This window comes from Enterococcus dispar ATCC 51266 (assembly GCF_000406945.1).
GTDB lineage: Bacteria > Bacillota > Bacilli > Lactobacillales > Enterococcaceae > Enterococcus_C > Enterococcus_C dispar.
Window position 1 is genome coordinate 365707 of sequence record NZ_KE136354.1, and the last position, 230686, is coordinate 596392.

General features: G+C 37.1%; 197 protein-coding genes, 16 tRNA genes, 3 rRNA genes, 1 other RNA gene and 2 riboswitches (1 of these 219 cut by a window edge). Of the genes, 175 read left to right on the forward strand and 42 right to left on the reverse strand.

Annotation, left to right across the window (positions count from 1 at the left end; genetic code table 11):
* The first annotated feature begins 174 nt into the window (after nt 1-174).
* The 9 genes from RK01_RS13395 to RK01_RS01875 all read left to right on the forward strand — a co-directional run bounded on the left by RK01_RS13395 (nt 175) and on the right by RK01_RS01875 (nt 6729).
* Complete coding sequence (locus tag RK01_RS13395; protein WP_477181427.1) at nt 175-3306, forward strand: autotransporter outer membrane beta-barrel domain-containing protein; 3132 nt, start codon at nt 175-177, stop codon at nt 3304-3306.
* Between the two features lie 9 nt (nt 3307-3315).
* Entirely contained in the window at nt 3316-3612 is a 297-nt protein-coding gene (locus RK01_RS01845) for a hypothetical protein (RefSeq protein ID WP_016171603.1), read from the forward strand.
* Nucleotides 3613-3627: 15 nt separating this feature from the next.
* Nucleotides 3628-3768, forward strand: coding sequence for a CD1375 family protein (locus tag RK01_RS13670; RefSeq protein ID WP_016171604.1), 141 nt, complete (start codon nt 3628-3630; stop codon nt 3766-3768).
* 71 nt (nt 3769-3839) lie between these two features.
* Complete coding sequence (locus tag RK01_RS01850) at nt 3840-4247, forward strand: hypothetical protein (RefSeq protein WP_016171605.1); 408 nt, start codon at nt 3840-3842, stop codon at nt 4245-4247.
* A 3-nt stretch (nt 4248-4250) separates the two neighbouring features.
* On the forward strand, nt 4251-4466 hold the full coding sequence (locus RK01_RS01855) for a phage holin (protein ID WP_016171606.1): 216 nt from the start codon (nt 4251-4253) through the stop codon (nt 4464-4466).
* Between the two features lies 1 nt (nt 4467).
* Nucleotides 4468-5235 (forward strand): peptidoglycan recognition protein family protein, encoded by a 768-nt coding sequence (locus RK01_RS01860; RefSeq protein ID WP_016171607.1) that lies wholly within the window; start codon nt 4468-4470, stop codon nt 5233-5235.
* 147 nt (nt 5236-5382) lie between these two features.
* Complete coding sequence (locus RK01_RS01865; RefSeq protein WP_016171608.1) at nt 5383-5763, forward strand: hypothetical protein; 381 nt, start codon at nt 5383-5385, stop codon at nt 5761-5763.
* 16 nt (nt 5764-5779) lie between these two features.
* Nucleotides 5780-6265, forward strand: a complete 486-nt coding sequence (locus RK01_RS01870; protein WP_016171609.1) for a hypothetical protein — start codon at nt 5780-5782, stop codon at nt 6263-6265.
* 8 nt (nt 6266-6273) lie between these two features.
* Nucleotides 6274-6729 (forward strand): hypothetical protein, encoded by a 456-nt coding sequence (locus RK01_RS01875; protein ID WP_244874947.1) that lies wholly within the window; start codon nt 6274-6276, stop codon nt 6727-6729.
* Between the two features lie 18 nt (nt 6730-6747).
* Here the strand turns inward: RK01_RS01875 and RK01_RS01880 are convergent, their stop codons facing one another.
* Together RK01_RS01880 and RK01_RS01885 are read right to left on the reverse strand one after the other, a co-directional pair.
* Nucleotides 6748-6942 (reverse strand): hypothetical protein, encoded by a 195-nt coding sequence (locus RK01_RS01880; RefSeq protein ID WP_016171611.1) that lies wholly within the window; start codon nt 6940-6942, stop codon nt 6748-6750.
* Between the two features lie 82 nt (nt 6943-7024).
* Nucleotides 7025-8482, reverse strand: a complete 1458-nt coding sequence (locus tag RK01_RS01885; protein WP_016171612.1) for a Y-family DNA polymerase — start codon at nt 8480-8482, stop codon at nt 7025-7027.
* Between the two features lie 662 nt (nt 8483-9144).
* On the opposite strand from RK01_RS01885, the gene RK01_RS01890 reads away from it, so the two are divergent.
* The 7 genes from RK01_RS01890 (at nt 9145) to RK01_RS01925 (ending at nt 14406) form a co-directional block, all read left to right on the forward strand.
* Entirely contained in the window at nt 9145-10602 is a 1458-nt protein-coding gene (locus RK01_RS01890) for a peptide MFS transporter (RefSeq protein WP_016171613.1), read from the forward strand.
* 535 nt (nt 10603-11137) lie between these two features.
* On the forward strand, nt 11138-11386 hold the full coding sequence (locus RK01_RS01900) for a GlsB/YeaQ/YmgE family stress response membrane protein (RefSeq protein ID WP_016171614.1): 249 nt from the start codon (nt 11138-11140) through the stop codon (nt 11384-11386).
* Between the two features lie 15 nt (nt 11387-11401).
* Complete coding sequence (gene amaP, locus RK01_RS01905) at nt 11402-11965, forward strand: alkaline shock response membrane anchor protein AmaP (RefSeq protein WP_016171615.1); 564 nt, start codon at nt 11402-11404, stop codon at nt 11963-11965.
* 11 nt (nt 11966-11976) lie between these two features.
* Entirely contained in the window at nt 11977-12177 is a 201-nt protein-coding gene (locus RK01_RS01910; protein ID WP_016171616.1) for a DUF2273 domain-containing protein, read from the forward strand.
* 47 nt (nt 12178-12224) lie between these two features.
* On the forward strand, nt 12225-12824 hold the full coding sequence (locus tag RK01_RS01915; protein WP_016171617.1) for an Asp23/Gls24 family envelope stress response protein: 600 nt from the start codon (nt 12225-12227) through the stop codon (nt 12822-12824).
* A 315-nt stretch (nt 12825-13139) separates the two neighbouring features.
* On the forward strand, nt 13140-14069 hold the full coding sequence (locus RK01_RS01920) for a mechanosensitive ion channel family protein (protein ID WP_016171618.1): 930 nt from the start codon (nt 13140-13142) through the stop codon (nt 14067-14069).
* A complete protein-coding gene (locus RK01_RS01925) occupies nt 14062-14406 on the forward strand; it encodes a methionine--tRNA ligase subunit beta (protein ID WP_016171619.1) in 345 nt (114 codons plus the stop codon). The genes RK01_RS01920 and RK01_RS01925 overlap by 8 nt, the downstream gene beginning before the upstream one ends.
* A gap of 111 nt (nt 14407-14517) precedes the next feature.
* Here the strand turns inward: RK01_RS01925 and RK01_RS01930 are convergent, their stop codons facing one another.
* Nucleotides 14518-15342: a pyruvate, water dikinase regulatory protein gene (locus tag RK01_RS01930; RefSeq protein ID WP_016171620.1), complete on the reverse strand. Its 825-nt coding sequence runs from the start codon at nt 15340-15342 to the stop codon at nt 14518-14520.
* Nucleotides 15343-15346: 4 nt separating this feature from the next.
* Entirely contained in the window at nt 15347-15961 is a 615-nt protein-coding gene (locus tag RK01_RS01935; protein WP_016171621.1) for a helix-turn-helix transcriptional regulator, read from the reverse strand.
* Between the two features lie 200 nt (nt 15962-16161).
* Between RK01_RS01935 and ppdK the strand changes: the two genes are divergently transcribed.
* The 5 genes from ppdK to RK01_RS01960 all read left to right on the forward strand — a co-directional run bounded on the left by ppdK (nt 16162) and on the right by RK01_RS01960 (nt 25084).
* Nucleotides 16162-18765, forward strand: coding sequence for a pyruvate, phosphate dikinase (gene ppdK / locus RK01_RS01940; protein WP_195516274.1), 2604 nt, complete (start codon nt 16162-16164; stop codon nt 18763-18765).
* 479 nt (nt 18766-19244) lie between these two features.
* Nucleotides 19245-20636 (forward strand): L-cystine transporter, encoded by a 1392-nt coding sequence (locus RK01_RS01945; protein ID WP_016171623.1) that lies wholly within the window; start codon nt 19245-19247, stop codon nt 20634-20636.
* Nucleotides 20637-21138: 502 nt separating this feature from the next.
* Nucleotides 21139-22638, forward strand: coding sequence for a helix-turn-helix domain-containing protein (locus tag RK01_RS01950; RefSeq protein ID WP_016171624.1), 1500 nt, complete (start codon nt 21139-21141; stop codon nt 22636-22638).
* A gap of 159 nt (nt 22639-22797) precedes the next feature.
* On the forward strand, nt 22798-23358 hold the full coding sequence (locus RK01_RS01955) for a TetR/AcrR family transcriptional regulator (RefSeq protein WP_016171625.1): 561 nt from the start codon (nt 22798-22800) through the stop codon (nt 23356-23358).
* A gap of 214 nt (nt 23359-23572) precedes the next feature.
* A complete protein-coding gene (locus RK01_RS01960) occupies nt 23573-25084 on the forward strand; it encodes an AcpB/EbpR/MafR family transcriptional regulator (protein WP_016171626.1) in 1512 nt (503 codons plus the stop codon).
* Between the two features lie 49 nt (nt 25085-25133).
* Here RK01_RS01960 and RK01_RS01965 read toward each other — a convergent pair whose 3' ends face one another.
* A complete protein-coding gene (locus RK01_RS01965) occupies nt 25134-26201 on the reverse strand; it encodes an endonuclease/exonuclease/phosphatase family protein (RefSeq protein ID WP_016171627.1) in 1068 nt (355 codons plus the stop codon).
* A 134-nt stretch (nt 26202-26335) separates the two neighbouring features.
* On the opposite strand from RK01_RS01965, the gene RK01_RS01970 reads away from it, so the two are divergent.
* Nucleotides 26336-26806, forward strand: coding sequence for a GAF domain-containing protein (locus RK01_RS01970; protein WP_034864595.1), 471 nt, complete (start codon nt 26336-26338; stop codon nt 26804-26806).
* Nucleotides 26807-27109: 303 nt separating this feature from the next.
* Nucleotides 27110-27337, forward strand: a complete 228-nt coding sequence (locus RK01_RS01975; RefSeq protein WP_016171629.1) for a hypothetical protein — start codon at nt 27110-27112, stop codon at nt 27335-27337.
* A 377-nt stretch (nt 27338-27714) separates the two neighbouring features.
* On the opposite strand, the gene RK01_RS01980 is transcribed toward RK01_RS01975, so the two are convergent.
* On the reverse strand, nt 27715-28083 hold the full coding sequence (locus RK01_RS01980; RefSeq protein WP_016171630.1) for a winged helix-turn-helix transcriptional regulator: 369 nt from the start codon (nt 28081-28083) through the stop codon (nt 27715-27717).
* Between the two features lie 258 nt (nt 28084-28341).
* Between RK01_RS01980 and RK01_RS01985 the strand changes: the two genes are divergently transcribed.
* Genes RK01_RS01985 through RK01_RS01995 form a run of 3 tightly spaced genes read left to right on the forward strand, consistent with a single transcriptional unit; the run spans nt 28342 to nt 31153 of the window.
* Nucleotides 28342-29430 carry an L-dopachrome tautomerase-related protein gene (locus RK01_RS01985; RefSeq protein WP_016171631.1) on the forward strand — a complete coding sequence of 363 codons (1089 nt, stop codon included), beginning with the start codon at nt 28342-28344 and terminating at the stop codon, nt 29428-29430.
* Between the two features lie 12 nt (nt 29431-29442).
* Nucleotides 29443-30099 (forward strand): NAD(P)H-dependent oxidoreductase, encoded by a 657-nt coding sequence (locus tag RK01_RS01990; RefSeq protein ID WP_016171632.1) that lies wholly within the window; start codon nt 29443-29445, stop codon nt 30097-30099.
* Nucleotides 30100-30121: 22 nt separating this feature from the next.
* Nucleotides 30122-31153: a zinc-binding alcohol dehydrogenase family protein gene (locus RK01_RS01995; protein WP_016171633.1), complete on the forward strand. Its 1032-nt coding sequence runs from the start codon at nt 30122-30124 to the stop codon at nt 31151-31153.
* Between the two features lie 218 nt (nt 31154-31371).
* On the opposite strand, the gene ssrA is transcribed toward RK01_RS01995, so the two are convergent.
* Both ssrA and RK01_RS02000 read right to left on the reverse strand, forming a co-directional pair.
* Nucleotides 31372-31735: a transfer-messenger RNA gene (ssrA, locus tag RK01_RS13435) on the reverse strand.
* 80 nt (nt 31736-31815) lie between these two features.
* A complete protein-coding gene (locus tag RK01_RS02000; protein WP_016171634.1) occupies nt 31816-32586 on the reverse strand; it encodes a Cof-type HAD-IIB family hydrolase in 771 nt (256 codons plus the stop codon).
* 289 nt (nt 32587-32875) lie between these two features.
* Here RK01_RS02000 and RK01_RS02005 point away from each other — a divergent pair, with 289 nt between their 5' ends.
* Genes RK01_RS02005 through RK01_RS02015 form a run of 3 tightly spaced genes read left to right on the forward strand, consistent with a single transcriptional unit; the run spans nt 32876 to nt 35403 of the window.
* Nucleotides 32876-33217, forward strand: coding sequence for an SdpI family protein (locus RK01_RS02005; RefSeq protein ID WP_016171635.1), 342 nt, complete (start codon nt 32876-32878; stop codon nt 33215-33217).
* A 9-nt stretch (nt 33218-33226) separates the two neighbouring features.
* On the forward strand, nt 33227-33943 hold the full coding sequence (locus RK01_RS02010) for a response regulator transcription factor (protein WP_016171636.1): 717 nt from the start codon (nt 33227-33229) through the stop codon (nt 33941-33943).
* A complete protein-coding gene (locus RK01_RS02015) occupies nt 33943-35403 on the forward strand; it encodes a sensor histidine kinase (RefSeq protein WP_016171637.1) in 1461 nt (486 codons plus the stop codon). The genes RK01_RS02010 and RK01_RS02015 overlap by 1 nt, the downstream gene beginning before the upstream one ends.
* A 73-nt stretch (nt 35404-35476) precedes the next feature.
* On the opposite strand, the gene RK01_RS02020 is transcribed toward RK01_RS02015, so the two are convergent.
* The 3 genes from RK01_RS02020 to RK01_RS02030 form a co-directional block, all read right to left on the reverse strand.
* The gene (locus tag RK01_RS02020; RefSeq protein ID WP_016171638.1) at nt 35477-35965 is read right to left on the reverse strand and encodes a hypothetical protein; all 489 of its coding nucleotides are present in this window, start codon (nt 35963-35965) and stop codon (nt 35477-35479) included.
* Between the two features lie 81 nt (nt 35966-36046).
* Nucleotides 36047-36772, reverse strand: a complete 726-nt coding sequence (locus tag RK01_RS02025) for an FtsX-like permease family protein (protein WP_016171639.1) — start codon at nt 36770-36772, stop codon at nt 36047-36049.
* Nucleotides 36773-36878: 106 nt separating this feature from the next.
* Nucleotides 36879-38990 carry an LTA synthase family protein gene (locus tag RK01_RS02030; RefSeq protein ID WP_016171640.1) on the reverse strand — a complete coding sequence of 704 codons (2112 nt, stop codon included), beginning with the start codon at nt 38988-38990 and terminating at the stop codon, nt 36879-36881.
* A 209-nt stretch (nt 38991-39199) separates the two neighbouring features.
* Here RK01_RS02030 and RK01_RS02035 point away from each other — a divergent pair, with 209 nt between their 5' ends.
* Genes RK01_RS02035 through ybaK form a run of 3 tightly spaced genes read left to right on the forward strand, consistent with a single transcriptional unit; the run spans nt 39200 to nt 41672 of the window.
* A complete protein-coding gene (locus RK01_RS02035; RefSeq protein WP_016171641.1) occupies nt 39200-40369 on the forward strand; it encodes a class I SAM-dependent rRNA methyltransferase in 1170 nt (389 codons plus the stop codon).
* Between the two features lie 55 nt (nt 40370-40424).
* Nucleotides 40425-41180 carry a type I 3-dehydroquinate dehydratase gene (gene aroD, locus RK01_RS02040; RefSeq protein WP_016171642.1) on the forward strand — a complete coding sequence of 252 codons (756 nt, stop codon included), beginning with the start codon at nt 40425-40427 and terminating at the stop codon, nt 41178-41180.
* Nucleotides 41181-41186: 6 nt separating this feature from the next.
* On the forward strand, nt 41187-41672 hold the full coding sequence (gene ybaK / locus RK01_RS02045; protein ID WP_016171643.1) for a Cys-tRNA(Pro) deacylase: 486 nt from the start codon (nt 41187-41189) through the stop codon (nt 41670-41672).
* 146 nt (nt 41673-41818) lie between these two features.
* Here ybaK and RK01_RS02050 read toward each other — a convergent pair whose 3' ends face one another.
* A complete protein-coding gene (locus RK01_RS02050) occupies nt 41819-43078 on the reverse strand; it encodes a BaiN/RdsA family NAD(P)/FAD-dependent oxidoreductase (protein ID WP_016171644.1) in 1260 nt (419 codons plus the stop codon).
* Nucleotides 43079-43202: 124 nt separating this feature from the next.
* On the opposite strand from RK01_RS02050, the gene gdhA reads away from it, so the two are divergent.
* From gdhA to RK01_RS02065, 3 genes are all read left to right on the forward strand, one after another.
* Complete coding sequence (gene gdhA / locus RK01_RS02055) at nt 43203-44552, forward strand: NADP-specific glutamate dehydrogenase (RefSeq protein ID WP_016171645.1); 1350 nt, start codon at nt 43203-43205, stop codon at nt 44550-44552.
* A gap of 117 nt (nt 44553-44669) precedes the next feature.
* Nucleotides 44670-46016, forward strand: a complete 1347-nt coding sequence (locus tag RK01_RS02060; RefSeq protein WP_016171646.1) for a glucose-6-phosphate isomerase — start codon at nt 44670-44672, stop codon at nt 46014-46016.
* 401 nt (nt 46017-46417) lie between these two features.
* On the forward strand, nt 46418-46795 hold the full coding sequence (locus tag RK01_RS02065) for a YxeA family protein (RefSeq protein WP_016171647.1): 378 nt from the start codon (nt 46418-46420) through the stop codon (nt 46793-46795).
* Between the two features lie 71 nt (nt 46796-46866).
* Here the strand turns inward: RK01_RS02065 and RK01_RS02070 are convergent, their stop codons facing one another.
* Nucleotides 46867-47136 (reverse strand): hypothetical protein, encoded by a 270-nt coding sequence (locus RK01_RS02070; RefSeq protein ID WP_016171648.1) that lies wholly within the window; start codon nt 47134-47136, stop codon nt 46867-46869.
* 174 nt (nt 47137-47310) lie between these two features.
* The gene (locus RK01_RS02075; RefSeq protein WP_016171649.1) at nt 47311-47979 is read right to left on the reverse strand and encodes an MIP/aquaporin family protein; all 669 of its coding nucleotides are present in this window, start codon (nt 47977-47979) and stop codon (nt 47311-47313) included.
* Between the two features lie 476 nt (nt 47980-48455).
* On the opposite strand from RK01_RS02075, the gene RK01_RS02080 reads away from it, so the two are divergent.
* Complete coding sequence (locus RK01_RS02080; protein WP_016171650.1) at nt 48456-48662, forward strand: hypothetical protein; 207 nt, start codon at nt 48456-48458, stop codon at nt 48660-48662.
* Between the two features lie 135 nt (nt 48663-48797).
* Here RK01_RS02080 and RK01_RS02085 read toward each other — a convergent pair whose 3' ends face one another.
* Together RK01_RS02085 and RK01_RS02090 are read right to left on the reverse strand one after the other, a co-directional pair.
* A complete protein-coding gene (locus RK01_RS02085) occupies nt 48798-50600 on the reverse strand; it encodes a glycerophosphoryl diester phosphodiesterase membrane domain-containing protein (protein WP_016171651.1) in 1803 nt (600 codons plus the stop codon).
* A 172-nt stretch (nt 50601-50772) separates the two neighbouring features.
* A complete protein-coding gene (locus RK01_RS02090) occupies nt 50773-51369 on the reverse strand; it encodes a TVP38/TMEM64 family protein (RefSeq protein WP_016171652.1) in 597 nt (198 codons plus the stop codon).
* A gap of 297 nt (nt 51370-51666) precedes the next feature.
* Between RK01_RS02090 and RK01_RS02095 the strand changes: the two genes are divergently transcribed.
* Both RK01_RS02095 and RK01_RS02100 read left to right on the forward strand, forming a co-directional pair.
* Nucleotides 51667-53025 carry an Nramp family divalent metal transporter gene (locus RK01_RS02095; RefSeq protein ID WP_016171653.1) on the forward strand — a complete coding sequence of 453 codons (1359 nt, stop codon included), beginning with the start codon at nt 51667-51669 and terminating at the stop codon, nt 53023-53025.
* A 13-nt stretch (nt 53026-53038) separates the two neighbouring features.
* Nucleotides 53039-53470, forward strand: coding sequence for a universal stress protein (locus RK01_RS02100; RefSeq protein WP_016171654.1), 432 nt, complete (start codon nt 53039-53041; stop codon nt 53468-53470).
* A 15-nt stretch (nt 53471-53485) separates the two neighbouring features.
* Here the strand turns inward: RK01_RS02100 and RK01_RS02105 are convergent, their stop codons facing one another.
* Both RK01_RS02105 and RK01_RS02110 read right to left on the reverse strand, forming a co-directional pair.
* Nucleotides 53486-53944, reverse strand: coding sequence for a threonine/serine exporter family protein (locus tag RK01_RS02105; RefSeq protein WP_195516276.1), 459 nt, complete (start codon nt 53942-53944; stop codon nt 53486-53488).
* Entirely contained in the window at nt 53944-54699 is a 756-nt protein-coding gene (locus tag RK01_RS02110) for a threonine/serine exporter family protein (protein ID WP_016171656.1), read from the reverse strand. Before RK01_RS02110 ends, RK01_RS02105 begins: the two co-directional genes overlap by 1 nt.
* Nucleotides 54700-55104: 405 nt before the next feature.
* Between RK01_RS02110 and RK01_RS02115 the strand changes: the two genes are divergently transcribed.
* From RK01_RS02115 to asnB, 4 genes are all read left to right on the forward strand, one after another.
* On the forward strand, nt 55105-55683 hold the full coding sequence (locus tag RK01_RS02115) for a TetR/AcrR family transcriptional regulator (protein WP_016171657.1): 579 nt from the start codon (nt 55105-55107) through the stop codon (nt 55681-55683).
* Between the two features lie 194 nt (nt 55684-55877).
* Nucleotides 55878-55965: transfer RNA gene (locus RK01_RS02120), tRNA-Ser, on the forward strand.
* A gap of 413 nt (nt 55966-56378) precedes the next feature.
* Nucleotides 56379-56867 carry a hypothetical protein gene (locus RK01_RS02125; RefSeq protein ID WP_016171658.1) on the forward strand — a complete coding sequence of 163 codons (489 nt, stop codon included), beginning with the start codon at nt 56379-56381 and terminating at the stop codon, nt 56865-56867.
* 281 nt (nt 56868-57148) lie between these two features.
* Nucleotides 57149-59044 carry an asparagine synthase (glutamine-hydrolyzing) gene (gene asnB, locus RK01_RS02130; protein ID WP_016171659.1) on the forward strand — a complete coding sequence of 632 codons (1896 nt, stop codon included), beginning with the start codon at nt 57149-57151 and terminating at the stop codon, nt 59042-59044.
* Between the two features lie 51 nt (nt 59045-59095).
* Here the strand turns inward: asnB and RK01_RS02135 are convergent, their stop codons facing one another.
* The 5 genes from RK01_RS02135 to RK01_RS02155 form a co-directional block, all read right to left on the reverse strand.
* Complete coding sequence (locus RK01_RS02135) at nt 59096-59737, reverse strand: NAD(P)H-hydrate epimerase (RefSeq protein ID WP_016171660.1); 642 nt, start codon at nt 59735-59737, stop codon at nt 59096-59098.
* A 116-nt stretch (nt 59738-59853) separates the two neighbouring features.
* Nucleotides 59854-60618, reverse strand: a complete 765-nt coding sequence (locus RK01_RS02140) for an ABC transporter permease (RefSeq protein ID WP_016171661.1) — start codon at nt 60616-60618, stop codon at nt 59854-59856.
* On the reverse strand, nt 60615-61523 hold the full coding sequence (locus RK01_RS02145) for an ABC transporter ATP-binding protein (RefSeq protein ID WP_016171662.1): 909 nt from the start codon (nt 61521-61523) through the stop codon (nt 60615-60617). The genes RK01_RS02140 and RK01_RS02145 overlap by 4 nt, the downstream gene beginning before the upstream one ends.
* Entirely contained in the window at nt 61524-61727 is a 204-nt protein-coding gene (locus tag RK01_RS02150; protein WP_016171663.1) for a PLD nuclease N-terminal domain-containing protein, read from the reverse strand.
* Nucleotides 61728-61860: 133 nt separating this feature from the next.
* A complete protein-coding gene (locus RK01_RS02155) occupies nt 61861-62664 on the reverse strand; it encodes a Cof-type HAD-IIB family hydrolase (protein WP_034864589.1) in 804 nt (267 codons plus the stop codon).
* 272 nt (nt 62665-62936) lie between these two features.
* Here RK01_RS02155 and RK01_RS02160 point away from each other — a divergent pair, with 272 nt between their 5' ends.
* Nucleotides 62937-64376: an NCS2 family permease gene (locus RK01_RS02160; RefSeq protein WP_016171665.1), complete on the forward strand. Its 1440-nt coding sequence runs from the start codon at nt 62937-62939 to the stop codon at nt 64374-64376.
* Nucleotides 64377-64770: 394 nt separating this feature from the next.
* A complete protein-coding gene (locus tag RK01_RS02165) occupies nt 64771-65967 on the forward strand; it encodes a multidrug efflux MFS transporter (protein ID WP_016171666.1) in 1197 nt (398 codons plus the stop codon).
* A 312-nt stretch (nt 65968-66279) separates the two neighbouring features.
* Here RK01_RS02165 and RK01_RS02170 read toward each other — a convergent pair whose 3' ends face one another.
* Complete coding sequence (locus RK01_RS02170) at nt 66280-66459, reverse strand: YjzD family protein (RefSeq protein WP_016171667.1); 180 nt, start codon at nt 66457-66459, stop codon at nt 66280-66282.
* Nucleotides 66460-66556: 97 nt separating this feature from the next.
* Between RK01_RS02170 and dnaE the strand changes: the two genes are divergently transcribed.
* The 27 genes from dnaE to hisS all read left to right on the forward strand — a co-directional run bounded on the left by dnaE (nt 66557) and on the right by hisS (nt 86988).
* Nucleotides 66557-69865, forward strand: coding sequence for a DNA polymerase III subunit alpha (dnaE, locus tag RK01_RS02175; protein WP_016171668.1), 3309 nt, complete (start codon nt 66557-66559; stop codon nt 69863-69865).
* A 158-nt stretch (nt 69866-70023) separates the two neighbouring features.
* A complete protein-coding gene (gene pfkA, locus RK01_RS02180) occupies nt 70024-70986 on the forward strand; it encodes a 6-phosphofructokinase (RefSeq protein WP_016171669.1) in 963 nt (320 codons plus the stop codon).
* 69 nt (nt 70987-71055) lie between these two features.
* A complete protein-coding gene (pyk, locus tag RK01_RS02185; RefSeq protein WP_016171670.1) occupies nt 71056-72840 on the forward strand; it encodes a pyruvate kinase in 1785 nt (594 codons plus the stop codon).
* Between the two features lie 141 nt (nt 72841-72981).
* Nucleotides 72982-73536, forward strand: a complete 555-nt coding sequence (locus RK01_RS02190) for a YceD family protein (protein ID WP_016171671.1) — start codon at nt 72982-72984, stop codon at nt 73534-73536.
* Between the two features lie 67 nt (nt 73537-73603).
* Nucleotides 73604-73783: a 50S ribosomal protein L32 gene (gene rpmF / locus RK01_RS02195; RefSeq protein ID WP_016171672.1), complete on the forward strand. Its 180-nt coding sequence runs from the start codon at nt 73604-73606 to the stop codon at nt 73781-73783.
* A gap of 302 nt (nt 73784-74085) precedes the next feature.
* A complete protein-coding gene (gndA, locus tag RK01_RS02200; protein WP_016171673.1) occupies nt 74086-75507 on the forward strand; it encodes an NADP-dependent phosphogluconate dehydrogenase in 1422 nt (473 codons plus the stop codon).
* 268 nt (nt 75508-75775) lie between these two features.
* The gene (locus RK01_RS02205; RefSeq protein WP_016171674.1) at nt 75776-76462 is read left to right on the forward strand and encodes a response regulator transcription factor; all 687 of its coding nucleotides are present in this window, start codon (nt 75776-75778) and stop codon (nt 76460-76462) included.
* Between the two features lie 5 nt (nt 76463-76467).
* Nucleotides 76468-77946 (forward strand): HAMP domain-containing sensor histidine kinase, encoded by a 1479-nt coding sequence (locus RK01_RS02210; protein ID WP_195516277.1) that lies wholly within the window; start codon nt 76468-76470, stop codon nt 77944-77946.
* A 911-nt stretch (nt 77947-78857) separates the two neighbouring features.
* Nucleotides 78858-80417: ribosomal RNA gene (locus RK01_RS02215) — 16S ribosomal RNA — on the forward strand.
* Nucleotides 80418-80502: 85 nt separating this feature from the next.
* Nucleotides 80503-80575 (forward strand) — tRNA-Ala (locus tag RK01_RS02220).
* A gap of 178 nt (nt 80576-80753) precedes the next feature.
* Nucleotides 80754-83668 (forward strand): 23S ribosomal RNA (locus tag RK01_RS02225).
* 80 nt (nt 83669-83748) lie between these two features.
* A 5S ribosomal RNA gene (rrf, locus tag RK01_RS02230) occupies nt 83749-83864 on the forward strand.
* Together the 16S, 23S and 5S rRNA genes with 14 tRNA genes alongside form the textbook arrangement of a ribosomal RNA operon.
* Nucleotides 83865-83870: 6 nt before the next feature.
* A tRNA-Asn gene (locus RK01_RS02235) sits at nt 83871-83944 on the forward strand.
* 43 nt (nt 83945-83987) lie between these two features.
* Nucleotides 83988-84076: transfer RNA gene (locus RK01_RS02240), tRNA-Ser, on the forward strand.
* A 10-nt stretch (nt 84077-84086) separates the two neighbouring features.
* Nucleotides 84087-84158: transfer RNA gene (locus RK01_RS02245), tRNA-Glu, on the forward strand.
* A 13-nt stretch (nt 84159-84171) separates the two neighbouring features.
* Nucleotides 84172-84244: transfer RNA gene (locus RK01_RS02250), tRNA-Val, on the forward strand.
* Between the two features lie 8 nt (nt 84245-84252).
* Nucleotides 84253-84328: transfer RNA gene (locus tag RK01_RS02255), tRNA-Asp, on the forward strand.
* 16 nt (nt 84329-84344) lie between these two features.
* A tRNA-Phe gene (locus tag RK01_RS02260) sits at nt 84345-84420 on the forward strand.
* Nucleotide 84421: 1 nt separating this feature from the next.
* A tRNA-Tyr gene (locus RK01_RS02265) sits at nt 84422-84502 on the forward strand.
* An 11-nt stretch (nt 84503-84513) separates the two neighbouring features.
* Nucleotides 84514-84587: transfer RNA gene (locus tag RK01_RS02270), tRNA-Trp, on the forward strand.
* A 13-nt stretch (nt 84588-84600) separates the two neighbouring features.
* Nucleotides 84601-84673: transfer RNA gene (locus tag RK01_RS02275), tRNA-His, on the forward strand.
* An 8-nt stretch (nt 84674-84681) separates the two neighbouring features.
* A tRNA-Gln gene (locus tag RK01_RS02280) sits at nt 84682-84753 on the forward strand.
* A gap of 40 nt (nt 84754-84793) precedes the next feature.
* Nucleotides 84794-84864: transfer RNA gene (locus tag RK01_RS02285), tRNA-Cys, on the forward strand.
* 24 nt (nt 84865-84888) lie between these two features.
* Nucleotides 84889-84972: transfer RNA gene (locus RK01_RS02290), tRNA-Leu, on the forward strand.
* Nucleotides 84973-85030: 58 nt separating this feature from the next.
* Nucleotides 85031-85103 (forward strand) — tRNA-His (locus RK01_RS02295).
* A 202-nt stretch (nt 85104-85305) separates the two neighbouring features.
* On the forward strand, nt 85306-85611 hold the full coding sequence (locus tag RK01_RS02300) for a nucleotide pyrophosphohydrolase (RefSeq protein ID WP_016171676.1): 306 nt from the start codon (nt 85306-85308) through the stop codon (nt 85609-85611).
* A gap of 93 nt (nt 85612-85704) precedes the next feature.
* On the forward strand, nt 85705-86988 hold the full coding sequence (gene hisS / locus RK01_RS02305; protein ID WP_016171677.1) for a histidine--tRNA ligase: 1284 nt from the start codon (nt 85705-85707) through the stop codon (nt 86986-86988).
* Nucleotides 86989-87041: 53 nt separating this feature from the next.
* Here hisS and RK01_RS02310 read toward each other — a convergent pair whose 3' ends face one another.
* A complete protein-coding gene (locus tag RK01_RS02310) occupies nt 87042-88193 on the reverse strand; it encodes a hydroxymethylglutaryl-CoA synthase (RefSeq protein WP_016171678.1) in 1152 nt (383 codons plus the stop codon).
* Nucleotides 88194-88406: 213 nt separating this feature from the next.
* Between RK01_RS02310 and RK01_RS13440 the strand changes: the two genes are divergently transcribed.
* Complete coding sequence (locus RK01_RS13440; RefSeq protein ID WP_016171679.1) at nt 88407-90818, forward strand: hydroxymethylglutaryl-CoA reductase, degradative; 2412 nt, start codon at nt 88407-88409, stop codon at nt 90816-90818.
* A gap of 195 nt (nt 90819-91013) precedes the next feature.
* Here RK01_RS13440 and RK01_RS02325 read toward each other — a convergent pair whose 3' ends face one another.
* The 3 genes from RK01_RS02325 to RK01_RS02335 all read right to left on the reverse strand — a co-directional run bounded on the left by RK01_RS02325 (nt 91014) and on the right by RK01_RS02335 (nt 92967).
* Nucleotides 91014-91718 carry a hypothetical protein gene (locus RK01_RS02325; protein WP_016171680.1) on the reverse strand — a complete coding sequence of 235 codons (705 nt, stop codon included), beginning with the start codon at nt 91716-91718 and terminating at the stop codon, nt 91014-91016.
* 141 nt (nt 91719-91859) lie between these two features.
* Nucleotides 91860-92114: a hypothetical protein gene (locus tag RK01_RS02330; protein ID WP_244874948.1), complete on the reverse strand. Its 255-nt coding sequence runs from the start codon at nt 92112-92114 to the stop codon at nt 91860-91862.
* 1 nt (nt 92115) lies between these two features.
* Complete coding sequence (locus tag RK01_RS02335) at nt 92116-92967, reverse strand: aldo/keto reductase (RefSeq protein WP_016171682.1); 852 nt, start codon at nt 92965-92967, stop codon at nt 92116-92118.
* A 130-nt stretch (nt 92968-93097) separates the two neighbouring features.
* On the opposite strand from RK01_RS02335, the gene RK01_RS02340 reads away from it, so the two are divergent.
* The 16 genes from RK01_RS02340 (at nt 93098) to RK01_RS02415 (ending at nt 113091) form a co-directional block, all read left to right on the forward strand.
* A complete protein-coding gene (locus RK01_RS02340) occupies nt 93098-94204 on the forward strand; it encodes a serine hydrolase domain-containing protein (protein WP_016171683.1) in 1107 nt (368 codons plus the stop codon).
* Nucleotides 94205-94286: 82 nt separating this feature from the next.
* Nucleotides 94287-95291 (forward strand): nucleoid-associated protein, encoded by a 1005-nt coding sequence (locus RK01_RS02345; protein ID WP_016171684.1) that lies wholly within the window; start codon nt 94287-94289, stop codon nt 95289-95291.
* A 408-nt stretch (nt 95292-95699) separates the two neighbouring features.
* The gene (gene tuf, locus RK01_RS02350; RefSeq protein WP_016171685.1) at nt 95700-96887 is read left to right on the forward strand and encodes an elongation factor Tu; all 1188 of its coding nucleotides are present in this window, start codon (nt 95700-95702) and stop codon (nt 96885-96887) included.
* A gap of 508 nt (nt 96888-97395) precedes the next feature.
* Entirely contained in the window at nt 97396-99228 is a 1833-nt protein-coding gene (locus tag RK01_RS02355) for a beta-glucoside-specific PTS transporter subunit IIABC (RefSeq protein WP_016171686.1), read from the forward strand.
* Between the two features lie 15 nt (nt 99229-99243).
* Nucleotides 99244-100707 carry a glycoside hydrolase family 1 protein gene (locus RK01_RS02360; RefSeq protein WP_016171687.1) on the forward strand — a complete coding sequence of 488 codons (1464 nt, stop codon included), beginning with the start codon at nt 99244-99246 and terminating at the stop codon, nt 100705-100707.
* Between the two features lie 19 nt (nt 100708-100726).
* Nucleotides 100727-101566 carry a PRD domain-containing protein gene (locus RK01_RS02365; RefSeq protein ID WP_016171688.1) on the forward strand — a complete coding sequence of 280 codons (840 nt, stop codon included), beginning with the start codon at nt 100727-100729 and terminating at the stop codon, nt 101564-101566.
* Between the two features lie 402 nt (nt 101567-101968).
* The gene (ylqF, locus tag RK01_RS02370) at nt 101969-102838 is read left to right on the forward strand and encodes a ribosome biogenesis GTPase YlqF (protein ID WP_016171689.1); all 870 of its coding nucleotides are present in this window, start codon (nt 101969-101971) and stop codon (nt 102836-102838) included.
* On the forward strand, nt 102819-103586 hold the full coding sequence (locus tag RK01_RS02375; protein WP_016171690.1) for a ribonuclease HII: 768 nt from the start codon (nt 102819-102821) through the stop codon (nt 103584-103586). The genes ylqF and RK01_RS02375 overlap by 20 nt, the downstream gene beginning before the upstream one ends.
* Nucleotides 103587-103643: 57 nt before the next feature.
* Nucleotides 103644-104510, forward strand: a complete 867-nt coding sequence (dprA, locus tag RK01_RS02380; protein WP_016171691.1) for a DNA-processing protein DprA — start codon at nt 103644-103646, stop codon at nt 104508-104510.
* A 117-nt stretch (nt 104511-104627) separates the two neighbouring features.
* Complete coding sequence (topA, locus tag RK01_RS02385) at nt 104628-106706, forward strand: type I DNA topoisomerase (protein WP_016171692.1); 2079 nt, start codon at nt 104628-104630, stop codon at nt 106704-106706.
* A gap of 108 nt (nt 106707-106814) precedes the next feature.
* The gene (trmFO, locus tag RK01_RS02390) at nt 106815-108113 is read left to right on the forward strand and encodes a methylenetetrahydrofolate--tRNA-(uracil(54)-C(5))-methyltransferase (FADH(2)-oxidizing) TrmFO (protein ID WP_016171693.1); all 1299 of its coding nucleotides are present in this window, start codon (nt 106815-106817) and stop codon (nt 108111-108113) included.
* Between the two features lie 361 nt (nt 108114-108474).
* Nucleotides 108475-109380 carry a tyrosine recombinase XerC gene (gene xerC, locus RK01_RS02395; protein ID WP_016171694.1) on the forward strand — a complete coding sequence of 302 codons (906 nt, stop codon included), beginning with the start codon at nt 108475-108477 and terminating at the stop codon, nt 109378-109380.
* 22 nt (nt 109381-109402) lie between these two features.
* Nucleotides 109403-109951: an ATP-dependent protease subunit HslV gene (hslV, locus tag RK01_RS02400; protein ID WP_143139812.1), complete on the forward strand. Its 549-nt coding sequence runs from the start codon at nt 109403-109405 to the stop codon at nt 109949-109951.
* 12 nt (nt 109952-109963) lie between these two features.
* Nucleotides 109964-111355 (forward strand): ATP-dependent protease ATPase subunit HslU, encoded by a 1392-nt coding sequence (gene hslU, locus RK01_RS02405; RefSeq protein ID WP_016171696.1) that lies wholly within the window; start codon nt 109964-109966, stop codon nt 111353-111355.
* A 23-nt stretch (nt 111356-111378) separates the two neighbouring features.
* Nucleotides 111379-112170 (forward strand): GTP-sensing pleiotropic transcriptional regulator CodY, encoded by a 792-nt coding sequence (gene codY, locus RK01_RS02410; RefSeq protein WP_034864835.1) that lies wholly within the window; start codon nt 111379-111381, stop codon nt 112168-112170.
* 45 nt (nt 112171-112215) lie between these two features.
* A complete protein-coding gene (locus RK01_RS02415; protein ID WP_016171698.1) occupies nt 112216-113091 on the forward strand; it encodes an aldose 1-epimerase family protein in 876 nt (291 codons plus the stop codon).
* 186 nt (nt 113092-113277) lie between these two features.
* On the opposite strand, the gene plsY is transcribed toward RK01_RS02415, so the two are convergent.
* Complete coding sequence (gene plsY, locus RK01_RS02420; RefSeq protein WP_016171699.1) at nt 113278-113925, reverse strand: glycerol-3-phosphate 1-O-acyltransferase PlsY; 648 nt, start codon at nt 113923-113925, stop codon at nt 113278-113280.
* Nucleotides 113926-114054: 129 nt separating this feature from the next.
* Here plsY and RK01_RS02425 point away from each other — a divergent pair, with 129 nt between their 5' ends.
* From RK01_RS02425 to RK01_RS02460, 8 genes are all read left to right on the forward strand, one after another.
* Nucleotides 114055-114474: a CoA-binding protein gene (locus RK01_RS02425; protein WP_016171700.1), complete on the forward strand. Its 420-nt coding sequence runs from the start codon at nt 114055-114057 to the stop codon at nt 114472-114474.
* Nucleotides 114475-114769: 295 nt separating this feature from the next.
* Nucleotides 114770-116827: a DNA topoisomerase IV subunit B gene (gene parE, locus RK01_RS02430; RefSeq protein WP_016171701.1), complete on the forward strand. Its 2058-nt coding sequence runs from the start codon at nt 114770-114772 to the stop codon at nt 116825-116827.
* 11 nt (nt 116828-116838) lie between these two features.
* Nucleotides 116839-119292, forward strand: a complete 2454-nt coding sequence (gene parC, locus RK01_RS02435) for a DNA topoisomerase IV subunit A (protein ID WP_016171702.1) — start codon at nt 116839-116841, stop codon at nt 119290-119292.
* A gap of 280 nt (nt 119293-119572) precedes the next feature.
* Nucleotides 119573-121801 carry a formate C-acetyltransferase gene (gene pflB / locus RK01_RS02440; protein WP_016171703.1) on the forward strand — a complete coding sequence of 743 codons (2229 nt, stop codon included), beginning with the start codon at nt 119573-119575 and terminating at the stop codon, nt 121799-121801.
* Between the two features lie 145 nt (nt 121802-121946).
* Nucleotides 121947-122702, forward strand: a complete 756-nt coding sequence (pflA, locus tag RK01_RS02445; RefSeq protein ID WP_016171704.1) for a pyruvate formate-lyase-activating protein — start codon at nt 121947-121949, stop codon at nt 122700-122702.
* Between the two features lie 97 nt (nt 122703-122799).
* Nucleotides 122800-123729 (forward strand): manganese-dependent inorganic pyrophosphatase, encoded by a 930-nt coding sequence (locus tag RK01_RS02450; RefSeq protein WP_016171705.1) that lies wholly within the window; start codon nt 122800-122802, stop codon nt 123727-123729.
* A gap of 144 nt (nt 123730-123873) precedes the next feature.
* Nucleotides 123874-124695 (forward strand): DUF1803 domain-containing protein, encoded by an 822-nt coding sequence (locus RK01_RS02455; RefSeq protein WP_016171706.1) that lies wholly within the window; start codon nt 123874-123876, stop codon nt 124693-124695.
* Between the two features lie 170 nt (nt 124696-124865).
* Nucleotides 124866-125309: a hypothetical protein gene (locus RK01_RS02460; protein ID WP_016171707.1), complete on the forward strand. Its 444-nt coding sequence runs from the start codon at nt 124866-124868 to the stop codon at nt 125307-125309.
* A 217-nt stretch (nt 125310-125526) separates the two neighbouring features.
* Here RK01_RS02460 and RK01_RS02465 read toward each other — a convergent pair whose 3' ends face one another.
* Both RK01_RS02465 and RK01_RS02470 read right to left on the reverse strand, forming a co-directional pair.
* Nucleotides 125527-126120: a hypothetical protein gene (locus RK01_RS02465; protein WP_016171708.1), complete on the reverse strand. Its 594-nt coding sequence runs from the start codon at nt 126118-126120 to the stop codon at nt 125527-125529.
* A 153-nt stretch (nt 126121-126273) separates the two neighbouring features.
* A complete protein-coding gene (locus RK01_RS02470) occupies nt 126274-126816 on the reverse strand; it encodes a DUF2179 domain-containing protein (protein ID WP_016171709.1) in 543 nt (180 codons plus the stop codon).
* A 149-nt stretch (nt 126817-126965) separates the two neighbouring features.
* Between RK01_RS02470 and RK01_RS02475 the strand changes: the two genes are divergently transcribed.
* The 9 genes from RK01_RS02475 to RK01_RS02515 all read left to right on the forward strand — a co-directional run bounded on the left by RK01_RS02475 (nt 126966) and on the right by RK01_RS02515 (nt 139074).
* Nucleotides 126966-127340 carry a hypothetical protein gene (locus RK01_RS02475; RefSeq protein WP_016171710.1) on the forward strand — a complete coding sequence of 125 codons (375 nt, stop codon included), beginning with the start codon at nt 126966-126968 and terminating at the stop codon, nt 127338-127340.
* A 469-nt stretch (nt 127341-127809) separates the two neighbouring features.
* Nucleotides 127810-129750 (forward strand): 1,4-alpha-glucan branching protein GlgB, encoded by a 1941-nt coding sequence (gene glgB / locus RK01_RS02480; RefSeq protein WP_016171711.1) that lies wholly within the window; start codon nt 127810-127812, stop codon nt 129748-129750.
* 31 nt (nt 129751-129781) lie between these two features.
* On the forward strand, nt 129782-130924 hold the full coding sequence (locus RK01_RS02485) for a glucose-1-phosphate adenylyltransferase (RefSeq protein ID WP_016171712.1): 1143 nt from the start codon (nt 129782-129784) through the stop codon (nt 130922-130924).
* A complete protein-coding gene (gene glgD / locus RK01_RS02490) occupies nt 130914-132059 on the forward strand; it encodes a glucose-1-phosphate adenylyltransferase subunit GlgD (RefSeq protein ID WP_016171713.1) in 1146 nt (381 codons plus the stop codon). The genes RK01_RS02485 and glgD overlap by 11 nt, the downstream gene beginning before the upstream one ends.
* 1 nt (nt 132060) lies before the next feature.
* Nucleotides 132061-133497, forward strand: a complete 1437-nt coding sequence (gene glgA / locus RK01_RS02495; RefSeq protein ID WP_016171714.1) for a glycogen synthase GlgA — start codon at nt 132061-132063, stop codon at nt 133495-133497.
* Between the two features lie 147 nt (nt 133498-133644).
* A complete protein-coding gene (locus RK01_RS02500; protein WP_016171715.1) occupies nt 133645-136062 on the forward strand; it encodes a glycogen/starch/alpha-glucan phosphorylase in 2418 nt (805 codons plus the stop codon).
* Nucleotides 136063-136067: 5 nt separating this feature from the next.
* A complete protein-coding gene (locus tag RK01_RS02505) occupies nt 136068-137897 on the forward strand; it encodes a glycoside hydrolase family 13 protein (protein ID WP_016171716.1) in 1830 nt (609 codons plus the stop codon).
* A gap of 189 nt (nt 137898-138086) precedes the next feature.
* Entirely contained in the window at nt 138087-138872 is a 786-nt protein-coding gene (locus RK01_RS02510; protein ID WP_016171717.1) for a hypothetical protein, read from the forward strand.
* Between the two features lie 16 nt (nt 138873-138888).
* Nucleotides 138889-139074: a hypothetical protein gene (locus RK01_RS02515; RefSeq protein WP_016171718.1), complete on the forward strand. Its 186-nt coding sequence runs from the start codon at nt 138889-138891 to the stop codon at nt 139072-139074.
* 111 nt (nt 139075-139185) lie between these two features.
* Here the strand turns inward: RK01_RS02515 and RK01_RS02520 are convergent.
* Nucleotides 139186-139269 (reverse strand) — tRNA-Leu (locus RK01_RS02520).
* Nucleotides 139270-139339: 70 nt separating this feature from the next.
* Here RK01_RS02520 and RK01_RS13675 point away from each other — a divergent pair.
* Both RK01_RS13675 and RK01_RS02525 read left to right on the forward strand, forming a co-directional pair.
* Complete coding sequence (locus tag RK01_RS13675) at nt 139340-139495, forward strand: hypothetical protein (protein ID WP_016171719.1); 156 nt, start codon at nt 139340-139342, stop codon at nt 139493-139495.
* Between the two features lie 90 nt (nt 139496-139585).
* The gene (locus tag RK01_RS02525) at nt 139586-140803 is read left to right on the forward strand and encodes a pyridoxal phosphate-dependent aminotransferase (RefSeq protein WP_016171720.1); all 1218 of its coding nucleotides are present in this window, start codon (nt 139586-139588) and stop codon (nt 140801-140803) included.
* Between the two features lie 253 nt (nt 140804-141056).
* Here the strand turns inward: RK01_RS02525 and RK01_RS13445 are convergent, their stop codons facing one another.
* Nucleotides 141057-141230, reverse strand: coding sequence for a hypothetical protein (locus tag RK01_RS13445; RefSeq protein WP_016171721.1), 174 nt, complete (start codon nt 141228-141230; stop codon nt 141057-141059).
* Between the two features lie 129 nt (nt 141231-141359).
* Between RK01_RS13445 and RK01_RS02530 the strand changes: the two genes are divergently transcribed.
* The 6 genes from RK01_RS02530 to RK01_RS02555 all read left to right on the forward strand — a co-directional run bounded on the left by RK01_RS02530 (nt 141360) and on the right by RK01_RS02555 (nt 149097).
* Entirely contained in the window at nt 141360-142193 is an 834-nt protein-coding gene (locus tag RK01_RS02530) for a helix-turn-helix domain-containing protein (protein WP_016171722.1), read from the forward strand.
* A 75-nt stretch (nt 142194-142268) separates the two neighbouring features.
* Complete coding sequence (gene nagA, locus RK01_RS02535; protein WP_016171723.1) at nt 142269-143417, forward strand: N-acetylglucosamine-6-phosphate deacetylase; 1149 nt, start codon at nt 142269-142271, stop codon at nt 143415-143417.
* A gap of 213 nt (nt 143418-143630) precedes the next feature.
* A complete protein-coding gene (locus RK01_RS02540; RefSeq protein ID WP_016171724.1) occupies nt 143631-144332 on the forward strand; it encodes an ABC transporter ATP-binding protein in 702 nt (233 codons plus the stop codon).
* Nucleotides 144295-147702, forward strand: coding sequence for an FtsX-like permease family protein (locus RK01_RS02545; RefSeq protein WP_016171725.1), 3408 nt, complete (start codon nt 144295-144297; stop codon nt 147700-147702). Before RK01_RS02540 ends, RK01_RS02545 begins: the two co-directional genes overlap by 38 nt.
* A gap of 146 nt (nt 147703-147848) precedes the next feature.
* Nucleotides 147849-147974: an OadG family transporter subunit gene (locus RK01_RS02550; RefSeq protein WP_016171726.1), complete on the forward strand. Its 126-nt coding sequence runs from the start codon at nt 147849-147851 to the stop codon at nt 147972-147974.
* Nucleotides 147967-149097, forward strand: coding sequence for a sodium ion-translocating decarboxylase subunit beta (locus RK01_RS02555; RefSeq protein WP_016171727.1), 1131 nt, complete (start codon nt 147967-147969; stop codon nt 149095-149097). The genes RK01_RS02550 and RK01_RS02555 overlap by 8 nt, the downstream gene beginning before the upstream one ends.
* A 23-nt stretch (nt 149098-149120) precedes the next feature.
* Here the strand turns inward: RK01_RS02555 and RK01_RS02560 are convergent, their stop codons facing one another.
* Entirely contained in the window at nt 149121-149726 is a 606-nt protein-coding gene (locus RK01_RS02560; RefSeq protein WP_016171728.1) for an FUSC family protein, read from the reverse strand.
* A 144-nt stretch (nt 149727-149870) separates the two neighbouring features.
* Here RK01_RS02560 and RK01_RS02565 point away from each other — a divergent pair, with 144 nt between their 5' ends.
* Nucleotides 149871-150827, forward strand: coding sequence for an aromatic acid exporter family protein (locus RK01_RS02565; protein WP_016171729.1), 957 nt, complete (start codon nt 149871-149873; stop codon nt 150825-150827).
* Between the two features lie 83 nt (nt 150828-150910).
* Here the strand turns inward: RK01_RS02565 and RK01_RS02570 are convergent, their stop codons facing one another.
* On the reverse strand, nt 150911-151855 hold the full coding sequence (locus RK01_RS02570) for a Gfo/Idh/MocA family protein (protein ID WP_016171730.1): 945 nt from the start codon (nt 151853-151855) through the stop codon (nt 150911-150913).
* A 114-nt stretch (nt 151856-151969) separates the two neighbouring features.
* Here RK01_RS02570 and RK01_RS02575 point away from each other — a divergent pair, with 114 nt between their 5' ends.
* Genes RK01_RS02575 through RK01_RS02590 form a run of 4 tightly spaced genes read left to right on the forward strand, consistent with a single transcriptional unit; the run spans nt 151970 to nt 154611 of the window.
* Nucleotides 151970-152482, forward strand: a complete 513-nt coding sequence (locus tag RK01_RS02575; RefSeq protein WP_016171731.1) for a hypothetical protein — start codon at nt 151970-151972, stop codon at nt 152480-152482.
* Nucleotides 152483-152506: 24 nt separating this feature from the next.
* Nucleotides 152507-153298: a M15 family metallopeptidase gene (locus RK01_RS02580; RefSeq protein ID WP_016171732.1), complete on the forward strand. Its 792-nt coding sequence runs from the start codon at nt 152507-152509 to the stop codon at nt 153296-153298.
* Entirely contained in the window at nt 153294-153905 is a 612-nt protein-coding gene (locus RK01_RS02585) for a glycoside hydrolase family 73 protein (protein WP_034864579.1), read from the forward strand. Before RK01_RS02580 ends, RK01_RS02585 begins: the two co-directional genes overlap by 5 nt.
* 28 nt (nt 153906-153933) lie before the next feature.
* Nucleotides 153934-154611, forward strand: coding sequence for a beta/alpha barrel domain-containing protein (locus RK01_RS02590; protein ID WP_016171734.1), 678 nt, complete (start codon nt 153934-153936; stop codon nt 154609-154611).
* A 316-nt stretch (nt 154612-154927) separates the two neighbouring features.
* Here RK01_RS02590 and RK01_RS02595 read toward each other — a convergent pair whose 3' ends face one another.
* On the reverse strand, nt 154928-155203 hold the full coding sequence (locus RK01_RS02595) for a hypothetical protein (protein ID WP_016171735.1): 276 nt from the start codon (nt 155201-155203) through the stop codon (nt 154928-154930).
* Between the two features lie 222 nt (nt 155204-155425).
* Nucleotides 155426-155523, forward strand: a riboswitch (purine riboswitch).
* 89 nt (nt 155524-155612) lie between these two features.
* Here RK01_RS02595 and RK01_RS02600 point away from each other — a divergent pair.
* The 5 genes from RK01_RS02600 (at nt 155613) to purB (ending at nt 160771) form a co-directional block, all read left to right on the forward strand.
* Nucleotides 155613-156194, forward strand: a complete 582-nt coding sequence (locus tag RK01_RS02600) for a xanthine phosphoribosyltransferase (protein ID WP_016171736.1) — start codon at nt 155613-155615, stop codon at nt 156192-156194.
* The gene (locus RK01_RS02605) at nt 156195-157511 is read left to right on the forward strand and encodes a nucleobase:cation symporter-2 family protein (protein ID WP_016171737.1); all 1317 of its coding nucleotides are present in this window, start codon (nt 156195-156197) and stop codon (nt 157509-157511) included.
* Nucleotides 157512-157802: 291 nt separating this feature from the next.
* Nucleotides 157803-158291 carry a 5-(carboxyamino)imidazole ribonucleotide mutase gene (gene purE / locus RK01_RS02610; RefSeq protein WP_016171738.1) on the forward strand — a complete coding sequence of 163 codons (489 nt, stop codon included), beginning with the start codon at nt 157803-157805 and terminating at the stop codon, nt 158289-158291.
* Nucleotides 158284-159405, forward strand: coding sequence for a 5-(carboxyamino)imidazole ribonucleotide synthase (purK, locus tag RK01_RS02615; RefSeq protein WP_211212124.1), 1122 nt, complete (start codon nt 158284-158286; stop codon nt 159403-159405). The genes purE and purK overlap by 8 nt, the downstream gene beginning before the upstream one ends.
* Before the next feature lie 70 nt (nt 159406-159475).
* On the forward strand, nt 159476-160771 hold the full coding sequence (gene purB / locus RK01_RS02620) for an adenylosuccinate lyase (RefSeq protein WP_016171740.1): 1296 nt from the start codon (nt 159476-159478) through the stop codon (nt 160769-160771).
* 281 nt (nt 160772-161052) lie between these two features.
* On the opposite strand, the gene RK01_RS02625 is transcribed toward purB, so the two are convergent.
* Nucleotides 161053-161436: a hypothetical protein gene (locus RK01_RS02625; protein ID WP_016171741.1), complete on the reverse strand. Its 384-nt coding sequence runs from the start codon at nt 161434-161436 to the stop codon at nt 161053-161055.
* A 314-nt stretch (nt 161437-161750) separates the two neighbouring features.
* Here RK01_RS02625 and purC point away from each other — a divergent pair, with 314 nt between their 5' ends.
* The 12 genes from purC to wecB all read left to right on the forward strand — a co-directional run bounded on the left by purC (nt 161751) and on the right by wecB (nt 175043).
* A complete protein-coding gene (purC, locus tag RK01_RS02630) occupies nt 161751-162479 on the forward strand; it encodes a phosphoribosylaminoimidazolesuccinocarboxamide synthase (protein ID WP_016171742.1) in 729 nt (242 codons plus the stop codon).
* Between the two features lies 1 nt (nt 162480).
* Complete coding sequence (gene purS, locus RK01_RS02635) at nt 162481-162735, forward strand: phosphoribosylformylglycinamidine synthase subunit PurS (protein ID WP_016171743.1); 255 nt, start codon at nt 162481-162483, stop codon at nt 162733-162735.
* A gap of 1 nt (nt 162736) precedes the next feature.
* On the forward strand, nt 162737-163411 hold the full coding sequence (purQ, locus tag RK01_RS02640; RefSeq protein ID WP_016171744.1) for a phosphoribosylformylglycinamidine synthase subunit PurQ: 675 nt from the start codon (nt 162737-162739) through the stop codon (nt 163409-163411).
* Nucleotides 163411-165633, forward strand: a complete 2223-nt coding sequence (gene purL / locus RK01_RS02645; RefSeq protein ID WP_016171745.1) for a phosphoribosylformylglycinamidine synthase subunit PurL — start codon at nt 163411-163413, stop codon at nt 165631-165633. The genes purQ and purL overlap by 1 nt, the downstream gene beginning before the upstream one ends.
* Nucleotides 165618-167057 carry an amidophosphoribosyltransferase gene (purF, locus tag RK01_RS02650; protein WP_016171746.1) on the forward strand — a complete coding sequence of 480 codons (1440 nt, stop codon included), beginning with the start codon at nt 165618-165620 and terminating at the stop codon, nt 167055-167057. The genes purL and purF overlap by 16 nt, the downstream gene beginning before the upstream one ends.
* 18 nt (nt 167058-167075) lie before the next feature.
* Nucleotides 167076-168128, forward strand: coding sequence for a phosphoribosylformylglycinamidine cyclo-ligase (gene purM, locus RK01_RS02655; RefSeq protein ID WP_016171747.1), 1053 nt, complete (start codon nt 167076-167078; stop codon nt 168126-168128).
* A complete protein-coding gene (gene purN, locus RK01_RS02660) occupies nt 168125-168718 on the forward strand; it encodes a phosphoribosylglycinamide formyltransferase (protein WP_016171748.1) in 594 nt (197 codons plus the stop codon). Before purM ends, purN begins: the two co-directional genes overlap by 4 nt.
* A gap of 45 nt (nt 168719-168763) precedes the next feature.
* Nucleotides 168764-170305, forward strand: a complete 1542-nt coding sequence (gene purH, locus RK01_RS02665; protein ID WP_016171749.1) for a bifunctional phosphoribosylaminoimidazolecarboxamide formyltransferase/IMP cyclohydrolase — start codon at nt 168764-168766, stop codon at nt 170303-170305.
* Nucleotides 170306-170319: 14 nt separating this feature from the next.
* A complete protein-coding gene (purD, locus tag RK01_RS02670; RefSeq protein WP_016171750.1) occupies nt 170320-171573 on the forward strand; it encodes a phosphoribosylamine--glycine ligase in 1254 nt (417 codons plus the stop codon).
* A 161-nt stretch (nt 171574-171734) separates the two neighbouring features.
* On the forward strand, nt 171735-172649 hold the full coding sequence (locus RK01_RS02675) for an aldo/keto reductase (RefSeq protein WP_016171751.1): 915 nt from the start codon (nt 171735-171737) through the stop codon (nt 172647-172649).
* A 181-nt stretch (nt 172650-172830) separates the two neighbouring features.
* On the forward strand, nt 172831-173808 hold the full coding sequence (gene guaC / locus RK01_RS02680; protein ID WP_143139798.1) for a GMP reductase: 978 nt from the start codon (nt 172831-172833) through the stop codon (nt 173806-173808).
* Between the two features lie 131 nt (nt 173809-173939).
* Complete coding sequence (gene wecB / locus RK01_RS02685) at nt 173940-175043, forward strand: non-hydrolyzing UDP-N-acetylglucosamine 2-epimerase (RefSeq protein WP_016171753.1); 1104 nt, start codon at nt 173940-173942, stop codon at nt 175041-175043.
* A 37-nt stretch (nt 175044-175080) separates the two neighbouring features.
* Here wecB and RK01_RS02690 read toward each other — a convergent pair whose 3' ends face one another.
* On the reverse strand, nt 175081-176586 hold the full coding sequence (locus tag RK01_RS02690) for an AcpB/EbpR/MafR family transcriptional regulator (protein ID WP_016171754.1): 1506 nt from the start codon (nt 176584-176586) through the stop codon (nt 175081-175083).
* A gap of 230 nt (nt 176587-176816) precedes the next feature.
* Nucleotides 176817-176987: riboswitch (M-box (ykoK) riboswitch) on the forward strand.
* A 244-nt stretch (nt 176988-177231) separates the two neighbouring features.
* Between RK01_RS02690 and mgtA the strand changes: the two genes are divergently transcribed.
* From mgtA to RK01_RS02785, 19 genes are all read left to right on the forward strand, one after another.
* A complete protein-coding gene (gene mgtA, locus RK01_RS02695) occupies nt 177232-179823 on the forward strand; it encodes a magnesium-translocating P-type ATPase (RefSeq protein WP_016171755.1) in 2592 nt (863 codons plus the stop codon).
* 295 nt (nt 179824-180118) lie between these two features.
* Nucleotides 180119-181234, forward strand: coding sequence for a pyruvate dehydrogenase (acetyl-transferring) E1 component subunit alpha (pdhA, locus tag RK01_RS02700; RefSeq protein ID WP_195516292.1), 1116 nt, complete (start codon nt 180119-180121; stop codon nt 181232-181234).
* A gap of 2 nt (nt 181235-181236) precedes the next feature.
* Nucleotides 181237-182214, forward strand: a complete 978-nt coding sequence (locus RK01_RS02705; RefSeq protein WP_016171757.1) for an alpha-ketoacid dehydrogenase subunit beta — start codon at nt 181237-181239, stop codon at nt 182212-182214.
* A 47-nt stretch (nt 182215-182261) separates the two neighbouring features.
* A complete protein-coding gene (locus tag RK01_RS02710; protein WP_016171758.1) occupies nt 182262-183887 on the forward strand; it encodes a dihydrolipoyllysine-residue acetyltransferase in 1626 nt (541 codons plus the stop codon).
* A gap of 7 nt (nt 183888-183894) precedes the next feature.
* Nucleotides 183895-185301: a dihydrolipoyl dehydrogenase gene (lpdA, locus tag RK01_RS02715; protein WP_016171759.1), complete on the forward strand. Its 1407-nt coding sequence runs from the start codon at nt 183895-183897 to the stop codon at nt 185299-185301.
* Nucleotides 185302-185397: 96 nt separating this feature from the next.
* Complete coding sequence (locus RK01_RS02720) at nt 185398-185673, forward strand: UPF0223 family protein (protein ID WP_016171760.1); 276 nt, start codon at nt 185398-185400, stop codon at nt 185671-185673.
* 1 nt (nt 185674) lies between these two features.
* Nucleotides 185675-186439 carry an inositol monophosphatase family protein gene (locus tag RK01_RS02725; protein ID WP_016171761.1) on the forward strand — a complete coding sequence of 255 codons (765 nt, stop codon included), beginning with the start codon at nt 185675-185677 and terminating at the stop codon, nt 186437-186439.
* A gap of 146 nt (nt 186440-186585) precedes the next feature.
* Nucleotides 186586-188412, forward strand: coding sequence for a translational GTPase TypA (typA, locus tag RK01_RS02730; protein ID WP_016171762.1), 1827 nt, complete (start codon nt 186586-186588; stop codon nt 188410-188412).
* 309 nt (nt 188413-188721) lie between these two features.
* Nucleotides 188722-189012: an Fpa/YlaN family protein gene (locus tag RK01_RS02735; RefSeq protein ID WP_016171763.1), complete on the forward strand. Its 291-nt coding sequence runs from the start codon at nt 188722-188724 to the stop codon at nt 189010-189012.
* A gap of 3 nt (nt 189013-189015) precedes the next feature.
* Nucleotides 189016-190236: an FtsW/RodA/SpoVE family cell cycle protein gene (locus RK01_RS02740; protein WP_016171764.1), complete on the forward strand. Its 1221-nt coding sequence runs from the start codon at nt 189016-189018 to the stop codon at nt 190234-190236.
* 49 nt (nt 190237-190285) lie between these two features.
* Nucleotides 190286-193717, forward strand: coding sequence for a pyruvate carboxylase (locus RK01_RS02745; protein ID WP_016171765.1), 3432 nt, complete (start codon nt 190286-190288; stop codon nt 193715-193717).
* A gap of 15 nt (nt 193718-193732) precedes the next feature.
* Nucleotides 193733-194842, forward strand: a complete 1110-nt coding sequence (locus RK01_RS02750; RefSeq protein ID WP_016171766.1) for a CAP-associated domain-containing protein — start codon at nt 193733-193735, stop codon at nt 194840-194842.
* A gap of 1 nt (nt 194843) precedes the next feature.
* Nucleotides 194844-195272 carry a YlbF/YmcA family competence regulator gene (locus RK01_RS02755; RefSeq protein ID WP_016171767.1) on the forward strand — a complete coding sequence of 143 codons (429 nt, stop codon included), beginning with the start codon at nt 194844-194846 and terminating at the stop codon, nt 195270-195272.
* A complete protein-coding gene (locus tag RK01_RS02760) occupies nt 195262-195612 on the forward strand; it encodes a YlbG family protein (protein WP_016171768.1) in 351 nt (116 codons plus the stop codon). Before RK01_RS02755 ends, RK01_RS02760 begins: the two co-directional genes overlap by 11 nt.
* A gap of 247 nt (nt 195613-195859) precedes the next feature.
* Entirely contained in the window at nt 195860-196423 is a 564-nt protein-coding gene (gene rsmD / locus RK01_RS02765) for a 16S rRNA (guanine(966)-N(2))-methyltransferase RsmD (protein ID WP_016171769.1), read from the forward strand.
* Nucleotides 196416-196910, forward strand: a complete 495-nt coding sequence (gene coaD, locus RK01_RS02770; RefSeq protein WP_016171770.1) for a pantetheine-phosphate adenylyltransferase — start codon at nt 196416-196418, stop codon at nt 196908-196910. Before rsmD ends, coaD begins: the two co-directional genes overlap by 8 nt.
* Complete coding sequence (locus tag RK01_RS02775) at nt 196900-197922, forward strand: SepM family pheromone-processing serine protease (RefSeq protein ID WP_016171771.1); 1023 nt, start codon at nt 196900-196902, stop codon at nt 197920-197922. Before coaD ends, RK01_RS02775 begins: the two co-directional genes overlap by 11 nt.
* Before the next feature lie 95 nt (nt 197923-198017).
* Nucleotides 198018-198398 carry a DUF1149 family protein gene (locus RK01_RS02780; RefSeq protein ID WP_016171772.1) on the forward strand — a complete coding sequence of 127 codons (381 nt, stop codon included), beginning with the start codon at nt 198018-198020 and terminating at the stop codon, nt 198396-198398.
* A 9-nt stretch (nt 198399-198407) separates the two neighbouring features.
* Nucleotides 198408-198782, forward strand: coding sequence for a VOC family protein (locus tag RK01_RS02785; RefSeq protein WP_016171773.1), 375 nt, complete (start codon nt 198408-198410; stop codon nt 198780-198782).
* A 169-nt stretch (nt 198783-198951) separates the two neighbouring features.
* On the opposite strand, the gene RK01_RS02790 is transcribed toward RK01_RS02785, so the two are convergent.
* From RK01_RS02790 to RK01_RS02800, 3 genes are read right to left on the reverse strand one after another with little or no spacing between them, the layout of a single operon-like run.
* On the reverse strand, nt 198952-200175 hold the full coding sequence (locus tag RK01_RS02790; protein ID WP_016171774.1) for an ABC transporter permease: 1224 nt from the start codon (nt 200173-200175) through the stop codon (nt 198952-198954).
* A 12-nt stretch (nt 200176-200187) separates the two neighbouring features.
* The gene (locus tag RK01_RS02795) at nt 200188-200880 is read right to left on the reverse strand and encodes an ABC transporter ATP-binding protein (RefSeq protein ID WP_016171775.1); all 693 of its coding nucleotides are present in this window, start codon (nt 200878-200880) and stop codon (nt 200188-200190) included.
* 8 nt (nt 200881-200888) lie between these two features.
* Nucleotides 200889-201749 (reverse strand): efflux RND transporter periplasmic adaptor subunit, encoded by an 861-nt coding sequence (locus RK01_RS02800; protein WP_016171776.1) that lies wholly within the window; start codon nt 201747-201749, stop codon nt 200889-200891.
* A gap of 133 nt (nt 201750-201882) precedes the next feature.
* On the opposite strand from RK01_RS02800, the gene RK01_RS02805 reads away from it, so the two are divergent.
* From RK01_RS02805 to RK01_RS02910, 21 genes are all read left to right on the forward strand, one after another.
* Nucleotides 201883-202617, forward strand: coding sequence for a metallophosphoesterase (locus RK01_RS02805; RefSeq protein ID WP_016171777.1), 735 nt, complete (start codon nt 201883-201885; stop codon nt 202615-202617).
* A gap of 116 nt (nt 202618-202733) precedes the next feature.
* Entirely contained in the window at nt 202734-204902 is a 2169-nt protein-coding gene (locus RK01_RS02810; protein WP_016171778.1) for a Tex family protein, read from the forward strand.
* Nucleotide 204903: 1 nt separating this feature from the next.
* On the forward strand, nt 204904-205368 hold the full coding sequence (locus RK01_RS02815; protein ID WP_016171779.1) for a SprT family protein: 465 nt from the start codon (nt 204904-204906) through the stop codon (nt 205366-205368).
* 232 nt (nt 205369-205600) lie between these two features.
* Nucleotides 205601-206935: a UDP-N-acetylmuramate--L-alanine ligase gene (gene murC / locus RK01_RS02820; RefSeq protein ID WP_016171780.1), complete on the forward strand. Its 1335-nt coding sequence runs from the start codon at nt 205601-205603 to the stop codon at nt 206933-206935.
* Between the two features lie 143 nt (nt 206936-207078).
* Nucleotides 207079-207564, forward strand: a complete 486-nt coding sequence (locus tag RK01_RS02825; protein ID WP_420864508.1) for a MaoC family dehydratase — start codon at nt 207079-207081, stop codon at nt 207562-207564.
* Complete coding sequence (locus tag RK01_RS02830) at nt 207557-208246, forward strand: Bax inhibitor-1/YccA family protein (RefSeq protein WP_016171782.1); 690 nt, start codon at nt 207557-207559, stop codon at nt 208244-208246. The genes RK01_RS02825 and RK01_RS02830 overlap by 8 nt, the downstream gene beginning before the upstream one ends.
* Nucleotides 208247-208477: 231 nt before the next feature.
* Complete coding sequence (gene polA / locus RK01_RS02835; protein WP_016171783.1) at nt 208478-211120, forward strand: DNA polymerase I; 2643 nt, start codon at nt 208478-208480, stop codon at nt 211118-211120.
* Nucleotides 211121-211132: 12 nt separating this feature from the next.
* The gene (gene mutM, locus RK01_RS02840; protein WP_016171784.1) at nt 211133-211972 is read left to right on the forward strand and encodes a DNA-formamidopyrimidine glycosylase; all 840 of its coding nucleotides are present in this window, start codon (nt 211133-211135) and stop codon (nt 211970-211972) included.
* Nucleotides 211939-212580 carry a dephospho-CoA kinase gene (coaE, locus tag RK01_RS02845; protein WP_374047508.1) on the forward strand — a complete coding sequence of 214 codons (642 nt, stop codon included), beginning with the start codon at nt 211939-211941 and terminating at the stop codon, nt 212578-212580. The genes mutM and coaE overlap by 34 nt, the downstream gene beginning before the upstream one ends.
* Before the next feature lie 311 nt (nt 212581-212891).
* Nucleotides 212892-213368, forward strand: coding sequence for a transcriptional regulator NrdR (nrdR, locus tag RK01_RS02850; RefSeq protein ID WP_016171786.1), 477 nt, complete (start codon nt 212892-212894; stop codon nt 213366-213368).
* A gap of 18 nt (nt 213369-213386) precedes the next feature.
* Nucleotides 213387-214757: a replication initiation and membrane attachment family protein gene (locus RK01_RS02855; RefSeq protein ID WP_016171787.1), complete on the forward strand. Its 1371-nt coding sequence runs from the start codon at nt 213387-213389 to the stop codon at nt 214755-214757.
* Nucleotides 214757-215680 carry a primosomal protein DnaI gene (dnaI, locus tag RK01_RS02860; protein WP_016171788.1) on the forward strand — a complete coding sequence of 308 codons (924 nt, stop codon included), beginning with the start codon at nt 214757-214759 and terminating at the stop codon, nt 215678-215680. Before RK01_RS02855 ends, dnaI begins: the two co-directional genes overlap by 1 nt.
* Nucleotides 215681-215781: 101 nt before the next feature.
* Nucleotides 215782-216486 (forward strand): tRNA (adenine(22)-N(1))-methyltransferase, encoded by a 705-nt coding sequence (locus RK01_RS02865; RefSeq protein WP_016171789.1) that lies wholly within the window; start codon nt 215782-215784, stop codon nt 216484-216486.
* Nucleotides 216477-217598 (forward strand): Nif3-like dinuclear metal center hexameric protein, encoded by a 1122-nt coding sequence (locus tag RK01_RS02870; protein ID WP_195516451.1) that lies wholly within the window; start codon nt 216477-216479, stop codon nt 217596-217598. The genes RK01_RS02865 and RK01_RS02870 overlap by 10 nt, the downstream gene beginning before the upstream one ends.
* Before the next feature lie 38 nt (nt 217599-217636).
* Nucleotides 217637-218872, forward strand: coding sequence for a peptidase T (gene pepT / locus RK01_RS02875; RefSeq protein WP_016171791.1), 1236 nt, complete (start codon nt 217637-217639; stop codon nt 218870-218872).
* A 120-nt stretch (nt 218873-218992) separates the two neighbouring features.
* Nucleotides 218993-219259 (forward strand): DUF1294 domain-containing protein, encoded by a 267-nt coding sequence (locus tag RK01_RS02880; protein WP_016171792.1) that lies wholly within the window; start codon nt 218993-218995, stop codon nt 219257-219259.
* A gap of 18 nt (nt 219260-219277) precedes the next feature.
* Entirely contained in the window at nt 219278-220300 is a 1023-nt protein-coding gene (locus tag RK01_RS02885) for a lysylphosphatidylglycerol synthase transmembrane domain-containing protein (protein ID WP_016171793.1), read from the forward strand.
* A gap of 619 nt (nt 220301-220919) precedes the next feature.
* Nucleotides 220920-224006 carry an MSCRAMM family protein gene (locus RK01_RS02890; protein ID WP_016171794.1) on the forward strand — a complete coding sequence of 1029 codons (3087 nt, stop codon included), beginning with the start codon at nt 220920-220922 and terminating at the stop codon, nt 224004-224006.
* A gap of 1 nt (nt 224007) precedes the next feature.
* Entirely contained in the window at nt 224008-225429 is a 1422-nt protein-coding gene (locus RK01_RS02895) for a pilin N-terminal domain-containing protein (RefSeq protein ID WP_016171795.1), read from the forward strand.
* A gap of 888 nt (nt 225430-226317) precedes the next feature.
* Nucleotides 226318-228924 (forward strand): ATP-dependent chaperone ClpB, encoded by a 2607-nt coding sequence (gene clpB, locus RK01_RS02905; protein WP_016171797.1) that lies wholly within the window; start codon nt 226318-226320, stop codon nt 228922-228924.
* 333 nt (nt 228925-229257) lie between these two features.
* Entirely contained in the window at nt 229258-229713 is a 456-nt protein-coding gene (locus RK01_RS02910; protein ID WP_016171798.1) for a GyrI-like domain-containing protein, read from the forward strand.
* 101 nt (nt 229714-229814) lie between these two features.
* Here RK01_RS02910 and RK01_RS02915 read toward each other — a convergent pair whose 3' ends face one another.
* Nucleotides 229815-230686 carry the 3' portion of a GNAT family N-acetyltransferase gene (locus RK01_RS02915; RefSeq protein WP_016171799.1) on the reverse strand. 349 nt of this gene lie beyond the right edge of the window, so 872 of the gene's 1221 nt are visible here — the last part of the coding sequence; the start codon falls outside the window, past its right edge — the gene reads right to left on this strand; it ends in the stop codon at nt 229815-229817.

Consider the following 230686-nt stretch of genomic DNA (forward strand, 5'->3'; position numbering starts at 1 on the left):
GTTGTGACTAAAGTTTATGACGGTGAAAACGGTAAAACTCCAGTTAAGGGTATAGATTACTTTGATGGAGAACCAGGTACTAATGGTCTTTCTGCCTATCTGCATATACGGTATTCTCAAAACTCAAACGGGAATCCCATGACAGATGACCCTACTGGTGCTAAATATGTTGGTATGCAGGTATCACAGAACCCAAACCCTTCAACGGTACCAGCAGATTATGACTGGACTTTGGTTAAGGGTGCAGATGGTATTCCTGGCGAGACTGGAGCAGATGGACAAACTAGCTATCTGCATATCAAATACTCCAATGATGGCGGTCAAACATTCACTGGCAATGGCGGGGAAGATGTAGGAACTTGGATGGGTCAGTATGTTGACTTCACGCAGGCTGATAGCACGGATGTTAAAAAGTATGCATGGTCAAAAATCAAAGGCGAGGATGGACAAGATGGAGTAGCCGGTAAGGATGGTGTAGGACTAAAATCTACTGCTATCACATACGCACAGAGCGCTTCTGGTACTGTCGCTCCTTCAAGTGGATGGACAGTGCAAGTCCCCACGTTGGTTAAAGGTCAGTATCTCTGGACTAAGACAGTCTGGACATACACTGACAATACCAATGAGACTGGCTATACCGTTAGCTATAACGCCAAAGATGGAAACAATGGACAGGACGGTATTGCCGGTAAGGATGGCGTGGGTATTAAATCAACCAAAATTGAGTATGCTTCAAGTACATCAGGTACAACTAAACCTGGCGTGGGGTGGTCATTGACAATTCCAACAGTTCCTAATGGTCAATTCCTGTGGACACGTACTACTTGGACTTATGATGACAATACAACCGAACAAGGTTTCAGCGTTGCTAAAATGGGCGACAAAGGGGATAAAGGTGACAAAGGCGACCCTGGTAATCAGGGTATTCCTGGCACTCCTGGTGAAAACGGTAAAACGCCATACACACACTACGCCTACGCTTGGTCAGCAGATGGTACAGATAGATTTACGGATACGTATCCTAATGAAAATTTGTTAAGTACAGGCATTGTTACAGAAAAATCGTGGATAAATACGGATGGAAGCATTCAAGAGCTTGCAAATGGCTTTATTACTAATTTCATACCAGTATCATATGGAGATATTTTTACACTTACTCAAGTTGATACACAAGCTACAGTTGGTGCTGTTGCCCTATATGACACAGATAAACAATTTCTGTCTCGTGCATTTTCAAGCAACGCGAGCATTTTTAACTTTAAAATAAATAATGCAAGTGCTGCGTATATGCGCATCACTGAAAAATCTTCTACAGGAACCTTAAAAAAAGGTATTAAACTTGAAGTAGGAGATAAACAAACAATCTACACTCCCTCACCATCAGACGATTTTGAAAACGCCTATCCAACGTACAGCGGAACCTACACAGACTACACTGCACAAGACAGCCAAAACCCTGATGATTACACGTGGACACGTATCTTAGGTGAAAGTGGACAGGATGGTAAAGATGGCGTTGCGGGTAAAGACGGTGTAGGGATTAAAACTACGACAGTAACTTACGCTCTGTCTGACAGCGGCACTACAGCTCCAACGTCTGGCTGGACGGCTACTGTACCAACGCTCATTAAAGGTAAGTACCTGTGGACTAAATCAGTCTGGACGTATACAGACAATAGCACAGAAACTGGGTATTCTGTCACTTATGTAGCTAAAGACGGCAATGACGGCCAAGATGGTATTGCTGGTAAAGATGGCGTGGGTATCAAGTCTACTGCAATCACTTATGCTGTGTCATCAAGTGGGACTACAGCACCATCAAGTGGATGGGTTGCTTCTCCACCAACGGCTGCAGCTGGTCAATACCTCTGGACTAAAACTGTGTGGACGTATACAGATAATAGCACAGAGACTGGCTACTCCGTAGGTAAAATGGGGACTAATGGTTCTCAAGGACCAGCTGGTAACGGCATTGCTTCCACGGCAATTACTTACCAAGCTTCCACATCAGGTACCACTGCTCCAACCGGTACCTGGTCAACTACTATTCCAAATGTAGCTGCCAATCAGTATCTCTGGACACGGACGGTAATTTCTTACACCAACAGCACCAGTTCCACTGCATATTCTGTAGGGAAAATGGGTGCCAATGGCGCAAATGGTTCTGACGGTAAGGATGGCGAGGATGGAAGTAATGGCATTAGCGTATCCTCAGTGGTGGAAGAATATTACGTTTCCACTTCACCAACTAGTCAAGCAGGTGGCAGCTGGTCTACCACTGTGCCAAATAACGCAGACCCAAATAAATATATCTGGCGCAGGCTAAAGACAACTATGTCAGACAGTACAGTAACGTATACTAATCCTGCATTGATCCAAGGCATGACAGGTATCTATCCGTACATTGGGCCAACTCAGCCTGCTAACCCCAAAGAAAATCAACAGTGGTGGAAGTCTGATAGTAGCGGTAATGTCACTAATTTTTACGTTTACAAGTCTGGCTCATGGCAGGGTCAAACAATTCAGCAGTCAGTATTGAATATTATTGAGTTAAATGCTGTAAGAATACTTGGGTCAACTATCACAGGGACAACAATAAATACCTCTATTCTAAATAATTCAGGTACCTACCAAGACAGTGGCGCAACAATTATATATAACAGCACCTATAATGGGAATATAACCGCAGATTGGGCTGTTGAGAATAGCACTCAGAATGGAACATTTATCTTATCTCCAAGAAATTTGGCGGCTATCTCTTACACTGATGCAGCACGTAAAAATCCGGGCTGGCATTGGGTTATTGACAATAATGGTATTGATGTTGGCAATCCATCCTATTCTGCAATTTATGGCGGCGAAGGCATTACTATTTATAATGCGCAGTTATCTCCCGCATATGGCAGAGTGAAGCTTGAATTTCAAGATTTAATGTCATTGCCAGAGCGTGAAGTACAAAGTTATGCTTCGGGTTGGGGGGCATACTCAGATACCAACAAGCCACGGGCGAGCAGACAAGGAAGACAGGTTCAATTATTTGGAGCGTTTAAAAATACAAGCAATTTAACAGGAGGCACAAGTGCTCGAACTATGGGGACACTACCAGTAGGTTTCAGGCCTAAAGCGGACTATAATACTATGGCAAAAGGCAGCGCTGCTTTAATATTCATGTTGATAATTAGAGCTAACGGGAATATTGATTGTGCGTACATTATGGGGCCTAGCGGGACTTCCTATGGCTTTCCGGAAGTAGCGGCAGGATCAATTTTTAACATCTCGTGTTCCTTTGTCGCAGCAGATATTTAGGAGGGAGCTATGACAGATATGACAGATAACCAAGAGAGATTTAAAGAGCAATATATAGCTGATATTTTTGAGGGTACTGGTGAAATGGATGAGGAGTTGCTAAAACTCTTTGACGTTGTTTTAGCGGAGTTTAATGATAATTCTGATGATATGTCAGCGTTCATACAGGCGATTATTGATGAATACACACCACCGGAACCTAATGAATTAGAACAATTAAAACAGGAAAATGCAGAGCTTCGTCAGCGTCAAGAGATGTCTGAAGAGGCTCTTTTACAATTGTCAGACATGATTTTGTCAAAATAGAAAGGAGATTTTATTATGTATTCAGCTTTAGAAATGCTATACGCCACACATGTGATTGAGGGCAAGCGAACGATTGAAAGTGTTCCCGCTTTGATCCGTGAAAATGTTGCTTTAATTGTCAACGATGCAAAAAAGCAAGAAGAAACAGAGCGATAAAATATTTGGTAATTGGGACAATCGGTTTTATCGCCGGTTGTCTTTTATTTTGAAGCAAAGAGGGAATGTAGATGGTAGTGTTGGATCAGATTAACGAATTTTTCAGGCAGTATTTTGGCGTTGGCTTGATTGGAGGAATTCTCTTTGCAGGACGGCAGTTTTGGAAACTCTACAAGGAGATTAAAAAGCGTAACGATCAGCTAGACGAATTGCTAAAAGGCCAAACAGAATTAGACACTCGACTGGACACTTTGGAGGTACAAGGCAATCTCCGCCAAGAAGCAAGCCTAGCCAGTCTCCACGACCGAATTTATGCATCATACGAAGTCATATTAAAACGTGGAGCGGTAACGATGAAAGAACTAAACAACATGAGCCATCTGTGGAAAGCCTACAGTGGGCTCGGAGGAAACGGTACAGGACATGCGATGTATGAACGCATCTGTGCCATGCCTGTAATCGAGAAGGAGGAAGAATAACAAATGCCAAAATTTAAATTAACAGATGAACAGTATGCAATTTTGAAATGGGCGGTATCTATTGTGATGCCTGCTTTGGGTGTATTTGTTGGTGTGGTGGGTAAAACAATCGGTTGGGAGTTAACAGATTCAGTGTTGACAATCTGGACAGCATTTACCGCTCTTCTTGGTACTTGCATGGGAGTTTCAAGTTATCACTACAACAAGGAGGATAAATAATATGTCATATACATTCAATCGTGAATTTGCTTTAGCGGCTAATGAGGGTTCTAGTCAAAAAGCTCAAAATCTATATGTGATTGTTCATGAAACTGCTAATCCAACCGCTACTGGACGCAACGAAGCAACTTATATGAAACGAAATTGGAGAAACGCGTACACACAATTTATCATTGGCGATGGTGGTATTATCTATTTAATTGGGGAACCCGGCTATGTTGCTTATGGCGCGTTGTCAGCTAATCCATATTCACCAGTACAAATTGAATTACAACATACGAAAGATAAAACGATGTTTCAAAAAAATTATGCAGCTTATATCTGGTTAATACGCTGGGCTTGTGATAAGTATAATATTCCTAAAACGTTAGATGCTGGAAAAGCAGGTACAAAAGGAGTTAAATCTCATAAGTGGGTCTCAGATAATATTGAAGGTGACCACCAAGACCCATATAGCTATCTAGCTAGTATGGGAATCAGCAAATCGCAATTTGCAAAAGATATAGCGAACGGAGTGAACCAATCGGCGAACACGACTAATAATACACGTAAAAGACAGACAGTTAACGTTTACTGGTTCACTTATGGGTCATCTGGTCATAAAGCAGTAATCGACTATTGTAAAAAATACGGTTGGAGCTACAAAGAAGAGCGTAACAAGAATAGCGTCAAAATTAAAATTGGGACGTTCAACCAAAACTCTGATAATAAATTTGCTTTAGAAAAATGGTTGGCAAATAAAAATTATAATTATGATGTAACCATTTAAAATTAAAAGCCCTGGTCTCTTAGTTGAGGTCAGGGCTATTTTTTTGCAATTTTTTTACATTCATAGTATATTTCGCTTTACTATAATAGTAAACCGTGCTATACTATATATGTAGATGAGGGAAGCACAAAGAAAGGATTGAGTGAAATGACTAAATCAGAAATTTTTAAATTAGCACACACTTGGACGAAGAAAGCTTTTGAAGACAATCGAGCAGAAGGTTCTTATTTAGCTCATTTTTCTAAATTCTTAAAACGTGCTTACCAAGTTGCAAAACAAGCTGTCCCTGAAGATGCAGTTGCATTTGGATCCAGCAGCACAAAATTTAAAGGCGTTAAAATTTGGTTTGCTGCAAAAGAATACGGGGTTGGACGCAAAGCTCAACGAGAAGCACAAGGCAAGTTAGCAGTTAAAATGATGAATGACGTTCAGGTGCAAAAGGAAACTGAAAAAGCTGTTTTATTAACGTTTAACACAGCGTATGGCGAAAGCAAAAAATGGTTCCCTAAAAGTGTATTAGTAGCGTGAAAAAGGAGGAAAAATCATGATTTTGAATAAAGAATATGACTATTTAACAGCGTCAGGTAAGCATGAATCAATTAGCGGTAAAGTTAGCCCATCTAATCTGAAGCGAGCAAACGTCTCAAATGAATTAATAAAAAAATACACTTTAGCTCACGACAGGGTTCAGACAATATCAGGACTAAAAAATTCACCAGGCTATGCTACTGAAAACGGAAAGCTTAAATTCGAATCTGATACCGTAGAAGCAAAGAAAGAATTGAAAGCTGCACATAAATCCATTGAAGATTTTTTAGAGAAACAGCAGATGTTAAATTTTGGCATTATTGACTTGCAAAAGGTTTTAAAACTACTAAACTCTGACATTTCGGCATATCAAATTGAAAAAAATACTGGTATAAGCCGTATGGCGATTGGGAATTTAAAAAACGGAACGTCAGATGTCTCAAAGATGATTGTTAAGAATGCTTATACACTCAGTGAATATGCTAAATCGCTTGGAATGTAGTTGAGCCTATGCCGAAAAAATATGATTTAATTGATAAACGATTTGGAAAGTTAGTGGTTAAGAAGAAAGGTAATGCCACGAAGCAGGGGCATATGTGGGAATGTGTCTGTGATTGTGGCAATGTAGCTATCTACAGGACATCAATGCTAATTTCTGGAGATGCAGTTAGTTGTGGATGCCTACGTCACGATCCCAGCATGAAGCGTAACGAAGCAAGAAAAGCTCAAAAGGTAAACGGAGTGGAGTTATTCCGCTTTGAAAACGATAAAGCTATGCCGTTCAACTCAACTGGCGTTAGAGGTGTATCTAAATATCAGTTGAAGAATGGAACAGCTAAATATGAAGCTAAGATAGTCATTAATGGTACTACATATCGTAAAAAAGGATTTGATACTATTGAAGATGCTAAAAATTATCGCAAACAGCTAGAAGAATTATACTTACCAAAAAAGAGCCAAAAATAAGGCTCTTTTTTTATGCAACTAACTTTTAGCAATAGTTTCCAAAAACTTCAACTTGTTGACGAAATAGAGATAGTAATTATTTGCAAAATTTCGAACGATTTCTGGCGGGTTGTCATGATTAATTTTTACAATCTGTTCGCAAGTGTCATATACTACTGAGCGTACATAGTGACCTTCTAATTTCACATAGCCAAATTCATTTTCAAAATACATAAAAATTCCCCCTTCACATTGAGATACGTAAAAGGGGAGGGTAATTATTTTCTACTATTATATTTATCGTTTATAGGATAGTTTAATTGAATTCCTCCAATTCTAGCCAACTATTTTGGTTGTCACGCAATTCCCAACGCGCTTTCTTCGATAGTTCGTCATTTTGTAGCAGCGTGATTTTGTTCTCAGACGGTTTTGCATCTAGCCCGTCTAAGCCGCCAGCACTTCCGCCTCCATCATGGCCGCCAACTAATCCTGCACGAGCTACACTTCTGGCACCGTCTAATTTGCTTGTTGCATGAATAATTGCCGTAAAGCCATACTTTGCTCGAATCTTGTCAATAACTAAATCTAATCGTTCGTCTGCTATCTGCTGTTCAGGTTCTTCAAAAAGATTTAACTGCCGCTCTCTTGTGTAGATTAATTTAGAGTAGGTGACACCTATATGGCGAATTACCTGTCCTTTGTAGTATTTGCGGAAAATTGAAAGACAATACTGCACTAATTCCTTTGTGCTATCAGTAGCCGGAACTTTCATTTGATGCGAAAATCCTTTGCTAGATTCTGACATGGACGTTCCAACATATAAGTGCACACATTGTGCTAAACAGCCGTGCCTTCTAATGCGAGCAGCAACCTGTTCTGCCATTTCTTTTACCACAATTTCAATTTCATTTTGACGGATATAATCTTTTGGTAACACTTGACTGTTGCCATACGATTTTTCTTTTGGCTCTGGGGCGGGTTCCGATAGAATGGTGCGATCAATCCCATTCGCATGATAGTACAGTTGCGTCCCCATTACACCAAACCTTTTCTTTAGCTTGTAAACATCAGAGTGAGCGAGCTGGTAAATAGAATCAATTCCCATGTTATAAAGATTCCGCTTCATTCGGCTGCCTATTCCCCAAAAGTCAGTGATATCCTCAATAGTCCACACTTTAGAGGGAACATCTTGATAACGAATTTCCGCTACGAAATTATCATCGTGTTTTGAATAATTGTCGAGAGCCAGTTTAGCAAGAAGAGGATTGTCACCAATTCCGACTGATACGATTAATCCTAGTTTTTCTTTTACTTCTTTTTGAATGTGTCCTGCTAACCGTCTGCGTTTAATATATCGTGATTCCGATTTATCGGGATAAAACAAATTCAAAGAATGGGTAACATCTAAAATGGATTCATCGATCGAGTAAACAAGTAAATCTTCGTCTGCGACATACTCTCTAAAGATATCGTTTAATTTCATGTTCTCTTTAACATACAAATTCATACGCGGCGGAACTTTAATAAGGTCGGGGTGGTCAGGTAGATTATCTGCTCTTGTGACGTTCGATATACCAAGTTCTTTTTTAGCGATAGGAGACGAGGCTAGAATGAGGCCGTTCCCGGTATTATCCGCTAGGCTCATGACTACTAACATCGTAGACAGCGGATCTAATCCTCTTTGGCTGCATTCAACGGTGGCGTAAAATGATTTAACATCGATGAATAAGATATCCCTAGTTGGTTCTAACCGATAATCAAAATTCAATTCCATTTTCACCACACTCCTTCGCTTTAATTATACGAACGTATGTTTGTTTTTGTAAAGCGAACAGATTGTTAAGAATGAATTTTCAAGGGGCAGAAAAGGGGCAATAAGTGATGTATGGCTGACATATCTTTGATATTAAAGGAATAAGCAGAAGTGCGATAAACGCAGTGGTGACAAGGGGTTGAGTTATGAAAGATAAGAATTGAAATATGTGAAATTGAGTACGCGCTTTACACGGCAAAGCTGCTCGTATCAAAGAAATCCGTCGTTAATCTATTCGACAAAACAAAAGCCCTTGGAATTCCAAGGGCTTTTTTTGTTGTAGGTACTTGTTCTTTAATATTTTACTCTCCTTTGCACGGAAAATGGCTGTAGCATGCATATTTTTATCAAACACAAAAATTTTTTGAAAAAAGAGATACACCAGACTTAATGTGAAAAAAATAACTATCGTCTCATCAAAAAAAGAGTAAAATCTTGATTTAGAAATAACCAGGATTATATAAAAGTTTAATTTCTCATGGACATTAAAAAAGACAGTTGTTTAAACAATTTTCTCTCAGTTAATTATTCTTGAAATTTCTAAATGAAAAGAATAAACTAGTCCCTGTGAATTTTCAGAAAAATTTCTTTATTTGAAATACTGAAGCAAAAGGAGCTTTTATATGGAAGAAAAAACTTTTATGGGGCAACCGCGGGGTTTAGCGACACTTTTTTTCACTGAAATGTGGGAACGATTTAGCTATTATGGGATGCGTGCAATTTTACTTTATTATATGTACGATGCGGTAACAAGTGGAGGATTAGGATTACCCAAAGCGACAGCTGTGGCAATTATGTCCATTTACGGTTCAATGGTTTACATGTCGAGTATTGTCGGTGGCTGGATTTCTGATCGCCTCTTAGGATCGCATAAGACGGTTTTTTATGGCGGCGTTTTTATTATGTTTGGTCATATTGTCTTGGCAACGCCATTTGGCTTATCAGCACTATTTATTTCCATGATTTTAATTGTAATTGGAACGGGCATGTTAAAATCAAATGTTTCGGGTATGGTGGGACATTTATATTCAAAAGAAGATTTAAGACGCGATACCGCTTTTTCAATCTTTTATATGGGAATAAATATTGGGAGCTTAATTGCACCAATTGTAGTGGGGACATTAGGCCAAAATGTCAATTATCACTTGGGTTTTTCAATTGCAGCAGTAGGAATGTTTTTTGGGCTAGTACAATACCGCGTACAAGGACGTAAAACATTGGCCAATGTTGGCGTTGAAGTAGCAAATCCCTTAGTTGGCGCAGAGCGAAAAAAATTCTTGCGTAATTTAGTAATCGCACTGGTTGTCGTTGCAATCCTTTTTGGTGGGGCAGCGCTGTTTAATCGCTTGGATGTAGATTTTTTCATCGATAGCGTAAGTGTTTTGGGAGTCTTATTGCCTGTTTACTACTTTACAACAATGTTGCGTTCTAAAGATGTTACAGCAGATGAAAAGAAAAAAGTATTGGCTTATATTCCCTTGTTTTTATCTGCGATTGTATTTTGGTCACTAGAAGAGCAAGGTTCTTCCATTTTGGCACTTTTTGCCGCAGATCGTACCCAAGCAACGATTTTGGGGATTACGATTCCGGCTAGTTTGTATCAAACGTTAAACCCATTATTTGTGGTTTTGTTAACTCCTGTATTTGTCTGGTTATGGACCAAACTAGGGAAAAAGCAGCCAACTACAGAAGTAAAATTTGCCATTGGGTTGATTTTGGCGGGGCTATCTTTTGTTTTATTAATGTTTCCAAGTATGATTTATGGCGTTGATTCTAAAGTAAGCCCATTGTGGTTAGTCGCTAGCTTCTTTATTATGATTGCAGGTGAAATGTGCCTATCGCCGGTTGGTTTATCTGTGACAACTAAATTAGCGCCTAGAGCATTTGAGGCGCAGACGTTAGCGATTTGGTTATTAGCTGATGCTTCTTCTCAAGCCATTAACGCACAGATTACCCGTTTTTATTCTCCTAGTACAGAAGGTAGCTATTTTGCCATTGTCGGTGGTGTTGCGGTAATAGTTGGTATTTTGCTTTATAGTGCAAAAAAACCTATTCGACGCTTAATTGGAAATATTCACTAATATTAAATATTGAAAAGGCTGTTGAAAATGTCTGGTAAGACGTTTTCAACAGCCTTTTTTTGTAGAATAAAAATTTGCAATTTGCTTCCTTTTTAAATGGCCAGAATGCTTTAAACAATTAGAACTTCCTTTCATGGATAAAAATTTTTGGGGGATTAAAAAAGAGTAGCATTTTATAGCATCACTTTGGAAAGATAATTCCCTTAAGAAATTCTTAATATTTTTTGCTGTTTTTTTATTTTCTAAAAGCAATGGATTATTTGTCACAAACCTATTTTTCACTTCTTTTAATTAATTCCTCATTCAGTGTGAATACCGTAGTTTAACGACTTATAAGCATCATATTTAACGACTAAGAAGAATTTATTTTCAATTTTATTCAAAATTTTTTTGTTTTTTTATTATTAATTTGGTTTTTTGCGGATACACTTTGTTTAAGCTTTTTTTCAGTAAATGCTATGATTTTTATAGAGATTGATAAAACGTAAACGTTTAAATGAAACGTTTAAATAAAAGGCGAAAGGAGTTTTGTTTTATGGGCTTAATATGGTCATTAATTGTGGGAGGTGTAATCGGCGCAATTGCTGGGGCGATTACAAACAAAGGTTCATCAATGGGCCTAATTTTTAATATTTTAGCTGGATTAATTGGTTCTTCTATTGGACAAGCATTATTTGGTAGCTGGGGACCTGTAATTGGGGGAATGGCAATTATCCCTTCATTAATTGGAGCCGTAATTTTAGTTGCAGTCGTGTCCTTTTTCTTCGGACGAAAAGCAGCGTAAAAAGGACGTGATAGTATGCGAAAAAGTACGAAGGTAGTCTTACTTTTAGTTATCTTTTTCTTATTCTTTCCCCTAATGCATACGTTGATTACAACGCAATATGTTGCGAATCTATCGTTTTCATTATTACCTTTTACTGTCTATCCACTAGTTGGTAACGTAATGGGGCAATTTCTTTTTTGGACAGCTGCCGGATTGCTGATTTTACTTGTTATCTGCATTTTTGTAGTAATATTTTTCCCAAAAGTCAGCAATCAGTTAGAAATCGAGACGGATAATGGAACATTAACTATTCAGAAAAAAGCGATTGAAAATTATGTCTTAACAGCCGTGAAAGAAGAACCGTTTATTGCAGATCCCAATGTTAAAGCGGTAATTAAGAAAAAGAAAATTAAAATCTACGTTAGTGGTCAAATGCGTAAAGTCTTTCAGACAACACAGCGACAAAAAGTTTTGTCAGATAAAATCAAAAATGATTTAAACCAGATATTCGGTGCCAAACAGGAAATCGTAACAGATGTCGTCTTTAAAGATTTTCGTGAACAAAAACACGAAAATGATGAGCCGAGAGTTCAGTAGGAGGGATAACGATGAAAGAATTAGTAGCACAATATAAATATCCTTTGATTTGCGGAGCCCTTGGTTTATTACTGGCAATTTTAATCCTTACGATTGGCATTTTGAAAACATTGCTATTAATAATATTTACAGCAATTGGTTTATATTTGGGCTTTTATCTGCAATCAATTGGTTTTTTCGAACAATTTCGTTCAAAAAATAGTAAAAAATAGGTATTAAACCGCAAGTTCGGTTAAGAAATATTTAGGAGGAATTAAGCATGGAAAACAAAACACCAAACATGAAACCAGAAACAAAACCGGTACCACCAAAACCACCAGTAGGAAAAGCAGAAGGAATTAAAGGTGAATTGACTTTTGATGATAAAGTTGTCGAAAAAATCATCGGTATTGCTTTAGATGAAATCGGTGGCTTATTAACTGTTGATGGTGGCTTCTTCTCCAATATTGCTGGAAAATTAGTAAACACAGACAACCCAACCTCAGGCATTGACGTAGAAGTTGGTAAAAAGCAAGTTGCGGTTGATCTTTCAATTGTAGCCGAATATGGCAAAGACATCACGACAATTTACAATCAAATTAAAGAAGTCATTGCCCGTGAAGTTAAAAAAATGACAGGCTTAGATGTGATTGAAGTAAATGTTGATGTGGTTGATGTAAAAACAAAAGCACAACATGAAAAAGATTCTGTCACTGTTCAAGATCAATTATCAGACGCTGCTTCTGCAACTGGTGATTTTGCTTCAAAACAAACTGAAAAAGCCAAAGAAGCTTTAGGTAAAGCTGGCGATAAAGTTAGTGATGGCGCACATGATGTGAAAGAAAATGTCCAAGAAGCAAGAGAACCACGGGTAGAATAAACAACACGAAGTAAAAAACCAACAAGTATGGAAATCTTATTTTTCCTACTTGTTGGTTTTTTTTTAGGTAAAAGGTATATGATTTCATAAGAAATAAAGCCGATATATCAAAATTGTTGGTATCTAACTTCAATAAATTTTCTATATTAGCCCAAAATTAGGGGAGATTACTTAAGTAAATGTCTGAAACTGGCGGCAATAATGAAAAAGACAATGAAATTACCCAAATTTAATGCGTTGTTTTAGCTGGGATTTCATTTGTCTAACTTTCTGACATAGCGTAACATGAAAGAAAAGAAAGTTAGGAGCAAGCAAATGGATGCTAAAACTAGTAGTTTTTTGGAAAAGATACTTTCAGAAATAGTAGATAATGTTCAAAATCCAAATGAATTAATGGGAAAAAGCGGTATTTCTGTCGTTTTATTGGTGCTATTAGTCGCATTAGAATGGTTTTTTACAAAGCTTTGGCGAAAGCTTATCGCCAATATTAAGGTATTAAATGTCATCAATACCATGACTCGTTTTCTATTACGCTTTTTATTTTTGATTAGTTTGCTACGTTTATGGTTGAATGCACTGGATGCTTTAATTCTTTTATTAGTTTTTATCGGTGTCATCCTTTCTTTATCAATTAAAGGGTTGATTAGCAGTCTAGCAGGATGGTTTTTAATTGTCAACAAGCATCATTTTAGAATTTATGATCGCATTGAGATTGGTAATGTCAAAGGAGAAGTCATTTCCGTAAGCTTATTGTATTTTACCTTAATGGAAATTAGTAATTGGTTTGAAGCAGAAGCGCCGACCGGTCGAACGGTCAAAATCCCTAATAGTAAAATTTTGTCAGAATCAGTCTACAACTACAACGAGGTCACTCCCTTTGTTTGGAAAGAACTCAGTTATTTAGTAGCTTTTGAAAGTGATTGGCAAAATGCTCAACAAATTATGACAAAAGTTCTTTTGCGTTATTATGAGAATTTTGAAAAAGAATATTTAACTGATGCCCTCTACAAAGAAGTCGTTTTGAAACAATTACAGTTATTTGACGGGGAGTTAAAGCCAGTGCAAATTGTCGATGTAACAGAAAACGGTGTAAGGCTTAAAACGCGGTATGTAGTTTACTATACAGAAGGAACAACAGTTGCCACTACCTTAAATCAGGAAATATTGCGCGCCTTTCAAGCTGCAGCTGTTAAAATGGCAGGTCAAAGAATTTATTTTATTAAAGGGGGTAATGAAGATGATTAAACCTACCATTCAACTAAAAGATTTGGATAAAAATGATATTCGTGTTGGCAAAATTGTCACAGTTTTTGATGTCACATCTTCTGATAAACTGGTAGGACTAGATGTGGATTTTGGTGATTTTAAACGTACTATCTTAGTTGGTATGAAAGCGGAGCGGAAAAATCCAAAAGCTGAAATTGAAGGCACACAAGCCTTATTCGTGGTTAATTTAGAACCAAAAAAGATGTTTGGGATTGAATCTCATGGAATGCTTTTTGATATTGGCTATGCCAACGGAATTACGCCAGTTTTAGCTATTCCGGAAAAAAAAGTTCCCAATGGTACAAAAGCTGGGTGAGTCGATTTAAGAAGAAAAAATAAGCCAAGGTGAGATGAAGACAAAAAAGTTTTCATCTTATTTTGGCTTATTACAGAAGTGAAAAATAAGTGTGTTTTCTTGAATTGTGATTTATGCCTTGTTACCCAAGCTAGCGAGATGAGGGTGTGTTTCTAAAATCAAACCGGCAGTTTCTTCAATCGAGCGATCTGTAACGTCAAAGGACTGAATGTGATATTTTTCATAGAGATTTTGAGCGTATTCCATTTCTTTTTGAATGCGCTTTTCATCGGTGTAACTACTGCCACTAGTAAGACCTAAGGCGTGAAGCCGCGAATGTCGGAATTTTTTGAGGTATTTGGGATCGGCTAGTAATCCGATAATGTTATCTTTTGGAACTTGCTGCAACTCTTGTGGCAAGCTTACTTCTGGGATTAAGGGCAAGTTTGCCACTTTAATGGATTGGTTGGCCAAATACATCGAAAGTGGTGTTTTCGAAGTACGGGAAGGTCCTAAGATAATTAAGTCGGCTTTTAAGAAACCCTTAGGATCTTTACCGTCATCATAAGCAGATGCAAAATTGATGGCATTCATCCGATAATAATACTGATCATTTAACTGACTAACCGTTGTGGGATCGCTAGTAGGTGTTGTATTGGTTAAAGCCGCAAACATGTGTAAAATTGAATTTAAAAGTTCTTGGTGTTGTAAATTATTTTGTAGACAAAACTCTTGGACTTCATTAGCTAATTCGTCCGATATAAAAGTAGTTAGTACAGCGCTATTATTTGCTTTAGCTACAAGCAAGATTTCATTTAATGTTGCTTTATCCCGTACTAAAGGATAGCGTTTCAAATCAACAGATTTACCCTGAAATTGTCCAGCTGCCGCATTAGCTAAAACTTGGGCGGCATCTCCGGAAACATCTGAAATGACCACAATTGATAATTTCTCCATTAGTCTACTCCTTTACTTTTTCAATTAAATAATCATGAATACGTGTTTTGGTAATTTTCCCTACAGCAATTTTAGGGTTATTTTTTTTTAGAACAGGAAGGGAATCAACCCGTAGCGTACGTAATTTTTCTGCAGCTGAAAAAAGTTCGTCATCTTCCAGACAGGTACTGATTTGGGGTAATCGGGTCATGACAACTGTTACAGGCGTTTTATCAATCATTTTATTTAAAGAAGCCCGCAATAAATCTTTACGAGATAATAAGCCTACCAATTCCTTTGCCTCATTTACGATGTACAATGATCCAACATCATACATAAACAAGGTTGTAATCGCATCGTAAATGGTATTTTCTTGTGAAATGTTTAATGGGGGAATCATAATGTCTTTCACAGGAATGGCAAGTAAAGTAGCCAAACTTTTATTTTGATGCATCGCTCCAGCATAGACATAGCCAACTTTGGGGCGTGCCTGTAAGACGCCAGTCATGGTTAAAATGGAAAAGTCATTGCGTAAAGTTGCTCGTGATAGACCGAGGATTTCTGCAATTTTTTCACCGCTGATGGGTTGTTTTTCTTTGACTATTTCAGTAATTGCTAATTGTCGTTGAGATAATTCCAAAATCATCCCTCCAATCGTTAATTATTTTGATTGTTTTATGATTTCCTTATCTTTTCATCGATTTTACCCATAATCATTATATAGTATATCCAAAATATTTAATAGTATAGCATATATTTTTGTTGACAATGAACTTTTTGAAAGGTATAGTCGGTTTGTGTTTAATAGTATATCACTTTGGAGGTAATAGTGTGGCTAAAATGACGTATCGTTTTCAAGAAGGTAAGAAAGAGTGGAAAGATCTTTTAGGGGGGAAAGGTGCAAATTTATGTGAAATGACTAAGCTTGATTTACCAGTACCTAGCGGATTTATCGTTAGTACAGACGCCTGTCGTGACTATTTAGCTCAAGAATCAAAAAAATTATCGCCGAAACTAATAGAAGAAATTATTTTACAAATCAAACATTTGGAAGCGCTGTCTGCAAAAACTTTTGGTATAGGAGATAATCCTTTATTAGTTTCTGTCCGAAGCGGTGCAAAATTTTCAATGCCTGGCATGATGGATACAATATTAAACCTAGGGTTAAACGATCAAACTGTTCATGCGTTAAGTGCAATAACGGGAAATGTCGATTTTGCTTTTCAATGTTATTGCCGACTTATTCAAATGTTTGCCGATGTTGTTTACGGTGTTTCTGCCGAAAATTTTGGTGTAACACCAACCGGAACAAAATCAGAAAAAGAGTGGCAGCAAACGGTGCAAAACTATCAAAAAATATATGCTGCTAACACAGGGCAATCATTTCCCCAAAATACAATGGAGCAGCTAATTATTGCTGTTGAAGCTGTTTTTACCAGTTGGAATAATCAACGGGCTAAAGTATATCGTCGTCTTCATAACATTTCGGATGCTCTAGGGACGGCAGTAACCATTCAGCAAATGGTTTTTGGCAATTATTCTGCCGATTCTGCTACAGGCGTCATGTTCACTCGTAACCCTGCCACCGGTGAAAAAGGTGTTTATGGGGAGTTTCTTTTACAAGCACAAGGAGAAGATATCGTTGCGGGTATTCGTACACCAGAACCTATTAGAAAACTGGCAGAAACAATGCCTTATGTATACGATGAATTATTGAAAATTGCGACTCAACTAGAAAATCATTATCAAGATATGCAAGACGTTGAATTTACCATTGAAGCTGGAAAACTGTATATGCTTCAAACCCGCAACGGTAAACGTACACCGCAAGCTGCAGTTACAATTGCTTATAATCTGATGAAAGAAGGGATAATCAGTACAGAAACAATGATCAATCGTATTGACGAAGAAATGATTGAAAAGTTGTTACACCCCACCTTTACCAAAGAGGCACGCCAAAAGAAAGCAATTGTGCAAGGGTTACCTGCTAGTCCTGGCGCAAGCGTGGGACAAGTAGCATTTACTGCTGAAAGCGCAAAAGAAATGGCAATGCAAGGTCGACCGGTAATTCTAGTCCGTAATGAAACTTCCCCAGAAGATATTGAAGGCATGAGTGTAAGTGAAGCCATTGTCACTTCCCGCGGCGGTATGACTTCTCATGCCGCTGTGGTAGCAAGAGGGATGGGAATATGTTGTGTGGTTGGCTGTGAAGCTTTGCAAGTAGATGAAAGTCAAGGAGTGGCATATTTTGCAGAAGGGCAATTAAAAATAGGAGATGTCATTTCAGTGGATGGAAGTAGTGGGCGCGTTTATCGCGGTAAATTGCCGTTAAACGAAGCCACCACTTCGGCAGTATTGGAAAAAGTACTGAAAATTTGTGATTCACAATCTACATTGGCGGTCTATGGTAATGCCGAAACACCACGCGATATAAAAGAATCGGTTAAAAAAGGAGCAAAAGGAATTGGATTAGCTCGGACAGAGCACATGTTCTTTAAAGCAAATCGGCTAAAAATGATGCGACAATTAATATTGGCAGATAATCCAGATAAAGTAAATGAAGCCTTGAGCTATATGAAAGAAGAACAGAAGGCTGACTTTTGCCAAATGTATCAAATTTTAGGTGAGTTGCCATGTACGATTCGTTTGTTGGATCCTCCTTTACATGAATTCTTACCTCAAGAAAAAAAAGAATTGCGCGAAATCGCACAAGACTTAGCGATAAACAGTCAAGAAGTCCTGACAAAAGCGCAAAGTTTAGCAGAAATAAATCCAATGTTAGGTCTGCGAGGCGTTCGTTTAGGTATTACCAGACCAGAAATCTACCAAATGCAAGTAGGTGCTATCATAGAAGCGGCTATTGAAATTTCTAGAAAGGAAAAAATTACAATTATTCCTCACATTATGATTCCTTTAGTGGGTACAGTCAAAGAACTGAGTCTAATTAAAAAAAGTTGTTTGGAAGTTATTGGAGCGCAGTTTAAAGATTCAAACATGAATTTGCCTTTTAACATTGGAACGATGATTGAAATTCCTAGAGCCTGTCTAATTGCTGACCAGTTGGCGCAAATTGCTGATTTCTTTAGTTTTGGCACAAATGATTTAACGCAGTTGACCTATGGTTATTCACGAGATGATGCGCATAAATTTTTATCAACCTACACTCATAACGCAATATTACCAAGCGATCCTTTCCAACATTTAGATGCTGAAGGAGTAGGGAAATTAATGCGTTTTGCTTCTGAAAAAGGGAAAGAGGAAAAAGAAAGCCTCTCCATTGGCGTTTGTGGTGAAGTAGGAGGCGACCCAGCTTCTATTCAATTTATTCAAACATTACCCGTAGATTATGTCTCGTGTTCACCATTTCGAATTCCGCAAGCCCGCTTAGCCTGCGCTAAGGCTGCAATCGCTAAGAAAAAAAGTGACCATATGGTTTTGGTATAACTTTTTCCAAATATAATAGTGGCACGTTACCATTAAGGTAGCGTGCTTTTTCATAATCAAAAGAATTATAGGATTTTCACAAGGGATAAGACTGATTTAGCCAGATTCTTGATGTCTAGCTTTATGAACAAACTCTCTACGACAATAAGCTAAAATTTTAAGAAATTTGAAAGACAATTTATCAAAATTTTCATCTTATTGCTTGAGAGTTAAACCATCCGTTGCATTTTTTATGCAGCTTTTGCTTCTCCATTTAGCGTATTGGTTGTAAATAGAGAAGCGCTTTTCTATCGTGATACTTTTTTCAAAAGAGCAATACAAGGTTGCATATCCGCCATCTGAAAATCGATACGCTTTCATAAGTCATAATAAAAGACAGATAAAGTAAACTAACTTATAATAAGTAAATCGGATTTCTTTTAAAAAAGAAAAAAGATGAATCTTAACGTGATGTTAATGGAATTATTTGGGGGTATATGATGACGACTTTATTAATTATTGCTGTATTGGTAGTGTTTGCTGCGTTGCTTTATGTTTTTTGGCGACAACAGCAAAAACACTTGAAATTTTCAACTCGCGTTTTTGTAGCACTTTTTGTCGGTATTCTTTTTGGCGGAGCACTACAATTAGTCTTTGGTACAAAAGATGCGGTTGTAACTGGCGCTTTGGAATGGATTCAAATTGTCGGGAATGGTTATGTCAGTCTCTTACAGATGCTGGTTATGCCACTTGTTTTTGTTTCGATCGTTTGTGCATTTACACGGATGAAAGAAAGCAATAAATTAGGAAAAATCAGTTTTACTGTTTTGGCAACTCTACTCGCAACAACAGCAGTTGCTGCTTTAATCGGATATACAAGTATTGTTTTGTTCAATCTGGATGGCGCTTCTTTCACACAAGGTGCAGCCGAATCAGCACGGATAGCGGAGTTGGCAGAACGTCAGACACAAGTACAAAACTTATCCATTCCGCAACAAATATTGTCCTTTATTCCTACAAATGTATTTGCTGATTTAGCCGGTACTAGAGCTACAAGTACAATTGGAGTTGTTATCTTCTCTGCTTTTGTGGGAGTGGCGTATCTTGGCGTGAAGAGAAAAGCACCAAAAGAAGCAGATTTTTTTGCAAAATTAATGGATAGTCTTTATAAAATTGTAATGCGAATTGTAACGTTGGTTTTACGTTTGACACCATATGGCGTTTTTGCTTTGATGACAAATGTTTTAGCATCAAGTAATTTTGCTGCAATTGTCAATTTAGGTAAATTTATCCTCGCTTCATATAGTGCTTTAATTGTAGTAATGCTCCTTCATCTTTTAGTCTTAAGTTTTGTCAAAGTTAGTCCGATGACTTATTTGAAAAAAGCATTGCCAGTTTTAAGTTTTGCTTTTACTTCTCGTTCCTCAGCTGGCGCGATGCCGTTAAATATTGAAACACAAACCAAGGCTTTTGGTGTGGATGACGCTACAGCTAACTTTGCTGCTAGTTTTGGGATATCTATCGGCCAAAATGGATGTGCCGGTGTTTATCCTGCGATGTTAGCAACAATTGTTGCGCCGAGTGCGGGTATAGATATCTTCAGTTTGCAATTTGTCTTAATGCTGGTGGCAGTAGTAACCATTAGTTCATTTGGCGTTGCAGGTGTCGGGGGTGGAGCGACATTTGCTTCTTTAATTGTTTTAGGTGCGCTGAATCTCCCAATTGCCATTGTTGGATTAGTTATTTCTGTAGAACCGCTAATTGATATGGCACGAACTGCAATTAATGTTAGCGATGCAATGGTCGCTGGAATTGTGACTTCCACTAGAATTAAAGAAATCGATCGCAATGTATTAGAAAATCCAGAGGCTGTTATTGATACACAAGCATAGTAAGAAAATAAGGTTTTGAAGGTAAAAAAATTAGACGAAAAAACTAATTTTTTAAAACTTCAAAACCTTATTTTTTTGATAAAAATGTTTCACACATATTTTTATATTTTTCTAGCGAAAAATAAAATAATCAATTTTACTAAGGATTAATAATATTTTTGAGCAGACAAAGCCATCATGAAATGATATTTTTAGTATTGTTTCACAAATACTTTAGAATTCTCCCCAGTCGAGTCGAAGCAATCTACCTTTTTATGGAGGTAGTCTTTTTAAGCATTTTAGAAAGATATTCTTCGAAAAAGCAAAATATAGGAATTTATCTTCTTAATAATTTTGACATAAACCAATTTTTTAAGCTTTTTTTGCTAAAAATATTACGATATTTCTTCTTTTTTATCAATTTTTAGAAATTTTGTTTTAGTTGCTATGTTATAATGACCTTGTTTTGAATTGACCAGGGAGTTACGTGTCGTCAATTTAAGACTAGAGAAGAGGTTATACCATGTACAGAAGAGAACTTCTAAATGATTGGGACAAAAAAATTATGGAGTTTCTCCGCTATCTTACCCAAAAAGGAAATCATGCCACCAAAAAAGAGGTTTCACAAAAACTGGCATTAACGAGACCCACTTTGTTAAAATTAGTGGCAGATATTCAAGAAATTTTTAAAAATATGTCTGGTTTTCAACTGACGACGTCGAACCACGAATACCAGCTACATATTGATTTAACGCAAAATTTAAGCTTTATGACAAGATATTTGATGCTGTATTCGCGCAAATATAAAATCTTAAAAGAAATCTTTTTTCAAGAAAATGTGAATGTGAACTATTTTTGTGATTCCAATGGACTAAGTATAGCAACTTATTATGCTGAAATAAGAGAGTTAAATAAATTGCTAGCTGAGTTTGATTTAGTGATAAAAAATAACCAAATCCATGGTTCAGAAATCCAAATTCGTCATTTTTTTAGTTCTTTATTTTTCCATACACTTCCCGTCGAAAAAATTGAGCATCTGCAAACGCAGTTATTACCAGTAGCCTTTATTACAGACTTGGAAGAATTACTGGAGATTCGAGTTAATCACTGCTTTTTACATGAATTAACATTATATTTATGGGTGGTAAAAATTCGTACAGAAGGGCAAAAAGATCGTTTTTCTAACGAAGCAGAGTTTGTGGAAGAAATCCGCAATTTAGGAAACCGCCAAAGTTTTGTAGCGGGTATCCGTGGAATAAAAAGTTTTACAATTTTGAAAAATTTATGCCAAAAACACTTGGTTTATTTTCCTGCCCACTATGATACTGAAGTCAGTCGCTTGGTTTGTTTTTTCATGAGTCATCATTTTTCATCTTCTGATTCTTTATTATTTAGAGAGTTAAATGAATTAGGTCGGTGCAATAATTTTATAAGTTATCGCTTTGTTCAATCCTTTTTAGCTTTATCAGAAGTTTCAGCGACGCAAAATGATTATATTGTCTACAATGTACTTAAATCGATTTGGCAAAACATTTTGTTAAAAGGACACATTATGATGGATCAAACAATCTTTTTTAATCGCTATTTAGATGAGTTGGATGCGATCAATCAAAAAAATCAGTTTGATAAAATTGTTTTGGCTTTAGAAACTAACTTTCCCGAGCTGTTTAATCATCAAAAAATTAAAGATCCGTTAAAAGGGGATCTGGGCCGCGCCTTTCTTTATTTACAGGAAGAAAAAGAAGCTTTGTATCGCGTTGGGATTTATTATGTAGGAAATCAATTATTAGCTCGTCAAATGACAAATTATTATTTATATGAACTCAACAAGTATCCCAATTTGTATGCTACTGCGTGGAACCGGGATAGTGAATTTGATATTGTATTAAGTAATTATGAGATAGGCGATTTAATCCAATATGAACAGCTGTTTTATATCAATGTTTCTCATCCCGAATTAAATATTCAAGAAATTTTACGTTATGTTAAAAACCAGCAAATGAAAATAGGCCATCTTGGTTAAAAGTAAACCCCTTCACAAATGTCATTGTGAAGGGGTTTTTGTTAGGTATTTTGGAAATAAAACGGCCGTCTTTTTCTATTTTTTTACAGAGGTGTAAAAAAAATCAAAACTTTTATTTCATATAAATTGTTAAAATTTTATTAGATAAGGGGGAGTTATATGAGAAAAACAAAATTTACGAAAAAAATGATCCTAGATAAAGCCGCAAAATTTGTTCAGACATATGGCTTTGATGAACTGACGACCCGTAATTTGGCTGATTATATGAAAATGAGCACGCAACCAATTTATAAACAATTTGATTCAATCCGAGATCTTAAACAGGCGCTTGTAGCCAATTATTACGTAAAACTCCATCAAGACTTTCAAAAAGAGTTTCAAAATCCCAAAGTCTTAGCGGATTTTGCCCAACATTTTGTTATTTACAACCAGAAATGTTATGACTTATTTTTACATATCTTTTTTCATCCGAAAAAGAAAAATACAACTTGTACTGCTATTCAAGATATTTCACAACAATTTTTTTGCGAGCTGATTCAATCAGATCCCCAATTATGTCATCTGGAGGAAAAAGAACAAAGACAGCTCCAAGAGCAGTATTTTTTACTTCTTGTTGGTAGTGTGATGACCCATCGTCGTTTCTTGGAAGTGAAGCAAGAAAATAAATTAATGTTACAATTAAATAGTTTAGTAGAAAGTTTAACTTTAAGAGCCATTTAGTTGTTAAAAGCCTGATGAATCAAGTACCAAACCCAAATGAAAGTTACTTCCATTTTTGGTTTGGTGCCGTTCAATGGCTTTTTTTTGTTGGAATGGAAATCTCATAAATGGGGGTTCTTTTAATATTTGGATACAGGATGATTGAAAAATGATCGTATTTTGCTAATCTGAGATGAGAAAGTAAATAGAAATAAATATGGTCAGGGGCGATTTGATGAATTTGAGAACATTATTAAATAAAAGTATGTTACGACATTTACAATTGTTAGAATTACTCTATGCAAATAAACAAGGGCTACCGGCCGATCAGTTGATGAAAGAATTGCAATGTTCATTACCTGTTTTATTGAATGATATTCGTTTGGTTAATGAAGAACAAGACATTTCACAAATTGCGAAATATAAAGGCTTATACCAGCTTAAGATGCAAAAATCGGCGCCAATTAGTCGCTTATATTCTGAATTTTTACAACGTTCAGCTGAGTTTCAAATTTTTGAAGCATTGCTTTACGAGCAACATGAAAATATTACGGATTTAGCTAGCGAATTGTATTTGAGTGTTTCCAATACCCAACGTTACTTAAAGAAGATTCAAACTGTGCTAAAAGAAGCTGAAATTGAACTAAAACATCGTCCTTTACGATTAGAAGGTAAAGAAAGTGTGATTAGGCAGCTGTATTATCGCTATTTTTCTGAAAAGAACTTGCAAAGAGAAATTTGTTTGCCAACTATAGCTGAGAGTCATCAAAGCGTACTCATTGACTTTGTGAAAGCTTTTTTGGAAAAAAATAATTTTCCCGCTAAACACATTTTTATTCATCGTTTAGTTTATAATTTATACATTAGTTTATGGCGCATAAAGAATCATCATCATTTTTCAAAATGGCAATTACAAAATAATTTTATCCAGCTGCCTACAGATGAAGTTTTCTTTGAATGCCGAGATATCGTGAAGGAGACTTTTGGGGTGTCCTATGATATAAGAAACTGCCAAGATTCGCTTTGGCTTTTATACAGTGATAGTTTGATTTTTAGTGATAATCAATTGGAATATGCCTTAGCAAATAACGAACGGAGTAAAATACATTTTGATATTCATGAAGAACTCGTGAAACAATTGAATGACCTCTTTATCCGACCATTAACGCCAAAAGAGCAAGTGCAGCTTATTTGTACCTTGCAAAATTCTTCTTTTTTATATGCAACAGCAGGAACGTGTATCAATATTCTTCACTTAAATAAAGAAGATTTTGTTTTAGCAATGGCGAAAAGTTATCCATTAGGGGTTGCCAAAATTACAAAATTAGTAGAATCAGTTGCGACGCAATACTATTTTTATTTGGAAAAAGACTTTGTAATTGCTTATGTATATTGGTTATTAACCTCTGTACCGGATTGGATGGAACGCATAGCATTAGGTCAGCAGAAAATCAAAATTTTATTACTCTCCAGTCTATCGCCTACTGCTGAAAACTATTTGGCAATGCAAATAAAGAAAACAATATACGGTAGTTTTGAAATTATAGAAGGAAATCAAGAAGAAAAGGCTATTTGGGATAGTTTTGATGCTTATGATTTAATTTTAACTACCGAAGATTTAAAAATGAGTAATGCAATACCGGTGCTTCATATTGATTCTTATTTGTCTTGGCAAAATACATTTTTGATTCAAGAAAAAGTGAGTGAACTAATTGAAAAAAAGGAAGTCAACAGTTCGATGTCTTAAAATCAAAGAAAAAGCGTGAAGTTCTTATTGAATTTCACGCTTTTTTTGCTTATTCTAATTGAAAATCTAAGGTAACAGGATTGTGATCGGAATAGTCAAATCCTGTGTCTACTACAGCTACTTTTTTGACCGCAATATTATCTGATACGATAAAGCCATCTATTAAAGTGACAAAGGTTTTTCCTTTTTGATAAGCTTCATTTAAGTTTCGTGCAGAAGGAATTTTAGCAGTTGCTAAATTTTCTGTAGGAATATGAAATCCTGATGGTAATTGATTTTTGGGAAAAGGATGTGTCCAAGTTAAAGGTTCTTTGCTCGTACCAAAAACAAACGGTGCATTTCCTAAAATATCATGATTAAAGTCTCCTGCAACTAAAACGTAGTTGTCTTTTTGGTATTCCTTGCTTAAAAAATCCGTTAGTTTTTTTAATTGTGCCGTTTGAACAGCCTTATTTTTGGTATAAGCTGAGAGATGGATATTAATCACCACCAAATCTTTGCCGTTTTTAACCGGTGTTCTTGCGACTGTAAAGGCGCGATCATAATCAAGAATTTTGGTCACACCGCTATCAATAGGCAGTTGATAACGTTTAACGCTGGTTAAAGAGCTCTTACTTAATGTCACTAACCCAGATTTTGTTTTCCCAATGGGCTTAGTGAAAGGATAAAAGAGATAGGGAGAGTCATAATTTACGCCATAAACCGAATTATAATTCCCAAATTTTTGTTGTAAAAAACTCACTTCATTGACATGATAGGAGCGATCTCCATTTTCATCAACTTCTTGATAGAAAATCAAATCAGGGTTTTGACTTTTTACTGTTTTAGTTATCCCACCCAGATTGCGATATACAATCCCTTTACTATCAGCCCGCGACTGGGTACCACCATCCATGAAAAAACTATATGTTGGGGGATAAGAAGCATAACCAATATTGTATGTTAAAGCCCGATACTGCTTACCAGTTTCTAATTTACCGACCTGTTGTGTTTTAACCGCCAAATTTTGATTATCAGGGAGACGATGATAACTTAAAAATACATACCCCAAGTAACCCACTATGACGAAAAGAAAAATGCTAATGAGTGCTAAAAATATTTTAATCCATTTTTTCATGTACATACCTCCTAGCTTATCCTACACAAAATTTTGAAAACTGTCACAAATTGCGTTTGCTAAAATTTTTGTAATTCTTCTCATTTTATAGCAGCATTTCATAACAGTTTGGAGTATAATCCCACCAAGAGGTGATGCGTGTGGCTTTTACAAAAGAAGAAAAAACAGCTGCTTATGAATTATTATTGTTACAACAAAAAGGATTACTTGAAATTGAAGATGACTTACTTGCAAATTTGGCGAACTCATCAGCACTATTAAAAGAAACATTTCCCGATACTGTCTTTTCTGGCTACTATCTTTTTAAAGAAAATCAGTTAATTTTAGGGCCTTTTCAAGGACGTGTTTCTTGTACCCGTATCCAAATGGGTAAAGGAGTTTGTGGGGAAAGCGCCCAAAGACGTCAAACTGTGATTGTCGGCAATGTCAAAGAGTATGAAAATTATATTTCTTGTGACTCAGCAGCAATGTCAGAAATTGTTGTACCCTTAGTAAAGAATGACGAATTAATTGGTGTTCTAGATTTAGATAGTAGTAAAACAGATAGTTATGATGAAATTGATCAAAAATTTTTAGAAGAATATGCGCAATTACTAATGAAATAAACCTGTGCTGACAAAATGTCAGCACTTTTTTTGTAGGTAAAGAAATTGATGTTTTCTACAGAGGATAGAATCGATATATCAATGTCATTAGTATTTAGTCTGCCAATAAACTCTCTATAGCCATAAGCGGAAATTTTGATAATTTAGAAGAGCAATTTATTAAAATTTTATCGTCTTACTTGAAAGCTGCTCGAGTCGTTCAGCTTTTTTTTGATTTTTTGTTAAAAATACTTGGCAACAACATTAAATAATGATATATTTATATTACAAAATAATTAAAAAACGGTTATAAAAGGAGTCGCGATGAATAAAGATAATATTAATTTAGGACACGTATACGAATGCAAACCAGTGGGGTTACAACGTCGGGTGATTGGCGAAGTTGTGAAAAAGTTAGAAAATTGTTTGGTATTAAGCGTTGAAAAATATGATTTGGTTGATCATGATGAAATTCAAGAACGCTTTGGAAAAGTAGTTGTGAAATATTCAGAAGTATATGGAAAAGCAGAAGTAGAATGTTTCTTTAGTTAAGAGGTAAAAGATTTTTAGAAAAAACAGGAATCTAAAAATCAAAAATGCTTCAAAAAGTAGCTGGTAAATTGCCGCTGCTTTTTGAAGCATTTTCTATTTCAAGATAATAGCGCATAAAGCCAGTTAAAAGGTGCAAAAAATAGTTTTTCCAAAGCGAAAACCTCCTTTGTCAAATTTTAACATGAGCGGCTATTACATGATGATGAACTTTTTTTACAGTTTGAGGAGATTTAAGACAAAAATGACAAAAAAATAACAGCCAAAAAAATATCGAAAAATCGATAGAAAAAATTAAAAAAAGGGATTAATTAAAATGAAGTGTACAAGCTGGGACTAGTTTTTGTTTAGACTACTATGGAATAAAAACAGGAAAGCTTCTACTTATTAAGCAGGTTCTCTTCTTCTAACTGCCCTTTATTTAACTGATTATAATGGTCTCCCCATTGCTGCAACATAGAGATGATCGGTTTTAAAGATTCACCGTATTCGGTAATGCGATATGAGACCATCAGTGGCTTTTCTTGAATAACTTGACGGACAATCAAGCCATCGTTTTCCAAATCTTTTAATTGCAATGAAAGCATTCTCCGTGTAATGCCCGGAATCTTTTTTTGCAATTCATTGTAACGGTAATCCCCACCATAAATCATATGATACAACAAAACACTTTTCCATCTTCCCGAAATTAGCTGCAGGGTTGACTCAACAGAGCAACCTTCGACACAGTTATAAATTTTGCGTTGCATTCTTATCCTCCTTTAGAAAAACGAGTATTTTTTATATCACCTTTTTTATCACAATCAAATATATGCGTCTATTATTTTAACTTCTAAAATTGCAATTAAGTGATAATTCAAAATTTGAGGTATAAAAAAATTCCCTAATTTACATTTATCATCCTTGGTTTTATGATGGCTGTACAAATGAGAACTTGTCAAGTTTCAAATCAGATTACTTACTAATAAGGATTCTATTAGGTGCTAAATGAAAGGAAGAGGATTATGATGGAGATAGCGAAAGAAAAAAATTGGGGTCAATTAGAACAAGTACACGCATTTTATGAAGAAATGCCTACTGGTGTGAGTGTGAGTGAGGAAGGAAGAGTTTTTATCAATTTTCCTGAATGGGGCGATAATGTTCAAGCTACCGTTGTAGAAATTGTTGATGGTCAGTTGCTTGCTTATCCTAGTAAAGAAGCCAATACCTTTGATGCAACAAAACCCGAAAAAAGTTTTTTGAGTGTTCAAAGTATTGTGGCTGATGGACAAGGAACTTTATGGGTTCTAGATACAGCGGCACCAAATTTTGAGGTACCGATTGAAGGTGCTGCGAAGTTGGTAGCGGTGGATTTAGCTAGCAACACTATTCGACGTGTTTATACCTTTTCGCAGGACGTAGTATTGGATTCGACTTATTTAAATGACGTACGTATTGATCTTCGTCGTGGCAAAGAAGGCGTGGCTTATATTACCGATTCTTCCATTACAGGACCCGGTGCCATCATCGTGGTTGAGTTGGATACTGGGAACGCCTTTCGAATATTAGATGGAACACCTTCAACGGCTGTGGATTCTAATTTTATTCCAAAAGTTGAAGGGGAAATTTTGATGAACCGTACAAAAGATGGGAAAACCGCCCCATGGCAAGTCGCGGCTGACGGAATTGCATTATCACCTGATGGCGACGTACTTTATTATAGTCCGCTGTCAAGTCGTCATCTTTATTCCATCAAAACAGATCTTATTTTTGATCCTTTAGTAGCAGATGAAGCACTAGAATCTTATGTTAAAGATTGGGGAGAAAAAGGGGCTTCTGATGGAATGATTACAGCAATCGATGGTACGATTTATGCTGGAGATTATGAAAATAACAGCATTCGAGCAATTTATCCGGACGGTACTATGGAGACTATCGCTCATGATTCACGGATATTATGGCCCGACACACTTTCAATCAGTCCAGATGAGTATCTGTATTTTACTAGCAATCAATTGCAACGCCAAGCCGGTTTTCACTACGGGAAAGATTTACGTGAAAAACCCTATAGTCTATTTCGAATTTTTATTGGAAAAAAGCCTGCTAAATCGAAATAAGGAGTGAATTGTATGAATAAAAGAGAAGAAATTTTAAATGTTCACAGACGCCGTTTTGCTACAAAAGTATTTGATAAAACGAAGAAAATCAGTAAAGAAGACTGGGCAACAATCATTGAAGCAGGGCGTCTCTCGCCTAGTTCATTTGGCTATGAACCCTGGAAATTTCTCTTAGTTAATAAGCAACAAGTAAAAGACGAACTGCAAGATATTGCTTGGGGAGCGCGCAATAGCTTAAACGGCGCAAGCCATTTTTTAATCGTCCTCGCGCGAAAGAATCTAACAGGCGATAGTTTACATGTTAAACATATGGTAGAAGAGGTGTTCGAAGTGCCTTATGCAGCAGATTCTCCTCAAACAATCTTCTTCAATAATTTTCAAAAAAATGATTTTGATTTAACTTCAGAGGGGGCATTGTTTGACTGGGCGTCTAAGCAAACTTACATTGCATTAGCCAACATGATGACCACGGCAGCCTATTTAAATATCGATAGTTGCCCAATTGAAGGTTTTAATAAAAAAGCGGTAGATCAGTATTTAGCAGAAAATGGATATGTCAATCCAGCAGAATTTGGTGTTTCTTATATGGTAGGCTTTGGCTATAAAGACCAGGAAATTCCAAAGAAAAAACGCCAACAATTAAGGGATATATATGATGTAATTCAATAATATACTTAGGAGGTTGATGAAAATGTCTGAAACAAGAATGATGCACGCAATTGGTTTTTTTGAAGGATTACCAATTGAAGATCCCAAAAGTTTTCTTGATGTCAAAGAAGTAGTTCCTACAGCAGTTGGAAGAGATTTATTAGTTAATGTGCAGGCGCTATCTGTCAATCCTGTCGATACAAAATTGCGGCAAACCGCACCCAAAAGCAATGCGCTTCGGGTGTTGGGGTTTGATGCTGTGGGTGAGGTAATTGCTGTGGGCCATGAAGTAAAGAATTTTAAAATAGGGGATCGGGTCTTTTATGCTGGCACAACGACACGACACGGTAGTAATCAAGAATATCAACTTGTAGATGAACGGATTGTCGCTTTAGCCCCTCAAAATTTGACGAAAGAAGAAGCGGCTTCATTACCATTAACCTCTTTGACTGCTTATGAATTGCTTTTTGATAAATTTAATATTATGCCTCACAAAGACTCTGTCAAGGGAAAGTCTATTTTGGTAATTAACGGTGCTGGCGGAGTAGGTTCTATTTTAAATCAACTAGCAAAATGGGTAGGCTTAGAAGTTTATGCCACTTCAAATCCTAAAAATTTTGATTGGTTGAAAAAAGTTGGTGTTGATTATCCTCTTGATTATCATCATGAACTTAAAAGTCAACTCAAAGAAATCGGAACTGTCACTTTTGACTATATTGCTGTTTTGTTCGACATCACGAAGTATTTGGAGATTATTAAACCGCTGGTCAAACCTTTTGGTCATGTCGGCACGATTGTAGGAATCAACGAATCTTTGGACCTAGCGGAGTGGAAAAACAAATCCGTTTCATTTGACTGGGAGTATATGTTTGCTAAAACTGACTTTGGCTATGAAATTGACTCACAAGGGGCGGCTTTAGAAACTATTGCAAAACTAGCAGATGAAAAAGTTGTGATTCCTACTGTTAGCAAAATTTATGATACCGGCATTAATGCCGAAAATTTAAAGCTGGCCACAAAGGATGTTGAAACAGGTCATATGTTAGGAAAAGTTGTTGTAAGCGGGGATTTTTGATATAAATGGATCTGCAATTTACTAAGGTCTTGTTAAAAATCCACTACAAAGAAAAGGCTAGTAAAAACTAGCTTTCCTTTTTTCTTATTAAAGGTTAAAGAAAGTCAAAGAAGTTTTTCTAAACAACAGGAAGATACGTCGTAAAAAGTAATGGACAAAAAAAGACTGAAATCATTTTAAATGATTTCAGTCTTTTTTTTTAAAATTATCGATAAAGATAATGGAGACGGCGGGAGTCGAACCCGCGTCCAAACACATCGCCACCCAAAAGACTACGCTCATAGTCCGCTCTTTTGAAATTCGCTAGGTAAAACGCCGAGGGACAGGCTTTTTACTTTGCTAGTCTGATAATCTCTTCTAAATTTTACAGACGGAAAAACTTAGCGTATCCCACTAAATTTGAGACCCTTACCCGAGCACATGGGTGATGCCGGGAGGATCTACGCTAACTGTTTTTAGGCAGCTAAAGCGTAAGAGTTTTCGTTTTTAGCAGTTATATTTAACTGTAACGTTTTAACGTAGTCGTAACCTACGAAGCGCCATTCAAGCTCGAACTATGCCTGTCGAATCCGTAACGTCCCCGTTATATAGGGCATTACAGCAAAAATAATTATAACATGAAAGCCAGACGATGAAAAGTCTGGCTTTCATGTTATAATTACTTAGATTAAGTCAAAGTGCTTCAAAGCATGAACAATTCCACCGTCAGTATTACTTTTTGTAATAAAATCCGCTTGCTCTTTTAGTAATGAGACACCATTTCCCATCGCAATTTTGATATCGCAAGCTTCAAAAAGCGCTACATCATTTGGGCCATCCCCAAAAGCGTAGGAGGGGATATTGGTTAATTGGAGTTTTTCTTGTAATAGTTTCACCGCATTTCCTTTTGAAACCGTCTTTTTCACGGTATCAAGTGAAAAAGGGGTGTTGCGATAAAAATTTAACTGAGGAAAACGGGAGGTATAATATTCATCATTATTTTGTCCTAAAATTAAGAGCATATTGACTGGTTTTGTCAAGTAGCCGTCTGGATTAAGGGGCGGGACAGGGGTGTGAATAAAATTATATGCTCCTAATAAAAAATCATTATGTTCATTACACCAAATTTCTCTTTCATTATAAAAAGAAATAGCATCGTCATTTGTTTTTGCTGCTTCATAAACCTCTTTAATTAATGCTTTATCGTATAAATCTGAATAGATAACGTCGCCTGCAACACGGATAAAAGCACCATTCATAATGATATCACTGTCAATATTAGCTTCTTTCATAATGGCAGCAACTTCAACTTCTGTGCGTCCAGTGGCTATAACAGGTAAGATATTATTTGCTTTTAATTGCGTCATAGCTTGGGCAATTTCTGGGCGTACTTGAGATTTATCATCTAGCAGTGTGCCGTCTAAATCAAAAAAAGCGGTTGCTTTATAAGTCATACATCATTCTCCTTTTTATGTGTTCACATCACTACTGTAGCAAATTAATCATAGGCTGACTAGTAATTTTAATTGAAAAATCGCAGTGAACAAGACTTAAATTTTGGTTGTCACAAATTTCTATTGTTCTTATAAGTAAAAGGACTGCTTTTGGAATAGATAGGAAGAAGTTTTCATATCTTTTCTTAACAAAGGGTGAAAAAACCGGCAAGCTTACTTGAAGAAAATGTGAAGTTGTTGGTCTTGCTTATCAATTTCAGTTATACTATGGGCAAGGAGTGAAGCAGTTGTGATTTTCTTATACGTGGGTATTATTATGTTGGTTATTGGCTTTTGTTTCTTTTTATTTCCGGCTAAAAAACCGAATCTAATTTATGGTTACCCCTCTGTTTTAGCAAAAAAAAGCGGCGAACATTGGCGCTATGCTCAAAAAGTAAATAGCCTTTTTTTATTAGCTGTCGGTTTATTGTGTACGTTGATTGGATTTTGGCTAAAAGAAACGGGTAATACGAACTATTTTATTGCGGAAATGCTTTTAATTCCATTTCCGATTATTGGAGTTTTTGCTGGAACAGAAGAATTATTACAGCGATTTGATCGCCGCCACGCACCAAAAGAAACAGAAAGGTAGGGGACAAAAATGAATATTTTGATGATTGAAGATAATGAAGCTGTATCAGAAATGATGCAGATGTTCTTTTTAAACGAAGGCTGGGAAGCAACATTTCAATACGATGGTCAAGAAGGATTGGATGCTTTTTTGGCAGAACCCGAACACTGGGATATGATTACGTTAGATTTGAATTTACCTGGTTTAGATGGTATGGCAGTGGCACGGGAGATTCGTAAAATCTCCAAGACAGTACCAATCATTATGCTAACTGCTAGAGATTCAGAAAGTGATCAGGTGATTGGTTTGGAAATGGGGGCAGATGATTACGTTACCAAACCGTTTAGTCCTTTAACCTTGATTGCTCGCATGAAAGCCTTGCATCGCCGCAGTGAGTTAGTGGAAAATGTGGCAACAGAAAAAGAAGACGATGAAAGCTTTGATATTGTCACCAAACATTTCAAAATGAATACAAAAACGCGGGAGGCTTACTTAGACGATACTTTAATTGATGGTTTAACCCCTAAAGAATTTGATTTGCTCTATACATTGGCAAAAAAACCACGGCAAGTTTTTTCTCGCGAACAGTTGTTAGAATTAGTCTGGGATTATCAGTACTTTGGGGATGAACGCACAGTGGATGCACATATAAAAAAATTACGGCAAAAAATTGAAAAAGTAGGACCACAAGTTATCCAAACGGTCTGGGGTGTCGGTTACAAATTTGATGATTCCGGGGTGGCCTAATGCGCTATCTTTATCAGCAGTTAATGGCTTTTTGGGTTGTCATTGCCGTAATTTTGTTAATTGTTGGTATTTCTTTTACCCAACTGACTAAACAAACGATGGAAGATAACAATTATCGGCAATTATTTGGTTATGCCGAATCGGTAGCAAAAACAGCACAAAACTATGCTGAATTACCTAATGCTGGTGCTACAACACCAGATGACAGTTTGCATAATTCCCTGATGTTTACTGAACTTGCCTTAAATCAACAAGATGTTAATTTTGTTTTTATCAATAAAAGTGGAAAGTCTACTTATCCCAATAATGCCAACGTTCATTTTTCGATTACTGAAAGCCAGTGGACGGCTTTAAAGGCGGGAGAACGGCAGAAAAAAACTTCTGATACCAATGTATTTGGTGAAAAAGAAGTGACCTCGTATGCTATGGTGCCTTTCAATTTGGAAGGTGAATTCTATGGGGCATTAATTGTTACACAGCCGGCAAAAAACATTTCAGATAGTGTGAATGCAGTCACATTGAACTTGTTTAAAGGCTTCATTATTTCTAGTGTGATTGCCTTAATTATCAGTTACTTTTATGCCAGCATGCAGGTACGACGTATTAATCGAATGAAAAAAGCTACCAAAGAAATTGCCAATGGAAATTTCGATGTGCAATTACCTGTGCACGACAAAGATGAATTTGATGAGTTAGCCGACGATTTCAATAAAATGACGGTTTCATTAAAAGAATCCCAAGAGGAAATTGAAAGACAAGAAGAGCGTCGTAAACAGTTTATGGCAGATGCTTCGCACGAAATGCGGACACCGTTAACGACAATTAATGGTTTACTTGAGGGTTTGGAATACAACGCCATTCCTGAAAATCAAAAAGAAAATGCCGTTCGCTTAATGAAAAATGAAACGGAACGATTAATTCGTTTAGTAAATGAAAATCTGGATTACGAAAAAATCCGTACCAATCAAATTTCGATTGTAGTTAAAAAATTCAATGGTACAGAGGCATTAAAAAATATTTTAACCCAGTTAGATGCAAAAGCAGAAGCCGCTGGTGATACGTTACATTTTGATGTTACGGAGCCAATTGAAGTCTATGCAGATTACGATCGTTTTGTGCAAATCGTTGTAAATATCATCCAAAATGCCATTCAGTTTACCCAAGATGGGGATATTTACGTTAATTTGAAAAAAGGATATTTAGAAACTATCGTGGAGATCAAAGATACAGGAATTGGCATGAGTCCAGAACAACAGCGTAATATTTGGGACCGTTATTACAAGGCTGATCCTTCCCGTAAAAATCGCAAATTTGGGGAATCAGGACTAGGGTTACCGATTGTGCAGCAATTGGTTCGTCTGCACAAAGGTTCCATTAAAGTTGATAGTCAATTAAATGAAGGAACAAAATTTATCATTACTTTTCCGGATGTTGAAATACCAGATGAAGCAAAAGAATAAACCAGGAGCAAATCCCTCATTGTACAATGAGGGATTTGCTCCTGGTTTTTAGTTGTGCTTAAAAATATTCCAACTATAAATCAACTTGTTTCAAATTATCAACTAAGGTTTCATCAGTGGTTAAAAGATAAATCACCAAGTCTTCTTTTTCAATTAAATCTTGAAAAAGACTAAAGAGTTGTTGGCGTTCGGGAATACTTAATGCTGAGATAATATCTTCAAAGCAGAGGATTTTATTGTGTGCCAATAAAGCGCGAAAAAGTTGTAATTGGATTAATTCCACACTCGTTAAATTATCTAATTCTTTATTTAATAGAATATCTGTGATGGCTAATTCTTTTGCCAAGGGAAGATCTGTAATTTTTTGTTTATAAAACTTATTGGAAAAACCCATCAAAAGATTGTCAGTTAGTGAAAGATAAGGAATAAAATCCGGGGTTAGACTGATTTTACCCACATCAGCTGTCAGACGTTGTAATTCCCGCTGGAAATTTTGTTGTGCTTGTGCTAATGTCTCGCCGTAAAAAACTTTAAAATGCTGCTGTGCGATAATTTTTTCCATAAAAACACTTCCTTTCCCATAAATGAGCTTTAAAACTAGTTAAAAAGTAACTTGTTTCAAAAAATAATTAAAAAATTTGATTTAGTGTTTGAGACTTAAGCGAAATTTTGCCCACAAAGCCCCAAGTGGTATACCAATTCCGAAATTAAGTAATAACAAGACGATGGTCTGCCAAGCTGTTTTACTGAAAACACTAAGCCAATCACGACTACTAATAAAAACAGAACGAATCAATAGGGGATAATTTTTGGGTAAACGAATCCCAAATTGTGTTCCCTCATCTAAATTCGCTAAATCATTGGCACGAATGATCTGTGCCGCATGGGAATGGACATTTTCACAAACACGTTGGACAAAGGGTTGGAAAATAAGCACCAAACAAGTTAGTAAGCCTATTACTAAAAGAGCAGGTAAAATAAACTCATAAATAATTTGTAATGCTACATGTAAGTGCGAACGCCCTGAAGCAACAAATGTTTGTAATTCCCGCTGACGCTTTTGAAACGTGTGTCCAGAAAATAGAAAAGTGAAAAGAGTTAACAATGTTAAGATAACGAGCATGAAAAATAAATAAATATTTTTCATTTGCGTAAAGAAAAGGTGTAATGGTGTAACCCATTGCTTATTTTCACTAACGGGATTACTCGCCAACATATCTTGTAACCCATGATAAACTACTTGAGCTGAGTTCACTAAGCACAGCGCAAAAAATATACCGATAGTCAAAATGACGAGTGCAATAAAGTAAGGAAGATATATTTTTTTATGATAGCGTAAACTGGCAACTGCATAATGAACTGTCCGCATCTTTTTCACCTCATAGAAATTATACGAGGTGAGTTTGAACAAAGTATGAAGTTGTTTTTGCAAAAAAAAGAAGTTCCGGTTAAAAACCGGAACTTCAGCTTAAGATTTATTTATGGCCTTCAGCTTCATATTGCTTATAGGTTTTCGTTTGGTATAAATCTTGTGTTGATTTATCACCATGTTCGGAATAAATGCTTGTAGATTTATTGCCTAATTTACTTTCTTGTTTGCCTAATTGATCCAGTCCATTTTTATAACTGAATTTTTCGGGATCTAACTCTTTCAAATTGCTGCCAGTGTAAAAGCGCAACAGGTCTCCATTGTTGATTTGATCAGAAGTAGCAAGCTGTTTGCTGACTTCTTCTTTCCATTTTGTGACCTGTGTTTTTAATTGTTCATCTGGGGCAGTAATAGCTTGACCTGTTGCATTATCATAAAGTGTACCGCCATAATAAGTGTATTTATCTGTAACAAAATCGCCATCACGGAATGACACGAGCTGCTCATGCTGTTTAGAGAACAAATCTTGTCCTAACTGAATGTAATTTTTCGTATCTACGCCCAACAAATGTAACAATGTCGGTAGGGCATCAACTTGGCCGCCATAGGTTTGATTAATGCCACCTTTTGATTGGCCTGGAACGTGAATCATATAAGGGACACGTTGCATTTGCGCATCGTCGTAACCTGTCCAAGTTTCTTTGTCTTTACCTAAAAGTTCAGCTAAGTTTTTATTGCGGGAAGTAGAAATACCATAGTGGTCACCATACAATACGATAACAGAATTATCATATAAACCACTTGCCTTCAAATAATTAAAGAATTCCTCTACGGCCCGATCTAAATAGTTGGCAGTAGCAAAATAACCATTAATAGTTTCATCATTTGTATCAGCCATTGGAAAACCAGCTTCATCATTGGTAAATTGTGAATATGGGAAGTGGTTTGAAACAGCGATAAATTTAGAATAAAACGGTTGTTGCAATTGTTCCAAGTATTTGACAGACTGTTCAAAAAATGGTTTATCATGTAAACCATATTGGAAAGAGTTGCTGTCATTGACATCATAGTAAGAGGCATCAAAGAAATTTTGATATCCCCAACGTTTATAGGTTTCATTACGGTTCCAAAAAGTTCCTGCATTTCCGTGGAAGACGGCACTAGAGTAACCTTGCGTTTGATTTAAAATATTTGGTGCTGATTGGAATGTATTTTTACCACCTAATTGTGTCATCAAAGCACCTTGGTTCAAGCCGAATAAAGAGTTATCCATTAAAGTTTCTGCATCAGATGTCTTACCGGCTTTAACTTGATGGAAGAAATTATCAAAACTAAACGTACTCTTACTGTGATAAAGGCTGTTGATGAAAGGCATAACTTCATGTTCTTTTCCTTCAGCATCCTTTAACTTGTAGTCAATTAAAAATTGTTGCGTACTTTCTAAATGAATGTAAATGACATTTTTACCCTTTGCCATACCAAAATATTCACTATTTGGTGCGGCATAATGACTTTTTACGTAACTTTCGGCTTCTTTCATATCATTGGCACTGGCTTGTGCTCTGACTTGTGAAGCTTGATAGGTTTGTACGCCATCGTAAACAGTGAAGGCATTGATCCCTAAGTATTTGACTAAATAGTCGCGAGAAAAAGTTCGCGTTAATAATTCTGGTCGATCAACTTCAGCTAAGAATAAGTTACCAGAGAAGATCATCACAGATAAAGTCGAAATAGCAAAGGCCATTCGTGCGCGAACTGGACGTTCTTCCATTTTGATTTTTTTGGTAAAAAGTAAGGCCACAATGACAACAATATCAACAAAATAGAGTAAGTCATAAGGGCGGAACAAGCGGATTGCACTTTCGCCTAAGCCGCTTGCAACTTTACCAGCGCCAAGCATAGTATTAATTGTAATAAAGTCGGTAAATTCACGATAGTAAGAGACGTTAGAAAAAAGTAATAACGACATCAAAAAGTAAATTACCATCATGGTTATATAAGAAGCTTTTGTGCGTCTCACGTATAATGCAATGGACAACAAGAATAATGTTGTTGCGATTGGATTAATAAATAAAATGAAGTATTGACGCAGACTTTCAATGCCTAAGTTGAAATCAACAAAATAGGCAAAAATGTTTTTGGCCCAAAAAAGAACGGCTAATAATGCAAAGAAGCCCAGCCGTTTATTTAAGAAAGCGGGAGTTTTAATATTTTTCACTGTTTTATCCTTCCTTTTCCAAGTCTGCTTTTGCAAGCTGTAATGAAAAAATGAAAATGTACACTGTTTACATTTTACTAATCCCCTTTTTTTCTGTCAATTGAAATTGCGATGAGACCAATTAATTAAGTAATTCTTTAACTTCAGAAATGACAGACAAACGTTGTTATTTTTGCTATACTTTTTTTGAAAGAAGAGCAGGTGAAAGTATGAAAATTCAAATGAATAAATTTGGCGTCAAAAAAATGCGCCAACACTATCCATTAGTGCAAGTTGATGATATTGTTTCAGATTTAAAAACAACATCCGGTTGGGTGGATTTCGTTGATCAAAATGGCAATTTTTTAGCCAAAGGTTATCTTGGAAAACAAAATAAAGGGATTGGCTGGGTACTTTCTTGGCAAGATGAATTAATTGATCAGGCTTTTTATGCCCGTTCTTTTGCCAAGGCCAAAGGGATGCGGCAGGCTTTGTTTAACGATGCTGCTACAAATACCTTTCGCCTTTTTAATGGTGAAGGAGATGGTATTGGGGGCATTACCATTGAATGGTATGATCATTATGCCATTTTTTCTTGGTATAATCACACTTTGTATGAAGAAAAAGAGAAAATAATCGCTGCCTTTAAAGAAATTTATCCCGAAGTTTTAGGAGCCTATGAAAAAATCCGCTTTATTAGTGAACTACCTGAATCCACTCATTTATATGGTCAAATAGCCCCCGAGCCTTTAATTGTTAAAGAAAATTTTGTTAATTTTGCCACATATCTAAATGAAGGCTTAATGACAGGAATCTTTTTAGATCAGCGTTCTGTGCGGGGGCTACTAGTTGATGGTTTAGCAGCCGGCAAAACATTATTGAATATGTTTAGCTACACGGGTGCCTTTTCAGTTGCAGCCGCAATGGGCGGTGCCAGCAGTACTACAAGTGTTGATTTAGCCAAGCGCAGTTTACCTAAAACTCGTGAACAATTTGAAGTGAATGGCTTAGATGTAAGTGCACAAAAAATACATGTGATGGATGTCTTCAATTATTTTTCTTATGCTTTAAAAAAAGATTTGAAATACGATGTGATTGTTTTAGATCCACCGAGCTTTGCTCGTAATAAAAAGCAGGTGTTTAAAGTAAAAAATAATTATGGTCAGCTAATCGCTGAAAGTCTTCCTATTTTAAGTGATGATGGAATTATTATTGCATCGGCAAACACAGCAAATGTTACATTGGAAAAATTTCAGCAAATGATCGAAAAAGAGTTTATAACAGCGAAGGTCGACTATCGACTATTGGCTACCAAACGTTTGCCTGTTGATTTTCAAGTAAACCCAGCATTTCCTGAAGGCAATTATTTAAAAGTTTTAATCTATCAGGTGACCCAATAAGATAGATTTTGCGCAGATTGATAGTCAATATAAAGGTAAAAGGGGCGAAAAAATAATGCAAGTTACAATAAAAAATGTCATCTTTGGCAAAGGAACACCTAAGATTTGTGTGCCGCTAACTGGGGAAGATTCTCAGGGACTATTAAGACAGGCACAAGTTGCGGCAACTTCTGTTTGTGATGTGGTAGAATGGCGCGTGGATTATTTTACAGATTATCAAAAGCAAAATGAAGTGTTAGAAGTGTTGTCCCATCTGCGAACGGTGCTAAAAGAAAAAATTTTATTATTTACTTTTCGGACAGCAAAAGAAGGTGGCGTAGCAGATTTATCTTTACGTGAGTATCACAATCTTTATGTGGCGGTAGCAGAAAGTGGTTTAGTAGATATTGTCGATGTGGAATTGGAAAGAGCGGAGTTTTTAGGCCGCGGCTTTTTGAATCAATTAAAAAAACAAAAAACTGCCTTACTTTTGAGTAGTCACAACTTTGATAAAACTCCGGCAGATGGTGAACTGGTAATGAAACTTGGTGTCATGCGCCAATTTGAAGCGGATTTTGGGAAAATTGCTGTGATGCCTCATTCACTAAAAGATGTTTTACGTGTAATGGGGCTGTCACAAAAGATGCAAGGATTAGCAAGTGTGCCCTTAATACTGATTGCTATGGGAGATTTAGGCAAAGTTACGCGGGTAGCGGGTGAGTTGATGGGGTCTGTGATGACATTTGCGGCTTTAGAAGAAAGTTCTGCTCCGGGTCAAATTGATATTACCAAAATGCCGGAAATATTAGCGGCTTTGTCATTAGAGGAGTGATATTTCGTGGCAAAGAAGAAAATTGTTAAAACAAATGCAATTCGGCTAGTGGAACAAAAAAAGATTTCTTATCAAGAATATACTTATGACTGGCAGGAAAATCATCTGGGTGCTGATGAAGTCGCTGCTAAATTGGGCCAAAATCCAGCACAAGTTTTTAAAACACTTGTGGCAGTTGGGAATAAAACAGGGGTTATTGTCGCTGTCATTCCCGGTGATCATGAATTGGATTTGAAAAAATTAGCGAAAGCTAGCGGTAACAAGAAAGTGGAAATGTTACATTTAAAAGATTTAGAACAAACAACTGGCTATATTCGCGGTGGCTGCTCACCCATTGGCATGAAAAAATTATTTCCTACTTTTATTGACGAATCTGCTAGAAAATTTGCTACAATCATGATTTCTGCTGGTAAACGTGGCTTGCAAATGGAAATTGCGCCCAAAGATTTGGGCGCTATAGTTCGAGCTAATTTTGAATCATTAACGGAATAACAAAACACGATGATCGCTGTTTGCATTTTTGCCAGAGATCATCGTGTTTTTTTTATTAGAGTAAAGACAATTATGATTTTTACAAGCAATAAAATAGACCAAGGTTATTGCATTAAAGAGCTGAAAAAGTCTGTTCAGACTTTCTTTCAGTTTTGCCAACTCGCAATTTCCGCAGCTGCTTTGCCGGCCACATGTCCAGTACAGAGGGCAGTGGTAACATTGTATCCTCCTGTATAACCATTGACATCTAAGACTTCTCCGGCAAAGAACAATCCTTCACGAAGCTTACTTTCCAGCGTTTTGGGGATAACTTCTTTTAAGTTAATTCCACCACCGGTCACAAATGCACGTTCAAGTCCAAAAGTACGGATAATGGGAATTTCAAAGTTTTTGGCAAGGGAGACTAAGCTTGCCAATTGTTCACTGGTGACTTTTTCTGCAGGTAAGTCACTTAAAGACAATTTTTCTAAATAGAACTGTAATAAGCGTTCAGGCAGCCACTGAGTCAAAGCATTTTTTAGACTTTTTTTGGTCTGGCTGCGAGCTGTCAAATCGTCTAACAGCATCTCTTTTGTTTGGTTAGGAAAACAATCTAAAGAGACGAGCACACTTGATTTGCCAGTACGCAATTCTTGGTTGATAGCATAGGAACAGCGAAGTGCTGCTGGTCCAGACAAGCCAAAGTGAGTAAACAGTAAATCCATGGTGTGAGCAGTCACAACTTTTTTGCCAGATAAAACACTTAATTTGACGTCTTGTAAAGAGAGGCCTTGCAATGTTTTTGCCAGAATAAATTCTGCTTCTGAAATTAACGGCGCTTCCGTTGGAAAAAGCGGCGTCACTGTATGTCCACAAGATTTTGCCATTTTATAGCCATCGCCAGTAGAACCTGTTGCAGGATATGTCTTTCCGCCAGTGGTAATAATAACACAGGGTGCTTCAAATTCTTCTTTATCACAACGAATACCATAAACACGCGTGTCATCATGAACAAGTTTTGTTACAGGCGTATTGGTCAAAACGGTAACATTTTGTTTTTTTAATTCATCAAATAAGGCATCTACAATTGTTTTGGAACGATCTGTTACTGGAAAGACTCGTCCATGATCTTCTTCTTTTAAGGGGACATTGCGACTATTAAAAAAATCCATGATATTTTCATTATTCCATTGTGCAAAAGTACTATATAAAAATTTGCCATTGCCTGGGATATGGGTAATTAAGTCATTAACAGGACGATTGTTTGTGACATTACACCGGCCGCCACCGGTTAAGAGCATTTTCTTACCCAATCGTTTGTTTTTTTCTACTAATAAAACAGTCGCATCATTTTCTGCTGCACTGATAGCGGCCATCATACCGGCAGGACCCGCTCCAATCACGATTACATCGTATTTTTTTTCCATGATTTCACCTCTTGCTGCAGTGTAGCATAGTTTGGAATTTTGTTCTATTATCAAATAATTCTGACGATAACCACGTTTTTTGGTAAAATGAAGACGTGACAAATATTTTACTCGGAGGGAAATTATGACAAACGCAAAAGAGTATATTCAACAAGTCCAAAAAAGTCTACACGAAAAAGATCGTGATCAAACAGAATTCTTACAAGCAGTGGATGAGTTTTTCTCGACAATTGAACCTTTTTTGGCAGAACACGACGAATATCAAAAGAGCAATTTACTGCAATTGATTTCTCTGCCAGAACGTGTCATTCAATTTCGTGTTCCTTGGCAAGATGATAAGGGCGATTGGCAAGTAAACCGAGGATACCGGATTCAGTTCAATTCAGCTTTGGGTCCTTATAAAGGCGGATTGCGTTTTCATCCAAGTGTGAATTTGAGTATTTTAAAATTTTTAGCATTTGAGCAGATTTTTAAAAATAGTTTGACAGACCTACCTATTGGTGGCGGTAAAGGTGGGGCAGATTTTGATCCAAAAGGTAAATCGGACAACGAAATTATGCGTTTTTGTCAAAGTTTTATGACCGAACTTGCCAAACATGTGGGACCGGATACCGATGTTCCAGCTGGTGATATTGGTGTTGGAGGTAGAGAAATCGGCTATTTATTTGGTCAATATAAACGTTTGAAACAATATGATGCAGGTGTTTTAACCGGCAAACCTTTAGAGTTTTGGGGAAGTAAAGGTCGGACTGAAGCAACTGGATATGGTGTTGTCTATTACGTGAAGCATTTATTAGAAGATAAAAAAGACAGTTTTAAAGAAAAAACAGTCATTGTTTCCGGCAGCGGTAATGTAGCCATTTATGCGATTGAAAAATTAAACGAACTCGGTGCAAAAGCCGTAACTGCCTCTGACTCCAGTGGTTATGTCTATGACCCTGATGGGATTGATTTAGCTTTACTAAAAGATGTAAAAGAAGTTCGGCGAGAAAGATTAACTGCTTATGTTAAAGAACGTCAAAATGCGCAGTACTTTGAAGGTGATTCTGTTTGGAACAGTGAAATAAAAGCAGATGTTGCTCTACCTTGTGCCACCCAAAATGAAATCGATCTTAAACAAGCCAAATTAATGGCAACTAACGGAATAAAAGTGGTCGCAGAAGGGGCGAATATGCCGTGTACGATGGAAGCTGCGGAATACTTTATTGACCAAAATATTTTTTATTGCCCAGGGAAAGCAGCAAATGCTGGTGGGGTAGCCGTTTCTGCTTTAGAAATGGCCCAAAATTCACAACGTCAACAATGGAGTAAAGAAGAAGTGGATCAACAGTTAGATGATATTATGCTAAATATTTATCAAAATTGTCGCGATACTGCCGAGCGCTATGGCAAAAAAGATAATTTAATGATGGGGGCTAATATTGCTGGTTTTGCAAAAGTAGCAAAAGCCATGTTAGCTCAAGGACTTGTCTAAAGCTGGCAAACAGGTTGAATTCATGGTGTTTTCTTACAGTAAGTTACTTGAAAAAAAAGCATAAAAAACGTAAAGTATTACATGTATTAAATTTATCCATTTCAAGGAGGAGCTTAAATGTCACATATTAAATTTGACTATTCAAAAGTAGCACCATTTGTTAATGAACATGAATTAGGCTACATGCAAAGTCAAGTCACTGCAGCTCATGAAGCATTGCGTAATGGCACAGGTGCTGGAAGTGATTTCATCGGTTGGGTTAACTTACCAACAGAATATGACAAAGAAGAATTTGCTCGTATTAAAAAAGCAGCAGAAAAAATCAAATCTGATTCAGAAGTATTAGTTGTTATCGGAATTGGGGGTTCTTACTTAGGTGCCCGCGCTGCCATTGATTTTCTAAATCATTCATTTTATAACTATATGAATGCAAACGACAAATCAGCTCCACAAATTTTCTTTGCTGGGAATTCTATTTCTTCAACTTACTTAGCAGATTTAATTGAAGTTATTGGCGATCGTGATTTTTCTGTTAACGTTATTTCAAAATCTGGAACAACGACAGAACCTGCGATTGCGTTTCGTGTATTTAAAGAATTATTAGTTAACAAATACGGACAAGAAGAAGCGAATAAACGTATTTACGCTACGACTGATAAAGCAAAAGGTGCAGTTAAAGTTGAAGCTGACGCTGAAGGTTGGGAAACTTTTGTTATTCCTGATGACGTAGGTGGACGCTTCTCTGTTTTAACTGCTGTAGGTTTATTACCAATTGCAGCTAGTGGGGCTGATATTGATGCTTTAATGCAAGGAGCAGCAGATGCTTCTAAAGCTTATGCTTCTGACAAATTAGCAGAAAATGAAGCTTATCAATATGCCGCAATGCGTAATATTTTGTACCGTAAAGGTAAAGTAACTGAATTACTAATTAACTACGAACCAGGTATGCAATACTTTTCTGAATGGTGGAAACAATTATTCGGTGAATCTGAAGGTAAAGACCAAAAAGGAATCTATCCTTCTAGTGCGAACTTCTCCACTGACTTACATTCATTAGGTCAATACATTCAAGAAGGTCGCCGCAATATCTTTGAAACTGTTGTGAAAGTAGAAAAACCTCGTAAATCAGTTAAAATTCCAGTAACAAAAGAAGATTTAGATGGTTTAGGGTACTTACAAGGTAAAGAAGTAGACTTTGTTAATACAAAAGCTTTTGAAGGTGTTTTATTAGCGCACACTGATGGGGATGTACCAAACTTATTAGTGAAAATTCCTGAAATGGATGCTTACACTTTAGGTTACTTGATGTACTTCTTTGAAATCGCAGTGGGAATTTCTGGTTATCTAAATGGCGTTAATCCATTTGATCAACCAGGGGTAGAGGCTTACAAGAAAAATATGTTCGCTCTCCTTGGTAAACCAGGCTTTGAAGAATTATCAAAAGAATTAAACGAACGCTTATAATAGTGGCGCAAAAAAGACAACGGTTTTCAAACCGTTGTCTTTTTTTGCTATGAAGGATATTGCGATTGTCCCGATGATATTTTCTATCACTAGGACAGACGAATTGCGTAATTTCTGCCATATTTTTGTGGTAGTAAAACGTGGACGGCAGGAATCGAACCTGCCTCTCAAACTTGGATAGACTGTCGTCACAGATTATCCCAGAGCAAAGCACCAAAACTCGCCCACCAAAAGTATAAGATGATTATAATCACATTGCCTTAATTTCCCCTTAAATCTTACAAATTTATTGGCAAAGGTGACAATTGTGTTAGGAAAATTAAGACTAAAGTACGATACTTCCCCTAGTAAGACCCGGTATGATAAGAGTATCAAGAAACAGAATAAAGGGGTTGTAAATAATGTTAAAACGTTTAATTAAAGGTGCAGTCGGGGTCACGTTAATTTTAGGTGTCCTAATTGGAGGAGCTTTAATATTTTCAGATGATGCTTCCGGGGAATTTGCCCAAACAATTGATCGCATGAATCCTTTTGTTAAAGAAGGGAATATCTACGTGAAGACGACCCAGCCTAAGGATGTCAATGATTATGGTACAGCGCATTATCGTCAAGTGGCAGCAGATGAAGAGGGCAATAAACGTACGATTGAATTTTCTGGAATGTCTAAATTGAAGCAAGGTCATTACTTGAAATTAGAAAATAAAGGGGCCTTTGTAAAAAAATACGAAGAAATTTCAAAAAACGAAATTCCTAAAGCAGCTCTGGCAGTGATTGATTAAAGTAAAAAATATAAAATCCCCAGCCTTGTGATTGAAGGTTGGGGATTTAAAGATAGCAAAAGATTTTTAAATTATTCTGGCGTCCCAATAACTTTGATATAGTCATCAACATTTTTGATTTGCATATGTTTAATGACTAACTGATTACGTTGATTGCGTTTGCCAGTGACTTTTAATGTATATTTGTTATTAGGTAATCGAAAAATATAGTTGGAAAGATAGCGATCTTTAATTATTCCTTCTGTAATTTCCCCATCTTTAGCTAATTTGATTAAGGATAGACGCATCGGCTGCTCTTGTAAAAGGACAGTTTTTACTAGGAGGCCTTCGAATTCTTCCATTTTTTTCACCTCATCCAAAATGTTCTCCCGTCATTATAAAGGTTTTTTCTTAATCCTGCATGAAATTAGTTCGAGAAATTGTTAGATAAATGGTTTTCAAACTTTTCGATTATAAAAACTATAAAAAAACAGTTCCTGATATCAGGAACTGTTTTTGGTATCTGAAGTCATGTATTAGGCTTCTTCACTACCTAAAAATTGTGTCACAAAAGCTGCTAATACTCCACCGATGATCGGTGCACATAAATATACCCAGTAATGACTTAAGGCAGTGCCGCCAGCAAAAATGGCAGGGCCAAAACTACGAGCGGGATTAAGCGATCCACCAGTTAAGTTTAGCGCTACGATAATTAAGAGGGCTAAAACAAGTCCGATGGCAAAAGAGGCCAATGGACCACTACCATATTTTTTACTAGTAGACATAATAATAACAAAGATAAATAAGAAGGTAATAAGTGTTTCAACGCCAAATGCCATCCCTGCACTAATCTCACTAAAATCTGTTTGACCATAAGAACCAGCTGGAACTTTCAATGCTTTGCCAAAGACGCCTACAAAGAATGATGCCACGATTGCACCAACAAATTGACTAACGATAAAAAAGATTGAATCTTTCCAAGTTACTCGTTTGTTAATTGCCATAGCAATTGTAACCGCCGGATTAAACAAGCCATTTGATAATGCGCCGTGACCAACGGCAAGATCCATAATAGTAACCGTTAACCCAAATGCTAAACCAATTGCCAGTGGATCTGTTTTACCAACAACAACTGTAGCTGTGCCGACAAATACCAACATAAAAGTTCCCATGAATTCCCCAAAGCACTTTCTAAATAAAGTCATAATTTTCATCTCCTTTCTTTATTGTTAATTATAGTAATAAAGTCAATGCCTGTAAAAAGATAGGACCTATCTTGTCTAAGTGCGGAATATGGGAGAAACAAAATGATATTTATAATAAAAACACTATTTATATCTATTGTTATTTTACATTTTTATTTTTCTCATTTAAATTTTGAAAAAAGCATTCTTTTTTTTGTATAAATGAAGTTAATAATATTTCATTTTGTAATTGGTATTGCTCCATATTTAATGTGAAAATAAAAAAATAGAAAAAATAAATAGAGAGTATAGTCTTAAATATCCGACTATAAAACAATTTTTTAATAAATAGTTTCAGTTTAATTGGAGTTTTTCAATATTTGGTCTATATCAAAAATAGATAAAACGAAAAAATTAAAAAAATACACAAAAAGCGTTTTCAAATCTAATTTTTTCTGTTATGATATACCTGAAATTAGGAAGAGGAGGTGTTATTAATGGAAATAGAAATTGGAAAAACATACATATGCAAACCAGTAGGATTTACTAGTGAAGTCGCAGGATTTGTCGAACATACATATACGCATACCGTCTTGATTTCTGTGACAGAATGTGAACGTTGTGATCGACCAAAAGTGATTGAAGCGCAAAACCGTTTGTTGGTGCGTTATGAAAATATCCGAAATGTTGCTGTTGTAGCTTAATAAATGACAACTTTCTAGTGTAAACTAGAAAAACAGGAATTGTCATTTATAGTGGGGTACAGCTTGTAGGTTGTATTCGATCAAAAAAGGATTTAGCTGGAAATTGCCAGCCAAATCCTTTTTTGATTTCCGTGATTAACCCACCCCGATAACAAAGTTTAATAGCTTATCTGAATAAGTGACCTTCTCTTGTGCATCACGAATGGTTTGATTTAATGTAGCCATTTGATCTGTAATAATCCCATCCACTTCATAAAAAATCATCCGGCTCATTTCATCACTGCTATTGGGCGTCCACACAAAAACTTTTTTGCCATCTTCTTCTGCAGACGTAATGAAATTATGGTTAATAGTAGAATATTCCATTGTTAAAAAGTCTGCTTTTGTAATGGGAGGACCCACTACATTAAAAGGCAAGATGTAGCCTACGGTAAGTTGAGGCGCTTGCTCTTTGAGCGTTTCGACAATTGAAAAAGACAAACTTTGAATCAAATGCCCATTTTTTTCAATTTCAGCTTGATACTTTTCTAAAAAAGTAGCAGCGATTGGTGCAGTATCTTTTTCTTGCGTTTTAATTTCTATTAATAATTTTTGATGGAGCCGTTTTGCTTCAGCTAAATAAGCATCAAAGGTAGCAATCTTAGCGCTTTGGCCATTTTCATGTAAAGTGACTTTTTGAATTTCAGCGAGTGTCATTTTTTCAGGGGCGCGATTTAGTGCACCTAAGTTTTTCAAATTGAAGTCGTGAATTACGACAAACTGCTGATCTTTTGTCATCTGCACATCCATCTCAACATAATCTGGATGTTGGCTTTGACTTGTTTTTTTCAATGCTGCCAAACTATTTTGCACACCATTGCCGTCATTGACTCCCCGGTGAGAAATGGTTACCGGGATTTTAGTAATATCTTGATCCAAATAATCCATATTATAGAGACTAACCCCAACACCAAAAAGAATCGCAATTAAAAGTAATAGAGTATTTTTGATGCTTTCAAAATGGGGTGTTGGTAAATCCTCTTGATAAAACCAACTCGGAATTTCTGGTAAAAAGCCCTCGTCGTTCATAAAATCGATAATAATATAAAAAATACCGACAGTAGATAAAACCAAGTTAACGAGTAAAAAGAATTGGAGTAATGTCATAGCAAAAACAGCGCTCATTAAAGCATAATCCGGGAAAAATTCTTCTACCAATGCTTGTGCACCAATTACGATAGTAAAGCTAAGACCTGTAATCAATAAAATTGACCCACCAATAAAGAGAAAACGACCAATAATAGCAAAAAAGCGGCGTTTTGTAATGAGTAAACTCTCTTTAAAAGCTTCTTTAAAAGGGCGATCACGTAAAATCATTTCGGGTAAAGCAAAAATAAGACGAATCCCAATATAAATTAAAACGAGATAGAAGAAAACAAAACCGGAAATAATTAACAAACGATTGGTAAAAATAAAATCCATTATAAAAGCTGGAATTTTAATGCGTGCTAATAAATCTGAATTGAAGCTCAAACCTCCGATCGGTAAAATTAGTAAAAAATAGAAAAGAAAAAACAAAAAGACACTCGGACGTAATTTCTTTAGTTGAATCGTTGTCATCCGTAATAATTGCTTTAACGAAACTGCTTGCTTTTTTTCAATGAAATAGACACTCAGTAATAAAAAGGTAAATTCAAAAAAAACCAGCAACAAAATAAGTAGCAGTATGAGTACCAGTAAAAAGGTTACTGCTGGATGTTGTGTGGCGATTTCACCTAAATTATCATACGATAAATAATGAATTTGTCCCCGTTTTAAAATAAATTTGGTAGAACTGCTTAAAAGAGGAATTACAATAAATAAAATAAAACCATGCATTAATAAAACATCTCGAAAGTAAACATTTGTTTTCACTAAAAAATCCCAAGTGTTTTTCAATGAATCTTTTAAATACTTCATTTTCATCACCTGTTTCTATTGTAGCGGAAAAACAAATTTCAACAAAGAAAAGCGACTAGTTGAAAGTTAAAATAGCAAAAAAAGACCCGAACACAAAATTGCGCAAGCTTTTAAGATTTGATGTCATCATAAAAAGCTTTTCAATGTGTTCGGGTAACTGTTGCAACTATTTTTAACCCAGTAGACCAGTTAGAAATGAGCCGCCATAAATTAATGCCATGCTATAAAGAAAGATGGAAAGTGGTTTAGCCAATAGGATAATCCAAACATATTTTTTAACTGAAATATTGGTTAGTCCAGCCATCAAGCAAAGTGCGTCATCTGGTGCTACCGGTAAGAAGATAGCTAACGCAAATAATTTTTCAAAACGGCTTTGGTTGTCTAACCAACCAATATATTTATTATAAGTTTTATCACTAATCATACTTAAAATAAAAGGTTTGCCATAACGACGTCCCAAAAGAAAAATAATAATAGAACCAATACAAATACCGACATAGTTGTAAATGAAACCAGCAAAAGGACCAAATATCAATACGCCAGCAGCGCTAGAAATGCCGCCAGGAATAATGGGAATGACCACTTGTAAAATTTGCAAAAGAATAAAGATAATCGGACCCAAAATAATGGAGTTACCGACTAAACCTCGTAAGGCGTTAATATCTTTAAAAACACCTAAATTAAAAAAATATATCGTTAAAGCGATAGACACTAAAATGCCAATAATAGAAATCGTATTAATAATTTTGCGAGAAAGAGCGATACTCATGGTCTCATCTCCTTTGTTTGGTATACTTGTATTATACAAGGAATTTTTTTATTTGCCCTATTTTTTGTCTGACAATAAACAAACAAAAATGTAAGGCAATTCTTTTATCAACTGTAGTATAAGCGCTTTTATAACGGAATGCCATCAGACTAGAGGCTGATTTAAAAAAATTAAGATATTTTTAGCCTATTTATTTTATTTCTAGTTTACAGAAAAAAATTTTAGGTGTACACTCAATTTATCAAAAGTTTCGGCTAACCTAAAAATTAATTAAGTTATATAGAAAAGAGTGAGAAAATGAGTCATCACAAAGAAAAATTGATTGAATACGCCAACGGTCCTAGTCTAGAGGAGATTAACAATACAGTAGATGTTCCCAAAAATGCTAGTTTTTTCCGGACTCTGTTAGCCTATAGTGGTCCAGGAGCTTTAGTTGCGGTGGGTTACATGGATCCAGGAAACTGGATTACTTCCATTGCAGGGGGAGCAGAATATAAGTATGCATTATTAAGCGTGATTTTATTATCGAGTTTAATTGCGATGCTGTTACAAGGAATGGCTGCTAAACTAGGAATTGTCACGGGACGAGATTTAGCACAAGCGACGCGCGAGCATACATCTAAAAAAACTGGTTTTGTGTTGTGGGTCATTACAGAACTTGCCATTATGGCGACAGATATTGCTGAAGTCATTGGTGGGGCTGTTGCTTTACAATTATTATTTGGATTACCTTTACTGGTTGGTGTCTTGATTACAACATTCGACGTTTTATTATTGCTATTATTAACCAAGTTAGGTTTTCGGAAAATTGAAGCAATTGTGGCAGTCCTAATAGCAGTAATTTTTATGGTTTTTGCTTATGAAGTTGCTTTAGCACAACCTCATTTAGGCGAAGTACTGCGGGGCTTTATCCCTGATCCTCAGATCGCCACAGATAAATCGATGCTTTTATTGGCGCTGGGGATTGTAGGGGCAACAGTTATGCCCCATAATTTATATTTGCATTCCTCTATTTCCCAAGCTCGAAAGTTCGACCGCAATGACGATGAAGAAAAAGCACGTGCGATTAAATTTACTATTTGGGATTCCAATATTCAGCTTACTGTAGCGTTTGTAGTTAACTGCTTATTATTAGTATTAGGTGGCGCATTATTCTATGGTACAAATAGTGATTTAGGAAAATTTGTTGATTTATACGATGCACTAAAAGATCCTAATATTGTCGGGGATATTGCCAGTCCACTTTTAAGTACATTATTTGCGGTCGCTTTATTAGCATCTGGTCAAAATTCCACAATTACAGGTACTCTGTCTGGTCAAATTGTAATGGAAGGATTTATTAATTTGAGAATGCCTTTGTGGATGCGTCGGGTTGTAACACGGTTGCTTGCGATTGTTCCAGTTATTATTTGCGTCATTTTATACGGTGGGCGTGAATCAGCCGTAGAAGATTTGCTGTTGTATACACAAGTATTCTTAAGTATCGCACTACCTATTTCTATTATCCCATTGACACTTTATACAAGTGACAAAAAAATTATGGGGCGTTTTGCCAATCCAACTTGGATGAAAGTTTTAGCTTGGATTATTGCAATTGTATTGACGTTATTAAACTTATTCTTAATTTACAGTACTTTAACTGGAGCAAATGGATAGAAGGGTGAAAAAAATGAACAATTTTAAATGTATTCTCGTGGCAGTGGATGATTCCGCTGATTCAAAAAAAGCTTTCGATTACGCTTTGAGTTATGCTGTAGAGCACCAAGCCAAATTAACAATCACAACTATTTTTGAAATTAATCGATTAAACGTCTATGAATATTTAACTCCTGAAACCATTGCTACCCATAAGAAGGAAACGATTGCTATTGCTGAAGAATATCGTAAAAAAGCTCTGGCAAATGGCCTGAAAGAAACCACAATTGTGGTAGATGAAGGAGCGCCAGCACAAACTATTTTGGATAACGTTTTACCAGCTGTTAAACCTGATTTATTAATTTGTGGTTCAAAAAGTAAGGCCAATCACACGCCACTTGTTTTAGGCAGTCAGGCTGCTTTAATGGCAAAAGAGGCTAGATGTTCGGTGTTGATTATTCGATAAAAATAGCAAAACAGCTCACTTTCTGTGAGCTGTTTTTTTTATATAGGCATTACATTTAAAAACAAGTGTCTCTACCAATGATGTAATCATGAAACCTGCAGCAATAGCACCGGCAGTCATAATAACGATTTTTAAATTATCGAAAGATTTCGTTGAATCGCCTAAAACCAGTTCACGAATCGCTTGGTAAGCAGGGCCTCCGGGTACTAAAGGAACCAAACTAGGAATATTGAAAATAATCATGGGCATCTTTAGTCGGCGCGAGAAAAAAATACTCAGACACCCAATGGCAATTGCAGCAACAAAATTAGAAAAGCCCAGTCCTTGAGCATTTTGCCGTAATCCCCAGTAAATCATCCAGCCAATAGCCCCGGTTAAACCAGTAGCCACTAAAGAACGCTTAGGAATATTGGTAATGATGCCAAAAGCAACAGTACTAATAAAACTAAATAAAAAATGAATACCATACGTAATCATGCAATCCCACCTCCAAATAAAAGGAGAGTGGTGGCAATTCCTACCCCAATTGCGGCAGCAACAAATAAAGCTTCAATCCCGCGGGCAGTACCGCTGAGTAGATCCCCCGATAAAATGTCGCGAAAAGAATTGGTGATGGCAACTCCTGGTACCAAAGGCATTACAGCACCAATAATGATATGATCGACGTTGTTTGCTAAGCCGATTCTCACGCTGAAAATTGCCAACGTGCCAATGACAAAAGCTGCCACGAACATGTCTAAAAAACGCATTTGTAACCATTTTTTGATATATATACCCGCAATAAAACCCAGACAGCCAATCAGAAAAGTCGGCACAAAATCTTGCCATGTGCCACCAAAAATGTACATGAGTGTACAACTAACAAAACCTGCGGCCAATGTTTGCCAGATTAAAGAAAAACTAGGTGTGTCCTTGTTGACACGTTTCAGGCGCTCGTTTAGTTGAAGCAATGAAATTTTTTTGGCCGCAAATTCTCGTGACAGATGATTAACTGCCACAATTTTTTCCAAATTGATAGAACGTTCATGTACTTCTTCCAATTGAGAAAAAGAAGAATTACGAATACTCATAAAAAGGCCGGTGGCCGTTACGTAACTGACTGTATTAGAGATACCCGCGTTTTCTGCAATCCGATTCATTGTATCTTCCACACGATAGACTTCGGAGCCATTTTCCATCATAATGCGTCCTGCCATAAGACAGGTACTTAAAACCAATTCTTCTTTCATCGTTTTACCTCATTTATAAAGTTGCTTCTATTCTATCATTTCAATGCTTGAATTGCCTTTAATTTTTATGCAGAAGGCGATTTTTCGATGACGAATTCAAGAACATTCTGTAATAAATGTCAGAAAATTTAGAAATCTCAGGAGTTGCTTAAAATAAATTAATATAGATTTAATAAAAATAACAGTTGTAATAGTTTGTGAAATGTCATATTATCTTTTTAAGATATTTTATGTCATAAATTTATTGTGAACTATTGGTTAATTTACTACTTCTCGTTATCGTACAAATTTTTTTCTTTAAAATAGATAACTATTTTTGAGGTATATCATTTCCCAAAAATTCTATTTTTGTTTACAATAAACGTATGAATGATAAATGTTATTATAAAGGAGAGGTGACTTTCTATGCGCCGGAAGGTTTATACAAAAGATCAAATATTGAAAGCCGCTTACGAAGTTATTTCAAAAGATGGCTTCGGTAAGTTCACAGCCCGCAATATTGCAAAAAAAATGGGTATTTCCACCCAACCAATTTACTTAGAGTTTAAAAATATGCAGGATTTAAAAAACACGTTAGTAGAAACTGTTATGCGGGATTTACAAGAAAATGTGTTTCCAATTGAACATACAGGCAATCAAATTGTTGACTTAGGCTTAAATTATATTAATTTTGCCCAAGAAAACCGTAATTTGTATGTGGCATTATTTGTTGACGAATATGGCGGCGGTAAGATGATGCATGAGTTTTCTTATGAGTATTTCAAAAAGATGGTTTCCAACTGCCCAGAATATGCTGATTTATCTGATGAATACATTAAAGCCTTACATGATGGAACTTGGATTACTGTAACAGGAATTGCTTCTTTAATGTCTTCAGGTATTATCCACCCTTCGCAAGAGCAAATCGCAGAACTTATCCAATCTGCTGTTGATGGTATTTTAAAAATGGATGCCCCTGAAAAGATTTTTAATGGAGAAGGTTAAAATACTAAGAATCTTGCCTAGCAGCGCGCGTGTTAATCTCTAAAATAGAAAAATCACCTCTAAATTTTCTTTTTGTAACATTTTTAGTTGGGTAAAGGCGATTTTTCGTTTTAGAATTAGTGCGCGTTTTTTTAGCCAATATCTCTTGATTGACTTTTTTTCAAATTTAGCGAAAATAAAAGAAGTAATGAAATGGAGAGTTGGCAGAGCGGTAATGCACTGGACTCGAAATCCAGCGAGCCGGTTTACGCCGGTGCACGGGTTCAAATCCCGTACTCTCCTTAAGCCTACAATGCAATATTGCATTGTAGGCTTTTTTTACTGGCTAGATCTAGAAAAGAAGGTAAAGTAGCGGTATATCCTGATTTTTCTATACCGGTTGGGGAGAATAGAAAATCTATTTAATTTCATGATATTTTGCCAAAGTTTAGTAAAAATACATTTTTACAAAATAACAAATGGGATAAGGATTACTTTAAAAATGGAAAATTGATTTATTATTTTATTCTCCATTAGAAAGCAATTATACAGTCATTTAATCCTTTTTTTAATCATCTTTGATTGATATTTGGCGGCGTATTTTTTATTTGTGGAATTTTATTGAATAAGAAAATAGTATTTTATTTGCGATAAATTAAAAAAATGTTAGAATAAAAATAGAGAAAAGTTAAAACGTGGGTTTAAGGAGGGGTAACATGAGTGAAAAAAAGAATGAACCACAAGAGGATTTGACCAAAGATGATTTACGCTATTTTAATGCTTTTGCAAATGTTCCGTTATCATCAGCCGAGTATTCCGATTTCCAACAACTGAAAGAGGTAATTGCAGAAGAACAGGAATCAATTGTAGTGACAGGAAAACTTGCTTTTATGTTGTTAATCAGTGTAGTACCGTTATTTCCATTTATTAAGGGATCTAAAATGATTACCTCTGTGTTACAAACAGGAGATGATTGCGATAGCGCTGAACTGTTAATGAAGTTAGCTAAGCGGAATAATGACGCGCATCGTATTGCTAAAGAAATGTATACCAGCTTAGCTTTAGTGGGAAATGCTGCGATTCGTTTGGGAGGGCAAACGATAAATACTTTAGCTCATGATTACGATTTAACTTATAGTGGGGATTTACAAGAACGGGAATATAAACTTATTTTTGAGTTGAAGCCTGCTTCTGTACAAGCTTAAATATTAGCCAACCCCAACGAGTAAAAAGACGCAATAAAGACTTAATGGAGATGCAAAGAGTTTTTTGCCTGAACTTTTAGAAATTAAAGGGCAATAAATTTTTTGTCTGAGATCCTTTAAGTCTTTTTTTGAATGCTTTCATTTTGTAAATTATTAAGAGAAAGTAAAAAACATTTTTGCACCAAAACCCAATTGGCAAATTCAGTCGTAGGATTTTTAATTTTATGTTATGATAAGTCTTGGTTTGGAAAAATGAAATTTTAATAATAGGACGTGAAAATATGTGTGGCATTGTCGGTTTTGTGAACAGCAAGGATCAAAAACAAGAAATTATTGAAGATATGATGGATCGTATCGTCCACCGTGGTCCTAACAGTTCAGGGAAATATACAGATAAAAATGTAGCATTAGGCTTTCGTCGTCTGTCAATTATTGACTTAGAAGGCGGTTCACAGCCTATTTATAATGAAGATCGTAGTAAAGTTATTATCTTTAATGGCGAAATTTACAATTTCCAACCATTAAGAGAACAACTAATTGCGGCCGGCCACGTTTTTTCTACTCATGCTGATACAGAAGTATTATTGCATGGTTATGAAGAATGGGGTGCTGAACTTTTACAAAAAGTGCGGGGGATGTTTGCCTTTGCCATTTGGGATATTGAAAAACAAGAATTATTTGGTGCCCGCGATCATTTTGGGATTAAACCTTACTATTATGCTGAAATGAATGGCACATTCATGTTTGGTTCAGAAATCAAGAGCTTCTTGCCACATCCAGATTTCAATAAAGAACTAAATACTGCAGCTTTAAAACCTTATATGACTTTTCAATATTCTCCTTTAAATGGTGAGACATTCTTTAAAAATGTTTATCGTTTACCAGAAGGTCATTATTATACCTATAAAGATGGCAAGCTTACTATTAAAGAATATTGGGATGCTGACTTTACTAAAAAAGATGATCATTCCCGTGAAGAATGGGTAGAAGAAATTGATAAGAGTGTCGAAGCCTCGATTGCTGCTCACCGAATCGCTGATGTAGAAGTAGGTGCCTTTTTATCCAGCGGCGTTGATTCTAGTTATGTAACTTCTGTCTTGCGTCCAGATCATTCCTTTTCAATAGGGTTTGATGATAAAACATATAATGAAGCAATTGAAGCACGCAAATTAACAAAAATGTTGGATTTGAATAATACAGCTGCAGTAATTGATGGGGATATGTCATTTAAGGCTTTTCCACTTATTCAATACCATTTGGATGAACCTGATTCTAATCCTTCTTGTGTACCGCTTTACTTTTTAGCTAATTTGGCTTCGCAATCTGTACGTGTAGTGCAATCTGGCGAAGGAGCTGATGAATTATTTGCCGGTTACCAAACATATGGTTTCCATACAAATTCAAAGATGGTGCGCGTTTTTGCGCAAGGATTGAAAAAATTGCCCAAAGGTATGCGTTATTCCATTGGTCGTAAATTTGGTCATATGAAGAATTTCCATGGGCGTATTCATTTATATGAAGCAACTGCTCCTGCCCGCGACTTCTTTATTGGTCATGCGAAAGTTTTTGAAGAACAGGAAGCAGCAAGTTACTTAAAACCTGAATTTCAAAATGCACCTTCTGTTAAAGAAATTATGAATCCTCATTTTGATCAAACAGAAGGAATTGAAAGTGAAGTTAACAAAATGCAGTATGTGGATGTGCATCAATGGATGCCAAAAGATATTTTGCTAAAAGCTGATAAGCTTTCTATGGCAAGCTCTCTTGAATTACGGGTACCATTACTGGATATTGAAGTGATGAAATTAGCGCAACGAATTCCAGCAAAATATGTGATGAATCAAAATAATACCAAAGATGTTTTCCGTCAGGCAGCAAATCGCCATTTACCAGAAGAATGGGCGAATCGTGAAAAACTAGGTTTCCCTGTACCAATTAAAGCCTGGTTAAAAGAAGATCACGGTTATGAAGAAGTGAAAGCTTTATTTACTGCAGACTTTGCGAAACAATTCTTTGATCAAGATAAAATCATGCAATTATTAAACGATCACCATGAAGGCAAAGCAGAAGTTCAACGTAAAATTTGGACAATCTTTACTTTCTTGACTTGGTACAAAGTTTACTTTATCGATGAAGAAATACCAAAAGCAGAAGCAATCACTTACGAAACATTATAATAAAAAAACCAAACGCTCACTGTTATGTTTACCAGTTAAGCGTTTGGTTTTTTATACTTTTAATGCATCATCACTAATGCCCACGTCGACCACCAGCAAGTTGCCACAGGCTTCAAGTCCAGGTGAAATGGTGAAGCCTGTCTTTTTAAATTGAAAAGTGACCGTAGTGTCTGCACGAACAAACTCTCCTAATGAAGCCCCCGTTGAAGCATCAATACCAGAAGGAACGTCGACAGCCAAGATAGGCAGTGTACTGTGATTTATTTGGCGAATAACATTTTGGGCTGCTTCGTTTAGCTCTCCTTTAACACCAATTCCTAAAAAACCATCGATAATTAAAGTGAATCCTAAAAACGTTTCTAAATGATGCAAAATAGGAATTTGATAATATTGACAAATAGCATATTGTTTTTGACACTCATCTGTTCGATGCTCTGAACTTCCTGCAAAATAAACGGTGACGTTCTTACCGGCTAAATGAAGCAGTCGTGCAATTGCTAAACCATCCCCACCATTATTGCCGCTCCCGCAGACGATTAAAACTTGCGAAAGATCGTAGCTTTTTTTGTCCATCAGTTCAGTAAAAATTGTCAGTGCCGCTCTTTCCATTAAAACTAGGCTAGGGATACCGATTGTTTTAATTGTATATTGATCACAAGCTTTCATTTGTTGAACATTTACTAATCGCGTCATGTCAATTCCTCCTGATTTCTTTTTAGATCCACTAATGAATTTGTTATGAAAAGGCATTACGTTTTTGTATTGTCTCATACCTATTGTAGCGAAAATCTAGTTTTTTTTCCAAAAATCTAGAGAGGACGTTTACGGAAAATCAAAAGACTCATGGTCAATAATAATGTGATAAGAAAAACTGCGATCCAGACCGCTGGCCAATAGTGATGAAATTCTGTTTTACCCGTCAACCAATTCAGCGAATTGCTGCCTAAAATAAAAGGATTATAATAATCTATTTTTTTTAATATACCACTAAGAGTACTGATTAAATAAAAAATAGCCAGGATTAAAAGACTTTGTCCGGTACTTTTAGCTAGTGATGATGAAAAAATCGTGGCAGCCAAAAAAATTATCCCATAGAGCCAAAAAGCAAAAAGTGGGAGTAATAAATGAGTACTTTTATCATCATTGAAATAATAGGAAGTATAACCAATATTAATTAAAAAGGAACTTAATAGAGTCACCGACCAAATAAAAAATAAATAGAGTGCTTTACTAGTGACAAAAGCGTTGCGAGAGAGTCCTTTTGTGATAAAAGGCAGAACCGTACCTTGCTCTACTTCATTGCTAATAGTGCCAACTGCTAATAAAGCGATGGCCAATAAAACAAATTGTGGTAAATTTTTATAATATTGTGTCCAACTATCCATTGAAGTTGGTACTGGTAAAGAAACAGATAATTCAGCTGGCAATAAAGAAGCCATAATATCTGGCATAATTTTCGCTAAAAAAGGAGATAAGATTCCAACTGCTACTGCGATAATCAATAGGATTGGGATTTTTTTAGTCCGCCAATTAGCGAATAATTCTTTTGTGAAAAAAAGCTTTACTTGTTTCATTTTGCCACCACCTTCAAAAAGATATCTTCTAACGTTGGTTCGACTAGTTTTAGTTTACAAGGTACAATTTTTAGCCTTGCAAGAGTTTCGATAATTTCTAAACCAAAATCTTCATGGTTTAAAATAGGAAGAAGCAGCGTTTGATTCTCTTCTTTTTGCCAATGTAAGGGAGTATGTTCCAGAAAATGAGATTTATCCGCTTCATTTGCAAATTGCAATTCATAGTGATTATTTTGGGCAGCTTTAATTTGATCTAATGATCCTTCTAACTGAATTTTTCCTTCATGTAAAATGGCAACATGATCACAGATAGCTTCCACATCATGCAAAATATGAGTAGAAAATAAAACGGTTGTTTCATTTTTCAAATTTGCTAAGATGGTTAATACTTCTTTGCGTCCAATAGGATCTAATGCGGAAGTAGGTTCATCACAAATCAGTAAATGGGGGGCGTTTAAAAGTGCCTGTGCTAAGCCTAAGCGTTGTTTCATTCCGCGAGAAAAACCACTTATTTTTTGTGAAGAGTTTTTTAAGCCAACTTTTGTTAATAATGAAGGGATTTTGGTAGCTAATACGTTTTTTGACAGACCGCTAATCTTTCCACACAAACTCAAGTATTCTTTAGCAGACAGATAATTATAAAAAGCTGGAACGTCAGGTAAATAACCAATATTTTGATTAGATTTACTGTCCCCATACTTTACTGTCTGACCAGCAATAGTAACCATACCGCTATCAGCGGCTAAGAGTCCTAAAATAATCTTCATCGTGGTGGTTTTGCCTGCGCCGTTTTCTCCCACAAAGCCATAGATACTTCCCTTGGGAATATTTAAAGTTAAATTATCTAAAATAAGGTGGTCGCCAAATTGTTTTTTTAGATCCTTAATGTTAATCATAGGTTCCATTTAATCTTCTCCTTTACCAAAAGCAAAATAAAGAATCGGACCTAAAAAAGAAATAAAGGCACAGACGATAAGCCAAAGCGTACGATTACCAAATTTATAATGGGGATGTTTGAATACATCGACGATGGCATAAAGTGCAAGTCCGATTTGTAAAATAATGAGAGGTATTAAGACTGGAATATATTCTTGGATGTCTACTTGCATAGCGATCACTCCCTATCGTGTAGTTAAATGTTAAAACTTATTTGTATTAATAATTATAATACAAAGTATACAAAAATACAAAAAAAGCCTTGAAGCTCTCAATAAGAGAGTTTCAAGGCTTTTAAAATTTGATTTAGATAGCCAAATATTTTTCTAAATAATCGGCTAATCCATCTTCATCATTTGTTTTTGAAGTGATATCGTTACTAATAGCTTTCGCTTCAGGACTGGCATTTTTCATTGCCACACCCCAACCGGCATAATCTAACATTTCAAGGTCATTGTGTTCATCACCAAAAGCAATAATATCGTTGCGATCAATTGCCATAGAATCGGCAATAATTTCAACACCGCGCGCCTTTTGAATGCCTTTTGCAACAATCTCCAAAATTGCATTAGGGCCACCCCAAGTTCTAACGTCAATGTAATCAGAAAATTGTGCTTTTAAAGTATCAGAAACAGTTTGTGCTAACTCTGTTTTAGTTTGAATCAGCATCGAAGTAGGATTTGATTTCAAATTTTGTAGTAGGTTGTCGTTTGTTGGTTTTTGATTATCAAAGAGATACTCACTACCAAAATCCAAACGATCAACATAAAAAGTATCACGATTTTCTGCAGCAACAAAATCCAACTGCAAATCATTTTTTTGTTTCAAAATTTCAAAAACAATATCACGGCTAAAAAGTGTCTCTGATTCTGCAGCCCATTGAGTATAAGGAACGTGGACTAAAGCGCCATTAAAATTGACCATTGGAGTATTTAAAGCCAATTGGTGATAAAATTTTTCACTAATGCGAAATGGGCGACCAGTAGCGATACTGACAATATGCCCACTAGCAACTGCTTTCTTTAAAATGGCTTCAGTTTTAGGGCTGATTTGAGATTGAGCGTTTAAAGTAGTGCCATCCAAATCAATGGCAATTAGTTTTTTATTCATATTCATTTCTCCCCTCGTATAAAAGATACGCTGTTTTAGTTTAACATATTTTGACTTTTTCACAAGTTGGCTGGTTTAAAAGAAAGATACCTTTAAAAAAATTTATCGAAGTAATGTATTCGTTTTATCGGCAAAACACGAACGTTTTAAAGGTAAATTCTCGATATTGCAAATAAAAATGTTGTTTTGTTGTGGGATTGAAATTATAATCAGTCTTTGTTGGATGATAAATCCGAAATATGTCCTTATTCTTTTATAGGAGTGAATAATTAATGGAAAAGTTTTTCAAATTAAAAGAAAGTAATACAAATGTTTCGACAGAATTTGTCGCAGGTTTAACCACCTTCTTTGCGATGAGCTATATTTTATTTGTGAATCCGACGATTTTATCGGCTTCAGGGATGCCATTTCAGGCAGTATTTTTAGCAACTATTATTGCTTCAGTTATTGGGACTTTAGTAATGGGGCTTTTTGCTAATGTGCCTTATGCACAGGCACCGGGAATGGGGCTGAATGCCTTTTTCACTTTTACAGTCGTTTTTGGGTTAGGGTATACTTGGCAACAGGCACTAGCAATGGTTTTCATTTGTGGTCTAATTAATATCTTTATTACCATTACTAAAATCCGTAAAATGATTATTCACGCTATTCCAGAAAGCATGCAACATGCAATTGGAGGCGGAATTGGGATTTTCGTCGCATACGTTGGTTTGAAGAATGCAAATTTATTAAGTTTTAGTGCAGACTCAGCTGCAATTACAAGCAGTGTAGTTGACGGAGATAAGGCAGTCAACGTCACAATGAATGGCGGAATCGTGCCTGCTTTAGCGAATTTCAATAATGCACCTGTTTTATTAGCTGTGATCGGTCTAGTTTTAACCACTATTTTAGTTGTTCGCAATGTTCGTGGTGCCATTCTCATTGGAATTGTGGTTACGACAATTTTAGGTATTTTCATGGGTGTGGTCGACCTTGGGGCAATTGACTGGCAAGCGAATTCGTTAGGAAGTTCAATTAATGAGTTAAAGACAACTTTTGGTGCAGCTTTTGGCGCTGAAGGGATGCAGTCACTATTTAGTGACACGAGCAAAATTCCCCAAGTCTTAATGACAATTATTGCGTTTAGCTTATCAGATACTTTTGATACCATTGGGACATTTATTGGGACAGGACGTAGAACTGGGATTTTCTCTAAAGAAGATGAAGAAGCGTTAGAAGATAGTCGTGGTTTTAATACAAAAATGGACAAAGCACTGTTTGCAGATGCGATTGCCACTTCCATTGGTGCTATTTTTGGTACCTCTAACACAACGACTTATGTCGAGTCTGCCGCAGGTATTGGTGCCGGTGGACGGACAGGATTAACTTCAGTGGTAGTTGCTGGTTTATTTGCAATTAGTAGTTTCTTTTCACCACTAATTTCCATTGTGCCAGCTCAAGCTACAGCACCAGCGCTGATTTTGGTGGGAGTCATGATGATGGCCTCCTTCAAAGATATTGAATGGACAGATTTAGAAGAAGCAGTTCCAGCTTTCTTTGCGGCAATTTTTATGGGCTTTTGCTATAGCATTTCATACGGAATTGCTGCTGGATTTATCTTCTATACGATTGTGAAAGCCATTAAAGGGAAATTTAATGAAATTTCACCAATTCTTTGGGTGGTAGATATTCTATTTATTTTAAACTTTGTTATTTTAGCTGTGATTGCTTAAAATACTCGCGAAGCCTTCGTTTGAAACGGAGGCTTTTTTGCAGCTAAAAGGGATGATATGATTTTTACAAGAAATAAAACGGATATAGTAAGGTTATTGCATGAAAGCCAAATGAGTTCATGCCGCTTTTCTTATTTTGTCAGGGGGAAAATTTGAATTGCCGCGGTTTTGCGGGTAATAAATCCGGCTTTATTTAAATTAGTCCGCTGTGATTTTAATAAACGTAGTTATCTGCAAATTTTTAGGCACTTTTAAGCAGTTGGATAAAGCCTTTTTGTAAGTGGAAATTTATCCTGCAATGGAAAGAAAAATATTATTTTTTGAAAATTACATTAGCTTTCCAATTCACCTCTTTAAAAAAATACGCTATAGTAGTATTGAAAGAGGGTTGACTATGAAACTGGACTGGAAACGAAATTTATTTATATCATGGATTGGTTGCTTTTTTACTGGTGCGAGTTTTAGTTTGGTAATGCCGTTTATTCCACTTTACATCGAACAACTGGGCGCACCAAAAAATCAAGTAGAACTTTTTGCAGGATTGGCCATTTCAGTGACGGCATTTGCTTCTGCTATCGTGGCCCCAATTTGGGGAGATTTGGCCGATCGAAAAGGACGCCGTTTGATGATGATCCGCGCAGCAGTGGGTATGACATTTACAATGGGCTCGCTAGCTTTTGTCCCAAATGTTTATTGGCTGTTGATTATGCGTTTTATGACGGGGATTTTATCTGGTTACATTCCGAATGCAACAGCATTAATTGCTTCCCAAGCACCTCGAGAAAAAAGTGGCTGGGCTCTTGGAACGCTAGCAACAGGTGCCGTGGCTGGTAACTTAATTGGGCCATCAATGGGGGGCGCTTTAGCCCAGGCATTTGGAATGGAAAATGTTTTTATTATTACGGGAATTGTTTTAGCTATTACAACTATTTTAACTATTTTCTTTGTAAAAGAAGACTTTGTACCTATCCAAAAAACGGATCTCTTATCTGTCAAAGAAATATTTAGCCGGATTTCAAATGTGCAGGTTTTAATCGGGCTATTTATCACTTCATTGATTTTACAAGTAGGTGTTACGAGTATCAGTCCAATTTTAACTTTGTACATTCGGCAACTGAGTGGCAATAGTGAAAATATTTTATTTGTCAGTGGGCTAATTGTTTCCATCGCGGGCGTTTCTGCAATTATTTCTTCGCCAACATTAGGCAAATTGGGTGATAAAATTGGAAATCAAAAAATATTGCTTTTTGGTCTAATCTTATCTTTTATTTGCTTTATTCCAATGGGATTTGTGAAAACTCCTTTTCAACTAGGCGCCTTGCGTTTTATTCTTGGTTTTTCTACGGGGGCTTTGATGCCATCAATTAATACGTTGATTTCTAAAATAACGCCGCCAGAAGGAGTAAGCCGAATTTATAGCTATAATCAGATGTTTACGAATTTTGGGCAAGTCCTTGGACCAATGGTAGGTTCCACTGTCGCTCACGGTATGGGCTATCGGGCAGTATTTTGGGTGACAAGTGGTTTTGTCTTCCTTAACATCTGTTTATCGACGTTTAATTTTCGCAAAGTTTTACACGAAAGACTTTAGTCTTTTGGAAAAACCCGTTACAATGACTTGTAACGGGTTTTTTATAGGAAAAGAGATTATATGATTTTCACAAGGAATGGGCGGGTATACCAAGGTTATTAGGACTTGACTATCTGAGAACTATCCATGACAACAGGCTGAAATTTTAAGATATTTGAAGAGCAATTTATTAAAAATTTCGTCTTATTGCTTGAACGTTGGGAAGCTTCGTTTCACTTTTCCTATTTTGAGAAGGCACAAAAAAAGACTGCATCCATAATCATAGAGGCAATCTTTTTGAGCCAGTCTGTGCAATGCGCAAAAACTGCTAGGTTAGGCATGTTTCTTTTTGGGCGTAGCCACTTCGGCAATTAGAATAACAACAACCCCGACGATTAGGGAAATAATTGAAGCGGCTTTAAAGTCATAAGTGCCGCTGTTTAAAGCACTGCCTAGGTAAACTACAACTTGACCTAAGATATACGTCCAAAACAAGGTAACTAAATATTTCATAGCAGACACCTCTTCTCTTGCTCGTTTCTCGTCTACAGTTTACCATATTTTTCTTGAATGTAAAGTTTTCAAGTTTTTTCAAAAAGGAGGACATGCAGTGTTGCCACAACTTTACACCGTGACCGCTTATTCGTTGTTACAAAGTACGGTTGACATTTCACGACTTGTACAAGTAGCAAAAAAAAGAGGATACCATACTTTAGGCTTGTGTGACCGTAATGTATTAGTCGGCGCGGTTTCTTTTTATACGGCTTGTCAGGATGCTGGTCTGCAAGCGGTGATTGGGCTTCATTTGGATTATCATTCTTCAATCCAAGCGGAGGAAAACGAAATTTTGCTATTTGCTAAAAATATCACCGGTTATCATCAATTGATAGCTTTGAGTAGCCAAAAAGAAATAAACGGACAAGTTAATTTGTCTGATTTTGATTCATTAGCCAATTTATATGCTGTTTTACCACCGCGCAATGAAATTAATTATTATTTAGAAAGAGATTTAGATAAAGCTACAGAACGATTACATTTTTTGCAATCAATTTTTTCTAAAGAACAACTTTTTTATGGTGTTACGCCACGTTTACAATTAAGCCAAGCAGAAGCCACGTTTTATCAAGATCAAAACGTTGAGCCTTTTGCTATTAACGAGGTAAATACTATTGATCCGGGTGAAAAGACTGCTATTGCAGTAATGGATCATTTAAAAAATGGAACCCAAATGGAGAATTTAGCTGAATTGGAACAGGGCAGCGGTGAATATTTGTTGCCAGCTGATCAAATTACCCACTACTTTCAAGAAAATCAAAAAAAAGCGCTGGAAAACGCTATAGCAGTGGCAACTGAGTGTACACAATTTGAAATGCCATTGCATCAAAAGTTATTACCTCATTATCCAGTTCCCAATAATCTGGAGGCCTCAACATTTTTACGCGATTTGTGTCATACTCAGTTAAAACAACGCGTAAAAGAGGTCACAGCAACTTATATCCAACGACTGGACTATGAATTAGGAATTATTCATCAAATGGGTTTTGATGATTATTTTCTAATCGTTTGGGATGTTATGGACTTTGCACACCGGAATAAGATTGTTACCGGCGCGGGAAGAGGGTCAGCTGCAGGTTCGCTTGTTGCCTTTGTTTTAGCGATTACTGACGTGGATCCCATTGCTTATGATTTGCTTTTTGAGCGTTTTTTAAATCCGGAGCGCTATACGATGCCAGATATTGATCTAGATATTCCGGATAATCGTCGTGATGAAGTGTTGCACTATGTAAAAGAAAAGTATGGTACTTATCAAGTGGCGCAAATTGCCACATTTGGCACGATGGCCGCCAAAATGGTATTACGTGACGTTGCCCGTGTTTTTGGATTATCACAAAGTGAGGCTAATCGGTGGAGTAAAGCCGTTCCCAGTACATTGAAAATCACATTAAAAAAAGCTTATGAAGAATCTGCTAGCTTAAGAGACTTGGTGGCGCTTAATGAACGTAATCGCCAACTTTTTTCGGTGGCTCTAATATTAGAAGGGTTACCGCGACATGTATCGACTCACGCAGCTGGAGTAGTAATCAGTGATCAAAATTTAATGCAATTAATTCCTTTACAAGCCGGAGCAAATGATATTTTGTTAACACAATTTACGATGAACGATGTGGAAGCTGTTGGATTGTTAAAAATGGATTTTTTAGGTTTGCGTAATCTTTCTATTATTGATGATACGTTAAAAGGTATTAAAAAAGTTACCGGCAATGAACTCTCTCAAAAAGATATTCCTTTAACAGATGAACCTACTCTGCGTCTTTTTCAAGCGGGCAATACAGCTGGCGTTTTTCAATTTGAATCAGCGGGGATCAAAAATGTTTTACGGCGTTTAGGCCCAGAGAATATTGAAGAGATTGCTGCGGTTAACGCGCTATATCGACCAGGTCCAATGCAAAATATTGATCACTTTATCAAACGAAAAAAAGGACAAGAAAAAGTAACTTATTTAGATGACAGTTTAGTGCCGATTTTGAAAAATACGTATGGCATTATGGTTTATCAGGAGCAAGTTATGCAAGTTGCAGCGCAAATGGCCGGCTTTACTTTAGGACAAGCGGATATTTTGCGACGGGCTATCAGCAAAAAGAAAAAAGATATATTAGATGAAGAACGTCGGCACTTTGTAAGTGGAGCCGTTAAAATGGGACATAGTGAAGCAAAAGCCGATGAAGTTTACGATTACATTGAACGATTTGCCGATTATGGTTTCAACCGTTCCCACGCTTTTGCGTATTCTTTTGTTGGTTTTCAAATGGGGTATTTGAAAGTACATTACTCCGCGCCTTTTTTTGCAGCGTTACTCCATTCAGTGCGAAATAACACGGCAAAAGTGAAAGAATATCTAACCGAAGCGAAAAAGCAAGGAATCAAAATATTACCACCGTCTGTTAATGCGAGTGGTTTTAGCTTTTATTTAGTTAACAATTATGAGATTCGGTTTGGATTGAGTAGCATTAAAGGAACGCGCCGTGATTTTATTGCAGCAATTATTACTGAACGCAAAGAAAATGGTCCCTTTCGTTCGCTGGACAATTTTTTGTATCGTTTGCCAGCAAAATGGTTAAAACTCGATTTGATTCAACCTTTAGTTGAGATTGGTGCTTTTGATGAAGTGGAAAAAAATCGCCGCCAATTGGTAACCGGGCTAGATAGCAAAATCCAAAACATTGAGTATAGCGGTGGTAGTATGGATTTATTAGATATTATGGCGCTAAAGACAAGTGAAGTTAATGACTATACTTTGACAGAACGGTTGAATCTTGAAGAACAATATCTAGGTGTTTATGTTTCTGGACACCCCACAGAAAGTTACCCCACGTTAAAAAGTGAACGGCACGTCCAAATGATTAGTGAATTATTGCCAAAACAAAACGTCCATCTTCTTTTATATGTCCGCGGAATTCGTGAAATTCGAACTAAAAAAGGCGAACAGATGGCTTTTGTTGATGCCAATGATCCAACAGGAGAAGTGTCCTTGACGATTTTTCCTAACGTATATCGCCACGTAAGACAGACATTTTCAGTAGATGATGTTATTTATGTGGAAGGAAAAACAGAAATCAGCACATACAATCAAGAGTTGCAGATAATTGTAGATCAGATTGTCTTAGCAGAGAAAATGAAAGACATAAAAATGGTACCTACTTGTTATATTCGGCTAACTGGTATAGTTGATACAGACAAGCTGCTGATAGAATTGTATTCACTTATTAAACTAGCCCCTGGCACAAGTAAAATAATTCTTTTTTATGAAAGTACGGGGACTAAAAAAATACTGGCAGAAAAATATCAAATTGCAGATAACCCTGATGTAAGGCAAAAGTTAAAAAATATTTTTGGTGAAAATAACGTAATTTTCAAATGACTTTCAGTAAAATTTACTTTTCGTTTTCAATTTTTTCAATTTTCTGCTCGTATCTCAAGACATTTCCATCTTTTAATGGTAAAATGTACAACGTGGTTAATGCCAAAATGGTATTATTTAGGGTAACCTAAAAATATTTTAATGAGGTGAAAATGTAGATGAAACGCATCGGAATCTTAACTAGTGGCGGCGACGCCCCTGGTATGAACGCAGCTGTCCGTGCGGTGGTCCGTAAAGCAATCTTCGATGGTATCGAAGTATACGGAATCAATTATGGATATGCCGGTTTAGTAGCTGGTGATATTCGCCGTTTAGACGTTGCAGATGTTGGAGATAAAATCCAACGTGGTGGAACTTTTCTTTATTCCGCCCGCTACCCAGAATTTGCTACTAAAGAAGGACAATTAAAAGGTATTGAACAATTGAAAAAATTCGGCATCGAAGGCTTAGTGGTTATCGGTGGAGATGGCTCTTATCATGGGGCAATGGCGTTAACACGTCACGGTTTCCCAGCTGTTGGTATTCCTGGTACAATTGATAATGATATTCCAGGTACTGATTTTACAATTGGTTTTGATACAGCGATCAATACAGTCTTAGAATCAATTGACCGCATTCGTGATACAGCGACTTCTCATGTACGTACTTTTGTAATTGAAGTAATGGGACGTGGCGCTGGTGATATTGCATTGTGGTCTGGTGTAGCTGGTGGTGCTGATGAAATTATCATCCCAGAACACGAATTTGATATGGCTACTGTTGCAAAACGGATTCAAGATGGCCGCGATCGTGGCAAAAAACATTGTTTAATCGTTTTAGCAGAAGGCGTTATGGGCGGTAATGAATTTGCTGATAAACTTTCTGAATATGGCGATTTCCATACTCGTGTTTCCATTTTAGGGCACGTTGTTCGTGGGGGTTCTCCAAGTGCACGTGACCGCGTCTTGGCAAGTAAATTTGGTGCTTATGCAGTTGAATTGCTTGAACAAGGCAAAGGTGGTTTATGTATCGGTATTGAAGACAATAAGGTCGTTGCTGCAGATATTATTGATACACTTGAACACAACAAACACAAACCTGACTTAAGTCTATATGACTTAAACAAACAGTTATCATTCTAATTGACAGCTACTAAAAGATAATAGAGCAGCTGACGCTGTTTTAAATAAAGGAATAGGAGCGTTTAAGTAATGAAAAAAACCAAAATCGTTAGTACATTAGGACCAGCAAGTAATAGCGTGGAAATCATTTCACAATTAATCGAATCTGGAGCTAATGTTTTCCGTTTTAATTTTTCTCATGGTGACCATGAAGAACAATTAGGTCGGATGAATATGGTAAGAGAAGCAGTTAAAAAGACTGGTAAAGATGTTGCTATTTTATTAGATACAAAAGGGGCAGAAATCCGGACTACTGTTCAAGATACAACTGAAGCAGACTTTGGCCGTGCTGGTTATATCCAATTCAACGTTGGCGATACAACACGAATTGCAATGGATCCAGAATTAAAAGGAACAAAAGAAAAAATTGCTGTAACTTATCCTGGTTTATTCGATGATGTTCACGTTGGAGGTCACATTTTATTTGATGATGGCTTAATCGATATGGAAATCACAGAAAAAGACGAAACAAACCGCGAATTAATCGTTACAGTCAAAAATGCTGGTATGTTAGGCTCAAGAAAAGGGGTTAATGCTCCTGGTGTTTCAATCAGCCTTCCTGGTATTACTGAAAAAGATGCTGACGATATTCGTTTTGGTTTAGATAACGATATTGACTTTATTGCGGCTTCATTTGTTCGTAAAGCACAAGACGTTCTTGAAATTCGTGAAATTTTAGAAGAAAAGAACATGACACATGTTCAAATCTTCCCTAAAATTGAATCACAAGAAGGTATTGATAATATCGATGAAATCATCAAAGTTTCTGATGGTATTATGGTAGCTCGTGGTGACATGGGTGTGGAAATTGCCCCTGAGTTGGTACCGATGGTGCAAAAACGTATTATCCAAAAATGTAATGCAGCTGGCAAATCTGTTATTACTGCTACCCAAATGTTAGAATCTATGCAACAAAATCCACGTCCAACACGTGCCGAAGCTTCTGACGTTGCCAATGCTGTTTTTGATGGTACTGACGCAACTATGCTATCTGGTGAATCAGCTAATGGTGATTATCCGGTTCAAGCAGTAGCTACAATGGCCCGTATTGATGTTGAAGCAGAAAAAGCTTTATCTGAATTAGGTTCATTCCAAATTAATGAATTTGATAAAACGGATGTAACAGAAACAATTGGTTTATCTGTAGCCCGTGCTGCTAAAAACTTAGGCGTGAAAACCATCGTTGCTGCAACTGAATCTGGTTATACAGCCAAAATGATTTCTAAATATCGTCCAGATGCTGACATTTTAGCCGTTACTTTTGACGAACGGACAAAACGTGGTTTGATGCTTAACTGGGGTGTATTCCCAACTGTTGCTGAAAAACCAACAACAACTGACGAAATGTTTGATTTAGCTGCTAAAAAAGCTGTTGAATTAGGATTCGCTAAAGAAGGCGAATTAATCTTAATCACTGCTGGTGTGCCAGTTGGTGAACGTGGTACAACAAACGTTATGAAAATTCAATTAATTGGCTCTAAATTATTAGAAGCTCAAGGCGTTGGCGAAAAAACTGTTGTAGCAAACGCGGTTGTTGCAAAATCAGCAGAAGAAGCAAATTCTCGTGCTAAAGAAGGAATGGTCTTAGTTGTTCCAACAACTGATAAAGATTACATGCCTGCTTTTGAAAAAGCAGCTGCTGTTATCGTTGAAGAAGGTGGTTTAACTTCTCACGCGGCTGTTGTAGGAATTGCAAAAGATATTCCTGTAATCGTTGGTGCTACTGATGCAACAACAACAATTCAAGATGGTGAATTAGTAACTGTTGATCCTCGTCGTGGTATTGTTTACCGTGGTGAAACAACAGCCATCTAAGGTGCTGTTAACCTTTTAACAACTAGAACGAAGTAGTCTAGGCTACTTCGTTTTATTTTTTGAAAAGGTGTCAAGAAAATTTCATTGACAAGCTAAAATACTCCCTGTATAATAGCTTTTGTTGCTTAGAGGTGATAAAAATTGAAGTGGTCATTATTGGAATTAAACAAATACCATGAAACGCCGTTAACTTTTTCTGAGACATTGAACTTGAAAAAGGAATTAATGAGACGGGACAATCAAATACTAGATATCACTCCCATTAAAGTTGATGGGCTCATTACCGTATCAAAAAGTGATTATCTTGTTCATTACACGATGAAAACGACGTTGACGCTTCCTTCATCAAGAAGTTTAGAACCGGTTGAATTGCCACTGGATCTAGTCGTTGACGAAGTTTTTATGACGCCTGAGCAGTTGCAAATGCGGACTGAACTGATTTCAGAAGAAGAAGTCTTACTTATTGAAGGACAGACAATTGATTTAGCTGAATCAGTGGCTGATAATATTTTATTGGCTATTCCATTGCAGATTTTGACAAAAGAAGAGACAGAATCCAATCAAATGCCTGCCGGGCAGGATTGGGAAGTCATTTCAGAAGAAGATTTTCTGCAGCAAAAAGAAACAGCCGCGCCCAAAATTGATCCTCGTCTTGCTAAATTATCAGAACTGTTGGATACAACAGATGATGAGTAATTAGGAAGATTGGAATAAATGGTAAGCTATTTATAGCTTACTTTTCATAAACAAGGAGGTGTAACAAATGGCAGTACCAGCTCGTAAAACATCTAAAGCTAAGAAAAACAAACGTCGTACTCATTACAAATTGACTATTAACGGTTTGAACGAATGTCCAAACTGTGGTGAATTAAGAAAAAGCCACCACGTATGTGCCAACTGCGGTTACTACGATGGCAAGGACGTAACGACTAAAGAAGCATAATTCTCTTTTTACAGAAAAGTGAGTGAATCCCCAAAGCTAACCATGGAGCTTTGGGGTTTTTTATTTTTTGTATTGTAAAAGTATTAAAAATTAGAAAATAAAGCATTCTGTTTTTGGAAATAATAGTTGAGAGTAAGCTGTCAATTTAAAGGTGAGAGATAAAATCGTGTTGAAAATTCAACGTGCTAACAGTAGGAGAAACAAGTTTCTTTTCTGTTGTTAATTTCTAGCCTCCTTTAGTTTGAAAGCCCGGGTTTTTACGTTATAATAGAAAAGATTAAAGCTACTAGGAGGAACTCAAAATGACAAAACAGCAAATTGGTGTTGTCGGTATGGCCGTCATGGGGAAAAATTTAGCCCTAAATATTGAAAGTCGTGGCTATTCAGTAGCATTATTTAACCGAACAGCGGCGAAGACAGAAGCAGTAGTAAAAGAACATCCTGATAAAAAATTCAAAGCAACTTATACCATTGCAGATTTTGTAGCTGCAATTGAAAAACCACGCCGGATCTTACTAATGGTTAAAGCTGGTACAGCGACAGATGCTACTATCAAAGAATTGTTACCTCATTTAGACAAAGGGGATATTCTAATTGATGGTGGGAATACTTTCTTTAAAGATACCATCCGCCGTAACGAAGAATTAGCTAATTCTGGTATTAATTTCATCGGTACTGGAGTATCTGGTGGAGAAGAAGGCGCGTTAAAAGGTCCTTCAATCATGCCAGGGGGACAAAAAGAAGCCTATGATTTAGTCGCACCCATTTTAGAACAAATCTCTGCTAAAGCAGAAGATGGGGCGCCATGTGTTACTTATATCGGTCCAAATGGTGCAGGACATTACGTGAAGATGGTTCATAACGGAATTGAATATGGTGATATGCAATTGATTGCAGAGTCTTACGACTTAATGAAGAATGTTCTAGGTCTTTCTGTCGCTGAAATGGCAGATATTTTTAACGAGTGGAATCAAGGAGAGCTTGACAGTTATCTAATTGAAATTACTGCTGATATTTTGACTCGCAAAGATGATTTGGGGACTGGCAAACCAATCGTTGATGTGATTTTAGATGCTGCTGGCAATAAAGGAACCGGTAAATGGACAAGTCAAAGTGCATTGGATTTAGGTGTGCCACTTCCACTAATTACGGAATCTGTGTTTGCACGTTATATCTCTGCATATAAAACCGAACGTGTCACAGCAAGTAAAGTATTACCTGCTCCAGCTACTTTTAATTACCAAGGCGACAAAAAAGAACTAATTGAAAAAATTCGGGAAGCATTATATTTCAGTAAAATTATGAGTTATGCACAAGGATTTGCGCAATTGCGTACTGCTTCTAAAGAATACGATTGGGATTTGCCTTTTGGTGAAATTGCAAAAATTTGGCGCGCGGGTTGTATCATTCGAGCACGGTTCTTACAAAAAATTACAGATGCTTATGACAGCAAACCTGATTTAGAAAACTTATTATTAGATGATTATTTCTTAGAAATCACAAAGAAATATCAACAAGCTGTACGTGAAGTAGTAGCTTTGGCAGTACAAGCTGGGGTTCCAGTACCAACATTTTCTTCTGCAATTGCTTACTTTGATTCTTATCGTTCAGAACGTTTACCTGCTAATCTGATTCAGGCACAACGGGATTACTTTGGAGCTCACACATATGAACGGACTGACAGAGAAGGAATTTATCACTACAGTTGGTATCATGAAGAATAAGTAAAAAACAATGGAATTTTGATTGATTCTAATTTATTTATGGGAAAGAGTGGCTGTGTTTTTTGAAACATTGCTGCTCTTTTTTTCTCTTAAGCTGTCAATACAGTGAATAATAAGAGTTTCTGTACTTATTAATCTACTAATAAGATTTTCAGATAGCTCTTTTTTCTTTCATTGTTTCATGGTAAAATGACTATAGTATTTTAATAAAAAAACAACCATTTTTTTCTAGAACAAAAATTTATAAAGAAAAGGGATCTAAGATCAAATGAGTAATATTTTAATTATTGAAGATGAAAAAAACTTAGCTCGTTTTGTAGAATTAGAATTAACGCATGAAGGTTATCATACGGAAGTTCATTACAATGGGCGTACAGGGTTAGATGCAGCATTAAACAACGATTGGGATGCCATCTTATTGGACTTAATGTTGCCGGAATTAAACGGGTTGGAAGTTTGTCGTCGTGTGCGTCAAGTGAAAAATACCCCTATCATTATGATGACAGCAAGAGACTCTGTTATTGATCGCGTCTCAGGCTTGGATCATGGTGCAGATGATTATATCGTGAAGCCTTTTGCGATTGAAGAACTATTAGCACGTTTACGCGCTTTACTTCGTCGGATTGATATTGAAGGCGATAAAAATGTTGCAAAGCAAACTACTATTACGTATCGTGATTTAGTCATCGAAAAAGAAAATCGTGTCGTACGTCGGGGTAATGAAGTTATTGAATTAACGAAACGTGAATATGAACTTTTATTAACCTTAATGGAAAATGTCAATGTTGTTTTGGCTCGCGATGTTTTATTAAACAAAGTTTGGGGTTACGAAACGGAAGTTGAAACAAACGTAGTAGATGTATACATCCGGTACTTACGTAATAAAATTGATGTTCCTGGCGAAGAGAGCTATATTCAAACAGTTCGCGGAACTGGTTATGTGATGCGCTCGTGAGCAAAATGAATAAAACTTTTAACAAAGAACTGAAAGGCCCGTCTTTAACCATTAAGTGGGCCTTTGCAAGTTCTTTCTTTATATTTATCGTTTTTACGATTTTTGCTGTTATTACGTATAAATCCTCTATTAATTTAATTGTGGCAAAAGAACGGCATAATGTAGAAGAAGTTATTTCCGAGGTTACTTCTCGCTTGGCGAATGGCCAAGAAGAATTAACGACCCAAAGTGCCTACTTTGCAATTGCCAAAATTTCTGAAGAGGATCGAACTCCTGAAGCTATATCTTATTTGGACAACGATATTTTAAAACTCGACCAATTTGTCTCGGAGTTAGGTCAACAGCAATTGAATTTGTACGTTTACAATTTAGAAAAAGAGCCGATTTTAAAAACACATGAAAATAATTTTGAGTTAGTTCAAACCAAACGAAAAGAACCCACTATTATTACCATGCATGGTCTGACGGGATTTTTATCTATTCATCCAATCTTTTCCAAAGTAACAAGAGAAAAAATTGGTTATGCTCAGACATTTTATGAGTTATCTTCATTTTATGAAATACGTAGTAAGCTATTATTAACTTTAATTATTTTAGAAGTGGTTTCGTTAATTCTATCGAGTTTTTTAGGTTTCTTTTTATCGACCTATTTTTTAAAACCTTTAAAAGTATTAAGGGATACGATGGATACAATTCGAAAAGATCCCGAGTCAGATGCCTACATGCCCAAAATTGAGACCGATGATGAATTAGCTGATTTGGCGGAAATCTTTAACGATATGTTGGAGCGTATGCGAATGTACATTGAACAACAAAAACAATTTGTAGAAGATGTCTCACATGAATTACGTACACCTGTAGCGGTTATCGAAGGTCATTTAAGCATGTTACAGCGTTGGGGCAAAAATGATCCCGAAATTTTAGACGAAGCCCTGACTGCCAGTCAACAAGAAATTAGCCGAATGAAAAGTCTAGTACAGGAGATGCTGGATTTATCACGGGCTGAACAAGTGGAATTACATTATGCTAATGAAGTAACACAGGCAAAAGAAGTGACTTATCAAGTTTTTAATAATTTTAAAATGCTTTATCCAGAATTTACGTTTACTTTAGATGATGATTTAACGCAAGAAGAAACACTGGCTATTTATCGCAATCATTTTGAACAAATTATTATTATTATTTTGGATAATGCAGTGAAATATTCTGCTGAGCGAAAAGAGGTACACTTGAAGATAGGCAATAGTGGACGATTTTTTGAAATTGATATCCAAGACTTCGGTGAAGGAATCGCACCAGAAGATTTAGAAAAAATATTTCATCGTTTTTATCGGGTGGATAAAGCGCGTGCACGAACCAGAGGGGGAAATGGCTTAGGGTTGTCGATTGCTAAGCAACTAATTGATAGTTACAAAGGTGAGGTAACAGTTGATAGTGTTGTAGGTCAAGGAACTGTCTTTAAAGTTTATATCCCGATTCAATAAATATCTATTGTAATCATACTTTATTAGTATAATACCTAACTATGAATAGGTCGTTTTTCTTGTTGTTATCCACGAAAAGCAATCTAGCTAGTTGGGTTTTTTATTTTGCATATATAATTTTTGCAATTTGTTTTACGCTGTAACGATGCCTCTTGCTCATATAAGAATTCAGAGGGGAAAATTAAGCGAATGATTAGTGATTTTGGTATTCGATTGTACGGTGTTTTCTGTATGGAAATGCTTTATCAATTTAGATTATAAAATTAAAATTCGGACATGAAAAAAATCAGGATTTCTTGTTGTTTTTTGTTGCTTTTTATATTCAGAATTGCTATATTAATATTTGTTCCGAATGAATAAAACGTTTTGAGAAAAAGTTGATAATTTTACTTGACGTTGAGAATGGGACATGATATTCTAATTAAGTTGTTTCTGAAAGTTGTTATTTACAACTAATAAAACAACGTAAAAAAGTTGTTGACATCTAGGTTTTGAGATGTTAAACTAACAAAGTCGCTGTTATTAAAAAGCGCGTTGCTGAAATATCATTTCAAAAAGTTTTCAAAACTTTTTGAAAAAAACAGTTGACAAACAAAACGTCAGCTGATAAGATATAAGAGTTGCTGAAACATTTAAAAAGCGACGATCAAGTAAGTTAAATGAATGAGGAATGACGGCAATAAGTCAAAATCATCCGAAGTTTGAAAACAACTTCAAATGATTTCTCCTTAGCGCGACAATTTCTAAATACATTCTTTTAACAGCTTATGTAGACCTTTGAAAACTGAACAAAGCAAGCAAACGAACCAATGTGTAGGATGCTTCTTTTATAGAAGCAAACAACATGCAAGCAATAGCTAGCAAAGAATCAATTTTATTGAGCTTAACAGTCTTTTGACTGTTCAAACACTTTTTATGAGAGTTTGATCCTGGCTCAGGACGAACGCTGGCGGCGTGCCTAATACATGCAAGTCGAACGCTTCTTTTTCCACCGGAGCTTGCTCCACCGGAAAAAGAAGAGTGGCGAACGGGTGAGTAACACGTGGGTAACCTACCCTCAAGCGGGGGATAACATTTGGAAACAGGTGCTAATACCGCATAATATTAATGAACTCATGTTCATTAATTGAAAGGCGCTTTTGCGTCACTTGAGGATGGACCCGCGGTGCATTAGCTAGTTGGTGAGGTAACGGCTCACCAAGGCCACGATGCATAGCCGACCTGAGAGGGTGATCGGCCACACTGGGACTGAGACACGGCCCAGACTCCTACGGGAGGCAGCAGTAGGGAATCTTCGGCAATGGACGAAAGTCTGACCGAGCAACGCCGCGTGAGTGAAGAAGGTTTTCGGATCGTAAAACTCTGTTGTTAGAGAAGAACAAGGATGAGAGTAAAATGTTCATCCCTTGACGGTATCTAACCAGAAAGCCACGGCTAACTACGTGCCAGCAGCCGCGGTAATACGTAGGTGGCAAGCGTTGTCCGGATTTATTGGGCGTAAAGCGAGCGCAGGCGGTTTCTTAAGTCTGATGTGAAAGCCCCCGGCTCAACCGGGGAGGGTCATTGGAAACTGGGAGACTTGAGTGCAGAAGAGGAGAGTGGAATTCCATGTGTAGCGGTGAAATGCGTAGATATATGGAGGAACACCAGTGGCGAAGGCGGCTCTCTGGTCTGTAACTGACGCTGAGGCTCGAAAGCGTGGGGAGCAAACAGGATTAGATACCCTGGTAGTCCACGCCGTAAACGATGAGTGCTAAGTGTTGGAGGGTTTCCGCCCTTCAGTGCTGCAGCAAACGCATTAAGCACTCCGCCTGGGGAGTACGACCGCAAGGTTGAAACTCAAAGGAATTGACGGGGGCCCGCACAAGCGGTGGAGCATGTGGTTTAATTCGAAGCAACGCGAAGAACCTTACCAGGTCTTGACATCCTTTGACCACTCTAGAGATAGAGCTTCCCCTTCGGGGGCAAAGTGACAGGTGGTGCATGGTTGTCGTCAGCTCGTGTCGTGAGATGTTGGGTTAAGTCCCGCAACGAGCGCAACCCTTATTGTTAGTTGCCATCATTTAGTTGGGCACTCTAGCGAGACTGCCGGTGACAAACCGGAGGAAGGTGGGGATGACGTCAAATCATCATGCCCCTTATGACCTGGGCTACACACGTGCTACAATGGGAAGTACAACGAGTTGCGAAGTCGCGAGGCTAAGCTAATCTCTTAAAGCTTCTCTCAGTTCGGATTGTAGGCTGCAACTCGCCTACATGAAGCCGGAATCGCTAGTAATCGCGGATCAGCACGCCGCGGTGAATACGTTCCCGGGCCTTGTACACACCGCCCGTCACACCACGAGAGTTTGTAACACCCGAAGTCGGTGAGGTAACCTTTTTGGAGCCAGCCGCCTAAGGTGGGATAGATGATTGGGGTGAAGTCGTAACAAGGTAGCCGTATCGGAAGGTGCGGCTGGATCACCTCCTTTCTAAGGAATATTACGGAGACTACACAGTTTGTCAACTTGCCTTTGTTCAGTTTTGAGAGGTTTACTCTCAACTTAAAAGTACCATGGGGCCTTAGCTCAGCTGGGAGAGCGCCTGCTTTGCACGCAGGAGGTCAGCGGTTCGATCCCGCTAGGCTCCATTGACAACATTGGTTGTCAGAATTTGTTCATTGAAAACTGGATACTTGAAGAAAAGAATCAAAACAAACCGAGAACACCGCGTTGAATGAGTTTTTTAATAAGTTCAATTGCTTATTTTCTTGAGTAAGCTTCTATCGCTAGAAGAACTGCTCAAAACCAGACCGTAAGGTCTTATAAGGTTAAGTGAATAAGGGCGCACGGTGGATGCCTTGGCACTAGGAGCCGATGAAGGACGGGACTAACACCGATATGCTTTGGGGAGCTGTAAGTAAGCTATGATCCAGAGATTTCCGAATGGGGGAACCCAACATCTTTTATAGGATGTTACGTATACGTGAATACATAGCGTATACGAGGTAGACGCAGAGAACTGAAACATCTAAGTACCTGCAGGAAGAGAAAGAAAAATCGATTCCCCAAGTAGCGGCGAGCGAAAAGGGAACAGCCCAAACCAAGATGCTTGCATCTTGGGGTTGTAGGACTCCGATATGGTAGTTCTTTCAGATAGTCGAATGACTTGGAAAAGTCAGTCAAAGAGGGTAAAAACCCCGTAGACGAAATTTGGAAGGCACCTAGGAGGATCCTGAGTACGGCGGAACACGAGGAATTCCGTCGGAATCCGGGAGGACCATCTCCCAAGGCTAAATACTCCCTAGTGACCGATAGTGAACCAGTACCGTGAGGGAAAGGTGAAAAGCACCCCGGAAGGGGAGTGAAATAGATCCTGAAACCGTGTGCCTACAACAAGTTAGAGCCCGTTAATGGGTGATAGCGTGCCTTTTGTAGAATGAACCGGCGAGTTACGATTGCATGCGAGGTTAAGTCGAAGAGACGGAGCCGCAGCGAAAGCGAGTCTGAATAGGGCGAATGAGTATGTAGTCGTAGACCCGAAACCATGTGATCTACCCATGTCCAGGTTGAAGGTGCGGTAAAACGCACTGGAGGACCGAACCCACGTACGTTGAAAAGTGCGGGGATGAGGTGTGGGTAGCGGAGAAATTCCAAACGAACTTGGAGATAGCTGGTTCTCTCCGAAATAGCTTTAGGGCTAGCGTCGAAGTGAAGAATGATGGAGGTAGAGCACTGTTTGGACTAGGGGCCCATCTCGGGTTACCGAATTCAGATAAACTCCGAATGCCATTCATTTATATTCGGCAGTCAGACTGTGAGTGATAAGATCCATAGTCGAAAGGGAAACAGCCCAGACCACCAGCTAAGGTCCCAAAATGTATGTTAAGTGGAAAAGGATGTGGGGTTGCACAGACAACTAGGATGTTGGCTCAGAAGCAGCCACCATTTAAAGAGTGCGTAATAGCTCACTAGTCGAGTGACCCTGCGCCGAAAATGTACCGGGGCTAAACATACTACCGAAGCTGTGGAGTACACCGTAAGGTGTATTGGTAGGAGAGCGTTCTAAGGGCGTTGAAGGTAGATCGTGAGGACTGCTGGAGCGCTTAGAAGTGAGAATGCCGGTATGAGTAGCGAAAGACAGGTGAGAATCCTGTCCACCGAATGACTAAGGTTTCCTGGGGAAGGCTCGTCCGCTCAGGGTTAGTCGGGACCTAAGCCGAGGCCGATAGGCGTAGGCGATGGACAACAGGTTGATATTCCTGTACCCGTTGTATTTGTTTGAGCAATGGAGGGACGCAGGAGGCTAAGAAGTGCAGACTGATGGATATGTCTGTTCAAGCAGTAAGTCTTGAGATGAGTCAAATGCTTATTTCTATAAGGACAAGCTGTGATGAGGAGGGAAATAATAGTACCGAAGCTTCTGATGTCACACTGCCGAGAAAAGCTTCTAGTGAGAAGACAACGGCCCGTACCGCAAACCGACACAGGTAGTCGAGGAGAGAATCCTAAGGTGAGCGAGAGAACTCTCGTTAAGGAACTCGGCAAAATGACCCCGTAACTTCGGGAGAAGGGGTGCTGACCGCAAGGTCAGCCGCAGTGAATAGGCCCAAGCGACTGTTTATCAAAAACACAGGTCTCTGCAAAATCGAAAGATGAAGTATAGGGGCTGACGCCTGCCCGGTGCTGGAAGGTTAAGAGGAGTGCTTAGCGTAAGCGAAGGTACGAATTGAAGCCCCAGTAAACGGCGGCCGTAACTATAACGGTCCTAAGGTAGCGAAATTCCTTGTCGGGTAAGTTCCGACCCGCACGAAAGGCGTAACGATTTGGGCACTGTCTCAACGAGAGACTCGGTGAAATTTTAGTACCTGTGAAGATGCAGGTTACCCGCGACAGGACGGAAAGACCCCATGGAGCTTTACTGTAGTTTGATATTGAGTGTCTGTACCACATGTACAGGATAGGTAGGAGCCGTAGAAATCGGGACGCTAGTTTCGATTGAGGCAATGGTGGGATACTACCCTTGTGTTATGGCCACTCTAACCCGCACCACTAATCGTGGTGGGAGACAGTGTCAGATGGGCAGTTTGACTGGGGCGGTCGCCTCCTAAAAGGTAACGGAGGCGCCCAAAGGTTCCCTCAGAATGGTTGGAAATCATTCGCAGAGTGTAAAGGCAGAAGGGAGCTTGACTGCGAGACTTACAAGTCGAGCAGGGACGAAAGTCGGGCTTAGTGATCCGGTGGTTCCGCATGGAAGGGCCATCGCTCAACGGATAAAAGCTACCCTGGGGATAACAGGCTTATCTCCCCCAAGAGTCCACATCGACGGGGAGGTTTGGCACCTCGATGTCGGCTCGTCGCATCCTGGGGCTGTAGTCGGTCCCAAGGGTTGGGCTGTTCGCCCATTAAAGCGGCACGCGAGCTGGGTTCAGAACGTCGTGAGACAGTTCGGTCCCTATCCGTCGCGGGCGTTGGAAATTTGAGAGGAGCTGTCCTTAGTACGAGAGGACCGGGATGGACTTACCGCTGGTGTACCAGTTGTCTCGCCAGAGGCATCGCTGGGTAGCTATGTAGGGAAGGGATAAACGCTGAAAGCATCTAAGTGTGAAGCCCACCTCAAGATGAGATTTCCCATTTCTTAAAGAAAGTAAGATCCCTGAGAGATGATCAGGTAGATAGGTCAGGAGTGGAAGTACAGCGATGTATGGAGCGGACTGATACTAATCGATCGAGGACTTAACCAAAGTTAAAAGAAAACTCGGAAGAGTTTTGATCCCCTTCAAGATCCAGTTTTGAGTGAATAACATTCACTTTAATTAAATAGTGTGGTGGCGATAGCGAGAAGGATACACCTGTAACCATGCCGAACACAGAAGTTAAGCTTCTTAGCGCCGATTGTAGTGAAGGGTTTCCCTTTGTGAGAGTAGGACGTCGCCACGCGGTTATTCCGGCATAGCTCAGTTGGTAGTAGCGCATGACTGTTAATCATGATGTCGTAGGTTCGAGTCCTACTGCCGGAGTTCTCAATTATTTGAGGAAAGAGTATTGAGCTTCTTTCACTCTGGAGAGTTGTCCGAGAGGCCGAAGGAGCATGATTGGAAATCATGTAGATGGCTAACGCTGTCTCAAGGGTTCGAATCCCTTACTCTCCGTATTCTGACTGGTCCGTTGGTCAAGTGGTTAAGACACCGCCCTTTCACGGCGGTAACACGGGTTCGAATCCCGTACGGATCATTAAAATTTAACTGGGGGTTTAGCTCAGCTGGGAGAGCATCTGCCTTACAAGCAGAGGGTCAGCGGTTCGAACCCGTTAACCCCCATATAGTGTGGTCCCGTAGTGTAGTGGTTATCACGCCTGCCTGTCACGCAGGAGATCGCGGGTTCGAGTCCCGTCGGGACCGCCATTATAAATTTTAAATTGGCTCGGTAGCTCAGTTGGTAGAGCAATGGATTGAAGCTCCATGTGTCGGCAGTTCGATTCTGTCCCGCGCCACCATGGAGGAGTAGCGAAGTGGCTAAACGCGACGGACTGTAAATCCGTTCCTTAGGGTTCAGTGGTTCGAATCCACTCTCCTCCATTTTCTTTAATAGGGGCATAGTTTAAAGGTAGAACAGCGGTCTCCAAAACCGTTAGTGTGGGTTCAATTCCTGCTGCCCCTGCCATTAATTTATTACGGCGATCGTGGCGAAGTGGTTAACGCACCGGATTGTGGCTCCGGCACTCGTGGGTTCGATTCCCATCGTTCGCCCTTTATATTGGGGTATAGCCAAGCGGTAAGGCAAGGGACTTTGACTCCCTCATGCGTTGGTTCGAATCCAGCTACCCCAGTTGATTTCTCTTGAAATCATATCTGTTATAATAGTATAATGGCGCTATAGCCAAGTGGTAAGGCAGAGGTCTGCAAAACCTTCATCACCGGTTCAAATCCGGTTAGCGCCTTAGTACTACTAATACGTTATACATGCCGGCGTGGCGGAATTGGCAGACGCGCTGGACTCAAAATCCAGTGCCCTCACGGGCGTGCCGGTTCGACCCCGGCCGCCGGTATAAAAAGCTAAGATGTTATTTCATCTTAGTTTTTTATTTGAAATTAAATAGCACGATGGCGATCGTGGCGAAGTGGTTAACGCACCGGATTGTGGCTCCGGCACTCGTGGGTTCGATTCCCATCGTTCGCCCTAATGAAGACTCAGCAAAATTTGTTGGGTCTTTTTTTGCTATTTTACTATTGAATATAGTGTACTTTGACCTCGTTATTATAGGAAATATTAGTAGGAATCAGTTATAGATATTGTCTTAAAACTGTCCAATTTATTTTTGTTTTAAAGTATTTTTTGTATTAAAATGACAAGGATAGATTAGACGAAAGAAGGAAAAATAATGAGTGATACACAAGAGACTCTCAAAAAAATTAATAAGTTTCGCGATGAAAGAAATTGGCGTCCTTTTCATAATGAGAAAGATTTAGCATTATCAATTTCGTTAGAGGCTAACGAATTACTAGAAATATATCAATGGAAAACTTCTGAAGAAGGAAATCTTGAGCAGGAGCATTTAAAAGAAGAAATAGCAGATGTGCTAATTTACAGTTACATGTTGGCTGATAATTTAGGTTTTGATATTAATGATATTATTGCTGAAAAGCTAGACAAAAACGCTATTAAATATCCGAAACCTACTAAATAATAATGTAAAAAGACAATGGGTACAGATTCAAACTAGTAACCCATCACAGAAAGTGATATAGTATTTCTGAATATCTTTGAAGGGAGTTATTTGATGAAATATCAAAAACCAAAAGGAACCATGGACATTTTGCCAGGTAGTTCTGCTAAATGGCAATATATAGAAGATACTGCGCGCAAGGTCTTTGGTGAATATAATTTTAGAGAATTACGGACGCCGATTTTTGAACACTTTGAAGTCGTAGCCAGAAGCGTTGGGGAAACAACAGATATCGTAACAAAAGAAATGTATGATTTTTATGATAAGGGAGAACGTCATATTACTTTGCGTCCAGAAGGTACAGCACCTTTAGTTCGTAGTTATGTAGAAAATAAATTATTTGGACCAGAATACGTGAATCCTTTTAAAGGATATTATATGGGACCAATGTTTCGATATGAACGCCCACAAGCTGGCCGGTTGCGTCAATTTCACCAAATTGGCGTTGAAGTTATTGGTAGCAAAAATCCCGCTACAGATGTAGAAACGATGGCAATGGCATTAGCTTTCTATCAACAACTTGGTGTGAGTCATGTGAAGCTGGTCATTAATACTTTAGGCAACAAGGAAAGTCGCATGCGTTATCGCGATGCTTTGATTACGTATTTGGAAACTGTGGAAGAGCAATTAAGTGAGGACTCTAAACGAAGACTACATCAAAATCCATTACGTGTATTGGATAGTAAAGATAAAAAAGATAAAGTAATTGTGGAAAAGGCGCCCTCTATTTTAGATTATTTAGATGAGTATAGTGCTACTTTCTTTAATGAAGTAAAAGGAATGCTAGATGCTTTAAATATTCCTTATGTAGTGGATCATCGTATGGTACGTGGGCTAGATTATTATAATCACACCGTTTTTGAAATTATGAGTGAAGCAAAAGGATTTGGCGGTGTTTTAACTACAATTTGTGCTGGCGGTCGTTATGATGGCTTAATTAGCGAGTTTGGTGGTCCAATTGAAAAAGATACAGGATTTGGTTTTGCATTAGGTATAGAAAGAGCGCTGATTGCTATTGAAGCAGAAGGAAAGGAAATACCTGTCGATGAAAGTATCGACGTTTACGTAGCTTGTATGGATCAATTAGGAAATGTTTTGGCACAAGCTGTAGCGCAAAGTGCACGGCATGCCGGATTAATCTGTGAAAGAGATGTTGATTTTCGCAAGCTGAAGGCACAATTCCGTACGGCTAATCGATTAGGAGCAAAATTAGTCGTGGTAATTGGAGATAATGAAGTAGAAGAGCAAAGAGTGGTTATTAAAGATATGGAAAAAGGAACGGAAGAAAAAATTGCAGTTTCGGATTTAGATAACTACTTTAAAAATTATATAAATTAATAAAAAAGGCGCCACGTCAATATTGGAAACTGTTGACGTGGCGCCTTTTTTATTTAGCTACGATAAAAGCGAATATTATCTTCAATTTTGGTGAGACTAAAAGATAATTCGTCTTCAAAAGTAGTTGTTGCATCGTAATCAACAGTTTCTTTAAACATTTCTTCATAAGCAGGAATGCTTAATTTTATTCGATTTGCTAATAAATCTTGGTGATAATCTGGTAATAGGTGTTTTTTATAGTCTGGTTGGAGTGTACCGGTGAAAAATTGTGAAACTGCTCCTGAACCATAACTGAAAAGACCTAGTTTGTCCCCTGGACGCAAGAATGTACTGTTTTCTAAAAGTGAGATTAGGCCTAAGTATAAAGATCCCGTATAAAGGTTTCCTACCTGACGACTATAGGTAATGCTTTCTTCATAACGTGCTAATAGCCGCTCTTGATCTGGTTGTGTTGCTTGTGGTAAGACAGATTGTAACGCTTTTCTCCCCATTTTAGTGTAAGGAATATGAAAAGTCAGTGCGGCAAAATCAGCAAAACTTTTTTGATACAATTCTTCATAGCGAGTATAAACTTTTTTAAACGAATTAATGTAAGTTTCATTAGATAAAGGACCGTCAACTAAAGGATAAGTATGGCCTGTTGGTCGCCAAAAATCATAAATATCCTGAGTTAAATTGACTGTATCATCACTTAAAGTTAAAATTTTTGGTTTACTACTGATAATCATAGCGACAGCACCAGCACCTTGCGTTGGTTCCCCGCCGTTATTTAAACCATACCGTGCGATATCAGCAGCGATAACGAGTGCTTTACTTTTTGGGTGAAGTCGAATGTGATTTTTTGCAGCCTCTAATCCAGCAGTTGCTCCATAGCAGGCTTCTTTAATTTCAAATGAGCGCGCAAATTCTTGAATGCCCAAAAGACGGTGTAAAACGACCGCGCTGGCCTTTGATTCGTCAAAACTAGATTCGGTTCCTACGATAATTAAATCAATTGCGTCTTTATCTTCTTGGGTTAAAATTTTGCTTGCGGCATTAGCCGCATAAGTAACAATGTCTTGACTACTTGGTCCAATTGCCATTTGCGACTGGCCAATCCCTATTAAGTATTTACCAGGATCAACATTACGTGCATTGGCTAACTCCGCCATGTCAATATAAAAAGGTGGTACAAAAAAGCTGATTTTATCTATTCCAACATTCATAAACAAACCCCTATCTTGATAATTTCTCTTTGGATGTGTTACATGCGTAGTCACATTTGCTCTTATAAGGTAGCACAAAAAAAGCATTTTGACGAAAAAATTATTTTATAATTTAAAGTTTATTTAAACTTTGATTTATAAATGGTCAGAATTAGTTAAGGTTGTTTTTTTTTTATCGCAGAAATGATATATTTCCTAGTGGAGGTGCTACATTTGAAAAGAGTAGTCATTGTTGCTGCCTTGCGCAGTCCGATTGGAAAATACAAAGGGGCTTTATCCCAATATAGTGCCGTAGAATTAGGTACAAAAGTGACAGAATCTTTATTAACACGTTATCCAAAAGTAAAAAAAGATATTAAACAAGTGATATTTGGTAACGTTTTACAAGCGGGAAATGGTCAGAATGTGGCCAGACAGATTAGCATTAACAGTGGCTTATCTTATGAAGTTCCTGCGACCACCGTCAATGAAGTTTGTGGATCAGGAATGAAAGCTGTTATTATGGCTTGGCAAAGTCTGCAGTTAGGTCAAGGAGAAGTTGCAATCGCTGGTGGTACTGAAAGTATGACCAATGCACCACAACTTCGTCATTTTAATTACGAGACAAATGAATATGGGGAGCCATTATCAGCGATGATTGTTGATGGTTTAACCGATTCATTTAGTCACAAGCATATGGGACTTACTGCTGAAAAAGTTGCGGCAGATTTTCAAGTTTCACGTTTTCAACAAGATGAATTTGCCGTCTTTTCTCAAAAAAAAGCGGCAGAGGCACAAGAAAAAGGCGATTTTACTGCTGAAATCGTACCCCTTCCAACCAAAACAGGTATGATGGTACACGATGAAGGAATTCGAGCAGATAGTTCTATTGAAAAATTAAGTCAGTTACGTACCGTTTTCAAAGAAAACGGTACCGTGACGGCTGGAAATGCATCGACTATTAATGATGGGGCATCTGTTTTATTACTGGCTACAAAAGAATATGCCGATAGCCATGACTTGTCCTATCTAACAGAAATTTGTGGATTTAGTGAAGTTGGTATTGATCCTGCTATTATGGGAGTGGCACCTATTAAGGCTGTGACAGAATTATTAACTGCACAAGAAAAGACTGTTGCAGATATCGATTTATTTGAAATTAATGAAGCTTTTGCCGCTTCTTCTGTGGCTGTAGAAAAAGAATTGGGCTTAGATCGCAATAAAGTGAATCCATATGGTGGGGGGATTTCTTTAGGGCATGCGATTGGTGCCACTGGTGCCCGACTATTGACGACTCTTAGTCATCAGCTCCAACAAGAAGATAAAAAATATGGTGTGGCTTCTTTATGCATTGGTGGTGGTCTTGGGCTAGCGATGTTACTAAAAAGTCCAAATAAAGATGATAGAAAAAAAAAATTCTATCAGATGACACACACTGAACGTCTAGACAAATTGCAAATTGAAGGGAAAATTACGGCTAGTCAGTCTGCAGAATTACAAAATACGGCATTAGATTCTACTATTGCCAACCATATGATTGAAAATCAAATTAGTGAAACGCAAACGCCAATGGGACTAGCGGTAAACTTAGTGGTAAATGACAAAGAATATACTGTTCCTATCGCAACCGAAGAGCCTTCTGTAATTGCTGCTTGTAGTTATGGTGCAAAAATGGCCGGTAATTTTACGACGGTAATTAAGGAACGGTTAATGCGAGGACAAATTGTTTTTTATGATGTAAAAGATATAGAGACATTGAATAATTGGCTTGAAGACAACCAATCCTTGCTTATTAAGGTTGCAAATGATAGCTATCCCTCAATTGTTAAGCGAGGAGGCGGACTAAAAGAAATTAGTTGGCGTCAAATTGAAAATTATCTTTCAATTGATTTTAAAGTAGATGTAAAAGATGCTATGGGAGCAAATATTGTAAACGGCATATTGGAAGGTGTGGCCACAAAACTTCGCAACATTTTCCCAGAAGAAAATATTTTATTTAGTATCTTAAGTAACTTAGCAACTGAATCTTTAGTTGAGGTGAGTTGTCGCGTTCCTATTAGTAATTTGGCTAAAGGAGGGGATGGCCAGGCTGTCGCTGAAAAGATTGTTGTTGCTGCTGATTATGCTAAAAAAGATCCTTACCGCGCTGCTACGCATAATAAAGGAATTATGAACGGTGTGGATGGGGTTATTTTGGCGACTGGCAATGATACCAGAGCCGCAGCTGCAGCTATCCATGCTTTTGCGGCTAAAAATGGCCAATATGAAGGATTAAGTGAATGGCAATTAAACGGCGATTCTTTAGAAGGTCGTTTAGTTTTACCATTGGCCTTGGCAACAGTTGGTGGGGCAACAAAAGTCTTACCAAAAGCCCAGGTTGCTTTAAATATTTTAGATGTGGCAGATGCTAAAGAATTAGCCTCTCTTGTTGCTGCTGTTGGCTTGGCTCAAAATCTAGCTGCGTTGCGGGCTTTAGTGTCAGAAGGGATTCAAAAAGGTCACATGGCCTTACAATCGCGTTCTTTAGCAATGACTGTTGGCGCTAAAGGTAGTGAAATTGTTGCAGTTAGTCAAGCTTTGCAAAAAGAAGCGACGATGAATCAAGCAATTGCACAAAAGATTCTAGAGCAGTTGCGTAATGATTAATTTTCGCTAAAATTGAAGTAATGTGATTAAAAAAAGAGCAGGTCATTTAAATGACTTGCTCTTTTTTTAGGTAACAGTGTCTATCATCAACTAGCTCTCTAGGGCAGTAAGTCAAAAATTGGGAGAATTGAAGAACAATTCTCCCGATTTCGTCTTATTATTTGTGAGCCAAACGTGTTTGTTTAGCTTTTCTTACTAACGGGCAGAAACTGCCGTTGCCGCAAAAGCTTCAATAATTGGAATAACTTCTGTTTTTAATTTGTATTTTCTATCCAAGGCTTTTTCAATTGTAAATGCATCACTATCTTTTGCAATAGTAGCCAATAGACGTTCTTCTTTGGGTGTTTTTTCCACTACTTCATAGTTGTTTTCAGTAGTTTTAACTGCAAATTTAGGAAAGTTTTCAATATTGGCAACAAACTTAGAGAGGGGCATTTCTTCCTGACTATCCTTGTCGGTGTCATCTTTTTCAGCTGCCGCCTTTTCAGCTTCTTTTTTCGGTACGTTTTTTTCGGCAGGCTTATCTTCGACAACGTCTTCTTTGCTGTCTTGGACAGTGGTACTCGATAGTCCTTGTGGCAAGTTAGGCTGTAGATAAGAAGCGATACTATCAGCTAAGTTTGTACTGAAACGGTCTAACAATCCTGCTTCTTGTTTTTGGATTCGTTTCACAACCGTATTGAAATTTTCATCCATTGGCACAGTGAACTGTTGAACTTGCTGTCCATTATTAAAAGCTACAGTCATATCATCTTTTTTCTTAGGATCGATGAAGATGTCCAATGCTAAATTGTAATCTCTTTTAGCTTTCAAAACGATTTCGTTAAATAATTGTAAACGGACTTGTTCAAAGTTAGGACGAAACTGTTTTAATAATTTTTGTTTTTGTTTCTTCTTCATAAATATCTCCTTTACTGAGTTGAGTTCTTTATGATTATAAGAAAAGTTAACGGAAATGAAAAGCAATAATGTAAAAAAAGTGAAAATAAAGGCAAGGTTTGCCAATTTTGAAGCAAAATAGGACAAACAATGCCTTTATTTTTATTTCATTCCCGGTAAAATCAAGATTAAATTACTATTTTTTTCAAATACAACCGGATAACTATGAAAAGTGGTATAAATTGGTGCTGTAAAATAATCTGTAATAGCTTTTTTAAATTGTGTATCGTCCCAATTTCTAGCAGGAAAGTGTTGGATCTTTTCTGGCCAAACTAAAAAAACAAAATCGGGATTAAGAGCATTTAAAATAGCAGATGGTAATTTCTGCAGGCGTTTTTGCACGGTTTCTTCTACCATCTTAGAAATTTGCGGTGTCTGGGTTTTTCGCTTTTCCTACAACCCCATCCAAATTATCAATAGCGGACATTTCTTCTGTCGTTAATTCAAAATCAAAAATCTCGCTATTTTCTTTAATCCGATCAGCATGGACAGATTTTGGTAATGGCAAAAAGCCGTGTTGCAATGACCAGCGTAGTGCAACTTGGGCAACTGACTTATTATGTTTGGCTGCAATTTCTTGCATTTCAGGAACACTAAAGATTTTACCTGTTCCAAGAGGACTATATGCTTCTAACAAGATATCGTGTTCTTGGGCATATTTAACCACTTCCGGTTGTAATTCTCCTGGTGCTAAGAAAACTTGATTTACTTGCGGCATGATTTTAGCTGTTTTCTTTAATTCATCGAGGTGATGGGGTAAGAAATTGCTGACGCCAATCGCTTTAATTTTACCAGCTTCGTATAATTCTTCCATCGCTTTCCACGTTTGAGCATTGGCTTCTTGCCAATTATCTCTAAATGTCACGGGATTTGGCCAATGAATTAGGAATAAGTCAACATAATCTGTATCAAGCTCTTTTAATGATTGAGCGAAACTTTCCATCACTAAATCATAACTGTGGTTTTCATTCCATAATTTTGTTGTTAAAAAAATTTCAGAACGAGGTACGCCACTGTCTTTGATGCCTTTTCCAACACTCTTTTCGTTATGATAACCTTGTGCGGTGTCAATATGACGGTAGCCTGCTTCTAAAGCAGCTTTAACGGATGCAACAGCAACGTCACCGTCAGGAGTTTGCCAAGTGCCAAACCCGACTTTAGGGATTGTAACGCCATTTGCCAGAGTATAAGTTGATGTAAGATTTTCCATCTTTAAAGCCTCCAATTCTTTTTGTTACTATTAGTGTAGCGTAATTGCTGATTTTTTTCTTTTATTTTGTTTTTAGTAAACAAATTCAACACTTTGCAGTATAATCAGCACCAGAAAAGAGGCAACTTCAATGAAAAAAAGATATTGGCTGCTAACTAGTTTAGTACTGGTCATATTTATTATTATTATTGGCTGGCGACTAGTAAAAAGACCTTTACCAGACAAAGCTAAAGATACAACTACAGTGTCGAGCATTTTGGTGCAAAGTAATCCTTTGGTAAAAGCAGATATTAAGCAAATGGTGAATAAAGAGCATTTTAAAGGGGTGGTGTTGGTAGTCAAAAATGGTGTGGTTATCAACCGTAGTGCATACGGTTATGCAGATTTTGGACGCGTAAAAAAAAATAATATTCGTTTGGCATATCCCATTGCTTCTTTGCAAAAATTTATGACCGGTAGTCTGATTGCACAATTAGTAGCTGCAGGAAAGCTTTCTTATGATACCAAATTAGCAGATTTTTATCCCAATCATCCAGAACTAGCGAATATTAAAATTCGGCAGCTCTTAGACCATACTTCAGGAATTCAAATGGCTGAAAGTAATCCTGGCAAGCTCTTGGGCTTAGAAGAAGACCAATTAAACTATGTTTTAAGTGAAATTAAAGTGGGCGAAGATCAAAGTTTTCAATACACCAATGCCAATTATACTTTATTATCTGGTGTCATTAGTCAGGTGACAGGAGAAAAGTATGAAACTGTTCTGCAAAATAAAATTATTACCCCTTTGCACTTGAAACGTACTTTTTCTTGGGAAAAGCGTCCGCCAAAAATGACATTACCCATTGCATATCGTTATGAAGATGGTAAAGACTATCAAGATGATGCTTTTCACGCAGATAAAGAATTGTTTTCTAGCTTGCTTGGGGCGGGAAATTTATTTATGAGTATTGATGATATGTTGAAAGTCCAAGAAGGCTTAACAAATGGGAAAATTTTAACGAAAAAAGAGTATAAGCAGCTGGCACAAGTGGAAAATGCGGGATATGCTGGCGGAATTTGGCATGATGAAGGATTAAAAAGTATTCACGGATCACTAGGAGGATACGATACTTTTGTTTATGGAGATGAAAGTAATCGAAATTTAGTCATCCTCTTTGCAAATCAACCTGCAATAGACGGTGATGAACAACTAGCTACAGACATCTATAATTTCACAGTGGCCTTTTCAAACGAATAAAAAATAGAGAAAAAACTTGTCTTTTCTCTATTTTTTTCGGTACACTAAACCAGAACTTTAATTTAAGAAAAGAGCGAAATAAATGGATATCTATTTAAAAAAAGCAATCTTACACATCATTGATCGTCAAAGTGGCGATCCGGTTTATTCTCAGATGGAATTAGACTTAACGACAGAATATATTCGTGACTATTTAACCAAAAAAATTCAAAAATTAGCGAGTGCGCAGACCAAAACAGGTAGTCTAGTGAGTGGCTCGGCCTTTGAAGTATTGGCAAGCCAGGCACAAGGTGATTTTGTTCAAGTATCAGAACAATTAGTCGCTCGGTGGTATGATATTTACAGTCAAAGTGAAGATGCGCCGAGCGCTGATGTTTTTGTGGTTTTATATGAGCTGGATACAAAAATGCAATTGGCCTTTTTAAAGGTGAATTATAATGAGGGTTTTACACATTTTGTTGATGCGTCAGAAAAGGGATTAAATAATCAACTTATTATTAATCGGGCAATCTTAGCTGGTAAAACCCAAAAAGCAGATGAGGGAATCACTCTGGATTTAACAGATATGGTCTATGAATTAATTGAAAAGAAGTATACTTTTTCAGGAGAAAAAGGGTTCTATTTTTCGACTCGAGTAATTGAGAGTCAGCCAATCCCATCATTGGAAGAAAATGTTAAAGTCATAAAAAAAGTAGCTGAAAAAATCGGCAAAAAATACGAAGCCGCTAGCCACGATATTGTGGCAGATGTAAAAGATGCGGTCTACGAAGCAATTGAAGAAAAAGGACAACTAGAGGTCAAAGAAGTTGCACAGAAAGTTTTTAAAGACAATATTACGGCCCAAATGGCTTTTGAAGAAGAAGTAGTAGAAAAAGGCTTTGTCAATCAAGCACCACTTTTAAGAGAAGTAAAAGAGATTACCGAAAAGAAATACAGTAAGCAAAAATTGAAGCTTTCCAATGGTATTGAATTGATCGTACCTTTAGATGTCTATCGTGATCCTAATTTAATTGAATTTACGAATAATCCAGATGGCACAATTTCGGTCATGATTAAAAATGTAGAAGATGTGATAAATCGTTTGTAGTAAAAATAAAGAAGCTGTCCTTTGGAATTGACAGCTTCTTTATTTTTCCAAAGAGTTAACCGCTGTCTTTAGCTGTTCTTGATATCTGCCTTAATGAATGAAAACTTTACGGCAATGAGAAAATTTCAAGAAATTCGCAGAGCAATTTAGCAAGTTTTCGTCTTATTGCAGAAGAGCTGAGGGAATCGGTTTCGATTATTTGAGGAATAAACTGCAACTTAAGAGAAGCCAAGACATATCTTTTGACTTTGACTAAAATTGACCTATAATAAGAGTCAGATAAGAACTTATAAAAAGTAAGCAATTTACAAGCGTAAATTTTTTACAATTGTAAGGAAAAGTCTATAATAGATATCAGAGAGTCAGCACTGTTTGACCCGCTGATAATAATTATTGGAGGTTTTATTAATGGCAAAAGAACATTACGACAGAAGTAAACCACATGTTAATATCGGGACCATCGGACACGTCGACCATGGTAAAACGACATTAACTGCCGCAATCACGACTGTTTTAGGTAAAAAAGGATTAGCAAATCCACAAGATTATGCAAGTATTGATGCTGCACCAGAAGAACGTGAACGTGGGATTACTATTAACACTGCACACGTTGAATATGAAACAGAAAAACGTCACTACGCTCATATCGATGCACCAGGGCACGCGGACTATGTTAAAAACATGATTACCGGTGCGGCACAAATGGACGGGGCAATTTTAGTTGTATCTGCAACTGATGGCCCAATGCCACAAACACGTGAACACATTTTGTTAGCTCGTCAAGTAGGGGTTAAATATTTAATCGTCTTCTTGAACAAAACAGATTTAGTTGATGATGAAGAATTATTGGAACTAGTTGAAATGGAAGTTCGTGAATTATTAAATGAATACAATTTCCCTGGCGATGATATTCCTGTTATTCGCGGATCTGCTTTAAAAGCATTAGAAGGCGATCCAGAACAAGAAGAAGTAATTATGAACTTGATGGATACTGTGGATGAATATATCCCAACTCCAGAACGTGACAATGATAAACCATTCTTGTTACCAGTGGAAGATGTCTTCACAATTACTGGTCGTGGTACTGTTGCTTCAGGTCGTATCGACCGTGGTAAAGTCAACGTTGGTGATGAAATTGAAATTATCGGAATTAAACCAGAAACACAAAAAGCTGTTGTAACCGGTTTGGAAATGTTCCGTAAAACTTTGGATTATGGTGAAGCTGGTGATAACGTTGGGGTCTTATTACGTGGGATTACTCGTGATGAAGTAGAACGTGGTCAAGTATTAGCAAAACCAGGTTCCATTACACCGCATACCAAATTTAAAGGTGAAGTTTATATCTTAACAAAAGAAGAAGGTGGACGTCATACTCCTTTCTTTAATAACTATCGTCCTCAATTTTATTTCCGTACAACTGATGTGACTGGTAACATCGCATTACCTGAAGGAACTGAAATGGTAATGCCTGGTGATAATGTAACAATTGAAGTTGAATTGATTCATCCAATCGCCGTTGAAAAAGGGACTACTTTCTCAATTCGTGAAGGTGGACGTACAGTTGGTTCAGGTATGGTTACTGAAATCGAAAACTAATTTTAGTTTCTTTGAAAGATACGCTGCAAATTTGCAGCGTATCTTTTTTGTTTGAAATTTTCTACCATGGTTTTCTGCAAATCACCATTTTCTAAATGATATTCAAATGGGAAGTCGTTTCATAGTGAGTTGTTAGTAATTTTTACATTTTAACAATAATTATTTATTTAATATAAAATACATTTGTAATCAAAATTGTGAGGAAAGTGACATAAATTATTTATCATTTGTATTGTGAATGTACTTATATCACAATGTTTTGCTATGATCGTTATGAATCCAGGAGAGGAACATTAAAAAAAAATTCAAAATAGTGGTTGCGGTTTCAAAAACAGTGTGCTATATTACTGTGTATAAAAGGCATGTGACTGGTAATGCAGGCAGGACCTAAATAAGTTGTAAAACTATTCCTTGGGATTAGTCTATTTTACTGCTTATTTAGTTCCTGCCTTTTTTGATTTTAGTGGCCACTAAATCATTCCATCTTAATCAGGAAAGAGGAAAGAAAATGGATTATAAAAAAACTGCAAAAGAAATTGTAGAATTAATTGGTGGTAAAGAGAATGTTGCACACTTAGAACATTGTTCAACACGCCTACGCTTCACGTTAAATGATGATAGTAAAGCAAATATAGCTGGTTTGGAGCAAACTGAAGGCGTAATCGGTGTAAGGCAAAATGTTCAATGCCAAGTCATCATCGGAAATGACGTAGTAGAAGTTTATGACGAAGTAGTTTCATTAATAGGAGGGAGCCTTGGGACAGCTAGTGCACCTAAGAAAAAACAAAAATTAAGTAGTGTTTTACTCGATTTTATTATTTCAATTTTTCAACCACTAGTCCCAGCAATCGCTGGTGGAGGAATTTTAAAATCATTACTCCTCCTGGCTTCTATTTTAGGATTAATGAGTGATAAAAGTGAGACTTATCAGATTCTGAATCTAGTGGGTGGAGCTCCTCTATACTTCTTACCAATTTTAGTTGCAATGACGACAGCTAATAAATTGAAAGTCAATCAATTAGTAGCCGTTTCTGCTGTGGGTGCATTGATTTTACCAGAAATGACCGCCATGTTAGCAGAAGGTACCAACTTTATGGGAATTGGACTGGAAAATATTGCGTATGCTTCACAAGTATTTCCTGCCATTTTGACTGTTCTATTCTATGCACAGCTAGAAAAATTAGTTACTAAATTTTCTCCCAAACCAATTCGCATTTTCTTTGTACCAATGATGAGTTTACTCATCACAGTTCCTATTGCTTTATTGATTTTAGGCCCATTAGGATATAATGTTGGAGCAGCTTTTTCAACCGTTATTGTGAGTTTGTATAATCATTTTGGTTGGGTAGCAACTGGCTTGCTAGCAGCAGTGTTACCGTTAATGGTTGTGACTGGGATGCACAAAGCCATGATTCCTTATGCGGTATCTTCCATGAGTGAACTGGGTGCAGAATTACTCTATTTGCCAGCTTCTTTAGCTCATAATATTTCTGAATCCGGCGCGTGTTTTGCTGTAGCATTAAAAACGAAAAATGCTAAGTTACGTTCAACTGCTATTTCTGCTGGTATCTCAGCACTGTTTGGGATTACAGAACCTGCTTTATACGGAGTAACTATTTTGAATAAAAGAGTACTGTACAGTGTCATGGTTTCTAGCTTAATTGGTGGTGCCTTTGCCGGTATTACAGCTATTAAAGGATTTGCCTTAGTTGGACCTGGTATCGCAAGTATCACCATGTTTGCGGATAAAAACAATGGTATGAATTTAGTGTGGGCCTTTGTCACAGTGGGAATTTCCTTTGCCGTATCATTTATTTTTGCGCTAGTCATGTATAAAGACAAAGTTGTAGAAGAAAAGGTAGCAGAAACAGCTATTAATTTAGGCGATACCGTAGTGTCAAGTCCCGTTGCAGGTCGTGTGATTCCGTTATCAGAAGTAAAAGATGAAGTCTTTTCTTCTGGTATGGTAGGTAGTGGCGTAGGCATTATTCCAGAAGAAGACGTCCTTGTGGCGCCTGAAGATGGTGAAATCACGATGGTGTTTGAAACACACCATGCGTTAGGTTTAAAAACTAGTAATGGTGCAGAAATCTTGTTCCACATTGGTATTGATACCGTTCAGTTGAATGGGGAAGGTTTTGAAACATTTGTTAAGCAAGGTGATAGGGTTACAAAAGGGCAACAACTTATTGCCTTTAATCGTCGCTTGATTAAAGAAAAGGGATATGATGACACAATCATTTTTGTGGTAACAAATCAGGATAAATATGAAGTGAAAGCCTTAAATAATCAGGCACAAGTAAGTAATCAAACAGATTTATTGGCGATTGCCAGCCTATAAGAGAGGAAGTATACGATGACAAAAACACAATTTCCAGAAGGTTTTTTATGGGGCGGTGCCATTGCCGCAAACCAAGTAGAAGGTGCTTGGAATATCGATGGTAAGGGGATGTCAGTTGCTGATGTTGCTTCTTATAAACCCCATGTAGATAATAAAGACTATGCAGCTCATACACATATTACGCTCGAAAAAATTGAAGAGGCAATCGCAGACCAAACCGATACATGGTATCCTAAACGTCGCGGTATCGATTTTTATCATCACTATAAAGAAGATTTAGCCTTGTTTGCCGAAATGGGCTTTAAAACGTTACGATTATCTATCGCGTGGTCGCGCTTATTTCCCACAGGAGAGGAACTGACACCAAATGAAAAGGGAATCGCGTTCTATATAGAAATATTTAAAGAAATGCGTCGTTTGAATATTGAACCAATCGTGACACTTTCCCACTATGAGATGCCTTTATCATTAGCAATGAACTATAATGGCTGGGCAGATCGCCGTGTGATTGATGATTTTGTACGCTTCGCCAATGTTTGTTTTGATCACTTTGGTGAATACGTCAAATATTGGCTGACGTTCAATGAAATTGATAGCATTCATCGTCATCCTTTTACAACCGCCGGTATTATTGATGAAAAATCGCCTAAAGGATTAGAAGAACAGACTGTTTACCAAGCGCTGCATCATCAATTTGTGGCCAGTGCCTTGGTTACAAGAGATGCGCATCTAAAAATTTCCGGTTCGCAAGTAGGATGCATGTTAACAAAACTCATGACTTATCCACTAACTTGTGCCCCAATCGATGTGGAATTAACATTGAAAAAAAATTTGGAAAATAATTTTTATGCGGATGTGCAAGTATTTGGCGAATATCCTAAAATGATTCTGGCTGATTTGAAGAGACGCAACATTCAGATTGAAATGGCAGAAGGTGACACGGAAGTCTTGAAAGAGCATACAGTGGACTTTATCACGTTTAGCTACTATATGTCGATGGCGGAATCTGGTGATCCAAATGCAGAGCGAACACCCGGTAATACAGTCCTTGGAGTGAAAAACCCTTACTTACCATCTACTGAGTGGGGTTGGCAGATTGACCCTAAAGGTTTAAAAATTTCCTTGATTGAATTATATGACCGCTACCAGTTGCCACTAATGATTGTAGAAAATGGTATGGGGGCTATGGACGTGGTTGAAAATGGAAAAATCCACGATCCATATCGCATTGCGTATTTTAAAGCGCATTTTCAACAAATGAAAGAAGCTATTGATGAAGGTGTTGACTTAGTAGGTTATACTAGTTGGGGTCCTATTGATTTAGTTAGTGCAGGTACATCACAAATGTCTAAACGTTATGGATTCATCTATGTTGATGCCGATGATGAAGGACACGGTTCCTATAATCGTTATAAAAAAGATTCTTTCTATTGGTATCAAAATGTTATTAACACGAACGGTGCTTCATTAACTGAGTAATAAACAAAGGAGAACAAAAATGCCGACTATCAAAAAAGTACTGAATTCTAGTGTCATTTTGATTGATGACCAAGGAAAAGAAAAAATTGCCTTGGGTAAGGGAATTGGTTTTGGACGCAAAGTGGGGGAACCTGTCTCAATGGACAGTGTCGATCAAGTTTATTTACCTATCGAAGATCAAAAAACGACACAAATCTTGGAGATGGTCGGCGATATTCCTTATGAATTTTTTGACTTGACCCAACGGATTATCAAAGAAGCTGAAAAAAGCCTAAATAAGAAACTAAATGCTTCTATTTATTTAACATTGACGGATCATCTAAATTTTGCGGTGGAGCGTGCGCAAGAGGGAATGACGAATGCGAATCGTCTATATTGGGAAATAAAAAACTATTATCCTAGTGAATTTGAAATAGGAAAGAAAGCAGTTGCGCAAATCAATCAAGAGTTTAGGATTACGCTACCTAAAGAAGAAGCAAGTAATATTGCCTTTCACTTAATCAATGCCCAATCTGGAAATACGGAAGCAGGGGATGGCTTCAAATACGCCAAGATGATTGGTGGGATTGTCAATATGGTACGCTATTCGATTCAAAAAGAAATCAATACTGATTCGATTCATTATACGCGCTTTATTACGCACGTTCGTTTTTTTGTAGAACGTTTTTACCAGCATCATCTTTTACAAGAAGACAATACAGAATTAGCTGAGCAGATGTGGATTATTTACCCTTCAGCTATGGAAGTTGCGACTAAAGTAAAAGAATACATTGAAAAAGTCTATAAAGTCTCTATTCCAGAAGATGAGGTGGTCTATTTGGCCGTTCATATTAATCGTCTGATGAAATATACAGAGTAGCTATTTACGGAATGAATACAGTAATTTTAAAACTAATTTGATGAACGAGATACCAATTGGTAAAGAGAAACACTGAAACGAATGGAAAGTTTCAGTGTTTTTTTGCTCAAAGTTTATTTGATTCTAGTAAGAGTCTTGAAAAATCAAATTTAGCTATAAGAAGACGATTATTTTGATTTTCGATAGAAGATATTCCTACATAATCTACGTTTCATTTTTTGTGCATATATTTCTTTGAGTTATTTTTAAATTATCAATTTTTTATCATAGTTATTTATATTCCATAATAGAGGGATAAAATAGATTACATAAAGCTAAAAACTAAAAAGAACACATTTTAAATTGTGAATTTTCGTGTTAAAATGCCAAAGATATGTGTTAAACGAGAGGAGTTGCCTAAAGATGACAATTCAATGGTTCCCCGGACACATGGCAAAAGCCAAACGGGAAGTTACTGAAAAATTAAAGTTTGTGGATATTGTTTTTGAATTGGTGGATGCAAGATTACCATTATCTTCACGAAATCCATTATTAGATCAAATTCTACAGCAAAAACCACGATTAGTGATATTAAATAAAGCGGATTTAGCCGATCCAGAGCAAACCCAAAAATGGCAAAGCTATTTTGAAGCCAAAGGTTTTGCTGCCTTAGCAATGAATTCGTTAGAAAATCAAAGTACGAAAAAAATTGTTGCCAAAGCCAAATCCGTTTTAGCAGCTAAACGAGCTAAAGATAAAGCGCGAGGCATTAAACCGCGATCCATTCGCGCCATGGTAATTGGTATTCCAAACGTTGGCAAATCAACTTTAATGAACCGTTTAGTTGGTAAAAAAATTGCGCAAACGGGAAATAAACCAGGCGTGACAAAAGGACAACAGTGGTTACGTTCTGGCAGTGAATTGGAATTATTAGATACTCCAGGAATTTTGTGGCCTAAGTTTGAAGACCCGGAAATTGGGAAGAAACTGGCTTTATCTGGGGCGATTAAAGATCAATTACTTCATTTAGATGACATTGCTTTATACGGGTTGGACTTTTTCACTCGGTATTATCCTGGCCGGGTAGCCAAACGTTATCATTTAGAGCTGGCGGATGAACAGCTTCCCTTACCAGAGTTACTCATGCGAATCACAGCAAAAAGAGGATTTCGTGATGATTTTGATCGGGGTAGCGAGTTGATCGTGGTTGAAATCCGGCAAAATAAATTGGGATCCTTTACATTAGATCGTTACGAAGAAGTAGGAGTTTTAGATGAAAGCAGAAGCAATTAAAGATATCAAAATGAAATTAGCAAAACTATCAGATTCTGATGCCCCTTACCTGAAAATTTTAGCGGATGATGAAAGGATGGGCGTTCAAAAATTATTGCAACAATTTTATCGCCGTTTGGAAAAAGAGCAAGCACTGAAAGATAAGTATATTGAAATGACTTGTTTTGAGCGTGACTTATATCAACATGGGCACCGTTTTGTAGCGGGAATTGATGAAGTTGGCAGGGGACCTTTGGCTGGGCCAGTTGTGGCAGCTGCAGTAATCTTGCCTCCTGATGTGCAAATTTTAGGTTTGAATGATTCCAAACAGTTATCCGCTAAAAAAAGAGCGCAATTGTATACTGAAATTCAAGAAAAAGCTGTTACAGTGGGAATTGGTGTAGTAGATCATGAAGAAATTGATCGCATCAATATTTTACAAGCGAGTAAAAAAGCGATGCTACTCGCTTTGGAGGATCTCACTGTTGCGCCCACCCATTTATTGGTAGACGCAGTAAAGTTAGATTGTGATACCCCACAAGATAATCTCATTAAGGGCGATGCACGTTCGGTTTCCATTGCTGCAGCTAGTATTATTGCCAAAGAAATGCGAGACAATTTGATGAAAGAATACCATCAAATTTATCCATATTATGCTTTTGATAGAAATGCTGGTTATGGCACAAAAGATCATTTAATTGGTTTAGCAAATCATGGTGTTTCACCAATTCATCGTAAGAGCTTTGCACCCGTGAAAAATTATTTATAACAAATCCTTCTTTTTTGCGTATCTTTATTTGAAGATAAGCAGAAAGAAGGTTTTTTTATGGAAAGAGAATTTTTTTTATTAAAATTAGCTTTAATCCAAGGTGCAGGAATTATTAGTAAATGGCATATATTTGAATATGCTCAAAAGCATCAGTATTTCAATTTTACTGCTAACGAACTACGACCATTATTATCAAAAAGATGTGATGCTTTTGTATTTTGTAATGACTGGAATTTTTTGACAAAAGAGGTTTTGCAGCAAAAATTATCCGGACAAAAGTACATTACCCTCGACTCGCCTTTTTATCCAGAGCGCTTAAGACAACTCCCACAGCCACCCTTTGTTTTATTTTATGAAGGCAATATTAGTTTATTGCAGCAAGAAAAAATTATTGCATTTGTGGGTTCTCGTAATGTATCTTCTTACGGTCAAGAAATTGTTAAAAAGTTTGTTCCACCTTTGACAACTCGCAATTACACGATTGTCAGCGGCTTAGCAAAAGGAGTAGATAGTTGCAGTCATTTAGCTGCGATGCAATCTTTTGGGAATACTATTGGTGTTGTGGGATGTGGGCTGGATATTTGTTACCCCAAAGAAGTTTTTTCAATATATTGGGAAATGTTAAAAAAACAACTCGTGATTAGTGAATATCCTTATGGTACTCCCGTCAGAAAATATCATTTCCCGATGCGCAATCGCATTATTGCTGGTTTAGCCCAAGCGGTATGTGTGATTGAAGCGCGTGCTAAAAGTGGCTCCCTTACCACTGCTCAACTTGCTCTAGATACCGGTAAAGAAGTTTTTGCCTTTCCTGGAGATATTTTAAATGGACGTTCTACTGGCTGTTTACAACTGATTCAAGATGGTGCCAAATGTGTCATTTCCTTAAAAGATATTTTGGAAGAGTTGCCAAATTTTGAGTAAGATTAATTGCCTTCCTTGACAAACATTTTTTTAATGGATATGATTACCTACGATTTGGTTACCAAAATTTAGGTATAATATAGTAGTAAATTGTTAGGAAGGAGCCATCATTCATATATGGCATATAAATATTTAGTAATTGTTGAGTCACCGGCAAAAGCCAAGACAATCGAAAAGTACTTAGGGCGTAACTATAAAGTTGTGGCCAGTGTCGGCCATATTCGTGATTTACCAAAAAGTAAAATGGGAATTGATGTGGAAAATAATTACGAGCCTCACTATATTTCGATCCGTGGTAAGGGCGATGTTATCAAAAGTTTAAGAAGTGCTGCTAAAAAAGCGCAAAAAGTCTATCTCGCAAGTGACCCGGACCGTGAGGGAGAAGCGATTGCATGGCATTTGGCGCATTTATTAAATCTTGATTTAGAAGATAAAAATCGAGTAGTATTTAACGAAATTACAAAAGACGCGGTAAAAGCTGCTTTTAAAGAGCCACGAACAATTGATGTGGACTTAGTTGATGCCCAACAAGCGCGACGGGTTTTAGACCGCTTAGTTGGCTATTCTATTAGTCCAATTTTATGGCGCAAAGTCAAAAAAGGACTAAGTGCAGGTCGGGTGCAGTCTATTGCTTTAAAGATGGTTATTGACCGGGAAAAAGAAATCCGACAGTTTATTCCAGAAGAATATTGGTCGATTGATGGTAACTTTCAAAAAGAGCGCAAAAAGTTTAAAGCAAATTTTTGGGGTGTAGATGGTAAAAAGAAAAAATTACCAAATGCTGAAAGTATCAAAGAAGTTACCAGCCGTTTAGATGGGAAGGACTATGATGTCACCAAAGTTGAGAAAAAAGAACGCAAACGTAACCCAGCAGCACCCTTTACCACAAGTAGTATGCAACAAGAAGCTGCCCGCAAGTTAAATTTCCGTACGCGTAAGACAATGATGGTGGCTCAACAACTTTATGAAGGAATTGCTTTGGGGAAACAAGGTACAGTTGGTTTAATTACTTACATGCGTACTGATTCAAAACGAATTGCTGACTCCGCAAAAGCAGAAGCAGCCGAATTTATTGAAACAACGTATGGCAAGGAATACTCTTCTCACAGCCACAAAAAAGTAAAAAACGCACAAGGGGCACAAGATGCCCATGAAGCGGTGCGTCCCACTAGTGTGACGCGGACTCCGGATGAAATGAAAAAGTATTTGGATAAAGATCAATTAAAACTTTATACGTTAATTTGGTCGCGTTTTGTCGCGAGTCAAATGACACCGGCTGTTTTAGATACAATGAAAGTAACGTTGGAACAAAACGGTGTTATCTTTATTGCCAACGGTTCCAAGGTCAAATTTAAAGGGTTTATGCAGGTCTATGTAGAAGGAACAGATGACGGCAAAGAAGAAAAAGAAAATATTTTACCAGAGCTAGTTGTGGGAGATGTAGTGAAAGCTATTGATATTGAACCAAAACAACACTTTACACAACCTCCCGCTCGCTTTAGTGAAGCTACCTTAATTCGCACCTTGGAAGAAAAAGGAGTAGGGCGTCCTTCAACTTATGCGCCAACGATTGAAACCATTCAACGTCGTTATTATGTAAAATTACAACAAAAACGTTTTGAACCGACTGAATTAGGTGAAATTGTGAATGCATTAATTGAAGAATTTTTCCCTCAAATTGTTGATGTGAACTTTACTGCTGAAATGGAAACCGACTTGGATAAGGTGGAAGAAGGAAAAGAAAACTGGGTTAAAGTGGTTGACCGCTTCTATAAACCTTTTGAAACCGAGTTAACCAATGCAGAAGAAAAAATTGAAAAAGTCCAAATTAAAGATGAACCAGCGGGATTTGATTGTGATGTCTGTGGGCATCCAATGGTCATTAAGTTAGGACGTTATGGTAAGTTTTATGCGTGCAGTAATTTTCCCGATTGTCGCAATACTAAACCTATCGTCAAAGAAATAGGGGTTGTCTGTCCTGTTTGTCATAAAGGACAAGTCATTGAAAGAAAATCAAAGAAAAACCGTTTGTTCTACGGATGTTCTCGCTATCCGGATTGTGATTTTACTTCTTGGGACAAACCAATTGGACGGGATTGTCCAAAATGTGGCCAGTATTTGGTAGAGAAAAAAGTTAAGGGCGGCAAGCAAGTCGTGTGTATTAATGGCGACTACGAAGAAAACGTCCAAAAATAAAACGTCCAAAAATCAAGGGGCAATTTGGCTGATTTATCCGCTTCATTTGATGGAAAAGTTAAGTTATGCCCCTAAGTTTTGTTAAAATTTTAAGAACGGAAGAATAAAATGACTGAATTTGTAAATGTAATTGGTGCCGGTTTAGCCGGTAGTGAAGCTGCTTGGCAAATTGCTGAAGCGGGAGTTTCTGTACGCCTTTATGAAATGCGGCCGGAAAAATCGACAGAAGCACATCATACTTCTGATTTTGCTGAATTAGTATGCTCCAACTCTTTACGTGGCAATAGTTTAGCCAATGCGGTGGGCGTTTTAAAAGAAGAAATGCGCCGATTAAACTCCGTAATTATAACATCCGCTGATGAAACGGCAGTTCCAGCTGGTGGTGCTTTAGCTGTCGATCGTGATTCATTTTCTGCTACTGTTACTAAAAAAGTGAAAGAACATCCCAATGTGACCGTTATTTCAGAAGAAATTACTGAAATTCCAAGTGGGATTACAGTAATTGCAACTGGGCCTTTGACCTCTTCTAAATTAGCAGACGCAATTAAGGCATATAACGGTTCGGATGGCTTTTATTTTTATGATGCGGCGGCCCCGATTATTGATAAAAGTACTATCGATATGGATAAAGTATATCTGAAATCCCGCTATGATAAAGGAGAAGCAGCTTACTTAAATTGTCCTATGACTAAAGATGAATTTCATGCATTTCGCGAAGCCTTAATTACGGCAGAAGTTGCCCCTTTGAAAACATTTGAAAAAGAAAAGTATTTTGAAGGGTGTATGCCAATTGAAGTGATGGCCGCGCGTGGGGAAAAAACAATGCTTTTTGGCCCAATGAAGCCAGTAGGATTAGAAGATCCTAAAACGGGTAAGCGTCCATATGCTGTGATTCAATTACGTCAAGATAATGCTGCCGCTTCTTTATATAATATCGTTGGTTTCCAAACCCATTTAAAATGGGGAGAACAAAAACGGGTTTTCCAAATGATTCCGGGATTAGAAAATGCAGAATTTGTACGTTATGGTGTGATGCATCGTAATAGTTTTATGAATTCACCGGAATTATTACGTCCGACATACCAGTCGGTTAAACGGGATGATTTGTTTTTTGCCGGTCAAATGACAGGTGTGGAAGGCTACGTGGAAAGTGCCGCAAGTGGGTTATTAGCAGGGAAAAATGCAGCTCGTTTGGCTTTAGGACAAGCAGTCCAAACGATGCCAAAAGAAACCGTAATTGGTTCAATGGCTTATTATATTACCCATGCAGAAGGCAAACATTTTCAGCCGATGAACGCTAACTTTGGGCTATTACCAGAATTACCAGAGCGTATTCGCGATAAAAAAGTACGCTATCAAACACTAGCTGAACGAGCCTTAACTCATTTAGCACAGACAGAAATTTAAAGAAAAAAGCTATGACAAGTGTCATAGCTTTTTTGTCGTCATTAAATTGGACCATTAAAGTATGACTGTTTTTTTTATCCTGCTTTTTCTTTGTGTCATTGTGATCTTCTTGTGATTGAAAAAAAGAATAAAGTTTGTTACCTTTTTATTGTTAAGCTGACATGAGATGGCACGTTTGAAAATGGATAAAAAAAGAGTGAACCTCGCTCTAATCCTCTTTTTGCGCATTTTTTTGGAAATAAGTATGACAATATTGTGTAAATTGTGATAAAAGCAGGAAATATTGTTTAAATTCTGACAATTTGTTTGTTTTTTAATTCGTTGTATGCTACATTAATTGCGGACAGAAATGAGGTGTAAGATGACGACTTTTGACTGGCCACAAGAATTTTTACGTTACTTGCAATTTGAGAGGGGCTATTCTGTTTTAACGACAGCAGCTTATCAAGAAGATTTGCAAGATTTTCGTGACTTTTTAAAAGAAAGTGGCAACAGCGATTATTTACAAATTGATCATCGCGACGTTCGGGTGTATCTTAGCTTTTTGAATGAACGCCAGTACAGTCGTAATTCAATTAGTCGCAAAATTGCCAGTTTGCGTTCTTTTTATCAATACTTATTAAAACAAGAAGCAATTGAGGAAAATCCTTTTTCTTATATTCATTTAAAAAAGCAAAATAGTAAATTACCCCGCTTTTTTTATGAAAATGAAATGGCAGCGCTCTTTCAAGCCGCGCAAGGGGATAAGCCTCTTGAAATTCGCAACCGTGCTTTACTAGAAATTCTTTATGGTTCTGGTTTACGGGTAAGTGAATGTGCAAAATTAACATTAGGTGCAATTGACTGGCAAGGTGAAGTCTTATTGATTCACGGTAAAGGGAGTAAGGATCGTTATGTTCCTTTTGGTTCTTATGCGCAAGTTGCTTTACAAGAATATTTGACATTAGCTAGACCTCACTTGATGGAAAATGTCGCAGAAGATCATCCTTTTGTTTTTGTTAATCAAAGAGGTGGCCCTATTACTACTAGAGGTATTGAGTACATTTTTAATCAACTGATTAAAAAGAGTAGTTTGGATAGCAAAATTCATCCCCATATGCTGCGGCACACATTTGCTACTCATTTACTGAATAATGGGGCAGATATGCGAACCGTACAAGAATTATTGGGACACGCTAATTTATCATCAACCCAAATATATGCCCATGTCACAAAGGAAAGTTTACAAAATAATTATCGCAAATTTCATCCGCGGGCACAGGAATAAGGGATTTAAACTTAGGAGGAATATGATGGAATCACAATTTCATTCCACTACAATTTGTGCGGTGGAAAAAGACGGCAAGTTTGCTATGGCCGGAGATGGCCAAGTAACAATGGGAGAACAAGTTGTTATGAAAGGAACTGCCAAAAAAGTACGCCGTATTTATAACGGCGAAGTTGTCGTTGGCTTTGCTGGTAGTGTAGCCGATGCTTTTACCTTAGAAGAAAAATTTGAAGCCAAATTAAATGAATATAATGGTAATTTACAACGGGCAGCCGTAGAGTTAGCGCAAGAGTGGCGGACACAACAATCTATGCAAAAATTAGAAGCAATGCTGATCGTCATGAATAAAGAAGAAATGCTGTTAGTCTCAGGAACTGGTGAAGTTATTACGCCTGACGATGGAATTTTGGCAATCGGTTCTGGTGGTAACTATGCTTTAGCTGCTGCTCGGGCGATGAAAAAATACAATAATGATGAAATGACTGCCAAAGAAATTGCAGAAAATGCACTAAATATTGCGGCAGACATTTGTATCTTTACTAACCACAATATTATTGTGGAAGAAATGTAGTGAGGGAATTTTATGAATGAAATGACAAAATCACCCCGCCAAATTGTGGCGGAACTTGACCAGTATATTGTAGGACAAAAAGATGCAAAAAAATCGGTTGCTGTCGCTTTGCGCAATCGCTACAGACGCTTGCAATTAGATGAAGAAATGCAACAAGATGTAACTCCGAAAAATATTCTTTTAATTGGACCGACAGGCGTAGGGAAAACAGAAATTGCCCGCCGCTTAGCTAAAATCGTCCAAGCCCCTTTTGTAAAAGTCGAAGCGACAAAATTTACTGAAGTGGGTTATGTGGGGCGCGATGTGGAATCAATGGTTCGAGATTTAGTCGAAAATGCAATTCAAATTGTGCGTAAAGAGCAATACAGCCGCGTCTATACCCGAGCAGTCAAAAAAGCCAATCGTCGATTGGTAAAAGTACTGGTGCCAGGAATTAAAAAAGAACAAAAGAAAACTAGTAATCCTTATGAACAAATGATGAATATTTTTAATACGCAACAAGAAGAACCAAAAGAAGAATTAACCGAAGAAATTAAAACGAATCGCCAAGCGATTTTTGAACAGTTAGAACGTGGTGTATTAGATGAAAGAGAAGTCACCATTGAAATTGACGAGCCCAAAACAAAAGGTCCTGTGATGAACAACGGGTTAGAACAAATGGGTATTGATATTAACGAAACACTCGAAGCTTTAAAACCGCAAAAGAAAGTAGAACGTACAGTAACGGTTAAAGAAGCACGAGAACTTTTAGTGCAAGAAGAATCGGCCAAACTGGTTAATGATGCGGATATTCACAGTGAAGCAATTCGATTAGCTGAAGCAAATGGCATAATCTTTATTGATGAATTTGATAAAATTACTTCACGCTCCCAACAATCTGGTGAAGTCTCAAGAGAAGGGGTACAACGAGATATTTTACCAATTGTAGAAGGTTCTCAAGTAAATACCAAATATGGCATGATTCAGACAGATCACATTTTATTTATCGCTTCTGGGGCCTTTCATGTGGCAAAGCCTAGTGATTTGATTCCAGAATTACAAGGTCGTTTCCCAATTCGCGTTGAATTAGACGATTTAACAGCAGACGATTTTATCAAGATATTGACAGAACCAAACAATTCTTTAATCAAGCAATATATCGCGTTACTCGGAACGGAAAATGTCAAAGTCATCTTTACCAAAGAAGCGATTGAAAAGATTGCACAAATCGCTTTTGATGTCAATCGTGATACCGATAATATTGGTGCTAGACGTTTGCATACTATCTTGGAAAAATTACTGGAAGATTTGTTATTTGAAGCACCCGACATGCAAATGGGAGAAATTACGATCACTGCCGCTTATGTCGAAGAAAAATTAGATGCTATTGTAAAAAATCAAGATTTAAGTCGCTACATTTTGTAACCACAGGAAGGAAAATGAAAAAGATGACAACTTTATTAGACAAAACACGCCGTATCAATCAGTTACTGCAACAAAAAAATACGTTTGATATGACATTGGAGCTGCCCTATAACAATATGGCGTTAATTTTAGGGGATATTTTGGATAGTAATGCCTATATTATTAGTAGTGAAGGCGTCTTGTTAGGTTTTAATGAAAAACATGATGTGAATAACGATCGCGTTAAAAATATGTTTGAAGAAAAACAATTTCCCCAAATTTACACTGAAGTGGTTGACCATTTGACTAAAACAGAAGCAAATATTCCCATTTCTTCTGATATGACTGCTTTTCCAATTGAACAACGAGAAAAATATCCGAATGGGTTAACTACAGTGGTGCCGATTTTTGGTGCCGGTGAACGTTTGGGCACTATTATTTTGGCACGGATGGATACCGCTTTTGACGAAGATGATTTAGTCTTAGCTGAGTATGGTGCAACGGTAGTAGGTATGCAGTTCTTGTATCAAAAATCCCGCGATATTGAAGCAGATGTCAGAAGTGCAACTGCTGTTCAGATGGCGATTAGTACGCTTTCTTATAGTGAATTAAAAGCAGTCCAAGCGATTTTTGCCGCTTTACAAGGAGATGAAGGACGCTTAACAGCTTCCAGTATTGCCGATGAAATTGGAATTACGCGTTCTGTGATTGTGAATGCTTTACGAAAATTGGAATCAGCTGGCATTATTGAATCCCGTTCACTGGGGATGAAAGGGACGTATTTACGCGTTTTAAACAAACGCTTTAAAGAAGAATTGGATAAACACAGTCACTAATATTAACAAGAAGGTATAGGACAGCGAAATGAGGAGGTGCCGTAAATGACGGTGACAATTGAAAATGATCAATTACGTGCCAAAATTGCGTTACATGGTGCAGAGTTACAAAGTTTAGTTAGCAAAACGACAGAATTGGAATATATATGGCAAGCCGATCCCAAATATTGGGGAAAGCATGCGCCGATTTTATTTCCTATCGTAGGGGGACTAAAAGAAGATAGTTACCGTTATAAAGGCAAAACCTATCATTTGCCTAAACACGGCTTTGCCCGCAACATGGACTTTTCATTATTAGAAGAAACTGGCGATAGCGCTAGCTTTATTCTGAAAACCACAGAAGAAACAAAAGCAGTCTTTCCGTTTGATTTTGAATTAATCATTCGTTATGAACTGGGCGGTGAAGGTTTAACTGTAAAATATGAAGTGGAAAATTTAGCGGAAGAAGAAATGTTCTTTTCAATTGGTGGACACCCAGCTTTTAATGTACCATTGGAAAAAGGGCTGAATTTTGAGGATTACTATTTGGCCTTTTCACCCCGTAAATCTCGATTGAGTTTACCGCTTGCTGGTAATTATATTGATTTAGAGCAACGGACGTTGGGACAAACCAATACGAATTTAGCTTTAACTCATGATATGTTTAAAAATGACGCGGTAATTTTTGAAACTAAGGGACTAAATGCTATTTCTATTTGTAGTGAAAAATCCCCTCATAGTGTGACGTTAAGTTACAAAGACATGCCTTATGTGGGAATTTGGTCGCCTTATCCAACAGAATCACCTTTTGTCTGTATTGAACCGTGGTGTGGGATTGCCGATACTACAGATGCTACAGGTGAATTAATTGAAAAATTGGGTATACAACAGTTGGCTGGTCGTGAAAAATTTGCAACTAAATATGCCATCACAGTGAAATAAAATAAAAAGACCTTTAAAAGTTTTAAACTTTTAAAGGTCTTTTTATAGAAAAAAATTATATTTTTTGCAAACAAACTCTTAGCGAAATCATGTCAGAACTGAAAGAAATTTAATAAATAATTTTTTCTAATTCTGACTTAAGGCAAAAAAGGTGAGGGTCACTAAGAGTTTGTTTCAATTTTCCCTTCAGTTTTTCTTAGATGAATCCTTATGCCGATTTAAACCAAAGGGGATGCGGCTTTCAGTGCCGTTTTTGATTCGTTTAATATTATCGCGATGGCGATAAAAAATAAAAATAGTCAACCCGCAGGCAATTAAAGTTAATAACCAATTGTGTTGGGGTAAAACCTGAGGCCAAACTTCAGGTAAAATGACGGTTGATAATGTAATCAAAACAGCTGCAATCATGCTGGTTAAACTCACCATGCTGGTAACGAAAAGGCAAACAACAAAAATCGTAGCCGAATATAAAAAGAAGATAGGACTATAACCCAATAACATACCTGCACTAGTTGCTACGGCCTTACCGCCTTTAAATCCAGCGAAAATGGGGAAAGTATGACCTAAAATAGCACAAACACCAAACCACAAGGGGTTGATATTGCTCACGTGAAATAACGTAGGCAAAAGAGTAGCTAACGTTCCTTTTAAGATATCCATTAACAAAACAACAGTTCCAGCCGGCTTACCTAATACACGAAAAGTATTGGTGGTACCGGTATTACCACTGCCAAATTGGCGAATATCTTTTTGATAGAATAGTTTTCCAATCCAAACGCCAGAGGGAATTGATCCTAATAAGTAGGCGATTATCATTAAAATAATTATTTTCATACAAAACCTCAATTCTTCAAACTAGCGTAATTTTAGCATGAAAGAAATATAGGAACAACTCTTTGCCAATATTTCTTCATTAGCGTATAGTCTAACTAATTAATATTATAATTTAAAGGAGTGTTTGTTATGTTTGAAAATCCTAGTCAAGAGAAAATCTTTCAAATTTTAAAAGAAGCCAAAAATATCGCAGTGGTCGGCTTAAGCCCAAAAGAAGATCGGGTTAGTTTTCAAATTGCCCGCTTGTTGCAAAATCATGGCTATCGTATCATTCCGGTAAACCCACAACATGTCGATAGTGAAATTTTAGGTGAAAAAGTTTATGCTGATTTAGCCAGTATCCCAGACAAAATTGATATTGTTGATATCTTCCGGCGCAGTGAATTTTTACCAGAAGTGGCGGCTGACTTTTTAAAAACCGATGCAAAAGTTTTTTGGGCGCAATTGGGTTTGCAAAGTGAGCAAGCGTGGGAAATGCTGCAAAATGCAGGGCGAAACGACGTGATTATGAATCGTTGTATCAAAATTGAATTAAATAAAATGGTATAGATAAAATAAGACTAAGCAAACGGATAAACGACTTATGAGAAGTTGGGAAGAAAGTTTGTTTAGTCTTTCTTTGCCTATCAAAATAGTAAAATTTTATTTTTCTTCAAAAACCAAATAAGAACGTATGTTTCCTTGCACTTTTACCCAGTTAAAGCGTATCTTTAAAATTTCTCATTTATTTAAGACTTTTTTTCACACGTTTTTTAGAGTAAGATAGAGGAAGCGCACTTTTAGATTGCGTTAAAAAAGTCATAAAAGGGTTTGACCCACTACTTTTATCAAAGGAGCGTTTGCTTTGGCAAAAAAAACAACAGAGTACAATGATGCCTCCATTCAGGTCCTAGAAGGACTTGAGGCAGTTCGAAAACGTCCGGGAATGTATATTGGTTCAACCGATAGTCGCGGCTTGCACCATTTAGTTTATGAAATTGTCGATAATTCTGTCGACGAGGCATTATCAGGATTTGGTAATGAGATTTCTGTCACCATTAATCAAGATAATAGTATTACCGTTAGCGATAACGGTCGTGGGATGCCAGTTGGTATGCACGCATCGGGTATACCAACAGTTGAAGTTATTTTTACTGTTTTGCATGCTGGTGGAAAATTTGGCCAAGGAGGATACAAAACTTCTGGTGGTCTTCATGGTGTAGGGGCGAGTGTTGTCAATGCATTATCAAAATGGCTGACGGTCACCATTGTTCGTGATGGTGTGATTTATGAAGAAAAATTCATCAATGGTGGAAAGCCGCAGGGAACTTTGAAAAAAATAGGTAAAACGAAAAAGAAAAATGGCACTACAGTCACTTTTTTACCAGATGATACAATTTTTTCGACAATTAAATTCTCATATGAAACTTTAGCAGAACGATTAAGAGAATCTGCTTTTTTATTGCGGGACGTTAAAATTACTTTAACGGATTTAAGAGGCGAGACACCTGTTATAGAAGTTTTTCATTTTGAAGAAGGAATTAAAGAATTTGTTGATTATCTCAATGAAGAAAAAGATTCTCTTACTCCTGTCATCTATTTTAGTGGCGAAAAAGACGGTATTGAAGTTGAAGTTGCCATGCAATATAACGATGGGTATTCGGAAAATATTTTATCTTTTGTCAATAATGTCCGGACCAAAGATGGTGGTACACATGAAGCGGGAATGAAGGCTTCTTTGACAAAAGCTTTTAATGAATATGCTCGCAAAGTGAATCTATTAAAAGAAAAAGACCGTAACCTAGAAGGCAGCGATTTTCGGGAAGGCTTAGCTGCTGTTCTTTCTATTCGAGTTCCAGAGAATTTATTACAATTTGAAGGTCAAACAAAAGAAAAGTTAGGAACACCAAGTGCTCGAAATGCAGTCGATGGGGTTTTAGGTGAGCAGTTAGGATTTTATTTACAAGAAAATAGTGAAATGAGTCAAATGCTAGTCCGAAAAGCTATTAAAGCCAGAGAGGCTAGAGAAGCTGCTCGTAAAGCACGGGAAGAAAGTCGCACAGGTAAAAAGCGTAAAAAAGGCGAGTCTTTACTTTCTGGTAAATTGACCCCCGCGCAATCCCGCAATCCTAAGAAAAATGAATTGTATTTAGTCGAAGGGGATTCTGCCGGCGGTTCGGCAAAACAAGGACGCGATCGTAAGTTCCAAGCAATTTTGCCTTTACGAGGAAAAGTGATCAATACTGAAAAAGCGAAGTTGCAAGACATTTTAAAAAATGAAGAAATTAATACAATGATTTATACAATTGGTGCGGGTGTAGGGCCAGAATTTGCTATTGAGGATTGTAATTATGACAAAGTCATTATCATGACTGATGCGGATACCGATGGTGCGCACATTCAAGTATTACTTTTAACCTTCTTTTATCGTTATATGAAACCATTAATTGAGGCTGGAAAAGTATATATTGCTTTACCACCACTTTATAAAGTTTCCAAGGGAGCAGGTAAAAAAGCTGTGACAGAGTATGCTTGGACAGATGAAGAATTGCAACAAGTTATCCAAAAAGTTGGCAAAGGTTATATGCTACAACGGTATAAAGGATTAGGGGAAATGAATGCTGAACAATTGTGGGAAACCACCATGGACCCAGAGACTCGGACATTAATTCGAGTAAGAATCGATGATGCCGCAAAAGCAGAACGACGTGTTACGACCTTAATGGGGGATAAAGTTGAACCCCGCCGAAAGTGGATTGAAAGTCATGTCCAGTTCTCATTAGAAGAAGACGGGAGCATCTTAGAAAAAAAAGCAGACGAAGAAGCTCCTAACAGTGAAATTTTTGATGAAGAAAAGGCACATGCCCAAAACTCAGATTCCCAAAAAGAAAATGCTACAGAAATTAGTTTATTTGAAGAGTAGGAGGTGGCAAAGTGGAACACAATCATAATGTTCAAGAATTAACACTTGAGGAAGTCATGGGCGACCGCTTTGGCCGCTATTCAAAATATATTATTCAAGAACGGGCATTACCTGATATTCGTGATGGGTTAAAACCGGTTCAACGCCGTATTTTATTTAGTATGAATAAAGATGGCAATACTTACGAAAAAGCGTTTCGTAAATCAGCTAAATCTGTCGGAAATATCATGGGGAATTACCATCCTCATGGTGACAGTAGTATTTATGAAGCGATGGTTCGTATGAGCCAAGATTGGAAACTGCGGGCAATTTTAATTGAAATGCACGGTAATAATGGGAGTATGGACGGAGATCCGCCAGCTGCAATGCGTTATACTGAAGCACGCTTGTCCCAATTAAGTGGTGAATTACTAAAAGATATTGAAAAAGAAACGATTGATATGGTATGGAACTTTGACGATACGGAAAAAGAACCAACTGTTTTACCGGCGAAGTTTCCAAATCTTTTGGTAAATGGTTCCACTGGTATTTCTGCTGGTTATGCAACTGAAATCCCGACTCACAATTTAACAGAAGTGATTAATGGCACCATTTATTTAATTGATCATCCCACCGCTACCTTGGATAAATTAATGGAGTTTATTCCTGGACCTGATTTTCCTACGGGAGGTATCTTACAAGGAAAAGCGGAGTTGAAAAAAGCGTATGAAAATGGCAGAGGAAAAGTTATCTTGCGTTCTCTTACCGAGATTGAAAAAATCAAAGGGAATAAAGAACAAATTGTTGTGACTGAAATTCCTTATGAAGTAAACAAAGCTACGCTGGTGAAGAAAATTGATGAAATTCGTCTAGCTAAGAAGATTGACGGTATTGCAGAAGTTCGCGATGAAACTGATCGTACTGGTTTGCGTATAGTCGTAGAATTAAAAAAAGATGCCAATGCAGAAGGTATTTTAAATTATTTGTTCAAAAATACTGAGCTGCAAATCAATTACAATTTTAACATGGTTGCCATTGATGAAATGCGACCTAAACAAGTAGGCCTACTTACTATTTTAAATAGCTATATTAAACATCGACGTGATGTTGTCTTAAAACGTAGTCGTTTTGAATTAGATAAAGCCCAAAAACGGCAGCATATTGTCGATGGTTTAATGAAAGCATTATCGATTCTAGATGAAGTAATTGCTACTATTCGCGGTAGTAAAGATAAAAAAGATGCCAAAAACAACTTGATTGTTGCGCATGGCTTTACTGAAGCACAGGCAGAAGCAATTGTAAATTTACAATTGTATCGTCTAACAAATACTGATATAACTCAATTGCAGCAAGAAGCAAAAGAATTAGCGGCTTATATTGCCGAATTGAAAAAGATTCTAGATAATGAAACGGAACTTTTAAGTGTCATTAAAAAAGAGTTGAAAGAAGTTAAAAAGAGTTATGGGCAACCTCGTTTGACACAAATTGAAGCTGAAATTAAAGAATTGAAAATTGAAACAGAAGTTCTTGTAGCTCAAGAAGATGTCATTGTTTCAGTTACCCATGATGGCTATATTAAACGAAGCAGTTTGCGTTCTTATGCAGCTTCTAAACCTGAAGAATTAGGAATGAAGGATGGAGATTTTGTTTTATATACGGGTGAAGTGAATACCCTGGATCACCTTCTGTTAATTACCAATAAGGGAAATGTCATTTATCGTCCGGTCCATGAATTACCTGATTTGCGTTGGAAAGAAATTGGGGAACATATTTCCCAAACAATGCTCAATATGGCTGTGGATGAAGCAATTATTGCGGTTTATCCATATAAACAGTTAGATCCAGCTAAAAATTTTGTCGTTATAACCAAAAATGGTTTTATCAAGCAAACAAAAATGAGTGAATTTGAGCCATGGCGGACTTATAAGAGTCGTCCTCTAGCCATTGTAAAATTTAAAGATACAGAAGATGTTATTACGAATGTATTTTTAGTAGATGAAAATGATGCTTTGGATGTTTTCTTGGTTAGTTATCGTGGTTTTGGCTTACGCTATGCTTTGAGTGAAGTTCCTGTTGTGGGACCGAAAGCTGCGGGAGTTAAATCGATGAATTTAAAAGCTGATGATTTTGTAGTTAACGGACAGCTGGTTTATCCGATGGGAGACAACCCCGTAATTATTGTTACGCAAAGAGGTGCTGTAAAAAGAATGTTAGCACAAGAATTGAATCAATTAGGTCGAGCTAAACGGGGTCTTATGGTCTTGCGAGAATTAAAAAATAATCCCCACCGCATAGTATACATGGGAAATGGCAGCGATCAAACATTAGTACTTACCAATCAAAAAGGACAGCAAACGGAAATAAGTGTGAATCAGTTCAATATCGCTGATCGCACTTCAAATGGTTCTTTTGTTATGGATGAAAAAAATGGTGGCCAAATAATGGATGTGCAAGAATTAAAACATCCAATAATTATAAAAGATTAATCTGTTATATCGTTTGTGTTTAAAAAGCATTTCTGTATTAATACAGAAATGCTTTTTTGTGAGCATGAACTCCAATGAAAAGGCTTATTTAATAAAAAGATAATCTCTTCACATTCCTTGTTATCATTTGTATGGCAGTGTTTACATGTGTCTTTATAAGATAACGCAACAAATAGTTCAATTACACACAAGAAAATGCTTGCAAAGTGAAAGTGATGTGTTATACTGTGTTCGTAAAGCTGTTACATAAGTATAGCTAATTTTTAAGGAGGTCCATTCAATGGAACAATGGAACGGATTTAAAGGCAAAGCTTGGCAAAATGAAGTGAACGTACGTGATTTTATCCAAGCCAACTACACACAATTTGACGGCACAGATGAATTTCTAGCTGGCCCAACAGAAGCAACGACAAAACTTTGGGATCAAGTAATGGAATTAAACCAACAAGAACGTGACAATGGTGGCGTTTTAGATATGGATACCAAAGTGGTTTCGACAATCACTTCTCATGGTCCTGGTTATTTAAACAAAGAATTAGAAACAGTTGTCGGTTTCCAAACTGAAAAACCTTTCAAACGCAGCTTACAACCATTCGGTGGAATCCGCATGTCTGAACAAGCCGCTGAAGCGTATGGCTATGAAATCGATCCTGAAATTTCACATATTTTCCGTGACTATCGTAAAACACATAATCAAGGCGTTTTTGATGCCTATACACCTGAAATGCGCGCAGCACGTCGCTCTGGCGTTATCACTGGTTTACCAGATGCTTATGGTCGAGGCCGTATCATTGGCGACTATCGTCGGGTAGCGTTATATGGGGTAGACTTCTTAATTAAAGAAAAACAAAAAGATTTATTCAACTGTGGCAATGGTACGATGTCTGATGACGTAATTCGCCAACGGGAAGAATTAAACGAACAATTACGGGCATTAAACGAATTAAAAGAGCTTGGTACGATTTATGGCTTTGATATTTCACAACCGGCTACTAATGCCAAAGAAGCTTTCCAATGGTTATACCTTGGCTACTTAGCTGCGATTAAAGAACAAAATGGTGCGGCAATGTCTCTTGGTCGTACATCAACTTTCTTAGATATTTATGTTGAACGTGACTTACAAAATGGTGTTTTAACAGAAGAAGAAGCACAAGAAATTGTCGATCATTTTGTAATGAAATTGCGCTTGGTTAAATTTGCGCGGACACCCGATTACAACGCTCTATTTTCTGGCGACCCAACTTGGGTAACAGAATCTATCGGGGGTATCGGAGAAGATGGCCGTCATATGGTCACAAAAAATAGTTTCCGTTTCTTGCACACCTTATCAAACTTAGGGCCTGCGCCAGAACCAAACTTGACTGTTTTATGGTCGACACGTCTTCCACATAACTTCAAAACATTCTGTGCCAAAATGAGTATTCAAACTTCCGCAATTCAATATGAAAACGATGATGTAATGCGTCCACATTGGGGTGACGACTACGGAATCGCTTGTTGTGTTTCTGCGATGCGCATTGGGAAACAAATGCAATTCTTTGGCGCGCGTGCCAACTTGGCGAAAACATTGTTATATGCGATTAACGGTGGGGTTGATGAAAAATCAAAAGCACAAGTGGGACCAAAATATCAGCCGATTACTTCTGAATATCTCGCTTACGACGAAGTTGTTGAAAAATACGATGCCATGATGGACTGGATCACAGAATTGTATCTGAATACATTAAACATTATCCATTACATGCACGATAAATATTCCTACGAACGTATTGAAATGGCATTACAAGATACCGATATCTTACGCACTATGGCCACTGGTATTGCAGGCTTCTCTGTAGCCGTTGACTCTTTATCTGCGATTAAATATGCCAAAGTTAAAACAGTTCGTGATGAAAATGGTATCGTAGAAGACTACATCATTGAAGGAGACTATCCAAAATATGGGAACAACGATGATCGCGTCGACGAAATCGCTGTGAACTTATTGAAGACCTTCATGACAAAAGTAAAACGTAACAAAACATATCGGGATGCTAAACATACCACTTCTATTTTGACGATTACTTCCAATGTTGTTTACGGGAAGAAAACGGGAAATACACCAGACGGGCGTCGCGCTGGTCAACCATTTGCGCCAGGAGCTAACCCAATGCACGGTCGCGATACTCACGGTGCGTTAGCAAGCTTGTCTTCTGTAGCGAAAATTCCTTACGACTACTCACTAGATGGTATTTCCAATACCTTCTCTATCGTGCCAAAGGCATTAGGTCGTGATGAAGCAACACAAGAAGAAAACTTAGCTACAATGTTAGACGGTTATGCGGCAAAAGGTGGTCACCACTTGAATATTAACGTCTTCAATCGGGACACCTTGTTAGATGCGCAAGCACATCCAGAAAAATACCCACAATTAACTATTCGGGTATCCGGTTATGCCGTTAACTTTATCAAGTTAACCAAAGAACAACAAGATGATGTCATTGCGCGGACAATGCACGAATCGATGTAATAAAAAAAGTACGATAAGGTGGCGGATGGGAAACTATCCGCCGCTTTTGTTTTTCATTACAAGAAAGCAGGCCGCGTTTTACCGGGAGTATCTAGCCAGCAAACATGAGCCGTTTGCTTTTCTTATACGAAAGGAAGTTATTTGGATGACTGTGACAGGTCGTATTCATTCTACTGAAAGCTTTGGTTCCGTTGACGGACCGGGCATTCGGTTTATCGTTTTTACCCAAGGGTGTCGAATGCGTTGTGAGTTTTGTCATAACCCGGATACTTGGAAAATTGGGACGGGGACAGAACGGACAGCCGATGATGTTTTAGAAGAAGCTTTAAAATATAAAGAATTTTGGGGTGAAAAAGGTGGCATTACCATCAGTGGTGGGGAACCGTTACTCCAAATGGATTTTTTAATCGATTTATTCAAAAAAGCAAAAGCCGCGGGTGTGCATACCACCATTGATACATGTGGCCAACCGTTTACAAGAGAAGAACCCTTCTTTTCCCAATTCAATACCTTAATGGAATATACGGATTTATTGTTATTTGATATCAAACATATCGACAATGACGCCCATAAAAAGTTGACCAAACAAGCCAACACCCCAATTTTGGAAATGGCGCGCTATTTATCTGAAATCAATAAACCCGTTTGGATTCGCCATGTTTTAGTTCCTCATAGAAGCGATTATGATGAATATTTAATCCGATTAGATGCCTTTATTCAAACGCTGCAAAATGTCGATAAGGTAGAAATCTTACCTTATCATACGATGGGCAAGTACAAATGGCAGGAAATGGGTTTGAAATATCCCTTGGAAGGTATTGAACCACCAACTGAAACTCGCGTAAAAAATGCGAAGGAACTGTTGCATACTGATAACTATACAAAATATTTAACCCGTTAAAATTAACAGGAAAGATGCATTTTTGATTGAATCTTTCCTGTTTTTTGCTATCATAAAGAAGAATGGAAAACCTATGATAATTAAAGGAGTGTCCTACATGTCAAAAATTTTAGTTTTTGGTCATCAAAATCCAGATACTGATGCGATTGGTGCAGCTATTGCCTTTGCTTACTTGCAAGATGCATTACGTGAAGAAACAGTTGAAGCTGTCGCACTGGGAAATCCAAGTGAAGAAACGCAATATGCGTTAGACCATTTTGGTTTAAAAGCACCACGTGTGATTAAAAATGCCAAAGATGATACTGAAAATGTGATGTTAGTTGATCACAATGAATTTCAACAAAGTGTAAGTGATATTACCGATGTTAATATCTTAGCAGTGGTCGATCATCATCGGATTGCAAATTTTGAAACAGCTAATCCTTTATACTATCGTGCTGAACCTGTGGGCTGTACAAGTACAATTGTTTTAAAGTTATATAAAGAAGCTGATGTAACAATTCCCAAAGCGATTGCTGGTATAATGTTATCCGCTATTATTTCAGATACATTACTATTTAAATCACCTACTTGTACACCAGAAGATGTCGCTGCAGCTAAAGAACTTGCTATACTTGCCGAAACAGATTATGAAGCTTATGGCTTAGAAATGTTGAAAGCTGGGACTAACTTAAGTGATAAATCTGCTAACTTCTTATTAGATCTTGATGCTAAAAGTTTCCCAATGGGAGATAAAAATATTCGTATTGGTCAAGTTAATACTGTTGACTTAGATGAAGTTTTCAATCGCCAAGCTGAATTAGAAGCTGCTATGAAAGAAGAAAATAACAAAAAGGGTTACGATTTATTTGTTTTGATTGTGACGAACATCTTAGATAGTGATTCTGAATTGTTAGTTGTCGGCGACGCAAAAGAAAAAATTGAAACAGCGTTTAATACGAAGTTAGAAAATAACCGAGCTTTATTAAAAGGTGTAGTTTCTCGCAAAAAACAAGTTGTACCCCAACTAACAGAAGCTTTTGCTTAAGCCACATTATTAATGTTTCTTTTATGTATACCCGAGTGATAGCGAAAACTTTTTTATTACTTTTTAGATAATAAAAAAGAGCGCTGATTCATCGGGTTTTTTATATGGCGTCAGACAATTAAAAAATAGGAGTAATGGTGAAAAATGAAATTTTATTATGGTGGTAGTAAAAAAGAAGCTTATCAAAATATAGCCTGTAATAAGACTTTTCAGCACTTATGTAGGTATTTATATCAGCATGAACAGTCGATTTTGCGTGATTTAAAACAAAATATTACGATGCCTGATCTAGAAAAAACTATTGATACAGCAATTGAATTGAAGTTAGTTTTACGAGAAAATCGGCGTTATCGTTTAATGTTTCCTGTTGTGTCTAAAGAGATGAGCATTACAATTACACAAGAAGACGCTTTTCAAGTTGCTTTGAAACAATTAAGAGAAGAATCGCCTGCTAATTTTTTAGCCGCGCTTAATTATTTTTACAATTTGACGCAACAAGACCATTTTTATGGTGTAATGGATTCTATTTCATTAGCCGGAGTAGCTGTTTTAAAAAGTGAAGAACTTACGCTGATTAGTGGCCAAGTAGAGGAAAGTATAAGAACATTACCCCAATATTTTGACGCTTTAACAAAAGAACAGGAAGCAGAAAAAAGTGACTTATATGCAATTATCGGCGATGTGGATCCAATTTATGCGGGAACACAATTTGCCTATATTATTCAAAGAGTAGAACAAAGGAAAAAAGTACGTCCTTCTATCTTTACTCAAGCGTTAATAATGTCAGAAATTTTGGCTACAGATGAAAGTGGTACTTTACAATTGAAGATACCTACTTTGACAAGTGGCGGTAAAAATCTTATTACAATACCGTCAGACGTTTTTAGATGGCAGCTATTATTTGCAAAATTATTAGAGGATAGAAAAGATAATTTTATACAATATATTCTTTTAACTAAAAATTAAAAAAATCAAAATTATTCTGGTTTTATTAGCCATAAAATTACTGCTCCCTTATTTTTCTTTGAAATCGATTCGTTTAAATAATATTAAATTAAAAAATAATAACAATTATTGTTGAAATTCTAATAATATGATGATATTATTATTATAGAATGAATCAGGAGGGCTTCTGAATGGAGAAAATAAAAAAAGAGTATGTGAAAAGTAAAGCGGCTACTAATGGTGAGATGGTTCAATTTATTTCAATGGCAGAAATCGAAGCAGCTCGGGCGGAACTAAAAGCTAATCAGATTGACGAAAGCCATTTTTCTGATGGTGAAATTATTTTAGCAATCCAGCAAAAACAAGACATTGGAGCACAAACCATTATTCCGATTGTTGTAGATTGGTTGATAGAAAATAATTTTATCGTAACTGGGGCCCAAGCAATTAAATATTTATTAGAGAATGCAAAATATGATCAGCAACCGCGATTATATAAAGTGGTTGGCGATTTAGATTTTGATACCAATGGAAAATTTTATTTAATTGTAGCAACAAGTCCTAAGCGTAAAGTTGAATCTTTATTCAAAGTCTATACCAATGGTGTGATTAAAGAATTATGGGTAGAAAAATAGATTGTGGGAGAAGTGAGAAATCACTTCTTTTTTATTATTTCCAATTTTACGAGACACTATTACTAGGGTGTAGCAATAAGCGAGAAACTATTTGAAGTTTTGCAAATAAACTTGATGAGGTGGTATTTTTGTAATGGAGTAAAGGTATAAGCGAGCCTAGGAAAAAATTAAAAGACGTTAGAATCTCAGTGGCTAGATTCTAACGTCTTTTTTTAATCTATCCTGTCTTTTTTATTGGTGTATGTAAAAAGAAAAGACTGAAGAACGTGATATTAATTGTGGCAGCAATAATACTTCCTACGTTAGGTAGGGAAAAGTCGGTAAGAAATACACTATAAAAAACACTTACTAAATAAATCAAAATATCGATTACCATTAAGATCGCAAAGATAAAGGGATATTTTCGATTTAAAAAAACAATTAGAAAGAAAAAAAGTGCCATCAAAGTTGCCAATATTTGAATACCTGCAGCTAACAGATATACAAAAGAATGAATATTACCGCTAGGAAGAAAAGTGCGTAAGAACAAAATTAGAAAGGAAAAAAAGTAAAACGTGGTAGCTTCCTTAAATTCAGTTTGGTCAGTTTTTTTGCAAAAGTAATAAAGCATGGCGCTAAAAACGACTGTGAAAAAAATAAAGAGATGATTAAAAAAACTTGATAGATTATTGCTTTCCCCAATCATATTTAATGATACTTGTGTCGCAAGTGCAGCTACGAAATATTCAATACAAAATGTTGATATAAAAAGAATTGTAGCAATAAATCCGCAAGATACGGTAGAGTACTTTAGTAATTTTAAATTCGACATAACTTCGCTCCAAATATTTATTCTAATCAATAATAACAAAATAATAAGTAAATGTCGAACTGTTCTCATAAAAAAAGAATTTTATTAATTTCATATGAAAAAGAAAAAAAGTCTAGCTGTCTACGATACAAAAGTAGAAGCTAGACTTGTTCTTTACTGACGTTGTTGCCGTTTACGAACTTTTTTAGTCCAAAAGCCACCAGAAATATATTTTGGCTCGTATGAAATTATAAAAGCTCGTTCTTCTATGCTTTTAATTAATTGATATAATTGCCGTTCATTTTTCCGTGGGGATAAAATTTCTAACACAACACGTTCTCCTTCAAGTCCCTGGGCGTTGCTTTGGGTCACGCCATAGCCATTGTCCCGTAAAACTTTTGGCAAATTATTATCTTCGCTGGTATTGGAAGGTAATATGGCGGTAACCATGATATAGCCAAGTGCTAACTTATCTTCTATCTTAATACCTACGCTTATCCCAACCGCATAGCCTAAGGCGTAAACAAATAAGTTTATCGGATCATCTAAGCGATCTAAGACCATTGAAAGACCTAGAATATATATTGTAATCTCCACCATACTTACTAATGGTGCAATGACCCGATAACCTTTCATCGTTAACATAAAACGCAATGTATTAAGCGTAATATAAGCAAAGTTAATAGCAAAAATCATAAATAAAAGTTTGAAGTCCAATTAAAAACCCCCTTATTGCTCCAAAATACACTACATAGGTAAAAATTACAATTGAAACACTAATCAAAACGGAATATTATTGCAAAAATATTAAGAATAGATTACAATTGTTATATAGAACAACCGTTATAGAAATAGGGGGTGGAATAATGAGTCGGCGTCTTTTGCTTGTAAGTCATGGTATTGTAGCACTTTTTGGTTTATATTATTCTATTTATTTATTAATAATTAATCCGGAAACTTTGTTTTCAGTTGAGCACGCTCTGAGTTATCACCCAACATTTGACCATTTTCTATTTATTTTTTTCAAGTTTCTTTTAATTTCTATAAGTAGTTTTTTTGCTTATGCTGCGTTACGTTTTGTACTTCCTTTTAGTAGTTATTATTCCTTTGGACAAGGACTGATATTGTTAGGCCTCGCTTTAATTATTGGGTACTTGCCTTTAGGAATTAGAATCTTTTTGCTTATGATGGGATTATTTCAAAGTAGTGTGATTGTCTATCATAAATTCACATTGTTGTAAACGTTTTTTTGAAGATTGGTAAGTCCAAAATCACTAACTTATTTTAAGTATCTGGTTTTTTATAACCGGATACTTTTTTTGTAACTAAAACACATTAAATAATAATGCTCATTATTGTCTCATAATAGTAGCGCGTCATATTTTATAGTGTCTAAATTTCGTTATATAATTTTTGTTTGAAGAGATGTTGAAAGAATTTTTTAATAGAGAATACACTCTACCAATACTGTTATCGTATTCATAATTACACCTACAAACGCTTTATATAGCGGCTGTTTTAAATGATTTGGATTGTAATGAAATTATTTTATGGAAAACGAGTTATTTTTTTAACAAAATGCTTTTCAAAGATTAGAAATATGTTATTATTATATTAGAAAAACTTAGTGATTTATATGAGTTTTTGCCTAGCTTTTGGTTTAGTAGAAATTTTCTGTGAAGGATTATTGAATAGAGAAAGGAAACTGGTATGGTTGAAGAAAAACAAGCAATTGATGTTCTAGCGGCAGAAGAACGATTTTTAACAGGTGAAAATTTTTACAGCCAGCATCTCTTAGGTGCCCATCAAGTATCAGATGGGAATTTTGTTTTCCGGGTATGGGCCCCTAACGCACAACAAGTGTGGTTAGTAGGTGATTTTAACGAATGGGATGATTCACTTCCATTAGTAAAAAGGGACTCTGGTATTTGGGAAGTGACAACAACACGGCCAAATGAAGGAGACCTTTACAAATTTAAAGTACGACAAGCAAATGGCCGTGAAATTTTTAAAATTGACCCATTTGCGATTCGTTTTGAAAAACGTCCAGGAAGCGCAGCAGTTTTGCATACAACGTCTGAAAAGAAATGGAAAGACGGATTATGGCAAGGCCGCAAAAAACGGACTAATCATTTTAAACGACCATTAAATATCTATGAAGTCCATGCCAGTTCTTGGAAACATCACGAGGACAACACTCCTTATACCTTTTCAGACCTAAAAGAAGAACTCATACCTTACGTTAAGCAGATGGGTTATACCCATATTGAATTCATGCCTTTAATGGAACATCCTCTAGGCAAATCTTGGGGTTATCAACTCGTGGGTTATTTTGCAGTAAGTTCTTACTATGGCACACCAGAAGAATTTCAAGACTTTGTGGAATCTTGTCATAAAGAAAATATTGGCGTTTTAGTCGATTGGGTTCCCGGACATTTTTGTATTAATGAAGATACTCTACCCTATTACGATGGGACCCCCACTTTTGAATATGAAGATTGCGATCGTGCGAAGAATGTTCGTTGGGGAGCGATTAATTTTGACTTGGGCAAACCACAAGTCCAAAGCTTTTTAATTTCCAGTGCACTTTTTTGGTTGGAATTTTATCATTTGGATGGTATCCGGGTGGATGCTGTGTCGAATATGATTTACCGCGATTACGATGAAGGTCCTTGGACTCCTAATCATGAAGGCGGCAACCGCAACTTTGAGGGTTATTACTTTTTACAAAAGTTAAATGCTGTTGTGAAGTTAGCACATCCAGAAGCAATTATGGTAGCTGAAGAAAGTTCTTCTGATACAAAAATTACTGGTATGATCGAAAGTGGAGCGTTGGGTTTTGATTACAAATGGAACATGGGATGGATGAATGACGTCTTGCGTTTTTATGAGATGGACCCTATTTATCGCGGCCATAACTTTAATCTTTTAACGTTTTCGTTTATGTACATGATGAGTGAAAACTATATTCTACCCCTTTCTCATGATGAAGTTGTTCACGGTAAAAAGAGTTTGATGCATAAAATGTGGGGAGATCGCTATAAACAATTTTCCCAACTCCGCAATCTATACACTTATATGATGACCCATCCAGGTAAAAAATTGCTCTTTATGGGAAGTGAGTGGGGTCAATTTTTAGAATGGAAATATGACCAGGGGCTAGAATGGATCGATTTGAATGATGAGATGAATCGAAACATGCAACATTTTACGAAGACATTAAATGGACTTTATAAAGAAGAAAAAGCATTGTGGGAATTAGAAGGAAATTATGACACGATTGAAATCATCGATGCGGATAATAAAGATGAGACAGTGTTGAGTTTTATCCGCCGAGGAAAAACAAAAAAAGATTTTGTCATAGTTGTGTTGAATTTAACTCCTGTGGAGCGGAAAAATTTTGCGATAGGCGTGCCTTATCCCGGAACTTATAAAGAGATTTTGAACACAGAAATGAAAGAATTCGGTGGAACATGGACTAAGACTAATCCAATAAAAGAATCGTCTGCAATTCCGTTTAAAGATTATCATTATCAGATTGAAACAATTGTTCCGGCTTTAGGGGCTTTGTTGATTAAACCAGAGGACATTAATACGCGGGCAAAACCAAAAAATAGAAATAAAAGTAAAAAAGCAAAAGCTGAAAATTAAAAGGGGGGAATGGTGAAATTTCACCGCAAAAATGAAAACAGAAATGTTAGCAATGATCTTAGCCGGCGGTCAAGGAACGCGACTAGGAAAATTAACCAAGAATATTGCCAAACCGGCAGTTCCGTTTGGCGGACGGTACCGAATTATTGATTTTACTTTGAGCAATTGTGCCAATTCAGGAATTCGAAACGTTGGCGTAGTCACACAATATCAACCATTAGCATTAAATCATCACATTGGAAATGGGGCTAGTTGGGGATTAGATGGTATCAATTCTGGCGTGACGATTTTACAACCGTTTTCAAGTTCTGAAGGAAGTAAATGGTTTGAAGGAACAGCCCATGCGATTTATCAAAACATTGCCTACATTGATCAAATGGATCCGCAATATGTGCTTGTTTTATCGGGCGATCACATTTATAAAATGGATTACGAAGAAATGTTGGAAACCCACAAAGCAAATAATGCTTCATTATCTGTAGCAGTTATCGCAGTGCCAATAAAAGAAGCTTCACGTTTTGGAATTATGAATACTGATGAGAATGATCGCATCATTGAATTTGAAGAAAAACCAGCAGAACCTAAAAATAACTTAGCCTCAATGGGTATCTATATCTTTAACTGGGGTCGCTTGCGTAACGTCTTAATGAATAGTTACTCCAAAGACGGTCAAATGATTGACTTTGGAAAGCATGTAATTCCAAACTATCTTGAATCAGGCGAAAACGTTTTTGCCTATCGTTTTTCTGGTTATTGGAAAGATGTGGGAACAATTGATTCATTGTGGGAAGCCAATATGGAATTTATCGAACCTGAGATGGAGTTAGCCATTCGAAAAAAATCTTGGCGCGTATTTTCTAAAAATACCATTTCTCCACCTCATTTTCTAACGCGGACAGCTTCTGTCAAAAATTCTTTAATTGTGGATGGTTGTTATATTTCTGGGGAAATTAATCATTCCATTTTATCAGATGATGTTCAGGTAAAAGAAGGCACGGTTATTACCGATAGCGTTGTAATGCCTGGGGCCACCATTGGTAAAAATGTTAAAATTAACCGTGCAATTATCGGTGAAAATGCGATTGTCGGCGATGATGCAGTTATCGATGGCAGTGATGAAATTGCTGTAGTCGGCTATTCTGAAGTGATTGGAGTGACCCTTGATGAGAACTAATAAAATGTGTGCAATTTTAGGTAACTTACATCGTTATAACGAGTTGTTGCCCTTAACGGAAAGCCGTCCCTTGGCGACACTGCCTTTTGATTGCAAATATCGTTTAATTGATTTTAATTTATCTAGTATTGTCAATGCGAATATCAGTACTGTTTTCATGGTATTTAATGAAGGCGAAACACAGTCTGTTTTTGATCATATCGGCGGTGGAAAAGAATGGAATTTAGACAGTGTCCGCAATCGCTTTTTCATTCACGTTTACCAAGATTTTCTAAAACAAAAAGCTGAAAATAAGCATTATTATGATACTGTAATTGATTATTTGCGCAAATCAAAATCAGAATACACTGTTTTTATGGGAAGTAAAATGCTATGCAATATTGACTTAAGAGCTGTTTTGAAAATTCATCAAATGCAAAAAAATGATATGACTGTGGTTTACAAACGGATGCCCAAATCACAAGTTTATCCAACAGATATCATTTTAAATTTGGAAGAAAATGGAAAAATCGTAGGAGCACCACAAGCTAAAGAAAGTCATCTAGCTGATTTGGTTAATCTTTGTGCTGATATTTATATTGTCCAAACGGACCGATTAATTGAAGCACTATCACAAGGGCAAAATGAAGGGATTTCTGTCAATTTAGAAAGTTTCTTACGTTCAAAAATTACCGATGTAAAAAGCTCTGCTTATGAATACACTGGTTATTTGAATAATATTTTTGACATTCATTCTTATTACCAAGCGAATATGGATATGTTGGATCCACAAAAGTTCAGTTCTTTACTATATTCCAGTAAAAAAATCTACACCAAACTAAAAAATGAAGTACCTACTTATTATGCACCAACTTCAGAAGTAGAAAATTCTCAGTTTGCTACAGGCTCTATTATTGAAGGTACTGTGAAAAACTCTTTAGTTTCTCGGCATACTTTAATCAGTGAAGACGCAGTTGTAGAAGGCTCAATTATTATGGCCAACAATAAGATTGGTGCAGGTGCCCAAGTGAAATACGCTATTTTAGACAAAGAAGTGCAAGTAGCGCCTGGTGTTAAAATTATTGGTACAAAAGAAGAGCCAATCGTTATTAAAAAACAAAGTCATATCATTTCAAATGTCTACGGAGGCGAATAAGATGAAAGTGTTATTTGCTGCCGCTGAGTGTGCCCCTTTTTTTAAAACAGGTGGATTAGGCGATGTTGCTGGTGCTTTACCAAAGGAATTAGTGAAAAAGGGAATGGACTGTCGCGTAGTATTGCCTTATTTTGCTAAAAAAATACCTGCTGAATATGCAAATCAATGTGAAGACTTATTTTCATTTTATGTAAACGTTGGCTGGCGCCGTCAATATTGTGGGGTAAAGCAGTTAGTCTTAAATAATGTTACTTACTATTTTTTAGATAATCTCTATTATTTTGGAGGTCGCGATGCCTTATATGGTTATTATGATGACGGAGAGCGCTTTGCCTTTTTCCAATTGGCTTTGATTGAAATGTTAGAGCGCATTGGCTTTATACCAGATATTTTGCATGCCAATGACTATCATACTGCGATGCTTCCTTTCTTGTTAAAGGAAAAATATCATTGGATTAAAGCCTATAATCCTATCAAGACTGTTTTAACTATCCATAATATTGAGTTTCAGGGCAAATATGACGGAAGTGTATTGCCAGATTTATTCGGTGTTGGGATGGAACGTTATGAAGATGGTACTGTTCGCATGAACGATTGTTTAAATTTCATGAAAGCCGGAATTTTATACGCTGATCGTGTAAATACGGTGAGTCCTTCTTATGCGGAAGAAATAAAAACAGCACAGTTTGGTTCTGGTTTAGATGTCATTTTGCGAATGGAAGCTGGCAAATTAAGTGGCATCTTAAACGGAATTGACTATGATTTAAACAATCCTAAAACTGATCCTGCGTTGCGCTATCACTATAGCAATACAGATCTTACCGGTAAACTACAAAATAAAGCGGACTTACAAGAAAAAATGGGTCTACCTGTTCGCGCAGATGTACCGCTTTTTGCGGTGGTTAGCCGCTTAACCTACCAAAAAGGTTTTAATCTTTTACTTGATGAATTACACAATCTTTTGCAAAATGATGTACAGCTTGTGCTATTGGGTACAGGGGATAAAGACTTTGAAAATGGGTTCAGCTATTTTGCAGCGACTTATCCAGATAAATGCTCTGTTAGTATTTCCTTTGATGTGAAGTTGGCACAACAAATGTATGCGGCAGCCGATGCATTTTTAATGCCGTCTGCTTTTGAACCTTGTGGCTTGTCCCAAATGATTTCCATGCGTTATGGCACATTACCAATCGTTCATGAGATTGGTGGATTAAAAGATACTGTAACACCTTATAATATTGTGACAGGTGAAGGCACAGGATTTGGTTTTGCTGAGTTTAGTTCTTATCAACTCCTCAAAGCAATTGAAAAGGCAATTACTTTGTACGTTGAGGATAATAAGAACTGGAAAAACTTAATGCAACAAGCAATGACAAAAGATTTTAGCTGGAAAACTTCTTCAAAACAATATGTAGCGTTATACGAAACGCTGCTTTAAAAAGTAAGGCAGAAGAAACCGAAAAAATAGCTAATTAGCTGACTGTTTTTCGGTTTCTTGTCTCTATTGGTTCAAAAAGAAATAGGATAAAACGTGAAGCTGAAGAAGGATCCTTCTTCAACTTTTTAGTATCTGGGAGGAAAAGAGATGAAAATTACCAAAAAGGTTTTTAAAGAAGAAATGATTCAGCGTCTAAAAGAAAAATATGCGATGGATATCAGTGATGCGACACCCCAAGAACTTTTTCATGTTGTAGGCAGTGTTGTCAAAACTTATTATGCCGATGATTGGGTCCAGACATGGAAAGATTACTTAATTGAAGAAACAAAACAAGTCTACTATTTTTCCATTGAATTTTTACCGGGAAAAATGTTAAAAAGTAATTTACTCAATTTAGGTATTTTAGATACGGTTCGGGAAGGTTTAACCGAATTAGGATTTTCTTTAGAGGATATCGTGGAACAAGAAAAAGATATGGCTTTAGGTAATGGTGGCTTAGGGCGTTTGGCTTCTTGTTTTATGGATTCAATTGCTTCTTGTGGTTTACCAGGCAATGGCAACGGTATTCGTTATGATTATGGGTTATTTAAGCAACGTTTTGTTGAAGGTTATCAAGTAGAGCTGCCGGATGAATGGTTAAACAACGGAAATGTATGGGAAGTGCGCAAGGAAAGTAAAGCCGTGGATGTCCGTTTTGGTGGGAACGTTTATATGATGCCCTTGACTGATGGCCGCTTAAAACCGATCTACGAAAATAGTCATCTGATTAAAGCTGTTCCTTATGATACAGCGATGGTAGGTTATCAAAATGACGTTGTCAATACATTGCGATTATGGTCAGTTGAAATTCCAGCTTCAGAGGAAAGTAAATACCGCAGCCTAGAAGAACGACGTGAATTAGAAGATTTAACTGCTGTTTTATACCCCGATGATTCCAATGAAAGAGGTCGCAGAATTCGACTTTTACAAGAATATTTCTTTGTTTCAGCCGGCGTTCAAAGTATTGTGCGCTATTTTAAAAAGCTTAATAAACCGTTGGTAACTATGAGTGAACATATCGCCATTCATATTAATGATACACATCCGGCATTATGCGTGCCTGAAATGATGCGAATTTTATTGGATGAGTGTGATTTAACGTGGGAACAGGCGTGGGAAGTAACTGTCAAAGTGATGAGTTATACCAATCATACGATTATGGCTGAAGCTTTGGAAAAATGGCCAATTGAATTGATGGAAGAAATGTTACCTCGTTTATATCAAATTATTGCTGAAATTGATCACCGCTTTGTCAAGCAATATTGCCAATATTATGATACAGATTTGGTAAAACGTACCCGGATTATTCAAAATGGACAAGTCCATATGGCCAACCTGTCGATTATTGGTAGTCACAGCACCAACGGCGTGGCGAAATTGCATACTGACTTACTAAAAAATGTTGTGTTGCACGATTTTTACGTTATATTCCCAGAGCGTTTTAACAACAAAACCAATGGTATTGCCCAAAGACGTTGGTTGCAACTTTCAAATGAGCCCTTAGCAAAGCTCCTTGATGAAACAATTAAAACTTCTTGGCGTAAAAAGCCAAATGATTTGCATTTACTCCAAAATTATCGCGAAGATGATGCGGTTTTATCAGCTTTAGCAGAGGCAAAACATACTAATAAAATGGCTTTGGCCCAATACATTGAAGAGACAACGGGTATCACGGTTTCTGCTGATGCAATTTTTGACGTCCAAATAAAAAGGCTGCATGCATATAAACGGCAATTATTAAATCTTTTACACATTTTGAAATTATATTTTGATATTAAAGAGCAACCTGATTTGAAAATGGCACCGCGAGTATTTATTTTTGGCGCGAAAGCTGCACCGAGTTATACCTATGCAAAAGCAATCATTAAAGCAATCAACGAAACAGCACATTTAATTAATAATGATCCAGTGGTTAAGGACAGAATTAAAATTGTCTTTTTAGAAAATTATAATGTGACATTAGCTGAACGTATTATTCCAGCTGCAGATGTAAGTGAACAAATTTCTTTGGCCTCAAAAGAAGCTTCAGGTACGAGTAATATGAAGCTGATGTTAAATGGCGCGGTAACCATTGCCACTTTAGATGGGGCAAATATTGAAATTCGCGATGCTGTGGGTAAGGACAATATTATTATTTTTGGTTTAACTGAAGAAGAAGTGTATGAATACTATCACGCACAAAATTATAATGCTTGGCACATTTATGAGGATTCTCCCATCTTACAGCGTGTTTTAAATGCTTTTATTGATGGTACAATTCCAAATATTCATTTGGAAGGGCAGGAAATTTTTGATTCATTAATTAAATATAATGATGAATTTTTTGTATTAAAAGATTTTGATTCTTATTGTAGAGCGCAAAAACGCATTGAAGAGCTTTATCAAGATAAAAGACAATGGCAGCAAATTAGTTTAAGTAATATTGCGAACGCGGGTCAATTTTCTGCTGATCATACGGTGGAACGTTATGCAGAAGATATCTGGCAAATTGAACCGGTTTTTGCCCATAAAGAAGCAATGAGGTAGGTTCGATGACAGCAGTATATTTTAATTCGTGGCTAGAAGAGTATAAAACGCCTTTTGGTGCCATCTTAGTTAATGATTTTGTATCTTTTAAAATTAAAGTAGAAGATGACTATGTCACTGGGGTAACGTTAGTAGTAGCAAATGATGCTGGCCTGCGGCACACCATTCCAATGGAAAATTATGGGACGAATATCTACGCTTTTGATTATTTTTTTAATGAAGGTAAAGGTGTTTACTTTTATTATTTTGAACTCCATTATTTGGATGCTAATAATACCCAATACAAACGCTACTATGGTGCCATAACTGGGGGTGGCGCAGGGCGGTTGGTTGATCACATCGATGAAATCCAGACTTATCAAATCACCTGCTATGAAAAAGCAGAAGTGACACCAAATTGGTATCGTGAAGGTGTTTTTTATCAAATTTTTCCTGATCGCTTTTATAATGGCAATGAAACAAATGTAGTGAATAATCCCAAGCCCAATACTTTTATCTATGGCAATCAACACGATAACCCAATGTACATTAAAGATGAAAATGGTGATATTAGTCGTTGGGATTTTTTTGGTGGGAATTTTAAAGGAATTAAAGAAAAAATTCCTTATTTAAAAGAATTGGGAATTACGGGTATTTATTTCAATCCGATTTTTGAAGCACGAAGTAATCATCGCTATGATACCAGTGACTACTTAACCATCGATCCGATTTTAGGAACAGAACAAGAATTTGCTGCGCTTTTGCAGGAACTTCATCAACACGATATTCATGTCATTTTAGATGGTGTATTTAGTCACGTTGGTCGCAATAGTATTTATTTTAACTATGATGGGGCTTATGGAAAAACAAATGGGGCGTATCGCAATATTCATAGTCGCTATTATCCTTGGTTTACTTTTACCCGTTATCCAGAGGAATACCGTTCATGGTGGGGTGTAAAAGACTTGCCTGAAATTAACAAAGATAATTCCGAATTCCAACAGTTTATTTATGGCAACACTGGGGTCTTGCAAAAATGGAATACTTTTGGTGTGGATGGCTGGCGTTTAGATGTGGCAGATGAGTTGCCAGATGAATTCATTGCCGGCATTCGGCAGAATTTAGATCAGTTTGAAGATAAAGTTTTACTGGGAGAAGTCTGGGAAGATGCTTCTAATAAAATCTCCTATGGGAAAAGGCGGCAATATATTTTAGGTAATCATTTACACGGAGTCATGAATTACCCTTTGCGGGAACAGGCATTAGCATTTTTGACTGCTGGCTGTTTACCAGAAGTAATTGCGAGACACTTTACTACCTTGCAGGAAAATTATCCCCGCGATATTTTTTATAATAGTTTTAATAATATTGGCACCCATGACACAGAACGGATTTTAACTCAATTAAATGGCGATACGCGAAAATTGGCATTGGCTTTTGGCTTGTTGCATCTTTTTCCTGGGGTACCTTGTATTTATTATGGTGATGAAGCAGGGTTAACAGGAGGAAAAGATCCTGAAAATCGCAAATTCTTTCCTTGGGATGAAATAGATCAAAATTGCTACGAAGCTTGTCATAAATGGATTACTTTACGAAAAGATAACCCCGTGATTGCAAAAGGAGAATTTTTACTTTTATATACACAACGGGTGCTGGGGGTTTTGCGTTATGACGCAGAAGATTTTGTTTTGGTCTTTTTTAATCCTAGTAATGGTATTCAAGTTATCACGATAGAAGAGATTCAGACTTTACGGCCCCTACCTATAACCAAAGAACAATTGAAAGCAATTATTGGGCGCAGCAATACGATTCAAGAATCAGGGACTTTAACTTTTAGTGGTAAACTATTTGATTAAATTAGCCTATTAACCAATAAAATATCTGAACCAAATATTAGCGCTTAAAAATGGAGGCCATCCTTTTTTGAGATAGCGATTTGGTTTGGGTATTTTATTTTTTAAATTTCTGACTAGCTAGCGTAAATTTCAGTAGATTTATCTGCTTTATGGTATGATAAAACAAAGTGGATAAAGGATGAATTATAAATGGGAAAATACACAGATGTGAAACGAAAACATTACCGTTTTCCAGCTTACGACGATAATGAAGCTGTTAAAGTTCAAAAAGAAAAACGTAATTTGTTTGCCAAAGATCGCAGTTGGCTTTTGACAGAAGAATCAGATGACAAAAGTACTTCTTTTTATACACCACCAAAAAAGAGTGATATAAAAAGTGATCAAATGCAGCAAGAACGGGCTTTACGTCGTTCACGTAAGGCGACAGCTGCCAAACAAGGACATACTTTGGCTCAACAAGAAGAACTAAAAAAACATCGGGCAAATTTACCTGACTACAGTAAAAAGATTAAACCGGAAACGGATTTGGCTGGTCGCAAGTCGCTTTTTGGTAAAGAATACAAGCGATCTACTTATAAAGTACAAAATAAAGCGCAAACTCCATCAGAAGAAAATACGATGAAACGTTATGCAGGCGGACGTTCTTATTTTGTCCCCAAATATATTCCTGCCTCTCTCATTCCAGATGAAAAAAAGGCAGAGGTGGATGAAACTGCACTGTTAGATTCTTTGCATAAAAGCAAAGAACAATATTTATTATTTGATCAAAAACCGGCTGCTTTTCAAGAAAAAAAGTCAGATGATCCAACGGTGGAAAAATTTCATCATGAAGCAAATCCCTTAGCAGCGGAAAAAAGTGCGGCAAAGTCAGAAGTAAAACCGGAAAAAAAAGGTAAAGTATTGGAACGTGATTTAAAGGGCTTAATTGAAGATGGTAAGTCTGAAGGGCGACATTCTGGTTATTTTGAAGATTAAGAGGTTAGAAAATAGAATGGAAACATATGATATTCAATTAGAAAAGTTGAAAACTGGTGAAATTGAAAAAATTGAAGTGAATCGTGAAAACTTTTTTCTTTTTCGAAATGCATGGGTAAATCGAGCAGATAAAAAATATTTTGTCGGCGAAGCCCATCACAATGGCGATATTACTTATCGCTATGATCCAACTGTTCTGTAAAAAAGCAAAAATCGCCTTAATCATTACAGATTAGGGCGATTTTTAATACGCAGATATACAGCTAGCTGTATGAAATTTATATCTGATCTAAAAATAACAGAAAACACAAAATGCAGAAGACGGGACTCGAACCCGCACGAGCTTGCGCCCACAAGACCCTCAATCTTGCTTGTCTGCCAATTCCAACACTTCTGCTAAACAACAACTTATGATACCTTAGAAAAAATTCCTTTGTCAAGTTGAATAATAGAAAAACAGGTGAGTTATGGAAAAATCTGATGGCACTTTTATTTTACCAGCTACTTTGTTTGGCCTTTTAGTAGGCCTAATGGGGGATAATGTTTTATTAGGCTTATTTTTGGGAATCACTGCAAGTGTTGCAATAGATATCGCTCTTAATTTTTGGCAAGAAAAAAACTAAAACTTTTGCGAAAAATTCGAGGAAAGATTGCTTTTTAAAGGAGAAAAAAGTAAAGTAATTACAAGAATCCATTAAAAAGGGGCGATGATGATGAAACACTTTGAGAAATCAAATAAATTAGAAGGTGTCAGCTATGACGTGCGCGGTCCGGTGTTAGAAGAGGCCGATCGGATGCAAGAAGAAGGCGTTAGCATTTTAAAGTTAAATACAGGTAATCCTGCACCTTTTGGCTTTGAAGCCCCAGACGAAATTGTCAGAGATTTGATTATGAATGTCCGCTCTTCAGAAGGTTACTCTGATTCTAAGGGGATTTTCTCTGCACGAAAAGCGATTGAACAGTATTGTCAATTAAAGGGATTTCCCAATGTAACAATTAATGATATTTATACCGGTAACGGTGTTAGTGAATTAATTACAATGTGTATGCAAGGTTTATGTAATGATGGGGATGAGGTCTTGGTTCCTTCACCAGACTATCCTTTGTGGACAGCTTCTGTTTCTTTGGCAGGGGGCAAACCAGTTCATTACATTTGTGATGAAGAAAGCGAATGGTATCCAGATCTTAATGATATGCGTTCTAAAATCACTAGCAAAACCAAAGCCATTGTAGTCATTAATCCCAATAATCCCACTGGTGCACTTTACCCTCAAGAAATATTAGAAGGGATTGTTGATTTAGCGCGGGAATTTGACTTAATTATTTTTTCTGATGAAATTTACGATCGCTTGGTTATGGATGGACTAGTTCATATTCCGATTGCCACTTTAGCACCAGACCGTTTTGTAGTGACATTAAACGGACTATCAAAGTCACATCGCGTAGCGGGATTTCGCGTTGGCTGGATGGTTTTGAGTGGGGATAAAAGAGGCGTGAAAGATTATATTGAGGGATTAAATATGTTATCTTCTATGCGCTTATGTTCCAATGTATTATCCCAACAAATAATCCAAACTGCTTTAGGGGGGTATCAAAGTAGTGATGAACTTTTACTACCCGGCGGGCGGATTTACGAGCAACGGGAATACATTTATAATGCATTAAATGATATTCCAGGACTTTCAGCAGTCAAACCAAAAGCTGCTTTTTACATTTTTCCTAAAATTGACAGTAAACGATTTAATATTACCAACGATGAGCAGTTTGTCTTAGATTTCTTACATGAACACAAGATTCTACTGGTTCATGGTGGTGGTTTTAATTGGCAAGCTCCTGACCATTTTCGGATTGTTTATTTACCAAAATTGGATGATTTGAAATTTACCGCTGAGAAATTACGAGAATTTTTAGCGACTTACCAACAAAAATAGTTAAAAAGGCACTGACGTTTTATAGTGGTTGCCAAAAGTTAGATTTTTAGATTAACTTTTGGCAGTTACTTCATTGCGTCAGTGTCTTTTTTCAAGTGATAAACCGTCACACATGTAAACTAAGAAAACGTGAAGGTAAGTTTGGAGTGTTTATGTAAATCCAATTAAAATAGAAGAAAAAGTGGTAGCTTAAGGAAATTTGGCAGCAATCAATTTTCTAATAGTAATATGTAAAATATTTTTATTCTTTTTATTAGAGGCGTTCACAGGCTTTTTTACTGATAATAATTCGTTTGACATATTTGGTTTCCAACTCTTCGTTGGGGTCTGTGACATTGATTAAAAATGAATTTTGATATTCTTTTTCAATCCAACCGTAAAAACTTTCATTTTGCCATTTAAAAATAACGTTTGAAGCTTCTGCCATCTCAAATACCTCCTTATTTTTTTCAATTATTGAGAAAAAGTTGTTCTTTTTAGGTAACACCTTTGCGGATATTATGTGATAAAATGAACAAAAAGGGTAATGCTAATTCGCATAATTGGAGGCAAGAAAATGGCAACGGAAAATGTTTCATTTGGTCACGTTTTAAAACAGATTCGTAAAGATCGCAAATTAACCCAAAAAATGTTGTCCCAAAATATTTGTTCTCAAAGTGTTTTAAGTCGCATTGAAAATGATGAAGAGTTACCTAACGTGTTGGTAATGCAAAACTTATGTGAACGACTTGGAGTAACCATTGATCAAGTGATGACTTTACATTCCGAAGAAATTCAAAAAGTGAATCAATTACTCAATCAGATGGCCTATCATTTTTTTCATAAAGAATATACAAAGCTAGATGCTTTATTAAAACAACCGGCTATTTTAGATCAATTGTATTTAGATACAGATTTGCAGTTATATTATTATTATTTGGGCAGTTGTGAATTCTTTTTAGGACGTAATCAAGAATTGTCACTCCAGCATTTAAAACAAGGCCTCTCCTATACTTTTCAGACTGATAAACATTATATCTCTTCCAATGAGATTCAACTGATTTCTTGCATTGGTCGGGTACAGACTGATTTGGGACAAAAAAAAGAAGGTGAGTTCAATCTTGTTTATAGTATGGAACTCTTTTATACATTACCCAAAGAACGAATTGATTGCCGCTTAGCAAAAGTTTTTTATAATTTTGGCCTATTTTTATATCGGGAAAAACGCTATGACGAAGCACTAGCGGTTGTGAAAAGCGGAACGGAAATGGTACGAAACCAAAAAAGTTATTACTATCTAGAAGAGCTATTCCGCTTAAAGGGTTTGATTTATGATGCCCAAGGAAAAAAAGAGCGGGGAGAAAAATATTTTAAAATATCCAGCTCAGTGCAACGCATTACAAATCTTTAAAATGGTTTAGACCTTTCTTGACTTCTGAGAAAAGAAGGAGTAATTTTAAGTTAGTAAATCAAAGGAGCGATTTAAATGCGAACATTTATTTATGCTGACAAATTTTTCTTAAACTCTGATACCAAACCCGCCGGCTACTTAGAAGTTGTTGACGGAAAATTTGGTAATTACTATGCTACATTACCTGAAAAAGATGCCAATGTGGTGGACCATAGCGGTCAATGGATTGCCCCAGGTCTAGTGGATACCCACATTCATGGCTATAAAAATCAAGATGTAATGGATAATAATGCTGAAGGCTTGAAAATTATGTCCGAAGGCTTGTTGGAATGTGGGGTAACTTCTTATTTACCAACTACGTTAACTTCGACTAAAGAATTGTTAAAAGATGTGGCCAAAACAATTGGCGATACGTATCAAGATGTTAAGGGTGCGAAAATACAAGGAATTTATTTTGAAGGACCTTTCTTTACTGAAGAACACAAAGGTGCCCAAAATCCTTCTTACTTTGGCGATCCAGATATTGATACCTTCCATGAATGGCAAGAAGCTTCTGGTGGTTTAATTAAAAAAATTGCTTTAGCACCTGAACGCAAAGGTGTAAAAGAATTCGTTAACCAAGTAACGCAAGAAGGTGTGGTTGTGGCTTTAGGTCACAGTAATGCTACGTTAGAAGAAGCAACAGAAGCAGTCGAAGCTGGAGCGAGCGTATTTGTACATGCTTATAATGGGATGCGCGGCTTAAATCACCGTGAACCTGGGATGGTAGGCGCACTTCTTAGCTTGCAACACGTATTTTCTGAATTGATTTGTGATGGTCATCATGTTCATCCGCAAGCAGCAGAAATTTTAATGGAAAAAGCTGGTCATGATCATGTGGCTTTAATTACTGACTGTATGATGGCTGGTGGGATGCCAGATGGAAATTATATTTTAGGAGAATTTCCCGTTGTTGTAAAAGAAGGTACTGCACGAATGAAAGAAGGCAACTTGGCTGGGAGTATTTTAAAACTAAAAGAAGCAATTAAAAACGTTGTCGACTGGGAAATTGCAACGCCTGAAGAAGCAATTATGATGGCTACTTGGGTTCCGGCTGTCAGCTGTAAAATTGATGATAAGTGTGGCTTGATTCGAAAAGGTCGCGATGCAGACTTTATCGTCTTGAATCCTGACATGACTTTAGCTGCTACTTATTTAGACGGTGAAAAACGTTACGAAGCATAAAATTTAATGACTAAATTTTGACGACAGACTTATTTTTAGTTTGTCGTCTTTTTGTATCCTCAGCAACTTGTTGTGCAAACTTTAAAAATACAAAGACATTTCTTATTCTGCAATTTTCTTCAAAAATATCGTTATTTTACACTAGAATTTTTGTTAAAAAATTATCTTATGGTAAACTTAAATTAACGAGAATTTTTAAAGGGAGCTAATTTTATGAGCTATATTGAAGTCTTTAATGAGGTGAAAAAATATCAGATGGGCGACACGGAAATTATTGCCAATGACAATATTACTTTCAGTGTTGAAAAAGGTGAGGTTGCTGTTATTTTAGGTCCCAGTGGTGCGGGAAAATCAACCGTTCTAAATATTTTAGGTGGGATGGATACCTGTGATAGTGGGCAGGTGACTGTGGATGGCATAGATATTGCTCGCTTTAACAGTAAGCAATTAACGGGCTATAGACGCAATGATGTCGGATTTGTCTTTCAGTTTTATAATTTGGTTCCCAATTTGACGGCAAAAGAAAACGTTGAATTGGCTTCCCAAATCGTTGCAGATGCGATGGATGCTGAAGAAGTCTTATTAAAGGTTGGCTTAGGGAAACGAATGAACAATTTTCCCTCCCAATTATCCGGCGGGGAGCAGCAACGAGTAACGATTGCTCGTGCACTGGCAAAAAAACCAAAAATTTTGCTATGCGATGAACCAACGGGGGCGTTGGATTATGAAACCGGCAAACAAATTTTAGAAATTTTAAAAGATACAGCCAACGAGTTTGGTACAACGGTAATTATTATTACCCATAATTCTGCTATTGCCCCAATGGCGGATCGGGTCATTAAAATAAACGATGCTAAGGTTAGAAGTATCACTTTAAATGAAAATCCCCTTGCTGTTGAAGAGATTGCGTGGTGATGAAAAGGTGAAAAAAGCGTTATTAAAAACCAGTATCCGGGAAATTCGAAATTCACCGGCTCGATTTTTATCAATTTTGGGCATTATCTTTTTAGGAACGGCTTTTTTTGTGGGAATTGGTGCAACCGGACCTGACATGGTTACTTCTGGCGATGACTATTATGATAGTCAACACTTGGCAGATGCTACAGTTATGTCGACGTTAGGATTGTCCAACTCGGACTTAGACTTAATAAAAGAAGATAGTCAAGTCGCAAAAGCTGAACCAGAATATTCATTAGATCTAAATCTAAGTGATAAAAATCAAGTATTGCGTTTTTTAGGTTATAAGAGGGATCAAAAATTAAACCAATACCATGTAGTAAAAGGACGCTTACCAGAAAATAGTGGCGAAATTGCTTTGGATGATTTGGCCGATTATAACAAAGACTATCGGATTGGCGACAAATTCACAATCGCAGTTGATGATGATAAAAAGCAACAGTTAAAAAAACGGGAATTTAAAGTGGTTGGTTTTGTCAACAGTCCGGAATATATTGAAAATATCAAAAGAGGCAATACCAATGTTGGCAGCGGAACAATTGATTATTTTGCGGTTATCAATGAAACGGATTTAAATTTATCTGCTTATAGCCGTATTTTAGTACAATTTAAGGATACTAAAGCCCAGGCAGCTTATTCTAATTCTTATGAAGCAACGGCAGCAAAAGGAATCAAAAGCTTACGGGCAAAATTAGCCAATCGTCCTCAGTTGCGGCTGCAGGAAGTAAAAGAAGAGGCACAAACACAGTTAAAAAAAGTTCAAAATGAAATTACAAATGGGGAAAAAAGTTTAGATAATGGCGAAGCGAAGCTAAAAGAAGCCCAAGAAAAAATTAAAGAAGCTAAAGATACATTAGCGACTCAAAAAACAACGGGTGAAATAGAAGCGGAAAACAAGAAAAATGCCTTAGCACAACAAGAAGAAGAACTAAAGCAAGCTGAAATAAAATACAATCAAGAAGTAGATGCACTGACAAAAGCACAAACAGAAGTAGCTGCCCAAAGAAAAGAAGCAACAACACCCGTCAACACCGACACAGAAGAAAAAATCCAGCAAACAGAAGAAAAAATTACCAATGGAAATACATTGCAACAACACTTTGAAGACTTAATGATTGATGAAGACGAGCTGGGAACGCTCATTAGCGAACAAAAAGCTACATTGCTACAATTAGCAGAAAAATTTGACGATAACGCCCTTGTCGAAACAGTAAAAAACTGGAATGAAGAAGATACTACCAGTGAAGAAGTGGCAGCCGCATTAAAAGACTTAACTCGTAGAATAAGTGATCTAAAGACGCAATTGGACCAGTTAAAAACAAGTGAAACAACGTCAAACTTTGATTTTAGTGAAATTGTTGCCAAAGAACGTTCTTTGGCAACCACACAAATCCAATTGGATCAAACAAAACAAACGCTGGAAGAAAAAGCTGCCGAATTACAAGCAGCAAAAGAAAAGTTAGCAGAAGAAAGTGAAAAGGCTGCCGCAGCACTAAAAAAAGCGGAAACAGAAATTGCCGCAAATGAACAAGAATACAAAACACAATTAGCTGCTTTTCAAGAAGAGACCAGCGCCAATATGCCCAAGCTTTTAGATGCCGAATTACAATTGAAAAATGAGCAAAAACGTTTAGCTGATTTAAAACCGGCGGAATATATTTTTAGCGATCGCGATGATAATCCTGGTTATACTGAATATAAGCAAAATGCCGATCGCATTACGTCGTTAGCAACTGTTTTTCCACTTATTTTCTACTTAATCGCAGCTTTAGTGAGCTTAACTACCATGACGCGAATGGTAGAGGAAAAAAGAGGTGAAATCGGTACCTTTAAAGCATTAGGGTATCGCAACCATGAAATTGCTTTAAAATTCTTCATATATGCTTTGTTGGCAGGCGTAATCGGCTCTTTATTAGGTTTGTTTGTCGGCTTTAAGTTATTTCCAAGTATCATTATTGAAGCTTATGGACAACTGTATAATTTACCTTCTTTTGTCACACCGTGGTATTTAAACTATACAATTATCGGGATTGTGGTTGGCTTAATTTGTACTGTTGGTGTCGCGATGTTGACTGTACGCTTTGATTTGATTGCACCACCAGCGACATTATTACGCCCTAAAGCACCGAAAGCGGGGAAACGCGTATGGTTAGAAAATATCAAACCGCTTTGGCGTCGGCTTAACTTTAACCAAAAAGTGACCCTTAGAAATTTATTTCGATATAAATTACGGATGCTCATGACAGTAATTGGTATTGCTGGCTGTACTGCGATGATAGTGACAGGATTTGGTCTACGGGATTCCATTACAGATATTATTCCATTGCAATTTGAAAAATTATGGCATTACCAAGCAGTTGTTTCTTTTAGTGATGAGGATAAAACTGCACAGACACGTTATGAAGAAGAAGTCCAAAAGTTAAATCGTTACAAAGATAGCATGCCAATTGCAATGGAGACTTTAACGCTTTCCGGTCATGATAAAACGCCCCAAGATGTCAGCATCTATGTGCCTAAAAATCCCAAGAGTTTGGAGAAGTTTGTTCTTTTAAACAACCGGCAAAGTAAGCGGGAATATTCTCTACAAAATAGCGGTGCAGTAATTAATGAAAAATTAGCACAGCTTTTTGATGTGAAGATTGGTGATACGATTAATTTAAAAGATAACGACAAACAAAGTTATCCCGTCAAAGTTACCGGGATTGCAGAAAATTATACCGGTCATTTTGCTTATCTGTCTCCGTCGTATTATCAGCAGGTATTCCATCAAGCACCAAGCTATAATGCAGCTTTTCTACTCTTTAAAAAATATCTAAGCACCAGTCAGGAAAAAGATGTCGCAGAAAAATTAATGGAAAATCCTGGGATTATCAATGTCACTTTTTTATCTGATTCTTTACATGCTTTGGATGATACAACGCAAGCTTTAACAATTGTGGTGTGGGTGCTGATTATTTCTGCAGGCTTATTAGCATTTATTGTGTTGTATAATTTGAATAATATCAATATTTCAGAACGTATTCGTGAATTATCTACCATTAAAGTATTGGGTTTTTACGATAATGAATTAACGATGTATATTTATCGGGAAAATATTATTTTGACCATTTTAGGAATTGGGGCAGGACTCATTTTAGGTAAAATTGAACACGACTTTGTGTTGAAAACAGTAGAATTGGACATGGTGATGTTTTCTCCTACAATTCAACCGCTGAGTTATCTGTATGCGAGTCTGATTACAATTTTCTTTACAATTATTGTGGGGATATTTGTCTACATTAAATTGAAAAATGTGGATATGATTGAAGCGTTGAAATCAAATGAATAAATAAAAAAGTCAAACCACTAGTATGATTAAAGTTAAGAAAATGCTAGTCGGTTTGATTTTTTAGTAAATTTTGTATCCGTTTTCGTTTTGTCTTGATCGCACGTTTTGTTACAATTAAAGTAAGAATTAAATGAAGGAGGATGAAGATGTCATTAGCAGAAGCAGGAATGATTACGGTTGTATCGATGCTGTTTGTTTTTTTTATCTTGGCAGCATTATGGGGAGCATTACTTTTATTCAAAAAAATTTTTAAGGAGATGAAAGATGACTGAGATTATTCAAAATATGTTAGAAACATCCGGTTTTGCCGGTATGACAGGGAAACATTTGATTATGATTTTAATTGCGATTATTTTTTTATATTTAGCTATTTTTAAAGAGTATGAACCTTATTTGTTACTGCCCATTTCTTTTGGTATTTTACTGGTGAATTTACCTCTAACTGGTATTTTTTCCACTCCTACTGAGACAGAACCAGGAGGACTTTTATATTATTTATATCAGGGAACCAATTTAGGAATCTATCCACCTTTGATTTTTTTGTGTTTAGGTGCATCGACTGACTTTGGACCTTTAATTGCGAACCCTAAAACATTACTTTTAGGTGCAGCGGCTCAATTTGGCATTTTTGCAGCCTTTTTTGGTGCGATCCTTTTAGGTATGACTGGTCCTGAAGCTGCGGCGACGGGAATAATTGGTGGGGCAGATGGTCCAACTGCAATTTATCTAACTACGCGATTGGCACCGCACTTATTGTCAGTAATTGCGATTGCTGCATATTCTTATATGGCGCTAGTGCCCCTTATTCAACCACCGATTATTAATGCATTGACCACTGAAAAAGAACGTAAAATTAAAATGCAGATGCAGCGGACAGTAACAAAAAAAGAACGTATTATCTTTCCTATTTTTACTACGATTTTTGTTGCATTAGTAGTACCGGCGGCAACTACTTTAATTGGTTGTTTAATGTTAGGCAATTTGATTCGGGAATCACAAGTGGTTCCCAAATTAACAGAGACGCTCCAAAATGCGATGATATATATTATTACCATATTATTGGGTCTAACAGTAGGAGCAAAAGCAGAAGCCGATATCTTTTTATCAGTGGAAACCATAAAAATTATTATTTTAGGCTTATTTGCTTTTGCCATTGGAACAACAGCAGGTGTTTTATTTGGTAAGTTAATGTGTAAATTGACAAAAGGGCAAGTCAATCCAATGATTGGTGCTGCTGGCGTTTCAGCTGTGCCGATGGCAGCTCGCGTCGTGCATAAAGAAGGGTTAAAAAATGACCCTACCAATTATTTATTAATGCATGCAATGGGACCGAATGTAGCTGGAATCATTGGGTCTGCAGTAGCAGCGGGAACTTTACTGGCATACTTTGGTTAAGGTATTAAAAAAGGAGAGGGCTGTTACAAGCCATCTCCTTCTTCATTTTTACGTTTAATTTCATTTTGGACTTCTGCTAACATAAAATGAAGTTTCTCTTCTTTTTTCTTTAATTCCTCGAGATCTTCTGCGATTTCTTTTTCTTTTTCAATAGTAGGCGGGCGTAAGACAAAGTTAATCGCTAAGGCAATAAAGGTACCGATAAAGGTATCTAAAACACGATCAATAGCAAAATAAACTGATTGACTTTCGGTCACACTTAATGTAATCAAAAGCATCGTCGCAATCGCCGAAATAATTCCAGAATTATTATTAATTCCATCAGAAATAATAATCACCAACGCCACAAAAATGGGTAAAGCAATTAGCTCCACCATAAAATCATGGTGAAAATATTGTTTAATAAAGAAGTATAAAATAGCGGCGATGCCCCCAATTGAATTACCCAAAACACGAGACTTGCCAAAAGATACGGTAGTTGTTAAGTCCTGACGTAGCGAAAAAACAGCAGCTAATGCTGCGATCAACGGCTGACCTCGATTGATAAAATGAAAAAGGAGAATACAGATCATGACGGCTAGTGCCGTTTTCATGGTTCGCATTCCAATTCGAAAACGTCCTAATTGCATCCTTTAACTCCTATTCTAATTTTTTGGCTAAAGTTACATTGTTTCATATATAATTGTACTTTGCTTCTATAAATATGATAACTAAAATCCTTTAAGATTGCCAGTTTGCCGCGAAATCAGTAAACTAAAAATAAGGAGGTCCTTATGAAAATTGGCTTACGTACTATTAAAACCGTGATAGCTGCTAGTTTGGCAATGTTTTTTGCGCAATTATTAAACTTATTGTACGCGCCAGCTGCGGGAATTATTGCTGTTTTAAGTGTCGGCAACACAAAAAAAGCTACACTACTAACCGCATTTTATCGCGTGATATCATTAATTATTGCCACGATAATATCCTTTGTCTGTTTTAACTTATTGGGGTTTAACCCTTTTGCATTTGGTGTTTTTTTATTACTTTTTATTCCGGTATCCGTCTACTTTAACTTAGAGGATGGAATTGTTGTAAACTCTGTTTTAGTAACCCATTATCTATCAGAAAATTCTTTTGCGTGGCAAATTATAACAAATGAATTTTTGTTAATGAGTCTTGGCGTTGGCTTAGCGCTGCTGGCTAATTTGTATATGCCAGACATTGGTAAAACCTTAAAAGAGGAGCAAGTAATTGTTGAAGTGATGTTTAAAAAATTATTAGGACAATTAGCAAATGGGCTTAATCTGCCTAGTGCTGCTAAAAAAGCCTGGGAAACTTGTGGTCAATTAGGAGACTATTTAGCGCAAGCGCAAATTAAAGCTAACCGACATCAGCAAAACTATTGGTTTCAAGAAGATTCATCTTTTGCCACTTACTTTACCATGCGTCGGGGTCAAGTGTTAATTTTAAGAGATATGATTAGATTGTTGGATCAAATTGAAGTGGAAGAAGAATATGTAGCAGATATGCGGTACTTATTACAAACGACTGCAAAAACGTTTGGCTATGACAATGATGGCAGAGAACTTTTGCAATTGATTGCCGCAATTAGCCGAAATTATGAAGCAAGTCCGTTACCAAAAAATCGCTTGGAATTTGAAAATCGTGCGCGCCTATTTCAGTTTTTACAGTTGTTTACCAGTTTTATTGAAACAAAAGCTGAATTTAGCCGCAGTCTAGAGCATTGAAAATGCGGTGAATACGTCTAAAAAAGATTTTCACCGCATGTGATAATGCTGTTCGTTTACCAAATATAGTTATTAGTAAAACGTTAAGCCCATGTATTTTGCATTTGATCTAGGATACGTATAACATCGTGAGTTAAAAAGAGAGATTTATTCGGCTGACCTTCAATTGTTTCAGTGAAATTGTCAATTTCATACTGAAAAGCAGCAGCGCTTGCTCCGCTAATAATCGTTTCGATACTGCCATCTGTGTAGGTTAGTTTTGCCTGTTCAGCTCGCGGATAATCTGCAATTTCGAGATAACCATTTTCAAAGGCTACAATTCCAACTTTGGGCATTTTGGCTTGAAAAGACAGACTGACAGTTGCCAATTCATTTTCTTTTGTTCGTAAAATCGTTACTGACTGTTCATCAACACCAGTTTCAAAAGGAACCATCGTAGAAGCGATAACATTTGGTGAGCTGGATAAAAAGTAACGGGCAAAAGATACAGCATAGGTGCCGATATCTAACAAAGCGCCCCCGGCTAATTCTGGATTAAAGAAACGATTTTTAGGATCGGGGTCTTTATAGCTGCCAAATGGTGCTTGAATCATTTTTAATTTCCCTAATTTATTTTGATCCATTAAGCGCGTCAGTTCGTCGTACAAGGGCATATTAAAAATCGTCATTGCCTCTTGTAAAATCAAGTTTTTTTCTGTGGCAATTTTCATGACTTCTTCGAGTTCGGCTAAGTTCATGGTAATGGCTTTTTCACACAAGACATGTTTGCCCGCTTGTAACGCTTTTTTTATATAAGTATGGTGAGCAGCGTTTGGGACGGCGATATAAACAATATCAATATCACTCGCTAACATGTCTTCAAAGTTACCGTAACTTTCAGAAATATGATAGCTGTTTGCAAATTCTGCTGCTTTTTCACTGCTACGGGAAGCAACAGCTGTTAAAGTACTTTGTTTGCCGTTAAAATTTGCTGCAAATTCATGGGCAATGCCGCCAGTTCCAGCGATACCCCATTTGTAATTTTTCACTATTATCAGCTCCTTTATGTTTAGTTTAGCAATCTTTTAAAAAATAGGAAAGTTAGTGGCTTAGAACTATTATATCTGCATAATTTAAGTAAAATAAATAAGAGGAGGATTATTATGCACGAAGTATATATTGCAATTTTACTACAAACGATTAAAGAACAATACACCTCAGAAAAAACATTCTATGAAAATGTTTTGAATAGTGATGAAATAACTTGGGAACAATGGAAAAGTGGTAGTGGGACGTTGTTGCCAGAACAGAATCAAAAAATTAAAAATCTTTTCAGTGATTATGAATGGATGTTAATGCAAAAAGTACTACGGCAAACCATCATTTTTCCCGAAAAAAGAACACAAGCTGTTAGTGAATATCGCCGGTTAAAAACCAAGATTGCTCAAAAATGGCTACAAAAGAAATTAGCGGATGTGGAAGTAGTTCAACATGCTGAAGCGGATCGTAATAATCAGTTGCTTGATTTACGCGTGTTTATTACGTATGATGAATGGGGTTTTGATGATATCTTAAGTTTTCGGCTACCCGCTCGGATTCAGCAGCAATTACAACAAGAAAAAGTAGGTTTGCTGGCTTGGGTCAGTGAAAATTTAGAAGAAACCTATAATCAATAGTTATTAAAGGAGCGTTTTAGACTTTTGAATAAAATAATCGGAGCAGGTGCATTTTTAATTGTAGCTGCTGCCACTTTTTTTGTCTTTTTCAATCATTATCAAAAAAATTATGCAAGTCGGACAGTAGAATCAACAACGGTGAGTACTCAAAAAGAAGTTACCGTCACTGCTTCTACCCGTCCAAAAGATTTACCCCAAATAAAAACAGAAGATTGGCAGCTAGTGTTAGTTAGTCCAGATCATAAAATTGCTAAAGAAGTGCCTGAAAGTCAACTTGTTACCTTACCTGACGGTCATATGGTGGACAAAAGGATTGCGAAAAGTTATGAAGCACTGACTGCGGCGGCTAAAAAAGATAATTTTCAGTTGCATTTGATATCTTCTTTTCGCTCAGTTGCCTATCAAAAACAAGTTTTTAATGAGCGTGTCAGTCAATTAGAAAATCAGGATCAAATAACCAAAGAAGCTGCAATCAAAAAAGCAAAACTGACGATGACTGAACCTGGCTATAGTGAACACCACACAGGTTTAGCGGTGGATGTGGTAGACGAAAAATGGTTAGCTTCAAATCCGAATATGATTTTGGACGAAAGCTATAGTAAACAACCAGGTGCTCAGTGGTTACAAAAAAATGCGAGTCGGTTTGGTTTTATTGTGCGTTATCCCGATGGAAAAGAAAATATAACGAAAATTACTTATGAACCGTGGCATTTGCGCTATGTCGGAGTGGAAAGTGCAGAATATATTACAAAGCATCAATTAACGTTAGAAGAATATATAAGCCAGTTAGAGAAGTGGGAGGGGCAAGAGCATTAAAAGAAAATATCGTAAACGTAAAAAAGCTGGTTTCCCTGCTATTTTAGTTGGACTATTGCTTATTTTAGCGGCCTTTGTTTTTTCTATTCGGCAGTTAAGTCAACCTGCTACTTCAACTCAGGTAGCACAAGTTACAGATGAAGATACTCTTCGCAAAGAATTTATAAAACAACTGGTTCCCCATGCGAAAGAACTCCAAAAAGGTTATGGTGTCTTGCCAAGTATTATCTTAGGTCAGGCTGCTTTAGAATCAAATTTTGGTCAAAGTCAATTGGCCAGTGAATATAAAAATTTGTTTGGAATCAAAGCCTATGGTGATGTTCCCAAAGTAAGCTTAGATACTCAAGAATTTGTTAATGAACAATATATTACCATACAAGGGGATTTTAGAGTTTATGATTCCTGGCAAGCTTCAATGGATGACCACACGATGCTTTTTGTTAATGGCGTGAATTGGGACCCTAAAAAATATGAAAAAGTTCTATTGGCCGTGAATTATAAAGAAGCTGCCAAAGCGTTACAAGAGGCAGGATATGCGACAGATCCACAATATGCTGATAAAATTATACACATGATAGAAGAATACAATTTAATGCAATATGATTAATCATTTTCACAAAGAGAGGAGTGTTTTCATGGAGCAAAAAATGCCGAAAATTTCGACTGAATTGCGTAAAGATATTGTCCGAGTGCCCAAAATAATCCGAGAATCAACCGGTATTCAAATTTTTGGTCGGCGGGTGCGATCTATTATCTTTACGACTGATATTGCGATTATACGTAATACGGATGCAGATGCTGTTATTGCTGTTTATCCCTTCACGCCCCATCCAGCAATTACCAAATCGATTATTGAAGCAGCCGATATTCCAGTTTTTTCCGGTGTCGGAGGCGGGTTAACGCAAGGTGAGCGTTCAACGTATATGTCGATGTTTGCGGAAGCACAAGGTTCTATTGGAGTTGTTTTAAATGCCCCAACTTCTGTAGATACGGTCCAAATGGTTTGTCGGGTAGTAGATATCCCGGTGGTTAGTACGGTTACTTCTAAATGGACACCAATTGATGAAAAGCTCGCAGTTGGGGTAAAAATAATTAATATTAGTGCTGGAAAAGATACAGCCGCAACGGTTCGACATTTCCGTGAAAACTATCCGGATTTACCAATTATGGCTACCGGGGGCCCAACTGAAGAAAGTATTTTAGAAACAATTGAAGCGGGTGCAAATGCCATTACTTATACCCCGCCGTCTAATGGGGAATTATTTAGTAGAAAAATGGAACATTATCGACAAATGGAATTAGAAAAAGAATAGAAAGCAGCAGCTCCGTTTTAATTTCATAAAATAAAACGGAGCTGCTGTATTTTTTATTGGTTAAGAAATTATATGATTTTTACAAGAAATCAAGGCGGTATATCATATCAAGGATGTGGAGAGATAAATAAGTCCATTCAGCTTTTCTTATTGCATTTTTTACTTGTAAAAGACCATCGTTTTACGATAAAAATGCAATCCCTCATTTAGAAAAAACTCTGTGGTTTAGGAAGCTAAAGCCTAAATCTGGCGAAGCTTAACCTTGAAATGAACCCGATTCATTTGGTTGTTATAAAATTTAAGTGAGGTGTATTGCTTATAAAATAATTTTTTCGCCATTTTCTTTAATACCATACACGGGCTGCTTTTTACCATTTTTCCAATAATAAAGTTCACGACTTTTATTTGTCATTAGTAAAACCAGCGTATCTTTTAAAGATAGTGGCGGCTGCTCTTTTTCAGCGATAAAAATAAAGTGGCCCACAGCATCCACTTTCAAATTTGTGACTGGCTGATTATCCAAAAAAAGACCAGTATAATGTACTTGCGGGGGGATAGTAGCCAAGATAGTGACTAATTCTTTTGCTTGCATCAGGTTCTCCTTCACATTCTTTAGCGTATAGTAGCACAATTTTGGTAAAAATTGTATCTAACTCTAATGATCAGCTGCATAAATAATAGTAAAGAAAAAGTGTCTTCAACAAAAAATTGAATTCTGAAAAAACATTACCAAAATTATCATACTTTCAAGAAAATTGGTTGCCAGTTTTCAATGGAGGTGTTATACTCCATTACATAATTTATTGCGCATGCCGCAGTAAAATACATACCTGCTTATATATCGTCGTAATCTGGTCGACAGTCTCTACCCAGTACCGTAAATACTGGACTATAAGCAAAAAACGTGCGTAAGGCGCTTTTTTTGCTTAGACTGGCAAAAATGCGTCTTTTTTTGCTAGTTTGGCAGTAAAGATGAAAATTTAAGAAGGAGCAGTGTAATTATGAAAGAATTAGTAGCAAGAATCAAAGAAGATGGACGTGTGTTAGGTGACGGTGTTTTAAAAGTGGATAGTTTTGTAACGCACCAAGTTGATCCCGTCTTAATGGAGGCGATTGGTAAACGTTTTGCACAAGTATTCCAAGCTGCCAACATCACAAAAGTCGTTACGATTGAAGCTTCTGGCATTGCTCCTGCGCTTTATACTGCGCAAGAATTAGGGGTTCCTCTAGTTTTTGCCAGAAAGTCCAAAAGTTTAACGATGAATGAAGAACTTTTGACTGCGCAAGTTTATTCTTTTACTAAACAGGTGACGAGTACTGTTTCGATTTCTAAGAAATTTTTGACTGAAAACGACAATGTATTGTTAATTGATGACTTTTTAGCGAATGGTCAAGCGGCTAAGGGCTTGATTGAACTTTGTCAACAAGCTGGTGCTCATGTAGAAGGAATCGGGATTGTGATTGAAAAATCATTTCAAGATGGCCGAGAACTTTTAGAAGATATGGGGATTAAAGTTGTTTCTTTAGCACGAATTGCATCATTAAAAGCAGGTGAAGTAGAATTTATCGAGGAGGATGCTTAATTGGATAAGCAGACACAAAACGGAAAAGCAGCTGTTTTAGGGTTGCAACACTTACTTGCGATGTACGCCGGTGCAGTAGCAGTACCACTTTTAATTGGGACTGGTTTAGGTTTTAATGAAACACAAATGACTTATTTAATTTCTATTGATATTTTTATGTGTGGGATTGCCACATTGTTACAGTTAACTGTAACAAAATTTTTTGGTATTGGTTTGCCAGTCGTTTTAGGTTGTGCGATTCAAGCCGTTGCGCCCTTAATTTTAATCGGGAGTAAATCTGGTGTTGGTGCAATTTATGGTTCAATTATTGCTTCTGGGATTTTTGTTGTTTTAATCGCCGGCTTTTTTTCCAAGATTAAAAAGCTATTTCCGTCACTCGTTACAGGAACGGTGATTACGGTTATTGGTTTAACTTTAATTCCAGTTGCTATCACCAAAATGGGTGGTGGCGATGCGACAGCGCAAAGTTTTGGCGCTCCTAATCAATTGATTCTAGCTTTTGTGACTATTTTATTGATTATTGGCATCCAAGTTTTTGCCAAAGGATTTCTACGTTCAATTTCTGTTTTAGTAGGACTTGTTGGGGGTACTCTTTTAGCTTACTTCATGGGAATGGTTGATTTTGCTGCCATTGGTCATGCACCCGTTTTTCATATTCCGCAACCATTTTATTTTGGTAAACCTACTTTTGATGTATGGTCTATTTTGCTGATGATTATCATTTCAATTGTTAGTATGGTTGAATCGACTGGGGTTTATTTTGCTCTTGGGGATATTACCGGACAAGCAATTAATGAAGATGACTTAAAACGCGGTTATCGGGCAGAAGGATTAGCTGTTATTTTAGGTGGAATTTTTAATACTTTTCCTTATACCGGTTTTTCTCAAAATGTTGGTTTGGTACAATTATCAGGGATTAAAACCAAAAAACCAATTTATTTTTCAGCTATCTTTTTAATTATTTTAGGTTTATTTCCCAAAATTGGTGCCATTGCCCAAATTATTCCTGAACCGGTTTTAGGGGGCGGGATGTTAGTGATGTTTGGTATGGTAGCAGTTCAGGGTATGAAGATGTTAACAAAAGTTGATTTTAATAATGATAAGAATTTATTGATTATTGCAGTTTCCATTAGTTTTGGTTTAGGCTTTAACTTAATGCCACAATTATTTAGTCAATTACCTGAAACAATTCAGATGTTTACTGGTAACGGTATTGTGATGAGTAGCTTAACGGCGATTTTGTTAAATCTTATTTTTAATGGTTTAAAAGATGAAAAGAAAACGAAAATAACAAAAGTGGTTAGTGAAACCAAATAATTAATTTGCAAATGACATCTTTTTGTCATTTGCATTTTTTTGTAAGTAAAGGATTAGATGATTCTCACAATGGAAATCTATCCGATAATAAGCTGAACTTTTAAGAAATTCGCCACGCATTTTATTAATAGTTCGTCTTATCACTTGCGAGCTGAATGAATTTATCCACCTCTTCTTTTTCAATAAAACACGAACGTATTTATAATATGATGTAATAATATTCGAGTAATTGTTTACAGTCAAAAGTTAACTTGTTACAATAAATACAAGTTAAATGTAAAGGAGCAAAACATGAAAGCACAAGTTGCAGTTATTATGGGAAGCGTATCAGATTGGGAGACAATGAAATGTGCTTGCGAACAGCTGGATGAGCTCGAAATCAGCTATGTAAAGCAAGTTGTCTCTGCTCACAGAACACCAGATTTAATGTTTGATTTTGCCGAGAATGCCCGTGCAAATGGGTTAAAAGTAATTATTGCCGGCGCTGGTGGTGCAGCTCATTTACCGGGGATGATAGCAGCAAAAACAACATTACCTGTTATTGGTGTTCCCGTTAAATCACGAACATTGAACGGTTTAGACTCTTTACTCTCAATCGTGCAAATGCCAGGGGGGGTTCCAGTGGCGACAACGGCAATTGGGCAAGCTGGTGCCACAAATGCCGGACTACTTGCGGCTCAGATGCTTTCCATGTATGATTTAGACATAGCGCAAAAATTAGCTGAGAAGCGAGAAAAAATGCGTGATATTGTGATGGAAAGTAGTGATCGACTTGGTTAAGCCTTTATTACCAGGAGCTGTAATTGGCATTGTCGGCGGCGGACAATTAGGCCGTATGATGACCATTAGTGCAAAAGAAATGGGTTTTCGCGTGGGAGTATTAGATCCAGCTGCAGATTGTCCGACTGCACAAGTGGCAGATTGGCATATTGTCGCGGCGTATGATGATGTATTTGCTTTAGAAGAAATGGCACGACGCTGTGATGTAATTACGTATGAATTTGAAAATGTAAGTGTCGATGCCTTGAATGCGATTATTTATAACGCCAACGTCCCGCAAGGAACAGATCTTTTGGCAATTACCCAAGACCGCTTGATGGAAAAAGCTTTCTTGGAAGAAAATAATATTGTTATTGCCCCTTATGAAACAATTATTAGTCCAACTGATATTCAAGATGCTATTGATAGTATCGGTTATCCCTGTGTATTAAAAACCACCCGTGGCGGCTATGACGGTAAAGGGCAATACGTTTTGTACAGTACTGCAGACTTAGCGCCCTCTATGAATTTGCTGCGGTCTGGTACTTGTGAATTGGAAGCATGGATTCCTTTTGAAAAAGAAATTTCTGTGATGGTAGCAGGAAATGGTAGTGGAGAATTTATGGTTTTTCCCGTCGTGGAAAATATTCATCGTCACAATATTCTACATGAAACCATTGCGCCAGCTCGCGTCGCACCAGAAGTGGTAGAAGAAGCGCAACGTATTGCTAAAGTAATTGCCAAAGCACTTGATTTACGCGGTGTATTGGCGATTGAAATGTTTTTGACCAAGACTGGCAGTATCTATGTCAACGAACTAGCGCCACGTCCGCATAATTCAGGACATTATTCTATTGAAGCATGTAATCAAAGTCAATTTGATGCGCATATTCGTGGTATTTGCGGCTGGCCTTTAGGAGAGGTCAAATTATTAAGTGATGCGGTAATGGTGAATATTTTGGGAGATGAATTGCTAGAAACATATGATTTAATCGCAAGAAAACCAGACTGGCAATTTCATTATTATGGTAAAGCCCAAGCAAAGCCTGGCCGTAAAATGGGTCATATCACGATTACAACAGAAGATATTTATGGAACATTAGAAGAAATTTATCAAACCAATATTTGGGATTAGGTTTATAACTTTTTAGTACACTAAGATAAAAAATTCAGTTTTGAAGACGAGACAAGTGAGGAGCTATTGCATGTTAGAACGTTATACACGCCCAGAAATGGGAGCAATTTGGACAGATAAAAATCGTTACCAAGCATGGTTGGAAGTTGAAATTTTAGCTGATGAGGCATGGGCGGAATTAGGTGAAATTCCTAAAAAAGATGTTGAGAAAATTCGTGCGAATGCAACATTTGATATTACACGTATTTTAGAAATTGAAGAACAAACACGTCACGATGTAGTAGCCTTTACGAGAGCTGTTTCAGAGAGTTTAGGAAAAGAACGCAAGTGGGTACATTATGGTTTAACCAGTACCGATGTGGTAGATACGGCATATGGTTATTTATTAAAACAAGCCAATGATATTTTACGTAAGGATTTGCAAAATTTCTTGGAAATCATTGGAAATAAAGCCAAAGAACACAAAAATACAGTTTGCATGGGACGTACTCATGGCGTCCATGCAGAACCGACTACTTTTGGATTGAAATTAGCTACTTGGTACTCGGAAATGAAACGCAATATTGAGCGATTTGAACACGCTGCCAAGGGAGTAGAAGCTGGGAAAATTTCAGGGGCAGTAGGAACTTTTGCAAATATTCCACCTTTTATTGAAGAATTTGTGTGTGATAATTTGGGAATTCGTCCCCAAGAGATTTCTACACAAGTTTTGCCACGGGACTTACATGCGGAATACTTCGCTTCAATGGGATTGATTGCAACAAGTATTGAACGGTTTGCTACTGAAATTCGGAGTTTGCAAAAATCAGAAACAAGAGAAGTAGAAGAATATTTTGCCAAAGGACAAAAAGGCTCGTCGGCAATGCCTCATAAACGTAATCCGATTGGTTCGGAAAATATGTGTGGGTTAGCACGTGTGATTCGTGGCCATATGTTGACCGCTTATGAAGATGTACCTTTATGGCATGAGCGCGATATTTCCCACTCTTCTGCTGAACGCATTATTGTACCAGATACTACTATTTTATTAAATTACATGTTAAATCGCTTTGGAAATATTGTTAAAAATTTGACCGTTTTTCCCGAAAATATGAAGCGAAATATGGATGCAACTTTTGGTTTAATCTACAGTCAACGTGTGATGTTAAAATTAATCGATAAAGGAATGACACGTGAAGAAGCTTATGATTTGGTCCAGCCAAAAACAGCATTTGCATGGGATCACCAAACAAGTTTCCGACCTTTACTGGAAGAAGACGATAAAATTACGTCTATTTTAAGTAAAGCCGAATTAGATGATGCCTTTGATTATCACTATCATCTTAAAAATGTTGATTTAATTTTTAAACGGGTTGGTTTAGAATAAAAAATGAAAAGGCGAACTCGATATGAGTTCGTCTTTTTTGTTGCAAAGTAGATTAGTGAGGATGTAATCGACTAAAAAACGGAAGGACTTTCTCAGCTTTTTAGTAATAAGCTGGAATTTTAATGAATTGCGCTTCAAATTTCTTGAAATTTTTACTTGTTGTAGTAGAAGTTCATTTGTCAAATGAGACAACAACATCCTTGTTACATCGACTTTACTCCTTGTAAAAATTATATAATCCGTTTACCTATAAAAAAAGACGCCGATTTAATCGGCGTCTTTTAAATAAGAGCTACTCTTGGTTGGATATAGTGGCGCATTCTTTCATCACGAAGAATAGCAAGTAATGTTTCGACTAAAGAAAAACTATACTCTTCTAGATTGAGAAAGACTTTAAAAGTGTAATGGTTTTTAAAAAAACGTTGTTCATGAATTTGTTCGATAATCAATTCCTCGTTGTGACTATTTTGGTAGCGAAAGATTCGCTTACGGCAGTCAACATGTCGTTTTGATGCTTGTTTTACTTTACGAAAAGTATAAAACGAGGTGTTCTTATTCATTTGATAAACTTCTTCAACTGCTAATAAGTCGTTAAACAAACGACGTCTATCATCAAAAGCAAGAGAATCTAAAAAATTGGCAATTACCTGACTTTGACTTTCCATGCATAGGCCTCCTAAAAAAACTCCTATCAATGAATCTAAACGTACTATATCATTTTTTTATTTCGTTGTAAACGCTTCATTAAAATCTACTGCAAATGTACAATTTTAATAAAATCTTATTTATATCATCTTCATTTAAAAATGGAAAAAGATAAATGCATTTTTGGAGTTAAACACGAACAATATTTGGTTTTTACATACTAAATATCCTTGATTATGTTGACCTAAAGTTGCTCTCTTGTTAAACTTGACACAAGTTAAATACGAACGATTTTAACTGTAGTTAATTTAATGTCAATAAAATGAGGTGCAAAATGGAAAAAAAGGAATTACGTTACGCTGGTAAAGCTAAAAAACTTTATACGACTGACAACCCCAGTGTTTTTTGGGTGGAATATCTCGATCAAGCTACTGCTTTGAACGGGATTAAAAAAGATGAAGTAACTGGAAAAGGTGCTTTAAATAATCAGATTACTAGCCTGATTTTTCATCTGTTAAAAAACGAAGGAATTTCTTCACATTTTGTTGAGATGTTATCAAAAACCGAACAATTAGTTGAGTGTGTTGAAATTATTCCATTAGAAGTTGTAGTTCGTAACGTAGCGGCGGGTAGTTTTTCAAAAAGACTACAAATTGAAGAAGGTACCCCTTTAGATTTTCCGATAGTAGAATTTTATTACAAAGAAGATGCATTAGATGATCCTTTTATTAATGATGATCATGTGAAATTATTGCGACTTGCAACAGGCAAAGAGATTAATGATATGAAGCATTTGGCACGAGAAGTAAATGAAGCATTACAACGGATTTTTGTTCAAATTGGAATTAAATTAATTGACTTTAAAATTGAAATTGGTCGTACAAATACAGGACAACTGCTTTTAGCTGATGAAATCTCTCCGGATACGTGCCGCTTGTGGGATTTAGCAACAAATGAGCATTTAGATAAAGATATTTATCGTCGCGATTTAGGCGATTTAGTTCCAGTTTATGAAGAAGTTTTAACGCGTTTAGAAAATCAATTTTTAGTAGAGGAGCAATAGCATGTATTTCGTAAAAGTTTATGTAACATATAAAGAATCTGTTTTGGACCCACAAGGTGAAGCGGTTAAGGGTGCTGTTCATCGAATGGGGTATGAAGAAATTGATGAAATTCGCATTGGAAAATATTTTGAAATCAAAGTAGCCAAAAGTGATCATCCCATTGAAGAGATGATTGAAAAAATTTGTGACAAATTATTAGCCAATGTCAATATGGAAACTTATCGTTACGAAATCACTGCAATGGAGGAAGTATAATATGAAATTCGCCGTAATCGTATTTCCCGGCTCTAATTGCGACATGGATATGCTTTGGGCGATTAAAGATGTAATGGGGGCAGAAGCTGAATACGTGCGTCATGATGTGAGTTCATTAGCAGGTTTTGATGGGGTATTGCTACCTGGGGGATTTTCATATGGAGATTACCTGCGGTGTGGCGCCATTGCTCGTTTTTCACCCATCATGACCGAAGTAAAGCGTTTTGCTGAAGAAGGAAAACCCGTCTTTGGTACGTGTAATGGTTTTCAAGTGTTAACAGAAGCTGGCTTATTACCAGGAGCGTTAATCCGCAATAAATCGTTACATTTTATTTGCAAGACTACTGCTTTAAAAGTCAATAATCAAACAAAATTTACTTCTGAATATGAAGCAGATGAAGTTATTCATGTTCCAGTTGCCCATGGGGAAGGCAATTATATTTGCGATGAAAAAACTTTAGAACAATTAAAAGCGAATAATCAAATTGTATTTACTTATGAAGAAGATGTAAATGGCAGTCTGGAAAATATTGCCGGTATTTGTAATGAAGCTGGCAATGTAGTAGGGATGATGCCTCATCCAGAGCGTGCGATGGAATCATTGCTCGGTTCAACAGATGGTCGTCGTTTTTTTGCCTCAATTTTGAAAAATTTCGGAAAGGTGTCCGTTAAATAATGATAAAAATAAGTGAACCAACACCACAAGAGATTAAAGAACGCAAAATTTATGCCGAGTGGGGCTTAACGGATGAAGAATACCGTATGATTGCAGAAGATATTTTGGGTCGGATGCCTAATTATACTGAAACAGGACTTTTTTCTGTTATGTGGAGTGAACATTGCTCATATAAAAATTCGAAACCCGTTTTACGTAAGTTTCCAACAAGTGGACCACAAGTTTTACAAGGTCCTGGTGAAGGTGCAGGGATTGTAGACATTGGCGATGGTCAGGCGGTAGTCTTTAAAGCAGAAAGTCATAATCATCCTTCTGCAGTTGAACCTTATGAAGGTGCAGCAACGGGTGTTGGCGGCATTATTCGCGATATTTTCAGTATGGGTGCACGTCCGATCGCTATTTTAGATTCATTGCGTTTTGGTGAGTTGGACAATTCCCGGACCAAATACTTATTGGAAGAAGTAGTAGCGGGTATTTCTGGTTATGGCAATTGTATTGGCATTCCAACAGTTGGTGGAGAAGTAGCTTTTGATCCTTGTTATGAGGGTAATCCATTAGTTAATGCAATGTGTGTGGGTCTAATTGAACACAAAGATATTCAAAAAGGACAAGCCAAAGGTGTCGGCAATGCCATTATGTATGTGGGGGCAAAAACGGGGCGCGATGGGATTCACGGTGCGACATTTGCTTCAGAAGAATTTGTGGAAGGTGAAGAACAGCAACGTTCTGCCGTTCAAGTTGGTGATCCTTTCATGGAAAAATTATTATTAGAAGCTTGTTTAGAATTAATTTTAGAGCATCAAGATATTTTGGTCGGAATTCAAGATATGGGTGCGGCTGGTTTAGTGTCTTCTAGTGCAGAAATGGCGTCAAAAGCCGGATCGGGTTTGAAATTATATCTAGATGATGTCCCTCAAAGAGAAACTGGAATGACACCTTATGAAATGATGTTATCTGAGTCACAAGAGCGAATGCTAATTTGTGTCAAAAAAGGATCTGAAAAAGAGGTTGAAGAACTCTTTGCCCAATATGATTTAGATGCGGTCACAATTGGCGAAGTGACAGATGATGGCCTCTATCGTTTATATCATCATGGAGTGGAAGTGGCAAATTTACCCGTCGATGCGCTTGCAGAAGATGCGCCCACATATCATAAAGAGTATACAGAACCTGCCCGCATCAAAATATTTGCTGAGATGGAGGATTTTGCGCCAGTAGTAGAAGATGCAACCGCGACACTACTACAACTATTACAACAGCCAACTATTGCCTCTAAAAAAATGATTTATGAAACTTATGATTCCCAAGTTCGGACCAATACCGTCGTGGCACCTGGAAGTGATGCAGCAGTATTACGCGTGCGGGGAACAAAAAAAGCTCTCGCAATGACAACAGATTGTAATGCACGTTATTTGTATTTGAATCCAGAAATTGGAGGGCAAATCGCTGTAGCAGAAGCGGCGCGCAATATTGTAGCTAGTGGCGGCAAACCCTTGGCCATAACGGACTGCTTAAATTATGGTTCTCCTGATAAACCAGAAGGCTTCTGGGAATTATGGACCTCTGCCGATGGGATAAGTGAAGCATGTCGGACTTTAGACACGCCGGTAATTTCTGGGAATGTTTCGTTATATAACGAAACAAATGGCAAAGCAATTTATCCGACACCGATGATTGGAATGGTGGGCTTAATTACAGATACGAAAGATATTACGACCCAGGATTTTAAAGAAGCAGGCGATCTTATTTATGTTATCGGTGAAACAGCTGCTGATTTCAACGGTACAGAGATTCAAAAAATGCAAAGAGGTTTAATTGAAGGCAAACTAATGGATTTTGATTTGGCAACAGAAAAAGTTAATCAAGATTTGGTGTTAAAAGCAATTCAAACTGGACTTGTCACAAGCGCCCACGATTGCGCAGAAGGCGGTCTAGCGGTAGCTTTAGCAGAATGTACCTTTAAAAATGGTTTTGGAGTTGCAGTCGATGTGAAAATGCCAAAAGAAAATTTATTTGCTGAAACACAATCTCGTTTTGTTTTATCGGTGAAAAAAGATGCCCAAACTGCTTTTGAGAAACTGGCAGAAGATAAAGCAACATTGATTGGCAAAGTGACAGATGATGGAGAATTGAAGATTCAAGCCTTGGATGACAATATCACAGTTGCCACACATACTGCCAAGGAACTTTGGGAGGATGCCATTGCATGTCTTATGAAGTGAAAAGTTTAAACGAAGAGTGTGGCATTTTTGGCGTCTGGGGTCACCCAGACGCTGCGCGTGTCACTTATTTTGGTCTCCACAGTTTGCAACATCGGGGGCAAGAAGGCGCAGGAATTGTTTCAAATGATAATGGCAAGCTGTATGGTTACCGTGAGTTGGGTTTATTATCAGAAGTCTTTAAAGACGACCGTCAATTGACACAATTAAAGGGAAGTGCTGCAATCGGACACGTTCGTTATGCTACAGCCGGCAACGGCAGCGTGGATAATATTCAACCTTTCTTATTTAAGTTTTATGATTGTTCAGTTGGATTGGCTCATAACGGAAATTTAACCAATGCATGTAGCTTACGGACTGAATTGGAAAGAGATGGCGCTATTTTTCACTCCAACTCGGATACCGAAATTTTAATGCATTTGATTCGACGAAGTAAAAAATCAAATTGGTTGGATCAATTAAAAGAGGCTTTAAACCAAGTAAAAGGCGGATTTGCTTACATTTTAATGCGGCAAGACTGTATGATAGCTGCGCTTGATCCTAATGGCTTTCGTCCTTTAGCGATTGGTAAAATGAAAAACGGTGCTTACGTGGTGGCTTCTGAAACCTGTGCATTAGAAGTAAGTGGTGCTGAGTTTGTTCGCGATGTTCAACCGGGCGAAATTATCATCATTAACGATGAGGGCGTTAAAATTGAACATTTTACCAAAGACACGCAACATGCGATTTGCTCGATGGAATATGTCTATTTTGCCCGACCGGATTCCAATATTGCCGGTGTAAATGTTCATACTGCTAGAAAAAATATGGGGCGTAATTTAGCCAAAGAAGCCCCTGTGGAGGCAGATATGGTTATTGGCGTGCCCAATTCTTCTCTATCTGCTGCCAGTGGTTACGCAGAAGCCTCTGGTATTCCATATGAATTGGGCTTAGTAAAAAATCAATATGTCGCCCGTACCTTTATTCAACCGACACAAGAGTTAAGAGAACAAGGCGTTCGCATGAAATTATCCGCTGTTCGGGGTGTAGTTGCGGGCAAAAAAGTTATTATGGTAGATGATTCCATTGTGCGGGGAACAACGAGCCGCAGGATTGTGGATTTGCTAAAAGAAGCTGGGGCAAAAGAGGTCCATGTCAGAATTGCTTCTCCACCGTTAAAATATCCGTGTTTTTATGGAATTGATATTCAAACACGCAAGGAATTAATTGCGGCTAATCATTCGATTGAAGAAATTCGCCAAGTTATTGGGGCTGACTCTTTAAGTTATTTGAGTGAGGATGGTTTGATTGATGCGATTGGGTTAAACTTTGATGCACCATACGGGGGCTTGTGTATGGCTTATTTTAACGGCGATTATCCCACCCCTTTATACGATTACGAAGAAAAGTATCAAGCTTCATTGAAAGAACAAACTTCATTTTTTTAAATAAAAGGAGCGAAAATAGTGGCGAATGCGTATGCAAAAGCTGGCGTTGATGTGAATGCTGGTTATGAGGTAGTAGAGCGAATCAAAAAGCATGTGAAAAGAACCGAACGTTTAGGCGTCATGGGCGCTTTAGGAGGTTTTGGTGGTTGTTTTGATTTAAGCAGCTTAAATGTTAAAGAACCGGTGCTGATTTCTGGTACTGATGGTGTAGGGACCAAGTTGATGGTGGCTTTTAAAGAAAACAAGCACGATACTATCGGCATTGACTGTGTGGCAATGTGTGTCAATGATATTGTGGCTCAAGGGGCGGAACCGTTGTACTTCTTAGATTATTTGGCAACCGGCAAAAATGAACCAGCCCGCTTGGAACAAGTAGTGGCAGGGGTCGCTGAAGGGTGTTTGCAAGCAGGAGCTGCTTTAATTGGTGGCGAAACAGCTGAAATGCCTGGAATGTATGATGCCAACGAGTACGATCTTGCTGGATTTGCTGTTGGGGTGGCGGAAAAAAGTCAATTAGTAACTGGTGAAAACATTCAAGCAGGCGATGTATTATTAGGGCTGCCTTCCACTGGAATTCATTCTAATGGTTTTTCTTTGGTGCGAAAAATTTTCTTTACAGAACATAATTTAACGGGAAGCGCCAAAATTGAAGCGCTAGGAGATAAAACTTTAGGTGAAGCTCTTTTAACGCCGACTAAAATATATGTGAAAGCCTTGATGCCTTTAGTAAAAGAAAACTTAGTCAATGGAATTGCTCATATTACAGGGGGCGGTTTTGTGGAAAATATTCCGCGGATGTTACCTGGGAATGTTGCCGCTGAAATTACCGATAAATCTTGGCCGTCTCTACCAATTTTTGAGGTTTTGGAAGCATACGGCAACATTCATCATGAGGAAATGTTTGAAATTTTTAACATGGGTATTGGTATGGTTTTAGCAGTAAGTAAAGAAAAAGTCGAGCGCGTCAAAAAGGTTTTAGCTGATTTAAATGAACCATGTTATGAGATTGGTCAAGTTGTTGCAGCCAAAAACAATATGGCACCAATCACTGTGAATGAGGCGGAAAAATGAGAATTGCCGTTTTAGCTTCTGGAAATGGAAGCAATTTTGAAGCTATTGCTGATTTTTTTCAAAGAGAACACGTTCCCGCTGAAATTGCCTTCGTATTTAGTGACAAAAAAAATGCGTTTGTCTTAAAGCGGGCCGAAAAATTTGCTATTCCAACTTTTCACTTTTCCCCCAAAGACTTTGCAAATAAAGCAGCTTATGAAGCAGCATTACTGACGTTGTTCCAACAAGAAAAAATCGATTTAATTGTTTTAGCTGGCTATATGCGCATTATTGGTGGAACCTTATTAAGTGCTTTTCCTAAAAAAATCATCAATATTCATCCATCCTTATTGCCGGCTTTTCCTGGACTTCACGGGATTAAAGATGCCTATGATTATGGCGTCAAAGTGACCGGTGTAACTATTCATTATATTGATGCAGGAGTAGATACTGGTCCGATTATTGCACAAGTACCTGTCTGCATTGCACCAGAAGATAGCTTGGAGAGTTTAGAGATGAAAATTCATCAAGCCGAACATCGATTGTATCCAAAAGTTCTAAAAGAAATTGCCCTGTCTCAAGAAATTGACTTAGGTAATCACTGGCATTGAATGTTTTCCCACCTTATTAAAAATCAAATCAGAGGAGATAAAGAAATGAAGCGAGCTCTAATTAGTGTTTCAGATAAAACAGGTATTGTTGAATTGGCAGCAGGTTTACTTGATGCTGGCTGGGAAATTATTTCGACTGGAGGTACCCAAACCGCACTTGATAACGCCGGTATAAAGACAATTGGAATCGAAGATGTTACACATTTTCCTGAAATGATGGACGGGCGAGTTAAAACGTTACATCCTCTTATTCACGGAGGACTCTTGAGTCGGCGCGATAATGCCGAACACGTTAAAGCGATGACAGCGCACCACATTCAACCGATTGATCTCGTGGTCGTTAATCTTTATCCCTTCAAAGAGACGATTTTAAAAGCCGATGTGACGACAAAAGATGCTATTGAAAATATCGATATTGGTGGACCAAGCATGTTGCGCTCAGCGGCTAAAAATCATGAATTTGTAACAGTGCTTGTGGATCCGAAAGATTATGTCACTGTCTTAGCAGAAATCAAAAATAAAGGGGAAACAACATTTGCCACCCGACAAAAATTAGCGGCAAAAGTTTTTCGTCACACTGCGGCTTATGATGCATTAATTGCTGGTTTTATGACAGATTTGGTAAAGGAAAAAGAGCCAGAAAAATTAACCTTAACATATGATTTAAAACAAGACTTACGGTATGGCGAAAATTCTCATCAAGAAGCTTCTTTTTATAGTGATGCTTTACCTATTAATTATTCCATTGCACAAGCAAGACAATTACACGGCAAAGCACTTTCTTATAACAATATTAAAGATGCTGATGCGGCTATTCGGATTGCCAGAGAGTTTACTGAACCGACTGTTGTTGCATTAAAACATATGAATCCTTGCGGTATTGGGACAGCAGCAACGATTGAAAAAGCGTATGATTTTGCTTATGAAGCTGATCCTGTCTCGATTTTTGGCGGTATTATCGTTCTTAATCGTGAAGTTGACTTTGCCATAGCGCAAAAAATGCACCAATTATTCTTAGAAATTATCATTGCGCCAAGCTTTGCTCCGGCTGCATTAGAATTATTAAGCGGCAAAAAAAATATTCGTTTAATGACATTGGATTTTCATGATGCGCTTGCCACGGGATTACCTGAAAAAGTTTCTGTGTTAGGAGGACTCTTAGTGCAAGGACAAGATGTGATTCAAGAAGATCCAACCGCTTGGAAAGTTGCAACTAAACGGCAACCAAGTCAAGAGGAATTAGAGGCTTTAGCTTTTGCTTGGAAAGCCGTGAAACACGTCAAATCAAATGCAATTGTTCTGGCTAAACAACACCAAACCGTAGGCATCGGAGCTGGACAAATGAATCGCGTTGGTTCAGTCAAGATCGCTATTGACCAAGCTGAAACAGCTGGCAAAATGGATGGAGCAGTTTTAGCGAGTGATGCATATTTTCCAATGGGAGATTCCGTTGAAATTGCTGCCCAACACGGTATTAAAGCCATCGTCCAACCAGGTGGCAGTATTCGCGATCAAGAGTCCATTGATATGGCAGACAAATATGATATTGCGATGGTATTTACAGATATCCGTCATTTCCGTCATTAAGAAAGGAAGCAAATATGAAATTATTGGTTATTGGTGGTGGCGGTCGGGAACACGCCATTGCTAAAAAATTATTAGCAGATAAAGAAGTAACAACTGTTTTCTGCGCACCCGGTAACCCTGGCATGAAACAAGATGGCATTAAGACTGTTTCAATTGCAGAAGGAGATCACGACAAGCTAATTGATTTTGCTAAGACAGAAAATGTTGCATGGACTTTTGTGGGGCCGGAAGCACCTTTACAAAGGGGAATAGTAGACGATTTTCAAAAAGCGGGGTTGCTTGTTTTTGGTCCGAATCAAAAAGCTGCTCAAATTGAAAGCTCAAAAGATTTTGCCAAACAAATTATGCGAAATAATCAAATTCCCACAGCCGACTATAAGACGTTTTCTGATTACCACAATGCTGCTGCTTACGTAAAAGAAAAGGGTGCTCCCATTGTGATTAAGGCCGATGGTTTGGCTGCGGGTAAAGGGGTTGTTGTGGCCGAAACTGTTCCGCAGGCGTTAACTGCTTTATCTGATATGTTAGAAGACAATCGTTTTGGCGAAAGTGGTGCCAAAGTTGTGGTGGAAGACTTTTTAGCTGGAGAAGAATTTTCATTATTGGCTTTTGTGAAAGATGAGGCTGTTTATCCAATGGTCATTGCGCAAGATCATAAGCGGGCTTATGATGGCGATAAAGGGCCAAATACTGGTGGGATGGGTGCTTATTCGCCAGTGCCTCAAATTAGTGATGAAATGGTTGAAAAAGCGGTGAAAGAAATTTTGGAACCCGCTGCCAGTGGTATGGTTAGAAACGGAACGCCTTTTACTGGTATTTTATACGCAGGTTTAATTGCTACAAATGAAGGGGCAAAAGTCATTGAATTTAACGCTCGTTTCGGTGATCCCGAAACACAAGTTGTCTTACCGCGGTTAAAATCAAGTTTAGTTGCTATTATTACAGCACTCCTGACAGATGAAAAACCCGAAGTAACCTGGCATGATAATGCTGCTTTTGGCGTTGTTGTAGCTGCTGAAGGTTATCCTGGTAAGTATCAAAAAGGTATGGTATTACCACAAAAGACTATGGGCAGTACAGAACTTTATTTTGCAGGTACAGCAGAAAAAAATGGAGAACTACTTGCCAATGGCGGTCGTATTTTCTTAGTCGCAGCACAAGCTGCCAATTTAGAAAAGGCACGGAATGAAGTGTATGATGCTTTAAAGCAAATGTCGTTACCAGAGATGTTTTATCGGCATGATATTGGTGCAAAAGCGCTAAAATAATAAAACAGCAGCCTGTTAAGGCTGCTGTTTTATTATTTATAAGAGAAAGCAAAGGTTCGTAAAATTTCCCAACTAAAATTTGTTAGCGTTTTCTCTTAGATGTGTTAAAATTTAACAGTAAACAATGTTTAGAATTGGATTATTAATTTGGAGGCGACAAAATGAAACAAGTCAATTTTGGACCAAATGAGTTGGGTGTTTCCAGCGTAGTTTTAGGCTGTATGCGGATTACTGAGGCCAAAGATCCTGTAGCTGTCATACAAACTGCAGTAGAAAACGGCATCAACTTTTTTGATCATGCGGATATTTATGGTCAAGGCAAATGCGAAGAAATTTTTGCAGATGCTTTTGCTAAAACGAGTTATAAAAGAGAAGATATGTTTATTCAAAGTAAGTGCGGCATTGTTCCTGGAGAAATGTACGATTTTTCCAAAGAGCATATTATTTCTTCAGTAGAAAAAAGTTTGAAACGTCTAAATGTCGATTATTTGGACGCCTTATTGTTGCATCGTCCCGATACTTTGATGGAACCAGAAGAAGTAGCGGCAGCTTTTGACCAATTGGAATCAGACGGAAAAGTAAAATATTTTGGGGTGAGCAATCAGTATTCTCGTCAAATTGAATTACTACAAAAATATGTACGCCAGCCCCTTGTTGCCAATCAATTACAGTTTGGTATCATGCATACGGGCATGATTGACTTTGGTTTGCATGTTAATATGACAGATCCTCGTAGTGTTGACCACGATGATGGAATTTTGGAATTTTCTCGTTTAAATGATATGACGATACAAGCTTGGTCACCTTATCAATACGGCTTTTTTGAAGGTGTCTTTATTGGAAATGAAAAATTTCCTGAATTAAATAAAAAATTAGCTGAAATGGCAGAAAAATATCACACAACGCCAACAGGCATTGCTTCTGCGTGGATTTTACGTCATCCGGCGAACATGCAAGTTATTATTGGTACAATGAATTTGCAACGAATTGAAGAAATTGCAAAAGCGAGTGATATCGTTTTATCAAAAGAAGATTGGTATGGTATTTATTTAGCGGCTGGCAATGATTTACCATAATTGATTTTCTAATAATAATTTAAGTGAAAGTGAAAATCGTTCGGAAATCCCGAACGATTTTTGTGTTTTGTTGCTATTTATAGGTTTCTTTTATTGCTTTTCTGATTTAGATGAGCTAAATTACATAGGGCGCAAAAAATGTGACCCAATAAACAAATGGAGGCTATTCATTATGTTTGATATGAAAGTTTTTGATTATGAAGATGTCCAATTAATTCCCAATAAATGTATCGTAAGTTCCCGTTCGGAATGTGATACGACGGTAACTTTAGGGAAACATTCCTTTAAAATGCCAGTAGTTCCAGCCAATATGCAGACAATTATCGATGAGAATATTGCTGAATTTTTAGCTGAAAATGGCTACTTTTACATTATGCATCGCTTTAATGAAGATGCTCGCATTCCTTTTGTAAAAAAAATGCAAAGTAGAAATTTAATTACCTCCATCAGTGTTGGCGTAAAGCCACACGAATACACTTTTGTTGAAGAATTAGCAGCTGAAAACTTAGTGCCAGATTACATTACCATTGATATTGCCCATGGTCATGCCAATGCGGTGATTGAAATGATTCAACATATTAAACGTCTCTTACCTGAAACTTTTGTTATTGCGGGGAATGTTGGCACACCAGAAGCTGTGCGGGAATTGGAAAATGCAGGGGCAGATGCAACAAAGGTCGGAATTGGACCTGGTAAAGTTTGTATCACCAAAATTAAAACCGGTTTTGGTACAGGTGGTTGGCAATTAGCAGCAGTCCGTTGGTGTGCCAAGGCAGCTCGCAAACCAATTATTGCCGATGGTGGAATTCGGACCCATGGTGATATTGCTAAATCCGTTCGTTTTGGCGCAACGATGGTGATGATTGGTTCATTATTTGCAGGGCACGAAGAATCTCCTGGCGAAACCAAAGTACAAGACGGTGTTGTTTTAAAAGAGTACTTCGGTAGTGCTTCTGAGTTCCAAAAAGGAGAAAAGAAGAACGTCGAAGGAAAGAAAATTTGGATTCCTTACAAAGGAAAACTAGCGGATACACTTGTGGAAATGCAACAAGATTTACAATCTTCTATCTCTTATGCTGGAGGCAAAGACTTAGAAGCCATTCGCAAAGTAGATTACGTAATTGTAAAAAATTCTATCTTCAACGGTGATACAATTTAAATGTTTTTTTACCACGACTGTTTTTGGGTCGTGGTTTTTTTATCTTCTGGCCGGTTATGCTAAAATGTGATTGATGTGGAGATGATATTTTCAATAGAATAGTCATTTCATTTTGAAAAGAGGAGATAAGCATGACGATTAAAGTAATGTCGATTTTTGGCACAAGACCCGAAGCGATTAAAATGGCGCCTCTGGTTAAAGCCTTGGAAAAAGACGCCCGGTTTGAATCGCTTGTGACAGTAACGGCACAACACCGTGAGATGTTGGATCAAGTTATGAAAATTTTTGAATTAAGAGCAGATTTTGATTTGGATATTATGAGTCAAGGTCAGACGTTAACAGATATTACAACGAAAGTATTATTAGAATTGCAACCGGTTTTAAAACAAATGAAGCCTGATATTGTTTTAGTTCACGGGGATACTACCACGACTTTTGCTGCAGCGACAGCCGCTTTTTATCAGCAGATACCCATTGGTCACGTTGAAGCGGGCTTAAGGACGTATAATAAGTATTCGCCTTATCCAGAAGAAGCGAATCGCCAATTAACAGATGTTTTAAGCGATCTTTATTTTGCTCCCACCAAAACCAGTGCTGCTAATTTAAAACAAGAACATCATTTATCTGACCACATTTATATAACAGGAAATACGGCAATTGATGCCATGCAATATACGGTGCAAAAGGATTATCATCATTCGGCTCTTTTAGCGGATAAAAAACAAATTCTAGTAACGATGCATCGTCGGGAAAATTTAGGAGAAAAGATGGCGACAGTTTTCCTTGCTTTACGCCGCTTAGCGCAAGAGTTTCCGGAAATTTCAATTGTCTTTCCGATGCACAAAAATCCATTGGTGCGGGAAAATGCCAAAAAAAATCTGGGCGACCTAGCAAATGTTGCGTTAATTGAACCATTAGACGTCATAGACTTTCATAATTTGGCAGCTAGAAGTTATTTAATTATGACAGACTCAGGTGGCGTTCAAGAAGAAGCACCTTCATTAGGTGTGCCTGTTTTAGTCCTGCGGGATACAACGGAGCGACCTGAAGGCATTGAAGCGGGGACATTATGCTTAGTAGGGACAGATGAAAAACAAGTTTATGATGCTGCTAAGAAATTATTAACTGATCCTGCAGCGTATGAAAAAATGGCACAAGCAAAAAATCCTTATGGAGATGGCCGAGCCAGCGAACGGATTTTAGATGCTATTGCAGATTACTTTGATAAAAATTAATAACCCATCCACTCGTAAAATCGGGTGGATGGGTTACTTAAATTTCATTATCTTTTGCCAGACGTCTTTCCATTACTCTTTGTAACGCTGTCTCGATTTTTAAAAAGTCATAAAAGTCGGGGGTAGCTTTAATTGTGACGACCGGTAAATGAGCAAACATTTCCTGAGGAGAAAAAGTGGAGATAATTAAATCGTATGCTTCCAGTTGTTCGTGAACAGCATTAGGTTGACTATTGATACTTTCAATAATTTCAAATTTTGTTTCGGTAGGGAAATGCTGCAGTAAAACCTGATGAAGATATTTTGGGTGAATCGTAGAAATATCCGATAAAATCAATGTCCGTGTGGTTATCTGCCAATGGGTTAAAATTTGCGGTAATAGTGTAATAATAAGATATAACTGTTGATAAACTTGATCACTTGTGATGTGAATCTGATATTTGTTATGGTAGTTGTTAATAAATTTTTTTAAGCCCGTTATGACATTAGGAAATTTCTTTTCATAATTCAAAACAAATTCTCGCCGACAATTGGATAAAATGGCAATAAAGTCACAGTTTCTTAGATGAATATAATTTTCATTACAAAAGTGCCAAATCAGCTCTTCTTTTTCAAGACTAGCTATATTTTGCTTGGTGCTCGATAAGAGGGCATCGAGGTAATGGTTTGTTCGCTGAGCTAATCTTTTAATTCTTGGATTTCTCTTTTGGGCTTGTTGAAAATGGGCAAAAGATAATAATACATAGTCGTGGCATACTGTCCAAAAAGTTTCCAAAAAGTTAAAATGCCAATTGATACTCATAAGCGTTTCTTTTAACTGAACAACAGCATTCGTGGTGGAAGAACTTTCAGCTTTCAAAAAGCCGCTTTTTTCTATTTCTTGGGGCAATAAATGGCCGTTGTTTTGTCGCCAAATAGATACCGCACCGGAAAAATAAAGTTGTTCGTGTTGGCGATAATTTTGCGGTAGCTTGTTTTCTTTTAAAAGTGCAGTAACCAAAGTGCTCAAGGCGTTATCGCTTTGACTATCAGGCAAGAGATAAGCCGCGCCGTGTCGCTTTTCGCAAAAATAAAGAGTATACAATGTCCGAATGAAAATTTCATTTCCTTCAATTCGAAAAGGGCGATTGCGTATTTTAACGTCATAAGGTGACAATAAATTTTGAAATTTTTTGCATAAGCGGTGAAAACCTGCGTTACTTAAAAAAAGTGCATTGGCACAATCCGAATAGGTAAAACAATCTTCAAATAAGAGATGTTCTAAAAGTTTCATTTCGCTAGTTTCTTGCATGAGATAATCATAAAAGCGATCCAGTCCTAAGTTGAAAGGCGCTTGCCAGTAATAGCGGTTGCGGTAAGCCATAATTTTGAAAGCAGGAAATTGTATCTGAAGTTCGCCAATGATACTGCGAATGGTTTTATCACCAGCGCCGGTTAATTTCCGTAACTCTTCTGAAGTAATACCGCTAGGGTGTTGGTAGAGGGCTTCAACGACTTCAAGCTGTCGTTGTTCACGCCAAGATAAAAAATCACGTAAATTCATAATCTTCTCCTGTAATTATTATCAAAAAAGAATAATTTTAGATATTGTTTATAATATTAAAGGAAAAAAATAAGATGTGCAATCAGAATAAGGGCTTTTTGAGGAAAAATAGAAAATTTTGACCGATAACGTCTGTTCGTTATTTTTATCGACAAAAAAGTTTTTTTATAGTTGACAAAATTCTGGTTCTTCATTAGGATATAAGTGAAAAGAGATTGAAATTTTCATAATCAAATATTTGTTAGGTGAGGCTCCTATATGGACATAAGCTGCTGCCGCGAAAGAATCGAGAGACTCTTAGTTGGTAGAACAGGGATGATCGTGAAGGTCATCCATAATGCAGCTGATAGCATCTGCTATCTACGCCCTATAGTGCTAAAGCTCAACATGAACATACGCTTATTAGACGCGTGCTCATTGTTGAGTACGCGTTTTTTTATGGCTTATTTTTATGAAATAATTTATTAAATTCAACGAATATTTGAATATGAAATAATTTCTTGAGGTTTTCAATTTTTCCTATGAAAATTTGAAATAAAGTTTAGAAAGGTTGATTGACATGGAACACCCCAGTCCCTCGCGACAGAAACTAAATAAAAATAGCTAAGAGGGAGAAGGGTCTCTCTTAGCAAAAGGAGAGAGAACATGTTATTTACAAAAAATACGAAAGAACAAGAATTAAAAAAATTAGCTTTTTTATCAGAACGAGAACTATTTATGGAGCTGCGTACTTCTATTAATGGTTTATCTTCTGAAGATGCTAAGGAACGTTTAGAAGAATACGGCGAAAATAGAGTAGATGCTCAAAAACCAACTCCGGCTTGGTTATTATTCATTGAAGGTTTTAAAGATCCTTTTGTATTGGTTTTAGCGGCTTTAGCGATAGTTTCATTTGTCACTAGTGATTACGAGGCAGCCATTGTCATGTTGGTGATGATTTTAGCGAGTGTTATCATTACTTTTGTGCAAGAATATCGTTCACAAAAAGCCAGTTTAGCGCTAAAAGAATTAATTGAAAATACTTGTGCCGTGACACGAGATGGGCGCACCAAAGAAATTCCAATGGATGAAGTGGTGCCTGGTGATATTGTAACTTTAGCAACGGGCGATATGATTCCAGCCGATGCCGTTTTAATTTGGACAAAAGATTTGTTTGTCAATCAATCTTCTTTGACAGGAGAATCTATGCCGGTGGAAAAATTCGTTGAGGCCGGAGTTAAAAAAGATGAAGATATCTCGGCTTTGGATTTAGACGATTTGGTTTTTATGGGAACCGATGTTTTAAGTGGTCAAGGAAGAGCTATTATTTTAAAAACTGGCCAAGAAACTTTTTTTGGTGATATTGCTCGCAATGCCACCAGTAAACGAGGCAAAACGGCTTTTGATGTAGGCTTAACCCGGGTTAGTAAATTATTATTGCGGATGGTAATGGTATTATTTCCAGTAGTTTTCTTGATTAATGGCTTAACAAAAAGTGATTGGACATCGGCATTCTTTTTTGCGATTGCCGTGGCGGTTGGTTTAACCCCTGAGATGTTACCGATGATTGTGACGAGTAATTTGGCTAAAGGGGCGTTAGCGTTATCTAAACAAAAAGTTATTGTAAAAGAGCTTCCTTCTATTCAAAATCTCGGCAGTATGGATGTGTTGTGTACTGATAAAACGGGGACAATTACAGAAGATCGCGTCGTGTTGGTAAAACATTTAAATCCTCTGGGTAAAGAAAATCAAGCAGTTTTAGCGATGACGTATTTAAACTCGCATTACCAAACTGGATGGAAAAATTTAATGGATATTGCCGTGTTGAATTATTTTGAAGAAAACAACGGCAGGCTACCATTTAACGATGTTGTCAAAATCGATGAAATTCCTTTTGATTTTTCCAGACGTCGCCTGACGGTTGTTGTCAAAGCAGATCATCATCAAATAATGGTGACAAAAGGCGCTGTCGAAGAGATGGAAAAAGTATGTAAATATGCAGAAATTGATGGTAAAACTGTTCTTTTAGACGATGCGTTAAAAGAAAAAATGCGCAACGTCAATATGAAAATGAACGAACAGGGGATGCGCGTCTTAACGGTAGCAGTAAAAAAAGATGCGCACAGTGATGCTACGTATTCTGTCGCAGATGAAAAAGATATGACGCTAATTGGTTTTATGGGCTTTTTGGATCCAGCGAAAGAATCCGCTATTTCAGCGATTAAATCCTTACATGAGCATGGTGTGACAGTAAAAGTTTTGACAGGAGATAATGCGATTGTTGCTAAAAAAGTTTGTCAAGATGTCGGAATTGGCGTAACAAATGTTTTGTTGGGAACGGATATTGAGGTCTTATCTGATGAGGAACTGATGGGACAAGTGGATGAAACCAATTTATTTGCCAAACTTAATCCGATGCAAAAATCCCGCTTAATTGAAGTAATTCAAAAAAAGGGCCATACCGTTGGTTTTATGGGCGACGGCATCAACGATGCTCCGGCTTTGAGAAAAGCCGATGTGGGGATATCAGTTGATACAGCAGCTGATATCACCAAAGACGCTAGTTCCATCATTTTATTAGAGAAAAGTCTCAATGTATTAGAAACAGGAGTAATTGAAGGACGACGTGTTTTTTCTAATATGATGAAATATATCAAGTTCACTATCAGTTCAAACTTTGGCAATGTTTTTTCCATTTTAGTAGCGAGTGCTTTCTTACCATTTTTGCCAATGCTCTCAATCCAACTATTGGTACAAAATTTGATTTATGATATGGCACAATTGACGATTCCTTGGGATAATGTTGATGAAGAAGAATTGGTAAAACCTGTTCGTTGGGAGATTGGTGATTTGTTCAAATTCACTATTTCCATCGGACCTGTGTCAAGTATCTTTGATATTTTAACATTTTTAGTAATGTGGTTTGTGCTAGGGGCTAATACAGTAGCACAACAGAGTCTTTTTCAAACAGGATGGTTTTTAGTAGGATTAACAACCCAAACATTGGTGGTTCACATGGTTCGTACGAGAAAGTTACCATTTGTGGAAAGCCGTGCTTCTTGGCCGGTTATCCTCACAAGTCTTTTAGCGATTGTAACAGGTTTTGTTTTAGTGTTATCTCCATTACGGACGGTTTTTGACTTTACTGTTCTGCCTCCGCAATATTGGATGTGGTTTGTTTTAATCATTGTAGGTTATTTGATTACAATTGAAATCGCTAAACGCGTTTACATTAAATTCACTTCTGAATGGGTATGATAAAATACGACAGCTATTGAATAGCTGTCGTATTTTTATTGACTTGCTGTACTAGCAAATTTCCATTTTTTCTATTAATTAGAGCCCTAAATTTTTAAAGCGCTTTACAAATGTGATGGAATTCACAAAAATAAATTGATATCAAGCTGTTTCAATCGATTTTTATTTCGTGATTTAGTGAGCGTCTTAGTTGTATTTATTTCCGATAAATGATAGCTTAATGATGTAAGTTTTACGAAATACCTAATACAGAATATTATGCTGTTATACTTAGGGTCATTTATTTAAGAGAGGAATGGGTAATAAAATGGCGAAGAATGTAATCGATTTCCAAAAGATTTTGGATGAGATCAATGCTGATTTTCCAACGTATCAGGCATTAGACAAGGATGGTAAGGTGGTTAACAAAGATTTAATCCCTGACTTAAGTGACGATGAATTAGTCGAATTGATGACACAAATGGTGTGGTCTCGGGTATTAGATCAACGTTCAACAGCTTTAAACCGTCAAGGTCGTCTTGGCTTTTATGCACCTACAGCAGGACAAGAAGCAAGTCAATTAGCAAGTCATTTTGCATTTGAAAAAGAAGATCGTCTATTTCCTGGCTACCGTGATGTGCCACAACTGGTTCAACACGGTCTACCACTAAAAGAAGCGTTTTTATGGTCTCGTGGCCATGTTGCTGGGAACTTGTACCCAGAAGATTTACACGCAATGCCACCACAAATCATTATTGGCGCACAATATGTTCAAGCAGCTGGTGTTGCTTTAGGACTAAAAAAACGCAATAGTAAAAATGTTACCTTTGTCTATACTGGTGATGGCGGTTCATCACAAGGGGACTTTTATGAAGCTATGAACTTTGCGGGTGCTTATCACGCCAATGCTGTTTTTTATATTCAAAATAATGGTTTTGCTATTTCAACACCACGAGAAAAACAAACTGCTGCTAAAACGTTAGCCCAAAAAGCAGCTGCCGCTGGGATTCCGGGGATTCAAGTTGACGGCATGGATGCTCTTGCTGTTTACACTGTTTCAAAAGCTGCCAGAGAATGGGCCGCAGCCGGCAATGGTCCTGTTTTAATTGAAACATTAACTTATCGTTATGGTCCACATACACTTTCAGGAGACGATCCAACCCGCTACCGTTCAAAAGATTTAGACAATGAATGGCAACAAAAAGATCCATTGATTCGCATGCGGAACTATCTAACTGAAAAGGGGCTTTGGTCAGAAGAAAAAGAAGAAGCAGTTATTGAAAAAACAAAAGAAGAAATCAAAACAGCAATTGCAGAAGCTGATCGTGTACCAAAGCAAAAAGTTTCTGATTTCTTAAAAAATATGTATGAAGTACAACCACAAAGTATTAAAGAACAAATTGCATTTTATGAAGCGAAGGAGTCGAAATAGTCATGGCGCAAAAAACAATGATCCAAGCGATCACCGACGCATTGAGTTTGGAATTAGGTGCTGACGAAAATGTCTTAGTTTTTGGTGAAGACGTAGGTAAAAACGGCGGAGTGTTCCGGGCAACAGAAGGTTTACAAGACAAGTACGGGGAAGATCGTGTTTTTGATACCCCATTAGCAGAATCAGGTATTGGCGGTTTAGCTTTTGGCTTAGCACTTGAAGGTTTTCGTCCTGTCCCTGAAATCCAATTTTTTGGCTTTGTTTTTGAAGTAATGGACGAAGTTGTAGGACAAATGGCACGTACGCGTTATCGCATGGGGGGGACACGTAATTTACCGATTACAATCCGTTCGCCATTTGGTGGTGGCGTGCATACTCCAGAACTTCATTCTGATAATTTAGAAGGTTTAATGGCACAATCTCCAGGTTTGCGGGTCGTTATTCCATCTAATCCTTATGATGCCAAAGGTTTATTAATTTCTTCTATTCGTAGCAATGATCCTGTTGTCTTTTTGGAGCATATGAAATTGTATCGCTCATTTCGTGATGAAGTACCAGATGAAGCCTATGAAGTTCCATTAGATAAAGCTGCTGTAACGCGGGAAGGTAAAGATGTTTCAATTATTACTTATGGTGCAATGGTTCGTGAAGCAATTAAAGCTGCGGATAATTTAGCCAAAGAAAATATTGAAGCTGAAATTATTGATCTTCGCACAATTGCACCGCTAGACGTTGAAACAATTATTGCTTCAGTTGAAAAAACTGGTCGTGTCGTTGTCGTCCAAGAAGCGCAAAAACAAGCGGGTGTCGGAGCACAAGTTGTTTCTGAAATTTCTGAACGTGCTGTTTTATCACTTGAAGCGCCTGTTGGCCGTGTTTCTGCGCCAGATACAGTTTTCCCATTTGGTCAAGCTGAAAATATTTGGCTTCCAAATGCCGCGGATATCGAAGCTAAAGTAAAAGAAATCGTCAACTTTTAATGAGACGTAAGGAAATGAATTTTATTTTCAGGAAGGAAAGATTATAAATGGCTTTTCAATTTAAATTACCGGATATCGGCGAAGGGATTGCTGAAGGTGAAATCGTAAAATGGTTTGTAAAACCCGGCGATACAATTAATGAAGATGATACTTTACTAGAAGTACAAAATGATAAATCAGTAGAAGAAATTCCATCACCTGTTACAGGGACAGTCAAAAATATTATTGTTTCTGAAGGTACGGTAGCAAATGTTGGGGATGTATTAGTTGAAATCGATGCTCCTGGACATGAAGACAATGAAGGAGACAGTGGTGTAGCTGCAACTGAACAAACACCAGCACAACCCGCTGCCATCCCTACTACTGAAGCCCCTGCTGCAAATGGCGGTGGCGTTTATCAGTTTAAATTACCAGATATTGGTGAAGGGATTGCTGAAGGCGAAATCGTAAAATGGTTCGTTAAAGCTGGCGATACAATTAACGAAGATGATACTTTACTAGAAGTACAAAACGATAAATCAGTAGAAGAAATTCCATCACCTGTTACAGGGACAGTCAAAAATATTATTGCTTCTGAAGGCACAGTAGCAAATGTCGGAGATGTATTAGTTGAAATTGACGCTCCTGGACATAATAATGCAGCTGCAGATACTTCAACGCAATCTGCTCCAACAACTTCAGCTCCTGTATCAGCTTCTACAAGTAGTGTAGTTGAAGCATCAGATCCAAATAAACGTGTATTGGCAATGCCTTCTGTACGTCAATATGCTCGTGAAAAAGATGTTGATATTACCCAAGTAACAGCTACTGGTAAAGGTGGTCGGGTAACTAAAAATGATATTGATGGTTTCTTGAGTGGTGGCAGTGCGCCTGCAACTGCTGAAGCAAAAACAACGGAACAAACTTCTACTGTTGAAACTAATGCTCCAGCTAAAGCTACACCAAAAGCCTTCACTTCAAACATGGGAGATATGGAAGAACGCGTGGCCTTGACACCAACACGTAAAGCGATTGCTAAAGCAATGGTGACAAGCAAACAAACTGCCCCTCATGTCACATTACATGATGAAGTAGAAGTTTCGGCTCTTTGGGACCACCGCAAGAAATTTAAAGAAGTTGCTGCTGAAAATGGCACAAAATTAACTTTCTTACCATATGTTGTAAAAGCCTTAACTGCTACGGTGAAGAAATTCCCAGTATTAAATGCCTCTATTGACGATGTAAAACAAGAAATTGTTTATAAACATTATTACAATGTGGGGATTGCAACGGATACCGATCATGGTTTATATGTACCAAATGTAAAAAATGCCGATCAAAAAGGTATGTTTACAATTGCTGACGAAATTAATAATAAAGCACAATTAGCTCATGATGGCAAACTTGCCGCTGATGATATGCGCAACGGGACAATCACAATTAGCAATATTGGTTCTGTTGGCGGTGGCTTCTTTACGCCAGTTATCAATTATCCTGAAGTTGCTATCTTAGGTGTCGGAACAATTTCACAACAACCTGTAGTAAGTGCAGAAGGTGAAATCGTAGTGGGCCGTGTTATGAAACTTTCTTTAAGTTTTGATCACCGTATCGTGGATGGCGCGACTGCTCAAAAAGCAATGAATAATATTAAACGCTTGTTAGCTAACCCAGAGCTAATGTTAATGGAAGGATGATAGACTCATGGTAGTTGGAGATTTCGCTATCGAATTAGATACAGTTGTAATCGGAGCTGGACCTGGTGGCTATGTAGCTGCCATCCGCGCTGCCGAAATGGGACAAAAAGTTGCCATTGTCGAAAAAGAATACATTGGCGGTGTCTGCTTGAATGTTGGATGTATTCCTTCAAAAGCCTTGATTTCTGCTGGACATCATTATCAAGAATCCCTAGACTCTAAGTTGTTTGGCGTTTCTAGTGAAAATGTTAAATTGGACTTTGCTGCAACACAAGAATGGAAACAAAATGGTGTTGTTAACAAATTAACCAGTGGCGTGGGCTTCTTATTAAAAAAACATAAGGTAGAAGTTTTAGAAGGAGAAGCTTATTTTGTCGATGATCATACATTGCGTGTAATTCATCCTGATTCTGCGCAAACCTATTCTTTCAACAATGCCATTGTTGCGACTGGTTCCCGTCCAATTGAAATTCCTGGTTTCAAATTTGGCGGGCGTGTATTAGACTCAACTGGCGGTTTAGCCTTAAAAGAAGTACCGAAAAACTTCGTCATTATTGGTGGCGGTGTAATCGGTGCAGAACTTGGTGGAGCTTACGCTAACCTAGGAGCCAATGTGACAATTTTGGAAGGTTCACCACAAATTTTGCCAACTTATGAAAAAGATATGGTCAAAATTGTTGAAGATGAATTTAAGAAAAAAGGGATGACTGTTATTACCAATGCAATGGCTAAAGAAGCTGTTGATAATGGTGATAGTGTTACTATCAAATATGCAGTTGATGGCAAAGAAGAAAGCATTGCAGCGGATTATGTAATGGTGACAGTTGGTCGTCGTCCTAACACAGACGAGTTGGGCTTAGAACAAGCTGGTGTTGAAATCGGCGAACGTGGTTTAATTACTGTCGATAAACAAGGTCGTACGAATGTTTCTAATATTTTTGCAATTGGCGATATTGTTCCAGGGGCTGCTTTAGCACACAAAGCAAGTTATGAAGCAAAAATTGCTGCTGAAGCTATTAGTGGTAAAAAAGTTGCTGTTGATTACAAAGCTATGCCTGCTGTAGCCTTTACTGATCCAGAACTTGCCTCTGTTGGGATGACAATTGCAGAAGCAAAAGAAGCTGGTTTGGAAGCGAAAGCTTTCAAATTCCCATTCTCAGGTAATGGTCGTGCACTTTCATTAGGTAAAACAGAAGGCTTTATTCGATTGGTAACAACTGTAGAAGACAATGTTTTAATCGGTGCGCAATTAGCTGGTGTTGGTGCAAGCGATATGGTTTCAGAATTAGCCTTAGCTATTGAATCTGGTATGAACGCCGAAGATATCGCACTAACGATTCATCCACACCCATCATTAGGAGAAATCGTGATGGATGCTTCTGAACTTGCTTTAGGTATGCCAATTCATATTTAAATAACTTGAAATGGTTATTTGAGCTGCGCCAAATGGTGCAGCTCTTTCTTTTGTATCCTTTAGACCTATGCTAAACTAGCATTTGAGGTGAAATATATGCGAGAATATCAATATCCCTTGGATTTATCATGGTCCACTGAAGAAATGGTTATTGTAATGAAAATGTGGGAAGTGCTCGAAGCGGCTAACGAAACAGGGGTGCAGGCTGAAATGTTTTTGAAAGCCTACGGAAATTTCAAAAAAGTTGTCCCAAGTATTGGGGAAGAACGCAGCCTAGGAAGAGAATTTGAAAATTTATCAGGTTATTCTTTATACCATACTTTGAAATTAGCAAAAGAAAATCCAACTGGAAAGTTGAAGGTGAAGGGTTAATATGGAAGAAATGATTCATGAGATTAAAAGCTGGATTTATGAAGCAGGCGAAGTGATTAAGAAAAGTTTTCAAGCAGATGATTTAGTGGTTGATACAAAAAGTGGTAGAACCGATTTAGTGACAAATTTGGATAAGGCCACACAAGATTTTTTGACGGAACGGATTATGAACTTTGATCCTAATGCCAAAATTTTAGGTGAAGAAAACGGGAAAGACCACCTCGAAGATTTTAGTGGCCGCGTCTTTATAATTGATCCCATTGACGGAACCATGAATTTTGTTTTAGAACATGAAAATTTTTGTATTATGGTTGCCGTTTATGAAGAAGGCGTGGGTAAGCTGGGTTTTGTTTATGACGTGATGAAAGATGAATTTTTATGGGGCGGTCGTAATATTGGTGTTTATTGTAATGATAAAAAAATTAATCCGCCAAAAGATATTGCCTTATCAGAAGGATTAGTCGGATTAAATCATGTGATGTATCAAAAAGATAGCTGGCATGTGCAAAAAATGGGAGAAGTTGCCTTAGGTGTGCGGATGACAGGCTGTGCGGGTTATGAATTAATTAGTTTAGCGATGGGAAGAAGAGCTGCCTATATTTCACGACTTGCCCCATGGGACTATGCTGCAGGCGGCGTTCTAATTGAAGAGCTGGGTTTACGGATGTCAAACATTAACGGGGAACCTTTAAAATTGGCTGGACGTGAATTGTTTGTAGCCGCAACTCCTAAAGCTTATGAAAATATTATGGAAATAAAAAATTAGTAATCCCTTAGTAGTGGGATTTAAGGGAGATTGGTAAAAGTTATGACAAGGAATGTATCTTTTTGAAAGTTTTCACTATATTTCAGAAAGATAATCTGTTATAATGAGCCGTCAGATTATACACAAGATTAAAGGAGCCAGATAAATTGAAATTAAGAAATGATATTCGCAATGTGGCAATTATCGCCCACGTTGACCATGGTAAAACGACACTCGTAGATGAATTATTGAAACAATCAGATACATTAGACAGCCACACTCGCTTAGAAGAGCGGGCCATGGACTCCAATGCATTGGAAAAAGAACGTGGTATCACGATTTTGGCAAAAAATACAGCTGTCGAATATCAAGGTACTAAAATCAACATCATGGACACACCAGGACACGCGGACTTCGGTGGTGAAGTAGAGCGAATCATGAAAATGGTTGACGGTGTAGTTTTAGTTGTTGATGCCTATGAAGGAACAATGCCACAAACCCGCTTTGTATTAAAAAAAGCGTTAGAACAACATTTAACACCAATCGTAGTAGTAAATAAAATTGACAAAGATTCAGCTCGTCCGGCTGAGGTTGTCGATGAAGTTTTAGAATTATTTATTGAATTAGGTGCCGATGAAGACCAATTAGAATTCCCAGTTATTTACGCTTCTGCAGTCAATGGAACTTCTAGCTTGTCAGATGATCCAAGCAAACAAGAACATACAATGGCCCCTGTTTTTGATACAATTATTGAACACATTCCAGCTCCAGTTGATAACAGCGATGAACCATTGCAATTCCAAGTTTCATTACTTGATTACAATGACTACGTTGGTCGTATCGGTATTGGTCGGGTTTTCCGTGGTAAAATTGCGGTAGGGGATCAAGTTTCTTTAATCAAATTAGATGGCACGATTAAAAATTTCCGTGTTACGAAATTGTTTGGTTTCTTTGGGTTAAAACGTTTGGAAATCACCGAAGCAAAAGCCGGAGATTTAATTGCAGTTTCTGGGATGGAAGATATCTTTGTTGGTGAAACAGTCACACCCGTAGAACATCAAGATGCATTACCAATCTTACACATTGACGAACCAACTTTACAAATGACTTTCCTAGTGAACAACTCGCCATTTGCGGGTCGTGAAGGAAAATGGGTTACTGCTCGTAAAATTGAAGAACGTTTAATGTCACAATTACAAACTGACGTTTCGTTACGGGTTGAATCTATTGCCCCTGATGCTTGGACTGTTTCCGGTCGTGGCGAATTACATTTGTCAATTTTAATTGAAAATATGCGTCGTGAAGGATATGAATTACAAGTTTCTCGTCCAGAAGTTATTGAACGAATGGTAGATGGTGTGAAATGTGAACCTTTTGAACGGGTTCAAATCGATACACCCGAGGAATATATGGGCTCGGTTATTGAAGCTTTAGGGCAACGTAAAGCAGAAATGCAAGACATGATTCATGTGGGTAACGGTCAGATCCGTCTTGTCTTTTTGGCACCAGCTCGTGGTCTAATTGGTTTTACTACTGAGTTTTTATCGATGACACGTGGTTATGGGATTATGAACCATACTTTTGATCAATACTTGCCAATGATTCAAGGCGTGATTGGTGGTCGTCACCATGGTGCACTAGTTTCAATGGAAAATGGTAAAGCGACAACTTATTCCATTATGTCTGTTGAAGAACGTGGTACTGTCTTTGTTGAACCTGGTACAGAAGTTTATGAAGGAATGATCGTCGGCGAAAGCTCTCGTGATAAAGATCTAGCAGTAAACATCGTAAAAGCAAAACAAATGACAAATGTGCGTTCTGCTAACAAAGACCAAACTTCAGTTATCAAACGTCCGCGTATTTTAACGTTAGAAGAATCACTAGAATTCTTAAATGACGATGAATACTGTGAAGTAACACCTGAAAGCATCCGTTTACGTAAACAAATTTTAAATAAGAGTGAGCGGGAAAAAGCTGCTAAAAAGAAAAAATAATTACTTAAACCAATCTTCAGTATGAAGATTGGTTTTTTTTTGTGGAAAAGTTTTTCTGCTAAAAAGTTGTTTTAATGGTGTTTTTGCGTATATTAATCTAACCTTATGATTTATGCAGCGAGAATTTGTTTCACATTTATATATGTTTCACATGACTAAAGATAAGAAACAACTTTTCTGTTTTTTTGATAAATGTTCGGATTTTTGCTGTGATTCATGAAAGTTTTAAGAAGCTTTCCAGTATTTTGTCCCACTCAATTGGGGATTATGCTATAATAATGAAACTAAGAAAGAAAGGTTGGATTAGAGATGGATTCAATTTCTCATGAATTTGCTTTGGAATTATTGATGCAAGATGCCGACCGCATTAAAAAATTAATTCGCAATCAAAAAAATAGTTTATGTATTTCTCAATGTAAAGCCTTTGAAGAAGTTGTAGATACCCAAATGTATGGCTTGTCTCGTCAAGTGACCTTTGCGGTGCGTTTAGGCATCCTTAAAAACGACGAAGGTCATCAGTTGTTGAGTGATTTAGAAAGAGAATTGAATCGCTTATACACTGAGGTTTATGAAGATCAAAAGACGAACAAGGAGGCGTAAGCCTTGCCACAAAAGATAAAAAAGAGACACCTTTTGGATTATAGTATCTTAATTCCTTACTTGATTTTATGTGTTCTAGGTCTGGTAATGGTATTTAGTTCAACTTCTTATCTATTAGTTGAACAAGGACAAAATTTTATGAGTTCAGTCATCAATCAAGCTGTTTTCTGGCTGATTAGTTTGGTGGCTATCAGTTTTATTTACAAGATGAAAACTGACGTCATTCGTAATAAGGCTTTTGCTTCGATGGCGATGATTATTGTCATTGCTTTATTATTAGTTGTTTTGGTAATTGGTAAAGAGGTTAATGGTGCCAAAGGTTGGTTATCTTTTGGTCCCGTTAATATTCAACCAGCAGAATTTTTCAAAATTACCACGATTTGGTTTTTAGCTTTAAAATTATCAACCCGCCAAAAAACGATTCAAGGGCACACATTTTTTAATACAGTTTTCCGTCCATTAGTCTATGTGATTGTAGGATTATGTTTAATTGCTTTATTACCAGACTTTGGGAATGCCGCAGTAATTACTTTAATTGCTTTTTCTGTAATTATGGCAAGTGGCATCAATTATTTATATACCCTTGTTCTAGGCATTGTTGGGGTAATAGGATCTTTTGGTCTAATTCAGTTGATTAATTTGACCAAAGGAAAATTAATCCCAGCCCATGTTTATAGTCGTTTTGCGATTTATCAAAATCCTTTTAAAGATGAATTTAATCTGGGACACCAGATGGTTAATGGGTATTACGCTATCTACAACGGTGGACTTTTTGGCCGTGGTTTAGGAAATAGTATTCAAAAAAAAGGCTTTTTAAAATTTGCGCATACCGATTATATTTTTGCAATTGTAATTGAAGAATTAGGCTTGATTGTAGCGTTGTTGGTTTTAGCGTTGTTGTTTTACATGATTGCGCGAATTTTTCTGGTGGGAATTCGTTCTACCGATCCGTTTAATTCCATGATGTGTATTGGAATTGGATCATTATTTTTGATTCAGGTTTTTGTTAACTTAGGAGGAATCACCGGTATTATTCCTTTGACTGGGATTACATTTCCTTTCTTAAGCCAAGGGGGATCTTCTCTTTTAATGCTTTCCATTTGTGTCGGATTTGCCTTAAACATCAGTGCTGATGAAAAGAAAAAACAATATGGGATTTCCACTACTAATAGACGCGTTCAAAAAAGAGCGATTGTATCGGCAAATGCACCAGCCAAAAAATGAGTTAAGCTATTTTTAGCTAACAATAGATTAAATCTCAAGGAGTGGTTTGATGAAAAAAATTCTCGTTGCTAACCGTGGTGAAATTGCCATTCGTGTTTTCCGTGCCTGCTCAGAATTACAAATAGGGACGGTGGGTATTTATGCTGCCGAAGATGAATACTCAGTTCATCGATTTAAAGCCGATGAAGCTTATTTAGTTGGCAAAGGGAAAAAACCAATCGATGCGTATTTAGATATTGAAGATATTATCCGCATTGCAAAAGAGTCTGGCGCAGAAGGAATTCACCCTGGTTATGGTTTTCTTTCTGAAAATTTGGCATTTGCCAAACGTTGTGCTGAAGCAGGATTGGTATTCATTGGGCCTACTATTCACCATCTCGATATTTTTGGGGACAAAATTAAAGCCAAAGAAGCCGCAATCGCAGCTGGTATTCAATCGATTCCTGGTACAGATGGGCCAGTGGCATCCATTGATGAAGTGTTAGCATTTGCTAATACTCATAGTTATCCGATTATGATTAAAGCGGCACTTGGTGGTGGCGGTCGTGGTATGCGGGTAGCACATGATGAAAAAGAAGCAAGAGATGGCTATGAACGCGCAAAAAGTGAAGCAAAAGCTGCTTTTGGCAGTGACGAAGTTTATGTTGAAAAATATATTGGCAATCCCAAACACATTGAAGTTCAAATTTTAGGGGACAGTCATGGTAATATTGTTCATCTATTTGAACGAGATTGTTCAGTACAACGGCGTCATCAAAAAGTAGTTGAGGTCGCTCCTTGCGTTTCAATAAATCCTGAACAAAGAGAAAAAATTTGTCAAGCTGCCGTACAACTTATGAAACATGTAGGCTATATCAATGCTGGTACAGTGGAATTCTTAGTTGAAGAAGATAAATTCTACTTTATCGAAGTCAACCCTCGCGTCCAAGTAGAACATACAATTACTGAAATGATTACGGATATCGATATTGTTACTTCTCAGATTTTAATTGCAGAAGGCAAAAACCTCCATACTGATATTGGGATTCCACAACAAGCGGATATTAAATATAAAGGAGCGGCAATCCAGTGTCGTATTACTACAGAAGATCCGGTTAACAATTTTATGCCGGATACTGGTAAAATTGATACTTATCGTTCTCCAGGCGGCTTTGGTGTGCGTTTGGATGTAGGAAATGCTTATGCTGGTGCCGTTGTGACGCCTTACTTTGATTCTTTGTTAGTAAAAGTTTGTACCCATGGTAGTACTTTCGAGCAAGCAATTCAAAAAATGCAACGGTGCTTACGCGAATTTCGGATTCGTGGTGTTAAGACCAACATTCCTTTTATGACAAACGTGATTAACCATCCGGAATTTCAAAGTGGCGCTGCGAAAACTACTTTTATTGATAATACTTCTACGTTATTTGTCTTCCCGTCAACGCGGGATCGTGGCAATAAAACAATGAAATATATCAGTGAAATCACCATCAATGGTTTTCCAGGTATCGAAAAAAATAAAAAGAAATATTATGGTGAAGCGAGACTTCCTCATAAGTTGATTAAACCAGAGCAAGAGCTTATAACAGCCAAAAATATTTTAGACAGTCAAGGCGCAGATGCTGTAGTGGCTTGGGTCAAAGAACAGAAGAAATTACTTTTGACGGATACTACTTTCCGAGATGCCCACCAAAGCTTATTGGCTACACGGGTAAGAACCCATGATTTTGAAAAAATTGCGGCGAAAACCGAAATTGCTTTGCCTCAATTATTTTCAGCAGAAATGTGGGGAGGCGCTACTTTTGATGTCGCCTATCGTTTCTTGAATGAAGATCCTTGGGTTCGTTTAAGAACTTTGCGTAAATTAATGCCGAATACATTATTCCAAATGTTGTTCCGCGGTTCTAATGCAGTCGGCTATTCAAATTATCCCGATAATGTAATTGCTGAATTCATCAAAGAGTCAGCAGCACAAGGGATTGATGTCTTTCGTATTTTTGACAGTTTAAACTGGTTGCCTCAAATGGAAAAAAGTATTCAAGCAGTGCGAGATACAGGTAAAATTGCTGAAGCAGCTATTTGTTATACCGGCGATTTGAATGACCCAAGCCGTGCAAAATACAATGTAGACTATTACAAAAATATGGCGAAAGAATTGGAACAAGCCGGTGCGCATATTATTGCCATTAAAGATATGGCGGGCTTACTGAAACCACGAGCTGCTTATCGCTTAGTGAGTGAATTAAAGGATACTGTTGCATTACCAATTCATCTCCACACGCATGATACCAGCGGAAATGGGATTATCACATATTCTGCTGCGACCCAAGCTGGTGTGGATATTGTCGACGTTGCTACAAGTGCCATGAGTTCTTCTACTAGTCAGCCAAGTATGAACAGTTTATACTTTGCTTTAGATCAAGATGAAAGACAACCGCAGATTAATATCGCTAATGCGCAGCAATTAAATCATTATTGGGAAGATGTGCGCATGTTTTATAAGCCCTTTGAAAATGGGTTAAATGCGCCGCAAACGGAAGTCTACAAACATGAAATGCCAGGAGGACAATATTCTAATTTACAACAACAGGCCAAAGCAGTTGGTTTAGAAGAACGTTGGGATGAAATTAAAGAGATGTATCAAACGGTCAATTTGATGTTTGGTGATATTGTCAAAGTAACCCCATCTTCAAAAGTTGTCGGAGATATGGCGTTGTTCATGGTTCAAAATAATTTGACCGAAGATGATGTATATAGTCGAGGTGATGATTACAATTTCCCTGAATCTGTAATCACGTTCTTTCAAGGGGAACTTGGCCAACCTGTGGGCGGTTTTCCAGTAGACTTGCAAAAAATTATTTTGAAAGGTCGTCCGGCTTTTACAGTACGTCCAGGATCATTAGCTGAACCTGTTAATTTTGAAAAAGTCAAAATAGAATTAGCAGAAAAAATTGGTTATGAACCCAAACACGAAGAAGTTTTAAGCTATTTGATGTATCCCCAAGTTTTCTTGGATTACCAGACAGCCTATGAGAAATTTGCCGATATTACGGTTTTAGATACGCCAACTTTCTTCCAAGGAATGCGATTAGGGGAAACAATTAATGTTGAAATTGAAAAAGGTAAGATTTTAATTATTCGTCTCGATGAAATTGGTGAGCCAGACATTGAAGGCAATCGTGTTTTATTCTTTAACTTGAACGGCCAACGTCGTGAAGTTGTGGTAAAAGATACGTCTATTATCAGTTCAGTTCAAACAAAACAAAAAGCTGAGCCGACTAACAAAGAACAAATTGGTGCAACAATGCCGGGCTCTGTGTTAGAAGTCTTAGTGAAAAAAGGAGATTCGGTCAAGCAAGGAGATACGCTATTAATTACCGAAGCTATGAAAATGGAGACGGCCATTGAAGCTCGCTTTGATGGTATAGTCAAACATATTTATGTGTCCAGTGGCGAACCAATCGCTCAAGACGATCTATTAATTGAAATTACTGAAAGTTAGAAAGTAGGTCTTGCTGTGAAACGTAGACTCATTTTTTGGTTATTGTTATTCGTAGCAATAGCTGTGGTCTATTTGCAACCGGTCTTCTTTCCGCGGCAGGCACCTGCCTATGATACTCAGACAAACAAAGATGTTAGTCAGACAAGCTTGAAATATAAACCGATTAAAGTTTCCGGCTATGCCGAATTCATTGGGAAAAGTTCAAGTGAATTAACGAATATTTTGGGCAAGCCACTGGTTAGTTATGACAGTGGCTTTGGCTATCGTGTGAATACGTACCAGTCTGAGGATAAGACCAATTATATTGCCGCTAATATCCGTAATGGGAAAGTTGCCGCAGTAAAAGTTGCCGGTAATGATGATCAACATACGGCACCTTTTAAGTCTAAAATGACTATGAATGACTTAACCAATGTGACGATGTTGTATCCGAATTTTTCACTGGATTACAATGGGGAGAAGATTCAGTTTGAATTGATGGAAGAGGATATGAATTATCGCCCATTGGTGGCATTTACTAACGATACTTTTGCGATTCTCTTTTTTAATCAAAAAAAATCCCAGCTAGTGGGGATTACTTATCTTGATAAACAGATGTTGTTAGAGTTAGCACCTTATACTTCCATTGAAGGTCAGCTGCCCCAAGTGCGTAAAACACAGTTAACCGATTGGGATGAAGTCAATCGGTTAAAGGAAACTTCAAGTTTTGATTTGTTAAATGTTTTACGAAAATTAGAAAATCGGGAGGCCTATACAACTAACTTTACTTTACAAGGTAGAGCGGATGATATTAATGTCGACTTTTTAAAAGAGCCCCAAAAATATCTGAATGAAGAACGATTCAAACAATTTGAACGGATGAAAGATGTTGCCAACCCTCAGCCGTTTCTAATTGTGAGTGATGAATTTGATCAAATGTTAAAAACAATGAAAATACCCGCTGTTTCTGGGTTTTATTATCGTCCTATGGTTGACACAATGTTTCAAATTATGTCATTTTATAGTGATCCATATTTGCATACTCGTTTTTTAAGTGAGGGACAACAAAAAGTAGGTGTTGGCATTGATGAGGACAATATGGTAATCTTGATAGAGGATACTGAAGAAACTGAGGATAGTGAATAACGTGATTTACGATGAAGAGACGTTGTATTTAGCTCAACTATGTGAGAATTTAAGCCGTAAAATTTGTGGTAGTCTTATCTTTCAACAATATGAAAACACTCGGACTAAGATGAGTCAGGATGATACAGCCATTGCGATGAAGGCTAATTTTCAAAAAGAAAAAGAAATTTATGAAGACTTAAGCCGTTTTGGAGAATACGTTCCGGGAATTAAAGAACAGCGAAAAGCTCTGTATCAAAAAAAACGGCAGCTGGATTTGTGTAAAACAGTGGCAGATTTTCGACAAGCAGAAACCCAATTGCAAGAACTGCTTGACGGTGTCTGTCAGCAAGTTGCTCAAAGCTTTTCTGAAGATGTGAAAGTGAATTACGGGAATCCGTTTTTTGCAACAACTAAGTCTGATTGTGGAGGAAATTGTCATGCAAGTTGATACAACAATTGAATTTAAACCAAAACAAAGACGGGGATTGATCGTCTGGGTTTATAGCTTGCGTCAATTAAAAAATTTGAAACGTTATGGTTTGGTGCATTACGTTTCTCGCAAACTTAAATATGTCGTATTGTATTTAGATGAAGCGGGTTTTGAAGAAGCAATGTCAAAAATTGAACATTTGCATTTTGTACGTAACGTTGAACCTTCATATCGCCCAGATGTTGAAATGAATTTTGCTGATAAAATTGGGACAAAAGCTGCCTATCAAGTAACTGATGATGACGGGTTTGATGTAGAAGAATTAAATACTACAATTCGTTTAGCGGAAAATGTCTAAAAAGATTGATATCCTTTTGAAGAGGATATCAATCTTTTTTTAGAGATGAATGAGCCCATGATACTTCTCATATAGCATACAAAAATACAAGCATACATTGAGTCATAAAAAAGTTTTACATGACTGACCCAATTTTTATATAAGAGTAACCAACATGAAACTTTTCCATTTCGTGACATACTTCTAGAGGTCAATGCGCCTAAGTTATGGTAAAATATTGTGGATATGATGGATGAGGTGAAATAAATTGAGAGTCGTAGCAGGAGAATATGGTGGTCGTAAGTTAAAAAGTCTGTCGGGAGATAATACCCGTCCTACCACTGATAAAGTAAAAGGTGCCATTTTTAATATGATTGGTCCTTTTTTTGATGGTGGAGTGTGTTTAGATTTATATAGTGGTAGTGGCGGTCTAGCAATCGAAGCTGTTTCAAGAGGGATGGCGCATGCTTACTGTGTAGAACGTAATTTTAAAGCCATGCAAATTATTAAAGAAAATGTCGCGATTACCAAAGAACCCGAAAAATTTACACTATTAAAAAAAGATGCCAAACTTGCTTTAGCAGCTTTTATTGCAGAAGAAAAAAAGTTTGATTTAGTTCTGCTGGATCCCCCTTATGCAAAACAACAACTAATTGCAGAACTTGAGGCAATGGCTGGAAATAATTTATTTGCCAATCAAGCAGTTGTTGTTTGCGAGACGTCAAAAGAAGTTGTTTTACCTTCTGAGATTGCGACATTAAATCAAATTAGGCAACAAAATTATGGTATCACGAGTATCACAATTTATAGAAATGAGGCGGCTTATGCGTAAAATAGCATTATTTCCTGGCAGCTTTGATCCATTTACCAATGGACACCTGGATACAATTGAGCGGGGATCTGATTTATTTGATGAAATTATTGTGGGTGTTTTTGTAAATACCAATAAAAAAAGCTTGTTTAGTCCCCAAGAGAGAAAAGGCTTGGTTGAAGCCTCTGTAGCCCATCTTCCTAATGTACGGGTAATCGAACAAGATAGTGAATTGACTGTAACGAGTGCTAAAAAATTGGGGGCCAATTTTTTATTACGAGGAATTCGTAGTGTCAAAGATTATGAATATGAAAAAGAAATCATGACGATGAATCATCATTTAGATGCAAAAATTGAAACGATCTTTTTGTTGGCGCGCCCTGAATATACTCATATTAGTTCCAGCATTCTAAAAGAAGTTATTGCATTTGGTGGGGATGTTAAAGAATACTTACCGCGACCGGTTTTTGAGGCTTTAGTGAAGAAGAGTGATCATTATGAAGCGTAAAGTCCCAATTAAACGTCTCTTACTTTTATTATTTGCTCTAATTTTAATGGCCTGTGTGGCATTGCCGATTCCTTATTATATTGAAGCCCCGGGTTCTACCATTAAGCTGGATACTTTGGTTAAAGTGAATGACAAAAAAGATAAGTTTAGTGGCTCTTTTTCTTTGACTTCTGTTGGGATTCGACAAGCAACTGTCGCAACAGCACTATTTGCCAAAACGCAAGCTTTCTCTGATTTGGTAACAAAAGAAGCGTTGATGGGAACTGCCAGCGACGATGATTATAATCGTATTCAAAATTTTTATATGGAAACTTCACAAAATAACGCCATTACAGCTGCCCTGACTTTAGCGGATCAACCGTTTAAAATGGACTATCTCGGTGTTTATGTCTTGGGGATTGAAAAAAACTCTGCATTTTATGGCAAAATTAAAATTGGTGATACTGTGGTGAAAGTAGATTCGCAGGTTTTTAAAAGTAGTAATGACTTTATGAAATATGTTCAAAGTAAAAAAGTAGATGATAAAGTTACCATAACTTATCTGCAAGATGGTAAAGAAAAAGAAGCGAGCGGTTCTTTAATTAAATTACCAAGTAATGGTAAAGCGGGAATCGGAATTACCCTAACCGACCATACGCAAGTAAACAGTCAGGAAAAAGTCCAGTTTGATGTGGATAATATTGGTGGTCCATCGGCAGGATTGATGTTTACTTTAGAAATATACCAACAGTTAATTAAACAAGATTTACGCAATGGTCATGAAATTGCTGGTACAGGAACTATTGACAGTCAAGGAAATGTGGGCCAAATTGGCGGAATTGATAAAAAAATTGTCAGTGCTTCTGAAAGCGGAGCCGAAATTTTCTTTGCGCCGGCAGATTTAGAAAAAGGGGATACCAATTATCAAGACGCTAAAAAAGCAGCTAAAAAAATTAATACCAAGATGAAAGTCATACCGGTCAAGACGGCACAAGAAGCTGTAAAATATTTGAAAGAACATGTGGCAAAATAATTTTTTCAATTCTCGGATAACTAAAGAAATTCGGTGAAAAACGTAAATAAAAATTGCCTGCGTTATACTAAATGCCTACAAGAGGAGGAACAGTAGTGGAAATCAAACGTCAAAAACCAGTGGTAGCTGCTTATCACTATGATCAACCTAATGCTGAACAAAATGTTGAAACACAATTACAAGTAGGTTTTACGCCTTTAAATACAGATGATCAAACCTATCCAAAAGAAAATTCAATTATTCGGTGTATTTTGGATTTTCGTTTAGTTTTTGAAGAATATGTTATTTCTGGTCGTGTTAGTCAAATTAACCATGTGATTAATCGGAAAATAGAAAGTCAAGTTGACGTGACAGAAGAAGAGGTTAATGAGATTGTAGCGCCCTTATTTGATATTGTGAAACGAATGACGTATGAAGTTACCGAAATTGCAACTGATGAACCCGGGTTGACCCTTAATTTTCAAACAGAAGCTTAGGAGAAGAAAATGTTTACAGAAGATATTCAAATTATGTTATATGTAGATGATGTCAAAAAAGCTGTGGCCTTTTGGCAAGCTTTAGATTTTATTGTTATCGAAGAACAAAAAGTTGATGGTACCAGTGTAGTGGAGCTTGCGGCGACAAAAGAGGCAAAGGCTCATTTTGTGTTATATGATCGTGAATTTATTGAAAGTAATTCACCGGAAGTTGCTACTAACTCACCATCATTAATGTTTTTTAGTCAAGATATTTTCAGTTTGTATAAAAAAATTGAGAAATTGGCTGTACCGTTAGGTGAAATGATTTCTCTTGGTGAGCGTGAAGTGTTCAATTTTGCTGATCCTGATGGCAATTATTTCGCGGTTTCTAGTATAAAATAAAACAAAAAAGTCGAAGATAAGCGTGTTTGACACACGTTGCTTATCTTCGGCTTTTTTGTTATGTGCGGACTTGTCTATATTTAAAATTCAGCCATTATCGCGGGCAATCGCACCCGTATCCATTGCCTCTTTCAAATCTTTTATGAATTGATGGATAAATTTTGTTAATTTATTCATATCGTAAGGCCTCGATTGGATCTAGACGAGCAGCTTTGCGAGCAGGGTATACGCCAAAAAATATACCGATGGCACTAGAAAATAGTAGCACAAAAGCAATGGACCCCAACGTAAAGTGGGCGGTTATATTTAAGGCGTTGGCAACGATTAAAGCCAGAGATGCACCTAAGAGTAAACCAATCAAACCGCCAATCAAGCACAAAATAACAGATTCCGTTAGAAATTGGAATAAAATATTATTATTTGTCGCTCCTAATGCTTTTCTCGTTCCAATTTCACGGGTTCGTTCAGTCACAGAAACTAACATAATATTCATTACGCCAATACCACCTACTAATAATGCAATGGCGGCTACGGCAGCGATGAAGTTAATGAACAAGCCTAAAACATTATTGACTTCATCTAAGGCTTGTAAGAAATTGGTTGCCGTATAAACTTTATCGCCTACAGTATCATGTCGTACGGATAAAATATTAACAATTTGTTTTGAGACAGTATCAATATCATCTTTTGACTTGGCAATCACCGTTAGTTCGCTCATTTTTGTAGCATCTGGTTGCAAAGTAACAGCTGTCGTAAGTGGTATTGCCAAATAGCCGGGCATTTTATCAGTATCAAAAGATCCCATCATGTTTTCCATAGTACCTTTGGTCACGCCGAGAATCCGTAGCGTAACTTGCCCATTTTGATTTTTGACTGTAATTTTTTCGCCAACTACATTTTCACGCCCATTAAAGAAGTAACGGGCAGTATCTGCACTGATAATGGTTACTTTCGCATTTTCTTCATATTCAGTCTGGTTAAAATAGCGGCCATAAAGAAGGTCTTTATCCATCATTTGATTCGTGTATTGCAAATCGGGCATACCAGCTAACGCTATTCCAAATTTACTTTTATCATTTGCTGTTAAGTTTCCTTGGATGTTGGTAACAGCTGAAATATGATCGATATTTGGAATACTACGTTTTAGTGCTAACACATCTTGTGAAGTAATTTTTTGACTGTCACTAGCGTCTTGACTAGTTGAAACAGAGATGGTAGAAGCGCCTAAGTCACTAAAAGTACCGTTAATCTCTTTAGTTGCCCCGTTTCCGACTGCTAAAATCGCAATCACGGCGCTAATTCCAATAATAATGCCCAACATGGTCAAAAATGACCGCATTTTATTGGCTAAAATACTATCTAGTGCCATCTTAAAACTTTCGCTTATTCCCATTTTTGACCCTCCTTATAATTTTTTTCGTTCAGGCACCGAATTATCGGCAATAATTTCACCGTCTTTAAATGAAACGATACGTTTGGTGTACTGCGCAACGTCAGGTTCATGGGTAACCATTACAACAGTTGTTCCATTATCATTTAAATCTTGAAAAATTTTCATGATTTCCATTGTAGTTTTGGAATCCAAATTTCCAGTAGGTTCATCTGCCATCAAAACAACTGGGTCATTTACAATTGCGCGGGCGATTGCAACCCGTTGTTTTTGTCCACCAGATATTGCGTTAGGACGATGGTGTACCCGATCGGCTAAGCCGACTTGTTCCAATGCTTTTAAGGCTCTTTTTTTTCGCTCAGATTTTGAGACACCGGCATAGACTAAAGGAAGTGCAATATTTTCTAACAATGTCATTCGCGGCATTAAATTAAACGATTGAAAGACAAAACCAATTTCTTGATTGCGGACCTTAGCACTTTCAATATCTGTTAGATGCGTCACATCTTTTCCATTTAAAAGATAGGTGCCGTCATCAAAGCGATCCAACAAACCCAAAATATTCATCATGGTTGATTTACCAGAGCCACTAGGACCCATGATTGAGGTAAATTCACCTTCTGCGATATGGAGGTCTACATGTTTTAGCGCCATCAATTCTTCACCGCCAGTACGGTAAATTTTCACGACATTTTTCAAATCAATCATTTTATCACCTACTCTTTAGTGACGGAACTGCCGTCTTTAAGATTGGATGCAGGAGACAAGATAACGCGGTCACCGTCAGTAATGCCATTTTTAATAACAATAAACTGATCAGATTGAATACCGGTTTCTACTTTAGTAATTTTAGCTTTTTCATCTTTTACTTCGTAGACAATGGGTTCATTTTTATCGTTGTAAGTGAGAGCTTCAATTGGAATCGCTAATGCATCTTTTTCAGTGGCGATTGTAATGGTTACATCGGCCGCAAAACCGGCATACAATTCTTTTGGTTTATCGTCAAAGGTTACCACTGCACCTAATGTCGCTGCGCCATTGGTCCCTTGAGATATTGTAGCAGTCGGATCTTTTTCGGTGACTTTGCCAGTATAATCTTGACCACCAGAAGAAATGTTGGTTTTTTGATCAACCTTTACTTGGCGTGCTTCAGAATTAGATAGTGCTAATTGTACTTTTAAATTAGCTAAATCAGAAATTACAATGGAAGCTTTGCCTTGTTGGGCAGCAGTGTCGGGTTGTCCAGTTTTAATATTTACTTCGGTGACGGTGCCGGCAATGCCTGCTTTAAGCGTTAAGCCGCTGTCATATGTGGCTAAAACTTGATCCTTTTCGACGGTATCGCCTACTTTAACGTTTAAGTCCGTGACATTGCCAGTGCCAACCAAATTCTCTGTTTCATTGGGAATTAGAGTCCCTGTAGTGCTTAAGGTTTCAGTAACATCCATTTTTTTTGCAGTTGCACTGCGCACGGTGATTGTCTTACTTTTGTTGCTTTCGCCATTAAATAAAGCAAAGCCGATTGCTCCGACGATAACGACGCCTGCTAATAGAATACCAATAGTTTTTTTCTGCATTATTTTCACTCTTTTCCCCATAGATTATGACATGGTGTCGTTCTCATTCTAAAGGTTTTTCTACCTGGTGTCCAAATATAGTATTTGAAAGTTTTGTGAAGTTTTTTGGTATAATTAATGTGAGGTGAAGATGATGAAAAAATATGTGTATGCGATTGGCGATATTCACGGCGAGTATGAGTTGTTTAAAAAACTTTTAGCGTATTTTGATTCCACCCAACATCAGTTAGTATTAATCGGGGATTTAAACGATCGAGGCAAACGCAGCAAAGAGTGTCTTTTGTTAGGGAAAAATTTGGCAGAAGAATTCGGTGCTATTTATCTGCGGGGCAACCATGAAGAGTATCTTTTACAGTTTTTAACGTATCCCGAAGATTGGTTTTCTTCTTATTTGCATAATGGGGGCAAAGAGACGATTGAAAGTCTTTTGCATACCGGCGCTTGTGAGGAGTATTCTCCAACTGAAATTGCATTAATGATTCGCAGTCGCTATCGGGATTTAATTGATTTTTTAACGAAGCGGCCTTTATATTACGAATGGGAAGATTATCTTTTTGTTCATGCCGGTGTTGACTTAGCCAAAAAAGACTGGCATGATACGGCTTCTGCTGATTTTATTTGGATTCGGGAACCTTTTCATAAAGGAAAAAATAGAACAGGAAAAAAGATTGTGTTTGGTCACACCATTACCCCGATGCTCCATGGCGATATGACGACTACGGATCTGTGGCTTTCAGATAATAAAATTGGTATCGACGGGGGCGGGGTCTTTGGCGGTTCTATTCATGGCGTAATTTTTGATAAAAATGGAATTCGACAAGATATTGAATATCAAAATTTACACGGACCTTGGCAACCCGAGTTTTGAGAAATGATTTAAATCGACAGACTTGAAGTGACTTTTATCAGTCACTTCTTTTTTGCCCTAATTGATGAACCTATTCTATGGTAAAATAAATGAGTTCAAAAGAAAGGTGAGATGATATGACAGTAGTCAATCAAGATTTATTAGCTTTATTGCAGGGAGAACTTGCAAGTTATACGAAAAAACAATTACAACAAGTTTTAAGCTTGTTATTAGATGGTAACACTGTACCTTTTATTGCCCGCTATCGAAAAGAAGCAACCGGCAATTTAGATGAAGTGCAAATTCGTGAAATCGAAGAACGTTACCAATATTTAGAAAACCTTGAAAAACGTAAAAGTGAAGTATTGCGTCTAATTGAAGAGCAAGAAAAATTAACCCCTGATCTTGCTGCTAGTATTCAATCTGCCAGCAAAATGCAACAGGTAGAAGACTTGTATCGTCCTTATAAACAAAAGCGACGTACTAAAGCGACCATTGCCAAAGAACAAGGATTGGAACCATTGGCCAAATGGCTGCTGTCTTTTCCTAATGAATCCGTGTTAGAAAAAGCGACAACTTTTATGACAGAGGAAGTTCTGGATGCGAATGCAGCAATAGCCGGTGCCCATGAAATTTTAGCAGAAACATTTGCCGATTCTGCTAAGTTTAGAACATGGATTAGACAAAAAACGTTTGAGCAGGGACTTTACACAAGTACAGCAAAAAAAGTAGAACAAGATGAAAAAGGTGTATATGAAATGTATTACACTTTTGAAGAACCGGTTAAAAAAATGGTCTCCCACCGCATTTTAGCCACAAACCGGGGTGAAAAAGAGGATATTTTAAAAGTTGCTGTTGTAGCTCCGGAAGCAGAAATCTTAAATTATTTAAATCGCCAAATCATTAAAGGAGAAGGTGAAGCGGTAATTTATGTGACGGAAGCGTATGAAGATGCATATAAACGCTTTATCGCACCGGCAATTGAACGGGAAATTCGCAATGAATTGACAGAAAAAGCTGATGAACAAGCGATTGCTGTTTTTGGTGAAAATTTACGAAATTTATTATTGCAACCACCGTTGAAAGGAAAAGTAGTATTAGGCTTTGATCCCGCTTATCGAACGGGGTGCAAATTAGCCGTTTTAGATGAAACCGGCAAAGTTTTAGATATTGCAGTTATTTATCCCCATAAACCAGCACCGCAAAATAAACGTCAAGCGGCTGGTCCGTTTTTCAAAGAATTAATCACAAAATATGGCGTTCAAATGATCGCCATTGGCAATGGGACGGCAAGTCGCGAGTCAGAACAATTCGTGGCGGAGCAAATTCGTGATTTAAAACAAGAAGTCTACTATGTGATTGTAAATGAAGCAGGGGCTTCTGTATATTCTGCCAGCGCGATTGCCAGAGGCGAGTTTCCAAATTTGCAAGTCGAAGAAAGAAGTGCCATCAGTATCGGACGGCGCTTGCAAGACCCATTAGCAGAATTAGTAAAAATCGATCCTAAAGCAGTTGGTGTAGGGCAATATCAGCACGATGTTTCCCAAAAACGTTTGGCAGAACAATTGGATTTTGTAGTTGAAACGGTGACCAACCAAGTCGGGGTAGATGTTAATACTGCTAGTCCACAACTTTTACAACATATTGCGGGATTAAATAAAACGACAGCGCAAAATATTTTTAACTACCGGGAAGAAAATGGAGCCTTTATTAAACGAAATCAATTAAAAAAAGTTCCCCGCCTTGGACCAAAAGCTTATGAACAGGCAATTGGTTTTCTACGTATCCCTGGCGGCAGCGATATTTTAGACAATACCAGCATTCACCCGGAAAGCTATAGTTTAGCTAAAGAAATTTTAAAACGTGCGACGATCAAATTAACTGAGCTTGGCACAAAAGATGCGACAGTGCGGCTGGAAAGTTTGAATGCTGAAAAAATCGCCGCAGAGTTAGATGCTGGTACGGCTACTGTAACGGATATTTTACAAGCATTAGTGCGACCTGGACGTGATATGCGCGATGAAATGCCAGCACCTCTTTTACGAAAAGATGTCTTGACTATGAGTGATTTAAAACCAGGCATGGAATTAAAAGGTACAGTTCGCAATGTGATTGATTTTGGCGCTTTTGTAGATATTGGTGTTAAACAAGATGGACTTGTCCATATTTCAAAACTCAGTCGCCGTTTTGTAAAACAACCAAAAGATGTTGTGGCGGTTGGCGATGTGGTGACGGTTTGGGTAGAGCAAGTGGATGAACAAAAAGGACGCATTAGCTTGACCATGTTAAATCCTACAGGCGAATAAAATGACAGAAGCACAGTTACAAAAATTAGTAGAAGAAATATCGCTAAAATTTTTTAAGCGTCCTTTTAGGCACCGCGCTATTTTCAATAAACGATTAAAAACTACAGGTGGAAGGTATCATTTGTCTGATCATCATCTTGATTTTAATCCGACACTATTTGCCGGAATATCCCGACAAGAACAGATTGGGATTATTAAGCATGAATTATGCCATTACCATTTGCATCTATTAAACAAAGGTTATCGCCACCAAGATCGCGATTTTAAAGTTTTATTAGCTACAGTTGGTGGAAGTCGATTTGCCCCGCGCTTGCCCCAAGGAAAAGAAAGTAAAGCAAAAAAACAAGTAACCTATTGCTGTAGTGGCTGTGGACAGATTTATATCCGCCAAAGAAAAATTAATACCCAGCGCTTTGTCTGCGGAAAATGTGGACAAAAACTGCAATTTTTAAAAATTGTTAGCTAATTTTTGAAAAAAGAGTTGCTAAAATCGCTGTTAGCGGCTTTTTAAATAAAACTCATTGAATTTTTATCATTTTTGTTAGATAATGAAGCTCGTGCAAATTATTAGCTCGTTTTTTAGAAGATAAAGATAGAATTTTATCTGAAAAAAATGACAGATTGGTTTGAAAAAGCAAACAAAAAACAAAAGAGTTTTTACGCGATTGATAGAATGGAAGAAAAGAGGCTAAATTAGGATGAATGACAAAGATAAGCTTTATCATTTTGTCGGAATCAAGGGTTCTGGCATGAGTTCACTAGCATTAGTATTACATGAAAAAGGATACAACGTACAAGGTTCTGACGTTGAAAAATATTTCTTTACTCAACGGGATTTGGAAAAAGCTGGGATTACGATTTTACCCTTTAGTGCTGACAATATTAAACCTGATATGATTGTCATTGCAGGGAATGCTTTTGACGATACCCATGAAGAAATTGTACGCGCCAAAGAATTAGGGTGTGAAGTCATTCGTTATCATGACTTTATTGGCCGCTTTATTAATGATTATACGAGTATTGCAGTTACTGGTTCTCACGGTAAAACCAGCACTACTGGCTTATTGGCTCACGTTTTTAGTGGTGTTTCCCCAACTAGTTATTTGATTGGCGATGGCACAGGCCATGGAGTACCCGATGCAGACTTTTTTGCTTTTGAGGCATGCGAATACCGCCGTCACTTTTTAGCATATGCTCCTGATTATGCTATTATGACAAATATTGATTTTGATCATCCTGATTACTATAAGAGTATTGAAGATGTTTTTAATGCATTCCAATCAATGGCTCATCAAGTGAAAAAAGGTATTTTTGCTTATGGTGATGACGCTTATTTACGTAAATTAGAATCAGAAGCACCTATTTATTACTATGGATTAAATGATGATGATGATATTCAAGCAAAAAATATTAAACGAACAACAAAAGGTTCTGAATTTGATGTTTTTGTAAAAGGTAAAGAAATTGGTCATTTCAGCCTGCCTGCTTTTGGTAAACATAATATTTTAAATGCATTAGGTGTAATTGGAATTGCCTATTTAGAAGGTATCGACATGACAGAAGTGGCAGAAGAAATGCAAACTTTTGCCGGTGTGAAACGCCGCTTTAGTGAGAAAAAAGTAGCGGATATGACGATTGTCGATGACTACGCCCATCATCCAGCTGAAATTAAAGCGACTATTGACGCTGCACGTCAAAAATACCCGGATAAAGAAATTATTGCCGTTTTCCAACCCCATACATTTACTCGGACAATCGCTTTAATGGATGATTTTGCCCAAGCGTTAGATTTAGCGGATAAAGTATTTTTGTGTGATATTTTTGGATCAGCTAGAGAAGCCAAAGGCGACGTTAAGATTGAAGATTTGGGCGCTAAGATTAAAAAAGGTGGCCAAGTCATTAAAGAAGAAAATGTTTCCCCGTTACTTGATTTTGAAAATGCGGTGATGATTTTTATGGGCGCAGGCGATGTACAAAAATTTGAAGCGGCCTATGAAAAACTTTTGAGCAATACTACGCGTAATCGTTCTTAAATATAAAAAACTGGTGCAGGTGAATGCACCAGTTTTTTATATCTTTTCTTTAAAAACGTGTAGTATCAGCGTTAGATTGAAAACTTGCACTTTTAAAGGGTTCTGATACAATAATGATAAAATCTACCAAATGATATTAAAACATGGAGGAATCAAATTTGCAGATTAATCGTGTCAAAAAAGTGGGTAAGACCATCGAAGAAATTGAGGAAGGCGATTCGTTATCTTTAACCGAATCGATTGAAGATAATCAACTGCTGTTATATTTAGGATTAACAAATGATGCAAATCCCCTTTATATTCAGCATGATTATGCACAACAAACCGCATATCAACGGCCAATTGTCCCATCTGTCATGTTAATGGGAATTATTACCAGTGCAATTTCAAAACACCTGCCGGGGCCTGGATCGCATGTGGTGAATTTTTCGGTGAATTTTATCGAACCTATCTATCATTATGAAACATTAACATTTGCCTTTGAAGTGATTAAAGTGGATAAAATGAAAGATGTGGTGACGATTTCTGTGGAAGCAACCAACGCAGAAGAAGACCGTGTGTTAGATGCTGTTGTAATGGTGCAACCTCCGATAATTGAAACAGAAAGTGTAGGGGATATTCATGAATAACTATCAAACACCTGTGGTGGAAAAAGATACATTAAATCGGTTTTACGCTAAAGTTTATGCCTTTTTTGCGGTAGGACTAGGAATTAGCGGAATTGTTTCTTATCTATGTGCGACGACATTTTTGCCACAAACTATTAATTTTATTAATGGTTTTCCTTTAGGCTATTTAGGCCTTTGGATTGTGCAATTAATTTTAGTTTTGGTATTGGCTGCTAAAGCAAAGAAAAATCCTGCAATGACAATCGCAGGTTTTCTGGTTTACTCACTATTAAATGGTCTAACCTTAACTGCGACTCTTTTGTATTATGATATTAATACAATTTATGTGGCATTTGGTGCTGCTACGGCAACCTTTGCGGCTACTGCGCTCTTTGGTGTTTTCACTAAAAAAGATTTGTCTATTGTGGGACGAATTGCTTTTATTGGTTTAATCGGGATTATCATTACGATGTTGATTAATGGATTATTACTTCATAGTGGTCCGATGGAATATTTATTATCTATCGTGACTGTCTTTGTCTTTGCTGGGTTGACTGCTTATGATCATCAAATGATTAAAAAGTATTACGAACAAAGCCGTGGAACAGAAAATACCGGGATTGCCGTCTTTGTAGCTTTACAACTTTATTTAGACTTTATTAACTTATTGTTAGCTTTCTTACGAATTTTTGGTCGCGACTAATTTTATAAATAGATAGAAATAGAAAAGGAGAATTTGCGGTGTAAACCACAAGTTCTCCTTTTTTGTTAAAAGGTTGATGAAGGAAATCAAAACCCTTTTTTGTCCGCCGAAATTTTGACAGACTAGTCAATAATCATCGCTAGTTTACTAGAACTTTGTTAGAATAAAGAAGAACTTTTGTGGAGTTGCAGCAAAATGTTGCAAGAAAACAACGAGATAAGGAGAATTTCCATGACGAAGAAAAAACTTTTATTGGTGGATGGCAATAGCGTCGCATATCGTGCTTTTTTTGCTTTACACAATTCGCTGGAGCGTTTTAAAAATAAGAATGGTTTGCATACCAATGCAATTTATGCTTTTAATACGATGTTTGATAATGTAATGACAAAAGAAAAACCCACCCATGTCTTGGTGGCTTTCGATGCAGGAAAGACCACTTTTCGAACGGAAATGTATCAAGACTATAAAGCGGGCCGTGCGAAAACGCCAGGTGAATTTCGGGAACAACTTCCGTATATTCGCGAATTAATTACTGCTCTTGGTGTAAAGTATTATGAATTAGACAATTATGAAGCTGACGATATTATCGGAACGTTAGCAACGCAAGTAGATAAAAATGAATTTGAAGTTGTCGTGTTATCAGGAGATCGTGATTTAACTCAGTTAGCCAGTGATGATGTAACGGTGGATATTACAGTCAAAGGTGTCAGTGAAATTGAGGCTTATACGCCTGCGCATATCGCAGAAAAATACGATGGCCTAACGCCAAATCAAATTATAGATATGAAAGGTCTGGCAGGCGATGCATCCGACAATATTCCGGGCGTTACAAAAGTTGGCGAAAAAACAGCCATTAAGTTATTAAAAGAATATGGTTCAGTTGAAGGCATATATGAAAATATCGATCAGTTGAAAAAAAGCAAAATGAAAGAAAATTTGATTAATGATCGCCAACAAGCTTTCTTATCAAAACAACTCGCTACGATTAATACACAGGCCCCTGTCACAGTTAAAATAGAAGATTTAGCCTATGAGGGCAAAGATTTAGACAAACTCGTGCCATTTTATAAAGAAATGGATTTCAAACAATTTTTAAGCAAATTGAATATTATAGAAGATCCAGCTGACCTTGCCGAAATTATGTTTGAAGTAGTCGATGAATTTACCCCTGAAATGTTCCAAGCAGATATGGCTTTATACCCTGAAATGTTATCTGATAATTATCATATTGCAGATATTGTTGGCGTTGCTTGGGGGAATGACCAAAAAATTTATGTAACCGATAATTTAGCAGTATTTGAAAATCAAGACTTTTGCAATTGGTTAAGCAAACAAAATAATAAGAAAGTCTATGATGCCAAACGAACTTATGTTGCTTTAAAACGTTATGCGACAAGACCGGAAGGCATTACTTTTGATGTTTTATTAGCAGCCTATTTACTAGATACAAATGACAGTAATAACGATATTGCTGGTGTGGCGGAGCATTACGGTTTTACCGATATTCAAACCGATGAAGCAGTTTACGGCAAGGGCGTAAAAAAAGGTCTACCAGAAAATATGGAAGATTTTTATGCCCACTTAGCTCGTAAAGTTAAAGCAATTTTGTTTTTAAGTAATAAACTAGACGAGGATTTGAAAGAAAAAGATCAAAGTGACCTGTTTTATCAAATGGAACTCCCTTTATCACAAATTTTAGCCGAAATGGAAATCGCAGGGATCACGGTTGACAGTAAACGACTGCTTGATATGAAAGGGGAGTTTGCGGCTCGTCTTCATGAAATTGAAGAAAAAATTTATGCCGAAGCCGGCGAAGAATTTAATTTGAACTCTCCCAAACAATTAGGCGTGATTCTCTTTGAAAAAATGGGATTACCTGTAATCAAAAAGACCAAAACAGGTTACTCCACCGCAGTCGATGTTTTAGAGCAGTTGCAAGAGCAAGCACCGATTGTTGCCGACATTTTAACCTATCGTCAAATTGCAAAAATTCAATCGACTTATGTCGAAGGGTTGTTAAAAGTAGTTCAACCCGACCACAAAATCCATACCCGTTATGTTCAAACATTAACTCAAACAGGGCGCTTAAGTTCAGTAGATCCAAATTTGCAAAATATTCCCATTCGTTTAGAAGAAGGGCGAAAAATTCGGCAGGCTTTTATTCCACGAGCAAAAGATTGGGTCATCTACTCTTCTGACTATTCGCAAATTGAATTGCGGGTGTTGGCTCATATTTCAAATGATGAACATTTAAAAGAAGCATTTTTAGAAGGTCAAGATATCCATGCCAGCACAGCAATGCGGGTTTTTGGCATTCAAAAGCCTGAGGATGTGACACCAAATATGCGGCGCCAAGCGAAAGCCGTGAATTTTGGAATTGTTTATGGCATTTCAGATTATGGCTTATCGCAGAATTTGGGGATTTCTCGAAAAGACGCCCAACAATATATTGATACTTACTTTGAAAAATATCCCGGTGTTAAGCAATATATGGAAACAATTGTGCGGGATGCTAAAGATAAAGGCTATGTTGAAACCCTTTATCACCGTCGTCGTTATTTACCAGATATTAATGCGCGTAATTTTAACGTACGTTCCTTCGCTGAAAGAACGGCAATTAATACACCAATTCAAGGAAGTGCCGCTGATATTTTGAAGATTGCGATGATTGAACTTGCAAAACGCTTAAAAGAAGAACAGCTTGATGCAGTTATGTTATTACAAGTACACGATGAATTGGTTTTTGAAGTGCCGGAAACAGAACTTGAAAAACTAGACAATTTAGTCAAAGATGTCATGGAAAATGCCGTGAATTTAAGCGTACCTCTTGTCACTGATAGCAGTTGGGGCAAGACGTGGTATGATGCCAAATAAGAAGGTGGAAGAATGCCAGAATTACCAGAAGTGGAAACCGTCCGCAAAGGGCTAATACAACTTGTTTTAAATAAAGAAATTGCAAGTGTTGATGTGTTTTGGTCTAAGATTATTGCACTACCAGAAGTGGAAACCTTTAAACGCGAATTGGTAGGGCAAAAAATTGAAGCCATCAAGCGACGGGGAAAATATTTAATTTTTGAACTTTCTAACTATGAACTTATTTCTCATTTGCGTATGGAAGGTAAATACGAATTTTTTGCCGCAGGAGATAAAGCAATTGTCACAAAACACACGCATGTCATTTTTCATTTTAGCGATGGCAGTCAGTTGCAATATCGTGATGTACGTAAATTTGGCCGCATGGAACTGGTTATAAAAGGACAGGCACATAACTTTCCAAGTATCGCGCAATTAGGTCCAGAACCGACACCAGAGTCTTTTACATTGCCGCAATTCAAAGCGGACTTAGCCAAAACCAAGCGGGAAATTAAGCCAGCGTTACTGGATCAAAAGATGGTGACAGGGTTAGGTAATATTTATGTGGATGAAGCATTGTGGCAGGCTAAAATTCATCCGATGCAACCTTGTGACACATTAACCGATCTAAAAATTAAACAGCTGCGCTTGGCAATCATTGATGTTTTACAAAGAGCTGTAGCTGCTGGCGGAACGACTGTGCGAACATACTTAAATGCACTGGGAGAAGCCGGAAAATTTCAACTGTCGTTAAATGTATATGGAAAAACGGGACAACCTTGCCCTCGTTGTCAAACTCCGATTGAAAAAATTAAAGTGGCACAACGCGGCACACATTTATGCCCCCATTGTCAAAAATTAGTCATGAGGTGAGAATCTTGAGCTTTATTTTAGGGATTACCGGTGGCATTGCAAGTGGGAAAAGTACGGTTGTTAATGTTTTTAAAGCAAAAGGATTTCCAATTGTGGATGGCGATATTGTGGCACGAAAAATCGTAGAGCCTGGAAAGCCGGCACTTTTGGCAATCAAAGAAGCTTTTGGTCCGGAAGTGATAACACCCACTGGTGAACTAGATCGCAAAAAATTAGGTGACATTGTGTTTGAAGATAGTGCTAAACGTCAACAACTTAATCGCATAATGAATCCATACTTGCGTCAGCAGATTAAAGAAGAGATGGCTTTGGCAAAAAAGCAAAGTCCTTTAGTGATTGCAGATATTCCGTTAATGTATGAAGGACATTATGATCATTATATGGATGAGGTTGCTGTGGTGTATGTCGATTTTTTGCAGCAAAAAAAACGGCTGATGGCGCGGGATAACATTGATGAAAAAATGGCTGAGGCAAAGATTAATAGTCAAATGCCATTAGCTAAAAAAAGAGAGTTAGCAGATACCGTTTTTAACAATAACGGCAGTAAGGAAGAAACGAGCCAACAGGTGTTGAATTGGTTAGAGAATCACTTTAGAATAGAGAAATAAATAAAAAAGCTTTGGTATTGTGATGCCAAAGCTTTTTTATCAAATAGAGGAGTAGGACCCAGCGAAGTAGCGGATTAATACTAGCTGTTTCCTTATTTTTAGTGAAGAACAACGCAAAGGAAAGTAAAATTTTTTTATACTGAAAACAAAAAGTAGAATGCTAAAGTTTTTTAGTTTATTCAAAAAAGTTTTTTAAATTAATCTTCAAAAAGCAGATAAATCCAGTCTTTTCTTGGGTACGGGACAATACAACACAATTTTTTTCTGTTATAATATAAGCAAAATTCCAAGAAATTAAATGAGGTGAGAAGATGCGTTGTCCAAAATGTCACCATAATAGTTCACGAGTTGTAGATAGCCGTCAGACTGATGATGGCCGTACAATCAGAAGAAGAAGAGAATGCGAAAATTGTGGCTTCCGATTTACCACTTTTGAAAAAATAGAAGCGGCACCTTTATTAGTCATTAAAAAAAATGGTGAACGTGAAGAATTTAATCGAGAGAAGATTTTGCGCGGCCTGATTCGTTCAGCCGAAAAGCGACCAGTTGCCATGGAACAGATGGAACAAATTGTCGATCACGTTGAAAATCGGGTCCGTTCTTTAGGTGAAAATGAAGTATCCACGACTTTAATTGGAGAATATGTTATGGAGGATTTAGTGGATGTTGATGAAATCGCCTATATTCGTTTTGCGAGTGTTTATCGCCAGTTTAAGGATATGTCGGTTTTCTTAAAAGAATTACAAGATATTGTTGCAAAAGCTAATGGTAAAGAAGAAACACAATAAAATTGGAGGCTGCATTTTTTGGAATATGCTTATGAAGCCAACTTACAACCCAAAACCCTTTATGAAGTAAAAAAAAGTGTCCCATTAACTAGCGAAGGACAAAAGTCTCTAGTCAATTTGTATCAACCCATTATTGGCGCGGATGCATTAGCATTGTATTTTTGTTTGATCCAAGATTTTGAAGACACACAGGAAAAATATACCCATTTGGAACTGCTTAATGCATTGGATATGGGAATGACCACCATGAAGAAGGCCAAAAAACGGTTAGAGGGGATTGGACTATTAAAAACTTATTACAAAGAACAACCGGAAGTTCGTTTTTTGTATGTTTTGACTGAGCCTTTAACACCCCAAGAATTTTTAAAGGATGAATTAATGGCATTTTTGCTGGTGGTAAAAGTCGGTCAAAACAAATTTCGCCAGTTAAATCGTCGCTTTAAACCTGTTGCTATTCAAACAGAGGGCTATCAAGAAGTAAGCACAAAATTTGGGTCGGTATATACTTTTTCTCAAAGTGAATATCAAGCCAATCAAAGTGTGGTCGAAGCCGCTACTAGTAATTTACAAAGTGATAAGACGACCCTTCCTCTAGATGACAAACAACTAAATTGGCCTTTATTACGCGATTTAGCGACAAAAAAATTTATCAATCCCGCACAATTGACGGATACATTAAAAAAGAGCTTGATTTTATACCATGAGATGTTTGGCTATGATGAATTGCAATTGACGAATTTAATGGCTGAAGCCGTAGCTTTAACAGATGGTACGATTGACGAACGAAAATTGAAAAATGTTGTTTATAAGGAAAGTCAAAATCTTTTGCCGACAAAAAAACAAACAACACCAAATTATCAAGATGATGAACAAATCAGACGGAAAAACACATTATTGGCTCAAGGCTTCACAGAAGCCGATTGGCAGACAATCCGCGAGAGTGAAAGATTGGCACCCATGGAATATTTGACGGCTTTAAAAGCGGCTAAAGGGGGCTATGTAACCAAAAATGAAGAGTGGTTGTTAACGGATTTAGTCAGTAAATCACCATTACCAATTGCTGTTATCAATATTTTATTGAATTATTTACTGGTGGTCCAAAATAAAGCACAATTGCCTCAAGCTTTAACCAATCAAATTGCCAATGATTGGTCACAAAATAAATTCACGACCCCAGAAGAAGCAATTTTATACGTTCGTACAACCGTTAAAGAAAAACAAGTAGCAAAAGAACAGCGTAAAAAAACCAATGGACGCCCTCAAAATATTGTAAAAAAAGAGGATTTACCTGATTGGTCAAAAAATCAAGCCAGTAGCGATCCTAGTCGTAAAGCTGAAATTGATAAGATGATGGAAGAGTATTTTAATGATGAAGAAGGTGAAAAATAATGGAAGATGTCGGTAAAGGGGTCAACGAATTATTTGAACGTCGCAATTTTCAACAAAAATATGACGCCATGATGCAGCAAGTCTTGGCAGATACAGATGTCAAAAAATTTTTGGCAGAAAACAAAGAAAAGCTAACCGAAGCAGAAGTAAAAAAAAGTTATCCCAAACTGTATGAATTCGTTCAAGAAAAACGCAAATATGAACTAAACGATCCCACTATGATGGCACCAGGGTATGAGCCCCGTTTAGTCTTGAATTTTCATTATGTTGATGTCGCCTACGTACCGACAGAAGATTTACTGGCGCGGCGTAAACAAGAAGAAATTAAAAATCGCGTGAGTACCATTGATATTCCCAAAGATATCCGCAATGCTACGATGAAAAATTTTGATAAGACGGATCAACGGGAAGAGGCATTGTTTGAAACGATGAAGTTTATTAAAAATTATGCTGAAAACCCCAAAACGTTTCACAAAGGATTATATTTAGCTGGTGATTTTGGCGTAGGGAAAACTTATTTATTGGGTGCTATGGCCAATGAATTAGCAAAAAGAGGCTATACGTCTATGATGGTGCATATGCCAACCTTTACTTCCATGATCAAAAGTTCGGTAGCCGATAATACTGTCGCCGAAAAATTAGAGCAGGTAAAAAAACCGAAAATATTAATCTTAGATGATGTCGGAGCGGATGCTTTAACCGCTTGGACGCGCGATGAGATTTTTGGCGTTATTTTACAGTATCGGATGCAAGAACAATTGCCAACTTTTTTTACTTCTAATTTCACAATGGACGGTTTGGAAAACCATTTACGGTTAACCAAGACTGCCGATGAACCATTAAAAGCGAAGCGAATCATGGAGCGTATTCGTTACTTAGCCAAAGAGATTATTATGTCTGGCCCTAATCGTCGTAATGAATAACTGCAATTGGCACAAATTTTCTTTTCGGAAATTTTGTGTCAATTTTTGCGAAATAAGAATGCGAAATAAACATGTGTTAACTTTTTAAAGGAGTGCAGAAGATGAATGAACAAGAACTGTCGCAACGTCTGACTGTCGTGGGTGATGCGGTACCTAAAGGGGCACGCTTAGCTGATATCGGCTCAGACCACGCCTATTTACCTGTTGCCTTAATGTTGGTAGAAAAAATTTCTTATGCTGTTTGTGGAGAAGTGGTGGCAGGCCCATTTCATTCAGCGCAAAAACAAGTCGCTAAAAGCGGACTGACAGAAAAAATTGTCGTGCGCTTAGCAGATGGTTTAGAGGCGATTAAACGGACAGATGAAATTAATGCAATTACAATTGCAGGTATGGGCGGTACTTTAATAGCCAATATTTTAGAAAATGGTAAAACACAAGGCCAGTTAACGGGAAAAGAACGTTTGATTTTGCAACCCAATGTCGGCGAGGCTAATGTGCGCCTTTGGTTACAAAAAGAAGGCTATCAAATTGTAGGAGAAAATATTTTAGCAGAAAATGATAAAATCTATGAAGTGATAGTGGCGGAAAAAACAGAACAACAGCAGGAATTATCAGAAAAAGAAGTTTTCTTTGGTCCTTATTTGCTAGCGGAAAAAAATAATGTCTTTTTGAAAAAATGGCGACAAGAACAACAGGCTTTAAAAAAAGTCTTAGCACAATTACAAAAAGCAAAAGTAATACCTGAAGAAAAAGTAGCGGAAATACAAAAAGAATTAAGCTGGATTGAGGAGGTCGTATCTTGTTAGGAACAGATTTTATCAGACGCTTTGAAGCTTATTGCCCTTTATGGCTCGCAGAAGAAGGGGATCCGGTTGGTCTACATATCGGTACACTGGACAAACCAATCAAACGGGTTATGATGACGTTAGATGTACGTCCGGAAGTAGTCAAAGAAGCTATTGAAAAGAAAATTAATTTAATTGTGGCGAAACATCCGCCTATTTTTCGACCGATTAAACGCTTAACTGAAACAGATCCTCAAACTAAAATGTATTTGGATTTGGTTAAACACGATATTGCAGTGTATGCTGCTCATACAAATATGGACATTATTGCCGATGGGTTAAATGATTGGTTTTGCGAAATGTTAGGTATTAAAGTTGAAGATTTTATGACGCAAACCCATCAAGTAAGTTTTAAAAAATTAATTGTTTATGTACCAGTTGAAGCTGCAGCCAGCATGCGAGAAGCACTGGGAAAAGCTGGGGCCGGCCAGCAAGGCAATTATCAATTTACCAGTTTTCAAACGGTTGGTATGGGCCGCTTTACTCCGGTGGCAAATGCGAATCCAACTATTGGACGCATTGGTCAGGCCCAAAGCGTTCAAGAAGCTAAAATAGAAGTGTTGTTACCCGAAACGATTGAAGCAGAAGTTTTAACCGCAATGCATGCCGCACATCCTTATGACGAACCTGCTTTTGATTTGTTCACTTTAGACAATGAACCTATCACCTATGGTATTGGGCGCGTGGGGTATTTACCTCAGCCGATGACAATTGAAGATTTTACTGCTAAAGTAAAAAAAGTTTTCGAATTGGATGGCTTACGCTTAGTGGAACCAATGGAAAATGCCAAAAAAATGGTGCAGAAAGTCGCCATTTGTGGTGGATCTGGCGGAAATTTTTATCCAGATGCCGTTAAAAAAAATGTTGACGTGTATATAACCGGGGACGTTTATTATCATACGGCTCACGATATGCAGGCAAATGGATTGACGGTAATTGATCCAGGGCATAACATAGAACGTGTCTGTATTCCCCGCTTTATTGAAAAAATGAATGAGTGGAAAAAAGAGGAAAATTGGGAAGTAGAATTTATTCCTTCTACGACGAATACAAATCCTTTTCAATATCGTTAAAATAAAATTGTGAATACCAATATTTGGGAGGAATTATCATGTACGAAAACTTATTACCGCGTTTTTTACGCTATGTTAAAACGGAAACGCGCTCAGATGCAACCAGCAAGACAACACCTTCGACAAAAACACAAGTGGCTTTTGCCCATGTGTTAAAAAAAGAATTAGAAGATTTAGGCTTAGCTGATGTCATTTACAATGAAACAAATGGTTATGTGATTGCGACATTACCAAGTAATACCGATAAACCAGTTAAAACAATTGGCTTTATCGCTCATATGGATACGGCTGATTTCAACGCAGAAAATGTCAATCCACAAGTTATTGAAAATTATGATGGCGAATCGACAATTAATTTGGACAAAGATGGCAAATATACACTTAATAGCAATGATTTTCCAAATTTGAAAAATTATGCCGGTCAAACATTAATTACAACCGATGGTACGACTCTTTTAGGAGCTGACGATAAAGCCGGAATTGCGGAAATCATGACAGCTTTAGAAATCTTAATTAAAAATCCTGAAATTAAACACGGCACAATTAAAGTTGGCTTTGGTCCAGATGAAGAAATTGGGGTTGGGGCAGATAAATTTGACGTTGCGCAATTTGGTGCTGACTTTGCTTATACAATGGATGGTGGCCCGGTAGGCGAATTGCAATACGAAACCTTTAATGCCGCAGCAGCAGAAATTACAATTCATGGAAAAAATGTGCATCCGGGTACTGCCAAAGATACAATGATTAATGCGTTGCGCTTAGCCATTGAATTTAACAATCAATTACCACAAAATGAAATTCCAGAAAAAACAGCCGGATATGAAGGTTTCTTTCATTTGATGGCATTAAATGGCAACGAAGAAGAAGCCAAAATAAGCTATATTATTCGCGACCATGATCGGGATAAATTTGAAGCTAGAAAAGCCTTAATCACAGCGATTGCGGATAAAATGAACAGTCAATTTGATGAAAAACGGATTGATGTCAATATGTATGATCAGTATTATAATATGAAAGAAATTATTGAAAAAGACTTAAACATCGTTGAAATTGCCAAAAATGCGATGTTAGCCTTAGATATTAAGCCAATTATTGAACCGGTTCGTGGTGGTACTGACGGCTCTAAGATTTCACAATTAGGGACGCCAACACCTAATATTTTTGCCGGTGGTGAAAATATGCACGGTCGTTTTGAATTTGTTTCCTTACAAGCAATGGAAAAAGCAACTGATGTTATTGTGAAAATTGCGGAATTAAATGTGGCAAACGCATAATTTATTCAAAATTTTCAAATATACTTGTTATAATGAAGCGAGAGACCTACGCTTGGCGTAAGTGATCTCGCTTTTGTTTATCGTAAGAGAATCGTTTACCTATATAAAGGAGTTTTGTCATTGTTTAGTGAAAATCCATTGTGGTTTTATTTGGTCTTAGTAAATCTCTATGTCTTTTTCTTGATGTATTATGATAAGCGTCAAGCGGTAAAAAAAGGGCAGCGGATTTCAGAAAAGAATCTCTTGTTTATGGGAATTGTCGGCGGTGGATTTGGTGGTTTATTAGCGCAAAGATTGTTTCATCATAAAACCCGTAAGAAAAAATTTTATCTCTGTTTTTTAATTGGGGTTGCGGTTGATCTGTTACTAATTATTTACTATCACTAGTAGTCTAAAGGAGTTTTTATGAAAATTAGTTCAAAAACAAAGTTACTCTTAAATATTTTACTATTAGTTGTAATTTTAGGTATTATGTTTTATTTACTCCAAAATTCATTTGGGGAAATTTTAGCCGAACTAAAAAGTACTTCCATTTATGCCTTAATCACTGTTTTTGTTTGTGGGACCCTTTATTTAATAGTAGAAGGGCTAAATATCAAAACGTTGGCAGAACCCTTTACCCATGATTTTAAAGCACAAGATGGTTTTTTTGCAGTTTGTTACTATACTTTTTATCGGGTTGTTACTTTTGGTGCGGGAACGTTGATTTCTGAGGTGAATTATTATCGTCGTAAAGGCTTGCGCCTTTCAGATGGCGTCGGGGTGACAGCATTGCATATGGTGATGTATAAATTGGCACTTCTTTTTTACGCTTTATTGGGTCTAATTATCCAGTTTTCTTTGTTTTATGACAAAGCACCAAATATGATTCCTCTTATTTTAGCGGGTATGGTCGTAACTTTTTTAATTATTGCGGTCTTGTTATTACTTTCGTTAAGCTTAAATTTGCAAGTTTTTTTCGTCAAGGTAACCAACAAACTTTTTAAGTCACAACGATTGCGAAACATAGTAGATAAAGTAAATTTACAAGTTTATTCACTACGAATTGCAGTAAACGGCATTTTAAAAGAACGTCCGCGAATCTTTAAAATCTTTTTGTTGAATTTAGCAAAAATGGCCATTTGGTATGTGCTACCTTATTTTGTGCTGGTAGAAAACCATCCATCTTTAGACTTTCTTTTGGTCTTTTCGTTAATAAGTTTTACAGTTATTTTAGCAGGCGTTATTCCCACACCTGCAGGAATCGGTTCATTTGAATTTGTCTATTTATTATTGTTTAAACCTTTAGTTGGAACTGTCGATTCCGTATCCTCGATGTTGCTGTATCGGTTTGCTACCTATCTGTGGCCATTTCTTTTGGGCTTTATATATGTTTTATGGGATAAAAGAAAAACGATTAAAGGTGAGCTTAAAGAATTGAAAGATTGAAATTCAAATAAAAATAATGAAAGTTCGATTTTCAGTAGAGTGGCGCGAGCCGCTCTTTTTTTATAGGTAAAGGAATTATAAGAATTTACATAAAATAAATAGCAAAATAGCTGACTTGCTTATTTTAAAAGAGATATAAGAATTAATCTTCACAATCTATAAGATGAAATAAATAAAATCTGGAGGCCATAATTTACATAGGAATAATATTTTTTACTCATAATTATCTGTTAAAGTATTTCTATTTAATCATTTATTTGTCTTTGATGAGAAAAATATGAGGGTGTAAAAATATAAATGATTCTGCTGAAAATCTTTTTTGTTTAAAGTGAAAAGTACGATAACAATGTAAGAAAGCAGTTTTTAGACGTTTTTCTCAGTCAACTTTAACAGAAATATTTTGCCTTTTTAGCGAGAATGATTGCTTCAATTAATTTTATAAATAAGAGATCGATAAGAATATGCTAATAGCAAGGGAAAAGAGCCAATAAATAACACTCATTTGTTGTTCTTCTTGTAGCAGGAGCAATTTGTAACTTTTTGAACAAAAAAAATAAGGTTGTTACAATTGGAGTATGGAATAGAGCGTGTCAGTTTCTAAAAAGGGGGGAGAATAAAGATGAAGAAGAAGTATAAAATATTGGCTGTCTTTGCTATTTTAGCTATTTTACTACCACTTTTTGAAGGAGTGTTTTCCATTTCATCAATTTGGCGGACGTCAGCCAATGAACCAGTTGCCGAAAATATTATTAGTGAAGACTTCTTGCAAGTTTCACAATCTCACAAAGTAACCGAAGAAGACGTGGTTTGGAATATCCAATATGAAATCAATGTGGAAGATACAAGTAACGATAAAGGAACTACGATAGAAAAAGCTGGAAAGTTAAAATTTATGTTGCCAGCTACACTTAAGCCTAATTTACCCGAAAATAAATTTGTCAAAGAGAACAACTGGTATATTTTAAAAGATTTTGAAAAACAAACGAAGGGTGAAATAGAAGTTACAGCGAAAAAAGATACGAAATTTACGATGCAATTTCAATTTGATGAGCAAATGCTTACGCCAGTTGAAGTAGCAAGTACAAATGAAGTAGATGAGTCTGAAGAAAAAGCTAGTGTTTCAGACACTCAAATAGTCGAAACAATTAATGAAAATATTTTAGGTGCAAATAATGAACCCGTTCAATATGAATTTGATTATAGTAAGTACGATACAAATGTAAATGAAGAAAACGAGAATGATGATAAAGATACCACTATTCAAAAAGAGAACCAAAACACAGTTGAAATAAAAGAGGCTGATAAAGCTGATAATAACACTAAAAATGATCAGCCAAAGACTATTAAAAAGGCAGCCATCTTAAATGAAGAAGATCCATTTGAAAAATTTGGTGTAGAAACAAGAAAAAGTGCGCAACTTTCTACAACTGAAAATGCTTGGAATGATCGTTTGTATGATATTTTACTAGAAGTTTCTTCAACAAGTGTTCCAGGAGAGTTATCAGGTGATTTAATTATTTACCTTGACGCGAGTAGTTCTCAAAATGGAGGGGATGATCGTCGTGAGCAAGTTTTTAAACAATTAGAAGTAATTTACAATGAAATAAAGGGGCAAGGAAATTTTAGAGTGGCGGTTGTTCCTTGCATCCAAGTGCAAGGTTGGCCAGCCAGTAATTCGGATCTTTACAATTATATGCAATATTATACTTTAGACGAATTGTTTGGAACTAGAGAAGATGGAACTACTTTAGCAAAAGAAATACGTGAATGCTATAACAAAAATACCGGTAATAATTCGCTATACCCTGTTATGGAGATAATTAGTGGCGCAGATAAGTATCCAAATACAAAAACAATCAATCTTATTAGTAACCCTCCTGATGGAAAACTACCGTTAGGATTAGTAATTGGTGGGAACAATTTAAATGATCAAAATGATGCTTCTAATAAAATTGTACCAAAGAAAAAGACGATGCATAGTGATATGATAATAGCACTCACGGATAATGATAAAAGCATTCACGATAATAGTATGAGTAACTACAAGGCAATCGTTGAAAAGCCAGAATATTTTTTCAACAAAAAAAAGGGTAGCGATGCAGGAAAAATCATTCAAGAAGCCTTTGAAAAAATTCGTGAAATGATGAAAATTGAGTCTTTAAAGGTCGTGGATACAATACCTGATTACTTTGAAATCGTTTCTCCAACGGGTAAAGAAGAAGGTATCACGGTTGAGAAGAACACCGTTACCTTTGATAGTCAGACAATGACAAAAAATGAAAATACCGGACGTTACGAATGGAGTCAAACAATTCAGGTTAAAGCAAAAGATGATTTTATTGGCGGAAATGTAGTCGCTACAAATGAAGGATCGGCACAAGTTTTTGTTGATGGAAGCAATAAAGGAAAAAACTTCGATATTTATGGTGATGTAAAATATGACAATCTTACAACTCCTTACGTGAATGTCAAAGTTCCCAATGGTGAGATTGAAACGAGTCAGACAATTTTATTAGGAGAAACAGGACTTTCTGAGGAAGAAATTAAAGAAAATTGGCAGAAAGACGTTTACGATTATTATCGTAACGAAGACGGCAGTTTTAAATATGGTGCGCAGCCGACTATAAAATTTGATAAAGCGCTTGATCCTAAGTATGCCCAATTGCCAACGAAGGCAAAAGAAGCTGAGTATAAAACTACAGGTGAATTAATTCCAAATAAATTTGAAGCAAAAGATGATGCTTTAGAATATGTCAATAAATATGGGACAGTGGCAGGAAATAATGTACCCACAACAGTAGAACACAAAGGAGAAATTAGTGCCAAGCATAAACTAACTGTTTTAGATACAACACTTGAAATTGAAAAGCAGTTAAATGGCAAAACTGGTTTGCCAGAATGGTTTGAAGCTAATTTTAAAATTGCTTTAGCGCCAGAAAAAACAGGGTATTTTAGCACTGAAAATGAAAATTTTAATGTTGATGAGAAAAAAACAACTGGGACATTTACAGGGTTGGGTTTAGGCGAATATACAATTACTGAAACACTTAGTAATGAAGAAACGGCTAATCGAGTGAAGCAACCTGCACCTTTAAGCCTGATCATTACAAAAGGAGGCACTTCAGAAAAACCAAAATTTGTTTTAAAAATTAAGGATACAACTGTAGTGGATAATAAATATATTGTCAACAATCTATTAAAAGATATTACCTTAAATATTCATAAGGTGGATGGCAATACGAAACATAACTTAGAAGGTGTAAGCTTTGGACTATATGAACTAGATGGTAGTATACCATCTACTACCAATCTTTTTGGAGAAGAAAATGTAACCCTTGCAGAAGGAATATTGACTCTGCCAACAGATGTCTACCTACAACCAGGTAAAAGTTATCAGTTAAAAGAGATTCAAGGATTAGAAGAATATATTCCCCATAAATTAACTTATACACTGACTGTGGATGAATTAGGTACTATTACAGTTTCGGCCGATGGTACAGTATTCGAAGAGGTGGAAATATCTTATCCAATCGATAAAGAAATGATTGAACTTTCTGTTACTGTGAAAAATTATCAAAAAGGTGCATTGCCGGCAACCGGTGGTGAAGGAATAAAACGCTTTATAACAATCTCATTCGTTATGTTGGTTCTTGTTGGAGGATTAGGCGCCTTTTATGTTTATCGAAATAAGAAAGGGGGCGCTTAAGATGAAAAAATTTATCACAAGCATACTTGCACTATTGATGCTGTTACCATTATTAATGGCACTGAATATTGGAGAAGAAAAAGTCGTAGAGGCCGCCGATAATCCTGATGAAGTGACGATTTATCTACACAAACGAATTTTCCGTGATTTACGTTGGAAAGATAATAAAGAATTAGAAGATTGGGAGTATCAAAATGATGGTTTGCAGATTGTCGGAGAACAGTTAACGGAACAAGATAATATTTTGTTAGAAAATTCTTTACCTCTAAATGGTGCAATGTTTGATGTTTATGATGCCACTCCTTGGTACAAAGATGTACAAGAAAAAGGCCAGCTACCAAACGGTACAAAAGTTACATCAACAAAAGATTTTGTGGATTATATCGCAACATTAGCTCGAAAAGAAGCCATCAAAATGGCGAATGAATCAAAATTAACCAAAGTATATGATCAGGCGACTGTTTCGAAAAAAACTGAAATGCCAGACGGACGGACTTTGGAAGGCATCGCCACTTTTCCTGGTTTGGCAGTCAAAGATGGCAACCAAGAAAAAGCTTATTTGATTCTTGAAACGGGTATAACTGAGAAAAAAAATTTAAATGTGGATATGGAGAAATTAGGGCGACCTATTTTAGTCACTTTGCCGGTAATTGTGAATGGTGAAAATTTATCCCAGATTCACCTTTACCCTAAAAATGTTGGCTATGTCCGTGATCCGTATTTCTTCAAGTTTGGTAAAGAAGCCGATGGTAGTGATTTAGGACCGGTTGCAGGTGCAAAATTTGCCATTTATCGTATCGAAAATGGTAAAAAACTGTATTTGGATATGAGTGATGTCAATGATCTTAAAAATAAATGGGTAGAGTCAGAAGATCCGCTATATGACGATCGGGTAAATATCTTTGAATCAGATAAAGACGGTTTGGTTAATACGGGCGCACGTTTCTTACCATCGGGAACATTTTATTTTGAAGAGTTGGAAAGTGCACCGGGATTTGTGATTGGTAACGATGAAAAACGAATTAAAATTGAGGTGCCAGAGTCTTGGTATGATGAAGACGGAAAGTATTTACCAGTTTTAATTGATGGACAACCAATGCTAGAAAATCCCGATGGAGAAGTACCGCAAAAAGCAATGGAAGAAAAGACTCCTCGTGTATATAATACACGAGAAACCACAACAAATTCTTCTACCACGCCACCAACAGAAGAAGGGACTGTTACACCGACGCCTCAAACACCAAGTACCCGTGGTCGTTTACCTCAAACACTTGGTCAATTGATCGATACAGTGGCGACAACAGCACGACGTATGTTGCCAAAAACAAATGAAGGAAAAGCAGCATTTTCTTTATTAGGCATTATTGTAGCTGGTGGAGCAGTCTTCTTATGGAAGAAAAAAAATGATGAAGACGATAAATAGTATTTTGTATCAAAAGTCGGAGAAATTTTTCTCCGGCTTTTTTATAGGTAAAGGAATCCTATCTTTTCACAAGAAATAAGGCTGAGATACTAAGGTCATTGGGGTCTAGTTTGACAAACGAATTCTAGATGGTAATAAACTAAAATTTCAAGAAATTTGAGAGCGAAACGAGTCATTTTAGCTTTCCTTCCGTTATTAAAAATTTTGACATTCCTTCCCTTTTTTTCGTTGTTATAATAAGAAGAGAGGAGAATAATATGTATCTTGTGGTGAGTCCCAATCAATTAAGCTATTTTAAACCAGAGACAACGGCGCAGCGTTTAAAAAATTTTTTACAAAAGACTCAGGATGAAAAAAGGTTTTTAACGTATTTGTATTTTATCGAAATTTGTAGCAAATTATTTGTGAAAGTGGCACCTTTACAGCCAAAATTATACCAAGATGAGGTTATTACAATTTTTCATAAAGAGAGTTGGGAGCCTTTCTTAGGGGAATATTTAATATTTTTCCGACCATTTTTCAAAGATGAATTATGGGTGTATATGTTGCGCAAATTACGCCACTTTCAGCATCTATTTTTACTTATGGCGTTAAAAATGAGTTTGGTACATAATTCGAAGAAATTACTTAGCGTAAATAATTCAGCTGTAAACAGAGTTTTATCCCTGCAACTAAATTCCAGTTAATTAAGTTGTCTTTATTTTGCTAAAAATCCATAAAAAAGATGTGAAATTTGCGTATATTATTTTTGACCATTATTGACCAAAGGTGTATAATATTTTTGTGAGTAAAAAAATTTTGCTGCGCTGTTTATGCCAAAATAGCAGGATAGTAGTATGATAGAAGTAATAAAACTCACTTCAATGTTAACTTTAGGGGGAATGGTAAATGAATATTGAAAAAATGACGACAACGCTGCAAGAAGCAATCGCCGAAGCACAACAGATTGCAGTTACGCGCCATCATCAAGAAATTGACATTGCTCATTTATGGAAAATTTTCTTACAACCCAATCATTTTGGGCGTAATTTTTACACAGACGCGGGTGTTGATGTGGCAGACTTTGAAAGAGAAGTTGATAAAGCCCTTGATGAGTATCCAAGTATAGCAGGAAGTAACGTGGCTTATGGTCAAAGCATGAGTCAAAACTTATTTAACTTGTTAAATGAAGCCGATCAATTACGGAAAAGTTTCGGTGATGAATTTTTAGCAACTGAAATAGTAATTTTGGCCTTAATGAAATTAAAAAATTACCGTTTGACGAAGTATTTGGTGCATCAAGGTGTGACTGAAAAGGAATTGCGTCAAAATATTGAATCAATGCGAGGAGGGGAAAAAGTGACCTCAAAAAATCAAGAAGAGCAATATAAAGCACTGGAAAAATACGGTGTCGATTTAGTCCAGCAAGTAAAAGCTGGCAAAATGGATCCTATTATTGGCCGTGATGAAGAGATTCGCGATGTTATCCGGATTTTATCTCGAAAAACAAAGAATAATCCTGTTCTTATTGGTGAACCTGGTGTTGGGAAAACAGCAATTGTCGAAGGTTTGGCCCAACGTATTGTCCGCAAAGATGTACCTGAAAATCTAAAAGACAAAACGATTTTCTCTTTAGATATGGGTTCATTAATTGCGGGAGCGAAATTCCGAGGTGAATTTGAAGAGCGATTAAAAGCTGTGTTAAAAGAAGTGAAAAAAGCTGATGGTCGCATTATTTTATTTATCGATGAAATTCATAATATTGTTGGTGCTGGTAAAACAGAAGGTAGTATGGATGCCGGCAACTTATTAAAACCAATGTTGGCACGAGGAGAATTGCATATGATTGGCGCTACTACCTTAGATGAGTACCGTCAATATATGGAAAAAGATAAAGCATTAGAACGTCGTTTCCAAAAAGTATTGGTAGCAGAACCTACAGTCGAAGATACAATTTCCATTTTACGTGGTCTAAAAGAACGTTTTGAGATTCATCATAGTGTCAATATCCATGATAATGCACTAGTGGCGGCAGCAACTCTATCTGATCGCTATATTACGGATCGTTTTTTACCAGATAAAGCAATTGACTTGGTAGATGAAGCGAGTGCCACGATTCGAGTGGAAATGAATTCAATGCCAACTGAATTGGATCAAGTGACGAGACGTTTGATGCAATTGGAAATTGAAGAAGCCGCTTTGAAAAAAGAAAGCGATGATGCTTCTAAGAAACGACTCGAAATATTGCAAGCAGAATTGGCAGAATTACGTGAAGAAGCCAATGCAATGAAGATGCAGTGGGAAACAGAAAAAGAAGAAGTAAATAAAATTACGACGAAACGTTCTGAAATTGACAAAGCTAAACATGAACTAGAAGATGCTGAGAATAATTATGATTTGGAACGGGCAGCTGTTTTACGTCATGGAACAATTCCACAACTGGAAAAAGAATTGGCGACCTTAGAAGCAAATGTGGGGGATGATCACGTACGTTTAGTCCAAGAATCCGTCACAGAAGAAGAAATTGCGACCGTTGTTGGACGGATGACGGGGATTCCTGTAACCAAGTTAGTGGAAGGGGAACGGGAAAAATTAATGAAGTTAAATGAAACACTTCATAATCGTGTCATCGGACAAGATGAAGCTGTAAATGCGGTCAGTGATGCGGTGATTCGCTCACGAGCTGGTTTGCAAGATCCCAACCGCCCATTAGGTTCTTTCTTATTCTTAGGGCCAACCGGAGTAGGGAAAACAGAATTAGCTAAAGCCTTAGCGGAAAATCTATTTGACTCAGAAGACCACATGGTACGAATCGATATGAGTGAATATATGGAAAAACATTCCGTTTCTCGTTTAGTAGGAGCACCTCCAGGTTATGTGGGTTATGAAGAAGGGGGTCAATTAACTGAAGCAGTACGTCGTAATCCATATACCATTGTTCTGTTAGATGAAATTGAAAAAGCCCATCCGGATGTCTTTAATATTTTACTGCAAGTGTTAGATGATGGTCGTTTAACTGATTCAAAAGGACGGGTAGTAGATTTTAAGAATACTGTTATGATCATGACCAGTAATATTGGTTCTCAACTTCTTTTAGAGGGTGTAACAGGTGATGGCACGATTCCAGAAGAAGTCAAAGATCAAGTGATGAATTTATTGCGGGGACACTTCAAACCAGAGTTTTTAAATCGTATCGATGATACTATTTTATTCACACCATTAAGCTTGGAAGATGTAACTGGCATCGTGGATAAAATCATTGTACAATTATCAAAACGTTTGGCTGATCAAGAAATTGTCTTAGATATTACCGCTGATGCTAAAGCTTGGGTGGCAGAAAATGCCTATGAACCCGCTTATGGTGCGCGACCATTGCGTCGTTTTATCACACGGGAAGTAGAAACACCCCTGGCAAAAGAAATTGTTTCAGGACGTGTCTTACCTAAGACGAAAGTTACAATTAGTCTTTTAAACGACCAATTGGTTTTTCAAAATGAAGCCATAACTGAAAATTAATTTAAAGGAATCAGTTCCCTGAACTGATTCCTTTTTATAGGTAAAGATACTTTATAATTTTTCTCTAATGCCAAAGAGTTGAATGCATTTATTTCACTTTTCTTGATGTTTAGCAACAGCAACGAACTCTCTATGATAATAAGCTAAAATTTCAAGAAATTTGAAGAGTAAGGTATTAAAAATTTGCTCATTGCGGGGGCATTAAATCTCTTTATTTCGCCTTATTACTAGAGAACTGCGGGATTCCGGCTAGCTTTTGTGGTGACAAAATATTAGGTTAACAAAACGAACTCGACTATAATTAAAAGAAAGAAAATAAAGGAGCGGGTCAAAATGGAAATAAAAACACAAACAATACCCGAGATGCTGGTATTAGAAAAAGAAGAGGAAATAGCGGCAGATGATTTTGGTGCGGCTTTAGGAAAAGCTTATGAGGAAATGGCTACTGCACTGATTGCTGCTGATGTAGGAATTAAAGGGGAACCATTTGTCCATTATTTAGAAGTGAGTGATGAAGGAGAAATTCATACCAATCCTTTAAAAGTTGGTTTTTGCTTACCAATTGCAAAAGACTTTTTAGCGCCTGAATCATTAAAAATTCGTCTTCGTCCTACTTTTAAAGCTGCAGTAGCGACATTTATCGAAGATGATAATGATAGTGAACTTATCTATCGCTTACTTTTGGAAGAAATTCAAAAAGAACAAGGAACATTTCAGCAGGAAAGTTATGAGTATTATGAAGAAGTTGAGGGAAAGGCAGAGACTATTATTCAATTGCCATATCAATAGGCGTCCAATGAGATTTGAGTAGCTAGTGAAAAATTAAAATATTTGGCGTCAAAAAAAGCGCTGAGTTAACTCGCTAGATAAGGAGTTACTCAGCGCTTTTTTTAGAAATAGTCACTAAAGTAGGCTTCCATATCTGGAATAATTTGTTCCAAAATATGGATAGTTTTTCTATCAGTTACATGCAAGCGTTCAATGCGATAAAGGTAAGATGCCCGTCGATAATTCATTAAAAGACAGCTTAAAGTTTGAATATCAATTTTAACAGCAGGACCTAATGTAGTTCCTTTTTCAATCGTAATTTTTTCATCGTCGCCAATAATGGAAAAAGTAGTATTATTCCAATCGGCCAGTGAATCACGGACAACAAAATGAAAAGCACCTTTAAAAGACTCAAAAGGGAATTTTTTTAGAAATTGTTCGACATCGACAATTCTTGCCATATAGTAAGGTTCAATTGTTTCTCTAATTTGACTATCTTCTAATAGAAATGCCAACGGCTCGTTTTTATAGATATTTCCTTTCACCCAGTAGACCATTGAAAAATGAGCAGAAATGAAATTCCATAAACCATTGCGTGCTTCCTGATTCAAATAAAACATTTCTTTAACATGAAAAACTTCTTCAGCTACCCAATAGAATAAAACGCCAGTAGGATTGCCCTTACTATCATAATAAATCGCGGCAGTCCGCTCTTCTTCATTTTCATAACGCCAGTATTCTTCCCAATGAAAATAACTTCGTTTTAAGGCACCATGATTTTGAGTAGCAAAAGTATCGTACACTGTAAAAACATCTGGATGGTCGACATTTTGGCGTTCCACCATACCCGGCACATCAACTTGTTTTGGCAGTTGTGTATCACGGATTTTAAAGGTTAATTTATCCGACATGATTTCCCAACCTTTACGCCGATAGTAAGGAATATTATAGGGATACAGGTACGAAATCCACTGTTGATCAGCACGCATGGTTT

What these genes read in the sequence shown, in the direction of transcription:
- RK01_RS13395 (WP_477181427.1), top strand. Translation starts at nt 175, where the DNA reads ATGCAGGTATCACAGAACCCAAACCCTTCAACGGTACCAGCAGATTAT.
- RK01_RS01845 (WP_016171603.1), top strand. Translation starts at nt 3,316, where the DNA reads ATGACAGATATGACAGATAACCAAGAGAGATTTAAAGAGCAATATATA.
- RK01_RS13670 (WP_016171604.1), top strand. Translation starts at nt 3,628, where the DNA reads ATGTATTCAGCTTTAGAAATGCTATACGCCACACATGTGATTGAGGGC.
- RK01_RS01850 (WP_016171605.1), top strand. Translation starts at nt 3,840, where the DNA reads ATGGTAGTGTTGGATCAGATTAACGAATTTTTCAGGCAGTATTTTGGC.
- RK01_RS01855 (WP_016171606.1), top strand. Translation starts at nt 4,251, where the DNA reads ATGCCAAAATTTAAATTAACAGATGAACAGTATGCAATTTTGAAATGG.
- RK01_RS01860 (WP_016171607.1), top strand. Translation starts at nt 4,468, where the DNA reads ATGTCATATACATTCAATCGTGAATTTGCTTTAGCGGCTAATGAGGGT.
- RK01_RS01865 (WP_016171608.1), top strand. Translation starts at nt 5,383, where the DNA reads ATGACTAAATCAGAAATTTTTAAATTAGCACACACTTGGACGAAGAAA.
- RK01_RS01870 (WP_016171609.1), top strand. Translation starts at nt 5,780, where the DNA reads ATGATTTTGAATAAAGAATATGACTATTTAACAGCGTCAGGTAAGCAT.
- RK01_RS01875 (WP_244874947.1), top strand. Translation starts at nt 6,274, where the DNA reads ATGCCGAAAAAATATGATTTAATTGATAAACGATTTGGAAAGTTAGTG.
- RK01_RS01880 (WP_016171611.1), bottom strand. Translation starts at nt 6,942, where the DNA reads ATGTATTTTGAAAATGAATTTGGCTATGTGAAATTAGAAGGTCACTAT.
- RK01_RS01885 (WP_016171612.1), bottom strand. Translation starts at nt 8,482, where the DNA reads ATGGAATTGAATTTTGATTATCGGTTAGAACCAACTAGGGATATCTTA.
- RK01_RS01890 (WP_016171613.1), top strand. Translation starts at nt 9,145, where the DNA reads ATGGAAGAAAAAACTTTTATGGGGCAACCGCGGGGTTTAGCGACACTT.
- RK01_RS01900 (WP_016171614.1), top strand. Translation starts at nt 11,138, where the DNA reads ATGGGCTTAATATGGTCATTAATTGTGGGAGGTGTAATCGGCGCAATT.
- amaP (WP_016171615.1), top strand. Translation starts at nt 11,402, where the DNA reads ATGCGAAAAAGTACGAAGGTAGTCTTACTTTTAGTTATCTTTTTCTTA.
- RK01_RS01910 (WP_016171616.1), top strand. Translation starts at nt 11,977, where the DNA reads ATGAAAGAATTAGTAGCACAATATAAATATCCTTTGATTTGCGGAGCC.
- RK01_RS01915 (WP_016171617.1), top strand. Translation starts at nt 12,225, where the DNA reads ATGGAAAACAAAACACCAAACATGAAACCAGAAACAAAACCGGTACCA.
- RK01_RS01920 (WP_016171618.1), top strand. Translation starts at nt 13,140, where the DNA reads ATGGATGCTAAAACTAGTAGTTTTTTGGAAAAGATACTTTCAGAAATA.
- RK01_RS01925 (WP_016171619.1), top strand. Translation starts at nt 14,062, where the DNA reads ATGATTAAACCTACCATTCAACTAAAAGATTTGGATAAAAATGATATT.
- RK01_RS01930 (WP_016171620.1), bottom strand. Translation starts at nt 15,342, where the DNA reads ATGGAGAAATTATCAATTGTGGTCATTTCAGATGTTTCCGGAGATGCC.
- ppdK (WP_195516274.1), top strand. Translation starts at nt 16,162, where the DNA reads ATGACGTATCGTTTTCAAGAAGGTAAGAAAGAGTGGAAAGATCTTTTA.
- RK01_RS01945 (WP_016171623.1), top strand. Translation starts at nt 19,245, where the DNA reads ATGACGACTTTATTAATTATTGCTGTATTGGTAGTGTTTGCTGCGTTG.
- RK01_RS01950 (WP_016171624.1), top strand. Translation starts at nt 21,139, where the DNA reads ATGTACAGAAGAGAACTTCTAAATGATTGGGACAAAAAAATTATGGAG.
- RK01_RS01955 (WP_016171625.1), top strand. Translation starts at nt 22,798, where the DNA reads ATGAGAAAAACAAAATTTACGAAAAAAATGATCCTAGATAAAGCCGCA.
- RK01_RS01960 (WP_016171626.1), top strand. Translation starts at nt 23,573, where the DNA reads ATGAATTTGAGAACATTATTAAATAAAAGTATGTTACGACATTTACAA.
- RK01_RS01965 (WP_016171627.1), bottom strand. Translation starts at nt 26,201, where the DNA reads ATGAAAAAATGGATTAAAATATTTTTAGCACTCATTAGCATTTTTCTT.
- RK01_RS01970 (WP_034864595.1), top strand. Translation starts at nt 26,336, where the DNA reads ATGCGTGTGGCTTTTACAAAAGAAGAAAAAACAGCTGCTTATGAATTA.
- RK01_RS01975 (WP_016171629.1), top strand. Translation starts at nt 27,110, where the DNA reads ATGAATAAAGATAATATTAATTTAGGACACGTATACGAATGCAAACCA.
- RK01_RS01980 (WP_016171630.1), bottom strand. Translation starts at nt 28,083, where the DNA reads ATGCAACGCAAAATTTATAACTGTGTCGAAGGTTGCTCTGTTGAGTCA.
- RK01_RS01985 (WP_016171631.1), top strand. Translation starts at nt 28,342, where the DNA reads ATGGAGATAGCGAAAGAAAAAAATTGGGGTCAATTAGAACAAGTACAC.
- RK01_RS01990 (WP_016171632.1), top strand. Translation starts at nt 29,443, where the DNA reads ATGAATAAAAGAGAAGAAATTTTAAATGTTCACAGACGCCGTTTTGCT.
- RK01_RS01995 (WP_016171633.1), top strand. Translation starts at nt 30,122, where the DNA reads ATGTCTGAAACAAGAATGATGCACGCAATTGGTTTTTTTGAAGGATTA.
- RK01_RS02000 (WP_016171634.1), bottom strand. Translation starts at nt 32,586, where the DNA reads ATGACTTATAAAGCAACCGCTTTTTTTGATTTAGACGGCACACTGCTA.
- RK01_RS02010 (WP_016171636.1), top strand. Translation starts at nt 33,227, where the DNA reads ATGAATATTTTGATGATTGAAGATAATGAAGCTGTATCAGAAATGATG.
- RK01_RS02015 (WP_016171637.1), top strand. Translation starts at nt 33,943, where the DNA reads ATGCGCTATCTTTATCAGCAGTTAATGGCTTTTTGGGTTGTCATTGCC.
- RK01_RS02020 (WP_016171638.1), bottom strand. Translation starts at nt 35,965, where the DNA reads ATGGAAAAAATTATCGCACAGCAGCATTTTAAAGTTTTTTACGGCGAG.
- RK01_RS02025 (WP_016171639.1), bottom strand. Translation starts at nt 36,772, where the DNA reads ATGCGGACAGTTCATTATGCAGTTGCCAGTTTACGCTATCATAAAAAA.
- RK01_RS02035 (WP_016171641.1), top strand. Translation starts at nt 39,200, where the DNA reads ATGAAAATTCAAATGAATAAATTTGGCGTCAAAAAAATGCGCCAACAC.
- aroD (WP_016171642.1), top strand. Translation starts at nt 40,425, where the DNA reads ATGCAAGTTACAATAAAAAATGTCATCTTTGGCAAAGGAACACCTAAG.
- RK01_RS02050 (WP_016171644.1), bottom strand. Translation starts at nt 43,078, where the DNA reads ATGGAAAAAAAATACGATGTAATCGTGATTGGAGCGGGTCCTGCCGGT.
- gdhA (WP_016171645.1), top strand. Translation starts at nt 43,203, where the DNA reads ATGACAAACGCAAAAGAGTATATTCAACAAGTCCAAAAAAGTCTACAC.
- RK01_RS02060 (WP_016171646.1), top strand. Translation starts at nt 44,670, where the DNA reads ATGTCACATATTAAATTTGACTATTCAAAAGTAGCACCATTTGTTAAT.
- RK01_RS02065 (WP_016171647.1), top strand. Translation starts at nt 46,418, where the DNA reads ATGTTAAAACGTTTAATTAAAGGTGCAGTCGGGGTCACGTTAATTTTA.
- RK01_RS02070 (WP_016171648.1), bottom strand. Translation starts at nt 47,136, where the DNA reads ATGGAAGAATTCGAAGGCCTCCTAGTAAAAACTGTCCTTTTACAAGAG.
- RK01_RS02075 (WP_016171649.1), bottom strand. Translation starts at nt 47,979, where the DNA reads ATGACTTTATTTAGAAAGTGCTTTGGGGAATTCATGGGAACTTTTATG.
- RK01_RS02080 (WP_016171650.1), top strand. Translation starts at nt 48,456, where the DNA reads ATGGAAATAGAAATTGGAAAAACATACATATGCAAACCAGTAGGATTT.
- RK01_RS02085 (WP_016171651.1), bottom strand. Translation starts at nt 50,600, where the DNA reads ATGAAGTATTTAAAAGATTCATTGAAAAACACTTGGGATTTTTTAGTG.
- RK01_RS02090 (WP_016171652.1), bottom strand. Translation starts at nt 51,369, where the DNA reads ATGAGTATCGCTCTTTCTCGCAAAATTATTAATACGATTTCTATTATT.
- RK01_RS02095 (WP_016171653.1), top strand. Translation starts at nt 51,667, where the DNA reads ATGAGTCATCACAAAGAAAAATTGATTGAATACGCCAACGGTCCTAGT.
- RK01_RS02100 (WP_016171654.1), top strand. Translation starts at nt 53,039, where the DNA reads ATGAACAATTTTAAATGTATTCTCGTGGCAGTGGATGATTCCGCTGAT.
- RK01_RS02110 (WP_016171656.1), bottom strand. Translation starts at nt 54,699, where the DNA reads ATGAAAGAAGAATTGGTTTTAAGTACCTGTCTTATGGCAGGACGCATT.
- RK01_RS02115 (WP_016171657.1), top strand. Translation starts at nt 55,105, where the DNA reads ATGCGCCGGAAGGTTTATACAAAAGATCAAATATTGAAAGCCGCTTAC.
- RK01_RS02125 (WP_016171658.1), top strand. Translation starts at nt 56,379, where the DNA reads ATGAGTGAAAAAAAGAATGAACCACAAGAGGATTTGACCAAAGATGAT.
- asnB (WP_016171659.1), top strand. Translation starts at nt 57,149, where the DNA reads ATGTGTGGCATTGTCGGTTTTGTGAACAGCAAGGATCAAAAACAAGAA.
- RK01_RS02135 (WP_016171660.1), bottom strand. Translation starts at nt 59,737, where the DNA reads ATGACGCGATTAGTAAATGTTCAACAAATGAAAGCTTGTGATCAATAT.
- RK01_RS02140 (WP_016171661.1), bottom strand. Translation starts at nt 60,618, where the DNA reads ATGAAACAAGTAAAGCTTTTTTTCACAAAAGAATTATTCGCTAATTGG.
- RK01_RS02145 (WP_016171662.1), bottom strand. Translation starts at nt 61,523, where the DNA reads ATGGAACCTATGATTAACATTAAGGATCTAAAAAAACAATTTGGCGAC.
- RK01_RS02150 (WP_016171663.1), bottom strand. Translation starts at nt 61,727, where the DNA reads ATGCAAGTAGACATCCAAGAATATATTCCAGTCTTAATACCTCTCATT.
- RK01_RS02155 (WP_034864589.1), bottom strand. Translation starts at nt 62,664, where the DNA reads ATGAATAAAAAACTAATTGCCATTGATTTGGATGGCACTACTTTAAAC.
- RK01_RS02160 (WP_016171665.1), top strand. Translation starts at nt 62,937, where the DNA reads ATGGAAAAGTTTTTCAAATTAAAAGAAAGTAATACAAATGTTTCGACA.
- RK01_RS02165 (WP_016171666.1), top strand. Translation starts at nt 64,771, where the DNA reads ATGAAACTGGACTGGAAACGAAATTTATTTATATCATGGATTGGTTGC.
- RK01_RS02170 (WP_016171667.1), bottom strand. Translation starts at nt 66,459, where the DNA reads ATGAAATATTTAGTTACCTTGTTTTGGACGTATATCTTAGGTCAAGTT.
- pfkA (WP_016171669.1), top strand. Translation starts at nt 70,024, where the DNA reads ATGAAACGCATCGGAATCTTAACTAGTGGCGGCGACGCCCCTGGTATG.
- pyk (WP_016171670.1), top strand. Translation starts at nt 71,056, where the DNA reads ATGAAAAAAACCAAAATCGTTAGTACATTAGGACCAGCAAGTAATAGC.
- rpmF (WP_016171672.1), top strand. Translation starts at nt 73,604, where the DNA reads ATGGCAGTACCAGCTCGTAAAACATCTAAAGCTAAGAAAAACAAACGT.
- gndA (WP_016171673.1), top strand. Translation starts at nt 74,086, where the DNA reads ATGACAAAACAGCAAATTGGTGTTGTCGGTATGGCCGTCATGGGGAAA.
- RK01_RS02205 (WP_016171674.1), top strand. Translation starts at nt 75,776, where the DNA reads ATGAGTAATATTTTAATTATTGAAGATGAAAAAAACTTAGCTCGTTTT.
- RK01_RS02210 (WP_195516277.1), top strand. Translation starts at nt 76,468, where the DNA reads ATGAATAAAACTTTTAACAAAGAACTGAAAGGCCCGTCTTTAACCATT.
- RK01_RS02300 (WP_016171676.1), top strand. Translation starts at nt 85,306, where the DNA reads ATGAGTGATACACAAGAGACTCTCAAAAAAATTAATAAGTTTCGCGAT.
- hisS (WP_016171677.1), top strand. Translation starts at nt 85,705, where the DNA reads ATGAAATATCAAAAACCAAAAGGAACCATGGACATTTTGCCAGGTAGT.
- RK01_RS02310 (WP_016171678.1), bottom strand. Translation starts at nt 88,193, where the DNA reads ATGAATGTTGGAATAGATAAAATCAGCTTTTTTGTACCACCTTTTTAT.
- RK01_RS02325 (WP_016171680.1), bottom strand. Translation starts at nt 91,718, where the DNA reads ATGAAGAAGAAACAAAAACAAAAATTATTAAAACAGTTTCGTCCTAAC.
- RK01_RS02330 (WP_244874948.1), bottom strand. Translation starts at nt 92,114, where the DNA reads ATGGTAGAAGAAACCGTGCAAAAACGCCTGCAGAAATTACCATCTGCT.
- RK01_RS02335 (WP_016171682.1), bottom strand. Translation starts at nt 92,967, where the DNA reads ATGGAAAATCTTACATCAACTTATACTCTGGCAAATGGCGTTACAATC.
- RK01_RS02340 (WP_016171683.1), top strand. Translation starts at nt 93,098, where the DNA reads ATGAAAAAAAGATATTGGCTGCTAACTAGTTTAGTACTGGTCATATTT.
- RK01_RS02345 (WP_016171684.1), top strand. Translation starts at nt 94,287, where the DNA reads ATGGATATCTATTTAAAAAAAGCAATCTTACACATCATTGATCGTCAA.
- tuf (WP_016171685.1), top strand. Translation starts at nt 95,700, where the DNA reads ATGGCAAAAGAACATTACGACAGAAGTAAACCACATGTTAATATCGGG.
- RK01_RS02355 (WP_016171686.1), top strand. Translation starts at nt 97,396, where the DNA reads ATGGATTATAAAAAAACTGCAAAAGAAATTGTAGAATTAATTGGTGGT.
- RK01_RS02360 (WP_016171687.1), top strand. Translation starts at nt 99,244, where the DNA reads ATGACAAAAACACAATTTCCAGAAGGTTTTTTATGGGGCGGTGCCATT.
- RK01_RS02365 (WP_016171688.1), top strand. Translation starts at nt 100,727, where the DNA reads ATGCCGACTATCAAAAAAGTACTGAATTCTAGTGTCATTTTGATTGAT.
- ylqF (WP_016171689.1), top strand. Translation starts at nt 101,969, where the DNA reads ATGACAATTCAATGGTTCCCCGGACACATGGCAAAAGCCAAACGGGAA.
- RK01_RS02375 (WP_016171690.1), top strand. Translation starts at nt 102,819, where the DNA reads ATGAAAGCAGAAGCAATTAAAGATATCAAAATGAAATTAGCAAAACTA.
- dprA (WP_016171691.1), top strand. Translation starts at nt 103,644, where the DNA reads ATGGAAAGAGAATTTTTTTTATTAAAATTAGCTTTAATCCAAGGTGCA.
- topA (WP_016171692.1), top strand. Translation starts at nt 104,628, where the DNA reads ATGGCATATAAATATTTAGTAATTGTTGAGTCACCGGCAAAAGCCAAG.
- trmFO (WP_016171693.1), top strand. Translation starts at nt 106,815, where the DNA reads ATGACTGAATTTGTAAATGTAATTGGTGCCGGTTTAGCCGGTAGTGAA.
- xerC (WP_016171694.1), top strand. Translation starts at nt 108,475, where the DNA reads ATGACGACTTTTGACTGGCCACAAGAATTTTTACGTTACTTGCAATTT.
- hslV (WP_143139812.1), top strand. Translation starts at nt 109,403, where the DNA reads ATGATGGAATCACAATTTCATTCCACTACAATTTGTGCGGTGGAAAAA.
- hslU (WP_016171696.1), top strand. Translation starts at nt 109,964, where the DNA reads ATGAATGAAATGACAAAATCACCCCGCCAAATTGTGGCGGAACTTGAC.
- codY (WP_034864835.1), top strand. Translation starts at nt 111,379, where the DNA reads ATGACAACTTTATTAGACAAAACACGCCGTATCAATCAGTTACTGCAA.
- RK01_RS02415 (WP_016171698.1), top strand. Translation starts at nt 112,216, where the DNA reads ATGACGGTGACAATTGAAAATGATCAATTACGTGCCAAAATTGCGTTA.
- plsY (WP_016171699.1), bottom strand. Translation starts at nt 113,925, where the DNA reads ATGAAAATAATTATTTTAATGATAATCGCCTACTTATTAGGATCAATT.
- RK01_RS02425 (WP_016171700.1), top strand. Translation starts at nt 114,055, where the DNA reads ATGTTTGAAAATCCTAGTCAAGAGAAAATCTTTCAAATTTTAAAAGAA.
- pflB (WP_016171703.1), top strand. Translation starts at nt 119,573, where the DNA reads ATGGAACAATGGAACGGATTTAAAGGCAAAGCTTGGCAAAATGAAGTG.
- pflA (WP_016171704.1), top strand. Translation starts at nt 121,947, where the DNA reads ATGACTGTGACAGGTCGTATTCATTCTACTGAAAGCTTTGGTTCCGTT.
- RK01_RS02450 (WP_016171705.1), top strand. Translation starts at nt 122,800, where the DNA reads ATGTCAAAAATTTTAGTTTTTGGTCATCAAAATCCAGATACTGATGCG.
- RK01_RS02455 (WP_016171706.1), top strand. Translation starts at nt 123,874, where the DNA reads ATGAAATTTTATTATGGTGGTAGTAAAAAAGAAGCTTATCAAAATATA.
- RK01_RS02460 (WP_016171707.1), top strand. Translation starts at nt 124,866, where the DNA reads ATGGAGAAAATAAAAAAAGAGTATGTGAAAAGTAAAGCGGCTACTAAT.
- RK01_RS02465 (WP_016171708.1), bottom strand. Translation starts at nt 126,120, where the DNA reads ATGTCGAATTTAAAATTACTAAAGTACTCTACCGTATCTTGCGGATTT.
- RK01_RS02475 (WP_016171710.1), top strand. Translation starts at nt 126,966, where the DNA reads ATGAGTCGGCGTCTTTTGCTTGTAAGTCATGGTATTGTAGCACTTTTT.
- glgB (WP_016171711.1), top strand. Translation starts at nt 127,810, where the DNA reads ATGGTTGAAGAAAAACAAGCAATTGATGTTCTAGCGGCAGAAGAACGA.
- RK01_RS02485 (WP_016171712.1), top strand. Translation starts at nt 129,782, where the DNA reads ATGAAAACAGAAATGTTAGCAATGATCTTAGCCGGCGGTCAAGGAACG.
- glgD (WP_016171713.1), top strand. Translation starts at nt 130,914, where the DNA reads ATGAGAACTAATAAAATGTGTGCAATTTTAGGTAACTTACATCGTTAT.
- glgA (WP_016171714.1), top strand. Translation starts at nt 132,061, where the DNA reads ATGAAAGTGTTATTTGCTGCCGCTGAGTGTGCCCCTTTTTTTAAAACA.
- RK01_RS02500 (WP_016171715.1), top strand. Translation starts at nt 133,645, where the DNA reads ATGAAAATTACCAAAAAGGTTTTTAAAGAAGAAATGATTCAGCGTCTA.
- RK01_RS02505 (WP_016171716.1), top strand. Translation starts at nt 136,068, where the DNA reads ATGACAGCAGTATATTTTAATTCGTGGCTAGAAGAGTATAAAACGCCT.
- RK01_RS02510 (WP_016171717.1), top strand. Translation starts at nt 138,087, where the DNA reads ATGGGAAAATACACAGATGTGAAACGAAAACATTACCGTTTTCCAGCT.
- RK01_RS02515 (WP_016171718.1), top strand. Translation starts at nt 138,889, where the DNA reads ATGGAAACATATGATATTCAATTAGAAAAGTTGAAAACTGGTGAAATT.
- RK01_RS13675 (WP_016171719.1), top strand. Translation starts at nt 139,340, where the DNA reads ATGGAAAAATCTGATGGCACTTTTATTTTACCAGCTACTTTGTTTGGC.
- RK01_RS02525 (WP_016171720.1), top strand. Translation starts at nt 139,586, where the DNA reads ATGAAACACTTTGAGAAATCAAATAAATTAGAAGGTGTCAGCTATGAC.
- RK01_RS13445 (WP_016171721.1), bottom strand. Translation starts at nt 141,230, where the DNA reads ATGGCAGAAGCTTCAAACGTTATTTTTAAATGGCAAAATGAAAGTTTT.
- RK01_RS02530 (WP_016171722.1), top strand. Translation starts at nt 141,360, where the DNA reads ATGGCAACGGAAAATGTTTCATTTGGTCACGTTTTAAAACAGATTCGT.
- nagA (WP_016171723.1), top strand. Translation starts at nt 142,269, where the DNA reads ATGCGAACATTTATTTATGCTGACAAATTTTTCTTAAACTCTGATACC.
- RK01_RS02540 (WP_016171724.1), top strand. Translation starts at nt 143,631, where the DNA reads ATGAGCTATATTGAAGTCTTTAATGAGGTGAAAAAATATCAGATGGGC.
- RK01_RS02545 (WP_016171725.1), top strand. Translation starts at nt 144,295, where the DNA reads ATGAAAATCCCCTTGCTGTTGAAGAGATTGCGTGGTGATGAAAAGGTG.
- RK01_RS02550 (WP_016171726.1), top strand. Translation starts at nt 147,849, where the DNA reads ATGTCATTAGCAGAAGCAGGAATGATTACGGTTGTATCGATGCTGTTT.
- RK01_RS02555 (WP_016171727.1), top strand. Translation starts at nt 147,967, where the DNA reads ATGACTGAGATTATTCAAAATATGTTAGAAACATCCGGTTTTGCCGGT.
- RK01_RS02560 (WP_016171728.1), bottom strand. Translation starts at nt 149,726, where the DNA reads ATGCAATTAGGACGTTTTCGAATTGGAATGCGAACCATGAAAACGGCA.
- RK01_RS02565 (WP_016171729.1), top strand. Translation starts at nt 149,871, where the DNA reads ATGAAAATTGGCTTACGTACTATTAAAACCGTGATAGCTGCTAGTTTG.
- RK01_RS02575 (WP_016171731.1), top strand. Translation starts at nt 151,970, where the DNA reads ATGCACGAAGTATATATTGCAATTTTACTACAAACGATTAAAGAACAA.
- RK01_RS02590 (WP_016171734.1), top strand. Translation starts at nt 153,934, where the DNA reads ATGGAGCAAAAAATGCCGAAAATTTCGACTGAATTGCGTAAAGATATT.
- RK01_RS02595 (WP_016171735.1), bottom strand. Translation starts at nt 155,203, where the DNA reads ATGCAAGCAAAAGAATTAGTCACTATCTTGGCTACTATCCCCCCGCAA.
- RK01_RS02600 (WP_016171736.1), top strand. Translation starts at nt 155,613, where the DNA reads ATGAAAGAATTAGTAGCAAGAATCAAAGAAGATGGACGTGTGTTAGGT.
- purE (WP_016171738.1), top strand. Translation starts at nt 157,803, where the DNA reads ATGAAAGCACAAGTTGCAGTTATTATGGGAAGCGTATCAGATTGGGAG.
- purB (WP_016171740.1), top strand. Translation starts at nt 159,476, where the DNA reads ATGTTAGAACGTTATACACGCCCAGAAATGGGAGCAATTTGGACAGAT.
- RK01_RS02625 (WP_016171741.1), bottom strand. Translation starts at nt 161,436, where the DNA reads ATGGAAAGTCAAAGTCAGGTAATTGCCAATTTTTTAGATTCTCTTGCT.
- purC (WP_016171742.1), top strand. Translation starts at nt 161,751, where the DNA reads ATGGAAAAAAAGGAATTACGTTACGCTGGTAAAGCTAAAAAACTTTAT.
- purS (WP_016171743.1), top strand. Translation starts at nt 162,481, where the DNA reads ATGTATTTCGTAAAAGTTTATGTAACATATAAAGAATCTGTTTTGGAC.
- purQ (WP_016171744.1), top strand. Translation starts at nt 162,737, where the DNA reads ATGAAATTCGCCGTAATCGTATTTCCCGGCTCTAATTGCGACATGGAT.
- purL (WP_016171745.1), top strand. Translation starts at nt 163,411, where the DNA reads ATGATAAAAATAAGTGAACCAACACCACAAGAGATTAAAGAACGCAAA.
- purF (WP_016171746.1), top strand. Translation starts at nt 165,618, where the DNA reads ATGTCTTATGAAGTGAAAAGTTTAAACGAAGAGTGTGGCATTTTTGGC.
- purN (WP_016171748.1), top strand. Translation starts at nt 168,125, where the DNA reads ATGAGAATTGCCGTTTTAGCTTCTGGAAATGGAAGCAATTTTGAAGCT.
- purH (WP_016171749.1), top strand. Translation starts at nt 168,764, where the DNA reads ATGAAGCGAGCTCTAATTAGTGTTTCAGATAAAACAGGTATTGTTGAA.
- purD (WP_016171750.1), top strand. Translation starts at nt 170,320, where the DNA reads ATGAAATTATTGGTTATTGGTGGTGGCGGTCGGGAACACGCCATTGCT.
- RK01_RS02675 (WP_016171751.1), top strand. Translation starts at nt 171,735, where the DNA reads ATGAAACAAGTCAATTTTGGACCAAATGAGTTGGGTGTTTCCAGCGTA.
- guaC (WP_143139798.1), top strand. Translation starts at nt 172,831, where the DNA reads ATGAAAGTTTTTGATTATGAAGATGTCCAATTAATTCCCAATAAATGT.
- wecB (WP_016171753.1), top strand. Translation starts at nt 173,940, where the DNA reads ATGACGATTAAAGTAATGTCGATTTTTGGCACAAGACCCGAAGCGATT.
- RK01_RS02690 (WP_016171754.1), bottom strand. Translation starts at nt 176,586, where the DNA reads ATGAATTTACGTGATTTTTTATCTTGGCGTGAACAACGACAGCTTGAA.
- mgtA (WP_016171755.1), top strand. Translation starts at nt 177,232, where the DNA reads ATGTTATTTACAAAAAATACGAAAGAACAAGAATTAAAAAAATTAGCT.
- pdhA (WP_195516292.1), top strand. Translation starts at nt 180,119, where the DNA reads ATGGGTAATAAAATGGCGAAGAATGTAATCGATTTCCAAAAGATTTTG.
- RK01_RS02705 (WP_016171757.1), top strand. Translation starts at nt 181,237, where the DNA reads ATGGCGCAAAAAACAATGATCCAAGCGATCACCGACGCATTGAGTTTG.
- RK01_RS02710 (WP_016171758.1), top strand. Translation starts at nt 182,262, where the DNA reads ATGGCTTTTCAATTTAAATTACCGGATATCGGCGAAGGGATTGCTGAA.
- lpdA (WP_016171759.1), top strand. Translation starts at nt 183,895, where the DNA reads ATGGTAGTTGGAGATTTCGCTATCGAATTAGATACAGTTGTAATCGGA.
- RK01_RS02720 (WP_016171760.1), top strand. Translation starts at nt 185,398, where the DNA reads ATGCGAGAATATCAATATCCCTTGGATTTATCATGGTCCACTGAAGAA.
- RK01_RS02725 (WP_016171761.1), top strand. Translation starts at nt 185,675, where the DNA reads ATGGAAGAAATGATTCATGAGATTAAAAGCTGGATTTATGAAGCAGGC.
- RK01_RS02735 (WP_016171763.1), top strand. Translation starts at nt 188,722, where the DNA reads ATGGATTCAATTTCTCATGAATTTGCTTTGGAATTATTGATGCAAGAT.
- RK01_RS02745 (WP_016171765.1), top strand. Translation starts at nt 190,286, where the DNA reads ATGAAAAAAATTCTCGTTGCTAACCGTGGTGAAATTGCCATTCGTGTT.
- RK01_RS02760 (WP_016171768.1), top strand. Translation starts at nt 195,262, where the DNA reads ATGCAAGTTGATACAACAATTGAATTTAAACCAAAACAAAGACGGGGA.
- coaD (WP_016171770.1), top strand. Translation starts at nt 196,416, where the DNA reads ATGCGTAAAATAGCATTATTTCCTGGCAGCTTTGATCCATTTACCAAT.
- RK01_RS02775 (WP_016171771.1), top strand. Translation starts at nt 196,900, where the DNA reads ATGAAGCGTAAAGTCCCAATTAAACGTCTCTTACTTTTATTATTTGCT.
- RK01_RS02785 (WP_016171773.1), top strand. Translation starts at nt 198,408, where the DNA reads ATGTTTACAGAAGATATTCAAATTATGTTATATGTAGATGATGTCAAA.
- RK01_RS02790 (WP_016171774.1), bottom strand. Translation starts at nt 200,175, where the DNA reads ATGGGAATAAGCGAAAGTTTTAAGATGGCACTAGATAGTATTTTAGCC.
- RK01_RS02795 (WP_016171775.1), bottom strand. Translation starts at nt 200,880, where the DNA reads ATGATTGATTTGAAAAATGTCGTGAAAATTTACCGTACTGGCGGTGAA.
- RK01_RS02800 (WP_016171776.1), bottom strand. Translation starts at nt 201,749, where the DNA reads ATGCAGAAAAAAACTATTGGTATTCTATTAGCAGGCGTCGTTATCGTC.
- RK01_RS02805 (WP_016171777.1), top strand. Translation starts at nt 201,883, where the DNA reads ATGAAAAAATATGTGTATGCGATTGGCGATATTCACGGCGAGTATGAG.
- RK01_RS02810 (WP_016171778.1), top strand. Translation starts at nt 202,734, where the DNA reads ATGACAGTAGTCAATCAAGATTTATTAGCTTTATTGCAGGGAGAACTT.
- RK01_RS02815 (WP_016171779.1), top strand. Translation starts at nt 204,904, where the DNA reads ATGACAGAAGCACAGTTACAAAAATTAGTAGAAGAAATATCGCTAAAA.
- murC (WP_016171780.1), top strand. Translation starts at nt 205,601, where the DNA reads ATGAATGACAAAGATAAGCTTTATCATTTTGTCGGAATCAAGGGTTCT.
- RK01_RS02825 (WP_420864508.1), top strand. Translation starts at nt 207,079, where the DNA reads ATGGAGGAATCAAATTTGCAGATTAATCGTGTCAAAAAAGTGGGTAAG.
- RK01_RS02830 (WP_016171782.1), top strand. Translation starts at nt 207,557, where the DNA reads ATGAATAACTATCAAACACCTGTGGTGGAAAAAGATACATTAAATCGG.
- polA (WP_016171783.1), top strand. Translation starts at nt 208,478, where the DNA reads ATGACGAAGAAAAAACTTTTATTGGTGGATGGCAATAGCGTCGCATAT.
- mutM (WP_016171784.1), top strand. Translation starts at nt 211,133, where the DNA reads ATGCCAGAATTACCAGAAGTGGAAACCGTCCGCAAAGGGCTAATACAA.
- coaE (WP_374047508.1), top strand. Translation starts at nt 211,939, where the DNA reads ATGCCCCCATTGTCAAAAATTAGTCATGAGGTGAGAATCTTGAGCTTT.
- nrdR (WP_016171786.1), top strand. Translation starts at nt 212,892, where the DNA reads ATGCGTTGTCCAAAATGTCACCATAATAGTTCACGAGTTGTAGATAGC.
- dnaI (WP_016171788.1), top strand. Translation starts at nt 214,757, where the DNA reads ATGGAAGATGTCGGTAAAGGGGTCAACGAATTATTTGAACGTCGCAAT.
- RK01_RS02865 (WP_016171789.1), top strand. Translation starts at nt 215,782, where the DNA reads ATGAATGAACAAGAACTGTCGCAACGTCTGACTGTCGTGGGTGATGCG.
- pepT (WP_016171791.1), top strand. Translation starts at nt 217,637, where the DNA reads ATGTACGAAAACTTATTACCGCGTTTTTTACGCTATGTTAAAACGGAA.
- RK01_RS02885 (WP_016171793.1), top strand. Translation starts at nt 219,278, where the DNA reads ATGAAAATTAGTTCAAAAACAAAGTTACTCTTAAATATTTTACTATTA.
- RK01_RS02890 (WP_016171794.1), top strand. Translation starts at nt 220,920, where the DNA reads ATGAAGAAGAAGTATAAAATATTGGCTGTCTTTGCTATTTTAGCTATT.
- RK01_RS02895 (WP_016171795.1), top strand. Translation starts at nt 224,008, where the DNA reads ATGAAAAAATTTATCACAAGCATACTTGCACTATTGATGCTGTTACCA.
- clpB (WP_016171797.1), top strand. Translation starts at nt 226,318, where the DNA reads ATGAATATTGAAAAAATGACGACAACGCTGCAAGAAGCAATCGCCGAA.
- RK01_RS02910 (WP_016171798.1), top strand. Translation starts at nt 229,258, where the DNA reads ATGGAAATAAAAACACAAACAATACCCGAGATGCTGGTATTAGAAAAA.